Raw genomic sequence first — 204,003 nt, 5'->3', positions numbered from 1 at the left:
CCCACCGGCATCAGCGCCTCGGCGAAACTGAACTGACCCGTCTGCTTCACCGCCATGCCTGGCCTCCCCGTACTAAACCCAGGGAATCACAATCGGCTAATTTCGCAACACTCCCCTTGCGGGAGAGGGTGGCCCGCGTAGCGGGTCGGGTGAGGGGTCTCTCAGACCTAGACGGACCGGGCTTTCGACCCCTCATCCGTCGGCCTTCGGCCGCCACCTTCTCCCGCAAGGGGAGAAGGACCCCCGGACGGGGATAGAGCAGCGTGGATCCTCGGCGTAGACGGAAAAGAATCGGGCGATATCAGTCGCTTGCAACTTTCTCATGGGGCTGGATCAGACGCGCTCGCTGGCGCCGTATGCTTCTGTCATGGCCGAGAAAAGCGAACAGAACGACGCGCTGCTGAACGAGATCCGCGACCTGGTCGTGGAGACCTATCACGGCGCCGCCAAGGAACTGCTGACCCAGGTGAAGGACGAGCCGCCGAAGGCGCGCCTGGACGCCAGCAAGCAGGTCGCCCTGGTCGGGCGGCCGGTGGAGATGCTCCACGCCGCGGCGCTGCGCTCGCGAAAGATCTCGGCCGCCAAGCAAGCGCGGATCGCCAAGGCGGTCGGCGAGGAGATGGCGATGAATGACGACGAACCCTGGACCGCTGAACGGGTGGAGAAACTCCACGCCGATCTCGAGCGCCGCTTGGGACCTGTTGGGCGAACCCTGGAACTTAAGCGTCTGGTTGAGCTGCGTGCCGGACTTGGGTCTGGCGGCGGCGGCGCTGGCGCGGTCGTGGAAGGCGGCGGATCACCAGACACCGCCGAGTGACCCCTGGGCGACCTGGCTGATGCTGGGCGGGCGGGGCGCGGGCAAGACCTTCGCCGGGGCCGGCTGGATCACCGACCAGGCCGCGCGCCCGTGCCGGATGGCGCTGGTGGGACCCACCTTCCACGACGTGCGCGAGGTGATGATCGAGGGGCCGTCGGGCCTGCGGGCCATGGCCCAGGCGGGCAACCGCGTGCGCTGGGAAGGCTCGCGCCGGCGGCTGGTCTGGGAGACGGGCGCGGAGGCCTACGCCTTTTCGGCGGAGGATCCCGACAGCCTGCGCGGGCCGCAGTTCCATGCCGCCTGGGCCGACGAGTTCTGCGCCTGGCCCAAGGCCAGCGAGACCCTGGCCATGCTGCGGTTCGGCTTGAGGCTGGGCGAGGATCCCAGGCTGGTGGTGACCACCACGCCGCGTCCGACCCGGGCGCTGAAGGTCTTGATGGCGCAGCCGGGCGTGGTGACCACGCGGGCGGGGACGGCGGCCAACGCCGGCAACCTGGCGCCCCAGTTCCTGGCCACGCTGGAGGGGCTGTACGGCGGCACCCGGCTGGCGGCCCAGGAGCTTGAGGGCATCGTCGTCGAGACCGACGGCGGGCTGTTCCGGGCCGAGGACCTGGCGCGCTGCCGCGGCGCGCCGCCAGCGAAATTCGACCGGGTGGTGGTGGCGGTCGACCCGCCGGCCACGGCGCGCGGCGACGCCTGCGGGGTGGTGGTGGCCGGCCGCAGGGACGGCCGAGCCTATGTGCTGGCCGACCGCACGGCGCGAGGGCTTTCGCCCAACGGCTGGGCGCGCCTGGCGGTGGCGGCGGCGGTGGATTTCGACGCCGACGCCCTGGTGGCCGAGGCCAACCAGGGCGGCGACATGGTGCGCACCGTGCTGGCCCAGGCCGCGCCGCCGTGCCCGATCAAGCTGGTGCGGGCGTCCGTGGGCAAGCGGGCGCGGGCCGAGCCGGTGGCGGCGCTCTATGAACAGGGGCGCGTGGTGCACTGCGGGGCGTTTCCGGCGCTGGAGGAGGAGTTGATGGGCCTGGGCGACGGGGATCTCGGGCACAGTCCGGACCGGGCCGATGCGCTGGTCTGGGCGCTGAGCGAGCTGATGCTGGGCGGAGGGAGGGAGCCGCGGCTCCGGGTGGTTTAGCGCCCTGCGGGCGGCTTCAAGGATCCTCCCCCTGAAGGGGGAGGTGGCCCGGAGGGCCGGAGGGGGAAGTGTCTTCGATCAAGGCCAGGATCGTGGCCAGAGCATCGTCGACGGACGCGAGCACTTCGAAGGCCGGTATCCGCAAGGTTCGCACGCCTCGCTCGGCAAGACGCAGGTCGCGGATGCGATCCCGCTCAGGCCGGTCCTCGGTTTCGTGGGCATAGCCGTCGATCTCGACGGCCAGCTGAGCCTGGGGGCAGTAGAAATCCAAGACGTAGGGGCCGGCGGGATGTTGTCGGCGGAATTTCCATCCCTCCAGGCGACCGCCCTTGAGGCCCTGCCATAGCAGGACTTCGGGGAGGGACATCTCTCGCCGGAGCTTTCGGGCTCGGGCGATGCGGGGTCTGAGCGACTGCATGGACTTCCCCCTCCGTCGCTTCGCGACACCTCCCCCTTCAGGGGGAGGATCTTGATACATCGTTCTTTATTTGTTCTCAATCATCACGGGAGCGGCCATGGCCCTTTTCGCGCGCCGGCGCGTGCCGGAAATCAAGGAGTCTCGGGCGGCCAGGCTGGTCGCCCTGACCAGCGGCGGGCGGCCGCAGTGGACGCCGAGGGACTATGGGGCGCTGGCCAGCGAGGGGTTTGCGAAGAACCCGGTGGCCTATCGCTGCGTGCGGATGATCGCCGAGGCGGCGGCGGCCGTGCCGCTGGCGGTGTTCCACGAGGGACGGCGCCGCGAGGATCACCCGCTGGCGCGGCTGCTAGCCCGGCCCAATCCCGAGCAGGGCGGACCGGACCTGATGGAGCAGTTCTTCGGGCACCTGCAGGTGGCGGGCAACGGCTACCTGGAAGCGGCCGGCGAGCAGCCGACCGAGCTCTACGCCCTGAGGCCCGACCGGATGGCGGTGGTTCCCGGGCCGCGCGGCTGGCCGGCGGCCTACGACTACCAGGCCGGCGGGCGGACGGCGCGGATCGCGCGGGACGCCGAGGGCTGGCTGCCCGTGCTGCACCTGAAGCTGTTCAACCCCACGAGCGACCACTACGGGGCCTCGCCGCTGGAGGCCGCCGCCTTCGCCATCGACGTGCACAACGCCTCGGGGGCGTGGAACAAGAGCCTGCTCGACAACGCCGCGCGGCCCTCGGGGGCGCTGGTCTACGGCGGGCGCGACGGCGACCGGCTTTCCGAGGAACAGTTCGAGCGGCTGAAGGCCGAGCTGGCCAATGCGCATGGCGGCGCCGACAACGCCGGGCGGCCGCTGCTGCTGGAGGGCGGGCTGGAGTGGAAGCCGATGTCGCTGACGCCGGCGGATCTGGACTTCGTCGAGGGCAAGCACGCGGCGGCGCGCGAGATCGCCCTGGCCTTCGGGGTTCCGCCGCAGCTCCTGGGGATCCCCGGCGACAACACCTACGCCAACTATCGCGAGGCCAACGGGGCGTTCTGGCGGCACACGGTGGTTCCCCTGGCCGAGCGGGCGGCGCGGGCGATCACCGCCTGGCTGGGGGCCAAGTTCCCCGGCGCGCGGGTGGGCTGCGACCTGGACGCCGTGCCGGCGCTGAGCGCCGAGCGCGACGCCCTGTGGGCGCGGCTGGAGGCGGCCAGCTTCCTGACGGACGCCGAGCGGAGAAGGTTGGCGGGGTTGGAAATCTAGAGAACCTCCCCCTGTGGGGGAGGCGATCGCGCAGCGATCGGAGGGGGGAGCCGGCGCCGACGTTCAGGCGCCCCGGAAGCTGAAAACTTCCCCCCACCGGCCTTCGGCCGCCTGCCCCACGGGGGAGGTTCCTGAATTCTGGAGAGGTTGATGACAACACCCAACCGCTGGCGGCTGGACCGCCAGATCTCGGCGGCCGTGCTGGTGGCGGTGACGCTGCAGGCGGCCGCGGCGCTGATGTGGGCTGGGCGGGCCAGCGCGCGGATCGACGACCTGACGCGGCGCCTCGACGCCCAGGCGCCGGTGGCCGAGCGGCTGGCCAGGCTGGAGACCCAGGCCGAGGCCACGCGCGCGGCGCTGGTGCGCATCGAGGCCAAGCTCGATGGAGCCGGGCGATGAGCGACCTGCGCATCGAGGGCTATGCGTCGCTGTTCTGGACCCGCGACCTCAACGACGACGTCACCGCCGCCGGCGCCTTCAAGCAAAGCCTGGAGGCCGGGCCGATCCGCATGCTGCACCAGCATGACGAGGCCGAGCCCGTGGGGGTCTGGGACGAGGCGTTCGAGGACGCGCGCGGCCTGTTCGTCCGTGGGCGGATCATCACCGCGACGCCGCGCGGGCGGCTGGTGGCGGCCCTGGTCAGGGCTGGCGCTCTGGACGGGCTGTCGATCGGGTTTCGGCAGGTCAAGGCGCGGCGCGACGGCGCCCTGCGGGTGCTCTCCCGCGTCGACCTCTGGGAGGTGTCGATCGTGACGTTTCCGATGCTGCCTCAGGCGCGGCTGGCGGTGGTTTGAACACAGAAATCCTCCCCCCAAAGGGGGAGGTGGCCCGGAGGGCCGGAGGGGGAAGCGATCCCCGCGCCGGCCACTTCCCCCTCTGTCGTCCCGGCCTTCGCCGGGCCGACACCTCCCCCTTCTGGGGGAGGATCTTCCCAAAAACGGAGAACTCCATGAAGGAAACCAAACAGGTCCCGGCCTCGCCGGAGGCCCGGGCGGCGCTGGCCGAGATGCTGGCGGCGTTCGAGGGCTTCAAGGCGGCCAACGACCAGCGGCTGGCGGCGATCGAGAGCAAGAGCGCCGACGTGCTGCTGGAGGAGAAGGTGTCGCGCATCGACGCGGCCCTGAACGCGGCCCAGGATCGGCTGGACCGCGTGCTGGCCGACAGCCGCCGTCCGGCCCTGGCGGGCGAGGCCCCGGCCGCGCGGGTCGACGAGCGCAAGGCCGCCTTCGACCGCTATGTGAAGACGGGCGAGACGGGCGGTCTTCTGGAGGCCAAGGGCCTGTCGGAGGGGACGGCCACGGCCGGCGGCTATGTGGCGCCGCCCGAACTGGAGCGGCAGATCCTGCGCCGCCTGGCCGCCACCTCGCCGATGCGCGAGATCTGCCAGGTGCGCACCATCGGCGGCGGGACCTTCCGCAAGCCGGTCAGCCCCACGGGCCTGGCGGCGGCCTGGGTGGCCGAGACGGCCGCCCGTCCGGAGACCACGGCGCCCACGCTGGACGTCATCGACTTCCCGGCCGGCGAGCTCTACGCCAGTCCGGCCGCGACCCAGGCCCTGCTCGACGACGCCTATGTCAGCATCGACGAGTGGCTGGCCGAGGAGGTGCAGGACGCCTTCGCCGCCCAGGAGACGGCGGCCTTCGTGGCCGGCGACGGGGTCAACAAGCCCAAGGGCCTCCTGGCCTACACCGCAGCCCCGGACGCGTCGTACACGTGGGGTCAACTGGGCTATGTGGCCACCGGCGTGGCCGGGAACTGGCCGGCCAGCAACCCGACCGACAAGCTGATCGACCTGATCTATTCGGCCAAGGCCCAGTACCGCCAGAACGGCCGCTTCATGCTGAACCGCCGCACGGTCAGCGCGGTGCGCAAGTTCAAGGACGCGCAGGGCAACTACATCTGGAACGCGGCGCTGCAGCCGGGGCAGTCGGCGTCCCTGCTCGGTTTTCCGGTCACCGAGATCGAGGCCATGCCCGACGTGGCGGCCAACAGCTTCGCCGTGGCGTTCGGGGACTTCGAAAAGGGCTACCTGATCGTCGATCGCGCCGGGGTGCGGGTGCTGCGCGACCCCTATTCGGCCAAGCCGCACGTGCTGTTCTACACGACGAAGCGCGTCGGCGGCGGCGTGCAGAACTTCGACGCGGTGAAGCTGCTGAAGTTCTCGGTGAGCTGATCTGAACGGAACCCCTCCGGCTCTCCGAGAACCTCCCCCGTGGGGGAGGCGGCCCGAAGGGCCGGAGGGGGGCAGCTTTCGGGGCGTTGGCCGTCGTCGCGGTCACCCCCCACCGATCGCTACGCGATCGCCTCCCCCACGGGGGGAGGCTCCTGAAAAATGGACAATCCCCATGCCCAACTCAGTGACCTTGGCGCAGGCCAAGGAATTCCTGCGTGCGAGCGGCGAGGACGAGCTGGTCGGCCTGCTGATCGACGCCGCCGAGGCGCGGGTCGGGCAGGCCGCCGGCGTCGTGCTGAGCGCCGCCAGTCCCGCGCCGCTGCGCCTGGCCGTGCTGATCCTTGCCTGCCACGCCTACGAGCATCGGCACGACGGCAGGCCGCCGCCGCTGTCGCTGGTCGAGCCCTGGATCGCGCCCTATCGGGAGGCCCGGCTGTGAGCGCCGAGGTCGCCCTGGCCAGGGCGCTGGCCCAGCTGCTGGCCGGCGCGCCGGCGGTGTCGGCGATCGCGGGGACGCGGGTGCACGCCGCCCCGCCCAGGATGCTGACCTATCCGTGCGTCAGCGTCGGCCGGATCGAGAGCCGCCCCGTGGGCGAGGCCGACCTGCTCGAGCACGTGGTGACGATCACCTGCGCCTCGCGTTTCGGCGGGCCGGAGGAGGCGCGGGCCATGGTCGCGGCCGCGCGGCTGGCGCTGCACGACGCGCGGCCGGCCGTCGAGGGGCGGGTGCTGGCTTCGCTGAAGGTGCGCTTTTGCGACGTGTTCGCCGCGGCCGACGACGAGCTGACCCTGGGCGTGCTGCGCGTGCGGGCCGTCAGCGAGCCGGCCTGAACTTCCCAACAGAGATCGAGGAGACCGACCATGGCCGCGCAAGCCGGCAAGGACATGCTGCTGAAGATCGGCGACGAGGGCTCGCCGCAGGCGTTCGTGACGGTGGCGGGGCTGCGCGCCCGGACCATCAGCCTGAACGCCAGGACCATCGACGCCACCGACGGCGACAGCGCCGGGCGCTGGCGCGAACTGCTGGCCGGGGCCGGCGTGCGCTCGGCCGCGGTGTCGGGGGCGGGGGTGTTTCGCGACGCGGCCTCGGACGCCCTGGTGCGCGACAGCTTCTTTTCCCAGACCGCCAGGACCTGGCGCCTCGTCATCCCCGACTTCGCCCAGCTGGAGGGGCCGTTCCTGGTCTCGGCGCTGGAATATGCCGGCCAGCACGACGGCGAGGCGGCCTTCGCCCTGACCCTGGCCTCGGCCGGGGCGGTCAGCGTGACGGCGATCTGAAGGGGGCGGCGAGATGACCCTTCCCAACCTGGCCAGGGGCGAGGTCGCCGTGGTGCTGGGCGGCGTGACGCGGCGGCTGTGCCTGACGCTCGGCGCCCTGGCGCGGATCGAGGCGGCGCTGGGGCTGGCCGACTGGAGCCAGCTGCCCCAGCGGCTGGCGCGGCCGTCGGCGAGCGACCTGATGGCGGTGCTGGCGGCGCTGGTCGACGACGAGCTGGGGCCGCTGGACGTGGCGGGGCTGCACCCGCGCGAGGCCGCCGACGCGGTGGCCAAGGCCCTGGCGGCGGCCGCGTGACGCCCTGGGGCGCGATGCTGCGGCGGGCGGCGATCGAGTTCGCCGCGCCGCCGCAGGCCTTCTGGCGGCTGTCGCTGAAGGAGTGGCGGGCGCTGGCAGGGGCGCCGTCCGCGCCTGTGCTGGCGCGGTCGGGCCTGGCGGCGCTGATGGCGCGGTTTCCCGATGAGGAAGGAGCAGACCAATGAGCGGTTTCGACGAGCTTGAGGGCCTGCCGCTGCGCACGGCCGAGGCGGGCGAGGCGCTGGCCTCGCTGGAGGCGCCCGCCCGGGCGGCGGCGCGGTCGATCGAGGAGGTGTTCGCGGTCGCCGGGGCCAGCCTGGCGCGGTCGCTGTCGCGGGCGGCGGCCGACGGCGAGGTGTCGCTGGGCGAGCTGGCGCGGGCGGTGCTGGGGGCGGTCTCCGGCGGCGGACGAAGCGGGGGCGGCGGCCTGGGCGAGGCCCTGGGGGCTGCGCTGTCGGGCGCGTTCTCCGGGGCGCGGGCCGAGGGCGGGCCGGTGACCGGCGGCGGGGCCTATCTGGTCGGCGAGCGCGGGCCCGAAGTGTTCCGTCCGGCCGGGGCCGGGACGATCGAGGCGGCGGGCGGCGGCGGGATCAGCGTGACGGTGCAGGTCAGCGGCGGCGACGCCGGCGGCCTGGCCCGCTCGGACGCCCAGCTGGCCCAGGCGCTGGCGCGGGCGGTGAGCCTGGGCGCGCGACGGCTCTAGCCGAACACCTCGGCGGTTTCGCCCGGCGCGGCCTTGGGCTTGCGCGAGGGCAGGCAGCCGAGAACGACGATCAGGCCGACCATCAGCAGGGCCGCTCCGAGGTTGAACAGGCTGGTGGAGAACTCCGTCGAGGAGCCTTCGATGTTCAACCGTCCGGGATCGACCGCGAAGGCTTTGTTCAGAGCGATGGTCAGCAGGATGATCGGCGCCGGGAACGGCGCCAGCCAGAACGGCAGGCCCGCGTCGCGCAGGCGACGGGCGGCGAAGGCGCTCCAGACGGCCAGGGTCAGCCAGTCCATGGCGTCGGCGAAGAGTTCGTTGCGGATCAGCTCCAGAGCCACGAACGCGGCGACCAGCAGGCCCACGAACGAGAGCCAGTATTCCAGGCGTTCGCCGCGACCGGTCAGATAGGCGACGACGGGGGCGATCATCCGAACACCTCGGCTTGGTCGCGGGGCGTCGGGAGGGTCGAGGGCTTGGATCTCCAGACGCCGATCGTCAGCCAGAAGCCCAGCCACAGGATGATCATGGCGACCGGCAACGTGTTGAGGATCGCGGTCTGGCCGGGGCGATCCAGGTCGACGCCGATCACGAACGCCGCCGCGATCAAGGCCAGAAGGACGGGGATCGGCGCCAGGCAGAACCAGACGGGCCAGCCGATGTCGCGGAACCGCCGCGAGGCCAACAGGAACCAGGCGCCGATCAGCAGCCAGACGAGGACGGCGTTGTCGGTGACGAAGCGCAGGCCCAGGTGGCACCCGATCAGAGCCCCGACGGTGATCCAGTATTCCAGCCGGCGGCAGCGGCCCAGCAGATAGTTCCTGATCGCGTCCACGCCGCCCCCGACACGCAAAACCCCGCCGCGACAGTAGCGGCGGGGTTGCGTCGGTGAAAGGGCTATCGCACGCGTCGATCAGACGGCCAGAGCGTTCAGGGGCGGGTCGCCCCAGCGGTTGTCGCTGGTCTCGCCCTGGCTGCAGCCGACCCAGAGGGTGAAGGCGATGCTGACCAGGAAGCCCAGGACCAGGGCCATGACCACGCCGCCGGCGCCGGCGAGGGCGAAGAGCTCGGGGTCGCCGCCGCTCAGGGCGATGGCCGCCGCGCCGAAGCCCAGCCACAGGGCCGAACCGATCAGCAGCACCGGACCCAGGACGATCGGCATGATCTGCCACCAGCCGCTCTTGCCCATGTCGTGCAGGCGCTTGGCGTAGATGCAGACGAAGCAGTAGAGCGAGGCCAGGGCGGCCAGCTGACCGATCACCGGAACCCAGTGGGCGACCGTGTTGACGCCCAGCAGGACGAGCCAGGCGATCCAGAACGCCTGACGGCCGATGCGGCCGTCGGCGGAGAACATAAGGGTTTTCCAGTCCATGTCTCTTGTCTCCCAACCTTGAGGAGAGACTAGGGCCTGCCCCTGCGCGGCTGAAGTGAAATGGACGTCATGACAAGGGTTTAACCCGCCGGGGCGAAGGTCGGCGCCAGTTCGGGCGCGGGCTTCGCGCGGCGCGGACCGGCCTCGACGCCCAGCCAGCCCAGCAGGGCCAGCCACAGCAGGCCCGAGGCGCCGGCGCCGGTGAAGATCGGCACGATCACGGCCATGCCGTCCAGGCGGCCCATCCAGGCCATCAGCCCGCCGGTGAGGATCAGGTCCAGGCCCCAGACCCCGACCAGCGGCCAGGGGCCGTGGCCCATGTCGCGCAGGCGCTTGAGGCACAGGACGCCGCTGATCCAGCCCTGCAGGGCCAGGATGGCGAGGCCGGGGACCCAGCCGTCGAAGCCCAGCGCCGGACCGCTGACGTCGACCAGCCAGGGCCCGACCAGGGGCACGGCGGCCATGGGGGCCGCGCCATGGCGCCCGAACGCCAGGAAGCCGCCGATCTCGAGCCCGAGCAGCAGGAACAGGCCCAGCCAGAACGGTCCGCGGCCGATGGCGCCGCGCGGCGAGAGGAGCAGGGCGAAGAAGGGCACGGCGGGGTCTCCGGCGGGTCTGGATAGAATGTAAGTAAATAATCACTCACATTGTGCAGCTGTCAAGGAGGACTCGCTGATGAGCCTTGAGACGACCCTGGGGATGAGCGCCTTTCACGAGGTGCGGCTGCCCGTTCGCCTGGCCTTCGGCGGGACGAGCGGGATCGAGCGCCGCACCGAGATCGTCGGCCTGGCCTCGGGCTTCGAGCAGCGGTCCAGCCCCTGGGCTCACGGGCGCCGGCGCTATCTGGTGGGCACGGCCACGCGCAGCCTGGACGAGGCGGCCGAGCTGGTCGCGTTCTTCGAGGCGCGGCGGGGGCGGCTTTGCGGGTTCCGGTTCCGCGATCCGGCCGACTTCAAGTCGTGCGCGCCGTCGCTGACCCCGGCGCCGACCGACCAGGCGCTGGGCGTGGGCGACGGGGCGCGGACGGTGTTCCAGCTGGCCAAGTCCTATGGGGCCGACGTCGAGGCGGCGGTGATCCGGCCGATCGCCAAGCCGCAGGCGGGCGGCGTGCGGGTGGCGGTGGCCGGGGTGGAGCAGGCGGCCGGGGCCTTCGCGGTCGACGCGGCCACGGGCCTGGTGACCCTGGCCAGCGCGCCGGCGGCGGGGGCGAGGGTCACCGCGGGCTTCCTGTTCGATACGCCGGTGCGCTTCGACCTCGACCGGATCGACGTGACCCTGGAGGGGTTCGGCGCGGCCCGGGTGGGGGCGGTGTCGCTGGTCGAGGTGCGGGTCTGATGCGCGCGGTCGACGCGGCGCTGGCGGCGCGCATCGAGAGCGGGGCGGCGGGCCTTTGCCACGCCTGGGTGCTGACCCGCCTGGACGGGACGGTGCTGGGCTTCACCGACCACGACCGCGACCTTGCGGTGGCGGGTGTGGCCTGCCGGGCGGCCAGCGGCTGGACGGCCGGCGCGGCGCAGAGCGAGTCGGGGTCTGGTCCCGGCCTGGCGGCGGCGCTGGGGGCGCTGGACGACGCGGCGATCACCGCGGCCGACATTGAGGCCGGGCTCTATGACGGGGCGAGGGTGGTCTGCCGGCGGGTGGACTGGCGCATGCCGGACCTGTTCGTCGAGCTGTGGCGGGCGAAGGTGGCGCGGCTGGCCTGGACCGGCGCGGCCTTCACCGCCGAGCTGGAGGGGCCGGCGGCCGAGCTGGAGCGCGTGGCCGGCCGGGCCTATGCCCGAAACTGCGACGCGAGCCTGGGCGACGCGCGCTGCGGCGTCGACCTTGCCGCCCATCCCGGCGCCCGCTGCGACCGGCGCTGGGCGACCTGCCGCGAGGTGTTTTCCAACGCCGCCAACTTCCGCGGCTTTCCAAGCCTGCCGGGCGAGGACTTCGTCACCCTCTATCCCTCGCAGGGCGAGGCCAACGACGGGGGCCGGCGATGAGGGCGCGGGTCCTGGCCGAGGCCAGGGCGTGGCTCGGCACGCCCTACCAGCACCAGGCCAGTCTCAAGGGCGTGGGCTGCGACTGCCTGGGGCTGGTGCGCGGGGTGTGGCGGGCGCTGCACGGCGCCGAGCGCGAGGCGCCGCCGCCCTATCGCCCCGACTGGGCCGAGCTGGGGACGGGCGAGCCGCTGCTGGAGGGGCTTTCGCGGACCCTGGTCCCCCTCGCGCCGGCCGAGGCGCGGCCGGGCGACGTGCTGGTGTTCCGCGTGGCCGCCGGGGCGGCGGCCAAGCACTGCGCGATCCTGTCGGAGCAAGGTCCGGCGGGCGCGCGGATGATCCATGCCTACTGGGGGCGGGCCTGCATCGAGAGCTGGCTGGGACCCTGGTGGCGCACGCGGCTGGTCGCCGCCTTCTCGTTTCCGGAGAGCGTGTGATGGCGCAGATGATCCTGAAGGCGGCCGGCTCGGGCCAGGGCGTCGTGGGGGCGATCGGGGCGGGCCTGGCGGCGATGGTCGACGTGGGCCTCGCCTCGGCCCTGGCGCCTGCGCGCGAGGGGCCGCGCATCGCCGAGCTGCGGCTGACCGGAGCGGCCGAGGGCGCGCCGACGCCGTGCGTGTTCGGCCGGGCGCGGGTGAGCGGCCAGGTGATCTGGGCGACGCGCTTCGCCGAGCACCGCCGCGAGACCGGCGGCAAGGGCGGGCGCGTGCGCAGCTACGGCTACAGCCTGTCGCTGGCCCTGGCGGTCGGCGAGGGGCCGATCGACGGCGTCGGCCGGGTGTGGGCCGACGGCAAGGTGATGGACATGGACGGCGTGGTCATGCGCGTCCATCGCGGAACCGAGGACCAGCTTCCCGATCCCCTGATCGCGGCGGTGGAGGGCGAGGCGCCGGCCTATCGCGGCACGGCCTATGTGGTGTTCGAGGACCTGTCGCTGGACGCCTTCGGCGGGCGGCCGCCGCAGCTGTCGTTCGAGGTGTTCCGCCGCGTGGGCGGCGACGGGACAGGGCTGGAGGACCGGCTGCAGAGCGTGTGCCTGATCCCCGGGGCGGGCGAGTTCGTGCTGGCGACCGACGTGGTGCTGCGTCGCGAGGGGCTGACGCGGACGAAGTCCGAGAACCAGAACAACGCCGAGGGGCGGGCCGACCTCCTGCTGTCGCTGGACCAGCTGCAGGCGCAGCTGCCGAACGTGACGCACGTGAACCTGGTGGTCTCGTGGTTCGGGACCGACCTGCGCTGCGGAGCCTGCGAGATCCGGCCGGGCGTCGAGGCGGCCGACAAGCCGACCGAGCCGATGGCCTGGCAGGTGGCGGGGCTGGAGCGGGGGCAGGCGCACCTGATTTCGCACAGCGGCGGCGGGGTCGCCTATGGCGGCACGCCGGCCGATGCGGCGGTGGTGCAGGCGATCGCCGAGCTGAAGCGGCGGGGGCTGGGCGTCACGCTCTATCCGTTCGTGCTGATGGACGTGCCGGCGGGCAGCGGACTTGTCGATCCGCACGGCGGCGCCGAGCAGGCCGCCTATCCCTGGCGGGGGCGGATCACCTGCCATCCCGCGCCGGGACGGGCGGGATCGCCGCACAAGACCCCGGCGGCGGCCGCTCAAGCAGCGGCGTTCTTCGACGGCCAGTGGGGCTTTTCGCGGTTCGTGCGGCACTATGCGGTTCTGGCCGTGCAGGCGGGCGGGGTGGACGGCTTCCTGATCGGCTCGGAGCTGGCGGGGCTGACCCGGGTGCGGGACGCGGCGGGCTTTCCCGCGGTCGGGGCGCTGAAGGCCCTGGCCGGGCAGGTGCGCGCGATCGTCGGACCGGAGACGAAGATCGGCTACGCCGCCGACTGGAGCGAGTATTTCGGCTCCCAGCCGGCCGACGGCTCGGGCGACGTGCATTTCCATCTCGACCCGCTGTGGGCCGATCCGGACATCGACTTCGTGGGGATCGACTACTACCCGCCGATCACCGACTGGCGGGACGGGACGGACCATCTGGACGCCGCCGCCGGCTGGGGCGGGCCGCACGACCTGGCCTATCTGCGCCAGGGGCTGACGGGCGGCGAGGGTTTCGAGTGGTTCTACGCCTCGGCTGCGGACCGGGCGGCGCAGGTCCGCAGCCCGATCACCGACGGGGCGCATGGCGAGCCTTGGGTGTTCCGGCCCAAGGACCTGCTGTCCTGGTGGTCCAATCCGCACCACGACCGGCCCGGCGGGGGGCGGGCGGCGAGCCCGACGGCTTGGGTTCCGAAATCCAAGCCGATCCGGCTGATCGAGTTCGGTTGCGGGGCGGTGGACAAGGGCGCCAATGCGCCCAACCTGTTCGTCGACGAGAAGAGCGGCGAAAGCGCCCTGCCGCCGTTCTCGGACGCGAGCGCCGACGAGCTGGGCCAGCGGCGGGCGCTGGAAGCGGTGCTGGGGTGGGTGGCCGACGCGGAGGCCAATCCGGTGTCGCCGGTCTATGGCGGGCCGATGATCGAGCAGGCCAGCGCCTGGTGCTGGGACGCGCGGCCGTTTCCCGACTTTCCGGCGCGCGCGGGGGTGTGGGCCGACGCTCCGAACTGGCGGCTGGGCCACTGGCTGAACGGCCGGGCCGGCGCCTTTAGCCTGGGCGAGCTGGTCGTGGCGGTGGCGGCGCGAGCCGGGGTGGAGATCGATCCGGGCGAGGCGTCCGGCGTCGTGGCCGGCTATCTGATCGAGCGGCCGATGCGGGTGCGCGACGCCCTGGCGCCGCTGACCGAGGCCTTCGGGCTGGATGCGGTGGAGCGCGGCGGGCGGGTGCGGCTGGTGTCGCGCTCGGGTCCGGCGTCGGGGACGCTGGACGAGGACGACCTGGCCTGGCCGGAGGATCGCGGGGCGCCGGCCAGTGCGGCGCGGCGGCTGGAGGATCCGGCCGCGGCCGTGCGGCTGCGCTTCGTCGACCTGGCGCGCGACTACCAGGCCGGCGGCCTGATCGTGCGCGGCGGGGCCGGGGCCCTGACCCTGGACGTGGAGGCGCCGCTGGTGCTGACGGCGGTCCAGGCGGGCGCGATCGCCCAGCGCCGCCTGGATGCGGAAAGCGCGGCGCGGCGCGAGCGGATCGTCCACCTGTCGCCGCTGGCGGCCCTGGCCTGGGAGGCCGGCGACCGGCTGGCGCTGGACGGCCAGGCCTGGCGGGTGACGCGGGTGGATGTGGACGAGCGGCCGCGGGCGACGCTGCTGCCGGTGTTGCCGGCGGCGGGCGAGGCGGGCGGCGAGATCGACTGGAGCCCGGCGCCGTCGCGTCCGGCGCCGGGGCCGCCGGCGCTGATGGTGCTGGACCTGCCGCCGCTGCCCGGCGCGGAGGAGGACGCCCGGCCGCTGGTGGCGGTGGCGGCCCAGCCGTGGCGGGCCTTCGACGTGCATGCGGGGGCGGACGTGGAGAGCCTGCGGGTGCGGGCCGGGGCGACGACCGGGGCGGTGGTGGGGACGACGCTGTCGGACCTGCCGGCCGGACCGCGCCACCGCATCGACCGGGGAACGCCTCTCGTCGTGCGGCTGGAAGGCGGGGCGCCGCGGAGCCGCAGCCGGGCCGCGGTGCTGGCCGGCGAGAACCTGCTGGCGGTGCGCGGACCAGGCGGCTGGGAGCTGCTGCAGTTCCTGGAGGCGGAGGCCGTGGGGCCGGACGCCTTCGCGCTGAGCGGCCTGCTGCGAGGGCAGGGCGGGTCGGACATGGCCCAGATGGTCGCGGCCGGCGCCGAGGCGGTGCTGGTCGACGAGGCGCTGGCGAGAGCCGAGGCGTCGCTGGCCGAGCGCGGCCTGCCGCTGATCTGGCGCGCCGCTCCGGCCGGCGGTCCGGCGGCCGGGCCCGGGATGCGTCAGGTGGAGGCGACCTGGCGGGGGCAGGCCCTGCGGCCGTGGTCGCCGGCCCACCTGCGGGCGAAGACGGCGGGCGGCGAGACGCGGCTGTCGTGGATCCGCCGGACCCGGATCGGCGGCGACAGCTGGGAGGCGGAGGTCCCGCTCTCGGAGGCGACCGAGGCCTGGCGGGTGGAGATCCTGGACGGGGAGGCGGTGGTGCGGACGGCGCAGGTTTCGACGCCCGCCTTCGCCTGGACGGCGGCCATGCGGGCGACCGACCTGCCGGCGGGACCGTCCGGGGCGCTGCGCGCCAGGGTGGCGCAGGGCTCGGCGATCTGGGGCTGGGGAGCGCCTGCGACGATCGCGCTGTGATATTAATGCAACATTTGGCTTGCGCCCGGCGCGGAACCGCCTAATTGAGGGGCTTCGACATTTCCGTACTTCCTTGAGGGCCTTCCTTGGCGCGCGACCCCTATCTGGAGCTTGGCGTTTCCCGCGGCGCGAGCGCGGACGAGATCCGCAAGGCGTTCCGCAAGCTGGCCAAGCAATATCACCCCGACACCAACCCGGGTGACAAGAAGGCCGAGGACAAGTTCAAGCAGGTCAGCGCCGCCTTCGACATCCTCGGCGACGCCGAGAAGAAGAAGAAGTTCGACGCCGGCGAGATCGACGCCGACGGGCGCGAGACCATGCGCGGCTTCGGCGGCGGCGGCGGCGGCGGTCCGTTCGGCGGCGGCTTTGGCCGGGGCGGCGGCTTCGGGCGCGGCGGCGGCGGGGGCGAGGGCCCCGAGATCGACCTCAACGACCTGTTTGGCGACATACTGGGCCGCAATCGCGGCGCGGGAGCCGGCGGCGGCTTCGGCGGCGGCGGTTTCTCGGCCAAGGGCGCGGACGTGCGCGCGCGGCTCGATATCGACCTGGAAGAGTCGATCAAGGGCGGCAAGAAGCGCGTGGCCTTCTCGGACGGCCGCACCATCGACGTGACGATCCCGGCCGGCGCCCAGGAAGGCCAGACCCTGCGCCTGAAGGGCCAGGGCAGCCCGGGGCGCGGCGGCAACGGCGACGCCCTGATCGAGCTGGCGGTCAAGCCGCACCCGATCTACCGCAAGGAAGGCGAGCACCTGGTCATGGACCTGCCGGTCAGCGTTCCCGACGCGGTGCTGGGCGGCAAGGTCGAGGCCCCGACGCCGGACGGTCCCGTCAACGTCACCGTGCCCAAGGGCGCCAACAGCGGCGCCAAGCTGCGGCTGAAGGGCCGGGGCCTGGCCGACGCCAAGGGCCATCGCGGCGACCTCTACGCCCGCCTGGTCGTCACCCTGCCCGAGACCATCGACGAGGACCTGGAAAAGTTCGCCCAGGCCTGGCGCGAGCAGAAGCCCTATACGCCCAAGCGGCGCTAGGCCCTGGATCCCTACCTTTATCCCAAGGTGCTGCGGGCGAAGATCCTTCGCCTGTGGCGGCCACGCTCGATGCTGTGGCTCTGGCGGCGGTCGCACGGCCTGGACCGGCGCCGGCCGCACACCGTGGAGGTGCGCGTCGACCTGCCGGCGCAGGTGCTTTCGACGCTGACGGCGGTTCGCGGCTGGCGGATCGCCCGCGTCAACATCGAGCGCGAGATGCTGTTCCTGCGGCGCGAGCAGCCCCTGACCAATCGCGCCGTGCGGCTGATGATCCGCGAGGCGGTCGTGCTGGCTCATGCCCACGGCGGCTGGGTGCATTCCTGGATGCACGCGCCGGACCTGGCTGACTGGGACGACGCCTGACGCGAGGCCGGCGCGGCCTTGAGCGCCATCACCAGTTGCCTGTCGCGCCGGCGACATGAAAGCTCGCCAGGTTGATGCCTGGAGGGCGCGCGGCATGGGTTTTCTCGGGATCGTCCTGGCGCTGGCGCTGCTGGTGGGCCTGGCCTTTCGGGGCTGGAGCGTGCTGCTGCTGGCGCCGGCCGCGGCGCTAGTGGCGGCCGCATTCGGGGGCGAGCCGCTGCTGGCCAGCCTGACCCAGAGGTTCATGCCCGGCGCGGCCGGGTTCCTGGCCCAGTTCTTTCCCCTGTTCTTGCTGGGCGCGCTGTTCGGCAAGCTGATGGACGACAGCGGCTCGGTGGCGGCCATCGCCCAGACCCTGACGCAGCGCCTGGGCGCGCGGCGGGCGGCGCCGGCGGTGGTGCTGGCGGGCGCGGTCGTGACCTATGGCGGGGTCAGCCTGTTCGTCGCCTTCTTCGTGCTGGTCCCCATGGCCAAGGCGGTGTTCCGGGCGGCCGACACGCCCCGGCGGCTGATGCCGGCGGCGCTGATCCTGGGGACCTCGACCTTCACCATGACGGCCCTGCCGGGCTCGCCGGCGATCCAGAACGCCATTCCGATGCCGTTCTTCGGCACCACGCCCTATGCGGCGCCGGGGCTGGGGCTGCTGGCGGCGGTGGTGATGCTGGCCGGCGGCCTGGCCTGGCTGACCTATGCCCAAGGGCGCGCCCGCAAGGCCGGCGAGGGATATGGCGGCGTCGAGCGGCAGGCGCCTGCGGCCGGCGATCCGGACGTGCGCGAGCGAGCGGTGACGGCGCGCGACTTCGACACCGCCGAACTGGAGCGCGGGGCGAGCGCGGCCTCGGCGCCGGGCTTCCTGGCGGCGGTCGCGCCGCTGGCCGTGGTGATCGCGGTGAACCTTGCGATGTCGCTCGTGGTGCTGCCGAGGATCGACGCCTCGTTCCTGGCTGAGCCGCGCTGGGGCGGGGCGACCCTGAGCGACGTGGCGGGCGTGTGGTCGGTGGCCGCGGCCCTGGCGGCGGGGACGGCGGCGCTGGTGGCGATCCACTGGACGCGGCTGTCGAACCTGAAACGCAGCATGGACGCGGGGGCCAACGCCTCGGTGCTGCCGGCGCTGTCGGTGTGCAGCCTGGTGGGCTTCGGCGCTGTGATCGCGGGCCTGCCGGCCTTCGGCCTGGTGCGCGACGCGGTGCTGGACCTGCCGGGCGGGCCGCTGGTATCTCTGGCGGCGGCGACCAACGTGCTGGCGGCGCTGACCGGCTCGGCCTCGGGCGGGCTGACCATCGCCCTGGAGGCGCTGGGGCCGACCTATGTGGACCTGGCCGCCCGCCACGCGGTGGACCCGGCGCTGCTGCACCGGGTGGCGGTGATCGGCTCGGGCACGCTCGACATTCTGCCGCACAACGGGGCGGTGGTCAGCCTGCTGGCCCTTTGCGGCTGCGGGCATAAGGAGAGCTACGGCGACATCGTGATGGTGGGAATCGTGCCGTCGGTGGCGGCCCTGGCGGTGGTGATCGCCGTGGGGACGGTGGCCGGGGCGTTCTGAGAGGCAAGGCCCGCGGATCGTCGCCCGCTTTGTCGATCAAGACATAAGAATATCTTTATGTGATCTGAGATTGCGGTGAAGCTGGGCCTTGGACCGTGACAGGACGTCGCACACCGTTCATAAACCCCGCGTTCAGTCTCCATTCAGCCGTGCGCGGCTAAACCGGACGCCATGAAGCCGATCCGAGCCATACTCGCCGCAGCCGCCATCGTCGCCGCCCTTCCGGGCGCGGCTCTGGCCCAGCGCGGCCCTGACTCCCTGGGCGCCGACTGGCGGGCCCGGCAGGACCAGGCGCGTGGCGGCGTTCAGTCGGGCCGGCTGGTGCCGCTGAGCGCGGTGATCGAGAGCATCGCCCGCCGCACGCCCGGCCGCCTGCTGGACGCGGGCCTGGAAGGCCGCAACTATCGCATCCGCTGGGCGACGACCGACGGCCGCCGCATCGACTTTATCGTCGACGCCGAGAGCGGCCGGATCCTCAGCGGGGGCTAAGGAGTCTCTTAGGTAACATGCGCATTCTGCTCGTCGAAGACGAACCCGACCTGTCGCGCCAGCTGAAGCTGGCCCTGGCCGACGCCGGCTACGCCGTCGACCACGCCGCCGACGGCGAGGAGGCCCAGTTCCTGGGCGAGACCGAGCCCTATGACGCGGTCGTTCTCGACCTGGGTTTGCCCAAGGTGGACGGGGTGTCGGTGCTGGAGCGCTGGCGGCGCGGCAATGTCGCAACCCCGGTGCTGATCCTGACCGCCCGCGGCGACTGGAGCGACAAGGTGGCCGGCTTCGACGCGGGCGCCGACGACTATCTGACCAAGCCCTTCCACACCGAGGAACTGCTGGCGCGCCTGCGGGCGCTGCTGCGACGCTCGGCCGGCCACGCCGCGCCGAGCCTGACCTGCGGCGGCCTGCGCCTGGACCCGCGCGCGGCGCGGGCCAGCGTCAACGGCGAGCCGCTGCGGCTGACCTCGCTGGAATACCGCCTGCTGCACTACATGATGATGCACCAGGGCCGGGTGATCGGCCGCACCGAGCTGGTCGAGCACCTGTACGACCAGGACTTCGACCGCGACTCAAACACCATCGAGGTGTTCATCGGCCGGCTTCGCAAGAAGCTGGGCGCCGACCGCATCGAGACGGTGCGCGGCCTGGGCTACCGCCTGATCCCGCTGGAAGGCGAGACGGCCGGGTGATCCCGCGCGGCGGCGCCTGATGCTGCTCGACTTCCGCAAGCGCTCGCTCGTCCGGCGGCTGGTGCTGCTGGCGGCCATCTGGACGCTGATCGTGCTGCTGGCGGCCGGGGCCTTCCTGACCGCCCAGTTCCGCGACGCGGCCATCCGCCGGTTCGACCAGTCGCTGGCGGTGCTGACCGACGACCTCTACGCTGGCTCGGCAGTGGAGGACGGGGTGCTGAAGGCGCCGTTCCTGACCGACATCCGCGCGACCCGCGCCTATTCGGGGCGCTACTGGACGATCTTCGCCCAGAAGAACGGGGCGCTGAAGGCGGTCGAGCGCTCGCGCTCGCTGTTCGACAGCGACCTGATGCTGTCGACCGCCCAGGTGGACCGGCTGACCGCCGACCCGGGCAAGACCCAGTTCTTCGACATGCACGGGCCGCAGGACAAACCGCTGCGGGCGGCGGCGATCCTGGCGCGGCTGCCCAACTATCCCGATCCGGTGGTGTTCATCGCCGCCGAGGACCGCTCGCCGATCGACGCCGACGCCGACCGCTTCGGCCGGATCACCATATTCGCCCTGCTGCTGCTGGGCGCGGGCCTGATCCTGGCGATCGTGGTGCAGGTGCGCTTCGGCCTGCAGCCGATCTTCCGACTGCGCCGCGAGATCGCCGACGTGCGGCGCGGCAAGGCCGAGCGGCTGGCCGGGCCCTATCCGGTGGAACTGGAGCCGCTGGCCGGCGAACTGAACGGCCTCCTGGCCCATAACCAGGAAGTGGTCGAGCGCCAGCGCACCCACGTGGGAAATCTCGCTCACGCCCTGAAGACGCCGCTGTCGGTGATGCTGACCGAGGCCAGCCAGCAGGGCGGGCCGCTGGCCGAGGTGGTCGAGCGCCAGGCCCAGACCATGCGCGAGCAGGTCGACCACCACCTGCGCCGGGCCCGCGCGGCGGCTCGCTCCCAGACCAGCGGCGAGCGCACGCCGGTGGAGCCGATCCTCGACGAACTGGCCGTGACCCTGGAGCGGATCTTCCAGGACAAGTCCGACGGCCGGGGCGTGGAGATCGACTGGCGCTGTCCGGAAGACCTGTGCTTCCAGGGCGAGCGGCAGGACTTCATGGAGCTGGCCGGCAACGTCATGGAAAACGCCGGCAAGTGGTCGAAGGGCAGGATCCGGGCCGAGGCCAGGCCCGACGGCGAGGGCAAGATGCTGCTGATCGTCGACGACGATGGTCCCGGCATTCCGCCCGGGCAGCGGGCCGATGCGCTCAAGCGCGGCCAGCGGATGGACGAGCACACGCCGGGGACGGGTCTTGGCCTGTCGATCGTCGATGAATTGGCCCGGGCCTATGGCGGCTCGGTGCGGCTGGACGATTCGCCGCTCGGCGGCCTGAGGGTGGTTCTGTCGCTGCCTCGCGCCGAAGGTTAAGGCTACCGGGCGCCATTTTGGCGCGAACGGGCTGTCGCGGAAGTGGAGCCAGGGCCTCCGCGACCATTCGCCTTGTCTTCCAGCATTGAAAAAGCAGCGGTTTCGGAAAGTTTTAACCTCGTCCGCAACATGGTTGACGCTGCCAGGACCCCCCAGTTCCCGGCGGAGATCCATGGCCGCACTCGCCGCGCAAAAACTGCAGATCATCCGGACGCTGGTCGAGACCGCGCCCGATGCGGCTCTGCGCAGTCTGGAGCTCGCCCTGGCCAACGCCACGGGCGGGGCGCTGTCGACCGTGCGCGCCCTGGTCGAGGACGAGACGGCCGACCGCTACGTCCGCAACACCATCCTCTCGCCGATCGCGCCGCTGTGCCAGCCGCGCGCGGCCGACCTGCCGCAGTTTCCGCGCCGGGCTCTGGCCCTGCTGTGGATCGCGCTGAAGGCCGAGGCCCCGCGCCAGGTCGCCGAGGGCGCGGCGCGCTGCAATCCCTGGGACCTCGACAACGGCGCGCCCGACGTCTTCAACCAGCTGTGCAAGATCGCCGCGCGCGGCCTGCGCAATCCCACCCGGCCCGAGTTCGAGGCGGTGGGCAGGCTCTGCGACGCCGAAGAACTGGCCGACTATCTCGACCTGTCGGTGATCGTCCGCAACGCCCTGCCGCGGCTGTCGGAATGGGTCAGCCGGATGAACGGCGAGCGGGCGGCCTCGGCGCGCCTCGCCTATCGCGACGCCTGCGCCATCAGCGGCGACGCCGGTCCCCGGATGTTCGAGATGCTGGCCGCGCACCTGCCCGAGCCGTGGCGGATCCTGCGGGTGATCTCGGCCGTGATGGACCGTCCCAATGACCGCTATCTGGCCTCGTCCGAGGTCAAGGCGTTCGGCGAGCGGATGCTGGCCGACATCGAGGCCAGCATCGAGCAGGTGCGCGGCTTCGACCTGTCGGGCGGCGAGGCGGCCGGGCGCCAGGCGGCGGCCAGCGCCCAGCGCATCGCCAACCAGCTGACCGAGTTCGAGCAGGCGGTCGACGTCGCCAAGGACGGTCCGTGGGGCAAGCGGATCTCGAAGTTCAAGCAGGCCGCCGCCCAGGCGGCCGAGACGCGGATGAACGCCGCCGACGAGGAGCTGTCGCTGGCCCTGCCGTCGCGCCCGATCTCGATGATGGGCAAGATGGGCGGCGGCAAGGGCGTGCCTAAGCTGGACATCGCCCCGGACGGGGAGCTGGTGCGGCGGGCGACGGCGGCGCTGGCCTTCATCGAGGACCTGCGTCCCTGCGCGGCCCAGGCCGGCTACGGCGCGACCCGGACCAAGGCGCTGGAGAAGCTGAACCAGCGCCTTGACCAGTATATCGAGGATTGCCTGCACGTGGCCCGCACCGGCGAGGGCGGCGATCCGCAGATCGCCCGGGCCTATCTCGACATCGCGGCCGGCTACATCGTCCATACCCGCGACGAGAAGACCGCCGAGATCGTCCGCCGCCGCGCCGTCGCGGCGATGGCGGCCTAATCCCTCCCTTAAGAGCGTTTTTTCACTGACGGGCGGCTGCTTCTCCGGCTAACAGCGGTCTCATGATCGGTTTCTGGCCATGATAGGCTTCTGGATCGCCGCCGCGGGTCTGTCCGCCGCCGTCGCCGCCCTGGTGCTGCGGGGCGCGGCGCGTGGTCTCGCCCCGGCCGGGGACGATCCGGCCCTGGCCGTGCACCGCCGCCAGCTTTCCGAGATCGACGAACTGGCCGAGCGGGGCCTGCTGGCGGAAGGCGAGCTGAAGGCGGCCCGGGCCGAGGCCGGCCGCCGCCTGCTGGCCGCCGCCGACCAGAGCGCGGCCTGGCCCAGGGAGGGCCTGGGTCCGCGCCGCGTGGTCGTGACGATCGCCGCGCTGGCGCCGCTGCTGGCGCTGGGGCTCTATGTCGTCGTCGGGGCGCCGGGCGCGCCCGACCAGCCGTTCGCCCGCCGCGTGGCCGAGTGGAAGGCCGGCGATCCGGCCATGCTGGATCCGCCGCGCATCGTGGCGATCCTGGAGCAGGCGGCGCGGGGCAAGGACGGCGCCAATCCCGAACTCTATCGCAACCTCGCCATCGCCCGCATGGCCGGCGGCGACGCCGTCGGCGCGGCCGAGGCCCTGCGCAAGGCCGTGCGCCTGGCGCCGCAGCGCGCCGACCTGTGGACCGCCCTGGGCGAGGCCTTCGTGACCAGCGAGGAGGGCCAGGTGGGCGCCGACGCCCGCACGGCCTTCGGCGAGGCGCTGAAGCGCGACCCTGCGAACCTGTCGGCCCGCTATCACCTGGCCAAGGGCGAGATCGCCGACGGCAGGCTCGACGCCGGCCTTTCCAGCTGGCGTGCGGTGCTGGCCGACCTGGCGGCCGACGACCCGCGCCGGCCGGTGCTGGCCGCCGAGATCGACCGCACGGCCCAGGCCGGCCGGCTGGTCGACGCCGCGCCGCAGCAGGCCGCCGCCGCCGGCGAGGTCACGCCCGACATGATCCAGGGCATGGTCGAGGGCCTGGCCCAAAGGCTGGCCGCCGCCCCCGACGACCCGGAAGGCTGGGTGCGGCTGGTGCGGGCCTACGCCGTGCTGGGCGACGCGGCTCGTCGCGACGCGGCCCTGAAGGATGCCTCCGCGCGCTTCAGGGACCAGCCCCGGGTGCTGGCCGCCCTGCGCCAGGCCGCCGCTGCTCCCGCCCAGACCCTGAACGCCCCCAAGTCCGACGCCCGATGAGCCTGCTTCCCAAGTCCCGCAAGGCGCGCCGGCGCCTGACCATCCTGCTGGCGATCGCGCCGGTGGCGGCCCTGGCGGTGGGCCTGGCGCTTTACGGCATGCGAGACTCGATCTCGCTGTTCTACACCCCCGCCCAGGCCCAGGAGGCGAGGGTGCCGGCCGGCCGCAAGGTGCAGCTGGGCGGTCTCGTCCAGGCCGGCAGCGTGGTCAAGCATCCCGACGGCCTGGTGGAGTTCACGGTCGCCGACCAGAAGGCGACCAGCAAGGTGCGCTACCAGGGCGACCTGCCCGACCTGTTCCGCGAGGGGCAGGGAATCGTCGCCACCGGCGCCTTCGACGAGGGCGGCGTGTTCGTCGCCAAGCAGGTGCTGGCCAAGCACGACGAGCGCTACATGCCGCGCGAGGTGGCCAAAGCCATCAAGGAGCAGGGCGAGTGGCGAGGCGAGGGTGCGCCGCCTCCGTCCTATGGTCCGGAGAAGACCGTCAAATGATCGTCGAGTTCGGCGCCTTCGCGCTGGTTCTGGCCCTGGCCCTGTCGGTCGCCCAGACCGGCCTTTCCGCCGCCGGGGCGTGGCGGCGCTCGGGCGTGCTGACCGGGGCGGGACGCGGCGCGGCGCTGGGCGCCTTCGCGGCCCTGGCCTGCGCCTTCGCCGCGCTGATCTACGCCTTCGTGACCTCCGACTTCTCGGTGGCCAATGTCGCGGCCAACTCCCACACCGCCAAGCCGCTGCTCTACAAGGTGGCCGGCGCCTGGGGCAGCCACGAGGGCTCGATGCTGCTGTGGTGCCTCGTCCTGACCGGCTACGGCGGCGCCGTGGCGGTGTTCGGCGAGCGCCTGCCGCCGCGCCTGCGGGCCTGGGCCGTGGCCGTGCAGGGCGCGCTGGGCGTGCTCTTCCTGGCCTATACCGTCTTCGCCTCGAACCCGCTGGGCCGCCTGGCCGATCCGCCGGTGGAGGGCCGCTCGCTCAATCCGCTGCTGCAGGACTGGGCGCTGGCGGTGCACCCGCCGTTCCTCTACGCCGGCTATGTCGGTTTCTCGGTGGTGTTCTCGTTCGCGGTCGCGGCCCTGATCGAGGGCAAGGTCGACGCGGCCTTCGCCCGCTGGGTGCGGCCCTGGACCCTGGCGGCCTGGAGCCTGCTGACCGTCGGCATCACGCTCGGCGCCTTCTGGGCCTATTACGAGCTGGGCTGGGGCGGCTGGTGGTTCTGGGACCCGGTCGAGAACGCCAGCTTCATGCCCTGGCTGATCGGGGCTGCCTTGCTGCACTCGGCCATCGTGATGGAAAAGCGCGGCGCCCTGCCGGGCTGGACGGTGTTCCTGGCGCTGGCCGCCTTCGGCTTCTCGATGCTGGGGGCGTTCCTGGTGCGCTCGGGCGTGCTGACCAGCGTCCACGCCTTCGCCGTCGATCCGACGCGCGGGGTGCTGCTGCTGTCGATCATGGGCGTGGCGGCGGGCTTCGGCTTCCTGATGTTCGCCATCCGCGCGCCGAGCCTGAACGCCGGCGGCCTGTTCGCGCCGGTCAGCCGCGAGAGCGCCATCGTGCTCAACAACATCATCCTGTCGGCGGCGACGGCGACGGTGCTCCTGGGCACGCTCTATCCGCTGATCCGCGAGGCCATGGACGGCGAGGCCGTCTCGGTGGGGCCGCCGTTCTTCAACCTGACCTTCACGCCGCTCTTGGTGCTGGCGCTGGCCATCCTGCCCGCCGGGCCGCTGCTGGCCTGGAAGCGGGGCGACGCGCGCCTCGTCGTGCGCCGCCTGTGGCTGGCCCTGCTGGTTGCCGCGATCCTGGGCCTCGCCGCCTACGCCGTGGTCACGCCGCGCAAGGCGCTGGCGAGCCTGGGCCTGGTGCTCGGCTTCTGGCTGATCGGCGGGGCGCTGGCTGAATTGGCCGAGCGGGTGAAGGCCTTCCGCGCCCCCTGGGCCGAGGTGCGCCGCCGGGCCGGCGGCCTGCCGCGCGGCGCCTGGGGCACGACCATCGCCCACGCCGGCCTTGGCCTGTTCGTTCTGGGCGCCTGTTTCGAGACCGCCTGGAAGGTGGAGACGGCCCAGGCCCTGTCGGTCGGCGGCCGCATCGAGCTGGGCGGCTACGTGCTGACCCTCGCCGACGTCGGCACGCTGGAGGGGCCCAACTACCTGGCCGAGCGCGGCGTCGTGCGGATCGAGAAGCAGGGCGGGGGCCTGGTCTGCACCGCCCAGCCCGAGCGGCGGTTCTTTCCCACCGGCGGCCAGACCACCTCGGAGGTGGCGCTGTGCCCCCGCGGCCTGGACGACCTCTACGTGGTCATCGGCGAGCGCCGGGCGGGCGCGAACGGCCAGCCGGCCTGGCTGGTGCGGGCCTATGTCAATCCGTGGGTGCGGCTGATCTTCCTGGGGCCGCTGGTGATGGCGCTGGGCGGGGCGATCTCGCTGTCGGACCGCCGGCTGCGCATGGGCGTGGCCCGCAAAGCCAAGGGAGCGCAGGCGTGAAGGCTTTCCGCACGCTTGCCGTCGCCCTGGCCGCCATCGCCTGCATGGCCGCCGCGTCCGACCCTTCAGAGCGCCTGCCCGACGCCGCCCAGGAGGCCAGGGCGCGCGATCTGTTCAAGGAAGTGCGCTGCCTTGTCTGCCAGAACGAGTCCATCGACGACTCGGAGGCGGCGCTTGCCCATGACTTGCGTCTTCTTGTGCGCGACCAAGTGAAGCAGGGCCGGAGCGACGCGGAGATCCGTGCGTTCCTGACGGAGCGCTATGGCGAGTTCGTGCTGCTGAAGCCGCCGTTCTCGGCCGGAAACGCGGTGCTTTGGCTGACGCCCCTTGGGGTTCTGCTGATCGGCGGGGGGCTGATGGTCGCGCTGCTGCGCCGCCGGCGAACCGCCCAGGCCGAGCCCGAAGTGTTGTCGGCCGACGAGGAAGCGCGACTGGAAAGGTTGCTCAAGGGCGAATGACACGATTGCGCCGCGATGACGCCGCAAGAAACGCCGTGAGCATGAAGGAAAGATAATCCTGGAACCGTTGCACGAATTGCTGGTGCAACTAGGTTCTGTTCGAGAACCCGGCGCGGAGCGTCGTGGGTGAGGAAAGACGAAAGATGGCTGCTCGGAAGTCAGGATTCATTGTTGGCGCCGTCGCGGGCGCCGGCGTTGCTTGCGCCGCCCTGGCGGGCGTGGGCATGCGCATGGGGCCGGCCGGCGCGGCCGAGCAGGAGCCGTCGCTGGTGCGCGCCTCGGCGACCAGCGCCCCGATGTTCGCCCCGCCGCCCGGCGCGCCGCTGTCCTTCGCCGATATCTTCGAGAAGGTCTCGCCGGCGGTCGTGCAGATCGACGTGACCTCGAAGGCCGACCCGAAGGCCCGCCTGCGCATTCCGGGCCTGGAAGGCCTGCCGTTCGATATCGTGCCGCGCGGCCAGAAGCCGGGCGAAGAGGGCGAGGATGCGCAAGCCGCGCCCAAGCAGCAGTCCTCCGGCTCGGGCTTCTTCATCTCGGCCGACGGCTACATCGTCACCAACAATCACGTGGTGGCCGACGCCGACACCGACGGCATCAACGTCGTCATGAAGGACGGTCGCGAGCTGAAGGCCACCGTGGTCGGCCGCGACGAGAGCACCGACCTGGCGGTGATCAAGGTCACCGACCCCAAGGCCAAGGGTTCGGCGTTCCCGTTCGTGAACTTCGAGAACCAGGCCCGTCCGCGCGTCGGCGACTGGGTGATCACCATCGGCAACCCGTTCGGCCTGGGCGGCACGGCCACGGCCGGCATCATCTCGGCCTATGGCCGCGACCTGGGCGACAACTCCTCGCAGTTCGTCGACTACATCCAGATCGACGCCCCCATCAACCGCGGCAACTCGGGCGGTCCGTCGTTCGACATCTATGGCCGGGTGATCGGCGTGAACACGGCGATCTTCTCGCCGACCGGCGGCTCGGTGGGCATCGGCTTCGCGATTCCGGCCGACGTGGCCGAGGCCACCGCCAAGCAGCTGATCAACGGCGGCAAGGTGGTGCGCGGCTATATCGGCGCCCAGATCCAGCCCTTCACCAGCGAGATGGCCGAGGCGCAAGGCCTGGCCGGCACCAAGGGCGCCATCGTCGCCGACCTGGTGCCGGGCGGTCCGGCCCAGCGAGGCGGCCTGATGCCCGAAGACGTGGTCACCAGCGTCAACGGCGTGGCGATCAAGAGCGGCTCGGAACTGACCCGCGAAGTGGCCAAGGCCCGTCCGGGCGAGGTGATCAAGCTGGCCGTGCTGCGCGGCGGCAAGCCCCGCACGGTCGAGATCCGTTCGGGCGTGCGCCCGACCGAGAAGGAACTGGCCGACAACGACAATGAGGACGGCGGCGACAAGGCCGCTCCGGCCAAGCCGGCGACCCCCAAGGCCGAGGCCCTGGGCATGAGCCTGACGCCCCTCGATGACGCGGCCCGCAAGGCCAACGGCATCGACAGCAGCATCAAGGGCCTGCTGATCGACAGCGTGAAGGCCACGTCCGACGCCGGCGAGAAGGGCCTGCGCAAGGGCGACGTGGTCACCAGCGTCAACGGCGAGCCGGTCACCAGCGTGGCCGAGGTCACCGCCGCGGTCGAGGCGGCCAAGAAGCTGCAGCGCCCGAGCGTCAACCTGCGCATCGTCCGCGCCGGTCGTCCGACCATCGTGCCGCTGAAGATCGCTCCGTAAGCGATCCGTCTCCGACGAGCGATCGATCCCGCCCCCAGCCATGGGGGCGGGATTTTTCGTATGTGACCAAGGTTTAAGGGACGGGCGCCCGCGAAGCCGGTATCCAGTCGCCAACTATCGCGCCGGTCGATAGAATCGGGAGAACGTCGGTAGTTCTCTGTCGGCGCACGAGGGGTTGGCTGATGCGTATTCTGATTATCGAGGACGATCTCGAGGCCGCCGGCGCCATGACCCACGGCCTGACCGAGGCCGGCTACAGTTGTGTTCACGCGCCGGATGGCGAGGCGGGCCTGGCCGAGGCCGGCAAGGGCGGCTTCGACGTGCTGATCGTCGACCGGATGATGCCCAAGAAGAACGGCGTCGAAGTGGTCTCGACCCTGCGCCGCGAGGGCGACCAGACGCCGGTGCTGTTCCTGTCGGCCCTGGGTGAGGTGGGCGATCGCGTCGACGGCCTGAAGGCCGGCGCCGACGACTACCTGGTCAAGCCCTACGCCTTCCCCGAGCTGATCGCCCGCGTCGAGGCCCTGTCGCGCCGCCGGGAGACGGGCGCGGTGGCGACCACCCTCAAGGTGGGCGAGCTCGAGATGAACCTCATCAACCGCACGGTCCATCGCCAGGGCAGGGAGATCGACCTCCAGCCCCGCGAGTTCCAGCTGCTGGAATTCATGATGCGCCACGCCGGGCAGTCGGTGACCCGCACCATGCTGCTGGAGAAGGTGTGGGAATACCACTTCGACCCGCAGACCAACGTCATCGACGTGCACATCTCCCGCCTGCGCTCCAAGATCGACAAGGGATTCGACCGGGCCATGCTGCAGACCGTGCGCGGGGCCGGCTACCGGCTCGATCCGTAGGCGGCCTGGGCGGGGCGTGATAGGCTGGGGGGCATGAACAAGCAGTCCAAGCCCATCGCCGATGACGAGGACGAGTTCGGCCCGGCGCTCTCCGAGGCCGAGCTGGAAGCCTGGTTCGTGCGCAACCGCGACGCCCTCAACGAGTCGATCGTCGAGGCGCGACGGGAGCTGGCCGAGGGGAAGGGCGCGGTCTGGGATTTCGAGGCTTTGCTGGCCGACGCCGAGGCCGAGTTCGAGAAGAGCCAAAAAGACTGAATGTCGGCGCCGATCGTCGTCCATTCGCGAGAAGCGCAGCGAGACTTTCGGCGGCTCTATGCGTGGATCGCGCATGACGGTGGAAAGGCGCGGGCGCGACGAGTTCTTGGTCGCCTGGACCACGCGATCGAGAAATTGGCGAGACGACCGCGTCTAGGACCCGTTCGCTCCGACTTCGACGGCCAGCCGCGATCTTTCTCCGTCCCGCCCTGGCTGATCGTCTATGAACCCTTGTCCGATGGAGCTGGCATTCAGGTGCTCCGCATCCTCGACAGTCGCCAGGACATCGCCGCCCTGATGGGCAAGAAGAGTTAGACCATGCGCCTGCCGCGCCTCGTTCGATCGACGCCCTTCCGGCTGACCCTGCTGTTCCTGGCCCTGTTCGCGGCCGCGGCGACGGCCTTCCTGGGCTATATCTACATCGCCACCGCCGGCGAGGTGGACCGGCGCGCCGACGCCGAGATCACCCGCGAGATGGAAAGCCTGGAGGCGGCCTATCGCCAGGGCGGGGTCAACGCCCTGAACCAGACCCTGGTCGAGCGGGCCATCGGCGAGCGGCCGTTCCTCTATTATTTCGCCGACAAGACCGGCAAGCGCATCACCGGCTCGATCGAGGAGTCGCCGATCGACGGCTTCACCGGCACGGGCCCCACCTGGCGCAGCTTCACCCTGACCGAGACCGATCTCGACGGCGCCACCGTGCGCCGCTCGGCCCGCGGCGTGCAGGAACGCCTGGCGGGCGGCGAGATCCTGTTCGTCGGCGCCGACGTCGCCGAGTCCCAGGGCTATGTGATGAAGATCGTGCGGGCCCTGTGGGGCGCCGGGGCGCTGGTCATCATCCTGGGTCTGGCCGGCGGGGTGCTGATCAGCCGCAACGTCAGCCGCAGCATGCAGGGCCTCGTCGACGTCGTGAACGCGGTGCGGGCCGGCGACCTTCACGCTCGCGCCAAGGTGCGTGGCACCCGCGACGAGTATGACGAACTGGCCGAAGGCCTGAACGACATGCTCGACCGCATCGAGCGGCTGATGGGCGGCCTGCGCCACGCCGGCGACGCCATCGCCCACGACCTGCGCTCGCCCCTGACCCGCCTGCGCGCCCGCATGGAAGTGGCCCTGATCGACGCCGAGAACGGCAAGGGCGACCCGGTGGCGGCGCTGGAGACGGCGCTGTCGGACGCAGACGGCGTGCTCAAGACCTTCAACGCCGTGCTGGCCATCGCCCGCCTGCAGGCGGCCGGCCAGGCCCCCGACCAGAAGCCGTTCGAGGCCAGCGACCTGGCCACCGACATGGCCGAGCTCTACGAGTTCTCCTGCGAGGACAAGGGGCTGGACTTCAAGGCCGAGATCACCCCGGCCCTGTCGCTGCGCGGCAACCGCGAGTTCATCGCCCAGGCCCTGGCCAACCTGCTCGACAACGCCATCAAGTACACGCCCGAGGGCGGGGCGATCATGCTGCGCCTGCGCCGCCGCTCGTCGGGCGAGCTCGAATTCTCGGTCACCGACACCGGTCCCGGCGTGCCCGAAGAGGACCGCGCCCGGGTGGTCCAGCGCTTCGTGCGCCTGGAGAACAGCCGCAGCGAGCCGGGCGCCGGTCTTGGCCTGTCGCTGGTGCAGGCGGTGGCCGCCTCGCACGGCGGACGGCTGGAGCTGGCCGAGGGGCCGGGCGAGTACAACGGCATGGGGCCGGGCCTGCGCGTGGCCCTGGTGCTGCCCCGCGCCGAGTAGGCGCCGCACGCTCCGGCGCGTTCGTCCCAGCGACCGCGCGATACGTTCAAGCCCCATTCGATGCGCTGGGCCACCTTGCACGGGCTCGGGGACGGCATGACGCCGCCTCGATAGTTCGATGCAGAGGGCGAGCGATGACCACCCAACCTTACGACGACGGCGCCTCGCGCAGGGACGTCCTCGCCGCTGGCCTGGGCCTGGCGGCTTTCGCGGTCGCGCCGTCCTTCGCCGCGGCTGCGCCCGCGATTTCTTCCCCAGGAGCCAAGACCATGAGCAGCGGTTTCGTCACGACCAAGGACGGCGTGCAGATCTATTACAAGGACTGGGGTCCCAAGACCGCCCAGCCGGTCGTGTTCCACCACGGCTGGCCGCTGACGGCCGACGACTGGGACAACCAGATGATGTTCTTCTACGCCCAGGGCTTCCGGGTGATCGCCCATGACCGCCGCGGTCACGGCCGTTCGACCCAGACCGACACCGGCAACGAGATGGACACCTACGCCGCCGACGTCGCGGCCCTGACCGACCACCTCGACCTGAAGAACGCCATCCACGTGGGTCACTCGACCGGCGGCGGCGAGGTGATCCACTACGTCGCCCGCGCCAAGCCGGGCCGCGTGGCCAAGGCCGTGCTGATCGGCGCGGTGCCGCCGATCATGGTCAAGAGCGACAAGAACCCGGGCGGCCTGCCGATCGAGGTGTTCGACGGCTTCCGCGCCGCCACCGCCGGCAACCGCGCCCAGTTCTTCTACGACGTGCCGGCCGGCCCGTTCTACGGCTTCAACCGTCCGGGCGCGAAGGTCGACCAGGGCGTGATCTGGAACTGGTGGCGCCAGGGCATGACCGGCAGCGTCAAGGCCCACTACGACTGCATCAAGGCCTTCTCCGAGACCGACTTCACCGACGACCTCAAGAAGGTCGACGTGCCGGTGCTGGTGATGCACGGCGACGACGACCAGATCGTGCCGATCGCCGATTCCGCCCTGCTGTCGGCCAAGCTGGTCAAGAAGGGCGAGCTGAAGGTCTACAAGGGCCTGCCGCACGGCATGTGCACGACCCATCCGGAGATCATCAACCCGGACCTGCTGGCCTTCTTCAAGGCCTGACGAAAAAGGGGCGGCCGCCATGCGCGGCCGCCCTTTCCACTTCAACGGCCACGCTCTAGCGTTGCTCCTGCAACTTGAACGCGGGGCCGACCGGATGCGTGGACTGACGATTTCGACCCTGGCGGTCATGACCCTGGCCGCGACGACCGCTCACGCCGCCGAGACCAAGGTGGTCACCGCCGCCCGGCTGCTCGACGTCGCCACGGGGCGCTATGTCGAAAAGCCGGTGGTGCTGGTCGTGGCCGGCCGCATCACCGCCGTCGGCAAGGCCGGCGACTTTGCGATCCCCGCCGACGCCGAGGCCGTCGACCTGCCGGGCGCGACCCTGCTGCCGGGCCTGATCGACATGCACGTGCATCTCGACGCCTCGCCCGTCTATGGCGGCTACAACGCCCTGCAGTTCAGCGACGCCTTCTGGAGCGTGACCCAGACCGCCAACGCCAGGGCCACCGTCGAGGCCGGCTTCACCACCGTGCGCAACGTCGGGGCCGACCGCTTCAACGACGTGGGCCTGCGCGAGGCGATCGACGAGGGCGTCGTGCCCGGCCCGCGCATCGTCACCGCCACCTACGCCATCGGGGCGACCGGCGGCCATTGCGACTCGACCTTCTTCCCGCCGTCGATGGACCAGAAGGCCCCCTACAACATCGACAGCCCCGACCAGGCCCGCAAGGCGGTGCGCACGCTGAAGAAGTACGGCGCCCAGGTGATCAAGATCTGCGCCACCGGCGGGGTCTTCTCGCGCGGCGACGAGCCGGGCCAGCAGCAGCTGACCTTTGACGAGATGAAGGCCGTGGCCGACGAGGCCCACATGGCCGGCCTCAAGGTCGCCGCCCACGCCCACGGCGGGGCCGGCATCAAGGAGGCCATCCGCGCCGGCATCGACACCATCGAACACGCCAGCCTCGTCGACGACGAGGGCGTCAGGCTGGCCGCCCAGAAGGGGACCTGGTTCTCGATGGACATCTACAACACCGACTACACCCAGTCCGAGGGCCGCAAGAACGGCGTGCTGGAGGACAACCTGCGCAAGGACCGCGATATCGCCGAGATCCAGCGCGAGAACTTCCGCAAGGCCCTGAAGGGCGGGGTGAAGATGATCTACGGCACCGACGCCGGAGTTTACCCCCACGGCGACAACGCCCGCCAGTTCGCCGTCATGGTGCGCTATGGCGCAACACCCCTCCAGGCCATCCAGGCCGCCACGGTCAACGCCGCCCAGGCCCTGGGCCGCGACAAGGACCTGGGCCAGCTGACCGCCGGCCGCTACGCCGACCTGATCGCGGTCTCGGGCGACCCGCTGGCGGACGTCACCGTGCTGGAGAAGCCGGTGTTCGTGATGAAGGGCGGGGCGGTGCTGAGGAGGTAGGGGGCAGACGCTTTTGCGAAGATGCCCGCCTATACAGGCTGAAGATCTAGTCCTTGAGCGGCCGGCTGCTGGGAAAACTTGTCGGCGTCGATCCCTTGGGCCTGAAGGAAAGGCGCGTCTTTCAAACGTGCGTACAGGTTCAACATCCGAGACTCCGCGCGACGGATAAACGTGTCGTAAGCTAGAGGGACGATGCGGGTTGAGCCTTCGTCCCGGATGCGTTCGCGCGGCGCTAGTTTGGACCCCATTACAAAACAGGTCACCTGGGTGGTCTCTTCAATCAGTCCATGCTCGAGCAATTCGGCCACGTACTTCCACGCCTGGTTCTTTTGATCCATGCCGATGGGGATTCCCGGCCGTTTGAGTTCGACGATTACAAGATGCTCGACACCCTCGATTTCGTAACCCTCTCCGTACTTGGGTCGCGAAAAGAGGCCGACGCTCGCATCGTCGAGGATCACGAAATCGGGGCGGTTCAAGCTACCGCGCACCTCGCCGCCGAGGAGCTTGCGGATCACTTGTGACATGCCGCGATTGGACGTGAACTCGATACTTTCGAACTCAGCGCCGAAAGCCCAGAGACTCCGTTCGATGAGTGGTTGCAGCTCACGAACCTCATCGGCGCGTTCGTCACGCAGCTTTTCGTGCAACTCGGCGATCAACTTAAGGCGATTTTGAATTTCATCGAGCGCCACCTTTGCCGCAGCTACGCTCCAGTCGCCGAGAATGGCGTCTAGTTGATCCAATTCGTTAGGTTTCAGGCGATGAAGCTTGTCGATCAGGCCGTATCGTGAGCTGGAAACTTCAAGGTTCGCCAAGATCCCCGCCACCTGCTCGACCTGATCATTGGTAATCCCGGGGCATCTGTCGACGACTGCGTCAACGAAGTCGTTCCAACGTTCGCGGGCGAGCGGCGGCGCGTGCCGGATGGTATCGGAGAGGCTGTCGCGAACAGCTTGCTTGGTATCGCTGCGGCGCTGCGCACCATGGGCGAAGATTTCCTCTCCGATGCGGTCCTGGACCAGAGACTGCGTCACTTTCCAAGTGTCGTTGGTTGGATGGAAGCCTGTCCAGTCAGGCTTGACAGCGTCGGCGCTGGCCAAAAAATCGGCGGTGACAATGAAAGTAAAACGCTTGGCCTCGCTCGTACGGCCATCCAAGATCCTAGTGTAGTCGCTGCCGACCCATCTACACTCGCCCACAAGCCGGTTGTTGACGTGCCAAGCGATGCCGTGCTGGCGGGTGGTGCGGTCGGCTCTCTGCGCATCAATCATCACGATACGCGCTTGACCGTGGCCGGGTACGTCAACGAAGCTTTCCCTGAGGAAGCCATCAGGAATGTCGTCAAAGGTGACGGCAATGCCGTCCACGAACACCGTGAAATCCGGGTCAGTCAAAAATCGGGTTCCGAGAATTTCGCGTACCGCTGCGGCGCTCAAGCGTGTTCGGGTCGCTTGCGTAGCGCGAACCTCTAGCCCATGGCCTTGCGAAGGGCGGCGAGCAATCTCCCGCCAGTCGAACGGCAGCGAACCGCTGCTGCGCTTTACCTGAAAGGTCACTTCCTCGCCGCTGGCCTTGGTGACCACGTTATACGGGTCCGAAAATGCAAAGCCGGCTAGTCTGCCCTGGCCGTTACGACCGTACGGCCGGCGCGGCTTGCTGGCCCCCAGTTCGGGCGGTGGCAACGACAACGCCCCTTCGGCCGCGACGCGGTTGTAGTTGAGGGTGCGCCAACGCTGGGCAAACTGTTCGCCGGTCAAGCCCTTGCCGTTGTCCCGGATCGAAAATGGCTTCTCCCGTGTGCCGTCCGGCCACTGGATGTGGATTTCAGTGGCGTAGGCGTCCCAGGCATTGGCGACCAATTCCACAAGCGCAACGGTCAGATCACTAATGATCGCGCCAGCGTGCTTGTCGAGAAAACGCTCGTCGAAAAGCTCCGGCTCGCTGTTCACCACCATGTGTTTGCTCGTCTCCCAGTCGCGGAGGTTGATTATAGTGTTTAGCTCGCGGTTGTCTCGCTCCAACGTGCTTTGTTCTGGATCTCCCTTCTGGATTTGCAATCCCCCACATTTCCCGTTCACCTGAGCCGTAAGCGCGCCTATTGCTGCCCCTCCTACGCGTTTACCGGGGGCTTCATGTTCAACACCCAATTCCGTCGCCGCGCCGCGGCCCTGGCTTCGACCGCCGTGCTGGCGGTGCTGATCGGCGGTTCGGTCGCCCTGGCCGGCGAGGCCTATCGCATGCCGCCGGCGCCGATCGCCCAGATCCTCGACGCCGCGCCGACGCCGGGCGTCACGCTGAGCCCCGAGCGCAAGACCCTGGCCCTGCTGGGGCGCGAGAACCTGCCGCCGATCCGGGCCGTGGCCGATCCGATCCTGCGGCTGGGCGGCTATCGCATCAATCCGCGCACCAACGGCCCGGTCGAGGCCCGCACGGCCTGGATGAACAGCCTGGCCTTCGAGGACGTAAAGACCGGCGTGGTGCGGCAGGTGGCCCTGCCGCCGGGCGCGCGCTTCATCCAGCCGCGCTGGTCGGGCGACGGCCAGCAGCTGGCCCTGGTGATGGAGGCCCCCACGGGCCTGGAGCTGTGGGTCGCCGACCTGAAGACCGCCAAGGTCCGCAAGCTGACCGGCCCGGTGCTGAACGCCGCCTTCGGCGCGGCCTATGACTGGCTGCCCGACGACAGCGGCCTGCTGGTTCGCCAGATTCCGGCCGGTCGCGGCGCCGCGCCGGCCGAGCCGGCCGCGCCCGAGGGGCCGATCGTCCAGCAGTCGGCCGGCCGCACGGCCGCCATCCGCACCTATCAGGACCTGCTGGGCGACGCCCATGACGAGGCGCTGTTCGACCACTACTTCACCAGCCAGATGACCCGCGTGGCCCTGGCCGACGGCGCGGCCGTTCCGGTCGGCGCGCCCGGCGTGATCAACGGTTTCGGCCTGTCGCCCGACGGCCGCTACCTGCTCGTCACCCGCCTCAAGCGCCCCTACAGCTACCTGGTCCCGGCCGCGCGCTTCCCCACCGAGATCCAGATCCTCGACGCGGCCGACGGCAGGCTGGTCAAGACCCTGGTCGACCGCCCGCTGGCCGACAACCTGTCGTCGGCCTTCGATGCGGTGGTCGCCGGTCCGCGCAATCCGCAATGGCGCGGCGACGCGCCCTCGACCCTCGTGTGGGTCGAGGCCCAGGACGGCGGCGATCCCAAGAAGAAGGTCGAGATCCATGACCGCGTGCTGATGCAGGCAGCGCCCTTCGAGGCCGCGCCGACCACCCTGGTCGACCTCGACTTGCGCTATGCCGGCATCGACTGGGGCCGCGAGGATTTCGCCCTGGTCCACAGCCGCTGGTTCGACAACCGCAAGGAAAAGCAGTTCGTGGTCGATCCGTCCAAGCCCGGCGCTGGCCGTGTGCTGGTCGAGCGCAACTACCAGGACCGCTACAACGATCCGGGCTCGGCCATGAGCCGCCGCAACGCCCAGGGCGAGGAGGTCCTGCACTTCACGCCCGACGGCAAGGGCGTGTTCGTCTCCGGCGAGGGGGCCACCGCCAAGGGCGAGTTCCCGTTCGTGGGCGTGATGAACCTGGCCGACGGCAAGACCACCCGCCTGTGGCAGGCCAAGGCCCCGTACTACGAGGCGCCGGTCACTTTCGCCGACGAGGCCGGCAAGACCCTGATCACCCGCCGCGAGAGCAAGGACGAGGTTCCCAACTACTTCGTCAAGCCGCTGAAGGGTGGAAATGGGAGGGCTCTGACCAGCTTCGTCGACCGCGCCCCGCAGTTCGCCGGCGTCACCAAGCAGACCATCACCTACAGCCGCGCCGACGGTGTGAAGCTGTCGGGCGACCTCTATCTTCCGGCCGGCTACGACAAGGCCAAGGACGGCCCGCTGCCGATGCTGATGTGGGCCTATCCGGAAGAATTCACCGACGCCTCGGTGGCCGGCCAGACGGTCGACGCGGGCAACCGCTTCACCCGTCCGGGCGGCGCCAGCCACCTGTTCCTGCTGACCCAGGGCTATGCGGTGCTGGACGGCCCGGGCATGCCGATCATCGGCAAGGACGGCGCCGAGCCTAACGATAGCTATGTGGAGCAGCTGGTATCCGACGCCAAGGCCGCCGTCGACGCGGTGGTGGCCCTGGGCGTGGCCGATCGCGACCGCATCGCCGTGGGCGGCCACAGCTACGGCGCGTTCATGACCGCCAACCTGCTGGCTCACAGCGATCTCTTCCGGGCCGGCATCGCGCGGTCGGGCGCCTACAACCGCACCCTGACGCCGTTCGGCTTCCAGTCCGAGCAGCGCACCTACTGGCAGGCCACCGACACCTATACGAAGATGAGCCCCTTCACCTATGTGAAGCAGGTCAACGAGCCGATCCTGCTGATCCACGGCGAGGCGGACGACAATTCCGGCACCTTCCCGATCCAGAGCGAGCGCTTCTACGCCGCGCTGAAGGGGGCGGGGGCCACCGTGCGCTATACCGTGCTGCCCTACGAGGCCCACGGCTATCGCGCCCGGGAGTCGGTGATGCACACCCTTTGGGAGATGACCGACTGGATGGACCGCTACGTCAAGAACGCCCCGCCGCGCGCGGCCGCCGCGGCGCCCGTCGCTCCGGCTACGAAGTAAGGACCAGCCGCCGGTGATCCGTTTCGAAGCCGTCTCCAAGACCTATGCCGCCACGCGTGGAGCGACCGGTCACGCGGCCCTGCGCGAAGCCTCGCTCGAGGTCGCGCAAGGGCAGGTGTTCGGGGTCATCGGCGCCTCGGGGGCCGGCAAGTCCACCCTGATCCGCCTGATCAACGGCCTGGAGCTGCCCACCGGCGGCAAGGTGATCGTCGACGGCGACGACGTGGCGGCGCTGGACGTCGCGGGCCTTCGGGCCCTGCGTCGCCGCGTCGGCATGATCTTCCAGCACTTCAACCTGCTGTCGTCAAAGACGGTCGAGCAGAACGTCGCCTTCCCGCTGAAGCTGGCCGGCCGCGGCCCCGCCGAGATCAAGGCGCGGACGGCCGAGCTCCTGGCGCGGGTGGGGCTGTCCGACCACGCCGCCAAGTATCCGGCCCAGCTGTCGGGCGGCCAGAAGCAGCGCGTCGGCATCGCCCGCGCCCTGGCCACGGCGCCGAAGATCCTGCTGTGCGACGAGGCCACCAGCGCGCTGGATCCCGAGACCACCGAACAGATCCTGGCCCTGATCTCCGACCTCAATCGCGAGCTTGGCCTCACCATCGTGCTGATCACCCACGAGATGGACGTGGTGCGCCGCGTCTGCGACCGGGTGGCGGTGCTGGAGGGCGGCCGCGTGGTCGAGCAGGGGCCGGTGGAAGAGGTGTTCCTGCACCCGGCCAGCGACACCGCCCGCCGCTTCGTCGGCGAGGTGGAGGACGCCTCCGAGGCCGCCCTGCCGGCCGGCGTGCTGGTGCGCCTGACCTTCAAGGGCGAGGCGACCTACAAGCCGGTGCTGGGCGCGGTGGCCCGCGAGACCGGCGTCGACTACTCGATCCTGGGCGGCCGCATCCACAAGCTGCGGGATGCGCCCTACGGCCAGCTGACCCTGGCGCTCACCGGCGGCGACGTCGAGGCCGCCATCGCCCGTTTCGAGGCCGCCGACGTGCGGATCGACCGCCTGGAGAAGGCCCGATGAGCCTGTTCGCCAACATTGACTGGGCCGATATCGGCCTGGCCACGCTCGACACCCTGACCATGCTCGGCGGCTCGATGGTCCTGACCGTGATCCTGGGCCTGCCGCTGGGCGTGATCCTGTTCCTGACCGGCAAGGGCCAGATGCTGGAAAGCAAGGCCGCCCATACGGCGCTGGGCCTGCTCGTCAACATCCTGCGCTCGGTGCCGTTCGTCATCCTGCTGATCGTCATGATCCCGCTGACCGTGCTGCTGGTCGGCACCTCGCTGGGTGTCGCCGGCGCCATTCCGCCTCTGGTGGTGGGCGCCGCGCCCTTCTACGCCCGCCTGGTCGAGACCGCCCTGCGCGAGGTCGACAAGGGCGTGGTCGAGGCCAGCTTCGCCCTGGGCGCCACGCGCCGGCAGGTGGTGCTGGGCGCGCTCTTGCCGGAGGCGATGCCAGGGATCATCGCCGGCGCCACCGTGACGGCCATCGCGCTCGTCTCCTACACCGCCATGGCAGGCGTGGTCGGGGCCGGCGGCCTGGGGGACCTGGCCATCCGCTTCGGCTACCAGCGCTTCCAGACCGACGTCATGGTGGTCACCGTGGCGCTGCTGCTGATCCTGGTGCAGGGGCTGCAGATGGTCGGCGACACGGTGGTGAGGAAGGTCTCGCACCGGTGATTGCGGGCGGCGGGGGAGGGGCCTAAGAACCCTCCCATGACCGACGAAATCCTTTCCGCCCCGCCGCCCGAGCACTGGGACCAGGCGCTGGCCGACACCCTGCCGGGCCGCATCATCCTGGTGGGCCTGACCTTCCTCGACGCCGACGGCGAGATCGAGGACGTCGAGCAGTTCCACGGCGTCATCCTGTCGGCCGATCCGGAGGAGGGCATCCTCGTCGACCTGCTGACGGCGGAAGAGGACGGCGACACCTACCTGCTGCCGCCCCAGACCTCGAACATCAAGCCGGCCATGCCGGGCGCCTACACCCTGGCCAATGGCGAGGTGCTGGAGAACCCCGACTTCGTGTCGAACTGGACGATCCAGGGGCCAGAAGATCCGGCGAACGACGACTGAGGCCGGGTCAGGTTCCCAGGCAGCGGCGCACCGCCAGCTCGATCAGGCGGCGCCGTTCCAGCATCGTGCCGACGGCGTCCCTGGCCCCTTCCATGGCGACATCGCCGACCATGGAGTCGTGGCAGACCAGCACGCGCTGCGTCACGCCCTCGGTCGTCAGGGTGCAGGCCCCGCCATAGATCGTGCCGGGGTAGTTGGTGGTGGTGCTGGTCGGCATGGAGAAGCCGGCGTCGCAGTCGGTGACCTTGGTGGTTAGCTTGTTGAACGTAAGGCCGCTCTGCAGCGTCCGGGTCACCTCGTCCAGCGTCTGGCCGTCGGCCCAGTCGAGCGGATAGTCGTATTCGCCGATGCGCACCGACTGCAGGTCTCTGGCGATGCGCATCGGACCGTCCAGGGCCTGGGCGGTGTTGGTCGTCGCCATCGCGAGGAGGCCGGCGAGGGCGCAAAGGAGGGGCGTCTTCATCGGCGGCGCTCATGGCTGCAGGGGTTCTGTGCGCAACCTATAGTCAAGCTGTCGCCGCGCCAACCACGCCGCCCTCTTCCCCGCCTCAGGAAAACTGATTCCGCATCCGGGGCGTTTGCGCGCAATACCCTCCCGGAATTATCGACTTACCGGAGCCGTTCATGGTCGCCCGCCGCGCCGCACTCGTCAGCCTCGCCGCCTTCGCCCTGCTGGCCGCCTGCAATCGCCAGCCCGCGCCGTCGGCGGCCGACACGCTGGTGGTCGGCGCCACCGCCGTGCCGCACGCCGAGGTGCTGGAGTTCATCAAGCCGAAGCTGGCGGCCGAAGGCCTGAAGCTCGACGTCAAGGTGTTCAACGACTACGTCCAGCCCAACGTGCAGCTGGCCGAGCGCCACCTGGACGCCAACTACTTCCAGACCGGCCCCTATCTCGACACCGTCAACGCCGATCGCGGCTGGGGGCTGGTCAAGGCGACGGGCGTGCACATCGAGCCGCTGGGCGCCTATTCGGCGAAGATCAAGGCCATCGCCGACCTGCCGGCCGGCGCCACGGTGGCCATCCCCAACGAGCCCAGCAACGGCGGCCGCGCCCTGCTGCTGCTCAACAAGAACGGCCTGATCACCCTGAAGGACCCGACCAACCCGGTGTCGACCCTGAAGGACATCACCGCCAACCCGAAGAACCTGAAGTTCAAGGAGCTGGAATCGGCGACCCTGCCGCGGGTGCTGAACCAGGTCGACCTGGCGGTGATCAACACCAACTACGCCCTGGACGCCAAGCTCGACCCGGCCAAGGACGCCCTGCTGATCGAGGACAAGACCAGCCCCTACGTGAACTTCCTGGTCACCCGTCCGGACAATGCCTCCGACCCGCGCGTGGCCAAGCTGGCCAAGGCCCTGACCTCGCCCGAGGTGAAGGCGTTCATGGCGCAGAAGTACAAGGGCGCGGTGGTTCCGGCGTTCTGAGGCAGGGCTTTTTCTCGCGCCTTTTTCCTGCCTCCCTGGGCGCAGGGCCCAGGAAGGCGATCTTGGGGAAGCGAAAATCACCGGGTTCGTCCTCGGCGATCGCGCGTCCTCGACAACTCCAGATTGTTAAGCTCTAATCGCGCTCACGCAGAGGGGCGCGATGGTCAGCGGCAAGTCCTTGAAGGTGTCGGAGGCCGCGCCGCGCGCGCTCCAGGCGGCGGAGCCGGCCAAGGCCAAGGCGAGCAAGGCCGCGCTGGTCGCCGCCCACCACAGCGGCCATCGCGAGCGGCTGCGGGAGCGGGCCAGGGCCGGCGGGCTGGCCGCGCTGCCCGACTACGAACTGCTCGAACTCTACCTCTTCCGCAGCCTGCCGCGCGGCGACGTCAAGCCGCTGGCCAAGACGCTGCTGGCCCGCTTCGGCTCGTTCGCGGCCGTGCTGGGCGCGACCGTCGAGGAACTGAAGACCGTGTCCGGCGTGGGTGAGACGGCGGCGGTGGACCTCAAGATCCTGCACGAGGCCACCCTGCGGGCCGGGCGCGAGGGCATCACCAAGCGGCCGGTGATCTCGTCGTGGACGGCGCTTCTGGGCTATGTCCGCGTCGCCCTGGCCAACGAGTCCCGCGAGCAGTTCCGCGTGCTGTTCCTCGACAAGAAGAACCAGCTGATCGCCGACGAGGTGATGAACCACGGCACGGTCGACCATGCGCCGGTCTATCCGCGCGAGGTGATGCGCCGGGCGCTGGAGCTTTCCAGCTCCAACCTGATCCTGCTGCACAATCACCCCAGCGGCGATCCCACGCCCTCGCGGCCCGATATCGAGATGACCAAGCAGATCGTCTCGGCCGGCAAGGCGCTGAGCATCGCCGTGCACGACCACCTGGTGGTGGGCCGCGACGGGGTGGCCAGCTTCAAGGCGCTGGGGCTGATCTGAGCCCATGCGCGTGGTCCTGATCCTCATCGCCTGCACCCTGCTGACGCCGCCGACGGTCTTCTTCGGCGCACTTGTCGCCGGCTCGCTGCATCATGGCTACGGCTGGTCGGAGATGGACTGGAACAGCGACGGCTGGACCAGCCTGGGCGAATTCCTCGACGCGGCCGATATCGGCAAGCGCGAGGCGGTGGTCTGCCAGCGCGTCTGCACCGAATACTTCGCCTACAAGGATGGCATGCCGGTCCGCACCGACTGCCCGACGCCCTAGCAGGGCGCGGCGATCGGCCGAAGAAAATCTAATGTCCTTGACGGAGGGGACGGCATTGCGGAGCTTGGCGCGATCAGCTGTTCCGGAGTGTTCCATGCGTCGCCTGCTGTCAGTCCTCCTCGGCTCGGCCGCCCTGCTGGGCGCGGCCGCCCACGCCGCCGAGGCGCCTGTCTCGAAAGCTGACAGGGCGCTGCACGAGCGCATGCTGACGCTGGACACCCACCTCGACACCCCCGAGCACTTCGCCCGCCCCGGCTGGAGCATGGTCGACCGTCACAGCGTCCCGCAGGACTTCAGCCAGGTTGATCTGCCGCGCATGAACGACGGCGGGCTCGATGGCGGGTTTTTCGTGATCTACACCGGCCAGGGCGACCTGACCGCCGAGGGCTATCGCAAGGCCCGCGACTTCGCCCTGACCCGCGCGACCGAGATCCGCGAGATGGTGGCCGCCCATTCCGACCAGTTCGAGCTGGCCTACACGCCCGAAGACGCCCTGCGCATCAGCAAGGCGGGCAAGAAGTTCGCCTTCCAGAGCATCGAGAACAGCTGGCCGCTGGGCGAGGACCTGACCCTGCTGCAGACCTTCTACGGCGCGGGCGTGCGGATGGCGGGCCCTGTCCACTTCCGCAACAACCAGTTCGCCGACAGCTCCACCGATCCCAAGGGCAAGATCTGGAACGGCTTCTCTCCGCTCGGTCTGCGCTGGCTGGCCGAGGCCAACCGCCTGGGCATACTGATCGACGTCAGCCACGCCTCGGACGATGTCGTGGACCAGGCCGTGGCCCTGTCGAAGGTTCCGGTCATCGCCTCGCACTCGGGCGCTCGGGCCGTCTTCGACCACCCGCGCAATCTCGACGACGCGCGCATCAGGAAGATCGCAGAGAGCGGCGGGGCGATCTGCATCAACTCGGTCTATCTGCGCGCCTCCACGCCCAGCCCCGAGCGCAAGGCCGCGCTGGAGGCCCTCGGCCGCGGACCGGGCGACGAGGCGACCCAGGCCGACTTCGTGGCCTATGCCAGGAAGCGCGCCGAACTGGACAAGAAGTTTCCGCCGGTGCGGGCCAACTTCGACACCTTCATGGACAGCATGAACCACGTGCTGAAGATCGGCGGCGCCAAGGCCGTCTGCATCGGCGCCGACTGGGACGGCGGCGGCGGCGTCGAGGGCCTGGAAGACGTGGCCGACCTGCCCAAGATCACCGCCCGCCTGAAGGCGGCGGGCTATTCCGACGCCGACATCGAGGCGATCTGGAGCGGCAACGTGCTGAGGCTGCTGGGCCAGGCGCAGGCCTACGCGAAGGGCTTGACCAAATAGGATCCTTCCATCCAACCGGATCCTCCCCCTCTGGGGGAGGTGGCCCGGAGGGCCGGAGGGGGGGCGTTTTCAGCTGCCTCTGATCGGGCCGCGACTTCCCCCCACCGATCGCTGCGCGATCGCCTCCCCCACTGGGGGAGGTTCCTATTTGGCCACCTTGCGCCAGACCCGCCATCCCAGCAGCACCGCCAGGATCCCCGCATAGACCAGCGGCGGGCGATGGTCGGCCTTCACAAGCAGGTAGTAGTGGGCCACGCCCAGCGGCACGATGACGTAGATCAGCCAGTGCAGCCGGCTCCAGGCCGCGCGGCCCATGCGGATCACCCAGCCGTTGGTCGAGGTCACCGCCAGCGGGACCAGCAGCACGAACGCGGCCATCCCCAGGGTGATGAACGGCCGCTTGAGGATGTCCTTCCACAGCTGGCCGAAGTCGAAATAGAGGTCGACGCCGATATAGCTGAGGAGATGCAGCGACACATAGGCGAAGGCGAAGAGGCCGATGGTCCGCCGAAAGCGCAAGAGGCGCGGCTTCCTCAGGATCACTGCGGCGGGCGTGATCGCCAGGCCGACCAGCAGCAGCCGCATGCCCCAGACGCCCAGCTGGCGGATCAGGGTCTCGATCGGATTGGCGCCCAGGTCGCCAGTGAAGGCGCGGAAGGCCAGCCAGACCAGCGGCGCGGCGCAGGCCAGCCAGACGGCGGCATAGACGAGGTTGTCGCGGGTCTTGGAGGGGCGTTTCCTTCTTGCTCCTCCCCCGCGTGCGGGGGAGGGGGACCGCGAAGCGGTGGAGGGGGCGGCGGCACGCGCGGCGCTCTGTCCCTCGCCCCCTCCGTCACGCTGCGTGTCCGCAGCGCGCCACCTCCCCCGTTTCACGGGGGAGGAGCGGGGATGCTCGACTTCGTTTGTCATCAGAAGTTCCGCTTCAGATCCATGCCGCGATAGAGATCCGCCACCCACTCGCCGTAGCCGTTGAAGGCCAGGGTGTCGCGCCGCCGGAACTCGCCGATGCGGCGCTCGGTGGCCTGCGACCAGCGGGGGTGGTCCACGGCCGGATTGACGTTGGAATAGAAGCCGTACTCGCGCGGCGCCGACAGGTTCCAGGCCGTCGGCGGCTGGCGCTCGACGAGGCTGATGCGGGTGATCGACTTGATGCTCTTGAAGCCGTACTTCCACGGCACGACGAGGCGCAGGGGCGCGCCGTTCTGGTTGGGCAGGGTCTCGCCATAGAGCCCGACGGCGATCAGGGTCAGCGGATGGACGGCCTCGTCGATGCGCAGGCCCTCGCGGTAGGGCCACTGCAGCACGTCCCAGCGCTGGCCGGTCATCTCCGAGGGGCGCATCAGGGTCTCGAAGGCGACGAACCTGGCCTTGGACGTCGGCTTGACCGCGGCGATCAGGTCCTTCAGCGGAAAGCCCACCCAGGGGATCACCATCGACCAGCCCTCGACGCAGCGCAGGCGATAGATCCGCTCTTCCAGCTTGTTCTTGATCAGCTCGTCGATGTCGAAGGTGCGGGGCGCCTCGCAGGCGCCGTCGACCCGGACGGTCCAGGGACGGGTCTTCAGCTTGCCGGCGTTCTGCGCCGGGTCGCCCTTGTCGACGCCGAATTCGTAGAAGTTGTTGTAGCTGGTGATGTCGTTCTTCGGCGTCGGCTTCTCGGTGGTCGAGAAGCCCTTGGTGAAGGCCAAGGGCGCCGCGCTCGCCACGCCGCCAAGGCCCGCGAGACCCAGGCCCGCCGCCCCGGCGATGAACTCGCGGCGGCGAAGATAGAGCCCCCTGTCGGTGACGTCGTTGTCGGTCAGGTCGGGACGATGGCGGATAAGCACGGGCGTGTCTCCGGTTACAGTGTCGAAGATACGGAGCCGGATGCGGTTGGTTACGGGGTCTGGCGGTTTTTTCTTCGCGGCCGCTCGCCGGCCTGCTCGTCTCGCGGCTTCTGGCGGGGGGCGTAGACCCGCTTCAGGCCCTCGGCCAGCACCTGGCGCTCCTCGGAGGGCAAGCTCTCGGCGAAGGCCGTCAGGCGGCCGTCGACCTTGGCGCGCACTCCGCTTTCCAGCGTGCGGGCGGCCGCCATCCGGCGGTCGGCCTCGGCGCGGTCGAAGCGGCCATCGGCCATGGCCTCGACCACGGCCCGTCGCTCGGCGCGGGCGGCCTGGGCGTCGGCGCGGTTCTCCAGGGCGGCTTCGCGCAGGCTGCGGCGCAGGGCGCGGCGGTGCTCGGGCGTCAGGTCGCGACCGGCGGTCCACAGCGGCGGACGCTGGGCCAGGGCGGCGGCGGCCGGAGCTTCGCGGCGGGCCTCCTGGCGCATCCAGGCCGCGCCGGCGATGCCGCCGATCAGGAACAGGTTCAGCGCGCCGGAAATCACCAGGGCGACGATCAGGGGACGGTTGGCGCTCATAGGTCGGTCGCCTCATCCAGGAGCTCTGCGGCCGCGTCGGGTTCGGGCTGGTCATAGGCGGCGGCCAGTATGGCGTCGGCCCGGCGGTCGAGCCGGTCGCCTTCGCCCGAGGCGACGCCGACGGCGACGCCGGCCACGGTGGCGGCGGCCAGGCCCAGACCGGCGGCCAGGCCGGCCCACCAGGCGCCGCCGGATCGGCGCGGCCTGGGCGCGGCCTCCAGCAGCCGCCCCATCAGGGCCGCGTCGGCGCTCTGGGCCGGCGCCAGGTCGAGCAGGCGGTCGAGGTCGCTCTCGGCGGCCAGCACCGCGCCCAGGCCATGCGGATCGGCGGCCAGGGCCGAGCGGGCGGCCTCGCGCACCGCCTGCGGCCAGCGGCCGATGTCGCCGCCGTGGGCGGCGGCCAGTTGCGCGAAGCGGTCGGGGGTCATGGTCGCGCGCCCTCCTTGAAGCTCATCGAACCGCCTCCATCAGGTCGGCCAGGGCCGCGCGCAGGGCGCGCCGTCCACGGCCCAGCAGGCTTTCCAGCGTCTCGACCGACACCCCCAGCAGGGCGGCGGCCTCCTTGTTGCCCAGGCCCTGGTGGTGGCACAGCACGATCGCCTCGCGCTGGCGCTCGGGCAGGGCGGCCAGGGCCGCCTCGATGCGGCCGCCGATCTGCACGCCCAGCAGCGCGCCTTCGCCGTCGGGCGCCAGGTCGGCCACCTCGGGCGGCTGCGCCATAATCGTCTCCCGTCGGCGCCGCAGCCGGTCGCGGCACAGGTTCAGCGCCACGCGGTGCAGCCAGGTGTCGAAGCGGGCCTGGCCGGGACGCCACGAGGGCGCCTGCTTCCAGGCCCGCAGGAAGGTCTCCTGGGCCACGTCCTGGGCCTCGTACGGATCGGCCAGGAGCCGTCGGGCCAAGGCCAGGATGCGTGGCAGGCGAGCGTCCAGCAGCCGTCGCACGGCGGCCTGTTCGCCCCGTCCCACGCCTTCCAGCAACGCCAGGTCGGGGTCTTCCCCCTCGCTCGCCAAGCCTCACCTCGTCACGCCAAGCCCATGCCGGCCGTCACATCGCAGCCTTGGCCTTGCCGGCCGCGGCCTGCCGTTCGGCCGAGGTGAGCACGCCGTCGCCGTCGGCGTCCATCCGCTTGAAGCGCTTGGCGGCCATGGCCTCCAGTTCGGCACGCGACAGGAAGCCGTCCTTGTCGGCGTCCATCCGGCCCCACAGGCGCTCGCCGCGCCCGGCCTTGGCGCCTTGGGCGCCGTCGGCCTTCTTCTGGCGCATGGCCTCGAACTCGGTCTTCGACAGCTTGCCGTCCTTGTTGGCGTCCAGCTTGGCCAGCATCTGGCCCGCGCGCTCGGCCTGGAAGGCGGCCAGGGTCTGGCCGGCCGGCTTGGTCTGGGCCAGGGCCGGGACGGCGCAGGCGGCGATCGCGGTCGCGGCGACCAGGGTGGTGAACGTCTTCATCGAGTGCTCCAGGAATGGGGATGGCCCGTCCTTCAGGAGCTTCAACGGGGCCGGGCGGGGTTTCCGTCGGAAGATCCTCTCCCTGAAGGGGGAGGTGTCGGCGAAGCCGGCGGAGGGGGAAGTGGGCTGACTGCCAGCGTTTCGAAAGCTGAAAACGGCCCCCCTCCGGCCCTCCGGGCCACCTCCCCCCGAGGGGGAGGATCTTGGGCGGCGGGAGCCCTCGCCCTCCCCCTATTTCACCACGTCCTCGAACGCCTTGCGGGCTTCGGCCTTGGCCTTGACCAGCTTGGCCTTCAGCGAGCGGAACTGGGTCACGTGACCCGCCCGCGCCAGCAGCGCCCGGAAGGCCTTGGGTTCGCTTTCCGGGTCGTCGCCGTTCTCCAGCGCCACCTTGATCAGCTGCGACAGGTCCTGCTCCAGCCGCCAGGCCGACAGGGCCGCGGTCAGGGACGCCTTGTCGGCCAGGCCCGCGGCGATCAGGGCCGAGAGGGCTTCTCCGGTGTTCTGGGCCAGCGGGCCTCCATTGGGGCCATGGGCCAGTTGCAGGAATTGGGCGATGAACTCGATGTCGACAAGGCCGCCGGGCTCCAGCTTCAGGTCCCATGGGCCCTTGCCCGGCCGCTCACGCTCCATCAGGTCGCGCATCTCCAGCACGTCGGCGGCGGTCCTGGCCACGTCGCGGGGGCGGCGCAGGGCGGCCTCGATGGCGCCTTCGGCCCGGGCCTTGAAGGCCGGCGAGCTGGCCCAGATCACCCGGGCGCGGGTCAGGGCCAGCAGCTCCCAGGTCTCGCACTCGCGCTCGTAATAGTCCTCGAAGGCGGTGAAGCTGACGGCCACCGGCCCCTTGCTGCCCGATGGGCGCAGCTTCAGGTCCACCTCGTAGAGCGTGCCCTCGGCCGTCGGCGCCGACAGGGCCGAGGCCAGGCGCTGGGTGAAGCGGGCGTAGAAGACGTCGGCGCTCCAGCCCTTCATCTCCGACATCGCGGCGGGCTCGTCGGCCGCATAGAGCGTCATGAGGTCGAGGTCGGACTTGGCCGTCATCTCCCGCGAGCCGGCCTTGCCCAGGGCGACCACGGCCACCTGGCCAGGGAAGCCCCCGCCCAGCCGCTCGACCTCGGCCAGGGCGGCCGGCGCCAGGCCCCCGACGATCAGGTCGCCGAGGTCGGCGAAGGCGCGGCCCACGTCGCGGGCGTCGGCCGTGCCGCTCATCACCCGCACCCCGATGCGGAAGGTCTGGTCGCGGAACAGCCGCCGGGCCGCGTCCATCGACGGTTCGAACTCGGACGGATCCCAGGGAACCTCCGACGGCATCTCCATCGGACCGAAGAAGGCCGGGTCCAGCAGGGCGTCCAGGGCCGTAGGGCGGCGGGCCAGGGTCGCGGCCAGGCGCGGGGCGAAGGCCATGACCTGCACCACAAGCTCGAACAGGCGCGGCTGGGCCAGGAACAGCGACTGGATCTGCACGCCCGAGCTCAGCGAGGCGAAGAAGTCGGCGAAGCGGTTGAAGGCCGCGTCCGGCGCGCCCGTGGCGTTGGCCGCGTCCAGCAGGCGCGGGGCCAGGCGGGTGAAGAGCTCGCGGCCGCGCTCGGTGCGTGTGGCGGCGATATGGCCATGGTGCCAGCCGCGGATGGTGGCGGCCACGCGCTCGGGCGACGAAAAGCCCATGCGCTTGAGCGTGGCCAGGGTTTCGGGATCGTCCTCGACGCCGGTGAACACCAGGCTGCCGAACCGCGACGACAGCTCCTCCTCGCCCTTGAAGAGGGCGCCGTAGCGCTGGTTGACGCCCTTGAGCATCTTGCCGACGGCGGCGTCGAAGCTGCGCAAGGCGCCCTGGTTCCAGAGGGCGGCGACCTTCTTCCGGTCGGCGTCGGACTCCGGCAGCTTGTGGGTCTGGTCGTCGGCGATCATCTGGGCCCGGTGCTCCAGGGCGCGCAGGTCGTGATAGGCGGCGGTCAGGTACTCGCAGTCCTCCGGCGTCACATGGCCGGCGTCGCGCAGGGCGGCCAGGGCGTCCAGCGTGCGGGGGCTGCGCAGGTCCGGATGGCGGCCGCCGAGGATCAGCTGCTGGGTCTGGACGAAGAACTCGATCTCGCGGATGCCGCCGCGACCCAGCTTCAGGTCCGCGCCCTTGGCCTCCAGCCGCTCGTCCACCTTGTAGGCGTGGATCTGGCGCTTGATCGAGTGGATGTCGGCGATGGCGGCGAAGTCGAGGTTGCGCCGCCAGATGAAGGGCTGCAGCTCGGCCAGGAAGGCCTCGCCGCGAGCGATGTCGCCGGCGGCGATGCGGGCCTTGATGTGGGCCGCCCGCTCCCAGTTCTGGCCGACGCTCTCGTAGTAGTCGAGGGCCGCGTCGATCGGCATGGCCGGCGGGGTCGAGCTGGGATCGGGGCGCAGGCGCAGGTCGATGCGGAAGACGTAGCCGTCGCCGGTGCGCTCGGCCAGCATCCGGCCCAGGTGCTGGGTCAGGCGCACGGCCACGCCCTGCGGCTCGGTCCCCTCGCTGACCGGCAGCGCCTCGGGCGCGTAGAAGATCGAGAAATCGATGTCGCTGGAATAGTTCAGCTCATAGGCGCCGTGCTTGCCCATGGCGATGCAGAACAGGCCTGGGATCGGACCATCGGCGCCGTCTCCGACATGGGTGAGGGCGCCGCGCGCCACCTCGACCCGGGCGGCCTGGGCCAGGGCGGCGTGCAGGCTGGCGTCGGCGAAGCGGGTCAGGGCGCCGGTCACCGCGTCGAGGTCCCAGACCCCGCCCAGGTCGCACAGGGCGGTCAAGAGGTGCAGGTCGGCCTTCAGGTCCCGGAGCGTCTTGCGGGCGGTCTCGAAGTCGGGCTCGGCGGCGACGCCCCGGGCGGCCGTCAGGATCTGGGCCAGGCGCTCCTGCGGATCGCTGTCGAGGATGGTTGGCAGGCGCACGCCGTCGCGGCGCGCCAGGCTGGCCAGATAGGGGCTGGCGGAGAAGACCGGGGCCAGGGCCGGCCAGGCGGCGTCGACGACGCCCATCCGCTCGCCGGCCCGCTTGGCGATCATCTCGTGGGCGCGCTCGGCCGCCTTGGGATCAATGATCGGACCGCAGGGCGCGAGGCGGGGAGCGAGCTGATGAGTCATGCCCCGCACTCTTAACCGACCGATCGCGTCCGCCAAGCATCGCTTGACGGCTTCATTTACGGGCGTAATCATCCAGGTCTGTAGAGCCAGCGGACAGCCATGAGCATCACCCACGCCGAAAGCCACGTCATGGAAGCGCTCTGGAGCCAGAGCCCCCTGACCGTCGAGGAGATCCTGGAGGCCGTCGCCGGCCCGCAGGGCTGGGGCGAGGCCACGGTCAAGACGCTGATCAACCGCCTGCTCAAGCGCAAGGCCATCGAGTCGCGCCGCATCGACGGCCGCGTCCGCTACGTGCCGATCGTCAGCCGCGCCGAGTATCTGCAGACCGAGAGCCAGGGCCTGCTGGACCGCCTGTTCGAAGGCCGCCTGACGCCGCTGGTCGCCCATTTCGCCAAGCACCGCTCGCTGTCGCCCGACGAGGTCAAGCAGCTGAAGCAGTTGATCGCGGAGCTGGACGATGCTGATTGAACTGCTGGCCATAACCCTGCTGCGGGCGCAGCTGGCCGCCGCCGTCGGCGTCCTGGTCGTCCTGGCGCTGCGCGTTCCGGTTCGACGCCTGGTCGGTTCGGAAGCGGCCTACAAGCTGTGGCGCCTGGCGCCGGCCGCAGCTCTGGCCAGCGTCTTCCCCAGCCTGTCGGACGCCCTGGGCGCGGGCGCCGCGCAACAGCCGCCCGAGCGCCTGCTGGCCGTGGCCTTCCTGGTCGTCTGGCTGGCCGGCGTCGTCGGCCTGATCGGCTTCATCGCCCTGGCCGAGCGGGCCTTCCGCAAGCGCGCCCGCCAGGGTCTAGAAGGGCCGGCCGTCATGGGCGTGTTCTGTCCGCGCCTGGTCATCCCGCGCGACTTCGCCCAGCGCTTCACCGCCGCCGAGCGTGAACTCGTCCTGGCCCACGAGCGCGCCCACATGCGGCGCGGCGATCCGCGCGGCAACCTGATCATCACCGCCTGCCAGGCGCTGGGCTGGCTGAACCCGATCGTTCATCTGGGGGCGTTCGTCGCTCGCCTCGACCAGGAGATCGCCTGCGACGGCGACGTCGTGGCGCTGCACCCCAAGGCCCGCAAGCGTTACGCCGAGACCCTGATGAAGGCCCACGCCTTCACTGCCGCCTCGCCGCTGGCCTGCGCCTTCGGCCGCCATCCTCTGGTCTCGCGGGTGCGGGTCATCGCCGGTCCGGCGCCGGTCTCGAGCGAGGGCCTGACCGCCGCCGTCACCCTGGGCGCCCTGACCGTGATGATCGTCATGGGCGTCTGGTCCCTGGCCCCGCGCGGCCCGGCCCCGCCCTCGACCCGCATTCCCGGCGCCAGCGCCCGCCTGTTCGTCGACGGCGTCACCCCGCCGCCGCTGAACCGCAGCGTCGAGGTTCGGTAGGCTCGCGGCGGCCGCCGCGCTGGCAGGGGAGCGGTTGAATTTAAAAACTACACGTGTAATCTATTCTCGCTCATCGAAGGGGAGAGGTCACCGTGTCGTTCGTCCTGCCCGTTCCCGACGCCCATGTCGGCCGCAAGCGCGGAGTCGCCATCGCCTGGCGCATCCTCGGTCTCGTCATGGTCGGCTCGATGCTGGCGGCCCTGGCCTACGGGATCTTCGACTTCATCCGGTTCGAGCAGGCGATGGGCGCGCTGCCGCCGGCCAAGGGCGCGGCGCTGGAGCCGGCGCGGCGCGAGGCGGCCCGGCGCTGGGCCGTGGTGCATCCCGTCCTCGTCGCTCGCCTGAAGCAATCGCGCGAGCTGGAGCTGGGCGGGGTGTGGATGATGCGGACGGGCCGGGTCTGCGGCGTGGTCAACGGCAAGACCAGCTTCGGCGGCTTCACGGGGATGACCCGGTTCTACACCGATGGCGACACGCCGGTGTTTCCTTACGACGACAAGGGCCGCTTCCGCGAGACCTGGCATCAGTGCGATCGCGACCGCTGGGCGGTGATCCGCGAAGGCTCGGACGAGACGGGCTTCTGCGCGACGAAGTTCGGCCAGACCCGCTGCCGGGTGGTGCGCCGCCAGGCGAGGACAATGCCGAGATAGCCTCCAAAAGAAAGCCCGCGCCGCCCTGGAAGGAGAGCGACGCGGGCTGCCTAGGCGCCGGGGGGAGGTAGGATCGCGCCTAGAAGTTGTAGCGCAGGCCGACGATGAACTGGCGGCCGCTGTGGGTGTAGACGTTCAGCCGGTCGCTGTAGCCGACGTACTGGTCGTTGAATTCGTCGGTCAGGTTCACACCCTCGACCGACAGTTTCAGGTTGTCGCGGATGTTCCAGCTGGCCTGCATGTCGATGTTCAGGGTCTCGTTGGTGCCCTGGACGATGTTGGCGTCGCTGGCGGGAACCTGGGCCAGGTACTGGTCGCGGTAGGCCAGCGAGCCGCGCACGCTCCACTTGGGGGTCTCGTAATAGAGCGTCAGGTTGGCGGCGTGCTTGGACAGGCCAAGGAGGGTCTCGTTGATGGGCGGCGTGTCGCCGGTCGGCGAGGTGGGATAGTCGATCTTGGAGTCGACGTAGGTGTAGTTGGCCACCACGCCCATGTTGCTCCAGTGGCCGGGCAGGAAGGTGAAGGGCTGCTGGACGTTGATCTCGAAGCCCTTCAGGTCGCCGCCGTCGCTGTTGAGCGGCTGGCTGACCTGGAAGATCTCGGTAGCCGACGCGCCGGTGCCGTCCAGCACCGATTCCGGCAGGCCCAGGGTGTTGAAGGGGGCCAGGCGGCGCAGGGTGGCCACGAAGGTGTCGATGCGCTTGTAGAACAGGCCCACCGCCACGACCGCGCCCTTCTCGCGATACCATTCCAGCGAGAAGTCGAGGTTGTCGGACTTGGTCGGCTTCAGGAACGGGTTGCCGGAGCTGTAGTTGCGGTTGGCGCCCTGGACCTGAACGTCGCCGCCGGGCGACAGCGAGCCGATGCCCGGGCGCGAGACGGTCTGGGCGGCGCTGACGCGGGCCACGACGGAGTCGGAGAGGTCGGCGGCCAGGTTGAACGATGGGAGGGTGAGATTGTAGTCGCGCTCGACCTCAAGCCGCTGGATCGCGCCGGCGACGGTGGCGTAGCCGGCCGACTCCTGCTCGGTGTGCACTCGGCGCACGCCGGCGTCGCCGCGGAACGGCAGGCCAAAGGCGTCGAACTTGAACTCGGCCTGGATGTAGGCGCCGGTGCTCTGCTCCTCGACCGCGCCGTACTGGCCGCGGGCCGAGGTGTTGTTGGTGTTGGTCATCGCGTAGATGCCCTGGTTGCTGTAGATGTTCAGCAGGGCGGCGTACTTGTCGATGTCGGGCACCAGCCAGGCGGTGAAGTTGCCTTCGGGCAGATCCATGTTGCGGCCAAGGCCGCTGTGCACGCGCGAGACCGAGGCCAGCTGGGCCGGCGTCAGGGTCTGGATCGTGGTCTCGCTGGCGCGATAGGCGCCGTAGCTGTCGTATTCGAACTTGCGCCAGTCGATGCCGGCCTTGAGGCGCAGGTTGTCGTTCAGATCCCACTCGCCGTAGATCTTGGCCGTCGAGAACTGGTTCTCGACGAACTGCGGGCGGATGCGCACCTCGGAGGTGCCGTTGATCGTCGACCAGTTGGCCGGGTCGGTGGCGTCGAAGCCCAGCAGGATCTGCGGCGCGCGGCCCTTGCGGAAGTCGTAGACGAAGTTCTGGCTGTTGGCCCGGTCGAAGGTGACGATGGTGGAGATCGGCTGGGTGAAGGTCGAGTCCGCGTAGCCGGCCAGGGCGCCGATCCGCAGGCTGCCGCTGAAGTCGTGGGTGGCCGACAGGGTGAACTGCTTGAACTCGGTGTTCAGCTCGTCATAGGCCGCCTGGGTCCGCAGGTCGACATTGTCCATCCGCGCATAGACGAGGTTGCCGTTCTCGACGGCGCCGTCGCGGATGATGGTCTGGGGCTTGCCGGCGTTGCCGCGCGACAGGCCAAGAGCCTGCAACTGGGCTTCCTTCCGCGTGCCGGCCAGATAGGCGTAGAGGCCGTCCAGGGTGATCTGGGTGTCGGAGGAGGGCTTGTACTGCAGCGAGCCGGCCACCCCGAGGCGCTTGTTCTCGATGTCGTAGCTGACATAGGCCGGAATGCGCGGCGCGAAGAGGTCGTTGCTGTTGATCCGGCCGATGGTCAGGCCCGGCACGGTCGAGGCGCCGTTGAAGCCGCCGTTGCTGGCGCCGGTGGCCCAGCGGGTGATGTTGGCGCCTTCCTCCTTCAGGCGGCGCTCTTCGTAGGCGACCGACAGCAGGGCGCCCAGCTTGCCGTCGAAGAAGGTGCGGCTGCCCAGCACAGAGACGCGCGGCGTGGCCTTCTGCGCCAGGTCGTTGTAGCTGGCGCCGGCGGACAGCACGAGTTGGGGCTTGCCGCTGTCGAAGGCGCGGGCGGTGGTCAGGTCGACCGTGGCGCCCAGAGAGCCTTCCTCGACGTCGGCCGAGGCGGTCTTGCGCACGACGATGCTGTTGAAGAGATCCGAGGCGAAGACGTTGAAGTCGAAGCCGCGGCCGCGGTTGGTGCCGCCGCTGTTGGCGGTGCCGCCGGTGGTGGAGATCGCCTCCATGCCGTTGATGCGGACGCGGGTGTATTCCGAGCCCAGGCCGCGGACGGTGATCTGGCGGCCCTCGCCGTTGATGCGCGAGATCGACACGCCGGGAATGCGCTGCAGCGACTCCGCCAGGTTCAGGTCGGGGAACTGGGCGATGTCCTCGGCCTTGATGGCGTCGACCACGCCGCTTTCGTTGCGCTTGACGTTGATGGCGCTCTGCAGGCTGGCCCGGAAGCCGGTGACGACGATGGCCTCGACCTCGTCGGACGCTGGTTCGGCCGCGGGCGCCGGGGCCTCCTGGGCCATGGCGGCGCCGGCGGCCAGAAGGGTGAAGGCCGAAGCGCTGGCGCCGAGCACGGCGCGCAGGCGCGGGTTCCTGTTGGACGTCATGTGTCCCTCCCGATGCCCGTCTTCGCGGGCCGCTTTTGGAAGCCGGCTCAGCCTGCTTCTTCGTTGCCTGAACCATAGGAACGGGTTCGATCAGAGGGCCAATCCCAATCGGGTATGGACCTATGCGCGATGCGCACCGATCCACAGGTTTCCGCAGCGGCGCCCGTCGCTCCGCGCGCGCGTGATCCTTTGACAGCCTTGGGTTTCTATGCGCGACCTGGTTCGATCCATGTCTCCCGTGGATCGGTCCATAGGCGATTTGACTTAGACCTCGCGCCCGACGCCCCTTAGCGTCCTCCCAAAGCGCCGACGACAGAGCGGCGACCATGGGAGAGCGTCAATGACCGACACCACCAGGCGTACGCGCGTGCGCTGGCTGATCATCGCGACGCTCTTCATCATCACGACGATCAACTACGCCGACCGCGCCACCTTCTCGATCGCCGGCCAGTCGGCGTCGAAGGAGCTGGGCCTCGATCCGGTGGCCATGGGCTACATCATGTCGGCCTTCGCCTGGGCCTATGTGCTGGGCCAGATCCCCGGCGGGGCGCTGCTCGACCGCTTCGGCTCCAAGAAGATCTACACCGCAGCCCTGGTGCTGTGGTCCAGCTTCACCCTGCTGCAGGGCTTTTCGGGCGTGTTCACGGGCCTGGCCGCCGCCGTGGCCCTGTTCTTCATGCGCTTCCTGGTGGGTCTTGCCGAAGCGCCGTCGTTCCCGGCCAACGCCCGCATCGTGGCCGCGTGGTTCCCGGGTTCGGAACGTGGCACGGCCTCAGCGATCTTCAACTCGGCCCAGTACTTCTCGCTGGTCGCCTTCGCGCCGCTGATGGGCTGGCTGGCCCACGACTTCGGCTGGCGTTCGGTGTTCTTCGTCATGGGCGGGGTGGGCATCGTCGCGGCCTTCTTCTTCGTCAGGCTGATCCACAGCCCGGTCGAGCACCCGAAGATCAACAAGGCCGAGTTCGACTATATCGAGGCCGGCGGCGGCCTGGTGCGGATGGAGGACAAGACCGCCGGCGCGGGCGCGGCCTTCACCTGGGCCAACGTCAAGCAGGTGCTGACCAGCCGCATGCTGCTGGGCGTCTATATCGGCCAGTACTGCATCAACGTGCTGACCTACTTCTTCGTCACCTGGTTCCCGATTTACCTGGTCAAGGCGCGGGGGCTGTCGATCCTGCAGGCCGGCTTCACCGCGGCCCTGCCGGCGCTGTGCGGCTTCGCCGGCGGCCTGCTGGGCGGGATGATCTCCGACCACCTGCTGAAAAAGACCGGCAATCTCGACATCGCCCGCAAGACGCCGCTGCTTCTGGGCATGATCCTGGCCACCTGCATCGTCATCTGCAACTACGTCGAACAGGAGTGGCTGGTCATCGTGATCATGGCCGCGGCCTTCTTCGGCAAGGGCGTGGCGTCGCTGGGCTGGGCGGTGGTGTCGGACACCTCGCCCAAGGAGATGGCCGGCGTCACCGGCGGGGTCTTCAACACCTTCGGCAACACGGCCGGCATCGTGACCCCGATCGTCATCGGCTATATCGTCCAGGCCACCGGCTCGTTCGACGGCGCCTTGATCTTCGTCGGCGCCCACTGCCTGATCGCCGTGCTGGCCTACTTCCTGATCGTCGGGAAGATCCAGCGCCTGCAGCTGAAGGCGGTCTGACGCATGCTGTCGCGACGGAACATCCTCGCCGGCGCCTCGGCCCTGGTTCTGTCCAGCGTCGGCCGTTCGGCCCTGGCCGCGCCTGCCGCCTTCACCATCGCGACCCCGATGGTCGCGCCGGAGTGGGCCCTGCTGCAGCGCGAGTTGCTGAAGGCCAACGAGGCGGCCTGCGAGGCCTTCTTCGCCCGCTATTTCGACGACCGCGGCTACCTCCTGGCCTTCGAGCGCTGGGGCGCCAACGACGGCCCCGACGACGCCATCGAGAACGTCAAAGACTGGCCGACCCTGCACGCCCTGGGCGCCGGCGACCGCGTGCTCGAACTGGCCCAAAAGGCCTTCGAGGGCAATGTCCGCCAGTATACGGCGGCCCGGACAAAGGACGTGCCGTTCGCCCGCGAGGGCATGTACTTCCGCGAGTTCCCGGTGATGAGCGACTGGCAGCACCTGTCCGAAGGGCTGTCGGTGTTCAACCTGCTGGGGCTGTCGGCGCCCAATGATCCGCGCTTCCGCGCGCGGGCGAAAAGGTTTTCGGGCTTCTACACCGGCGAGGACCCGACCACGCCGAACTATGATGGGAAGCTCAACATCATCCGCAGCATGATCACCGGCAGCCGGGGTCCGATGCTGCGCAAGGCCACGCCCCTGGACTGGGCCGGCGATCCCTTCGACGTGACCCACTTCTACATGGAGCACGGCGAGCGCTCGTACGAGGAGACCCTGCGCCACTATGACGAATATGGCGACGTGGTCGGCGACAGCCCGCTGAACCTGCAGGCCACCAGCCTGGTGATGAACGCCTACATGCTGGACCACGAGGCCAGGTACCGCGACTGGATCCTGAAGTACGTGGATGGCTGGATCGAGCGGGCGCGGGCCAATGGCGACGTGATCCCCAGCAAGGTCGGACTCGACGGCAAGGTTCCCAAGGACCGTTGGTGGAGCGGAACCTACGGCTGGGGCTTCTCGCCGGTGGCGCCGCACACCGGCCAGCGCGAGGACCGCAACCGCGTGCCGCGCGCGGTGGTCGGCTTCATGAACGCCTATCTGCTGACCGGCGACGACAAGTATCTCGACGTCTGGCGCCGCCAGAACGACGCCATCAACGCCCAGAAGAAGGTGGTGGACGGCAAGGTCTCGACCCCGCGCATGTACGGCCCCAAGGGCTGGTACGCCTATGCGCCTGGCGAGTACCAGCTGAACGGGCTGGAGATCTGGTACCTGTCGATGAAGGCGTCCGACCGCGCTCGCGCGGCGGCCCACCCCTGGCTCGACTGGCTGGATGGCAAGGATGCCTCCTATCCCGCCAAGGCCCTGCGCGGCGACCTGGAGCGGGTGCGCGCCCGCGCCCAGGCCCAGCGGGACGATGCGTCGACCCCCGACACCCGCCTGGCCGATGCGGCGCTGGACATCAATCCAGCCAGCGTCACCGCCCTGATCCAGCTGATGGAAGGCGGTATCCACATCGCCCGGCCGCCGTGGTCGAAGTCCTCGCCCTCGCAGGGCGGCGCGCTGCATTACGCGCGCCTGCGCTACTTCGATCCCGAGCGCCGCCGGGCCGGCGTTCCGCAGGACGTGGCGGCCCTGGTCGAGCGCCTGACCGACGACGAGACGGGGGTCAGCCTTGTCAATCTAAGCCAGGTCGCGTCCCGCACGGTGACGATCCAGGGCGGCGCCTATGGCGAGCACCGGATCCTCAGCGCCGCGATCGGCGAGGGGGCCGCCCAGGCGGTCGACGCCTCGGCCTTCACCCTGCGCCTGGCGCCGGGCTCGGGCGCGCGGCTGACCCTGAAGATGAAGCGCCACGCCAACCAGCCGACGCTGAGCTTTCCGTGGGACAGGGTGGTCTGAGGTGGTGAAACCTCGCCCTCCGACAAGCTCTGGGTGAGGTTTTTAAATGGGCGGCCGTTGAACTGGTCCTCATCCTGAGTCTGTCGAAGGACGAGGACCCGCACGAGAAGATGGAGAAGCCGATGGTTCGTGTTGCATCCGCCGCGATCGTCGCGGCCCTGCTGGCTTCGCCGGCGTTCGCCCAGGACCCAAAGCCCATCGCGGCGGTGGCTGCTGGCGGTCCCGCCCAGTCCGGGGTCCAGGCCGAGCTTCTGCTGGTCGATCGCGACGCCGACGACGGCGCCAGGGGCTCGCTGCGCTGGGCGATCGAGACCAGCAACGCCAAGCCCGGCCGCTACCGCATCGAGATCGCCGCCCCGGCCATCGTGCTGAAATCGGCCCTGCCGCCGATCAAGGGGCCGGTGGCCATCGAGGGCCAGGCCTTCGCCCGCACCGGCGGCCACAACGTGGTCGACGGCTCGGGCTATCTGCCGCGCGACCTGAAGTCCTGTCCCGGCATGGTCCAGGGCCAGTACGGGACCAATGTGCGCACCGCCAGCAATCCCGGCTTCGCGCTCATCGACACCCGGGGCGTGAGCCTGCGCGGGCTGGAAATCCGGGGCTTCTGCATCGGGGTGCTGGTGTTGCGCACCTCCAACGCCGTGATCGCCGACAACCGCATCGTGCGCAACATCGGCGGGGCGGGGGTCATGCTCAGCGGCGACGACGGCAAGGGCGGCTCGACCTCGCACACCACGCTCGACAACAAGGTGCTGCGCAACGCCTTTATCGAGAACGGGGACGGCCTGGAACTGACGCGCGGCGCGGCCTTCAACCTGATCGCCGACAACAGCTTCGACGGTGGGACCGACAACCTGGAGCCCTCGCAGGGCATCGAGATCCTGTGGGGCAACGACAACACCGTCGTGGGCAATCGGTTTTCCAACTACTCCGACGGGCTGCAGCTGAACTGGGGGGCGCGCAACTACATCGGCGCCAATGTCTTCACCGGCAACGCCTTCGGGATCAGCGTCAGCGGCGCGGACAACATGATCGCCGGCAACCAGATCCGCGGCAACGGGATCGGCATCGCCGTGCGCCCCGAGGCCAAGGTCGCCGCCAACCGCATCAGCCGCAATTCCATCGCCGAGAACGGCAAGCCGATCATGCTGTGCTCGGCCGGCGGCTCCTGCGACGAGAAAATGGTCCGGGGCGGCATCGTGATCGGCCCGCCGGGCCTGGAGCATGCCAGCTTCGTCGGCTCGCGCGGCATGGGCGTGGTGTTCGACAAGGCCGGCGCGGCCCAGGTCTGCGCGGCCCCGAATACGCCGGAGAAGTGCCATGCGACGCCGCAGTTCGGGCTGGCGCCGCCGAAGCTGGCGAGCGCGCATTTGGCCAAAAACGAGCTCGCTGTCGGCGGCGTGCTGGACGGACCGCCCAATGCCGCCGTGGTGGTCGAGGTGTTCGGCAATCGGCCGTTGGGCCAGGAGGGCGAGCGGTATCTGGGGAGCTTGCGGGCGGTGACGGATGCGAGCGGCCGGGCCGAGTTTTCCGGCAAGGTCGCGGCGGCGAAGATCGGCGATGCGATCACCGCGACGGTCACGACGCCTGCCGGGGCGACGTCGGCGTTCTCGGTTGCCGTGGCGGTGGGGCGGTAGGGGAGGCGCTGCCCCCTCAGTCGCTCCGCGACAGCTCCCCCAAAGGGGGAGCATCTTGACGCTTTAGACCCTCCCCCTCTGGGGGAGGTGGCCCGGGAGGGCCGGAGGGGGGACGTTTTCAGCTTTCGAGGTGGTGGAAGGTTTGCATCGACTTCCCCCTCCGTCGGCTTCGCCGACACCTCCCCCTTCAGGGGGAGGATCTTTAAGCGTTCACGTCCCTTCCTTCATGAACGGCGCGACGGCGAAGATCTCACGCTCTTCCTTGCGGGGATCATCCACCATCGCCGAGGTCTCGTTGACCACCAGTGTCGCCCGCTTGGGCAGCGTATAGCGCTCCCAGGCCGGGATCGCCGCGCAGTTGGGGTCACCCGTCCGGGCGAAGTTCGCGAAGGCGGCGCTCATCTGGTCGCGGACCTTGACCGCCGCCGGGCCCGTGCCGGTCATCGAGCCCTTGGCCGCCAGCGTGCCGAACACCAGCGCGATGTCGTAGCTGTGGTAGGCGCCCATCCGGGGATCGGTCTGGGCGCCGAAGTCCAGCTGGTACATCCAGGCCGGGGCGCCGATGCGGGCGCGCTGCTCGGCCTGGATAAGGTGGCCGGGCCACGAGCGCCCGGCCGTGGTGATGGCGAAGAAGAGGTCTGACGGACTGGCCTGCGGATAGAGCGCCCGATAGCGGCCGACCAGGTATTCGGGCGACATGTCGAGCACCAGTTCGTTCTCCAGCCGGCCCGGCAGTTCCTCCCAGGTCAGGGAGAAGTTCCTGGGATCGCCGCCCAGGAAGGCCTTGGTCTCGTCGTGGGTGTTGCCGATGATCATCGGGATGTGGCCGCTTTCGCGCGGGGCGTCGGGATAGAACGGATGGCGTGGCAGGACCCCGTGGTCGACGACGGACCAGAAGACGATGCCGCCCTTGCGCTCCAGCGGGTCGCGCATCTTCAGCGCCTCGACCAGCTGGGCGGCGGGCAGGGTCTTCAGCTTGTCGGTCTCGCCGGGCTTCAGGCCCAGCTTGTCCATGAAGGCGCGGGCGCGGATCGTGGCGTGGATCGGCCCCATGGCGGTGACGTGCTGGCCGCTCATGGTCGCGACCTTGTGGTAGAGGCCCGCCGCGCGCGGCATGGCCATCAGGGTCACGCACTTGGCCCCGCCGCCCGACTGGCCGAAGGCCGTGACGTTGCCGGGGTCTCCGCCGAAGGCGGCGATGTTGTCGCGCACCCATTGCAGGGCCAGGATCAGATCAAGGTTGCCGACATTGCCGCTGTCGGCCAGTTCGGCCCCGCCCAGGCGGGCCAGGTAGCTGTAGCCGAAGGCGTTGAGGCGGTGGTTCACGGTCACCACCACCACGTCGTAGGTCTTCGCCAGCCAGGTTCCGTCATAGAGCGGGCTGGAGCCCGAGCCGTTAGCGTGCGCGCCGCCATGCACGTAGAACATCACCGGCCGCTTCTTTCCGTCGGCCAGGCCCGGCGTCCAGACGTTGAGGAAGAGGCAGTCCTCGGAGGTCGCCTCGTCGGTCTTCAGCTGCGGCGAGGCGGGGCCATAGGCCAGGGCGTCGGCGATACCCCTCCACGGCTGTGCGGCTTCCGCCGGCTGGAAGCGCCGGGCCGAGGTGTCGGCGCCGTAGCGCACGCCCTTGAAGACCTTGATCCCGCCCTCCTCGGCGCCGCGCACCCGGCCTGCCGTGGTGGTCGCCACAGGCGCGGCGCGGCCGGCGGCGTTGACCTTCAGAGGTGCGGCGAGCGCGGCGGCTGCGGCCAGTACGGCGCGGCGATCGAGGGTCATGTCTTCTCCCGTCTTTTATCGTTGGGCCGCGCGCGGCCGACGGGAGAAGCGGCACGTCAGCGCTCGTCCGGATCCGCCGACGAGGCCTCGGCCAGGCAAAGGTCGATGAAGGCCTGCAGGATCGGGCTCTCGTTGTCCTTGCGCCAGGCCATGTAGAGCTCGACCGGCCGGTCGGGCGTAGTCTCGACGGGACGGAACTGCACGTCGTCGAAGTGCAGGCTCATGGCCGATTCCGGCACGATCGCCGCCCCCAGGCCGGCGTGGACCAGGGCCAGCATCGAGTGGATCTGGGTGACGTGCTGCACATAGTTCGGGGCCACGCCGTGGGCGTCGAACAGGGTGGTCAGCATGTTGTAGAAATAGCCCGCGCCCTCGGGCGAATACATGATCAGCGGGCCGGCGTCGAAGTCGGCCAGGGTCAGGCTGGCCTTGACCAGGCGCGGGTCGCCGTTGGGCAGGGCGGCGACCAGGGGCTCGCTCAGCACGCGGGCGGTGGCGAACTCGGCGCGGTCCATAGGCGGGCGGACGAGACCGATGTCGATGCGGCCGGTCAGCAGGGCCTCGACCTGCTCGCGGGTGACCATCTCGCGCAGGGTCAGGTCGGCGTTGGGCAGGCGGGCGTTGGACAGGATCACCAGGCGCGGCAGGAAGCTGTAGCCGGAGACGGCGGTGAAGCCGATGGCGATCTGGCCGGCGTCGCCGCTGGCGATGCGGCGGGTGGCCAGGGCCGCGCTCTCGGCCAGGCGCAGGATGCGGCGGGCTTCCAGCAGGAAAGCGCGGCCGGCGGGGGTGAGGCGCACCGAGCGGCTGGTGCGGTCGAGCAGGGTGACGCCGAGGATGCGCTCCAGAAGCTGCACCTGCCGGCTCAGCGGCGGCTGGGTCATGTTCAGCCGCTGGGCGGCGCGGCCGAAATGCAGCTCCTCGGCGGTGGCGACGAAGCAGCGAAGCTGACTGAGTTCGAACATCGGAAAGCGCCCGTCGACAACACCCTGGAGTCGCGAGGCTAGACGTTCGTTGGGGCCGATCGCCAGCGCCTTCTTCCCGGGAAGAAGGGCCGGCGTCCGGACGGGGGTCAGGGCGTTCAGGGCTCAGCCCTGGACGCGGGCGATCAGGCCCTGCAGTTGCGCGAACTCTTCGGGCGTCAGGTCGGTCAGGGGCTGGCGCACGGGGCCGGCGTCGCGGCCGACGGCCTTCATGCCGGCCTTCACGATCGAGACGGCGTAGCCCTTACCCTTGTTGCGCAGGGCGATGTAGGGCAGCACGAAGTCGCGCAGGCCGGTCATCACCGCCTCGCGGTCGCGGGCCCGCACGGCCTTGTAGAAGCCAAGCGCCCATTCCGGCAGGAAGTTGAAGATCGCCGAAGAATAGGTCGTCACGCCCATTTCCAGATAGGGCAGGGCGAAGGTCTCGGCCGTCGGCAGGCCGCCGACATAGGTCAGGCGGTCGCCCATGCGGGCATAGACCCGCATCATCAGTTCCAGGTCGCCGACCCCGTCCTTGAAGCCGACGAGGTTGGGATTGCGGTCGCACAGCTTCTCGAGGGTGTCCTCATTGATGACGGCGTTGTCGCGGTTGTAGACGATCACGCCCAGGCTGGTGGCCTTGCAGACCGACTCGATGTGGGCGAGCAGGCCTTCCTGGGTGGCGTTGGTCAGGTAGGGCGGCAGCAGCAGCAGGCCGTCGGCGCCGGCGGCCTCGGCGTCGCGCGCCAGGTCGGTGGCGATGGCCGTGCCGTAGCCGCAGCCGGCGATGACCGGGATCTTGCCGGCCGTCTCGGCGACCGCCGCGCGCACCACCTTGCCCACCTCGTCGGGACGCAGCGAGAAGAACTCGCCCGTACCGCCAGCGGCGAACAGGCCGGCCAGCTCGTGGTCCAGCATCCAGGCGCAGTGCTGGCGATAGGGCGCTTCCAGGAACTGGTGCTGGGCGTCGAAATGGGTGACGGGGAACGACAGCAGGCCGCCGCCGAGCTGGCGGGCCACGTCCGTCGGCGACATCTGGCTCATGAAGTCCTCTCCGAGCGACGGCCTGTTCCCGAACGCCGGGAGGCCGTTTCTTGAGGCTGACGGTAGAGAGCCGCCTGGCCGGGGTCTAAGCCAAAGGCGCTATCGACCGATACCGGAATTGGCTCGATGGGCCGACGCTCAAAACCGTCCTTAGAACCTCGCCTGAGCGGTGGTTTCTACCTCTGGGCGCAGTGTGTGATCCGGGCTCGCGGATAGAGTTGCCTGCAAGTATCGCCTGGCGTTCATATTTGTAATCAGGTTGTCGAAACCGCCGTTTTCCCGTGTCGGGAAGTAATGCGGCCTTTGGTCGCGGCGACACGCTCTGGAACTGCTGCTCAATCAGCCATACGGCCTCGCTTGTAGGTCCATACGCGTAACAGATAGCATCGGCCGTCCGCGCTGGTTGGAAAGCTTGACTATAGAGTGGAAGGTTCTTCGGCGATGACAGCAGTGCAGCCATGGCGCTCGATCGAGGGCCAAGACGCGCGAGTGCTGGCATGATGGGCGGGGTTTCGTCGAAGTCGTTCCTGGAACGAGCGATGCTCCGCGCCGGGGTGGGGTTGCTGATCGTCGCCTTCCTGGCCGTGGCGATCGTGGCCATCGTCGTGCCGCTCAGCTTCAAGGATCAGGCCCTGTTCGCCGTTGCGACCATCGCCGGCGTGGTCGTGGCCAACCGCCTGTCGCAATCCAAGCACCTGACCATCGCCCTGTGCATCGTCTCGGTGATCGTCAGCACCCGCTATCTGTGGTGGCGCACGACCGAGACCCTGCATTTCCGCAACGCCGCCGAGGCCTTCTTCGGCACGGGCCTGTACCTGGCCGAGATCTATGCCTGGCTGATTCTGCTCCTGGGCTACCTGCAGACGGCCTGGCCGCTGCAGCGCCCGGTGCGGCCGATGGAGGGCGCGCCGAACACCTGGCCGCGGGTCGACGTCTACATCCCGACCTACAACGAGAGCCTGGAGATCGTTCAGGACACGGTGCTGGCCGCGCTGGGGATGGACTACCCCCGCGACCGCTTCAAGGTCTACGTGCTGGACGACGGCCGCCGCCCCGAGTTCAAGGCCTTCGCCGAGAAGGCCGGCGCGATCTACATGACCCGTCCCGACAACTTCGGGGCGAAGGCCGGCAACCTGAACCACGCGCTGGAGCAGACCGACGCCGAGCTGGTCTGCATCTTCGACTGCGACCACATCCCCACGCGCGCCTTCCTGCAGATGACCGTCGGCTGGTTCCAGGAGGACCAGCGCCTGGCCCTGCTGCAGACGCCCCACCACTTCTACTCGCCCGACCCGGTGCAGCGGAACATCCAGACGGTGAAGGACATCCCCGGGGAGGGCGACCTCTTCTACGGCGTCGTCCAGCCGGGCAACGACCTGTGGAACGCGGCCTTCTTCTGCGGCTCGTGCGCGGTGATCCGCCGCTCGGCCCTGGAGGAGACCCACGGCTTCGCTCACGAGACCGTCACCGAGGACGCCCACACCGCGCTGAAGCTGCAGCGCAAGGGCTGGAACACCGCCTTCTTGGAAATCCGGCTGTCGGCAGGCCTGGCCACCGAGCGCCTGGCCCTGCACATCGGCCAGCGCATCCGCTGGGCGCGCGGCATGACCCAGATCTTCCGCGTCGACAATCCGCTGCTGGGCAAGGGCCTGACCCTGGCCCAGCGGCTTTGTTACCTGAACGCGATGCTGCACTTCCAATTCCCGCTGCCGCGCATCGTGTTCCTGACCTCGCCGCTGGCCTTCCTGCTGCTGGGCTTCAACATCATCAGCGCCTCGGCGCCGGTGATCCTGGTCTACGCCCTGCCGCACCTGGTGCACTCGATCGTCACCAACAACCGGATGCAGGGCGAGGAACGCATGGCGTTCTGGGGCGAGATTTACGAGACCTTGCTGGCCTTCCACCTGGTGGCCCCGACCATCGTCACCCTGTTCGCGCCCAAGCGCGGCAAGTTCAACGTCACCGACAAGGGCGGCCGGCTGGAAAAGGGCTATTTCGACTGGTCGCTGATGTGGCCGCACGTGGTGGTCGCGGGCCTGCTGATCGCCGGCCTGTGCTGGGGCGTGTGGAAGCTGCTGACCGCCGAGCCCGACCTGGTGCTGGTCGGCACCCTGGTGCTCAACACCTTCTGGACGCTGTTCAGCCTGCTGGTGCTGCTGACCGCCATCGCCGTCGGTCGCGAGACCCGCCAGGTGCGCCAGCACGTCCGCATCGAGGCCTTCCTGCCCGCCCGCCTGCGCCTGACCAATGGCGAGGTGCTGGACGTGGAGACCCGCGAGGTCTCGATGGGCGGCCTTTCGGCGGTGGTTCCCGACGGCTTCTGGGGGAACGAGCGCCACATCGACACGGTTGAATTCCTGCAGGACGAGCGCGCCCGCCAGTTCAAGGCCCGCGCCGTCATGTTCGACAAGGGGGTTTTGAGAGTGCAGTTCCTGCCGCTCGGCTTCGCCGAACGCCGCGACCTGGTGCGCAACGTCGTCGGCCGCGCCGACGCCTGGCAGCCCAACGCCCACTGGGCGCCGGTGCGGCCGATGGCGGCCCTGGCCGGCCTGGTGCGGGCCAGCGCCAGCATCCTGTTCTGGTGGCGGGCGGCCAAGCCCGCGGCCCTGACGCCGCGCTCGCGCGCCGGCGGTCCCGACGGCGGCGCGGCGGCTATCCTGGCCGGCGCCCTGCTGGCCGGCGCCGTGGGCTGGAGCGGCCAGGCCAGGGCCCAGGTGGTTCCCCCGACCGAGGTCGCCGCTCCCGCGCCCGCCGGCTCCACCCGCGTGCTGACCCTGAAGGACCTTGGCTTTGGCCAGCCGCTGCGCCTGCGCGGCGTGCAGGGCGAGGCCGGCGTCGATTTCGCCCTGCGCCGCGACGAGGTGGTCACGGCTGCGCGCCTCGTGGTCAACGGCGCCTATTCGCCGTCGCTGCTGGGCGACCTGTCGCAGCTGGCCGTCACCCTCAACGGCGAGCCGGCCGGCACGGTGATGCTGACCCCCGACCGCGCGGCCGGGACCGAGTGGTCGATCCCCATCGACCCGGCCCTGTTCCTGCGCGACAACAACCTCAATCTCCGCTTCATCGGCCACTACACCCGCGCCTGCGAGGACCCGCAGCATTCGTCGCTGTGGATGAACGTGTCCAACCAGCGCTCGCGCCTGGAGCTGACCATTTCGCGCCTGCCGGGCCAGCCGGACCTGTCGCAACTGCCCGGGCCGTTCTTCGACAAGGGCGGCGGCAAGCTCCTCCTGCCGTTCGTGTTCGCCGAGACCCCGTCCGACGCCGTGCTGCGCGGGGCAGGGGCGGCGGCTTCCTATTTCGGCATGCGGGCCAGCTATCGCGGCTTTGCCTTCCCGACCCTGATCGGAACCCTGCCGCAGGGCGAGGGCGTGGTGTTCGGCCAGTCGGGCCAGGCGATCGGCGAGCTCGTGCTGCCGCAGGTCAATGGACCGACCCTGGCCGTGGTCGCCAATCCGCAGGCGCCCGAGCGCCGGCTGCTGCTGGTGCTGGGCCGCGACACCTCCGAGATCCGCCGCGCCGCCCTGGCGCTCAGCATCTCCCAAGGCGGTTTCAGCGGCGCCATGGCCCAGGTCGACACCGCCCTGATCGCCCCGCGCGCGCCGTACGACGCGCCGCGCTGGCTGCGCATGGACCGACCGGTGCGCATGGGCGAGCTGGTCGACGCCCAGCTGCTGCAGGCGCCGGGCCTGTCGCCGGCGCCGGTCAACGTGCCGTTCCGCGTGGCGCCCGACCTCTTCCTGTGGCCTGTGCAGGGCGCGCCGATGCGCGTGCGCTATCGCTATCCCAAGGGGCCGTGGTTCGACCGCGAGCAGTCGCGCCTGGACGTGTCGCTGAACGGCCAGTACCTGCGCTCCTACCGGCTCAGCGCCCAGGACCGCACCGCCGAGGTGCGCGGCCTGTTCAACCGCTTCGCCCGCAACGAGCACAGCCTGGACCTGCCGCCCTACCTGCTGTTCGGCGCCAGCCAGCTGCAGTTCTATTTCGACATCAAGAGCAACAAAACCGGCGCCTGCCAGGGCCAGTTGCCCACCAACGTCCACAGCGGCATCGATCCGGACAGCACCATCGACCTGAGCGGCGGGCGCCACTTCGCGGCCCTGCCGAACCTGGCCTTCTTCGCCAGCGCCGGTTTCCCGTTCACCCGCAACGCCGACCTCGACAAGACCACCGTGGTGCTGGACGCGGCTCCGGCCCCGGCCGACATCGAGGCGTTCCTCAACCTGATGGGGCGCTTTGGCGACGTCACCGGCGCGCCGGTGACCCGGGTGGCCATCTCGCGCTCGGCCGACGCCGACGCGCTGAAGGGCCGCGATGTGCTGCTGATCGGCCGCCCCGAGACGGCCCGCCGCCTTTCGGGGCTATTCGCCGGCGCGCCGGTGACCTTCGAGGCCGACCGCCTGCGCCTGAAGACCGCCGCCCTGGCCGAGCGGGTGTTCCTGATGGCCAACGGCGAGGCCTCGGCCGCGCGCGAGCATGCCGACGACCTGCTGGTGGCCGGCGACGGCTTCGAGGGCCTGGTCAGCTTCCGCTCGCCGTACGACCACGACCGGGCGGTGGTGGCCATCCTGGCCAGCGACCCGGCCCGCCTGCCGGCGGTGCTGGCCCGCCTCGACGATCCGGCCCAGAACGCCCGCGTGCAGGGCGACCTGGCGGTGGTCACCGAGGAAGGCTTTTCCAGCTTCCAGGTCGGCAAGCAGTTCCACACCGGCGACCTGCCGTGGTGGGTCTACATGATGTGGTGGCTGAGCCAGCGTCCGCTGCTGCTGGCCGTCTCGATCTTCGGCGTGGGTCTGGCCCTGTCGTTCCCGCTCATCTTCGCGCTGAAGTCCATCGCGCGCCGTCGCCTCGAAGGGGGCAGCCACAAGTGAAGACCCTGCGTCGCATGTCCATCGAGGCCGCCCTGGCCGCCATCCTGATGGCGGGCGGGACGGCGAGCGTCGCGGAGGCCCAGGCGGGCGGATCGGCGGTGTCCGCCCTGGTGCGCCAGGGCGACTTCTGGAGCCAGAAGGGCCGCAAGGACCTGGCCGCCGACGCCTACAAGCGCGCCCTGGCCGCCGATCCGGGCAACGCCGCGGCCAAGCGCGGCCTGGCGGCGCTGGACGCGCCCCAGCGTCCGGGAGCGAGCGCCCCGGCGGCGGCCGGCGGCGGCGACCTGGCCAAGGCCCGGGCTCTCGCCCAGAAGGGCGACAGCGCTGCGGCCGCGGCGGCCTACCGCCAGGCTTTCGGCGGGGCCAATCCGCCTGACGCCCTGGCGCTGGAATACTACCAGACCCTGGCCGGCGCCCCCGGCGGCGTCGCCCAGGCCCAGACCGGCCTGCGCGCCCTGGCCGCCCGCAAGCCCGGCGATCAGAACGTCCAGCTGGCGCTCGGCCAGGCCCTGACCTATCGCGAGGGCACCCGCCGCGAGGGCGTGGCCGTGCTGGCCCGCCTGGCGGGCGGCGGCGGGGCGGCCTCGGGCAAGGCCGCCAGCGCCTGGCGCCAGGCCCTGACCTGGATGGACGACAGTCCTCGCAACGCCGACCTGTTCGGCGACTATCTGGCCGCCCGTCCCAACGACGCCGAGATCTCGCGCAAGCTGGCCGCCGCCAAGGTCGCGCCCAAGGCCAGCGCGGCAGCCCCCGTCGACCCGTCGGCCGGCGACCGCGCCAAGGGCTTCCAGGCCCTGCAGGCCGGCGACGCGGCTGAGGCCGAACGCCGCTTCCAGGCGGCCCTGGCCCGCCGCGCGGGCGACGCCGACGCGCTGGGCGGCCTGGGCCTTGTGCGCCTGCAGGCCCAGCAGTTCTCCGAGGCCGCCGACCTTCTGGCCCGGGCCGGCCGCGCCAGCCCCGCCAGCGCGGGCCGCTGGAAGGAGGCCCTGACCAGCGCCCGCTTCTATGCCGGCCTGCAAACCGCCCAGGCCGCCCTCGACCAGGGCCAGGCGGCCAAGGCCGAGCAGGCGGTGCGGCCGCTGACGGCCCAGACCTATCCCGATCGCCTGCTGGCCTCGAACCTGCTGGCCGAGTCCCTTCGCCGCCAGGGCAAGGCCGCCGAGGCCGAGAGCGTCTATCGCCAGATCCTGGCCGCCGCCCCGACCCAGGCCGAGGCCCAGCAGGGGCTCGTCCAGGTGCTGCTCGACCAGGGCCGCACGGCCGAGGCCGACCAGGTCGCCGCCGCCTCGCCCGCGCTGCAGCCCAACGCCAGCGGCCAGAACGCCTTGCGCGGCCGCATCGACCACGAGCGCGCCAACCAGCTGTGGGCCAACGGCGACCTGTCGGGCGCCAACGCCGCCTTCGAGAGCGCCCTGGCCTCGGCGCCGAGCGACCCGTGGGTGCGGCTCGACTTCGCCCGCTTCCTGGCGGGGCAGGGCGAGAGCCAGGCCGCCGAAGGGCTGATGTCGCAGGTGGCGACCGGCAGCGATCCCGAACAGATCCACGCCGCCGCGGTCTTCGCCGACCAGCAGGGGCGGCCGACCGAGGCCCTGGCGCTGCTGAACCGCGCCTCGGCTACGCGTATGACGCCGGAGATGACCGCCTTGCGCGGCCGGCTGGAGATCGATGCGGCCATCGACCAGGCCAGGCAGGGCGGCAGCGTCGCCCAGCTGCGCGGCCTGGCTGCCCGTCCCGGCCTGTCGGTCGATGCCGAAGGGCGGCTGGCCTCGGCCCTCTACGACCTGGGCGACCGCCAGACGGCCCTGTCCATCGCCCAGCGCGCCCTGGCCGAGGGCGTCACCGAGGCGCCGGCCGGCTATGACGGCATGGTCGCGGTTCTGGCCAAGGCCGGCCGCGACGCCGAGGCCGCCGCGATCATCCGCCAGGCCGCCGTGCGCGCCGGGAACTCGCCGGAGGGGACGCGCGCCGTCGCCGACCTGACCGCCACCCTCGGCGCCGAGCGGGCCGACCGCCTGCGCCAGAACGGCGATCTGGCCAGCGCTTTCGACGTGCTGTCGGCCGCCTTCGCGGTCGCCCCCAAGAACACCCGCCTGCTGGCCCCGCTGGGCCGGGTCTATCTGGACGGCAAGATGTACGACGAGGCCGCCCAGGCCTATGGCGTGCTGCTGCGGGCCAAGCCTGGCGACAAGGAGGCCCTGATCGGCCTGGCCGACGCCTCGGCGGGCCGGGGCGACCTGGCCGGCGCCCGCCGCACCCTGGCCCAGGCGATCGCCGCCTCGCCGCGCGACGCCGACCTCTATCTGGCTTCGGCCAGGGTCGAGCGCCAGGCCGGCAACGAGCGCGGCGCCCTGGAGGCCCTGCGCACCGCGCGGGCCTTGCGCGAGCGCCGGCCGACCTTCGGCTCGGGGCTCGACGCGGTGCTGGCGCCGGGCGGCTCCAACGCCGCGCCGGGCGGGGGCCTTGGTCCCAACCCGTTCACTTCTGGCGGCGTCCCGGCCCGCAGCTCGCCGGTGCTGCCGGTGGCCGCTGGCCGCTACGACCTGATGAACTCGGCCGCCGCCGCGCCGCTGACCGGCGTCGACGCCTCGTACGGCGGCGGCGACCAGCTGGCCGGCGTGCTGGCTCCGGCCGCGCCGTCCGCGGCGGCGATCCCCGCCGAGCGCAACTTCGCCGGCGTCGCCTTTCCGTTCACCGGTCGCAACGGCCGCGCGGGCGAGGCCGCCTCGCCCCGGCCGACCCCGACCGCAGCGCCCGCCCGGGGCAATCCCTTCGTCGCCCCGGCGGCGCGCGATCCCGTGGTCGGCGACATCGACCGCCAGATCGCCGAGATCACCGCCCGCACGGCGGCCGAGGTTTCCGGCTCGGCCCAGATCCGCGCCCGCTCGGGCGAGGCGGGCCTTGGGCGGCTGCACGAGCTGTCGGCCACGGCTTCGGCTTCGGCCAATCTCGGAGACGTGCGGTTCACCGCCTCGCTGTCGCCGGTCAGCATCGATGGGGGCACGCCCTCGGGCTCGGCCGAGCAGCGCTATGGCGGCAACCAGATCGTCAACGCCCGCGCCATTGTCGGGGAGTTCGCGCCGGTCTATCGCGCGGCCTCGCCCCAGAGCGCCTCGGGCGCGTCGGTGAACCTGGCCATGGAGGCCGGCCCGCTGCGCGCCGACGTCGGCACGACGCCGATCGGCTTTGGCGACATCGACGTGGCCGGCGGGGCGACCTTCTCGCCGCGCCTGGGCGCCAACGGCCAGGGCAAGGCCTGGATCGAGCGGCGCCCGGTCACCGACAGCGTCGTGGCCTATGCCGGCGCCCGCGACCCGGTCACCGGCCAGCGCTGGGGGCGCGTCATGCGCACCGGCGGCGGGGTCAGCCTGTCCTACGACGACGGCTATTCGGGGCTCTACGGCGACGCCAGCTACAGCCGCTACGACGGCGAGCACGTGGCCGACAACGACGGCTACCAGATCAATCTGGGCGGCTACATCCGGCCCTATCGCCGGGGCGAGACCGAGGTCCAGGTCGGCTTCAACCTCAACCAGCAGGGTTTCGACAACAACCAGAACTTCTTCAGCCTGGGCCATGGCGGCTATTTCAGCCCCAAGACCTTCACCAGCCTGACCGCGCCGATCAGCGTCACGGCCAAGCAGGGGGCGTGGAAGTTCAAGGGCGCGATCGCGCCAGGCTATCAGACCTACAACCAGGCCGGCGCGGCCTACTTCCCGATGGACCCGGCCCTGCAGGGCGAGCTAACCACCCTGGCCCAGGCCGATGCGGACGTCTTCCCGCGCTACCTGGCCCAGAGCGCCAGCGGTTTTGGCGTCTCGGGCGGGCTATCGGCCGACTACCGGTTCCGGCCCGGCGCCACGATCGGCGGGGCGGTCAATTTCAACACCTTCGGCGTCTACAACGAGACCGCGGTCAGCGTGGGCGTGAAGCAGATCCTCGGCGGGGAGGGCGGCCGATGAGCGCCAGCGAGTTCGATCCCCGGTCCAGGGACCTGGGCTACCTGCGCCGACGGCGCGTCAGCGGCCAGTGGTCGCCGTTCCTGGCCGCCCTGGCCGACGAGCTGGCGGCCGTCGCCGACAAGGGCGCGGTCAAGCGCTTCCTGTGCGCCACCGGCGAGCGGATGGCCCGTCGCCACGCCCTGCCCAAGCTCGAGACGCTGGACGAGCTGGAGACGCGGCTGAACGAGATCCTCGACGCCATGGACTGGGGCTGGATGCAGCTGGCCGTGGCTGAAGACTGCATCCTCATCACCCATGGGGCCTGTCCGAATGTGCTCGATGACGACGACAAGCGGGCCTGGCCCCCGCTCATGGCCGAGATTCTGGCGGGCGCTTACGGCGCCTGGCTGGCGGCGCAGGGCAGCCCGGGCGGGGTCACCACCTGCCGCGACCCCCTGGCTTCTCCGCTGGTGTTCGAGCACCGCGTCTAGGCTGCTGGCGGTGGCGCTGATCGCCTCGGCCGGGAGCGCCTGCGCGCGGCCGCCGGACGGCTGGGCGCAGTTCAAGTCCACCTATGTGCAGCCCGACGGCCGCACCATCGATCCCGAGAACGGCGGGGTCAGCCACAGCGAAAGCCAGGGCTGGACCATGCTGCTGGCCGAGGGCCATGGCGACCGCGAGGCCTTCGACAAGGCCTGGGGCTGGACCCGCGCCAACCTGGTGCGCAAGAACGCCCCGCTGCTGGCCTGGCGCTATGATCCGAAGTCCAGTCCCGCCGTCGCCGACGAGAACAACGCTTCGGACGGCGACATCCTGGCGGCCTGGGCCCTGCTGCGGGCCGGACGGCGCTGGAAGGACGAGGGCTATCTCGCCGCCTCCAAGGCCATGAGAGACGCCGTCGCCGAGCGGCTGGTGGTCGAGGTCGGCGGCCGCACGGTGCTGCTGCCGGGGCTGGAGGGCTTCCGCACCCCGGCGGGCGTGATCACCAACCCCTCCTATTTCGTGCTGCCGGCGTTCAGGGATTTCGCCGTCGAGGACGGCCCTGCGGCGCCTTGGCGCATCCTGGCCGCCGACGGGGTGAAGCTGGCCCGGGAGGGGCGGTTCGGCGCCCAGAAGTTGCCTCCTGACTGGTTGCTTGTGCGCGACGACGGCGGTCTGGCCTTAGCGCCTGAAAAACCTCCACTATTCGGTTTTGACGCCATTCGCGTGCCCCTCTACCTGGCCTGGGGGGGAGAAGATTCGCTCGCCAGCGAGACCGCCGCGTACTGGCGCGGAAAGATTCAAGCCCAAAAAGCGCCACCGGCATGGGTCAATATGTCCGACGGGCGGGAAGCCGACTTTCCGCTATCTGGGGGCGGTGTCGCCATCGCCGCCCTGGCCTTGAACGACCCGTCGATCCAGGCGCTGCGGGGAGCGTCGCAGGATCGCACGTACTACTCTTGCGCCCTTGGCCTGCTCGCCGAAATGGCGGGGCGGGAGAAGGGACGCAAACGACCTTAACCCCGTACCGCTGGACGCGGTGGAGCCGATGCCATGGCTGGCGATGTCAACCGACTGTTCTCGATGATCAACCAGGCGAACCTGCCCTACCAGGTGTTCGAGCAGGTTTTCGACGACACGGCCCCGGTGGTCGAGGCCCAGGCCGCCCTCAGCGAGGGCGAGGCCATGGCCCTGGCCCTGCGCAACGTCTTCGGCTGCCCCCCGGCCGCCAACGAGGACGCCGTCACCGTCGAGGCCGGCTTCCTGAAGGCCTATTGCGAGCCGGCCCCGGCGCCCGAGCCGCAGGCCGCCCCCGTCGCCGAAAAGCCGGCCGGCGCGCGCCTGGACGACATCTTCCGCCGCATGGTCCGCACCGCCTAGTTCATCACGGCGAACCTGAGCTCCGGCCCCGGACGCGGCGAGCGCGCTGGCGCGGCGACAGCCATGTCGAGGCGCTGGGCGATCGGCCGCACGATCGCCAGGCCAAGTCCCGCGCCGTCGTTCTCGGAAATACGCGTTCAAACGCTTGCCTGAATAACGGCGTTCGTTTTATTGCCCTGACATTTCCAAGACCAGCGCTGATGGGCCGGCGAAGGTTGTCGAAGGTGGGTCGGGGTGACCTTTCGAAAGCGACATCACGGTCTTCTCGAAGGCCTGGCGGCGGTGGTCTGCGCCTGCGCTCTGACGGGGGCGCAGGCGGGAGCCGCCGGCGCGGCCGAACGCATGGCGAGCGTCGCCGTGCCCGCCCAGCCGCTGAACCGCGCCCTGGCCGAGCTTGGCCGGCAGGCGGGGGTCGACATACTGGCCTCGTCGGCGACGGTCGGCGACCGGCGCGCGCCGCCGCTGCGGGGGCGGCTGACGCCCAGCGAGGCGCTGGCCCGGTTGCTGGCCGGCTCGGGCCTGGCGTTCGAGCGCGTCGAGGCCGACGTCTATGTGGTGCGGGCCGGGCCCGCGGCGCCGCTGGAAGACGCCTCCGGCCCGGTCGCCCTGCCCGAACTGCTGGTCGTGGGCGTGCGCACCCAGAACGTCGACCAGCGGCGCGACCCCGACGACATCCAGCCCTATCGGGTGTTCGAGCGCAGTACGCTGCGCGCGGCCCAGGCCCACTCGGCCGACGATTTCCTGCAGACCTGGCTGACCAGCAACGGCGACAGCCGGCAGGCCATACCGCGCACCGCGCGCGGCGTTCCTCCTTCGCGGTCGAACTTCGCCTTTCGCGACCCCAACGCCCAGGCCAAGACCCTGGTGCTGGTGGACGGCCGGCGCATGCCCGCCATTCCGAACTATGAGCGGCTGACCCAGGCGGACGTAGGGGCGATCCCGCTGGCGGCGATCGGCCGTATCGAGACCCTGGCCTCCAGCAGCGGCGCGCTCTACGGCCTGGGCGCCGTCAACGGCGTGGTCAACCTGGTGCTCGACCGCGAGTATCGCGGGGCCGAGATCGCGGCCACGGCCGGCCTGAGCAAGGGTGGCGACGGCGACTACGGGCGCCTCGATGCGCGCCTGGGCCACAGCACGGCCGACGGCGACACCGCGGTCATGATCCATTATGGCCAGAAGCGCTTCAACGGCGTGGCCTACGGCGACCGGGTCGAGATATCGACGCCTCTGGACGGCGCCCAGATGAAGGCCGGCCAATGGTACAGCCGGCCCCCGGGGAACGGAATCACCCTTTTCGGGGTCAACGGCCCCTTCACGGTCGGCGGGGTCTCGATGTCGAAGACCTATATCCCGGCCGACTACGACGGCTCGACCCCGATCGAGGCGGTGCTGATCCAGAACGCCGAAAAGTCGGCGCCGGGGCTGGCGCCGGCCCACCGCGACCGGCTGCTGTCCACCGACAGCCGCACCGACGCCCTGCTGGCCAATGTTCGCCAGCGCCTGTGGCCGGGGGCGGAGGCCTATCTGGACTACATCTACCTTGCCGGCCGCGACACCTATCCCACCGCCATCGGCGCGTTCTCCACCCGGCTGACCCCGGGGCAGGGCGCGGCGTCGATGCTTGCGGGCTCCACGCCGGTTGAGCTGGTCGCGCCGGTCCCGTTCATCATCGGAACCAACGACGTCCGGATCCTCTCGCGGCGGATCACGGCCGGCCTGGTGTTCGACTTGCCCGGGCGCTGGCGCGGGGGCGTCGACTACGCCGTGGGCGACGTGCGCTCCACGCAGGTCCTTTCCGACCGGGGATATGATGGCCTTTCGCGACCGGCTGTCGCCAGCGGCGTCTCGCCCGCCGACGGCCGGCCAGCGCCCAATCCCTTCGGCGACCAGGCCAGGTTCCTGGCCGACCTCGATCGCTACCAGGAAGCCTGGGCGGCGGCGGACCCCTATGCCTCCTCGCGGCTGGAGGACATGTCGCTGCGCGCCTCAGGTCCGGTCGGCCGCATCGGGGGGCGCGACCTGACGCTGTCGTTGACCGCCCAGCAGCTGTGGGAGGGCATGCCCAGCTTCCCCACCGACCCCAGGAACCATCTGTCGATGCGCTCGCGGTCGCTCTTCGCCGAGCTGCGCGCGCCGCTGGAGGGGCTGGTCGGCGTGCCGGGCCTGGAACTGCAAGCCGCCGCGCGGCGCCAGGTCGGGCGGGCGCGGATCTTCAGGGGCTCTCCCTCCGCGCCGGTCGAGAAATCCGCCGACCTCTACCTGCTGGGCCTGAAGGCCGAACCGGTCGCCGGCCTGATCCTGCGCGCCTCCTACGCCTCGGGCGCCCAGCTGCCGCCCGCCGACCAGCTGGCCAGCACCACCAGCATGTCCACCAGCTTCGTCGTCGATCCCAAGCGCAACCCCAACCAGCCGGTCTATGCCGAAGGGTGGTTCCGCTCCGTCTGGGGCGCCCCGGCCGATCTCAGGCCCGACCAGATGCGGACCTTCTCGGCCGGCGCGGTGCTGTCCTCGCCGCTGCTGCCGCGCACGCGGCTGTCGGTCGACTACACCCGCATCGAGGGCCACGGCCTGATGGTCGCGGTGAACCGGGGATACGACGCCTATATCCTGAACGAGGAGCGCTATCCGGGCGCAGTGATCCGCGCGCCGCTCACCGACGCCGACCGCGCCAGGGGCTATACGGGCGGCCGCATTATCGAGGTGCGCGACCTCAGCGAGAACAGCGGCTCCAGCCTGATCGAGTCGGTCGACATGGTCGCCGAGCACGACCTCGACCTGGCCGGCGGGCGCCTGGGCCTCGGCGCCGCGCTGACCTGGCAGCCGACCCTGAGCCAGGACATCCCGCCCGACAGCGGCGCCTACAAGCGCACGCCCGACGGCGGTTCGCCCAAATGGCGCGGCGCGGCCGGCGCACGCTGGTCGACCAGCCGCTTCGCCGCCGCCGCCACCATCCGCTACATCGACGCCAACCTCCCGACAGCGCTGCCCGAACGCACCACGGTTGACCTGTCCCTGGCCTGGGAGTTGCCCCGCGCGCCGGGCGCGGCCGAGACCGAACTACGCCTGGGCGTACGCAACCTCCTCAACCGCTGGTCCGAGGACGACCCGCTGAAGCGCCGCCTGGAAGCGACGGTGACAGCGCGGTTCTAGAGGGGGGATTTCGACATGTCGGCGCAACTTAACGCCGACCGCGTAAGGCGTTGATTTCATCGGAGTGGGTCGTTTGCCCCAGTTCGGCGAAACAGCCTAACGCTGACCCTCTGGGTGGCTCACCAACTTAAGATCGGCCCTGGGTCGCAATGAACAGTACCAATTCGACTTATCGCTACTTTGCCTAGTGGCTATTTGTGGAACACCGGAAGCGGACGGCCCGTCCAGAACACAAGCGCCTGACTTGCGGCAGCCCCGGCAGCAAGGCCGGCGGCGAATTTACCGACTCCCATCATTGAGACGAAAGCTGCAAGATAGATGCCGGTGGGAGAAAAAATCTCGCCAAGTGTCGCAGTGGTGAGCGCTTCTGCATAGGGCGGGAGTACCTTATTGAAGCCGCTTCCGAGCCATGCGCCTAAGATAGCTAAGTACATGGCGAACGCCACGAAGAAAACGGCTCCCCCTGGGCGCTTAGTCACAAGGCGACGCGCGAAGGATTCCCTCCGATAAAGGCGGTGTTTTTGCAAAGAATGATCTCCCCAAGCTATAAGTTTTACCTGGTAAACCTTCTACACTTTCGCAAGGAGCGTTCGGCGAAAAATCATCACTCGTGTCCGCGGCTATCTGCCGGGACAGGTTGCACAGGGTGGTCGACGATGAACCGCGCGCGGTTGAGCAGTTCGTCGAACGTCAGGATTTCCGGGGATCGCATCTCCCGTCGAAACATTTCGAAGGACCGGAATTTAGTCTGGTTGATGCCGTGCTCGGTCTGAAACTCACTGAGCTGGCCAATGATTAAGAACGACTTGGGGTGAACGTTGAACAGCAGTTCCCCGGTAGGGTCGCCGTCTGTGTCGCTGACCGTTATTGCCCGAGAGAGACGATCGAGAGTGTCGGCTACAGTGGTCTGAACTTGCGCGACGCCGCCGCTCAGTTCCCTGGAAACCGCCCAGGCTCCCGAGCGGTATGGCTTTGCCTCATCGAGCAGGTCAGCATCGTGTCGCTTGATCTCGACGAAGCAAAGGGAGCTGATGATGCCGCGTGTTTTCATCAGCGCGTCGATACGTTTTCCTGAACCTGACAAGTCCGCGCCGCGAACGGTCTGCTCTAATCGCCTTTCGTCGAGGCCGGATAGGAACTGGTAGGTTAGCCCGTAGCCGAATATCCACGTGTTCTCTTCGAAGAACGCCTGCCATGTGGCTTCCGGCGTTTTGCCGTATTGGGCTTGTTCGGCCGCGAACGCTTGTGGATCGTTTAGCATCCGCTCGAACCGGTCGAGCTGGCGGCGTCGGTATCCGATGGCCACTAAGTCTCGTTGGAGATCCTCACGTTCGGCTAGCGCGACGAACAGGTCTTGGTTCGTGCTGAAAATTTGATGAGCTTGAGCGGCATCCAGAACGACGGTTCGCACCGCGTCGCGAGATAACTTCCCCTTGCCATCTCCTCCGAAGTCGATCGTTTTCACGCCCGCCATAAACTCCAGAAGCGCATCTATTTCGCGGTTCTGGAAACTGAAGTGGACTTTGTCATGCGGGCCGGAGGCGGGAGTGAACTTCTGAATTGTGAGCGTCTGGACGTTGCGATCATCCTCCAAGATCGTCGCTTTGATCTCGACGCGACCTCCTGGGGTGCTCTAACCGCGTTCGAAGCTTGGCTGAGCTCGCCCGCTGAGAGGCGCTCCGCTAGTGCTTGCGCTTCCGTGGCAATCTCGCAGCCGGGGAAGAAGCGTCGCTTCCGCAAAAGGTCGATCGCCTTGGCCGCTTCTTGGTCGAGTAGGTCTCGCTGCAACGAATTCAGTGGGGCGGCGCTTGCCGCCGACTTCGCAAGATCAGCCAACTGGGCTGAAACCTCGTCGAAACGCTGCTGGGCCAGGCGGTCGCCCGGAGTGAGGATCCGGAATATCGACAGCGCGACGAACGCAACGGCGTATTCGAAGGCCGCGGAAAATGCGGGACGCAGCGCTTCATCTTGCGAAGCGAGGATGGCGAATGCGATCTGATCGGTCGCGTTGCCCAGAACGACCGCCCTGACCGCATTCTTGACCGCGTCCTTGACCTCCGTCTGGGAAACCCACTCGCGAACCGCAGCGTCCGAGAATATTTCGGGGACGCCGGAAGCCGCTGCTTTTAGATGGTTCAAAACGCCACTGAATAGGTTTCCCGAATCTCGAGCAAGGACCGCTAGGGCCTCGCCCATCTCTCGGTCGAGGCTGGAGAAATCGACATCGGCGTCTGTCGCGTTGCGTCTCGCGAGTTCTTGACTGACCGCCTTGATGGTCATCGGTACGGCCGCCGCCACGGCCTTCAATCCGGCACCGATCAAGCCCGGTTCTGGCATCCCCCACTCACTTTCCTCGGTATCCAGTCAAAGCGCGCTCAATCCTGAGCCTCATTAGACTCAGCCGAATCGAGCAGGAACGCCACCAGAACAATCATCGTGGGGCAGCTGATTTGGGCCAGCATCGACGTCGGAGACTACGCCTGCACCGTGCGTGTGGGCATTACCACGACCTGGCACGCGATCGCCCGCGTCGACCAGCTCAAGGACAAGGGCGGCTTCGTCACCGCCGATATCGTCGGAGAGGCTCGATTGCGTCCGTGAGCCGGACCTCTATGTCTGGTCAGGGGCGCGACAGGCGAGGGGGCTTGGACATGCAGGACGGGGCAGGACCGGCGGTCACCGCAAAGGCGGTCGGCGAGGTCTTTTCGTTCGTGATCGAGGAACTGACCCGGCTTCAGCGGCTGGGCGCGGCGGTGACGAAAGAGCTCAAGGGGCTGGAGTTCACCTGCATGCTGCATGATGTCGAAGGGCGGATGCGGCTCATCGGCCGCCCGGCCTATGATCGGCTGCGCGGCCTTGTCGTGGACGCCGTCGGCCAGTCCGAACACCGGGGCTGCCTTGACCTGGATCGCACCTTCCGGGTGGTTCGCGCCGGCTTTGGCCGGGATATCCTGCGCGCGGACTTCAAGGGTACGACCGACGCCGAGGACCTCGCGCTCCTGCAGGGTTGGATCGAAGAGGCCGCCGCCGAATGCCGGCCGCTGACCCACTACATCCCCTGTCACATCCGCTTGCCCCAGGAGCAGACCTTCGTCGTCGGGCCCGTCACCTTCACGCCCAAAGCACTGGCGATCGCCGAGGTCGAGGCGAGCCTGGCCCAATGGGCGGCCGGCGAGGACGATGACGCCGCGTGGCGGGAAAAGGATCGCCGTACGACGCTGGACTATCTGGAGGCGTTCAGCGACGTGGCGCGCGTGACCGTCCAGCGCTGCGACCCGGAAACCTCGCGGCGGGTGGCCCATGAAACCGTCCAGGGCGCGCTGGCCTTCCTGCATGTCATGGGCGGTGCCGATCGCACCAGCAAGGTCCGCTCAGCCGGGCCTGCGGTGCAGAACGCCCAGCGCTCGACCTTGGCCTTCGACGCCGAAGGAAAGCCCTTTCTGACCTGGACGGGGGACTGGGAGGGCGCACGGCTCGACAAGTCGTTCTGGCGCTGGATCCAGGAGGAGGCTCAGCAGGCCATGGCCTTGGCCGTCGGACTGGCGCTTCAGAAGGTGGCCGATCGGGTCGATCCGCCGATGTTGGCCGCGCGCTACCTCGATGCGGCCGCCTGGTACGCCGACGCTGCGACCGAAACCCGGCGTCCCGCAGCGGTGGTCAAATATCTGACCGCCATGGAGCGGTTGCTATGGACGGGTGAGAAGGGAGGGGTGACGCGCCGCCTGTCCGAGCGCGCCGCGGCGCTCTGCTTCACCATCGATCCCTGGAATTTCGAGGTCCTGGGCAAGGAGATCCGACGCGCCTACGATCTCAGGTCCGCCATCGTCCATGGGCGCATCGACAATGACGATCCCAAGATCGTGCGGAACTATCGGCTGTGTGATCGGGTGGCTCGCGACCTGCTGATGACCTGGCTCAGGCGCTATGGCGCTGGCTTTGATCGCGAGGTGACGCTCGAGGGCCTGAGGGACCACTTGGATTGGTTCGTCGCCGAGGCGGTAAAGGAGACTGCCGCGCGCCTGAAAGCGGGGTAGGGCGCGCGGGGGTCTCTTTGCCGAGCGGCCGGCCAGGTTCAGGAGGCCTGCTTGATGCTCGGCGCCCCAGCCGCGATGGCCGACGCGTGTTGGGCGGGGCGGTAGCTGAGAAGGTAGCCACCAACCGGCAGCCGGCCCTAAGCCCATACCAGGATCTAGCTCGCCGATGCGTCTGGCGGGGTTAATGTCTGCCTTCTGGATGGATACCAACTTCCGGTGATGGCGCTGTGCGGCAACTGCTTATTCTTCCCGCGCCGCGCGGCTCATAGCGTCGCTCAGCGGAGCCAGCAGATAGCTCAGGAAGGTTCGTTCGGCGGTCTTGATGTTAACCGTCGCCGGCAGACCGGCCCGAAGCTCCAGGCGATCGCGGCGCAATTCCTCGGGATCGAGCGCGATGCGGGCCAGGTAATAGGCCTGGCCCTGGCTGTCGGTCAGGCGGTCGGCCGACAGGGTGGTGACCACGCCCTTGACGTTTGAGCGGCCGCGCGGATTGACGGTGGTGAAGCGCACATGGGCCTCGCCGCCCAGCTTGACGTCGTCGACGTCCTGCGGCCGCACCTGGGCCTCGACGATGAAGGCGCGGCCGTCGGGCAGGACGTCGGCGACCCGCGTGCCGGCCGAAACCACCGATCCCGGTCCCAGGCGCGCCACCCCGACCGCGCGACCGGCGAAGGGCGCGCGAACGATGTCGCGTTCGGCGCCGTAGCGGGTGATGGCCAGCTGCGGATCGACCTGCGACAGCTGGCCCTGAACCTGCCGCAACTGCTCGATCGTTTCGGCCAGGCGCGCCTCGTCGGCCTGGGCGGCGGTCAGCCTGGCCTGCAGCACCGCGCCGTCCCCCGTGGCGCCTTGGGTCTGCAGTTCGACGGCCGTACGCTCTAGCGACACCAGCCGGCTCTTGGGGGCGTAGCCGCGGCGATACAGCGAGCGGATGCCGGCCAGTTCCTCGTTGATCAGGGCCAGCTGTCGGCGCGAACCGGCCAGCTGCGCCTGGGCCTGGTCGATCTTGGCCTGGTTGATGGCCTGCTCGGCCTCGACCACCCGGCGGCGGCTGTCGAACAGCGCCTGCTGGCTGGCGATGGCCTGGCCGACCACCGGCTCACCCCGCCGCGCCAGCAGCTCGGGTGGAAAGGGGATGGCGCCGAGATTGTCGCGCTGGGCGATCAGCCGGGCTTCCGCGGCCTTGGCCAGGTCTCGCTGGGCCTGGGCCTGGCTGAGCCGCGCCCCACCGCCGATCCCGTTCAACCGCAGCAGAGGTTGGCCGGCGGCGACGCGGTCGCCCTCCTTGATCAGCAGGGCCGCCACAACGCCGCCGTTTAGGCTCTGCACGCCCTGCCGCGCGCCGGCCACCGTCACCACGCCAGAGGCCGTCGCCGCCCCCGAGATCGGGGCCAGGGCCGCCCACAGCAGAAAGCCGCCGAAGAACAGCGCCAGGCCGATCAGGCCTATCCGCACCGGTCCGCGCACGTCGTCCAGCGCCCCGCGCGGCGCGTCCTCGCCCATGTAGCGGCGATAGCGTCGGATCCATTCGGGCGGCAGGCTGCGCCAGATCTTGGCGGGATCGATGTCGGGACGCATGGGCTACTCCGCCGGCTGGGGCGCGAAGCTCCGCACCACCTCGGTGCGCACGCGGCCGAAGACCTCCGACCGGGGGCCGTCCATCTCGATCGTCCCCTGGTTCAGCACGATCACGCGATCGACCTGGCTCAGCGGATTGAGCCGGTGGGCGACGATGACGATGGTGCAGCCGCCGGCCTTCAGCTCGGCCAGCGCCTCGGCGAGGGCCCGCTCGCCCTCGGCGTCGAGGTGAGCGTTGGGTTCATCCAGCACTAGCAGGCGCGGGGCGCCGAACAGGGCGCGGGCCAGGCCGATGCGTTGGCGCTGGCCGCCCGACAGGCCAAGTCCGCCTTCGTGGATCGGCGTCTCGTAGCCCTGCGGCAGCGCCATGATCATCTCGTGGACATTGGCCTTTATGGCGGCGGCCACCACGTGCTCGTCGGTCGCCTCGCGGAAGCGGCCGATGTTGTCGCGCACCGTGCCGGGGAACAGGCCGACGTTCTGGGGCAGGTAGCCCACGTGCATCGACAAAGCCTTCGGCGTCCAGCGAGCGGTGTCGACGCCGCCGATGGTCACCTTGCCGCTGGTGGGGCGGGCGGCGGCGACCAACAGCCGGGCAAGCGAGCTCTTGCCCGCGCCGCTCGGACCGACCACGCCGACGGCTTCGCCGGCGGCGATGTCGAGGCGAATGTTGCGCAGGGCGGGTGTCTTGGCCCCGGGCGGCACGTAGACGGCCTTGGCCGCCCGCACCCTGCCGTCGGCGGGCGGCAGGCGGGTCGGGGCGGCGAGGGCCGGCGGGGCGGCGTTCAACGCCTTCTGCACCCGACGACCCGCGGCGAGGGCCTGGGACAGCTGCCGCCAGCCGGTCACCGCCACCTCCAGCGGCGCCAGGGCCCGGCCCAGCAGCAGGCTGGCGGCGAAGATGCTGGCCGGCAGGATCTTGCCCTCGATCACCAGCAGCGCCCCGACGCCCAGCATGCAGCCCTGCAGGGCCAGGCGCGCGAAGCGGATGGCGGCGGCGAAGTCGGCGTTGCGCTCTCCGCCGCCGGTCTGGCGTTGGATCATCGTTTCGCGATCGACCCGCCAGCGGCCGGCGAGGTCGTCGAGCATGCCCATTGCGTGCACCGGATCGGCGTGCCGCACGACGTTCTCGGTGAAGACGTAGCTGCGGGTGGCCGCTTCGGTCGACGTCGCGGTGCTCTCCCGGGTGACCATGTCGTTCATCGCCGCCAGCCCGAGCAGCAGCAGGGCGCCGAACAGGCCGACCACGCCCAGCAGAGGATGCAGGATGAACAGCACGACCAGGAACAGCGGCGTCCACGGGCCGTCAAAGAACAGTTGGGCGGCCGGCCCGGCCATGGCCGAGCGGAACTGGTCCAGGTCGCGCAGAGGCTGGGCGTTGCGCGCGCCCGCGCCGAACAACATGGAAAGATCGACGATGGTCTGGAACACGCGCTGCGACAGCAGTCGGTCCAACCTGGCCGCCGCCCGGGTCAGCAAACGCGCCCGCACCGCGTCGAGCACCAGCATGGTCGCCAGGGCCAGAAACAGGGCCGCCGACAGGGTGACCAGGGTCGGCGTGCTGCCGCTGGGGATCACCCGGTTATACATCTGCATCAGATAGAGCGGCGAGGCCAGGAATAGCAGGTTCACCCCGCCGCTGAACACCGCCGCCGTCCAGAACAGCGGCAGGCACTGGCGCAGGGCGTCGGCGAATTCGTCCTTCGGTCTCGCGGCGGGCGTCGCGGTGGAAGGCGGTGCGCCGGGCTGGGCCATGGGAAGTCGCCTCTCACACTGGCCGCGCGGCGCGGCGGCTCAACCAACGGCTCAAGGCCCTCGAACGATCCGTCACAGGCGACCCGTCATCCGAGCAGTCCGAGCGCGTCATGCAGGTCTACCGGGTCGAGCACGCTCGACACGTGCGACGCCTCCAGCACGCCCGCCAGGTCCGGCAGGCCGTCGTCGGCGAGGTGCGATACGGGCGACAGGCCGGCGTCGTCGAAGATCGTCACGGCCAGGGATGACAGGGCGCTGGCCGTGTCGGCGGCCAGGACGTCGATCTCTTCGCCCTCGCCGTCGTCATCCATCAGCACGCCCAATGGCAGGGAGAGGAGCGGACTGGACTCGAAGAGATCCTCGGCCAAGGCGGCGGTGGTCGGCGAGAGACCGCCAATCAGGTCGGCGGTCTGGGCCAGCGCGCCGTCTATCGTGTCGAGGGCGCCGTCGATCGCCGTATCGATATCCTGTTGCAGGGCCTGGGGCGCGGCGTCGAGCGTGGTCGTCAAGGTGTGGAAAAGCGCGTCGGCGTTTTCGGTCACGGCGCCGGCCAGCGACGTCATCGTCGCGGTCGAAGGCGCTGGAGCGGCCTGAACATCGGCGTCCACGGAGACGGTGGCCGTCGCCGGTCCGGTCCCAATGGCGGGAAGGGACACGGTCAGGGTCATGGAAAGGCTGGCTGAGGTTTCGGCCGTCGTGGCCGGCGCGGCCCCAGAGGCCGGGCTCGCCGTCGGAGCGGTCGAAGAGCCGGCGGGCCCGGGCGTCATGGCGGGTTGGGCGCTTGCGGGGGCGTCGCCCGCGGAGCTCATCGTGGGCAAGGCGGCGGGTGAACCTGCGGCGGCGTCGTCTAGCGCGGTGGAGCCCGCCGGAACGGCCTCGCTTTCGCGCTCGGTCGAGCCTCCCCCGGCGGGCAGCGCGCCAAGGGGATCCAGCGCCGCTGGTCCGCCTTCATTCGTCCGCGGCGGATCGGAGGCCGGATCCTGCTGCCGATCGAGGTCAGCCAGGGTGGTGCTCTGCCACTGGCTGCGAGTGTCGTAGCGATAGGGGTCGTCGGGGGTCATGGATCACCTCGGCAATCGCCTAGGCGCGATCCCCGGATCGGAGGACGCGGGATCGCCGCGTCCTCCGATCCGGGGTGGAGCGGGCCCGAGGGCCCGCCCCGCTCACGGCTGCGAAGACAGGTTAGAACAACCCGCCGCCGTCGCTGTCGCTGGCGCTGTCGGTCGCCGAACCCAGGACTGAGCCCAGGTCGAAGTCCGTGCCGAAGGAGCCGGAACCCCAGCTCGTTTCGGTCTGGCCGTCGTCATCGGTGCTGCCGGACTCGTACGAATAGTCGACGCCGACATCACCCACGACGTTCAGCACGCCGAGGAGATCCGACGAATTGCTGCTGTCGTCACTGAACAGGTTGCCGAGGATGGACATGGGTCTTCTCCTTCTTCCTTGTTTGAGGGTCTTCAGCGTGATCGACCAGCGTCGGCCTGCCGATCACGCTATGAGAATTCCTCGCTGTTCAGCGTGATCCAACTTAAGCGGAATGTTTTTAACTTAGCTGGAAATAAAATTGCGGCCAAGTCTAATAGTTGCCGGGCTAAGTAGACGAGGAAACTTAAATGGCGGCAATATTGCGTTGAAAGCTGGCCTCAATTGCCTCTGTGTCGACAAGTCGGCTTAAGGGCTGTTGCAGGTAGGCGCGGGTGTGAATTTGTCCCGAAGACTGGAGGCTTTGGCGCGTGCCGCTCTGGCTGAACGGGCGGGACCGGGGTTGGACGTCGTGACCCCGGGGCGAGGCGCGACGCGATAGACGTTGCGTTCACGACGGTCTTCTGAGCCGCTCAATGGGTCGGTCGGCGGATTTATGATGAGGCCGGCGACGACGTCATCAGCTGGGCGCGCGCTGACCGGCGAGGTGGAATTGCAGGGCGCGCGCGGCGTTAAGGTCTGGCAAGCGCGTCTAGCCGTCGAACCCTTCGCCGAGGGCGTCCTGGACCGCCTAGCCGCCGTCGATGAGCTCTTGCCGCCCTTGACGCTCGATGACGCGGCCGGGAACTAGGCGGCCCTTCTCGGCGCGAGGCTCCAATGTCCGGGTTGCTCGTTGTCGGCGGGTGCGATCTGAAGGTCGCGTTCCTAGAACGATGCCAAGGTCCGCATCTGGCGCCAGCCAGCCGAGCCGGCTTGACTTATGCTCAAAGTGAGCCTAAGGGATGCGTTCGCCCTGTGGTGCTGGGCAACCATTCCTTCTGGAAGGACTGATCGCACCAGGTATCTGCTGGATCTTGACGGCCCTCGCGCACGGTCTTCTCCACCTCACCCTCGAGACATTGGTCTCTTACGTGTGGAGAAAGATCATGACCCTGACCGCCCGAGCCCAACCGCTACTCCGACTGTCTGCTGAGTTTCTCAAGAAGCTGATGCTTCACTCTGTGACTGCGGCGATCATCGCCATCTGACGGCCTCAAGCGCTTTGCGTTTGAGGCCGACTTCAGCAGGTGGCTGGGCGGACTATTGGCGGCGCGGTCCTGATCTAAAAGGTCTTGTTCCTGGAACGGTGCCAAGTTCCGCTAGTGGCGCGAGGTGCGCAACAAAGCGCGCGCCGTTGGCAGCGGGGTTAGGTCGCCACGACAGGTTCGAGCAGTGACGCTAGGGCAGACGCGTCCCCCTTATCGGCCTGACTGAGCGCTGCGTAATAGCGAGCACCCTTCTCCATCAAAGACATGTCAGCTCGGCCAAACAGGTCCAGGCATTGCTGCATCAAGATCGCTCGTGCGACCCTTCCGTTACCGTCGAGGAAGGGATGGGTGACGAGGAAAGCGGCGTGGAACTTAGCGATCGCGAGCCGACGGATCTTGGCGCTGGATCCTTCGAGCCGTTTGAAGTTGTCGCGCCAGTTTTCGCAGATTGCTTCTAAGAGGCTTGGAACTTCGCTCGCCGGCGGAGGCTGAGCATGGTCGGCACGAACGCCGTCGGCGTTCCCGAGCCAGACCTCGCTGGATCTCAATCTGCCTACGCCGCGCTCGGGCAGATCGAAGCAGATGAGTCTGTGAAACAAGAGCACCAGTGATGGGGCGAGAGACCGCGTTACGAGATCGAAATTGTCTCGGCGGGTGAACACGCTCGTAGAAACGAGATCGGGCGTCGGCAGTCCTGTCTCGGCGGCCAGGTTGAGGGTTCGTATGACTTCCTTCTGTCCTTCGCCGAGCCTTTGGATCATCGCTTTGAGACCCATGAGTTCGCGGGTGTTCGCAGCCAAGGCGTCGGACAGTTGGTTCCCCGAGTCCGAGAACCAGGCGAGCTGTTCTTCCGCCGACATCGGGATGCCTAGAAATTGCAGGCGTACCCCGTAAGCGGGTGCTGAATCGAGCTGTGCTCTCAGTCGCTCCAGATGGAAGACGTCCACCTCCTTCTTGGCTGCGTTACCAAGATCTACAAGCGATTTCCGCTGCGTGATCGACAAAGTTTGATTGGTGACGAAAACGATGCCGCCGTGACCCGGAGAAACACCGTTCAAGTCGTGTTGGAACTTCTTCTTCACAGCTGCGAAGCGGACGGGCGTGCTCGGGAAGTAGACGGCACCGACCCAAATCAGGCCACCCTTGGTGCAGATGATGTCGCGCGCGCCATCGGGGCCACCCAAAGGGTGTTGGGGGTCGATCTCTTCGAACCCCGACAGCTTCAGCACAGCGGCAGCGAGGCGTTCAGCTTGGGTCGAACCATTGCGCCACGCCGCAAGCCTCAACTCGGTGTCGAGCATTTCGTCTCACCCCTTGCTCTGTAGTTGTCGCCGAATACGGGGCTGAACATCAAGGTCCTGCGAGCCGGCGACGATCGACAGCCGAGCTATCGGTCGTGCGAAATAGGGATGTGCCATTTTTCTGGAATTACTGGCACGCCAGAGCGTTCTGTTCCTTGAACCTGATTTGCCGGATCACTTCTTAGATTCTGGAGATTTCGTCGCCAGAAAGTTCGGCGAGCGACCAGTTCCTGGAGGCGCGCCAACGGCAGCTCATGGCGCTGTCCAGCCGGCGACACAGAACTTCATATCGGCCGGGGAGGGTGGATGGTGGGCCTCCCCCCCTGGTTTCAGCGCTGTCTAGGTGCACGACGCGTCTCCACGAACGTCGTATTCCTGGAGGTGCGCAACGTTAGCAACTGGTGCACTTCAGTCGCCGGCGCGGCCTTCTTAGCCTACTACTTGCGATCACTTCGCATTTTTGCCGGCCTTAAGTCGCAAATGGGTACGCGTTAAGTTGCAACGACTGTCGGGACCACTTAACGCGGTCCACGTAAGGCATTGATTTTTATGAAGAGGCGAGAATCGACAACTTAGGGCCACCAGCTTAACGCTGGCCACCAAAGGGATGTCGACAACTTAAAACGGGCCCAAAGCCGACAACAGCCTTCGGAGCGTCGCTCAGTGGACTCGCAACTCGTCGATGGCGTGGACCAAGGCGTCGAGCTGGTCTCGCAATCCGAGGATCCCAGCGACCGGCAACAGCGCCTGGCGGCCGGATAGTTCGAGCACGGTTCCGAACACAGCGTCCGAGTGGCGCACGAGGGCGACGAGGTTCTCGCCGCTCGGGCCGTTACGCCCCTCGAACCAGTTGCGAACCGTCCGCTCATTCGCCGCGGTGATGCGCCCCACTTCTTTGCGCGCCGAGGGAGACTCGCCCCACTCCGACAGCATGGCCATGGCGATCGACGCGGCGAACGGCCGCTCATCATGCCCGCTCTCGGCGTGAAAAGATTTTCCTTTTTTGGACTGAAAATTTCGGTCCATTTTCTGAAAAGACATTCACTCGCTCCTGCGCCTACGCTGGCTCCAGCAAGACCTTTCGGCTCAAGCCAGGCGTGGTGTGAGTGATGTTGCAGGCAGGTGCGAGCAACGAAGCGGTGATCGAGCGCAAGATCATGCGCGCCGCCCAATATGTGCGCATGAGCACTGAGCATCAGCGCTACAGCACCAGTAATCAGGAAGACGCCATTGCCCAGTACGCTGGCCGGCGCGGCTTCGAGATCGTCCGCACATACGCCGATGAGGGAAAGAGTGGCCTGCGCCTCGATGGCCGCCAAGCGCTCCAGCAGTTGATCGCCGACGTCCGCGCTGGGGCCGCCGACTTTGAGGCAATCCTGGTCTACGACGTCAGCCGCTGGGGCCGTTTTCAGGACGCCGACGAGAGCGGCTTCTATGAGTATGTGTGTCGCGAAGCCGGCATCTCCGTCCACTACTGCGCCGAGCAGTTTGAGAACGACGGCAGCCTCAGCTCCACAATCATAAAGAGCATGAAGCGCGCCATGGCTGGTGAGTATAGCCGCGAGCTCTCGGTCAAGGTCTTCAGCGGCCAATGTCGCCTCATCACCCTAGGCTTTCGGCAAGGCGGCCCCGCAGGCTTCGGCCTGCGCCGCCAGCTGGTCGATGAACACCGCACACCCAAGGCAGAGCTCTCCCGCGGTGAGCACAAGAGTCTGCAGACCGATCGCGTTGTGCTTCGCCCCGGCCCGCCCGAGGAGATCGAGGTCGTGCGGCGTCTGTATCGGATGTTCGTGCTGCAGCGGCGGTCAGAGAGCGAGATCGCCGCGCTGCTGAACGCCGAGGGCCTGGTAACCGATCTCGGCCGGCCGTGGACGCGGGGCGTCGTCCATCAGATCCTGACCAACGAAAAGTACATCGGCAACAACGTCTACAATCGCGTCTCCTTCAAGCTGAAGGCCAAGCGCGTCACTAACGACCCCGACATGTGGGTGCGCGCCGACGGCGCCTTCGAGGGCATCGTCGAGCCCGACTTCTTCGAGGCAGCCCAGCGGATCATTTTTGATCGCAGTCGTCGGTTCACCGATCAACAGCTCCTGGAGCAGCTATCGGCCCTACTCAGCCAGCGTGGCTGGCTCTCGGGCCTGGTGATCGACGAGATCGAGGACATGCCGTCGAGCTCGACGTTCCGGCATCGCTTCGGCAGCCTACTTCGCGCTTATCAGCTGGTCGGGTTCTCGCCAACGCGAGACTATCGATACATCGAGACGAACCGCGCGCTGAGAGCCCTGCATCCGGAAGTCGTGGCCGGCGCGATCAACAACATCCGCGCCGCCGGCGCCAGCGTCGAGCGCGACCAGTACACCGACCTTCTGCACATCAACAGCGAGTTCACCGCCTCGCTGGTCATCGTGCGCTGCCAGCTGACGACGGCCGGAAGCCTGCGCTGGAAGGTGCGCCTCGATCAGGGCCTGCGGCCGGACATCACCATCGCGGCCAGAATGGAAGCCGACAATACTACGGTCCGGGACTACTACCTGCTCCCGTGGATCGATCTGGGCGCAGCGCCGAACCTGAAGCTCGCGCCCTACAATCACGTGGGGCTGGACGCCTATCGCTTCGATGATCTCGACGGGTTCGTCGATCTGACCCGGCGCACGGCGCTGCGTGCAGCATGATCGAGGCCCCGCCCGAAGTTCGCATGGTGCCGATCGACGCGATCACCGTGATCAACCCTCGGGTCCGCAACCGGCGGATCTTCCAGGAATTGGTCACCAGCATCGCCCATCTCGGGCTCAAAAAGCCCATCACCGTCAGCCAGCGGCCAGGCAAGCCGCGCTACGACCTAGTCTGCGGGCAGGGGCGGCTCGAGGCTTTTATGGCGCTGGGTCAGGCGGAGATCCCGGCGATCATTATCGAGGCGAGCGAGGACGACTGCTTCGTCATGAGCCTGGTCGAGAACCTTGCCCGTCGCCAGCACACGCCGCTGGAGCTGGTACGTTCGATCGGCGCCCTGCGCGAGCGCGGTTATAGCTACCAGGAGATCGCCGCGAAGGTCGATTTCAGCACTGAGTACGTCTACGCGATCTGCTACCTGCTCGAGAACGGCGAGGAAAAGCTGATCAACGCAGTCGAGCGCGGCGTCATCCCCCATACTATTGCGATGGAGATCGCCAAGGCCAAGGAGGGCGAGGTGCAGCAGGCCCTCGCTAAGGCCTATGAGGAAAAGGCGATCCCTGGCAACCAGGTGCTGGCGATCCGCCAGATCATCGAGCAACGGAACGCCAGCGGCAAAGGCTTGCATCAGCGAACCAGTCCGCATCGTGGCCGCGGACAGGTAACGTCAGAGGCGCTGATCCGCGCCTATCAGCGAGAGACTGAGCGGCAACGCCAGCTCGTCAAGCGCGCCTCGCTGACCCAGAGCAGGCTTATGTTCGTCACGAATGCCCTTAAGCGACTGCTCGCTGACGACCACTTCGTGACGTTGATGCGGGCCGAGGGCGTCGGCTCGGTTCCGACGGCGTTGGCTGAGCGCATTGGCTACGATAGGGGCTGACGATGCAGGACGAGGTCAAGATCGCCTTCGAAAAGCAGATTGTGATCTTGTCGCTCAACGACATCCTGCCGTCGAAGATGCTGCCCGCCGCGGTCAAGGAGTCGGCGAAATATCGCCGGATCGCTGCATCGGTGGGGCAGTTGGGCTTGGTCGAGCCGCTCGTCGTTTCCCGTGCGAAGGGGAGCGGGCCTTATCTCCTTTTGGACGGTCACGTGCGCTTCAGCGCCCTGCGCGATCAGGGGTCTACGGAAGCTCGCTGCCTGATTGCCTCTGACGACGAGGGCTTCACCTACAACAAGCGCGTCAACCGGCTGGCGACGATCCAAGAGCACTACATGATCGTTCGCGCGCTCAAGCGCGGTGTTTCCGAGGAGAAGTTAGCCAAGGCGCTGAACGTCGACATCGGCGTGATCCGCCAGCGGCGGGACCTGCTGAACGGCATCAGCGCTGACGTCGCCGAGCTGTTGAAGGACAAACCGGTCGGCACCCACACCTTCACCAAGCTGCGCAAGATGAAGCCGATCCGTCAGCTGGAGGTGGCCGAATTGATGGCCTCAGCCAACAACTACAGCATCAACTACGCCAAGGCCTTGCTGGCGACCACCAAGGCAGCAGACCTGCATCGCCCCGATGACCTGAAGAAGGCGACTGGGCTGACGACGGAGCAAATGGCACGGCTTGAGCGGGAGATGGCTTCCGTCACCCACGACTACAAGGAACTCGAAGCCTCCTATGGCGACGACATGCTCCTTTTAGTGATTGCGGCCGGCTTCCTGGAGCGCTTGCTTTCCAAGCGGGAAGTCGAACGGTTCTTGGCCGTTCGGCACGCCGAGATACTCGAAAATTTCAGATCGATCGTCGCTGCAGCATCGCTGGACCAAGTCCAGGCCGCAGCGTGATCCGTAGGGTGGGGACCGGGACCCGAAAGCGCCGGGATCGTCGGAGAAGCCGCCGCAGGGGCGGATCAAGGGCGGTGGCGGGAGAGGCGGCGGTCCCGCTGAAGCCCGCTAGGCCTGCCGTCATATGGCAGGCCGGCCCCAAGCGGCTCAACAAGTAACGGGGCAACGAGCGACGTGTTCAGCAAAATTGAGTTTAGACCCGAAGTGCTCGGTCACGGCACGGCGTGGCCAAAATGGTCCAAGGATACGCTCTATACCGACCTTCGGTAGAGCTTCGCGCATCATCGGTGAGATTCTCCAGCGCCACATTATTTCTCGTGAGCTGATCAGCTTAAGGCCGAGCTCTGCGACTTGTTCTCGCGAGAACCTTGTACGGTTTGGCCCCAGAACTTTCAGGTGCCCATTGAGGATCAGGAGCGATACGTCGCGGGGGAAGCAATTCAAATAGTTCTCCACCTCAGTTCGCCCGAAATCTCGAATTGGCCCTAGCGCAAGCGACCGTTCTGGCAGCGATCGGAACACGCTATAGGCATCTGTGAGCAGCAGGCGCGAGAACTCTGGCGTGACGGTCAGGGCGCTGAACTTTAGAGGGTGGCCAGGCGCGAGCCCCACTCCACCAGGCACTTCATTTGCCAGGATTTTCGCGACCACCGACCCCCACGGTTTCGCGCTACCCCCGATCCCAAAGAAGGCCTCTCTCAGCGTGATGGCGTTGTGGTGCGGAGCAGCGAGCTTTGCTCGGATATGGTCGATGAGAGACAGCGCCTCGCTCCGCTCCAGCTGCAAATCGCTACGCAGAAGCTGGACGTGTGGGGACCTATTCGCGACGAGCAGGCCCATGCTGAAAAGCTGCTCTACGCCGTCCATCGGTAAATGGAAGCGCCGGGAAAACTCCGTAGGTGACAGGCGCGAGGCTAGCGCTTTTGCTACGGGCTCAACGCTGCTGGGTTCAAACCAACTGATCTGGCGACGCGCTCCGCGGGGGCGCCCTGTCTCGAAAGCCCCCGCTTGGTTTAGAAGGCCAACCTCAGTGCTCGAGATGCCGAGCTTGGTCGCGACTTGTTTGGCGGTGATGCGGTTGGAGTTTTCGCGAATTGATTTCAGTCTGCTTGGCCCATGCCGGGTGGGCTCGAACTCCTCAACTAGATCTGAAGCAAAAGCGCTCAGTTCAGGGCAGAAATCGAACCGCTGATTGGCCTTCAGATTCAGGAAGATTGGGGCCTGGGTACTGTTATAGTACCGTTCGCGGGCGCAAGCTTCGAATGTCCCAGGATAGCCCAGCAGGAATTTCGCGCCTCGAAAAAGCGTTGCCGTAGGGAAAAAGTCCTTTGCGCTCCTGGCCGCTGGCGCTGAGGCGCGCCCGAAGCCGAGCGCAAGTTCGAATATCCACGTTGGCTCCAGGTGCTGAAAGCGTGCTGGGACAGCCGCCCGCGCCAGGCTCCTCTTCTCAAGTCGAGGGCTGACAAGGTCCGACAGCACCGTAAGAGCTTCGCGTTGAGGGTCAGGCACAGTCGGAGAGGTAAGGCGGCGTAGGTCGAAGCCGCACCTATCGCAAATGGCGATCTCCCGCGCGTTTCTCCAGCCCAACTCAGCGCCACAGCTACAGCTGTCGATTAGCAGCTCCCAGGATTCCGGGCAGTGGGGCAGCGTCCCGATCAGCCAGTTCCCCCTGTGATGCTCAGATCGAGCCAGGGAAGCCGGCGACACGCGTCGACGTCTGTGGAGGAAATGATGGCGCCGCAGGGGCGCCCCGAAGTAGTCGACCTCAGACGGCCTGTCTTCAATGTCTAGGATCAGCATCCTCTGCAGCTTTGATTGATGGATGCGGAGCGATGCGGCCATCAAATCGGAAACTGGTTCCAGGTTTTGAGATAGGCCCTCGCCGCAGCGGAGACCCAGCGGCGCCAGAAGCGGCGCCACGCTATCCAGGACGTTCCAAGCGGCAACGCGGACGAGGTACCCAATCAAGCTCTCGTCAGCGAACGGGTCGAGCGGAAAAAGAACGCGAGGGATTGGCTTGGCTGGTTCCGGGGCGCGTACGGACGCGCCCCGGGGGTCAGCAGCGAGCGGATCGGCCTTTTGACGATCCATATGGCGTCGATCGGCCATCAGCGATCGGGGCTTGTTGAGCGGAAAGGGTTTCGCGCTGTAAAGCCTTGCTCCAAAGCCCATCGATCAACTGCGAGTGCCAAGTCGAAGACTTCGATGCAGTCGGCGTGTCGCCTGCGCGCGATCTCCAGGGCGACGTACATGATCCGGGAAATGCGGCCGATGACGCCGGCGGAGACCTCGTGGAGGCACCCGCTGATCCAAGGGTGCGACAGGCCTGCTGGACGTCGCATCAACCCCTTGTGGACTATGGCCAGGTCGAGCTCTTCGGCAAACCGACTTAGCAGGCCCCTATCGGTCGCACTTTGACTTGAGAGCTCCCGATAGTCGCAAGGGGAGAGCAGTCGGCCGGAAAGTTGAAGGTTACGAGTAAAGAGGCTTTTGCCTTCGATCGTGCCGAGAAACACGACGGGAACTACTCCGTCGTCCAACAGCCGCTTTAGGCTGTCCGTCACATCGCCGCCGCTGCCGGCGCTAGTCAGGTGCTGCACCTCGTCGATGATGAGCAGTAGCGTTTTGAACCGACGGAGGAACTTGTAGGCCCGTTCCTTAAGTACCGCCTCAGTGGCGGAGATGGTGAACTCGTCGCCGAAGTACTGAAGGATGGACGAAAACAATTTCCTTGAAGTCGTTGCGCGGTCGAGCGGCACCAGCACGACGGGAAACTCCTCGTCCCCGGACTGTCGCCTTTCGGTTACCATTCGGATGAACTCTTCGGCGGCGCGGGTCTTTCCCGAGCCTGTTGGTGCAAGCACGCGCAGGCCCTTCTGCGGCGCTCCCTGCGTGGAGCGTCCAAGTTTCATCAGGAAGTCGCACCGGCTGTGGAATTCCGAGTGCAGGGGGTAGGCGACGAATATCGTATTGAACAGGGCGAGCAGGTCCGCGACAGCTTCATTGGATGCTGCGGACCAGTCTTCCTCCATGATCCCCGAAAGTGGCAGGTCAGGATCGAGTCCAATCGGGGCGCCGCTCATAGCTTGAACCCTTTCCAAGGCTTCTGCGTGAGGGCGTCGGCGGGCGAATGCTTGGGTGTCGGATGCTGCTTGGGCTTTGCTTGCTCGGGGCGCTGGCGGCCCTTCGGTTTTGAGGCTCGGGGCGGGCGGTTAGGCGGTGTGTCGCCATCGATCCGATGTCTTGCCAAGGTGTCGTGCGGGATCACGGGCGCCATGCCGTCCTGGCGTGACGGGGCGTAGGCCAGCGTCGCAGAATTGCCTTTGAGGGCCTTCAGGATCTTGGGTGCTGTCAGCAGCCGTGCTACGGCTCGTCTCTGCCTTAGGCGTAGTTCCGGTGCACTCTGCTGGATCATTTCGACCAGCTTGAGGCGCGCGGCGAGCCGATCCTCCTGAGTGCTGAACTCGAGTCCTTTATGCTTGGCCCAGGCCTTGAGTTGCTGATGATGCCAGAGCGAAATTCCAGCGCTGTATCTTTCGTCGGTGCAGGGCAAGGTCACGTAGCAGTTGCGACGCTGGTTCCAGACATGCACCTCGCCGAGATTCGCTGGATTGTATTTCACCTTCACTTGGGCGGTAGCGGAGCCCTTGCGCTGCCCCTGGATGGGCTGAAGGCTGATCAAGTCTTCTAGAAGCTCGCCGGTCGCGTGTTGATCGTGGAAGGTGAGGCCGAACATTTCCACCCCGGACCGGCTGAGCGTGCATGGAAACTTCATGGCCCCGGCCATGCGATCGAGTTGATGGTCGTCGCCAATGACGTCGATGCCATAGGCTTCCATGTCCTGACGCCAGAGATCCGCAGGCGGCCGTTTGATGCCGCTATGCTCTTCGATGTGATAGTAGGTGATCGCTTCCCAGATCAGGTCTTCGATCTCAGCGATCGTGAGTACCGCATCCTTGGTGGGGTCGTACCCCATCTCGCGTAGAAGCTCCGGTTTGAGCACTCCGCCAGGAGCCTTCTTATTGAGGATCTCGTTCAGGGTGCCAAAGAAGCGCTCGACGATGGCCTTGTAGGTGGGGGAAGCCACCGGCGCCCAGCGAACAGAGGTCCCGACGTCGGCCATGCCGTCTTCGAATGACTTGCCGCTGAACTCCCAACCGTTGTCGACGACTACCTCGTCAAATCGCCCAAAAATGCTTGAGAGTACGGGGAATTTCGGAGCTCTCGAACGCAGATGCAACTTGGGTTGGTTGGCCCTCTTGATGCATTCCAGCGCCTGGAAGAGCGAGGGCGGCTCGTAGCTGAGCACGAAGGCGACAACACACCGTGTCTTTACGTCAATGATGACGGTCAGCCATGGTCTGCCGACGGGGAGCATATATTCACCGTCGATGACGGCAATTTGGTCCAGAAGCGAATGGTCCATGCAGCCGATTTGAAGGAACCTGGCCGCACTCAGGCCCTTGCCGTTGGCCTTAAAGCGCCTCTTAGCTAGCTTCTCTCCGAACTTGGCGGCGTATGTCTCGTAGCACTCCAGTCGCCGGATATCTTGGCGCAGCGTCTCCATGCTCGGTCGCTCGAGGAGGGGCCAAGTGTGAGGGCTCTGTGTTCGCCACCGATTGATGCGCTCGACCCAGCAGGCCAGCCAGGCATAGACGTCCGCGATGCTCAACGGGGTTGACCAGTACTTGAGTACGGCTTTCTGAAGCAGCCAGAGCGTAACGGACGGGAGGCGCCGGCTTCGTGCGACCCGGCCGCTCATCGACAGCATTTGCCTTGACGTGCGCTCGCCAGGTGTTCCTCGCTCTTTGAGCCAGCGGCGAACGGTTCGAGGGTTCGGCTTGCCGAACTGAGCGGCTTTGTCGGGCTCTGCGGCCCAAAGGGCGCAGAGTGCGAGGTGCAGTGCTCGGTCGCCAAGCACATGGACCCCCATGCGATCCAATCCCTCGAGGACGAAGCGCCGCAAAGCGGCCTTTGGATCCAGTTCAGCGACCTGGTCGGGGGCGTACTCACGCTGTTGGGCTTGGCGGCGCGCTGAAGTGAGGTTTTCGAGCGTGGAAACCTGTCTCAGGCGCCCTTCGGCGAAGGCTTCGACAGCCCAGGCGCGATCGGGCATTCGCAGGCAGCCGTCCGCGGCGCGTATCTGCAGCGGTCCGCCGGTGCGCTCAACCAGGAACAAGAGAAGTCCATCGCCCAGGTCGCGCTGGAAGCGGATGTGCTGGTTGTCGACCATCCAGCGTTGCTCGGGCTTGAAGCGGATGGGAGCGATCATTGAGCTGCTCCTTCCCGCATATTCATGCTGTCGACGGCGGCGACGCGGCTATCCGCCGAGATGGGTCTATCCAGTTCGATGTCGAGCACGCGCCCGACCATCATCGCCATGGCGATGGATGTGCCGGCGCGGCTGTCGCCGAGCGCCCGTGCGACCTGAGCGAGAGAGGCTTCTCCATTCTCGCGTTGCAGGAGGTTAAGTGCCAAGTAGCAGTGTGAGGCGGCGTAGCTGACCATGCGCCGGGATTGGATCAGGTGGATGTTCTCGTGTCTTACTCGAGCGGCGACCGTGTTTTCAGGAACAACGATCCTGAATTGCCAGCCCAGTCGATGGCAGAACTCCCCGACAGCTTCAAGTTTGGTTGCGTAGTGTTCATCGGAAGTGTGTCGATAGTCGCCCTTGATTTCGATGACCTCAATGGCTCCATCCGATAGCAGTCTAGCGCAGTCGGCAATGTAGGTCCGAAGCTGGCCGCCAAGGATGAACTCCAGGCGGAACGGCTGGGCGCGGTAGTCCACCACGTAGGTGTCGACTTCGCTTTCATGGAAGAAGGAGAGCTCGTTCATGCTCTCGTGCGGCATGGCGCGTCGGGCCTTTCGGCTCGCATAGCTGCCCGTCACGAGGCGTCGGCGCCCTGTGATGATCGACCGGATGGGGCGGCCATCCGGTGTCATGACGATGCGGCCGAAAGGGCCTCCGCTTACCGAGCCATCAGGCTGCGCTATGCGTTCGATGGCCTCTGAAACCGTAGTTGGTGAATTGCTCAGATAGTTGGGCATCTGCCCCTCCTTGGTTGTGGTGGAAGGGGCGGAAAAAGGCCGCACGTCGCCGTGCAGTCCGGCAGGCGGACTGTTGACTCTGGGACGGTGCGGGGGGAGACTAGATTATCGACAGGTAATCGATATCGGGGTCTCCCCGAACAAGGGCTCCGCTGCCAGGCGGGGCCTTTTGTCGTTTCCGCCATGGAATTTCTGAGTCTCGGCGGCTCCTTTCTTGGCCGGGAGCGATGTCGCGCACTATGCGGACTCGTCGCGGCTCGATCATTCACCGAATTTTTGATTAATCAAGTCGCCCATCATGCTGATTCAGTAGATGTGGGGCACGTGCGTGTTGTTGTGGTGAGTGGCTGGTGGAATTTTTGTAATATGGAACATATTCCATATTTAAATGATTATATTTGTATTTGTGGATAAGGGTTTTGTATTTTGAGTTTTCGCGATTTGGCGACTTGTGTGGCTGCTGTGTTTTGCAAATTTTGTGAATTTTGGGCGCTATAAATTCAGATGTTTTCGCCGAACTCGTGTGTGGGGATCCCTGTTCGGACGTGTTTTGACTCATGTCTGAACTTTAAAGAGTCCGCTTCCTGACTGCCGCAAAGGCAAAAAAGGAAGCGGACTCAAGCTGCGACATCTAGTCTTCGGCTACAGCCCGGGTCGCAGCGCGGAGCGGTTCGACAATGGTCGAGAGCCAGGCTTCGGCGAGGCGCGCCTCGACCGCAGCGCGGGCGTCATCGGGCGCTGCGGTTTGGAAGAAGTCCTGCCAAATGACAGCCAGATCCTTCTTGTACCCGGGCACGCCAGTCCCATACCGCCCGGTGGACTCTGTCCAAAGGCCGGGCTGGTTCTGCAAAGTCAGTTTGAACGCGTCGCTGCCGATCGACAGGGTCTGGGTGAGGAAGTCTTGGCGCCACTTGGCTAGGCGGTCCCTAAGGCTGCTAATCACGGCTCGCACGTCAGGCAGATCGGCATATTCTTGCTCAGCGTCCTCGAGCGCGTGCTCTATGCGGCCGAAATGATCGCTGGAGCGAAGATTGGCGTCTTGGCGCACGCCTACGCCCAAGATGTGCAGCACCGAGAAGTTCTGCCAGTCGCCGCGCCTGGCCATGGAGGCTGCCACCGAGCTTTGGTGGCTAGCGGTCAGTTGATCGATCAGGTTCTGGTGGGCCGGGCGTCGGACGTTGGGCAGGACCTGGACACGCTCGATGAGTCGGTCGAAGGCATTCTCGATGCTCTTGCGCGCGCCGCGGGTTTTCACCAGGTCCACGTTGGCGACCATCTCGTTGACCGCGCGAACGCTTCGGTCCAGGCGGCCAACATAGACGCCGCGCATCAGGGAGATCTGGTCGCGCAGAGAGGCCCAGACGACCTCTGGGCGGTCCAGGTGGGCGTCATAGAAGCTGACGTTGATCTTGGGCAGGCCGGCGCCTGAAAGCGCCTGGCGAATTTCATCGCGACGGACGGCGCAACCGACCGCTCGAGACTCTGCCGGTTCGCCTTCGTTCGAGACCTGTAGCGGCTCGTCGCCGCGCGGTAGCACCAACATGGCGACGCGCTGGCGCTCGGCCGCGTCTGAGCCGGCCTCTTCGTTTTCCCGCAACACGCGCTGGACGGTCGCGTTCGGCGCGTCAGGGAACTTCGTGCACAAGACCACCAGGGTCCGCACGTCGTCGATGTAGCCGCGCAGATCCGGCCGCTGGGTGATCGTTTCCACACCCTTGGTGTCGACGATGCTGAGATCACCGGCTGCTTTGAGGCTGTCGGACGGCACCAGCACCGTTATCCGGCGAGGAACGGAGAACCTTGGGTCCTGGCCGCTATTGATCTTTGCGATCGTGCGCGAGAGCCATTGCAGACCGTCTTCGCTGTCTTCCGAAAGCGCCAGGGACGTCTCCCGCCGCGATGGGAGGTCCATCGCGGCGATGATCTTGTCGGTCAAAGTGGCGGGTTCTTCGCCACCGGCCAGGGCGATGGCGATGGAATCTTGGGTTTCGAAGTCGTCGCCAACCATGACCTTGGGCGCCCGGAAGCCCGAGAGGTTGCGCAGGACCCTGGCGATTTCCGCCGGCACAGCCGACTGGCCGCCCGCGACACCCTGGACCAGATCCTGAACAAGATCCCGGATCGCGTCTTCAGCGAGAGGTTCAACCGCGACGCCAAAGGCTGGAGCGGTCTTGATGACCGTCTCGCAAACGGTGATGCGGCCGGAGCCGACGGGGAACACCGACCTTAGCTGGCCCTTGGCGTCAGGCGAGACCAGGCGGGCGGCGTGAGCCAGCGCGGTGGTTTTACCCACCCCGATATCGCCGACCCAGGCGATGACGTGGTCGAGCCGCTCCAGATAACGCAGCACGAAAGACAGGTCATCGCGCAGGGCGGTGATCGTCGGCGCTAGGATCGGGTGGTTTTGCGGGGATTGCTCGAAGGCCTCCAGCGTCTGCAGCGTCTCCTCGACGCGCCAGAGATGTTCGCGATCGGGATGAAGGAACGACGGAGGGTCAAGCTTGACCCAGCTGCGCCCGTAGAACTCCAACACTTCCTCGGCGACGGGCGAGGCAAGCGCCTGCAGGTAGCGCACGGCGAACGTAGGATCGACCGCGCCGCCCTTCTCCAGGCGGGAGACAAACGTCCCGTTGGTGTCGAGGGTCTTGGCAAGGGCGCTTTGCTTGACGCCGGCCTGCTCGCGCGCGTGTCGGAGAACGTCGCCTGGGATGGAAAATCGCATGATAGGGCACTCCGCCTGCGAAACTTGCAGACATGATGCGACCTGGATTTGAAATCTGCAAGATTGTTCGTGCGTAGCTAGTGAAATTTTCATCGTTTCAGCTTCTGGATGACAAAAATTTCTAAGCGATCTCCCCGTTCTGAAATACCATCCATCGCCACTTCACAACGTCGCGTCCCAGGACGTCGACGCTCTCTCCGTGATCGATCAGCGTCAGGCCGGCGCTAGAAGCGGCGGTTTTGAGAGCCGAGGCGGTGTGAGCGTGAAAGATTTGCTTGGGATCGGTCGGCGTAGGGGCGCGGACGGATATTGCCACTTTGCCGGTGGCTGCGGTGATCGCGCCAAGGGCTGAGAAACAGCCTCCAAGCGCCGAGGCTGGCAGGTGCATGAGCACCGCCGAGCAAAGCACAAAGTCGAAGATCCGCTTCTCGGACCGCAGCAGAGCTAAGGTTGGAAGTGCATCATCGATCCAGCGCACTTCAGCCGGCGCGTGGCTGGACATGGCCCAATCTCGCATGCCGCTCGAAGGTTCGGCTGCCGTGACCTGATAGCCAAGCGCCGCCATTGCATAGGCGTCACGCCCGCTCCCAGCTCCGATATCGGCAATGGCTGCGCCCGTCTGTGGAAGATGGCGCAGTAAGCCGCGATGCACATCTTCGAAGCGTGCGCTGGCGTAGCGTTCGCCAAATTGGTCGGCCCGAGGATCGTAGAAGGCGGCGCTAGCAATCATTTGACCTGGGCCAAACTTGGGTTCGGCGCAGGCGCAGGCACCGGTGCTGAGCCGACGACGCGCGCGGGCGCGGTCGGAGCCGCCTGTGGCGGCTGACTTGCAGTCTTTAGCGCCTTAGCCGCATTAGCGGCCTTCAAGAAGTGTGTGCTCGGCGCGAAGCCGGCGACAAAGGCGCCGGCCCCCGCGACGAAAAACACCCCGCAAAACAGCCATAGAATGATCCGGTCCGCCTGGGGCGCGGGCCGACCTTCGTATTCACGAATGCCGGCGAGCAACTCGCCCATGACATCACGCAGGCGCCAGAGCGCGGCGATCATGACGAAGTTGGCGGCGGCGGCAAACCAGAGCATGCAGCTTTGGACGATCGGATCGACTTCGAGCGTGGCGACCGAAAACCATAGACCCCCATTCAGGGTCATCATGATCAACGGGATCTGCCAGAAGAAGGTGTTGAGCGATCGAAACTCGTTGCTTCGCTGCTCGTAGATAAGGTCCTCTTTGGCGGCCACCTGCGGCTTCCGATCGTTTGAGTCGGTCTGCATGGCCTTGAGTCTCTCCCGGTTAGGAGCAGCGATCAATGGCGGACCTGTCGAGCACGTCGCCGGCGGACCTGGCGCCCTTGCGAAATCCGCCTTGGACGCTCGACGAGATGATCTTGCTGCTGGATCTCTATCGTCGGGCTCCGCAGGCCGACAAGAGCCATGAGGCGGTCGTGATGCTGTCGCGCCAACTGAACGCCATGGCCGAGTTCCGGGGGCTCGCTCGCTCGCCGACCTACCGCAATCCGGTTGGTGTGGCGATGAAGCTGCGAAACCTGGGACAGCAAGATCCTGAATTCCTGAAAAGCGGACGTGCGGGATTACGCAACGCCGGCCAGCTGAATGCTGAGGTGTGGACCCGCTACGCCGATCGCCCTGATGATCTCGCCGGAGAAGTGGCGCGCATCCTGGCCGGGATGCCGATGCCCGGAGTCTTTGCGCCCAATCCTCGCAGCTCTCGGGGACCTGCGCCGTCGTTTGGCGGCTACGCGGCCAACCGGGAGGACGGTGAGACCATCGTCTATCTTCTTGAGTGGAATGCGCCGATCAGCGCGCTCTTCCCCGGCCGGCCGGTGCCCGTCGGCCATGTGGTCGCCAAGATTGGCCGGTCCTCAGATACGCGGCGACGTATCGCCGAGCTGAGCGCGGGGTATCCGCCCACGAGCGCGCTGTCGTGGTCGGTGATCGCCGAGTATCCCCATCCGGGCGCACAGGCGGCTCACGATGCGGAGCGCGCGCTCCTGGACCACGCCGACGCTCAAGGATGGTCGATCGGTGGCGAGTTCGTCATCGCGCCTTTGGCGGCGCTTAAAGAAGCGGCGCGGGCGCTGGCGCGCTAGATCGAGCAGACCAGGCAGCCATCGCGAAGGTGCGGGTCGTCCTCTGGCTCAAGGCCGCCTAGGGTTTCTGCGAGCGAGATGTTCTTGCGCGCTTTGCGGCGGCGGGCCTCAGCCGTTTCCCAGTTGTCCTTGATGGCCTGAACACGTTCGGGCTTGGCCAGTTCGCGGAGGGGCTCGTTCTTGCACCAGTAGAACTGCTCGCCGTGCAGGACGGCCTTTTCCTCGTATTCCATGGCGAGAGCGAAGTACTTCGGGTGCTTTTCCAGCAGCCGAACCCACTCGATTTTCTGCTGGTAGAAACAGAAATAGCAGCCCGAGCGCGAGCGCCCCCAATCCATGTAGGGCGGTAGGCCCAAGCCGGAATCTTCCAGGATCCGGATGATGTCGGCGCGGACCAGGCCGTCGTCTTGGAAGGGGTAGACCGCCAGGATGTTTGGCTTGGTGCTGATGTAGCCAGTGCGGTTCTCATCGGCGCGCAGGCCGACGTAGTTGATCACCGGACCGTCGCCGACATAGGCCTCGAAGGGCTTGAGCTTCAGCATCTTGGTGCACCAGCGGCGGTGGTTCGACGGCAACATGCCGCGATAGACCTTCAGCCAGTGATCAAACGAGTCCTCAGGCGTGGTGCGAACGATCGGCTTGCCCAGAATGGCCTCAAGCCGATGGATGTAGTCGTAGGTCTCTTCCAGCTCCTTATCGGTGTCGTGGAAGATGTATTCGATCTGCGGGATGCGATCGCGCAGATAGATCGCCAAGGCCGCGCTATCCTTGCCGCCCGACAAGCTAAGGATATGACGGGGCTCTTGGCCCATCGCCGACGAGGCGTGGGTGTAGGTCGTTACCGGCTGGCTCATGCGCTCTTAGCTCCCGAACGCAAATCAGTCGGCGTGGTGAGCTGATCGTCCGTACTGGTCACGGACAACTCATCCCACAGCAACTTGGTGAGGAATTGCAGGCGCTCATCCTTGCCGTTGGGCAGGAACTTGCGAACTTCCTCGAACACGGCCTGTTGCTTGGGGTCAAGCTGACTGTCGGTGATCACCTGAACACGGTCGATGCCGTTTGCACGGGTGAGGTTGATGCGCAGAGCGTCCTCGCCGCGTTGATCACCCTTCTTGTCGAAGGCCGTGAATTCTACCCGGTGGAACAGCTCGCCAAGGCTCGCCAGTTCCAGCAGGCAGCGTTCCTCATCGCCGGCGCTCCAGCGCGCGGGCGGCTTGGAGATGATGAAGCTCGCAAGGGCCTCGGCCCAGGACTCATCTGACGTGCCAGGGTCGCGAAGGCGATTGGCGAAGGTTCGGAGGCGCGGCAGCTTGGCGGCCAGGCCCACGCGCGCGGCGCGCGAAGCCAAGGTCCCGCGGTCAAACTGAGGTGCGTCGGGCGACACGACCTCGGCGACGGTGTCGATGAAGCGCTTAAGCAGGCGTGGATAGTCAGCTCGTAGCTCTTCCATCGCCTCTTGGAGGCGTTCCAGGAACTGAGTGACGCGCTCCGGGGAGCTGGTCTGCTCCGTGGTGAACGGCTCTAGGCCGCAGGCCACCGGTAGCGCTTGGAAAAGCATGGTGGAGGGCTCTGTGGCCGTGAGAAGGGTGTCGCGAACCTTGGCGACGAACGGCTGCAGGCTTCCGGCCTTGCGCGTGTATTCGGGGAGCTGAGCGGCGAATTTGCACAGCTCGCGAACCACATCCAGGATCTGGGGCGTCTTGACCTTGTCAGGATGGGTGAAGGCGACAGCCAGCCGGCTAAAGACCTCAGCCCGCACGCCCTCCAGGCGGCAATGCTGCAGGTCGAAGCTGGCCGGCGCCTTGATCAGGCGGACGAAGTCCTGACCGTTGAATGAGGCGCGGAAGGTGCCGTCTTCGTAGATGGCCAGTTCGTGTTGGCGAACCTTCACGACCAGCGCCAACAGGATGGGCGCCAGCCCAGCCCGAACGCCATATCGGCCGCCGGCGATCTTTTCGAAGATCTTGGTGACGGGCACGCGTTCGCCCAGGCTCGTTTCGAGCATGTTGATGATCTCGTTGATCACCGGCGTGAGCCGCAGCTCGTCCTGCGCAGGGTCTGGCAAGGAAAGCACGAAGCGATCGTCACCGCCTTGCTCGTGCAACTTCCCCTTCTTGATCACCGACAGGTACATCGATTTTTCCGGCGGCGCGCGGTCCTGATCGATGCCGAAGAACGGCGCTTCAGGCGTGTTGAACATGCCCTCGATGAGCCGCATCCGAGCGGCCGCGGCAGGGCTGCTCAGGGTGTTGCGGTTAAGCAGTTCATTGGCGACGCGCGGCGCGTCGCGGAAAAGATTATCGCACAGGTTCGAGATGGCGGTGGATAGGCCTTGCGGCGTCGCAAGGGTCTCACCTTGATGGAGCCAGGTAATCGAACTCTGACCGCGCTGGCGCAGAGCCGATCCAACGCCCAGTCGGCGAACTAGGGCTCGGCGCGCGGCGGCCAACTGACGATCGACCTCGGCGCGTGCGTAGGTGTCGTGATTGAGCTCTGGAGTATGATCGGAGACCCATTGCCAGCGCTTGAGGTCATGAAGTTCGCTCGCCAAGCCCAAAAGAGGCTGAGCCACACCGACGACTAGGCTTTCACGACCTGTCAGCGCATCCGATTTGGCCGCGACCAGCGCCTGGGCGCGGTCGGCCTCGGTGTCGGCCAAGGCGATGAGCACCAGGCCATCGGCTTCGGTCGGCTTGGCGGCGACGCGTTCAAGCTGATCAAAGGCGGCGTACCGGACCTCGAAGAACCGCATTGTGCCGCGTTCGACATAGTGCCGGCGGGCGAGAAGCGGTTCGCGTTCCAGGAAGGGCTCAAGATGGGGGGCCACAGTCTCAAGCCGGCCGATCACGCGATCAGCAGTGGAGACCACCTCCAGGAGGTTGAGGCTTGAATTGGGCCATAGACGATAGCCGCCTGCGGCGCCACGCCGGAAGAGCAGGCCGCGATCGATGAGGGTCGTCAAAGCCGCTTCGACGTCGCGTTTCGCGCTTGGCGACAGGCAGGCCAGGATCGCCTGGTCAGTCGCTGTCAGATCTTCGGCGTCGAGAAGATTGAGGATGGAGACGGTCTTTAGAACCCGCAACTCCAAGGAGGAGAGATCTTGTGCGGTGTCGACCGTGGCGGCGATCCGGACCCAGTAGGAGACGAAGCTGCCGCCGCTAAGATGGTGACCAAAGACAGTGCGGACATAGTCGTAGAACTCGGCTAGGCCGTACCAAGTCTTGTCGCTGGCCGGTTGGGCGGCAAAGGCCTGAAGCGCAAACGGTTCGGAGGATAGCAAGAAGCCGAACAGCGAGCGTTCGTGCTGACCGTAGCGCGCAAAAAAGCGAACGAGTGGCGGCAGGAGGGTTGGGTGAATGGGGTAGAGCGCCGCCGTCTGCAAAGAAGTGGCGACCGTCGTTGCTCCACTCAGCCAGCCCATTGTCGCCGTGGCCTTGGCGGTCGTCTGTGCCGCGGCGTTGACTGCAGAGGGCAATTCGCCCGTACGAACACCCAGCGCGCCCGCCACGAGGGCAGCGGTATGCGCCAGAGGCTGATCGAAGACGATCTCCTCGAAGCGACCGGCGACCTTGTCCCATTCCTGGCGAACCATGGTGGGGAGGCGTTCGGTGTAAGCTTGGAAGCCCTGGTGTAGTAGGCCTAGGAAGAGGAACGGCTTGGAGCTGCTACGGGCGGCCATTTCCGCAAGCCGCTGAAGGACAAACACGTCTTCAACGCCGGCGCCTTGCGCAGCGTATTCCAAAAGCTTGCCCATCTCATCGACGATCAAGAGAACGCCGGCCTCTTGGCTGGCGGCCTCGTCGCGGATGTTGTTCAGCAAAGCTTCCAGCGCGATCGGATCGCCTGAGTGCTGTACAGCTTCGGCTTGCTCGATCAGGCGGGTGAGGGCTTGAGGGGCTTTCCCCTTGGCGGGCAGGCGCCGGCGAAGGCACTCGCTCAAGCCCCGGGCAATCGAACCGACGATACCTTCGCGCGCACCGGTGACGAGCACCGGCCAGAACTTGCCTGCCTGATGGTCCAGGGGCCAGTTCATCGCGTCAGCGATTTCGGTGACTTTAGGGTTCTGCGGCGAGGCGAGGAGATTGGCGAGAACGAGGGCGAAGGACGACTTGCCCACGCCGTAGTCGCCGGTCACGCGCCAGGCGCGGCGACCCGAGCCTTCGCCCAGGCCGGCGGCCAGGCGCTTGAAAGCTTCGGTCATCACCGGCGTGACGATGTAGTTGTCCAGCGCCGTCGGATCGAAGAAGTCGCGCTCGAGCTGCACCGACCGCAAGAAGCGGGAGGGAATATGGAAAAGGTTGGCGATCGGTGTCGCCGCCGAGGCCTTAGCCATCGTGATCGTCTCGCTCGTATACCTGCGCCAGAGTCAACTTTGGCGGGCGCTCATTGCGGGTCAACATCCCTTGCACCGCCGACGCTTGGAAACTGTACGGTGCTTCGCGGCCATCGCCGCGTCTTTCTTCCAAACGGGCGCGCACATCGTCCTCGGTAAGTTTGAAGACTTGGCCCGGGCTTGAAGGAGCCGATGCCACCGTGCGGAAGGGCAGGGTACTTTCCTGCGGGCTGAAGCGATCCCAGTAGTCCATGATGCAGTAGTCAAAGAGGGCGTCGGTGATCTCAGGCTTCTCCTCGCGACGGAAGGCGAAGATCGGCTCTTTCGTCCGCTCATCAATCTGACGCATGCCCATGGTCGTCACGAAGTTCAGATCAACCAGAGGACCGTCCAGAGAGTCTTCGATGCCCACGCCCACGCCGCTCCGGGTGGGCAGATAGGTGTGCATGAAGACGTCCAGGTGCTGGCCCAGAGTTACGTCAGAGTGCGAGGCGCCGAGCTTCTCCGACTCCCGCTTGAAGGCCTTCATGGCCTCAGAGCGGGTGAACTCAGGGAATGGCCAGCGCCCAATTAGGAATTCCCAGGCGAACAGCGGCGCCTGGTGGTGCGAGGCCAACTTCCAGTGCAAGAGCCACTGGGTTTTCGGATCCTCGATGAACGGATCAACGCCGTCTTCTGCGAAGAGATCGTCACCGAACTGGGTGATCGCCATGGTCCGGGTGCGACCGACCGGCGTGGCCATTCCCACAGCCTCGACCCAGAACTTCAACGATCGAACCATGTTCTTGCCCAGCCCAAGCTGCAGCATGGCGTTTTCGTCCTCGTGGAAGAGGTCGGGGTCCTCCTTCAGCTTGAGGTACGCCTTGGGCAGCCAAGCGTAGCGACATGCGAAGCTTTCGTGGCCCGAGAAACGCGGCTGTTTGCCGACGGGGGGCTCAACGATCGACTGGTTCATCCAAACGCCTGCATGCTGTGCTTGACCATGCCGACGGCAACTTCCAGCGCCGCGGCCGCACGATCGACTTCATCTTCCGTGGTGAAACGGCCCACGCTCATACGCAGTGCGCCCTGCTGCCGCCAGTCGGCAATGTCCATGGCGCGAAGAACGTGAGACGGGGCGTCAGCACCCGAGGCGCAAGCCGCACCTGTGGATAAGGCGACGGCGTGGCGGACGTTGGCGACGACGGCGTCGTTGGGCACGCCAGGGATCGATACGTGCAAGTTGCCAGCTAAGCGGTTAGCGATATCGCCGTTCACGACCAAGCCTGGGATGGTCGCGAGTAGACGCTCTTGGAGGCGGTCGCGTAGAGCCGCGATACGCACTCCATCGGATGCCATTTCAGCCTTAGCGATCTTGCTGGCCTCACCCATGCCCACGATGCCTGGGACATTGGGCGTCGATTCGTGAACATCGAAGCCAGGGGGTAACGGATCGGTCGATACCGCCGGCGAGACCAGGGCGCCGACGCCCTTGGGGCCGTAGATCTTGTGAGCGCTGAGTACCATGTACTCCACCCCCCAATCGTCGACTTGGAGGGGGATTTTCCCCGCTGCCTGAGTGGCATCGACCAGCAGATCGGTTCCCGCGCCGCGGGCCAGGTCAGCGATCGCCGCTACGGGCTGCAAAGTGCCGACTTCGTTGTTGGCTGCCATGACGCACAGCAAATCAACCTCACGCGCCAACGTGCGTGCCACGATCTCGAGGGAGATGCGCGCGTGTTCATTGACCGGCAGCCAAGTCACCGTCATCGCCCCAGCTCGCTCACCCATTTCCAGCGCCTCGATGAGTGCAGGATGTTCGACCGCGGATGAGGCGACCCGAAGCGGGCGTCCAGGGACGCGTGCAGCCGCGTAAGCTAGCGCGAAGCGCAAAGCCTCTGATGCGCCAGAGGTAAAGCGAACATGGTCACTCTCTCCGCCGACCAGCCGTGAAACGTGCTGAGCAGCGATGTCGATCGCTCGGGCTGCGTCGTGGCCGAAGGAGTGATCGACGGAGTTGGGATTGCCGAAGCCTACCGTCATCGAACCGACAATCGCATTCACGACCCGAGGGTCCACCGGCGTAGTCGCATGATGATCGAGATAGACGGGCAGGTTCATTGTCGTCCAACACCAGCAAACAGTCGCGCCTCAGCGTCACCTTTGACGCTCCGAGCGAGTTGCGATCGGGTGCTCATCCTACCTTCGACATGCTGACACGGACGAGCGGCTTTTTGCGAACACCGCTCGCTGGAGGCTACGTTGCGTCGCTATAGCCGGTGCTCACGGGCGTTCCTTCTTCGCCTTTCCAACTTTCGCCGCAGCCACGCGCTCAACCTTTGCCGGCTTGAGTGGCTCATCTTCGCGGCTCTGGTCTGCGTGACGTTCTGATACTTCGGCTTCAGTAGAGAGGGCGTCTTCGGTGGCGGACGTTTCCGCGGAACCGTCCGCAGTCTCTTCGCCGACCACCAGCATGACTGCCTGCGGGTTCGGGAACGTCCACCCGCCTGCCGTGGCCAGATATATGCTACCGCGTAGGCGAGCGCTTTGGCCTACTGCGGGCAACGGGTGGTCACCAAGCAGGCCCGTCCATACATCAGAACCACGGATCTGATTCTCGAGCGCCTCGACCTTAGAAGCAGAATCACGCTTTGCCTTGCGTTCCTTATCGTCATTAGTAGGCATCGTTTCGAGTTTTACGGCCAGGTCGTCTCTAACTTCGCCGCAGGCATGCTTAAGTTTCGACACAAGAGACGGGGTTAGTCGTACCTTCGACTGCCTCTTAAAATGTGCAATTACGAGATCGTCTGTGTTTAGGTCTTCCGTGACTACTTCGTCGGCGCGCCGATAATGTATTTTGCTCTTTGCGTGCCGTGCGACTGGAGGCATGACCGGGGGGCCCACGCGCATGAGGTGGCTGCCCAATTCATGTTGCAGCTTAAGGGAATAGATCGGCCTCAGTCGGTCGCGCTTCGAAACATCAAAGTTCAGAGAATTCAAGAATTCCTGAAGATCGCCCAAGCGAACTGTTTGAAATGTATTGAAACGCCAATCTATTCTGTAGACTTCAGTGTCGTGCAGCATGCCTTCGGTCGACGAGTTGACTTCGTCCCCAATCTCACTCGTTACGGAGTTCGGGTCACCAAAAACGAGAATGACGCCGAGGTTTAGATCAGGCTGCCTCTTCTCATGAGTAGAAAAGGCTAGGTCGCAATCGGGGCTTAGCACGACGACTGCCCGAGACTTGTCGTCTGTGAGAAATACGTCTCCAAGTTGAACAAATGGCACATTTGCAAGTTCTGAGCCAGGCTCAGCGCGTGGATGACCGCTGAGTGGGCCCAGATTCCTGGCGAAAAGCGCGTCGTGATAGAGGGCGGCAACTGCAGTTGATGGCTCTGACGGACTCAGCGGCCCGTCCTCGAATTCCATTGCATCAACTAGGCGCTGCTTCTCTCTCAACTCGCCTTCAAAGGCGATCGTAGACAAGTGAGATGATAGAAGCCATGACAGGTAGTCCCCAAGCGGGTGTCCATCCGCATGTAGAGCAATCCGTTGTATGTAGGCGAAGTCACCAATATCGAGATCGTCGATCGTGGCGGAAAGTGTCTCAGCAGCATCTCGGGCGCTTTTCTTCACTGCTGAAATGTAGTCGCCGAGGGTGGATGAGTGCTGCATTCCGCGAGCCAGCATCTCAAGGTGGGCTTTGACCTTCCAATCCTCGTCCAGGTCGCGTTTGGCAACGAACGCAAAGGAAGCGGCGTCGATGCTCGCGGTCTTCCGAAACTGTGAGCGCATAGCCCTTACGCCCTCAAATGTGGACATAAGCACGATTTGCTGACGTTGCCCTTCTTTGCGAAGGCCTTGGACGTTCGTCGCGATCTGCTCCGCTCGCGTCCCGTCGGTCTCCATATCGTCTAAATAGTAGTCAATGAAAACGACGTCGAACCTCGCAATGTCGGCAAGATCGTCATCCGGCCCTAACTCCTTAACTTCACAGCCATCGGTGTTTCGTATCGAATCCGCGATCTGGCGCATCATCTGGCGTCGGTCGATCATTCGGACGGTGCTAGCCGACACGTCGCTGATCTTCGCATAGGCTAGGCCGTGGCCAAGGGCGGGATTTGTGAGGGCGTCAATTGCGTCGTCTGGGGCAGCGCCAACCGCGCTGGCGTCCATTCCTCGCATCGCGAGATCCTCGAGCACATCGGCGTCTTTGAGAAGAGCGCGGACGGCTTCCCGTTCAGATTCAGGGATCAGGTCAAAACGCATCGGCTGCAGTCCGTCGTCGATCATTGCGATCGCGCCAAACTTCGGCTTCGGAGCAACGGCGACTTGCTCAGGAGTGCTCATTGGGTCCAAGTTCCAGAATAACTGAGTGAATATAGCCATCTTCGTCAGCATCGCCCAAGGTCAGGCTAGCGCCATGGTAGGCTGCGAGTTCTCTTGATATGTATAGACCTAGGCCGCGGCCCTGCTTTTGCTTCTTAGTTGTGAAAAACGGCTGGAAGACTATTTCTCGCCGATCTTCGGGTATGCCTGGTCCATCATCGATAACCGAGATGCGGCCTTCTGCGGGTTCGACCAGCACGGTTATTGTGCCAATGGGTTCGTCGCCCCCAGGCACAGAACCACCTCGATCGTATTTATTTTGCTGCTTGACCCAATATACCGAGTTTGAGAGCAAGTTCTCGATAATCTGCACAAACATGCCCTTGACGGCTCGAATTTGCCGCCTTGCTCCGTTTGGTCTTGAGATTGTTTCAAACGCAATGTTCGATCGGGAATTTTGAGAGGAGAAGCTCTCAACAATATCCCTGGTCCACTCGACGATTTCAAAATCCTCTTTTGTCTGTCGAGCATTTGTTGAAAGGGGATCGAGAACCTTTAGGCGCTTCTGCAGCGTCCTAAGCTGTGCGTCGAGAACGCGAAGTTGAGTGTTCGTCGATTTGGGGTCTCGGGATGCACGCGCGCTAGCAATCGTCCTCAAGCCGCCGGCCGTTGCTCGATAGAGTTCGTGGGCAAGGATTTCGATCAGTAACCCGACGCTCGCGAGGTGCATTACGCGATTGCGTTCCTGCTCTTGAGCCTTCGCTGCTGCTTCGACTTCAGACGCTGCCTCGCGAAGTGTGCCGATAGCATTGCGTAGGCGGCTGGAAAGCTTCTTGCCCTCAGATGTAGCGCCCAGCAGCGATAGGAGGGCGGGCATGATCTCTTCGAGGCGCGCGTCCTCCTGGCGGAACCGCTCAAGAGTGTCGGCGGCCTCAACCCGATTTGCCCTTGCGAACTCTTCGTCGACCTCAACTACGAAGCCTCGGAAAAATTCCATGATCGCGGAAAGTATCGCAACGAAAGCGTCCTTTTCCGACGTGTCCTTAAGGCCCTCGCGATTTGACTGATCTACGAGGTATTTGTTTTCGCTCTTGGATATAAGGGCGCGGCCTACAATTTGACCACGATTTAACTTAAATCCACTGGTGGAGAAGGCATCTTGATCGAGGCTCAGCCAGTCATCCTTTGGTCCCCCGTATGGATTGACTCGATAGCCATCGCGATAAAGCGCGACGCCGCCCGCCCAGCTGGCGAGGAGTCTGCGAACTGCCGCCAGGTCACCAATGCCGTCGATCTTCTTAAGAACGCGTCGATTGAACCAATAGACTTCCAGAGTGAAGGGGCCCATCCGTCGGAGGGTTTCACCTGAAGCATCCCCGGCGAACGAGGCAATTTCTACGCCTCTGAAGTTAAAAGGCCTGCGGCGGTTTCTTAGTCTATAGTTCATAGACCCGGACAGGGTGGGGTGGCCTTCTTCGTCGAAGGTGAGCTCGGCGTTAAATACGCCGTGAGCATGGTCTAATATAAATGTTGCGAACGGCGGGATTTCCACCGCGATGCCATTAAAGGCCAATTTTAGCGGCAGTGATCGGTGGCTAAATGGGTCAACCAGCTTTGAAAAATGATCGCGTGCAAGGGCCTCTAGTTTATCGTGAGTCCACGCGGAGGTTAGGGAGGCAATCCTAATAAGCGTGCCTTGGCGATCTGACGATTTATCAGCGCCTTCCTCTGGCTCGATATCAATTGAAGAGATATCATTGTCGGCTGCATCTGCGAATTTGTTCCAGTCAATTTCCAGAACATTCCAATGATGGTCATCTGCAGTGGCAGTCACTACTTGGAGGTAGTCGCCGAGACGCATTGCAGAAAGCCTGCCCAGGCCCTTTTCGCCAAGAATTACCCTTTCTTCATCGGCTTGGCCGGCCGCAAGAAGGCGCTCGCGCTCTCGCGCGCGGTTGCCGGTACCGATCGTCAGGTAAACCTCTTCCAGGGTATCGGCGCTCATCCCGTCGCCGTCGTCGTCGATCTCAATTTTGTTTGCTTCGCGGAATGCCGCGACGAAATCTCGTTTTGTGTCTGCACCACGGAGCTGTTCGATCAGTTCGTCGGCTTGAGGTGCCTCTACATCAACGGCGGAGAGAGCTAGGTCTCGCAAATGCCTCCAGGTTCGTGAGCCCGGTGCGCCAGCGATGATTCCGCGCTCGTTCGGTTCACGCCGTTCGCCTAGCTCGCGCAAGATCTCATCATACACCTCGAATGGGAGGCGGCTGATAACGTCAACCCGGACTTCGGGAGACCTAGCGTCGAGTGCGTTCTTGATTAGTTCATAGAAAGCTACGCCGTCAGAACTGATAAGGTCGGACCCGAGGTGGAGGATTGTGCGAGCGGTAACGCGAAACCTCATGCCTGGTCACCCGACGCGAAATAGCTGTCCGCCGACCAGCCAGACTGGCCAGGCGTTGCTACCGTTAAACTGCTGAACGTATCCCCCATCGGAACGCGAGCATGCCTGCGCTGAAGCTCTGGGTCGAGTCTTTGAGAAGGCGAATGCAACCAGAACAACATCATCGCCTCTTTCGGTCTCCTAACTAGCCTCGCCGAGGAACCCTGCGCAATCACCGCATTTGTCACGACAACGCTTAAAGTCGCGGTAGCGCTCGTATGCCACGGTGTCGAGAGGGTTGCCGTAGTCATTCGACTACGACTGCAACTGAGTGTCCGGGAACCGGAGGTGCGCCAACGTCGGCTGTTGGCGCGTAGCGGGCGTCAGGATGGCTGAGCCGGGGCAATACGGCGTCAACAAATGAAAAGCCCGGCGTTGCCGCCGGGCCTTGTCACCCCTTGCGGGGCAAGGACCATGGTCCCGCGGCCAGTGGCCGTAGAAAACGTATGCCTTCAAAATTTGTCAGCTTCAAGCTTTCCGAGTTTCCAGACCTTGTGGGCTCATGGAAGCTCTCAAGGCGGCTACGCCCACCTAAATGCGATTGAGTCGCATTTTTGACAGTCTTAGCTTGGAATCGGGACAGTTCTAACTTGTGCCGACAACGACAAAGCCGCATGGCGGCCCGGGAGGGACTCGAACCCCCGACCTTCGCTTTAGGAAGACGGCGGTCTAGCCCAGCAAAGCCCTTACCCATAAAGGCTTTGCTGGATCGGCGGCTCCGAAGTCCGGGACTATTCCGGGACTGTCGACCATGCGCTAGGATTTCCAAGGCAACGAGCGGATGGAGGGGGCCTTGCTTCTCAGCGAGTTTATTGAGGCGACGGTGTACGAGATCGCCTTGGGTGTGGATCGGGCGCGAGTGAGGGCCAGGAACTACGCTGCGGTCAACCCAAATGACATAGATAAGAAGAACGTCCTGGAGCGGAACGAGATCAACTTCGACGTCTCGATTGTCGTGAGCGAGAATGGCGAGACCCGCAAGCGCGGCGACGCCAAAATCGGCGGGGAGTTGAAAGTCGCTTCTGTCCTGAAGGTGTCGCTCGGCGGGTCCGCAGGGATAGAGGACGTGGCCGCCAGCAAGTCGGAACATACACACCGCGTGTCGTTCAAGGTCCCGATTTATCTCAACGCCAACTACCGGGGCAACGCTACAGTCGAAGCTGAAGCTCGGGCCATGGGCATGTTGGACTGAGCGACGAGCGTCAGCGGGCCTTGCGGCGGGCGTGCGCGCTGCCCGGCGCAGCTTTGGTCAGCCCGTCGTCTTCCAGCGCGGCGCGCAGGTCGCTCTCCAGGGCGTGGGCGTATCGCAGCGTCGACTTGATGTCGGCGTGGCCTAGCAGCTGCTGGGTGAGCTTCAGGTTTCCCGTCTTGCCGAGCATGACGGTGCCGGCGTGGTGGCGGGCGCCGTGGATCAAGCGCGGCATCTTCAGGCCGGCCCGCTTGGCGCCGTTCTTGAGCCGCTGGGCGAGGCCGTAGTACGTGATGGGGTCGCCGGGCTTCTTGGCCTTGTAGCGCCCACGGGCCGGCTGGGCCTCTTCCTCGTACCAGATGCTTTCCAGGCCCAGCGCCTGGGCGCGGCTGACGCGGGCGGCGATCTCGCGGGCGTCGTCCTCACGCAGGGGCAGCAGCATGACGCCGCGCTTGCGCTTGTTGATGGCGAGGCGCGGGCCGAACTCCTCATCGGCGGGCAGGTAGGCCTCGGGCGGGAAGAACAGTTCGTTGAGACGCAGGCCGTAACGGATGAGCATCTTCAACGGGAAGCGGCAGGCGACATCGCAGCCGGCCGACCAGGCCGCGCGCTGCTTGGCCGTGTAGAGCCGGATCTCCGGTTCGGGCTCTTTCAGGGTCAGCACCTTCCAGTCGATCGCGGGCATGGGCTTCACCTCCCACACCACCTCTGCCCGCCGCAGGATCCGGCGCAGGGTGACGATGATGTCGGCGTTCACCGTGGCGTTGGAGATCGGATAGCGCTTGGCCGGGGCGCCGGGGCGGTCCTTGCCCTTGGCGTAGGTCTCGCCACGGCGCTTCTCGATCGCGCGGGCGATTGTGCGCGTGGTGATCTCGACGAGGCGGGTTTCCTTGCCGATGAGCCGTAGCAGGATCTCGATCCGTCGCTCAGCGTCCTCGGCTGTGCCGAGGTGTTGGCCGACTTCGGCCCACCACTGGCCGGCGCCCTGGTCGAGGGTCATGCCGGCCTGGGTGTCGTGCAGGCCCAGGGCTACGTCGTTGCGGATCTTGCGCTCGACTTCCTGGGCTTTGCGCAGGGTCTCGACGCCGGTGGAGCCGGTGTAGCGCTTGCCGCCCTTCACGAAGTCGTAGGCGTAGAAGCGGCTCTTCTTGGGTAGATAAACGCTCATGTACGAGGCCTAGCGGGCCTTGGCTCCCTTGCGGGCCGAGAATGGCACGACCTTTCCCGTTCGGACGGGCGCGGCCTTGGCCCTCGGTTCTCGATCAGACGCCGCGCGCGCATCAGGGCCCTCGATCAGGTAGGTGCGGAGATCCCGCTCGGTATAGGAGCGCACCCGGCCTTTGCGAACAGCCCTGATTACCCCGTCGTCAGTCATCGCGGACAGGGTCTCGACGTCAAGCCCCAGCAGTTCACTGGCGGCTTTGGCGGTGATGACGGCCGCCACGGCAAAGGCCGCGGCGAAGCGGGCCTCCGTCGTTGGGCCTAGATAGGCGAAGTTCTGGGACTGATCGGTGGTCATCGCAGGGCTCGCTGCGGGTTCTGGCTAGTGACACCGGCATTGAGCGACACGCCGTCGCCGGCGAGGCGGCCGTGGCCGTAGGCCGGGTCGTAGTCGCGGCTGGATCTGCGGCGCATGTCCTGCAGCTGGATCCCGGCCTCGGCCAGCGCGGCGTCGACCAGCTGGTTGCGGAGCACGACGAGGCCGGTGCCGGTGGGCGCCGGCGGCTTCATCGCGCGGATGCGTTCGGCCAGGCGGTCGGCCATGCCGTCGAGATAGGCCTGCATCCTCGCGCGGCGGATGATCGGCCGGAGGAGCGCCAGATCGCGGTTCTGCCGCTCGCAGGCGTCGCGGAGAGCGCGGGCGCAGATCTCCAGCAGATAGCGCGCCACCTGGACCTCGTGCTCCAGGCCGAAGAAGTTGATCTGGACCGGGTAGACGCCGGCCAGCGAGCGCCAGCTGGTCGCGCCGGTCAGCTGGCCGATCGCCGTCGCGATGCGAGGCAGGCGCTCGCCGACTTCGCTGCCCACCGAGCCGGTGAAGCGGTCGATCGGCGTCGCGCGCATCTCGGCCTCGTCGAGCTCCATGTTGTGCTCGGCGAGGAGCACGGCCAGTTTCTCGGCGGCCGCCAGGGCCTCGGCCTCGGTGCAGCCGTTGGCCACCGTCTTGGCGGCCAGGGCGCGGCACAGGGCTGCGATGCGATCGCGTTTGCTCATGCCGTGCCCCTTGCCCTCGCGCGGACCTGCTCGCAGCGAACGGCCAGCATCTCGCCGAACTGTTCGGCCAGGAGCCGCCCGGTGGCGATCACGTCGGTGTCGGGAACGATCGGGCCGATCATCTCGGCGGCGGCGATGGCGAGCGCGTCGAGCAAGATAGGGACGCCGGCGACGTGCGTGGGGAAGCCGAGCCCCACGCCTGCGGTCTGCGCCTGGGCGGCGATCTTCTCAGACTCGACCACCGTGGCGTCGACGATGTGGTCCAACTTCATCATGCCGGCACCTGCGCAGCCGTGATGGCGACCAGCACCCCCAGGATCTCGTCGGCCTGCGCGACCGCTTCGTCTCGGGCGATCTGCGAGCGCTCGGGGTGCTCGATGATGCCGAGGGGGCTCCAGGCCCACGGCGCGACGATCTTGCCGATCCGGATGCGGAGCGCGGCGCGGTGCTCGTCCGTCAGCGCCAGGGCGACCGACAGCTGGCGGGCCGCTTCCAGCAGAACGGCGCGGCGGGCGGGGAAGTCGGGACCGCGCTCGATCTCCAGGAGCTGGGCGATGCCGACCAGCTGGTGGGGGATTTCGCCCTTGGTGGGCACGGCCAGTTGGTCTGCGGCGAGGCGCACGACCACCCAGGCCTCGTCCAGGCGGAAGGGCGGCCGGGGAAGATCGCGGTCGGGCTTCAAGCCGAGGAGATCTTCGCAGTCTTCCATCCAGGCCGCGACCTGGCGGACGGCCTCGGCGAGCGGCAGGGTCTTCAGGCTGGCCTTATCGGTCACGGCGGCTCTCCATCAGAATGGTGATGTAGGTGATTGGCCCGAGGGCGATCTGGAGCCAGTCGAAGGCGTCCAGCGGGCGGCATTCCTGGTCGGCGGCCTCGGTGGCGACATCGAGCAGGTAGGCCGAAGCGGCCGCCCAGATGCCGACCACGGCGATGGCGAGGACGGTCAGGAGGGGATCCATGGATCAGGCCTCCTCATCGAAGAGCGCCGGTTCGAAGTGACCGCGCTGGGCAAGCCGATCGTCGACCAGGCTGGCGGCGAGATCCCCGTCCCAGGTGATCGGCTCGGCGCCGTACACAACGCCTCGCCCCTTCAGCATGATCTCCAGCGTTTCGCGGGCGTAGGCGGCGGCCTGGTCTTCCGGCATGAACTCGTCGCCGTCGCCGAGGTGGGCGGCCATGGCCTGCACGAAAGCGCTGCGGGGCCAAATGCGCTCCGTGCTCGCTTCGGGCGGCGTCAGAAGCCCGGCGGCGGCGTTCAGGCCGGCCACCATGGCTCGCAGGCGGGCGTTCGACATCTCCGCGCCCAGCTTCCCGGTGATAACGACGGAGCCGTTGGCCGAGACCACGGCTCCGTCGGCACGCATCCCCCATGGGAGTGGAGCCTCGGCGGTTTCCATGACGAGGGCCAGTCGGCCGTCGACGGCGGCGAACTCGGTTCGCGTCGCCAACGAGGCCTCGACCTCTTCCATAATCGCTTGAGCGGTCGCGCCGGCGGCTAGAAGGCGTTTGCTTTCGCTGGCCCGTTCAGCGGCCTCGGCCTCCTGCTTGGCCTTTCTGGCCTCGCTCTCCGCAAGCCGCAGCTTGCCCTCCTCGGAAAGCTCGAATGGGCCGTTCAACCAGCTAAGCTTATAGGTCCCCGCCGTCGTGACGGCGGCCGCTTCCTCCGGCCCGAAGATCTCTATGAGGATGCTCGTGACGACCGCTGACAGATATTCCACCGATCCGGGCTCACCCTCGATGTCTCGGTAGGCTTCTTTCAGCCAGTTGCGTGCTGCGTAGTAGACCTGCAAGGAGTGCCGGCCGGTCTGGAGGTCGGGGCCGCTGGGATAGACGAGGGATTGAGCCTTGAGCGACGCCAGGGCCTCGCCTTCAACAATGTTGCGGCTGTTGTCGTGCGCGATCTCGGTCTTGTAGTAGCCGTCAGAGTTGCCCTCGCGTGCGCACTTCAAAAGGGTCTCAGCCAGGATCAGGCGCTCGATCGCCGGGCGATCGCTCGGCTTGGCCAGGGTGACCGGCTTTGCGACCTGCAGCTTCTTCTTGGCGTCGCGCACCGATAGGTGATCGGGGTGCTCCTTGGGCAAGCTCATGCGCTGCTGGTCGCGCTCGGAGAGCGACAGCAGCTGGAGGCGCAGCTGCACCTGGCGCTGGCTGACCGTGGCCTGCTCGGCGATCTGCTCGGTCGTCCAGCCGTCGCGGTCCTGGAGCGTCTTGTAGAACAGCGCCTCCTCGACGGGAGAGAGGTCACGCCGTTGTTTGTTCTCGGCGAAAGCGCGGAGGCGATGGCCCAGGTCGTCGGTCTCGATGATCTGCACCGGCACCGGTCGGTCGTCTGGCCAGTCGCCGTCCGCGATCGCCGCGTGCAGGGCGCGCCAGCGGCGCTCGCCTGAGACGAGGCGATAGAGCGGCAGTTCCTTGCCGCTGTCGTCGAGCACTTTCACATAGGCGCAGGGCTCGGCCAGGCGCACGACCAGGTTCTGAAGCAGGCCGTTCTGGAGGATGTCCTGGCGCAGTTCGTCCAGCTGCTCCTTGAACTCCTCGCTGTCCAGATCGCGTCGGGGGTTCAGCGGGTCCGGTGCGATCTGGGCGTGGAACAGCGAGGTGAAGCCAGCGGGCGGCGGCGGAGCCTTGCCCTCGGCGATATCGGCGGCGGCGATGATCGGCAGGGCGGCGTCGGCGACCGTAAGCGAACCCGGTTCGCGGGCGACGATCCCCGCCTTCTCCATCCGCTCGATCGTGCGGCGCAGGTTGGATTGGTCGCGGTCGGTGTCGGCCGCCAGCTGACCCAGCTGGATCCCCGGGCCGGCGGCGATGATGGCGCGGAGAACGTCGGCGTTCTGGAAGGCGAGTTGAATGTCCATGTCAGGCCTGCGTGATGAAGACGATGACCGCGAGGGCGGTAGAGATGGCGCCGAGGCCTAGAAAGGCGACGGCGCGCGGGGTGAAGGTGCGGAAGTGGCGGCGGGGGCGGCGGCGCATACGTCAGGCCTCGCCGATAGCGGACAGGTAGAGGTCGAGGATCGCGTCCTCCTCCTGGCGCTTGGCCTTGTCCGTCTTCCGCAGGCGAACGACCTTCTTCATGACCTTGGCGTCGAAGCCGGCGCTCTGGCCCTCGGCGTAGATCTCCTTGATGTCCTCAAGGATCGCGGCCTTATCGATCTCCAGGCGCTCAACCCGTTCGATCAGGCTCTTGAGGCGGCCCTGGGCCTGGCCGTTCAGCACTTCGGCGTCGTGGCTCTCGTCGTCCATCAGGCGGCCCTCTGCAGCGGCTTGGCGGCCCGCTGGATCGCGGCCTTCAGGGCGTCCAGCTGGCCGTGCGGAACGACGATGGTCGCGGCCCACTCGGGCGAGCCGCCCCGGGGCGTGACCGAGACGTTGAAGCCCTCGAACTCGTCGCCGCCGTCGTAGGCCGCGATGCAGGGCGTGATGGTCAGGCCGCGCTTGGCGCGTATCGCCTGGATCCTCAGCGCCAGGCCGTCGAGGCTCTGGTGCTGCTCCGCGCCGCCGCTCCAGTCGCGGATCAACGTGAACGGGGGCGGGACGTCGCGCTTGATGATCTGGGGCATCAGGCGGCCCGCACGATCAGGCAGGCGGCGGCGGCCTTGGCGCGGAACGCGGCGATGGCCAGCCGGCGGCCGACCTGGGCGACCTCGGGCTGTTCGATGACCGCGCCGGCGATGGAAAGATCCTGGGCGGCGGCGTGGGCGGCGTCGGCCCCCAGCTTCCACTCGATACCGCCGAAGGTGAACTGGACGACGCCCTGCGGGGCGCCGCGGATCTCGCGGGCTTCGGCCTTGATGGCCGCGATCTTAAAGCCCGGAGAGGAAAGGAGGACGCTGTCGACGAGGGTGTCGACGACGTCCTGTGTGGTGCTCGTGACCTGCACTTAAGCGCTCCCCGATTGGTTACGGGCCGCAAAAGAGCATTAATGCTGCAATCTGACAACAGCATTTATGCTGCTTTGGCGCATTGGGTCGGGCGTGCTTGGGTTGGGTGAACCAATTCGGGGGCTGGAATGCTTGGATTTCTAAGGCGCGTGATGGGCGCGGGAGGCGCTTCGCGCCGGGTTGTGCTCGCGCCTGGCAGGTCGCGCGGCGGGGCCTTGGAAGTGGTAGGCGAGAGCTTCTACCAGGATCAGCTGGAGGCCCTGGCGGGCGGCCGAACGCCGTATAGTCAGGCGATCGACTGCACCGCCGTGCTGATCCCCTACTCGACCAACCCTCACGATGCGAACGCGGTTCGCGTGGAGATCCACGGCCTGGTTGTCGGCCACCTCTCGCGCTCAGCGGCCATGGCTTATCGCGATCAGATCGCCGCCCTGGGCCGGCCGCAAGGCGTGGCCGAAGCAGCCGCTCGCATCGTGGGTGGCTGGGACGACGGGGAAGATGAGGGCGACTTCGGCGTTGAGCTGAAGATCCAGGTGCCGCTGGCCCTAGCGGGCTAGGCCTAGCGGCGCGGGCGGTAGCTGCCGAGGACGAGGGCGGCGATCGAGACTTCTTCCGTCTCGTCGTCGCGGTCGCCGTTCATCTGAAGGGCTTGGTTCCACTTCGGATTTCGCGAGCGGCCCCAGAACTGAACGCCGCCCTTGGGGGTGACGACGACCTCCTTGACCGTCCGCTCGACCATCGATCCGCCCATCTGCTTCCGCTCGATGACCACGTGGTCGCCGTGGCGGATCGAGTAGTGAATGGGGATGGCGTCGACCACGTGGAGAAGCGTCCCCACGGGATATTCCAGGTCCATGCTGTCGGAAACGACGCGCTCAAGCCATTGCGGGAACCCGGCAAAGGTCGGGTCGGCCATTACGGGGCCAGACCCGTATGATTCTTGAACGTCATCCACGCGGCGCCACATGCCGGCGCCGACCTCGTATCGGATTTCGAGGAACGTCGCGGGCTTCGTGTTCGGGGCCGGATCGACGAGATCTGGCGGCGATACGCCGGCGGCGGCGGCAAGCTTGGAAAGCGTTCTACTGGACGTAACAAAGGGGTACTCGGGCTTCAGTGCCCGCTGAACCGTAGACGCGGCTACGTCAGCTTCGGACGCCCAATGCGCAGCGGACCATCCTGTCTTGTGGATGATCTCTTCCAGCCATTCCCGGATTTTTTGCGGCGCGTCCATGCGCGGCGGACCATGCAGCGGGAATGCGGTGTGAGGTAGCAGCATGAATGCACTTGCGCGAACAGCATTAATGCAGCATTCAAGCTCACTATGACCGTCACGGAACGCCCGGGCCTCTTGGCCGAGTTCGAAGCTGATTGCGCCCGCGCGGGCGTTGCGCCCACGGCCGTGCTCAAGGGCGCGGGGATCCACCCGACGCTTTGGCGGCGGTGGCAGATTGGGGCCGTGTCCCCCACGCTGCGGAACTTCGAGGCCGCGCGGCATCACCTCGACCAACTGCTGGCCGCCCAAGGTCTCGGTGCCCAAGCTCAACAACTGTCCCCCGCCGGCTTGCCCGTTGCGGCGGACAACCTCGCCGATACCGACCCGAACTCCACCATTGAGAAAAGCGGAGAAGTTCAATGAGCCGGTCGCTCACGCCCGGCGAGTTGAAGGCGCACGTGCGCCAGCTGGTGTCGGCGGTCGGCGGCCTGGAAGCGGCGGCGGTGATCCTGGGCGTTTCCGTCCAGCGGGTCTCGACCCTGCAGAACATCCGGCACGACGACCAGATGACCATGCTCCAGATCTGCGCCCTGGAAGCGGTCGCCGGACGCGACATCGTCACCGGCGCGGCCAGTCGTGCGATCACCGGCGAAGGGCCGGCCTCGATCGTGGCGGCCGCCGTCGGCGCCGTCGCGGCCAGCGCGGCCGCGCTGGAGAGCGTCCATCTGATGGACGCCGACGGCCGCCGTGACCCGGGCGAGATCCGCGATGTTCAGAAGGCCACCCGGTCGCTGGCCGATAGCGCCGCAAAGCTGGCCGACGCCGCCGCTGCTCTGACGCCGGGGGCCGCCGAATGATGCGGCCGGTCTACGATCTTCGGGGGGCGGTGCTGTCCCCAAATGTACGGCGCCTGCTCCTAGACGGCGGCCATGACCGCCTCGCCCAGGTGCTTGGCGGAAACCGCGATCTGGGCGGCGAAGAAGCGGCGGACGTCCTCGATCTCCATCCCGGGCTTCCAGTCGACCTTCATGAAGACAGGGGGCAGGTCCCCCAGCACCGCGTTCTTGAGGCGCAGTTCGACGATAGCGACGCCGGGGTCTCCAGGTTCGACGGTGAACGAGGAAACCCATTGGTCCAGTGGGTTGGGCGAGGTCTGCAACTGCTGGGCTCCTGGCTGACGCGGGCGGGCGGGAAACTAGCAGCGCCGCCGGGCGCGTCTACGAGCGAGTAGGGCCATGGCGGGGGGCACACACAGTTCCGGTTGGACGGTCGCGGCGCTGGATCACCTGCGCCAGCTGAACCGGCTGGGTGGCGATCTCGACCAGTTGGCCGAGATGATGGGCACGACCCGCCGAGACATCGATTGGGCGCTTTGGATGATGCTGGGGCGTACCCCGGCCGAAGCGCTGGAAGCCATGAAGCGGCGGGAGGCCGCATGATTTCGCGTAACCTGCATATCGACGACATCGCCGACCTGGCCGACCGCGCGCGCGGAGTGCTGCGCTGGTCGGGTGTGCGAACCCTCGGCGACGCGGTTGATCGCTGGCTCGATTGGACGGGCCACCCGATGGCTACGCCGGGTGTGGTCGCCAACGTCGAGGACGTGCTTCTCGAGCATGGCTTGCTGTCGTGACGAACGCGGTTCGCCTGATCGACCACGCGCTGGCCTACGGCCGACGTCGTCTCGCTGTGTTTCCGCTGCGGCCTCGGACCAAAGAGCCCTATGCCCGAACGATCGGGTTCAAGGGCGCGTCGTCCTGCGCTTCGGTGATTGGCGACTGGTGGCTGGGGAATTGCGCGCTCGACCTGAAGGACGACGCCAAGATCCGCACGCCGGTTCGCGCGCGGGCTGACAGCAACATCGGGATCGCCACTGGCGCGAAGTCAGGCTTCTGGGTTCTGGATCTGGACGGGCCGGAGGCCGAGGCGGCAATCGCGCGCCTGGAGGCTGAGCACGGCACGCTGCCGGTGACGGTCCAGCAATCGACCGGACGCGGGCGCCACCTGTGCTTTGCCTGGAACCCGGCTTTCCCGGTGCGCAACATGAGCAAGCGCAGCCAGGAGCGGATCGGCGCCAAGATCGACGTGCGTGGCGACGGCGGCTACATCGTCGCGCCGCCTTCGGTTCACCCCGGGAAGCCCGAGGAAGGCATTCCGCCGGGGCGTCTGTACGCCTGGACGCCCGGCCGCTCGCCCCTGGAGATCGACTTCGCGCCCGCGCCGGCTTGGCTGCTGGATCTCGTCAGCCCCGCGCCTGAGCCTGTGGCCCCACGTCAACCGGTGAAACCCCGGGCGCCGGCGGCCGGTCGGGCGAGCCCCTACGGCGAGGCCGCCCTGGACGGCGCGGTCCGCACGATCGTGGGGGCGCACAAGGGCCAGCGGGACACCACGCTCTATCGCAGCGCCTGCTCGGTGGGATGCCTCGTCGCCGGCGGCGAGATCGACCGCGACTACGCCCGGGCGTCGCTGATCGACGCTGGCATGGCGCACGTGCCCGATGCGATGACGGCGGCCCAGCTGGAGCGCCAGGTCGACCGGGCGTTGCTGTGGGGCGAGGGCCAGCCGCGCTCCGCGCCCGACCGCGCGGCCCAGGACCGGGCGCGTCGCCCGTCGCCGCCTCAAGGCAGGGGGGCGCCGGCGGCCGAAGGGGTAGACGAGGGTTTGAGCCAGCGGGAGTACGCTGCGCAACTGTGGGCCTCGGCCGGATCGCCGTGGGTGAAGGCGTCGGCCAAGTGGTTCGAAGGCCGCGGCCTATCGAGCACGCCGGGCGGAAACACCGACCTGTTGACCCGCTTTCGGATGCACCCGGCCGCGCCTTTGGGCGGCGGCCGGTCGGGACCTGCGCTGCTGATCCCGCTGCAGAAGGCAGACGGCGATCCAGTCGAGGCGCTGGCGGTCCTACCGTTTGAGGCTGACCGTTTCACCAACCTGATCGGCGAGACCGACGGCAAGGTGGCGTTCCTGACGCCGATCGCGGCCGATCGGACCCCTGACGTGCTGATCGTCGCGATCGACCTCCAGGACGCCTGGCATCTGCTGAGCAATGCCTGGGCCGAGGAAATGGACGCGGCAGCCGTGGTGGCCCCGCGCCTGTCGACCTTCGCCGGCGTCGCCCTGGGCGACCGTTGGGGGAGGGTCAATCCAGACGCCCCGGCGCTGGATCCGGCGTCGCCGCCCTGGCGCGCGAGCGGACAGGCCCACGTGGTGCTCGCCGTTCGCCGGGATCTCCGAGGCCCGCCGATGCGGGCGCGAGCCTTCGCCGGCGGCACGCGGTCCTTCCAGCTGGAAGGCGACGCGGCCGCTCGCTTCTTCGGTGGTCTGGCTGAACAGGCCTGGTCGACCACTTCAACCGATTTCACGGCGGCGAACCGGGTTCGCCTCGTGGCCCCGGCGAGTAGCGCCGGCTTCAATACAGGAGGGCAATCCTAGTGGCCGATGGTGAGTTTCTGGGCGCGTCGCCGTTGAGCGGCGGCCCGTCGGCAAAAGAGTTGAGCGCGTACCCGCTGAACGACTTCGGCAACGCGCTGCGGTTCATCCGCAACGTCGGCGGTCAGGTCGACCAGGACGGCGAGGTCAGCGACCTCTCGGCCGCGACCGTGCTGTACGTCCGCAACCACGGCTGGGTCGGCTTCAACGGCCAGCATTGGGACCTCAAGGCCGGCGAGGGGCTGGCGCGGAAATGGGCCGCCAAGGTCGCGCGGGGGATGCACGACCAGGCCAAGATCCTGTCGGACGAGGCAATCGAGAAGAAGCTGGCGAAGAAGGAAATCGACGCCCCTTACGACTTCGCCGAAAGCTGCGGAAACAGCGGACGCATGGATGCCATGCTGAAGGTGGCCAAGACGTATCTGGAGGTGGAGCTGGAGAGCTTCGACCTCGATCCCTTCGCGCTGAACGTCAAGAACGGCACGCTGTTCTTCCGTCGCGTGCGAGACGACAAGGGCAAGGTTGTTCGCGCCGAGGTCACGTTCAAGGATCGCCACGACCCGGCCGATCGCCTGACGCGCATGGCCGACGTTTCCTATGACAAGACCGCCCAGGCGCCGACGTTCCACGCCGTGCTGGCCACGTGGCAGCCCCAGGAAGCGCTGCGGCGCTATCTCCAGGTGCTGACCGGCTACGGGGCGACTGGCGACACGACCGAACAAGCCTTCATCATCTTCCAGGGCAAGGGTCGCGACGGCAAATCGACCTTCATGAACATGCTGCGCAAGCTGTTCGGCAGCTACGCGGCCACGGCCGACGTGAAGACCTTCCTGGAGACGGGCATGAAGGGTGGCGGCGACGCCAGCCCCGATCTGGCCCGTCTGGCCGGCGACACGCGCCTGGTCTCAACCGCCGAGCCGCCCAAGAACGCCAAGCTGTCGGACGACCGGATCAAGAGCTTCACCGGGGGCGGCAACATCACGGCGCGGCATCTCCGAGAGGGGATTTTCGAGTTTGAGCCCGTCGGCAAGGTCTTCATGGAATGTAACGCCCGGCCCCAGCCCCAGGGCTCGGACGAAGGGATCTGGCGGCGTCTGAAGCTGCTCCTTTGGGAAAACCAGATCCAGAAGGGGACCGAGGACAAGGAACTGCCGCGAAAGCTGGCCGCCGAGTGGCCCGGGATCCTCAACTGGATCGTGGAGGGCGTGCAGCGATGGATGGTCGAGGGCCTTCAGGATCCGCCCCGGGTGCTTGAGGCGATCGACGAGTATCGCAAGGGGGCCTCGCCGTTCGCCGAGTGGGTCAGTGACTACCTGGTGCTCGACAAGGGGGCCTCGACGCCGGCCTCCGAACTCTACGCCAGCTACAAGACCTTCATCACCGATCGCGACGAGAAGCCCATGTCCCAGACCGCCTTCGGGCGGGCTCTGGCCGACCTTCAGGTGATCCGTGGCGGGCGCGACGGCGTGGGGCGCGTGCTGCGCTCCGGCGGCCGTCTGAAGACCGAGGCTGAGCGCGCCGCCGACGTGGTGGACACTCAGGACGGCGACGCCGGTGGCCAGCAGTACCCGCCGTCAGGCGGGTTCGATTTGCCGCCGGATGACGAGGAGGACTAGCCGTCGCGGGCGGTCTTGCCTCGCCTCGGGCGCTGAACAGTCCTGAACAGTTCGAACAGTCGCGGGGCGCGAACAAGGGCCGCCCGAACAGTCCGAACCCTTCAGACCCTCCAGACTGTTCGGCGCGTAAGTCATTGAAAATGCGTGGGGTCTGAACGGTTCCGAACAGTTGGCCTAGTTTGGCGGGGTTCGGGGTCCATGCGGTGGGTGCGGGCAGGCGTGGCGTTTGTGGGTGCGTAGGCTGCGTATCTGTTCGGGTGTTCGGCGGTGTGTTTGCGCTGCGTTTTTGGGTGTCAGTCGGGAGAATTGAGATGATCAAATCCATCAAGAAAGAAACCAAAGGTAAGCCTGGCCGGAAGGCCAGCGGGCTGCGGGAACTGTCGGCCGCCGAGGCTCGTCTGGCGATCAGCCGGGCCGCTCTCCGCGCGATCGAGGCCCCGCTGCCGGCCGATCTGGACCGGAGCCGCCAAGTCGCCGTTCGCGAGGTCATCGCCCGCGAAGCGACGAAGGAGGAGGCGAATACGGTTCGTCGCGCTGTGGCCCTTCGCCAGACCGGCGCTCGTCTGGGCGGCAAGGACGGCACGGTCCCGACCCTGGAGCGCCTGCTGCGCGAGGACATCGCCGTCGCCTCGGTCCAGGTGGCCGATGCGGGCGAGTTCACGGTGCGGCCGGTGATGCGGGCCAAGACGATGGCCGAGGTGCTGGTGGCCACCGGCGTCGACAAGAAGCTGGCCCGCACGGCCGAGATGTTCGCCATGGACGTCGAGCGGGCCACCATCGGCCGCCTGACCGCCTCCTACGGCGAGGGCGGTGGCGGTGGCAACGCCACGGCCGAACCGCTGCGGATCCTCCAGGCCCTGGACCGCTTGGGACGGGCGCAAGACCGTCTGACCCGCAAGGAGCGGGCGGCGACCTGGGGCTTCCTGGTCCTTGGCATGACCGCCACCGACGTGGGCTGGGCTCTGATCGGCGATAGCCTGCGTGGCCCCGCCAACGGCGAGAAGGACATGCGGACGGCCACCGCCCTGATCGTCGAAGCCGCCCTGGAGCGCATGTCGGTTTTCTACGATGCCCAGGATTGACAATAACGGGCCTTTAATCGTAGCCATTTGCTCACGCACAGAGATGCGCCTTAAGCCCGCCCGGCCCCGCCGTGGCGGGCTTCTTCGTGCGCGCGTCCCTGGCGGTCTCCCCGAGGTCTGTTCGATGCCGTCTCGTCCCCGTGTCCTCCGGCCGGGCGGCGCGAGGTCGCGTGTTGAAGCCCGCCGCGAGTACGACGCTACCCGCCAAGCGCGGCATTCCTGGCGTCGGTTCTACTCGACGGCGCGCTGGCACAAGATCCGCGTGCGCCAGCTGCGCGACTTTCCGCTCTGCGCCTTTTGCGAGCGCGAGGAGCGGGTGACGCCCGCTACGGTCTGCGACCACGTCGAGCGGCACGGGGGCGACGAGGAGCGGTTCTTCGCAGGGCCGTTCCAGTCGCTCTGCAAGCGATGCCATGACAGCACCAAGCAGGCCGAAGAGGCCGCCGAGCGGCGGCGCGGGCCGACCCCCTCCCTGCCCCTGCGGGGGTAGGGGGGGGCGTCAAAGTAGGCCGGTCCAAATGCTGGACTCCGGCACGCTAAGGACGCGCAAAACTCCGCGATATTTTTTTCCAGGAAGTTTTTTTTAGAGGGAGGCGCGCATGGGCAGACGCCCCCAATCCGCGGCCGAGCAACACGCCAAGGGCAACCCCGGCAAGCGCCTGTCGAAGGCCGATCGCCAGCGGCAAGAGAGCGAGCGGATCGCCGGCCTGATGGCCGCCGCGCCCGCGTCGAGCGAGGATCCGCTGGCCCCGCCCGCGTTCCTGGACGAGCGCTTCGCCCCGGCCCTGGTGATCTGGCGCGAGTACGCGCCGAAGCTGGCCGCGACGAACCGCCTGGGCGACATGCACCGGCACACCTTCGCGCTGTTTTGCGTCTACATGGGCGAGTGGGTGACGGCCAACGAGGAGATCATCACCAAGGGGCCGACCCAGGTGATCAGGAACGTCTCGGGCTCCAACCGTGAGGTGGATCGTCCGGCCGTCGCTCGTCGGGCCACCGCCTTCTCGGCGGTGATGGAACTGTCCGAGCACTTCGGCTTCACCCCGCAAGACGAGTACGCCCTGATGAAGACCCAGCAGACGGTCGTCCAGCTGGGCCTGTTCGGTGGCTCGCAACCAGCCGCCGGCGCAACCCCGCACCCCGAACAGCCTGCGGCGGCCACCCCGACGGAAGACCCGATCGGGATCCTGGGCCGCATGGACTCGGCGCCGCCGCTTCCGCATTGACATGAGCGCCGATAGCGCGTCGGCCGACGTCTCGTCGGCGGCGATGCAGACTGGCCACGGCGAGGGCCTGTGGCCGCTGCCCGATTGGCTGAAGGCCGTCGAGGACGACCCGATCTATGCGGGCTTCGTAACTCAGTGGAAGCGAGCCGCCGCCGTGCCCGGCGCGTGGTTCGACTACGCCAAGGCCCAGAGCGCGGTAGACCTCTGGCCGACGATCTTCACCCTCACCGAAGACCGGTTCGCCGGGACCCCGTTCCGCCTGGTGCTCTGGCAGGAACTGATCGTTCGCCTGCTCGTCGGCTGGAAGGTGCCGGCCGAGGTCAAGGACGCGATGACCGGCCTGCCCACGGTCATCCATGTCCGGCTCTACCGCCGGCTCATGCTCTGGGTGCCGCGCAAGAACGGCAAGAGTGAGTTTCTGTCGGCCCTGGCCCTGCTGTTCTTCGTGCTCGACGGCACGATGGCGGGCCAGGGCTTCGCGTTCGCCCGCGACGAGAAGCAGGGGAAAATCGTCTTCGACAAGATGAAGGCGATGATCTTCGGCGAGCGGGCGGACAAGAAAAAGCCGCCGCTGGCCAAGGACGTTCACGGCTTCAAGAAGTCGCTGTTCATCCCGAAACTGCGGGCGGTGTTCGAACTGCTCACCGGCAAGGCCGAGGGCAAGCACGGGCGCTCGCCGACGGTCATCGTCGGCGACGAGATGCACGAATGGGAGAGCCGGGAGCTTGAGACGACGCTTCGTCAGGGCACCGGCGCCCGCCTTCAGCCCATCGAGCTATACGCCTCGACCGCTGGCCTGAAGGACAAGGTCGTCGGCTACAGCCTGTGGGAGGAGAGCCAGGGGATCCTGGACGGCCGCATCGACGATCCGACCACGCTGGTCGTGATCTTCGCGGCCGACCCGGAGGCGGACCCGTTCGACGAAAAGAACTGGCCGGGCGCGAACCCGTCGCTGGGCCTGTCGCCGACGATCGCCTTCCTTCGCCGCGAGGCGGCCCTGGCCAAGGACAACCCCCGGGCCGAGGCGCACTTCCGGCGCTACCACCTTAACCAGTGGGTCGACAGCCTCGTTAGCTGGCTGAACATCAAGCGCTGGGACGCCTGCGCCAAGGACAAGGCCGCCTGGAAGAGGTTCCCCAAGGAACTACGGGGGCGGCGATGCTTCCTCACCATCGACGTGTCGTCGACCCAGGACATCACCGCCCTGGTGCTAACGTTCCCGCCGGAGAAGCCGGGCGAGCGGTGGAAGCTGATCTGTCGCTTCTGGGTCCCGGCCGAGAGCATGGCGAACCGGGTTCGCGACGCCCGCGTCCCGTATGACCGGTTCGTCGCCGCCAAGGCGCTGGAGACCACTGAAGGCGACTACGTCGACCAGAACGTGGTCATGCTGGCGATCCAGGAAGCGCTCGGCGACTACGACGTTGAACTGATCGGCTTCGACCCCTGGAACGCCCGAAAGCTCGTCACCGACCTGCAACGCGACGGCGTGGATCCCGACAAGTTCGTTGAGATCCGCCAGGGCATCCCCTCGCTCGGCGAAGGGACCAAGCACTTCGAGCGCCTGGTCTACGCCGGCGAGATGGACCACGGGGGCAACCCCGTCCTGCGCTGGATGGCGAAGAACACCGTCGTCCGCTTCGACGAGAACATGAACTTCGCTCCGGCGAAAAAGAAGTCGCGCGAGAAGATCGACGGCATCGTGGCTGCGGTCATGGGCTGCGTCCTGGCCTTCCACGAGGAGCCCGAGGACAAGTCGATCACCGGCGGCGTGGTGGATGTCTGATGCGCCTTCGACCCAAGTCCGCCGCCGGCGGCTACACGCCGCTCGTCCTCGGTGATCCCGAGGCTCGGCCCCAGGCCGGAACGACCTTCGTGTCGTCCGACCTGGAGGCCTGGTCGGGCGTCTTGCCGGATCTCGGCTCGGGCGTCAGCCCGGACACGGCGATGCGCCACGGGGCGGTGTACCGCTGCGTCGCGCTGATCGCCGGGGCGACGGCCATGTCCCCGCTGCTGACCTATCAGCGCGGCGCCGACGGCTTCGACCAGGCGATGATGGATCATCCGACGGCCCGTCTGCTGAAGGATCGGCCTAACCCGCGTATGACGCCGACCATCTTCTGGCGGCAGATCGTGGCGAACATGCTGCTGCGCGGGAACGGCATCGCCTGGATCGAGCGCAAGCCGTCGGGCCAGCCGCTCGCGTTGTGGCCGATCCCGTTCGGCCGGGTGGCGATCAGCCTGCGCAACGGGCGTCTGCGCTACCAGATGACGCTCGACGACGGCCAGATCGTGGTCGCCGACCAAGACGACGTGCTGCACTTCCCCGGGTCGGTCGAGTGGGACGGCCTGAAGTGCAAGACCCCGATCCAGGCCATGGCCACGACGGTGAGGATCGGCCTCGAGGCCGACCGCTATGCGAAGGCGTTCTTCGAAAACGACGCCACCCCGCCGGTCTACATCAGCTACCCCGAGAAGTTCACGAACGCCTCGGGCCAGGCCGACGAGATCCGCACCTACTGGAAGAACCGCTTCGGCGGGAAGAACCGGCACTCCGGTCCGGCCGTCCTCGACCAGGGCGGCGAGGTCAAGCAGCTGGAGATCACCGCCGAGGACGCCCAGCTGCTGGAGACGCGGAAGTTCTCGGTCGAGGACATCGGCCGTCTGTTCGGCGTCCCGCGTCCCCACCTGGCCATGGACGGCACGAATTGGGGCACAGGAACGCTGGTGCTGGACGTGTTCTTCCGCACCCACACGCTGGATCCGCACTGGAAGGCGATCGCCGAGGAATGCAGCTGGAAGCTCTACGGGCCGTGGAACATCTACTGCGAGCATGACCCGGCCGCGCTGGACCGCGCCGACACCAAGACCCGGTCGGAGGCCGACCGGATCGCGCTGGGCGGATCGTCCGGCCCTGGCGTCGAGACCCAGAACGAGGTGCGACGCCGGCGCAAGTTGCCGCGCAGCACCGACCCCAACGCGGACAAGCTGACCGCCTGGGCAGGCCCTCAACAGAAGAAGGAAGAAGGTGATGCGAAAGCTGATCCAGATGCTGGCCAGCAATAAGGATCGCGGCTCGCGTCCCAAGGCCGAGACCAATGGCGAGGAGGCCACGGTCTATCTCTACGATGCGATCGGCATGTGGGGGATCGAGGCGGGCGACTTCGTTCGCGACCTGAAGGCGGTCAAGGCCTCGACCATCCACCTGCGGATCAACTCGCCCGGCGGCGACGTCTTCGACGCCCGGGCGATGAAGGTCGCGCTGGAGCAACATCCGGCGAAGGTCATCGCCCACGTCGACGGCCTGTCGGCCTCGGCGGCGTCGTTCCTGATGATGGCGGCCGACGAGGTGCGGATCGCCGACGGTGCGTTCGTCATGATCCACAATGCGTGGGGTCTGGCGATCGGCAACGCCCGGGAGATGCGCGAGACCGCCGATCTGCTCGACAAGGTCGATGGCTCGATCGTCAACGACTACGTGGCCAAGACCGGCAAGGACGCCGAACAGGTCGGCGCGTGGATGGCGGCCGAGACGTGGTTCACCTCGGCCGAGGCGATCGACCACGGCTTCGCCGATGTCCTGGCCGAGAAGCCGAAGGTCGACGCCCGCCTCTCGGCGTTCGACCTCACCGCCTACAGCAATCCCCCTAAGGCTCTGACCGAACCGCCGGAGACGACTTTCGACGCGATGGCCAACGACCGCCAGCGCTACGAAGCCAGGCTCGCCCTCTACGAGCGCGCCGCCTAACCCGCCCCCGCAAGGGCGCCACCCCTCAAGCCGCTGGGATCACCCGGCGGTTTTTTTCATGGAGACTACCCATGGCGAAAGCCATTCAGGCCCTGCGGGAACAGCGCGCGGCCCACGCCAAGGAAGCCCGGAACATCCTGGACACCAAGACCGGCAAGGACTGGACCCCCGAGGCGGCCAAGCAGGTCGACGACCTGTATGCCAAGATCGACGATCTGGACGGCCAGATCGAGCGCTTTGAACGCGCCCTGCAGATCGAAGACAGCCTGGAAGGCCGCGGCGCCGGCCGGTCCGAGCGTTCGGGCCGCTCGGTCGACGAGGAGACCAACAACGTCGCCACCGAAAAGGCGATCTTCGACACCTGGTGCCGGGGCGGCATGGACGGCCTGGACGATGAACAACGCCAGTACGTGGCCAATCGCCGGGAGGAGGGCCGACGCCTCTACGGCGCGCAGTCGGTCGGCACCGGCGCGCAGGGCGGCTTCCTCGTCCCGCGCGACTTCTCGGCCACCCTGCTGGAGAAGATGGCCGCTTACGGCGGAATGCGCTCGGTCGCCGACGTGTTCCAGACCGACGGTGGCAATTCCATCGACTTCCCCACGGTCGACGAGAGCGGCCAGGAGGGCGAGCTGGTCGGCGAAAGCGCTCCGGCGACCGGCGGCGATATCACCTTCGGCACCACGGACATCGGCGCGTTCAAGTACGGCTCCAAGGTCGTCACCGTGCCGATCGAACTGATCCAGGACGCCCGGGTCGATATCGAGGCCTACGTCAACAACGCCCTGGCCGAGCGGATCGCTCGTATCACGAACCGCCACTTCACCGTCGGCGACGGAGCCAACAAGCCCAGGGGCGCGGCGATCGCGGCGGCCCTCGGCAAGACCGGCGCTGTCGGCCAAACGACCAGCATCACCTATGACGACTTCGTCGACATGGAGCACTCGCTGGATCCGGCCTACCGTCGCAACGGCTCGTGGATGTTCCACGACCAGACGCTGAAGGCGATCAAGAAGCTGAAGGACGGCCAGGGCCGCCCGCTGTGGCGCCCCGGCGTCACCGGCGGCGATCCCAACGACATCCTGGGCTACGGCTACACCATCAACCAGCACATGGCCCAGATGGCGGCCGGCGCGACCTCGCTGCTGTTCGGCGACTTCAAGAAGTACAAGATCCGCGACGTGATGGCGGTGACGCTCTTCCGCTTCGCTGACTCCAAGTACCTGGAGAAGGGGCAGATCGGCTTCCTGGCCTGGTCGCGTCACGACGGCGACCTGATCGACGCCTCCAACGAGTCGATCCGCAAGTACATCAACGCCGCCAACTAAGCGCGGCTCGCCGGCCGGGGGCTCGCCCTGGCCGGCCCACTCCCAAGAACAGGAAGACGCCATGTACGTCAAAATGCTCACGGCCATGGCCGGAGCCTCGTTCTCGCATGGCCATGGGGACGTGGTCGAAGTGAAGGCCGATGTCGGGCGGGCCTGGATCAAGGCCGGCCTTGCCGAGGAGACCAAGCCGTCCGACGTGCTGGAGGCCGAGGCCACCAGGCAGGCCGGCGTCGCCAAGGAGGCGGTGAAGAAGCTGAAGGTGGTCGAGGCCGAGCAGATCACGCTGCGGGCCGACTTCTCTGCCGTCTCGGACAGGCTGGAAGCAGCCGCTGCCGAAGTGGCCGAAGCCAAGGCCGAGAACGAAGCCCTGGCGGCCGAGGTCGAGGCGCTGAAGGCTGACCTCGCCATGGCCAAGGAAGACCGCCTGACGGCGCTGGAGGATCTGGAGACCGTCCAGGCCACGGCCGATCGTCTGGCGGCCCAGCTGGCCGCGCTGACGGCCGCCGGCGAAGGGCAAGGCTGATGGCGGACCCGGTCGAACCCTCGGCCGGGCCGTTCGTCTCTCTGGACATCGCCAAGGTTCACTTGGCCGTGTGCAGCGACGATCACGACGCGCTGATCACGCTGTACCTCAACGCCGCCAGCGACGACGTCCGCGCCAGCCACGAAATCCCCAGCCCGCCGCCGTCGGCCGTCCAGGCCGCCGTGCTCCTCAAGGTCGAGGAGCTTTTCGACCCGTCGATGAGCGACGGCGAGAAGCGCGCGGCGACGGTGGCCAACCTGCTGCGCAAGTACGCCCGCCCCAACTTCTGACCGTCAGCCCCAGGAGGCCGTCCCATGCCGTGGGTCGAGTTCACCGCCCGTTTCGACTGGACGCCGCCCAAGGATCGCCGGCGGACGACTGTCTACCGGCCGGGGCACATGCTGCTCGTGACGACGCCCTGCGCGACGGCGGCGATCGCCGCCGGCGCGGCTCATCGGATCGCCACGCCCCGGCGCGGCCAGCAGCCCGTTAGCCTGATCCAGGCGAACCCGGTTCGCGAGGACTGACATGCGCGCCGGACAACTTCCCGAACGGGTCCGCTTCGAACAGCGGGGCCTCGACCGGAACGGCGATCGCCTGGGCGATTGGGTCGCCGACCCGGCCTTTGAGACCGCCGCTGGCTTCACCTGGTTGCGCGGCGGCGAGACCGCGATCAACGCCCGCCTCCAGGGCGTGCAGCCCGTCGTCGTCAGGGTGCGGATCTCGCAGCTGCTGGCCACGGTGACGACCGCTTTTCGCGTCGTCGATCTGGCCACCGGCGACGTATTCGCGATCCGGTCGAGGATCCTCGACCGCCGCGCTCGCGTCCTCGATTTCGCCTGCGACACTGGAGGGACCGATGGCTAGCCCGGCCCTTGCTTTCAAGCGCGCCGAGGAGGCGGCGCTGCGGTCGTCGGCCGCGCTGAGGGCGGCCATGGCCCTCGCCGAGGTGAGGATCTACACCGAGGTGCCGACGAACGCGCCGCTGCCCTACGTCGTCCTCGGCCAGCACGAGATCGACGATCAGTCCGACGGCTGCGGCGAGGCGCATGAGATCGTCTCGACCGTGCAGTGGTGGACCAAGATCGTCGCCGGCGTGCCCGGCTCCGACGTAGCCCGCCTAATGGGCGCGGCGATCGTCGAGGCGCTGGGCGAGGCGCTGGAGATCGAGGGGCACGCGGTCGTGCTGGCCGAGATGGAAACCCCCGAGACCTACGGCACCGACCCCGACCAATCGAGCCGGGGCCGCGTCGCCTATCGCTACGAGACAACCGCCCTGGACTGACCAGGCGCGTGACATCCGGGGCTCGCCCCGATCCTGGCCCGGGAAGGGCGTCCACCAACATTCATAGGAGGCCCCCTCATGGCGGGCGTTAAACATGCGCGGGGCGTGAAGCTCGTGCTGAAGGTCAGCGCGGGCGGAAACCCCGAAACCTTCGAGGCGATCTGCTCGATCAACGCCGAGCGCGAACTGACCTTCGAAGCGGCGACCAACGACTTCAATCTGCCCGACTGCTCAGACACCGACCTGCTGTCCTGGATCGTGCGCGAGAAGGTGTCGCTGTCGAGCGCCTTTACCGGCGCCGGCATTCTCAACCTGCCGGACCTGCCGCGCATGTGGGCCTGGTTGAAGTCGCCTGATCCGGTGAAGTGCCAGATCATCATGGACGTCCCGGCGGCTGACGGCGGCGTGCTGTGGGAAGGGTTCTATCACCTGTCGAACTTTGCCGTGACCGGCAACGTCGGCGAGAAGGCCCAGACCTCCATGACGCTGGGCTCCGACGGCGAGATCACCATGTCCGTGATCCAGGCGGGCGGCTGATGGACGGCTCGGGCCACTGCACCACCGAGTTCGCCGGGGAGGAACGGGATTTCCGTATCCGCCTCGGCGAGATCCGCCGCATCGAGAAGGCCTGTGGAACGGGCATCGGCGAAGTGCTGCGCCGGCTGGCCCGGGCTGTCTTCGCCCTCTCGAAATATTCGGGCATCGAGGCCCTGGCCGCCGGCGTCGAGTTTCACGCCGAGGACGTGCGGGCGCCGATCTACCAGGGGCTCATAGGGGCCGGCATGACCAGCAAGGACGCGACGAACCTGGTTCGCCTCGACATCGACGAGCGCGGGATCCAGGGGCTGCTCGACCACGCGACGACGGCCCTGGAAGTCCTCTGGGCTTCGCGGCAAGCGCCGGAGGACGAAGAGCCGGGGGAGCCGATAGCGGGGGAGAGCCCCGCGAACTGACCGCTCTCACCGACTTCGCCCAGCTGTACGGCCTGGGCGCGGTCATCGGCCTGTCGCCGCGCCAGGTCGACGACCTGACCGAATGGGAGTTGGCCGCCGCCGTCACCGGCTGGAAGGCGGCCAACTGCGCCGAGGAGCCGCCCAAGCCGCCGACGCCGGAGGAGCACGACGCCCTGATGGCCAAATGGGGGTGACGCCATGGCGCGCCGCATGAAGAACATCGAGCGAGCGCTGGCGCGCATGAAGCGCCTGCCCCCGGCGATGAAGGAAGAGGTCGACAGCAGGCTCTACCGCAAGGTCGACCAGCTGGTGGGGCGGCAGAAACGGGCCGCCCCCGTCGACCCGCAGTCGGATGACCCGGGCAAGTTCCGCGACAGCATCCGCGCCTACGAAAATCCCGATCGGCCGCTGAGCTACCGCATCACGGCCGACGCCCGCGACGCCGACGGCAAGTTCATCGGCGGCAACATCGAGCACGGCCACCGCGCTCGCGACGGAACCCACGTCGATGCCAGCCCGAGCTTCTTCCCGACTTACCGGGCCTGGAAGAAGCCGACGAAGCGCGACCTGACGGCCGGCGCCCGCAAGGCCCTCAACAAGATCTATCCCAAGGGGTGACGCATGGCTCGCAAGGACGCCGACGCTCTGCTGCTGCAAGTCTCGGCCGACATTCGCAGCCTGGAGAAACAGTTCACCAAGGCGGTCGGCGTTGTCGACGGCGGGTCCAAGAAGATGGAGGACCGGGCCTGGAGGTTCTCGAAGAACTTCAAGGCGGCCAACGACAACCTCGCCAGCAGCCTCAATCCCGACAAGTTGCGCGCCGGCCTGGCGGGTGTGGCCTCGGCCTTCGGCGCGGCGATGAGCGCCCGCGAGGTCGCCGAGATCGCCGACACCTACACGCGGTTCACCAACTCGCTGAAGGTGGCCGGCGTCGAGGGCGCGGCGCTCGCGCAGGTCCAGGAGGCGCTGTTCGCCTCCGCGCAGAAGAACGGCGTCGAACTTGAGACGCTGGGCACGCTCTATGGCCGGGCCGCCCAGGCGGCCAAGACCCTGGGCGCGAGCCAGTCCGACCTGCTGCGGTTCACCGATGGCGTCACCAACGCCCTGCGGATCCAGGGCGGCGATCCGGCCGCCGCGTCGGGCGCGCTGCTCCAGCTGAGCCAAGCGCTCCAGGCCGGAACGGTGAGGGCCGAAGAGTTCAACAGCATCAACGAGGGCGCTTTCCCGATCCTGCAGGCTGTCGCGGCCGGCGCGGACCGCTTCAGCGGCTCGGTCGCCAAGCTGCGAGCCGAGGTGCTGGCCGGAAAGGTTTCGTCGCAGGAGTTCTTCGCGGCCTTCCTGAAGGGTTCGGCCCAGCTGGAGGAGCGCGCGGCCAAGTCGAGCCTGACCACGGCCCAGGCCCTGACCCAGCTGCGCAACGCCCTGGTCAGGTACGTGGGGGAGGGCGACCAGGCCTCCGGCGCGAGCGCCACGATGGCGGCTGCGATCAAGACGCTGGCCGACAACATCGGCGTGCTGATCCCCGCGATCGCCATCCTCGGGGTCGCCCTGGGCGTCGGCTTCGTCACCAACGCCGGCAAGGCGGCGGTGGCGGCCAGGGGCGCTGGGGGCGCGATCCTGACGGCCTTCGGCGGTCCTGTCGGTCTGGCGATCACCGCCGTAGGCATCGCGATCGCCAGCGTCGCTGGTGAGGCCGCCGTAGCCCAGCGCGACGTGGCTGGGCTACAGGCGACGACGGACGACCTGAAGGGCTCGCTGGCCGACGCCCGGGCGCTCCTCGATCCCACTCCCGGCAAACTGGCCAGCGTGGGCAAGGAGGCCGCCGGGGCGGTGCCGGGCATCACAGCCTTCGCTGGCGAGGTCGGTAAGGCGGCCGCCAAGCTCTGGGAACTGGCCGCTGCGCAGAAGGCCGCGGCTATCAACAAGCTGCTCGGCGAGCGGGCCAACCTTTCGACCCAGATCCAGAACAACGAGCGGCGCTTGCCGCAGCAACGCCGCGAGGCGTTCGGGCAGGATTTCGGCTTCGGCGACCACGGCTCCCTCCAGGAACAGATGGGCCGCGCCAAGCGGTTCTTCGCCGGCGAGATCGCCAACTGGTACACGGGCGGCAAGAGCGACCAGGAACTGGCGGACTCGATCAAGGCCGCCAAGGCCCGGATGGGCGAGCTTGAGAAGGCGATCGTCGATCTCGGCAACGCCGACCTGAAGGAGTTTGTCGACGAGGCCAAGGCGCTTCAGGCGGCCATGGCGCCGCCGGCCGCCAAGCCCAAGGGAAAGGGCAAAGACAAGGGCGGGATAAAGGGCTGGGAGATCGATCCCGCCACGGTCGACCCGAGCACTTTCTTCGACATCAACGCCGACGTCGGCCGCCCGGTCGACGTGACTTCGAACGAGCGCGGTCTGGTCAGCAGCGAAGACCGCGTGGCCGATCTGGCGAAGGCCCTGGAGGCCATGCGCCAGCAGCAGTACGACCGCATTTACGATGCCACCTACGGCGCGCTCGACGCGGCCTTCAGGGGCGGCGCGAAGGGTCTGCTGGCCTACTTCGGCGAGCAGCTGCGGCAGTCGCTTCTCAAGGGGGCCGCCAAGGGCCTCGCTGAGGCCTTTTCCAAGAAGGCGGGCGGCGGGATCGCCAAGGCGGCCATGGCGCTGTTCGGCTTCAAGGACGGCGGCTACCTCGGCGGCTTCGCCGGCGGCGGCCTTCTCCAGGGACCGGGCACCGGAACCTCCGACAGCATTCTAGCCAGCAACGGCAAGGGCAAGTTCGCGCGGTTCAGCGATGGCGAGTTCATCGTCAACGCCGCCGCCACGCGAAAGCACCGCGCGCTGCTGGAAGCGATCAACTCCGGCCGGATCGGCGGCTTCGCCAAGGGCGGGATCCTTGGATCCTCGCCGGCGGCGCTGGCGGCCGGCTCCACCTTCCGAGGCGGCGGCCCGGTGTTCGACCTGCGCGGCGCGGTCATGACCGAGGATCTGCTGATGCAGATCAACGACCAGATCGACGCCAGCGAAACCCGGGCGGCGACCCGTGGCGCGCAAGGCGGGCTGGCGCTCACCCAGGCCCGGCTGGCGCAGCAAGCCAAGGCCCGGTTGGGCTGGAGATAGCAGATGGCTTTCCAGGTTCCTCGCCTGCCCAAGACGGCGCAGGTCGAGCCCTTCTATGTCGACGCCAACGCCGACATGGAACCGGTCGTGGTCGGCAAGGTTCAGACGATCCTCCGGCCCGGCAAGTGGGGCGTGAAGGTTTCGATCCCAGAGCTGAACCCTGTCGACGCCCGCCGGTTCTGCGCCGCCCAAGTCGCGCACAAGACCGAGGGCGGGCCGATCTCGTTGAGTTGGCCGCAGGCCGACCTTGCCGAGATCCCGCCGACGGTGGCCGTCGATGGTGCAGGCCAGACTGGGGCCAGGCTGGCCGTCAAGGGCCTGACGCCGGGCTCGACGGTTCCTGGCTTCGCGTTCTTCAGCTTCACAGTCTCGGGCGAAAGCTTCCTCTACTGCACCAGCGGGGAGGCTTTGGTCGACGCCAACGGCCGGGCGCTTTTGCCGATCAGCCCCATGATCCGCGTGCGGCCAGCCGACGGCGCCGCCCTCAACTTCGCCGACCCCCAGATCCAGGGAAAGCTGGAGACCGGGAACGTCGAATGGTCGCTCGTTCGGCTGAAACACACCGGCGTCAGCTTCATGATCACCGAGATCCAGTAACCGCCATGAGCCTCGCGCCCTCGACGGCCGCCGCACTGAAAAGCTCGGCGGTGATGATGCCCTATTGCCTGGAGTGGGACCTTCCGACGGGACCCCTGCGGCTCAGCGAGCACTCCCCCTTCAGTTTCCCGGTCGACGGTCAGGCCGCCGAGTTCACGCCCTTCGACGGGAACTACGGCGTCCTGGGCGCCGTCGGCCCGATCAGCGACGGCGTGACCGCCGAAGTGCCCACGACGTCGTTCGTGCTCTTTCCCCCGCCGGCGCTGGTGAACACCGTCACCGCCGCGCTGTCGGCCGCCGGCAAGCGGCGAGTGCGGATCTGGGAAGTGGTGCTTGATCCGATCACCGGTCGGCCGATCGGCGACGCGATCCCGCTGATGATCGGCCAGAGCGACGTTCCGACCAACACGGTCGACAAGGGCGTCCGCTCTCTGACCGTCACCGTTCTGAGCCGGTTTGCCCGGTTCCTGCGTCCTCGAGAGGGGGTGCGGCTGAACCACGGTACGCACCAGCGCTGCAAGCCCGGCGAGAAGGGCATGCAGTTCATGCAAAGCGTCAGCCGGACGATCCCCTGGGGCTCATCGACGCCCACAAGTTCGCTAAGCGCCGCCCAGGCCGCCGCCTACGCGCGCCTCTACGGCTCCACCTATTTCGGGGTGACGAAATGATCCATCCGCTAGATCTCCGCGTCCAGGTGGCAGAGGCCACGCGCGCCGCGTTCGAAGGCCACGCCTTCGCATGGGGCCATTACGACTGCGTCCGCCTGGCCGCATTCGCAGCACTCGGCATGGGCTATGCGCCCCGCCTTCTGAGGGGCGGTTTCTACCGCACGGCCCTGGGCGCCCGGCGCGCTATCAGGCGAACCGGGTTCGCGTCTCTGGAAGCGGCTATCGACGATCTGGGCCTTCCACGCCTCGGCTGGGCCTACGCCCTGCCCAGCGACATCGTCGCTTTGCCGAGCGGCGAGGACTGGCCCGCTCTCGGCGTGGTGATGGACCAGAACCACGTCCTGGCCTTCTCGAACGTGGACGGGCTTTGCCGCATCGCCCGCCCCGCCCCCTCCGACATCAAGATCCTGTGGAGCGCACCGCCGTGCCTCAAGCAGCCCTAGCCGTCGCCGCCTGGGTCGGCCAGACGGTCTTCCAGGTCGCTAGCGCGATCGGCATGTCCGTCAGCGCCGCCGCGACCGCCGCCAACGTCGCCGCAGCCGCGACCCTCGCGGTCGAGGCTTATGCGGTCGTCAAGGCCACCGAGGCTATGACGCCGAAAATCCGCGACCAAGGCTCGACCGTTCAGTGGCAGGCCGATCCCCGCGCTGGCGTGCCCTATGGCATGGGCCGCTGCGCGATCGGCGGGAACATCGTGTTCAACCAGTCGTCTGGTTCGGGCAACAAGTACCTGAACTTCGCCACCGTCTATAGCGGCGCCGGGCCGATCCAGGGTTTCGAAGCGTTCCAGTGCAACGGCGTGACCGTGTCGTTCACCGCCGACAGCGGTGAGGGCGCCTCCGGCTACTACCTCAATCGGATGTGGCAGAAGCGCCAGCTGGGGCTCGCCACTGAGGGGTGGATGCGTTGGACGGCGGTCGGCTCCAAGGACACGCCCTCCGATCATGGAGGGATGCCCTCGGAGTGGACGGCGGCGCACAAGCTGTCGGGCTATGCGGCCACTCTGTGGGCGTTGGAATATGACCCCGAGCGCTTTGCCTCGGGCGTGCCCTCGCCGCGCATGGTGGGACGCTGGGTCAAGGTTTATGACCCGCGCAAGGACAGCACTTTTCCGGGCGGCAATGGTCCCCATCGCATAGACGACGAAACCACCTGGGAATGGTCGGCCAACCCCGGCTTGCACGGTCTGACCTGGATCATCGGGCGGCGCTCGGGCGGGATCCTGATCCTGGGCCTCGGCGCCTTCGCCGACGAGATCGACATTCCGGCCTTCGTACATCTTGCCAACGTTTGTGACGCCAACGGCTGGACGATGGGCGGGAGCGTCACCAGCGCCGACAATACGTGGGAGGTTCTGAAGGCGATCCTGCAGTCGGGTGCGGCGACGCCGATCCTGGGCGGATCGCAGATCTCGTGCTTGGTCAATGCGCCCTCGGCGAGCCTCGTCACGGTGACGGATGACGACATCGTCGGGACCGCGACCGTCCCGGCGCAGGTTTCTGCCGACGAGGCGATCAACACGGTCTGGCCGTCCTATACCGAAGAAGCGCTGGATTGGGAGGTTGTCACCCCCGACGCGCCGGTCCAGGTGGCCGCGTACGTCGACGCGGATGGCGAGGAGCGGTCGGTCGAGTTGGGCCTTCCGCTGGTTCAGCAGGCGATCCAGGTCGGGCAGCTGTGCCGCTACGCGATCGAGGACGCCCGTGAACTGAACGGCATCGTGCTCATGCTGAAGCCTTGGCTTCGGTGGGTGCCGCCGGGCTCTTGCGCTCTCATCCAGGCGCCCGAGACCGGTCTGAACGGCCAGAAGATCCGGCTGCTGAAGCGCACCCGGGAGATGTCGACCAAGACCGTCGGCTGGACGATGCGCACCGAGACAGACGCCAAGCACGGCTACGCGCTTGGCCAAGTAAATGATCCGCCATCCTCTCGTCAGCTGACCTCGTATGACCCGGCAATTGTGCCGGTGCCGACGCAGACCGCGTTCGAGTTGATCGCCGGGCAGGTGGCTGGAGCCGGTGGTGCTCTGCCGGCGATCGTGGTCGAGGGCCAGGCCGATCTCTACGAGGCGGTATCGGTAGTGGTCGACTACCGCCAGGTTTTCCCGACCCAGCCGGTGACCTATGGCGTTTGGCAGTCCCAAACCTTCTCGGCGAAAACGACCCGCCTGATTGTCACTGGGGTGGAGGCGGGAGCGAAGTATCAAGTTCGGATCCGTTACATCACGGCCAATGGCGTTGAGAATGCGGGTACGGGCACCGATCTTGGCGAAGTCGCCGTCGGCGGCGTCGACGCCGGCACGGTCCAGGGCCGCGAGGTCGTGCAGGACATTCTCGACCTGATCGAGACCTATGGCGACACCGCCTCGGCTGCGGCCTCGGCGGCCGCGGCGGATGCGGCCCGCGACGCTGCCGAGCTGGCCCGCGAGCAGGCGACCGCGAAGGCTGCCGACGCGTCGGGCTCGTCGCTTGCCGCCGCTGGCGCCGCGTCGACCGCCGTTGCCAAGAGCGCCGAAGCCGCACAGTCGGCGACGGCCTCCTTTAATCAAGCCCAGACGGCGGGCGGGCATGCCCAGACTGCTGTTGGGGCATCGGCGGCGGCGACGGCTGCTGCGGCGGCGGCGCAGCAAAGTTCAACGCTTGCGGCGTCGGTTGGCCCCGGCGTGCTGAACAAGAACCCGGTGTTCTCGGACTATCCGACCACGACCGGTGTTCCTGGCTCGTGGTTCGACTGGACGCGCGGAGATCTTGGTACTCGCCAGGGCGGGGAAGTCGGGCTGTATGCCTACGAAGTCGATGCGCCCACTACTGATGACCACGGCATCCAGCAGTTCGGCATCTACAGCGCTCCCGGCTGGTATGTGATCGAGGCCGACGCCTGGCTGCAAAGCGGCACATGGTCGGGCGCTTGCGTCCTGTTCTGGGGTCCGAGCGAGGCCGGAAAGCAGATCGACTGCGCTACCGATCCGGACATCGGCGATGTCACGGGGGCTTTGGGTCCTGGTGTTCGCCGGTTCCGGAAGATGGTTCAGATCGCGGCTGCGGAGGCGAAAAACCTCTACTGCATGACGAACTTCGCGGCCGTCTCCCCGAAGGTGGCGAAGCGCATCCGCTGGTACAGGGTCGCGGTACGACCGGCCACCGAGGGCGAGATCAAGGGGCGCCGGGCTGACGGCAATGCCGGTTCGGCCTTGGCACAGATTGCGGCCGAGGCGGCTATTCGCGCATCTGAAACAGGTGCGCTCACCTCCTCGGTGAACACCCATACCTCGCAGATCGGCGGGTTGACCTCGACTGTGACGGCGCAAGCCGGAACCCTGGCTGATCACACGGGCAAGCTGGCCGCCTACCTGAAATGGACGGCGGCGGCGGGCTCGGACGAGGCCAAGGTCGAAGTGGCGGCTGGCGGCGGTAATTCCATCGTCCGCCTCGTGGCCAAGACCCTTTCCCTGGCCACGGCGGTTGGTGGCGCAGTGTTCGACGTGCTGACGATCGTCGGCGACGTCGTGCGCTTCGCGCGGCCGATCGAGATCGTGGTCGGCGGCGCTAAGCTCTGTCTCGGCCCCGGCTTTGGGGCCGGCGGCAACTTGGTCATGTGGTTTGGGCCTTCCATCGCCCAGGCGCAGATGACCAAGGGCAACGCCACGTTCTGGCTGGACAACGCTGGCGGGGCCTACTTCGGCGGCTCTATCATGTCGGGCCGTTTCAGCAACAGCGCCACTGGGACGGACTTGAGCGTGCCTGCGAGCCTGACCCTTGGCCCCTTCGGGACCAACGGCCAGCCGATCACGGTGAACTGGTCATACGTCGGCTCGCGCGAGGGCTGGCGAGCAGGCAATCAGTCGGCTTCCGGGACGTACACAGTCGGGCTTGCGCTCTATCGGACTATCGCTGGTCAGGCTGAGACGCTGGTCGACACCAAGGCGATCAGCGGAAACTTCGACTACCTCTACTACGACGGCGAATTTGGCCGGACGATGTTCCGCGAGAGCATCTCAGGCGCCTTCACCTTCACCGATACGGCGGGCGGCGTCGCCAACCGCACCTATCGCGTGGCCGTGACCTCGCGGTCCTTCAGCACCGTCGCGGGCAACTCCAGCCAGCCCGACAGCGTCGTCCAGCGCTACAGCCTGGTGACGTCGGAAAACTGACCTTCAGGCAAACCAAGGAACTGATCATGTCCACTCTCGCCGAGCTGGAAGCCCAGCAGGCTGCCCTCGACCTGGCCAAGGATACCTACAGCCGGCCGTTCATCGACAGCGCCCATGCCGCCCTGTCCAGTGAGGCGGCCCACGGCCTGGTGGTGGATCTACGGGCCGCGTTCGACGGCCTGCCTGGGGGCGAGGTCAAAACGCAGATCGGCAATCTGCTGTCGGTCTTTGCCTACGTGCCGGTTCGCGTTGCGGCCGAGGCCGAGCGCTTGTCGCAAATCCTTGACGCCCCCTCCGAGCCCTAATCCGCCCATCCCAAGCCCAACCAAGGAGCCGACATGGCTACTGTTCATATCGTGCTGGCCAATGTTCAGGCCCGCGCGCGCACCGGCGCGACCATGCCGGTTCCGGACTCCGTGCCATCGGGCGTCGACACCGTCGCCTCGGCGGCCGCGTCAACCCAATCAACGCTGGCTGGCGCCGCCGGGCAGTTCTGGAGCATCGTGTCTACGGGCGCGGTGTGGGTGAACTTCGGGCCTAATCCCGTGGCGGGCTCTGACGCCGGCTGGCTCGTGCCTGCTGGCGTTCCTCGGGACTTCGCCGTCACCGCAGATGGCGAGAAGATCGCGGTAAAGGACGTTTGATGGCCGGTATGTCTCTTGGCCTTTCGCTAGGCCTTAATCTGACCGTCGCGACTTCGGATGCCCCTTCGGGCATGGCGATCACCGCCACCTCGATCGCCGACACGGTCGCCCCTGGTTCGGTGATCGGCGCTGTATCGGCTCCCGCCGGCTACAGCGTTGAGCTGATTTACGACAGCGACGGCCGCTTTGCGCTGTCGGGCCAGGATCTGGTGGTCGGAGCCACGCTTCTGACGCCGGGCACTTTCGGCCCGGGCGGCGCGCACACCTGGCCTGGACCAATCCTGCGCGCGGTGAAGGCTGGCGCGCCCTATTCCGATCTGGTGCTGCGCCCAGTGATCACCGTCCAGGCGGTGCGAAGCCCGGCCGATATCGCCGGCCTGACGGCGGCCTGGCTGTCCGACGTCGGCGTCACCGCCAACGGATCGGGCCAGGTGACGGCCTGGGCCGGAGCGTACGGCACGGCCTACGCCCTGACCCAGGCTACGCTCGCCAACAGTCCGACGATCGCAGCGGGCTATGGCCCGGGCGGCCTGCAAGGCGTTCGGTTCACTAGCGCCAACTCGCAGCACATGAACATCACCCCGGCCCTGCCGATGACCGATGGGACGATCGTTGCGGTCTATCAGCCGCTCGACACCAGCGCCAACAAGGCGATCTTGGGCTCGGGCAGCCGGTTCCTCTGGCAGACGTCGTCGACGTCGGTTTCGCTCAACATGGGCAGCACCGTCGCTGCGACGCCAGTGGCAAACGCCACCCTGACGACAAACCGGATCTCCACGCTGGTGGTGACCCACGACGGAACCACGGGGGCTTACGCCGCCCGCGTCGACGGCGTGGCGGCCAACGGCGGCGGCAACGCTGGCGTCTCGGCCGCCGCCTTCACCTACGTCGGCCGGCAGGCGTCAACCGCCTATGGCAACTACGTCCTGATGGCGTTGCTGGTTTACAACCGCGTGCTGACGGCTGACGAGATAGCCGCCGTCGAAGCGTGGGCGATGGGTCGCCGCACCACGGAATGGTTCTGCGCGGCCGATGGTCAGGCGGGGAATACCGGCTTCAATCCCGCTTCCCCCAAGCCCGCGGCTCAAGCCTTCCTGTCGGGCCAAGCTTTCCGCGCGTGGGACAAGATCCGGTCCAAGGGCGGCGACCTCATGGTTGGGACAATCACGGCACTGACGGGCGGCATGACGGCGGCGAAACCGGTTCGCGCCATGACCTATGGCCTGGGCAAGCCGCGCTGGTGGGGCGCCGCCCCGATGGCGCTGGCCTATACCGGCGCCTATCCGGCGCAGACAGCGGCTCTGGCTCGGGCCAACGCCCTGGGCATGATCTGGTGGTATCGCGATGGCCTCGACGCTGCGCCCGTCCAGGTCTTCTCGCGCGCCCTGACCGAGGACCGTTCGTTCCAGCACGCGGATGGCGCGTTGCAGATCCGCCTCGAGGCCGGCCGCGACGCCAACGCCGAGGTGCTGGTGATCCCCGCCGACCTTAGCGATCAGCAGCTCTACAGCATCGGCACGAGCAACTTCGAACTGCACGGCCACGACGTGCGCCACTTCCTGGGCCAGATGTGGTCGCCCCAGGGCCAGCGGACTGTGCTTCGGGACTGCTACCTGGGCTTCGGCTGCGATGATGGTCACTCGCCCGGCGGCTCGTTGCACGACTGCTCGTTCAACGAGATCACCGCGACGGGCACCAGTCTGTCGATCACGCGCGGCCCGGGTGACGGGATCAGCGTGCACGGCGGATCGGGGCACACCCTGCGCTACAACTGGGTTCACGACTGCCTTGGTCCTGGCATCCGCAACGAGGAAGGCTCGGGCGTGGTGATGGAGGGCAACAACGTCGAGAACTGTTCTGCGCCGCTGCGGATCATCAAGAACGCAAGCTATCCGGGGCCAGCCGCCGCGATCTATCGCGGCAACCGCATCCAGCGCGGCGCAGGCGCCCTTCAGCGCGACGGTCTGCTGCTCGATAGCGGGCTGCCGGCCAATATCGCCGTCACTGTCACCGACAACCTCTTCGTCGGCGAAGGCGTGGCCGATGGCGTGGCCATTCGAAATAGCGGCCTGGGGGCGGTCAACGCATCGGGCAATGTGCAAACCGGCTTTGCCGGCATGGGGGGGTAATGATGCAGCAGCCTCTTCCGATCGGCCCTGGGGTCTATGTCGTCCGCGTCGAGCACGCGGAGGATGGAACAATCACGCAGCGTTTCACCCCGTGTCCGGATGATCCCGCACCGACGTTGCAGGACGAACTGCGGGCGCATCGGCGGGTGGCGACTTTCCGCGCCGTCGCCGACGCCCTTCAGGACGGCCTTAGCCTCACGAGGCGCGAAGCGAGCCTTGCCGCTGTTCTCTATGTGAACGCTCCAGCCGCCACCGACCGCCAGACGATCCGCGCCGCCGTCCATGGCCCCAGGGCTATAGGTTCGCGGGAAGATCCCGACTGCTGGCTGCGTCAGCTGATGAGCCGGCTGCGAACCAAGCTAGGCGCGGGCGCGGTCGCCACCAACTATGCGGAGGGATATCGGCTCACGCCGGAGGGTGTGGAGCTGTGTCGCATGGCTCTGTCGAGGATCGCTGCCTGAGGCATCCGTTCTTCGTCGCGCCTGCGTCCGCGACGAAGAACGGCGGCCGGACCTTTATTGAGGGGGGCTCATCCGGCCCCATCCGAATAAGCGCAAGACTGGTCTATGGGCAATCTCAAATTGCAGCGTTGTGCGGGTGCGCGAATGCTGGTGAGCGCCCCAGGCTGACTTGCTCCAGATCGGCGCCTGGGCACATGCGCGATGCGGCTAGATAGTCGAGCGCCCTGGGTGTCAGGCTATAGAAGGCATCAAGGCCACTACCGGGCGAGATGTAACCCTGCTCGATCGCCTCGCTGATCTCCAGGTCCCATTCTTCAAGGCGCGCATCGCCGTCCGGCAAGGACCCTCCGACGCTTTCGAAGCTGAGGAGAAGGTGTTGAACAACCGCGCTCGGTTCCGCCACGGGCGGCGCAAGCCAGGCGAACAGCCGGCCAACTAGCTTACGTAAGAACTTCACAGACTTCCCCCCAACGCGGCCGCTAAGGCGGCTCGTCAAGCGTGACCATAATGGAAGGGCGCGCTTTGGGGTAGAGCTTGGGGCGAAAACGCCAGGCTCACGGGCTGGCGAAAGAAGGCCCCGGCGCAAGGCCGGGGCCTGAGTAAGGGGTAAGTGTCGCGTCCCTTGCGGCGCCCCGCAGAACGCTGAGCGGCGCAGCGTTTTCCCGCCGCTGATCCAACATCGAAAAGGGGCCGGCGGATGCTGGACAAATCGCGGCTGCACGCGCTCGCGGTAAGCGCGGTCGTGGCCTTCCTCCTATGGGGGCTCGCCCTCGTGCCTATTGTGCTGGGCGACGAGGAGAACTCGCGCCGCGCCATCGCAAGGGCGGTGCTCGAAAAGACCCTCGTGGCCGCGCTGGGCGTCCTGGCCGCGCACCTCGCGCAGCCATGGTCGGCCGACGCCATCAACGCCGTCATCGGCGTCCTGCCGATCAAGCTGGGCGTCAAGATCGACGCGGTTACGTCCTCGGCCCTGGTCGTGGCGCTGACCGTCACCTTCCTAGGCGAGCCGAAGGCCAGGGCGGCGGCCGTGGAATGGGCCAAGCGCTTCGTTCCGGGGTTCGCGAAATGAGCGGCGCGAGCGCCATGGCCGAGGCTCTCGCGGTGACCTTGGCCTGCTGGTCGGCGGGGGCCTGGATCCTCGCCGCCCGGCTCCTCTCAACCGACGGCCGGGGGTGGCGAACCCTCGGCCTTCGGGTCGTCTGGCCTGTCCAGGGTGTGGGGGTGTTCTGGCTGATCGCCGCGCTTGTGGCCCTCGGCCAGCCCCGCGTCGTTGGTCCCTTCACGCTGGCCCTGGCGGCGCTGTTCGCTACCGCCGGCTCGATCCTCTTGGGCTCCGTCGCGCGTAGGCGCGAACCGCCCGCTTCCTGAAATCGGAGATCCACTATGGACGTCCGCGACCTTCAACGTCGCCTGACGGCGCTTGGCCTGTATGCCGGCGCTGTCGATGGCCAGTTTGGCCCCTTGAGCCGAGCCGCATTCTTTGCGGCCCTCTCTTCACCCGCTCGGCGTCTTACCGACGCTGACCTCGACCAGGCCGCCAGCCTGCATGGCCTGACCGCTGCTCACGTCGGCGCGCTCGTCGACGTCGAGGCCAGCGGCCGGGGGCAAGACCCCGCCACCGGCCGGCCGGTCATTCGCTATGAAGGCCACCAGTTCCGTTCGCGCACGGGCAATGACTTCGACGGCCGTTACCCGGCCCTGTCATTCCCCTATGCCGACCGCGCCAAGCGGGTGCAGCCGTCCGCCCAGGTCGGCCGGTGGGAACTGCTCGCCGCCGCCGTAGCCCTCGTGCCTGGCGCCGCGCTGGAAGCGACGTCCTGGGGCCTCGGTCAGATCATGGGGTTCAACTACGCAGCCTGCGGCTTCCCTGACGTCTGGACCTTCGTTCGAGCGATGGCCGCCAGCGAGCGCGACCAGCTCGTCGCCATGCTGTCGTTCCTGCAATCGGAAGGCCTGCTCAAGCACCTGAAGGAAAAGCGGTGGGACCGTCTGGCCGCTGGCTACAACGGGCCGTCGTACCGCGACAACGCCTACGACGAGCGGCTGGCCAAGGCCTATGCGCGGCGAGGCGGCAAATGACCGCCCTCGTCGCGATCCTGAAGGCCTGGGGCGCGGGCCTGCGCCACTTCCTGGCGACGCCGGCCGGCCGGGCGCTCGCCGTCCTGGGCGTCGCCGCGCTCGTCCTGATCTTGACCTATCGCGCCGGGTTCAAGGCCGGCGTCGAGCGCGAAGTCACCGCCCAGGCCCTGCGCGAAGAGGCGGCCCGTAAGACTTCGGCCAAGGTCGAGAAAGTCGGCAAGGCGATCACCGCCGCCGTCGACCAGCAGAGCGCCGCTCGCAAGGTCGAGATCCGCACCATCACGAAAACCCTCATCGAAAAGGTCCCCGTCTATGTCACGGTTGAAGCTGATCGCCGCGTTGACGTCCCTGTCGGCTTTGTGCGCCTGCACGACCAAGCCGCAACTGGTCTGCCCGGCCTTCCCGACGCCCCCGGCCTCATGGTCGACGCCCCTTCCGGCGTTCCGCTCTCTGCCGTCGCCGGAACCGTCGTCGGCAACTACGGCGTCGCCTACGAATGGCGCGAAGAGGCTCTAGGCTGCCGTGCCTGGGTGGCGCAGCAGGAGGCGCTGTGGCGCGCGATGGTCCCAACGCCCTCGCAGTGAGCAGCCTCGCACAGTCGCCGTCGTGATAAGTGGCCGCCCCGCGAGAGGGGGCAGGGCGGCCCGCGTCCGGCGATCTCGGCATCACCCTCTCGTGGTGCGTCGATCCCTACGCTATGCAAACGGTGCGCTCCGGCGGGCCGGGTTACAATCCCCCAGATTTAGGGGGCTTCCGCTTGTGACAAGGGGACAGCCCGCTCGAGCGCGGAGCGGAACAATGGTGTAAAGTACTCAAGGTCCAAGCCTACCTTGCGCCGCCTCCCGTTCATCTCCAAGAACACGCGGCCAGGACCGTCTCCTTTCGCGTACGCAATATCCGCGTTTTTTCCAGTTGCGCGCTCGTGTATTGAGATAATTGCGTACTCTACAATAGTTTCCCCATCTCTAAGGCCTTCGGGCATTTCTCCATCACTAGAAGGCGGATGGATAATCCACTCGCATCGCTCGTTTCCAAGGCTACTTGTTACAAGCGCAACGCCTTCCCGGCTGTGGCTAATGTGATATAGGTTTCCGAGTTCACCAATGCTGATCGCATCGCCGTCGAATAAAATCTCAAGATGCCAAAATAGTACAGGCGATACTCTTGCGAGGGAGCCATCCATGCGCATATGAACAAGATCGAAGTATCCGCCCGCACGTGTTGCTATACTTTTGGCCGCCTCATACTGCTGCTCAACCATGAAACGGTTCGCGTAAGATAGCAATTTGAAGGTGATGTTTCGATCACTGTCTTCTGGATTGCGACTTTCAACCGAGCTGTGGAAAGTGCGAATGAAGTGATCCGCTCCGCTCCCGTCGACTGCGATCGAGCGCGCGGCATTTTGTGTAGTCAGAACGCCATCAGAGCACACGATGAAGGTGTGCGTTTCGTCATCTGATGTGTATGAGCACAGCAATATACAGCTGAAATTATTCGGTGGATTGGCGTTAATATAATTTGAATACTCTTCACCATGCCTTGGGCTTGAAAACTCGTCCCGCAGCCTATCAATCCACAGCATTGCAGCGCTTAGATTTCCACACCAAGCCACTGCAAGGTGCGGCGCAACAATCAACACCTTTGGAAAGAGTCCAACAACGCGAAATGACTTTTCCCAAATAGCTTCGTTGGGCAGGGGGCTCGTCGGGATTGGGCTGTCACCATTGAACGGATAGTCAGTCGTCAGGAGGGCATCGCCGAGAAGCCACATGCCATGCTCGCGGTGCTGGTAGCCAACGATCAGAGTCATGTGTGCCCCCCCCCCCCCCCTTTTTTCGAACAGCGCTCCGCCAGTGTCGCTATTTACTGCGGAGATTGCGCATTGCGCAGGTACGCTTCACCGGCAAGCCATACCGGCCATTACTGATAGACCTAGTCTCCAAAGGATATACGAGCCAAGATCTCGCTTGCGATCAACGACGAAACGCGAACCGCGTTCATCTGAGCACCCGGCAGGCTCTGCTATCCTGCGGCGATAGCTATTCTTCGTGGGGATAGGCCAAGCGCTCCAGACCCTGCGCCGGGTCCACCGCCACTTCCACCCATAGACGCTCGATCAGCAGGCCTTGATACGCGGCGAGCTCAGCAGCTGCCGGGCTAGACGCCAGTGCAGCGGCCAGGCGGCGCTGGGCGACGTGGAGCGCCGTGCCGGTCTCGGCGCTGGCCAGCTTGTGCATCTCGATGGCCGCGTAGGCCGCGCGAAGCTTCAGGCCCTCCTGCGGCTGGGCCAATTCCGCCGCCAGGATCGGTTCGCCGATGGTGCGCTGTAGAGAGTAGCCGACGGCGAGGACGCCGCGGCGGACCACGTCCTTCCAGTAGTCGATGGGATCGCTCATGAGCTGAAGAGGTCCTGGCGCAGGGGCGGAAAGTCCCTCTCGACCGCCAGCTCCCCAGCTGGCAAAGCGCGCAGGATCTCGGCAGCCGGCCGCTCCAGGTCGAGCCAGTCCCGGCCTTGCGCGCCGGCCAGCACCACGACTTGCCGATCGTGGTAAGGCGCGACATCCGGTCCGGGCTCGGTCGTAAGCATCGTCCAGGCGCCGTTCTTTACGATGCCGGCGATCCAGAAGAGCGGGCTGGCCGGCATGGTGAAGCGCCAGCGCGTCTTGCGCTTCTGGCCAGGCTGGGGCGTCGTGAACTCATAGAAGGCGTCGGCAGGGATTAGCACGCGGTCGCTGCCGGAAAAGTCTCGCCCTTCGCTGACGAAGTTGAAAACGGGGCCGCGCGGCCCCGGCCAGCCCCACGGGGTCATCGAACCCACGGCCTGGTCGCCGACATGCCGGACGATCGGCGCGGTCTCGGTCATGCGGATTTCAGGGCGAGGCTGGAAGTTGCTGGCCTGCCCCTCCCACACCACCGGCAGGCGCAGCACCTTGGCCCAGGTCTCGAACAGGTCAGCGGTCTTGAGGCTGTAGAGGTTACACATCGTCGGGCCGCCGATCCCAGCGGCGCAGCGCCCACCATCCGCGCGGGGCGTGCTCTGGATCGCCCATGTCGATAAACAGCTCGTAGTGGCGCCGTTCGTCGCTCTCGAGCTGCTTTACGACGTCGGGTGGTGGGCCTTCCTCGAATTGCTCGTGGTCAGGCGCGCGATTGGGCTTCTTCCACTGGCTCATGTGCGAACGCTACATCTCTGCATCGACATCGACTAGGTGATCGCGGCCCCGCGCGCCGCAGCGGCTGCATCGGAGCTTGCCCCGTATCTCGTGGGGCATGGTGTGTCCGCCCAGGTTCACGATCGCCTTCTCCCGGCTCCAAACGGCTCGGTTGCCGCAACGGATGCACCGGATCGTGAGCGCCGTCTTGATGCGGCGCAGGGTCGGCCAAATCTGGGCCATGCGTTATCGGCCGCCATGGCCATAGCCGTAGTCCGCGGGGATCAGTCCTGCGTCCATCAACGCGTTCATCACCTCCCAGCGCGCCCTGGCCGCATCGGCCGGTTGCAGCACGCCGTTAAAGGTCATGACGGGCATACGACCCGGACAGCGCGGGCAGACGGCCTTGGCCTGAATCTCGGTCATGGTGCAGTTGAGCAGTGGGCGCGCCCGCCCAAGCATCACGTCGCGCCGCCACGTCTTGCCGTGGCCACAAAACTGACAGCGGAAGCCGATCTCCCAGCCCCGCTCCAGCGCCTCGACCAGGCGCACGTGCGCGAAGGTGTCGCTGAGTTGCGCGGCCTTGCGTCGATCGCTGGCCGAGGGCTCAGGCATCCGCGGGCGGCTCCACCTGGCGCACGGCGCGCCACCAGGGCCAACGCCGGCCTTCGCCGCGCTGGACCTTCTCCATCTCGAACCAGGCGCTTTCGCCGTCGAAGGACGGCACGTCCTCAACCTCGACGAATTCGCTCGTCGCACGGCTCGACCTACTGCTCTTCTGCGGAAAAGTGAAATGCAGGGTGCGTGATGTCGGGTCGGCACCGTGCGCCCGCACCCGCGTCAGCTTGACGACGGCGGTCAGGTAAACGCGGGGCTTCGGGACGGCGCGGGCGCGCGTCGTCGCGCGCTCCTTAGCGCGGGGCGGGGGCATTTGTCAGCTCCAGATGTTCCGTAAATGTTCTCATCTGTAAGCGGCAGGAGTCAATTGCTCTCTGGCTGATAAACCTTCGGCGAATCGGGTTCGCCTTCGCTGGGCCGACACTGCGTCTCGCGAAGCGCACCAAAGGAGGCTCGGAAGTGCTCGGCCGCCGTGAACGGATTTAGAACATCGTCCGGGACTATTCCGGGGGATTAGGTCCCGGACCATCGAGATTGACCGGTTTTGTTCCGATTTTGAGGCTGGGTCCCGGACCGGGCCTTAAGCAGCAAACCCCTGCTGCACAAGGCTCCGCGTGGCGGCCCGGGAGGGACTCGAACCCCCGACCTTCGCTTTAGGAAAGCGCTGCTCTATCCTGCTGAGCTACCGGGCCGCGTGTGCGGCGGAGAGGGTGCATAGCGCATGTTGGGCCTGGTGCGAAGCCTGACCGTCGCGGCGGCGCGACGGATTGTCGCGGGGGAGGTGGCGGGAAAGTTCTTACGGCGCCGCTACAAGGCCTTGATCTGGTTCGACTGTGCGTCGCCCGGAAGACTCTGTTAACCTTCCCGGCAACCGTGAGTAGATGCGTGCGTCATCACGCCTCTTGTTGTTGTCTCATCTACGCGTGCTAGGCTCGCGTTCCAGTGGATCCGCGAGCGTCCTTTCGTATGTTGGATATGGCCGAGCACGACCTGTCGGACGGCGAAGACGATTCCGCCCTCCTGACGCTGGTCGAAACGATCGAGGAGCTCTCGGCGACCCGGACCATCGACGAGGTGGCCGCGGTGGTCCGCTCCTCCGCGCGCCGAATCTCGGGCGCCGACGGCGTGGCCTTCGTGCTGCGCGACGACGACTGCTGCTGGTATCTGGACGAGGACGCGATCGGTCCGCTGTGGAAGGGCAAGCGCTTTCCGCTGACCGCCTGCATCTCGGGCTGGGCGATGCTGAACCGCCAGACGGTGGTGATCCCCGACATCTACCAGGACGACCGCATTCCGCACGACGCCTACAGGCCGACCTTCGTCAAAAGCCTGGTGATGACGCCGGTGCGCACCCGCGATCCGATCGCGGCCCTGGGCGCCTACTGGGCCAAGGAGCACACGCCGCCGCCCGAGACGGTGGCCAAGCTGCAGGTCATGGCCCGCGCCACCGCCGCGGCCCTGGAGAGCGGCCGCTTGCAGGCCTCGCTCAACAAGGAGCTGGAGCGCCGCACCTTCCTGATGCGCGAGCTGGACCACCGGGTGAAGAACACCCTGGCCTCGGTGCAGTCGATCGCCAGCCAGACCCTGCGGACGGCGACCTCGCCGGAGGCCTTCAACGAGTCGTTCGAGTCGCGGCTGCTGGCGCTGTCGCAGGCCCACGAACTCTTGACCAAGCAGGCCTGGGGCAAGGCCCAGCTGCGCGAGATCCTGGCCGCGGCCATGCGGCCGTTCGGCGGGCTGGAGGATGGCCGGTTCGTGGTCGAGGGGCCGCCGATCGAGATCACCCCCGAGGCCGCCGTGGCCGTGCACATGACCCTGCATGAACTGATCGTCAACGCCGCCAAGTACGGGGCCCTGTCGGTCGCGACGGGCCAGGTGTTCGTCACCTGGCGCATCGAGGACGCGGCGGGCGGCCATCCCACCTTCGCCCTGGAATGGCGCGAGCGCGGCGGTCCGCCGGTGACGGCGCCCGGGCCAAAGGAAGAGGGCTTCGGCTCGCGGCTGATCCGCCGGGGCCTGTCGCGCGACCTGGGCGGCGCGGCGGTGCTCGACTTCCTGCCCGACGGGCTGGTCTTCACCTTCCGAGCCCCGCTGTCGCAAAGGCTGGCGGCGGCATGAGCGGGCGTCGGATCATGATCGTCGAGGACGAGGCGCTGGTCGCCATGATGGTCGAGGACCTGCTGACCGATCTCGGCTGCGAGGTTTCCGGCTCGTTCGGCGCCGTGGGCGAGGCCCTGGCCTATCTCGACGACGGCAAGCCGTCGCTGGACGGGGCGGTGCTCGACATCAACATCGGCGGCGAGATGGTGTTTCCGGTGGCCGAGGCCCTGCGGGCCAAGGGCGTGCCGTTTGTCTTCGCCACGGGCTACGGGGCCTTGCCGCGCAAGGGTTTCGAGGACGTGACGGTGCTGTCCAAGCCGATCAATTTCGGTCACCTGCGCGACGCCGTGCACGGGTTCGGCCACGCGGCCTGAGGGGCCTCAGCCCGGCTCGCCGTAGACGATGCCGCGTCCGTCCGTGCCCACGTAGACGCGCCCGTACACCCGCATGTCGGCGGCCAGGCATCGGAAGCGGCGGCCGTACTCGTGGCGGGCGTCGTTGACGCGCACCCAGCTCGCGCCCTCGTCGTCCGAGCGCCAGATGGCCTTGACCCCGTCCTTGCGACCGATGGCGAAGAGGGCGGGGTGAGGCTTGCCGGGCGGCTGGGCTCCGAAGTCGAGCTGGTCGACCTGCACGCCGCCGTCGATCCGCGAGAAGCGCGCGCCGCCGTCGGTGGAGCGGTAGAGGCCCTGGGTGGAGACGAACCACAGATGGCCGACCTGGCCCGGCACGGCCTTCAGCGGCCAGGGGATCTCGCGCCAGGTCACCTGGTCGGCCGACAGGTCGGCGGGCAGGCCGCGCGTCGCGGCCTCATTGAAGCTGGCGCCGGCGTCGGTGCTGACGAAGCGCCTGCCGGTCTGGGTGTCGATGGCGGTGAAGCGCCGGGGATCGACGCGGTCGGGCACGGGGCGGACCCAGGCGGGCAGGCCCCGGCAGAGCGTCCAGGTCGCGCCGCGGTCGCGGGTGACCTGGGGCTGGGCGGTCATGACCATGAACACCGCGCCGTCGGCGTTGACGACGATGGCGGCGTCGTCGTGCGGGTCGGGCCCGCGACGGCCCTGGCCGGGCGGGGAAGGAGCGCCCGTGATGCGCGGCGCCGTCAGCGGCGCCCAGGTGCGGCCGTGATCGGCCGACCAGGCCAGGGTTGGTCCGCCGTGGCGCTGGTGCGGCGTGCCGCTGCGGACGACCACCGACGGCTTCCTGCCCGCATAGTCGATGAAGTTGGTGTTGCCGAACACCGGGGTGGTGAACTGGTCGGTGGGCGAGACGGCCAGGTCGTCGTGCACGAAGCCGGAAATGTCGCCAAAGCCGCTAAGCAGTTGCGGGCCCTCGGGCAGGCTGGCCAGGGTGATGATCGCCGTCTGCTCAATGCCCTCCACCCACGGGAACCAGGTGGTTGGGCGCCCCGAGGAGGCCTTGGTGAACTCGCGGGTGGCGTAGATGGTCGCGCCGGTGGTGTAGCAGGCGAAATCCGGGTCGAACGGGTCGATGGCCAGGCCCGCCATCCACCAGCCGAAGTCGGCTTCCGGCTCGCCCCAGTGCAGGAACGGCGTCGTCGTCACGTCGCGGCGGGCGTCGGGATAGAGGTCGGTCCAGGTCGCGCCGTGGTCGGTGGAGCGCCACAGCGTGTCATACGGGTTCCAGCGGTTGAGGCTGGTCACCGCCACCGCGCCGTTTGCGTCGACCGCCACGCCCATGAAGCCGCCGCCGCGCTGGGGCAGGGGCTTGGCCGGCGTGATCTCGGTCCAGGCGTTGGCGGCGGTGTCTAGCCGCCAGACCGCGCCGTCCTCCACGTTCGACGGGCCGATGCCGCTGGAATAGGTGACGTAGAGCCGGCCTTTTCTGTCGAGCGCCGCCTTGCAGGCCAGATAGGCGTGCGGGGCGGGGATCGGCTTCCAGGTCGCGCCGCCGTCGTCGCTGCGCCACAGGTGATGCTCGGACGGGTCGGCGACGCCGACGAAGATGGTCTTCGAGCCCTGGCCGGCCGCGCCGCTGCGCGGATCGAAGATCACGAACGACAGGCCGCCGTGCGTGGGCGCGGGGCGGGCGTTGAGGCCCAGGCCCGGCAGCGGGAAGCTGGCGGACTTGCCCCAGGTCGCGCCGCGGTCGCGGCTGACCTGCAGGCCGTCGTGGCGCGAGGCGAAATAGAGCACGCGGGTGTCGTTGGGATCGATGGCCAGACGCTCGCCCAGGCCCCGGCCATCCTCGTTGCCGCCCATCCGGAAGGGGACCGGGATCACGGTCCAGTCGGTTCCGCGGGTCTCCGAGCGCAGGATGGCGGCCGGGTCGGGCCGGCCCATGCCGCAGGCCAGGTAGACGCGGTTTGGATCGACCGGATCGGGCGCGACGCTTTCGACGCCTTGCCAGCTGCCCTGGGCCTGATCGTCGAGCAGGGGGATCCAGCGGCTCTCCGAGGCTTGCCAGCGATAGGCGCCGCCCATGTCGGAGCGCAGATAGGCCAGGCCCTTTTCGACGGGGCTGAACACCACGTTCGGCACGAAGCCGCCGCCGCCGACCCGGACGTTGCGCCAGCGGTAGGGCAGGGCGCGCGTCGCCGCTCTTGCGTCAAAAGGCAGCGCTGTCATGCTCGCCCCGAGCAGAAGGCCGGTGAGGGTCGCGCGACGGGTCGGGATATTGGGGGACATGTCGAGCCTGAAGCTAAATATACTGTTGCAGCAAGGTTTTGCACGGCCGCGACACGTTTCGCCAGTCCCAATTGGTAGCGCTAACCTGGCGCCACTTTCCCGTGCCGTGGCCGAAAAGTCGCAGCGATAACCCAATTCGATGAATGTTTCCGGCCAAGGTTTGACACGCCGCCATCACGGCGCCTATTCGCTCTTGCGAGTCATTATCGTTTCCGCGAGAGCCCCTTGATGTCCCGATCCCTGCGCGCCCTTCTGCTTGCCGCCGCCATCAGCCCCGCCGTCCTGGCCGGCATGGCCCACGCCGCCGACGCTCCTTCGGCGGACGCGGCCGAGGCTTCGGCGGACAGCAACGTCGACGGCGTGGTGGTGACCGGCGCCCGCGCCCGCTCCACCGGCGCGACGGGCCTGGATCTCAGCCTGCGCGAGACGCCCCAATCGATGACCATCGTCGGCCAGCAGCAGATCCGCGACTTCGGCCTGACCAGCGTCACCGACCTGCTGGACCGCGTGGTGGGGATCAATGTCGAGCGGGTCGAGACCGACCGCACCTACTTCAACGCCCGCGGCTTCGACGTCACCAACTTCCAGGTCGATGGCGTGGGCCTGCCGCTGAACTGGGGCATCCAGTATGGCGAGATCGACACCATCCTGTTCGACCGCGTCGACGTGGTGCGCGGCGTCAACGGCCTGACCACCGGCGTCGGCAATCCCTCGGCGACCGTCAACTACATCCGCAAGCGCCCGATCGCCGGCTTCCAGGCCTCGGCCGCGGCCCAGTACGGCTCGTGGAACGACAAGCGTCTGGAGGCCGACGTCTCCGGCTCGCTGAACGCCTCGGGCACGCTATCGGGCCGCCTGATCTACGCCAACCAGGACCGCGACTCCTATCTCGACCACTACAAGGTCAACCGGAACGTCTATTACGGCGTGCTGTCGTGGGACCTGACGCCGAAGCTGAACGTCACCGGCGGCTATTCGCAGCAGGACAACCTCGCCACCGGGGTGCTGTGGGGCGCGCTGCCGCTGAGCTTCTCGGACGGCTCGCGCATCCCCTGGAAGCGCTCGGCCAGCACTTCGGCCGACTGGTCCTACTGGGACGTCAACGACAAGACCGCCTTCGTCGAGGCGTCGTACGTGTTCGACAACGACTGGGTGGCCAAGGCGACCTACACCCACAAGGACGTCGAGCAGAACGCCAAGCTGCTGTACGCCTCGGGCTATCCGGACAAGACCACGGGCCTAGGCATCGGCGGCTTTGTCGGCCGCTACCCGTCGGAGTCCAAGCAGGACCTGGCCGACCTGAGCTTCAACGGTCCGGTGTCGCTGTTTGGCCGCACCCACCAGCTGGTGTTCGGCGCCAGCTACGCCGAGCAGACCCGCGAGGACTTCGCCTCGTCGGGCGCGACCTATCCGGCCTATCCGTCGGTCTATGAGTGGGGCAGCGTCGCCGAGCCGACCACCTATACCGACCTCAATTCGGCCGCCCAGATCAAGGACCGCCTGACCCGCGTGTTCGGCGCCGCGCACCTGAACTTCACCGACCGCCTGAAGGGCGTGGTGGGCTTCAACGCCGTCGAGCAGAAGACCTCGGGCACGTCCTACGACGTCGACCAGGGCCGCACGGTCTCCAAGACCAGCCCCTATGCCGGCCTCGTCTTCGACGTGACGCCGCACGTGTCGCTGTACGGCAGCTACACCGACATCTTCAATCCGCAGGCCGAGGTGGACGCGAGCAACCGCAAGCTCGACCCGGTCCAGGGCGAAAGCTTCGAGGCGGGCGTCAAGAGCGAGTGGTTCGGCGGCAAGCTCTACGCCAGCGCCGCTGTGTTCAAGGTCGAGCAGCAGAACCTGGCGACGGCCGCCGGCGTCTTCCCGGTCGACAGCACCGTCGGCCAGCCGGGCGCCACCTATTACACCGGCGTCGACACCACCTCGAAGGGCTACGAGCTGGAGGTCAGCGGCCAGGTCACCGACCGCTGGCAGCTCAGCGCCGGCTGGACTCAGCTGTCGCTGGAGGACAAGGACGGCGCGGACGCCCGCACCTTCCTGCCGCGCAAGAGCCTGAAGGTCTCCACCACCTACAGCTTCCCGGAGTGGCGCAACGCCAAGGTCGGCGCCGCGCTGCGCTGGCAGGACGAGATCTCGGGCCTGGACACCTTCGTGGTCACCCAGAAGGCCTATGCCGTGGTCGACCTGATGGGCAGCGCCGACCTGACCGACCAGATCAAGGTCACGCTCAATGTCCGCAACCTGTTCGACGAGTCCTACCTGAACAGCGTCATGTGGGGGCAGGCCTACTATGCCGCGCCGCGTAACGCGTCGGTGCGCCTTGACTATCGCTTCTAAGAATCATTCCTAGAAACACCCTCAAGGAGCCGGTGCGATCGCTCGCACCGGCTCTGCTTGGTTCCGAGCAGCAGGAGGCGGCCGACATGGACGCGCGCAATCTCGATACGCCCTATGCGCCGCCCGTCTCGCCGCCGGTGCGCAGAGCCGCCGGCGCGGCCACGGCCGTCCGCGCGGCGGTGCGGCCTACCCTGACATTCATCCACCGCTGGGTGGGTCTGATCATGGCCGGCTTCCTGTTCATCTCGGGGGTCACCGGCGCAGTGATCTCGTGGGACCACGAGCTGGACGACGTGCTCAACCCGCACCTGATGCACGCCAGGACCGACGGCCCGGCCCTGCCGACGCTGGACATCGTCAAGGCGGTCGAGGCGCGCGACCCCCGGGTGATCGTCTCCTATTTTCCGCTGGTCGCCGAGCCGGGCGAGACCCTGGCCATCGGCGTCGACGCCCGCCAGGACCCCAAGACCGGCAAGCACTACGAACTGGGCTACAACCAGGTGTTCGTCGACCCGGCGACGGGCGTCGAACAGGGCCGGCGCGAGTGGGGCGCGGTGTGGCCGATCAAGACCGAGACCTTCGTCTCGTTTCTCTACGTGCTCCACTACACCCTGCACATTCCCGAGTTCTGGGGCATCGACCGCTGGGGGATCTGGCTGCTGGGCGTGATCGCGGTCCTGTGGACGCTGGACTGCTTCGTCGGCTTCTACCTGACCCTGCCGGCCAGCAGCGCCAATGGCCGCAAGCCGGCCAAGAGCTTCTGGAGCCGCTGGAAGCCGGCCTGGCAGATCAAGACCAAGGCCAGCGCCTACCGCATCAATTTCGACATTCACCGGGCCTTCGGCCTGTGGCTGTGGGGCGTGCTGTTCGTCGTGGCCTTCACGGCCTTCTCGCTGAACCTCTACAGCGAGGTGTTCTATCCGGTGATGTCGAAGATCTCGAAGGTGTCGCCGACGCCGTTCGACACCCGCGTGCCTACCAGCCACGACAACCCGATCCTGCCCAAGCAGACCTACGAGACGATCATCGCCAAGGCCAAGGCGGACGCCCAGGCGCGCGGCTTCACCGCCCCGGTGGGCGGCGCCTTCTACTCGGCCCACTACGGCATCTACGGCGTGGCCTTCCACAAGGTGGGCGACGACCATGGGGCTGGCGGCGTGGGCCCGCCCTACCTCTATTACGACGGCGCCGACGGTCGCTACCTGGGCGAGCGCCTGCCGTGGAAGGGAACGGCGGCCGACATTTTCGTCCAGGCGCAGTTCCCGCTGCACTCGGGCCGGATCCTGGGCGTCCCGGGACGCATCCTGATCTCGCTGACCGGCCTGGTCGTGGCTGCGCTCAGCGTCACCGGCGTGGTCATCTGGCTGAAGAAGCGCCGGGCCCGGGTGCTGCGGAAGAAGCCGGCGTGAGCGCTCAGCAGGCGGTATGACCGCTGCGGGTCCAGGCGGCGGAGGCTTCGGCGAGCTGGCGCAGGACGGTCAGGTCGATGTCGGCCAGGCGCTTGATGTAGACGCAGGAGACGGCCGAGCGGTGCTTGCCGAGCCTGGCCAGCAGGGCCTGGCGTTCGGGGAAGTCGGAGGCGAAGTAGAGCACCAGTTCGGTCTTGCGCGGCGAGAAGCCCAGCAGGGGCCAGTCCATCGGCTTTGGGCCGGAGGTCTGATAGGCGCCGAAGCCGACGATCGAGGGACCCCACATCACTGCTGGCGCGCCCGCGACCTTGGCCAGCAGGTCGCGGACGATCGCCGCGTCGGCCTGGCGCACCTGCGGCGAGGCGGCCAGGAAGTCGTCCACGCTGGCGTCGGTGGGGCGGGTCTTGGGCTCGGCGGCCATGGCGGGCTCCGGATGATAGGGCCAGAGTGGGTGGGATCGCGTCTCGTGCCAAGGTCGCCGGCGCCGCAATTTGAGACGCCTGGTCGAATGGGCGGTGCGCAGTCGCGCTACAAGGACGATTGGTCCGCCTGGCGATCGGGGGAAGTCCAGCATGACCGTCTGCCCGTCTGCCCGTCTGCCCGCCTGTATCGGCGCCGACTACGGTCGAAATCCGCTGTCTGGAAGGGGGCGCGGCGCGAGATCGCAGGCCTCAAGCGCCGTTCCCAAACGAAAAACGCCCCCGGCGGAACCGGGGGCGTCTTCGAAACATCGTAGGCTTGGAAGGCCTCAGGCGGCCGTCTTGACCAGCGACTTGGTCAGGATGCCGATGGCGGCTTCGCGGTCGATGCGCTCGATGGCGGCGACTTCGCGGGCCATGCGGTCCAGGGCCGATTCATAGAGCTGGCGCTCCGAATAGGACTGTTCCGGCTGGTTCTCGGCGCGGTGCAGGTCGCGGACCACTTCGGCGATCGACACGAGGTCGCCCGAGTTGATCTTGGCTTCGTACTCCTGGGCGCGACGCGACCACATGGTGCGCTTCACGCGGGCGCGGCCCTTCAGGGTGGTGAGCGCCTGGCTGACGACGTCGCCTTCGGCCAGCGGACGCAGGCCGGCGACCTTGGCCTTCTTGGTCGGAACGCGAAGGGTCATCTTCTCGTGGTCGAAGGTGATGACGTAAACCTCGAGCGACATCCCGGCCACTTCCTGGGTCTCGATGCCCTGGATGCTCCCCACGCCGTGGGCGGGGTAGACGACGTGATCGCCGACCGAGAATTCCAGACCGCTCTTGCTCATTCGTTCGTCCTCATAAAATTGGGCTTGCGCCCAAAACGCCGTTTCCAAACATTCCAAAAAGCGATAGCAACCCGTCCGTCGGAGAGGCGGGGCCAAGTCGGATCAGGATTTGGAGTGTCTCTTAAGTCACCCTTCGCCTTCGATCGGGCGAGCCGTTGGAACGGCTGTCGTCTTCCACGAGACATGCAGGTGCGAGGCCGCACCCGTCACGTCGAGGGCGACAATAGCATAAAAATCAGCCTCATGAAAGGCTTGCGACCCCAGCCTGGGGTATGAGGGCCTGAATCTCGCCGCCCAAGCCCGCCATTTTTGGATGGAACGTCCAAAAATGGTCGGCGGGCTTTAGATTCAAACATCTCGGGCGCGCCCGAGCGGGTTAGCTGCGCACACCTAACCCTGGCGCGCTCGCACGCCGGATTTTGCGTGGATCAGGAGCCCTTGCCGGGCTTTTCGCTGAAGTACTTCTCGAACTTGCCGGTTTCGCGCTCGAAGTCGGCGCGGTCGGCCGGCGGCTCGCCCTTCACGGTGATGTTAGGCCAGACCTTGGCGTATTCGGAGTTGATCCGCAGCCACTTGCCGTCGGCGTCGTCCTCGGTGTCCGGCTTGATGGCGTCGACCGGGCATTCCGGCTCGCAGACGCCGCAGTCGATGCATTCGTCCGGATTGATCACGAGGGTGTTCTCGCCCTCGTAGAAGCAATCCACCGGGCACACCTCGACGCAGTCCATGAACTTGCAGCGGATGCAGGCGTCGGTGACGATGTAGGTCATCGGAACTTGGCGGCTTTCTGGGACGGACGTAACGCGGCCGCGTTTTCGGAGCGACGGCGCCGAATGTCAATGCGGCGCCGTGCGCGAGGCCCGCAGGATTTCTCATGGCGCCCGCAGGACGACAGGCAAAATCGTCGTCGATCAGGCCCAGCGTCGGCTCTCCGACGATGCACAACGATGTTCGTCGAAAGATACCTTTTCTTATGGAAGAGCGTTTCACTGTTCGGTTGAGGACACGTCCAAGAACAACGTCGGGAAGCCGACAGCAGAATGCTCTCCATGGCCCTGAAGCCCGCGCCGTCCATGGCGGCCGATGACATCCACGCGCAATTGCGGCTTCGAATGGCCTCGTTCGAGGCCTTCGTCGCGCATGCGCCGTTCGCCGCGGCCCTGATCGACCGCAGCGGCCGGCTGGTCGCGCTGAGCGCCGAGTGGCGCGACGAGAACCTGACCCCGAACCTGCATCCGGGCGAGCCCTTCTCCCGCTGCCTGATGAACCGCGAGGACGTCGAGAGCCTGGAGCGCTGCCTGGCGACCGGCGAGCCGTTTTCGCGCTATCGCGCCCAGGCCGGGCATGACGGACAGCGCATCTGGCGCAGCGAGTTCGCCGCCTGCCGCAGCGACGAGGGCGTGATCTTCGCCGTCATCGTCACGGCCCGCGACGTCACCGGCTACGCCCAGACCGCCCTGCGGGCCGAGCGCAACGAGCAGCGCCTGAAGCTGGCGCTGGAGCTCGACGACCTGATGGTGCGCGAGATCGATCTGAAGACCGGCGAGGTCTACGTCTCGGGCACCTGCCTGGAGCTGGAGAAGTGGTGCCTGTTCGACCGCGATCCGCTGGAGATCGTGCACGAGGACGACCGCGAGCGGATGGCCCAGATCATGCGCGCCCGACGCGACGGCGAGGCCGCCGTGTTCGAGTTCCGCCTCAACCGCGACGACGGGGTCGAGACCTGGGTGCGCTCGGTCGGCAAGCGCTTCCTGGGCGCCGACGGCAAGCCCGAGCGGCTGGTCAACCTGTTCAAGGACATAACCGACCGGCGCCGTCAGACCGAGGCCGTGGAGAACCTGGCCTTCCGCGATCCGCTCACGGGGCTGCCCAACCGCGCCTATTTCCAGCGCAAGTTCCAGGAGGCGGTCGACGCCTCGGAGATGGTCGGCGAGATCTTCGGCCTGATCATGATCGACGTCGATCACTTCAAGGACATCAACGACACCCTGGGCCACGACGCCGGCGACGCCCTGCTGCGGCGGCTGGCCGACGTCCTGCGCCACGCCTTCCGCTCGGGCGACACCGTGGCGCGGCTGGGCGGCGACGAGTTCGCGGTGATCCTGCGCGGCCTGCACGGCGAGGGCGACATGCTGCGGCCGATCAAGTCGCTGCAGGACCTGCTGCGCCAGCCGATCCAGCACGGGGGCCGCAGCTTCTCGGTCAGCGCCAGCATCGGGGCGGCCCTGCACGGCGATCCCGACGCCGACCCGCATCACATCTTCAAGAACGCCGATATCGCGCTCTATCGGGCCAAGGACGAAGGGCGCAACCGCTCGATCCTGTTCGACCCGTCGATGCGCTCGGCCCTTGAGCAGCGTCTGGAGCTGCTGCGCGACGTGCGCGCGGCGATCGAGGCCGACGAGTTCATCCTCTACTACCAGCCGGTGATCGACCTGGAGAGCGGCTCGGTGGCCGGCTTCGAGGCGCTGATGCGCTGGGCCCATCCCGAGCAGGGGGTGCTGACGCCCGACCGCTTCATGGCCGCCTTCGAGGACCAGGACCTGTCGCTGAAGCTGGGCGAGGTGGCCTTCGAGACGGCGCTGAAGCAGATGCGCGCCTGGCTGGACGCCGGCATCGAATTCGGCCGGGTGGCGGTCAACATCTCGGCCGCCCAGTTCCGCTCGGGTCGCCTGGCCGAGGAGGTGCAGGAGCGCCTGGCCCGCTGGAACGTGCCGTGCGATCGCCTGACCATCGAGGTCACCGAGACGGTCTACATGGGCTGGGCCTCGGATGTGGTCAGCGACACGGTGCGCAAGCTGCACGCGGCCGGGGTGATGATCGCCCTGGACGACTTCGGCACCGGCTATGCGAGCCTCGCCAACCTGCGCCAGTTCCCGATCGACCGACTGAAGATCGACAAGGGCTTCGTCCAGAACGCCGAGGACGCCGCCATCGTCAAGGCGGTGATCACCCTGGGCAGTTCGATGGGCATGAAGGTGGTCGCCGAGGGCGTCGAGGACCGCGAGCAGCTGGAAGCCCTTGCCGCCTATGGCTGCGACCAGGTGCAGGGCTACCACTTCAGCCGCCCCATGCCGCCGGAGAAGGTGCCGGGGTTCGTCGGCGGCTTCGCCGGATAGGCCGCGGTCAGGCCGCCGTCGGCGTTTCCAGCGGCGGTTCAAGCGGCGGCTCGTCGGGCGCGTCGTGCTGCGGCGCGGTCTCGTCGGCGGGCGGCGTCTCGGGCAGCAGCGCCCAGTGCAGGCGAAGAAAGACCATCCTCAGGTCTCGCGGGTCAGGGCGATCAACCGCGCCTGCAGCGCCTCGGGTGGCTCGCCGCCAGGGTCTCCGTCGTGCAGCACGCGGGCGAACCAGTAGCCGTCGGCGGCCAGGCGCACGACGTGCAGGCTTGGGGCGGAGTCTGTGTCGGCGTGACGGGCCAGGCGCGCGTCGATCCAGCCGCGCCACCGGCGGCGCAGGGCCGGGTCGGTGACCATCGAAATGGTCAAGGCCTGGCCGCTGAGCGCCATGTCGCAGCACTCGAAGGTCGAGATCACATAGGCGCGGGTGAAGGCGCCGTGGCCGCCCTCGTCCTGCGCCATCAGGCGGTCGAGCGACTCTTCCATCTGCTCGAGCATGAAATCGAAGACGGCGTCTATCAGCGCCTGTTTGTTGGCGAAATGGTGGAACAGGCCGCCCTTGGTGACGCCGGCGCGGTCGGCCACGGCCTGGACCGTGATGCCGCCCAGGCCCTGCTCTTCTGCCAGGGCGACGGCGGCCTCCAGCAGGGCGCGGCGCACCTGCTCGGGCTGCTTGGGGCGGTTGTAGGCGGTGGTGCTCATCAATGCCCCAGGGTGCGCGAGAAGAGCTGGGCGACGACCACGCCGCTGACGATCAGGCCGATGCCGATCATCGCCGGCAGGTCGAGCATTTGGCGGAAGAGGACGGCGCCGATCACCGCGGTCAGCACGATCCCGACCCCGCTCCAGATGGCGTAGGCGACGGCCAGCGGCATGTGCTTGAGTGCGATCGACAGCAGGAAGAACGCCAGGGCGTAGAGGCCGGCGGTGGCCAGGCTGGGCGCCAGCCGGGTGAACTGCTCGGACTTCTGCAGGAAGGTGGTGCCGGCGACTTCGGCGACAATGGCGCCGGCGAGAAAGGCGTAGGCGGAGGCGGGGACGGACAAGCGGGACCTCGGGTAGGGAGGTCTGTAAGATACCGCTTGGTCGGTTTGTTTACAAGGTGGGTGCGAGTGATCCTTTAGCGGTGGAAGTCGCCCGCTAGAAACCTCCCCCTGTGGGGGAGGCGATCGCGTAGCGATCGGAGGGGGGGAGTAAACAGGTGGCTAGCCGACTCAGCGGAGGTTGAAAACGGCCCCCCACCGGCCTTCGGCCGCCTCCCCCAGAGGGGGAGGTCCCTAGAGCCCCAGCAGCCGCCGGACCACGAACTCCAGCATCTCGCGGGTCAGCGGTCTCCGGGTGGCCTGGTTGTTCATGGCCAGGCCGCTGATGACGTCGATCACCAGATCTGCGTCGGTGTCGGAGGCGATGTCGCCGCGGGCGATGGCGCGCTCGACGACCTGGCGGTTGTAGGCGCGGCGGCGCTGGAAATCCTCCTGGCCGTTCTGGAACAGCTCGGGCCGCACGCGGCTCTCGGCGATCAGGAAGCTCATGCAGGGGCCGACGACCGGGTCGTTGTAAAGGTTGATCATCGCCTGGCCGAGGGCCACCAGGTCGCCGACAACGTCGCCGGTGTCGGGCAGGGTCTCGAACAGGAAGGCCTCGTTGAAGGCCTCGCCCACGGCCTGCATCGGCGTGGCCCAGCGGCGATAGAAGGTGGCGCGCGGGGCGCCGGCCTTGTCGCAGATCTTCTCCAGGGTCAGGCCCGACATGCCGTGCTGGGCCAGCACCTCCAGCGCCGCGCGCTTGAGGCGGCGTTCCACCTCGGGGTCGCGCGGGCGGCCGGGGCCACGGCGCTTGGCGGGCGGTTCGGAAAGCGTTTCTGGGGGCGGGCCGGGCTCGAAGTCCATGGCCGCAACCTAGAGCGCTTTTGCGAACGATGGTCAAAAAAAGCGGCGCATCCGGGGAGGATGCGCCGCCAAAACCGCATGGCGCTGGGAAGGTCGGCCACGCGAAGCTTGTGAAGAGGTTTTCGTTGTCGCGTGGCAGGCGCCGAAACCGCCCACGCGTTCGGCTGCCACGCTCCGGATCAGAACTTGCCGCGGATCCCGAGCATGATCTGGCGGCCGGGCTGGTAGTAGGTGTAGGCGGCGCTGTCCCACTGGAACGGGCTGCGCTGGGCTTCCTCGGTGATGTTGATGACGTCCAGGCTGACGCGCGGCTGGGTCGGCAGCTTGTCGAACTGGTAGCTGGCCGACAGGTCCCATTGCCCGCGGGCGTCGGTGTTGATGGTGGCCACCGGAATGCCGTTCTGGCCCGGACCCGACGAGATCTGGGCGTCGTTCCAGACATAGGACAGCCGCACCGTGGCCCCATGCTTCTCGTAGTAGCCGGTGACGTTGTAGGTCCACGGCGAGATGCCGACGGCCTGGGCCGGGGCGCCGTTGCCGCGCGCGTTCTGCTCGACGTGAGTGGCGTTGGCGGTGAAGCCCGCGCCGTCCAGCAGGAAGTCCAGCGGCTGCACCCAGGTGACTTCCTGGCCCAGGATGGTCAGCACGCCGTCGGCGTTGACCTGCTGCTGGACGGTGACGGTGGCCGCGTCGGGGCCGCCGCGGTTGTTGATCGCCTGCTGCTGCAGGTTGGTCAGCTGGTCGAAGGGCACGCCCAGCTGGCTGAACGGGATGGTGTTGGTCCCGTTGACCGTGAAGCCGGTCAGCTCCTTGCGGAACAAGGCCACGCCGATGTAGCCCGCGCCGCCCGTGTACCACTCCCCGCCGATGTCGAAGTTGTTGGAGGTGTAGGGCTGCAGGTTCGGATTGCCCTGGTTGGCCTGCTGGGCCGACGGGTCGGCGAAGGTGGTGCCCGGCAGCATGGCGCTGGGGTTGGGGCGGGTGACGGTGCGCGAGGCCGAGGCGCGGACGATCAGGTCCTCGCGCAGGTTCCAGGCCAGGTTGAACGAGGGCAGCAGGCCGTCATAGTTGGTGGTGCGCGACAGGAACGACAGCACGCCGTTGACCGTCTGCGGACCCTCGATGGTCTGGTCGGTCGAATAGTAGCGGGCGCCGAGGTTGAAGCGCAGGTCGCGGTCCAGGAGCTGGGTGGCGCCATTGACCTCGACATAGGCGCCGGTCGTCTTCTCGCGGATCAGGCCCGAGGCCGCGCCGGTGGCGGCGGCGGCCGAGAACGGGGCGCTGTCGAGGAAGGCCTGGTAGTTGCTGTCGGTGAAGAAGCGGTCCTTGTCGAGGGTGATGAAGCCCAGCGGACCGGGCTTGATGTAGCTGGCCAGATTGGCCTGGGCGATGGCCGAGCCGGCGCGGCCGTCGCAGGCGGGAACCGGGGCGGGAACCGGGCTCTGCGGCGTCACCCCGCCGCCGCCGCAGGTGAAGGCCTGCCAGCGGGCGGAGTTGTCGAGCGCGGTGATCGTGCGGCCGACGTCGTCATAGGCGACGCCGAACTTGAAGTTGGTCCCCTTGTCGTCGCCCAGGGTCAGGTCGAAATGGGCGCCCTTGGTCTGGGTGACGCGCTTTTCGGCCTGCACGTTGACGCGGCCGCCGGCCCACACCCAGCCCAGGGCCGGATCGTTGAGGTCCTTGTTGGCCTTGATCGACGGATAGTCGCCGCCGCCGTTGGCGTAGGTGACGTTCAGGCCCGAGTTCAGCGGGGTATTGAACAGCACCGTCGGCGCCTCGCGGAAGAAGACGCTGCGGCTCCAGTTCACCTGGCCGTCCAGCTTGATCCAGTCGTTGGGGCGCCAGGTGAAGCCGGGGTTGAGGTTCAGCACCTCGACGTCTTCCTCGTAGGGCCGGTACTCGAGGAAGAACTGCGAATTGAGGAACGTGCCTTCGGTGACCACGCCCTCGCCGTTCACCTTCACGCCCACCGGGACCATGAAGTTGGAGTTGCGCACGACCCAGTTCATGTCGATGCGCTCGAACGAGCGGCTGCCCTTGGAATAGAGGGTGTCGAAATAGACGTTCAGCTGGTCATTGGGGCGCCATTCGGCCGACAGCACGTAGGAGTCGCGGTCGCGCTCGCCCGAGCTCCAGCTGTCCCGGCCAAGGCGCGGCAGCTGGGCGTCCGACAGCTGCTGCAGCGTCGTGCCCGGATTCAGCGCGGCCAGCAGGGCGTTGTCGACGGCCTGGCCGGGCGTCAGGCCGTTGGAGGTGATGCCGGCCGGCACGGTCGAGGCCCAGTTGAAGTTGTTGCCGCCGGTGGCGTTGCAGCCGGTGCAGGTCATGTTGGCGTTCGACCAGCCGACGCTTTCGAAGCCGGTGGTGGTGCTCTTGACCCGGGCGATGGCGACGCCGCCCAGCAGGCCGAAGTCGCCGATCGGGGTCTCCCAGGTCTTGGAGGCGATCAGCGAGCCGCGCGGGCTGATGTCGTCGGCCTGGTTGTTCTTGCCGGCCTGCAGCGAATAGATCAGCTGGCCGTCACCCTTGTAGTCGAAGGGGCGGGCGCTGCGCATGTTGACCACGCCGGCGACGCCGCCCTCGACCATGCCGGCCGTCGGGGTCTTGTGCACGTCTAGCCGGGTGAAGAGCTCGGTGGGGAACAGGTCGAGGTCGACCTCGCGGTTCTGGTTCTGGCTGTCGGTGCGGCCCGACGAGGCCACCGCGATCTGCGAGCCGTTCAGCAGGATCTTGGTGAAGTTGGTGCCAAGGCCCCGGATGGTGACGTTCAGGCCCTCGCCGTTGATCTCGCGGGTCAGCTGGACGCCGGGGATGCGGTTGAGGGACTCGGCGATGTTGAGGTCGGGAAACTTGCCGATGTCCTCGGCGAAGACGGAGTCGGTGAAGGCGACGCTTTCGCGTTTCGCATTGGTCGCGTCGGCCAGGCTCTTGCGATAGCCGGTGACGACGATCTCCTCGACCGAGTCGGCCTCGCTTCCCTGCGGCGCGGGCGCCGTCTGGGCCAGGGCTGGCAGGGCGACCAGGGCAGTGGTCAGGCAAGTGGCCCCGATCAGGGCCTGGCGGATTCCGCGCGTGCGGTGGCTGGACGACATCTCTCACTCCCCTGGCGCTTGTGGCTTTTCGCGCTTTTCGTCTCGACCGCCGCCGTCCGCCGTTACCCGGCGATACGGTTGGTAGCGGTCACAGGAGTGAACGGCTACGAGGTAAGGCCTATCGTGTCAAGGTGGTCATACCTTTGCGATCCTGTAGGTCGGACAAGGTCAAGCTTGTCTCCACCGGCCTGGCCATGACCACGTAGCGCAGCGGTCCATGGGCCTTGGCGTCGAGCGGCCAGCAGGTGGCCAGGGCAAGGCCCTGTCCGGGCGCGCGGGGGTCCAGGCCCGAGGCGTCCCAGCGCACGACCCTGGCGCCGGTCACCTCGAAGCGGACGATCTTGCCGTCGGCGCGCTCGACCAGGATCGGATCGCCGGGTTTGACCCTGCCCAGCACCGCGAAGTGGGTGTCGCGGTGGGCGGCATAGACGGCTGTGCCCCGCTCGCCGGCCTGGGGCGTGCCGGCCACATGGCCGGGACCGAAGGCCAGGGCCTGGCCGCTGGCGCCGTCCAGGGCGATCACCCGTTCGCTTTGGTTGGGGAAGGCGATGCGGGCCGTGGGCCAGGTGTCGGCCCAGCTCCAGGGGCGGACCGGCGCGCCGCCTTGGCGCTGGCTTTGCTCGAAGGCCCGCTCCAGCAGCACCTGGGCCAGGGCCGCCTTGGCGTGGATCCACAGGCCCTGGCCGCAGAGCGCCAGGCCCAGCCCTCCGGCCGCCAGGGCCGGAAGCAGAAAGGGGAGCCGCCGGCGGGCGGCTCCCAGGAGGCTGTTGGCCCGGCTCAAGCCACGCTCCTCCGCCGGCCCAGCGCCCAGCCGCCGCCGCCGAGCGCCAGGGCGAGCGCCATCAGGCCCAGGCCCGTAAGGATCAGCATCGGCGCGTCGGTCGCCGTCTGCGGCAGGTCCAGCTGCGCGATCTGCTGCTCGGGATCGGCCGGGGCGTCGGCGGCGCCCGTCTCGGCCTTGCGGTTGAACAGGGCGTCGAAGTCCCAGCCGGCCGGCAGGTTCAGCGGCAGGTCGCTGCGCAGCAGCGGGGCGTCGGCGGGGCGGGCAGGGGATTTGTCCACCGCCACCAGGCTGGTCTGGCTGGTCACCAGGCCATGGTCGAGGCCCAGCTTCAGCACCCGGGCGTCGGCCTCGTCCTCGGTGATCTGGGCCAGGGTGCGGGCGACCTCGGCGTCGGTGATCTTGCGACGCGCCCACAGCTTGGAGATCCCCTTGCCGGCTTCGGCGTCGCGAAGGCGGATCCTGGTCTGCCAGGGACGGCCGTCGATGACGCCGCTGACCGTCAGCACGCCGTCGAGGTCGTCCACCCGGGCGGCCAAGGTGACCGGCTCGCCGCGATAGAGGTCGGGCAGGACGGCGGGCGCTGCGTCGGAAGCCGTGCCCTCGAAGCGGGCGACGAGGTTGGTGGCGACAGGGCTCTCCAGCTTGTCGAACAGGGCGCGCATGGCTTCCTCTACCCCGTCGGTCGAGCCGATGTGGGTGAAGGTCCCGCGGCCCAGCTCGGCGGCGCGGCTCATCAGGTAGCTGTTGGGGGCCGAGCCGATGCCGACCATGAACACCTTCGAGCGGCCGCGGCCGGCGGTGATGGCGTCGAACAGGCCCTGCTCGTTGCTGATCGCGCCGTCGGTCATGAACACCACCTGACGCACGCGGCCCTGGTCGCCGCCTTCGTCACGCAGCGCGGCGGCCATGGCCGGAACCATCTCGGTGCCGCCGGTGGCCTCCAGGCCCGAGACGAACCTGCGGGCGCGGGCCAGGTTGGCGGCGTCGGCGGCGACCGCGCCCTCGAACAGCACGGTCAGGGTGTCGTCGAAGCGCACGACGTTGAAGCGGTCGCCGCTCTTGAGGTTGGAAAGGCCGTACAGCAGGCCGGCCTTGGCCTGGCGCATCGACTCCCCGCCCATCGAGCCGGAATTGTCGATGACGAAGACGATGTCGCGGGCCGGCGGCGGGCCGCCGCGGGCGGCGATCGGCGGGGTGACCTGGGCCAGCACGTAGTGGGCGCCGGCCACCTTCTCGCGGAACAGGGCGACGCTGGGGGCGGCCAGCGGAACCGGTTTCCAGGTCAGCACGAAGTCGCGGTCGGCCGGGGCCTGGCCCTTGGCCAGGGTGACGACCTTGCCGCCCTTGTCGTCGCGGACATCGACGGCGTGGCTGGCGCTGGCCACCGCGCCCAGCGGGAAGCCGGCGCGCAGGCGGACGGTCACGGTGACCGGGTTGATCGCGCCGGCGGCCTTGGGATCGATGATCGCCGCGCGGCTTTCGGGCGTCGGGGCCGCGCCCGGCGAGGCGTAGCGCGGGGCCACGACCAGCGGCATGCGCAGCGAATATTCGCCGGCCGAGACGGCGATCGGAGCCTGGTATTCGATCTGCACCAGCACCGTCTCGCCGGGGGCGAGGTTGGCGACGGCGTTGGTGAACATGTTGGGGCGGTTCTGCTCGACCAGGGCGGCCTTCCTGCCCTGGGCCTTGGCCGCCTCGTAGATTTCCTGGGCCTCGGCGCGCTTCTTGATCTCGCCGACGATCACCTTCTTGCCGACCACCATCTTCAGGGTGTCGACCGCACCGTCCTGGGGCAGGGGATAGACGTAGACCGCCTCGACCCAGTGGCCGGTGTCGTTGCGGAAGGCCTGCGTGACGCGGCCGCGCACGGTCAGGCCGCTGACGGTCATGTCGATATCGGTCCCCAGGCGCACGGCCTCGACCACCTGGTCGCCGCCCTTGGCGCGCATGATCAGGCCGCCAGCGGCCGTCTCCTCCGCCTCAGCGGCGTGGCCGGTCCCGGCCAGGGCGACCAGGAGCAGCAGCCCCAGGGCGAAGGCTTCGCAGAGGATGGCGAACCACCGGCCGGGGCGGGCGCGGGCGGCGACGCGGGGCTTGGATGCGCCGACGTCTTGAGCGGACATGGGAGGATCTCCTTGGGGCTCGAAAGCAGGTGATCTCTCTTGTCGTCACATCGGGGTGCAGCCGCGACCGGCGGGATTTGCAATCTTCGTGAGGGATCCGTGCAGCTTGTCCGGAGGCGGGCTTGTCGCGCCGGGTCCGGCGCCGCAGTGTGCGGAAATGTGCGGATTCGTGAGGCCTAGCCGATGACCCTGGCGCCGGAAGCCGAGCTGCCCGACGAGCAGAGTCTGGCCATCGCCGCCGGCGTGCGCGAGGCTCTGGCCCGTCGCCGCATGTCGCGCCAGCAGCTGGCCGACAAGGCGCGCATCAGCATCTCGACCCTGGAGAAGGCGCTGAGCGGCCGCCGCCCCTTCACCCTGGCCACCACCATCCGGCTGGAAGAGGCGCTGGAACAGCCGCTGCGCGCGCCTGTCCGGCCGGCGCCCGCCGCCGTCGCCGGCCTGGCGCCCGAGGCCCTGGGCGCCTATTCGCGACCGGCCGTCACCTGGCTGGAGGGCGAGTACCTGACCCTGCGTCCCTCGTTCGAGGACCCGGCCGCCGTCTATGCCTATCGCACCGAGATCGTCTGGGACGAGGCGGCCTCCAGCCTCGTGTTCCGCGAGGCCGCGCGCCAGGACGCCGAATTCACCCAGCGCGGGGCGGTGTCGCTGTCCAATCAGTCGGGCCACACCTATTTGGTCACCAACGAGTTGGGGCAGTTCCGGCTGATCATCCTGGGCCGGCCGGCGATCGGCGGCGAGATGTACGGCATGCTCACCACCCTGCAGGTCGGCCAGGGCAGTCACCTGACGCCGGCCGCCGCCCCGATCGCCTTCGTGCCGCTGCGCCGGGTGGCCGAGCCGGCCTTCGGCCGCGTCGGCCCGGACGCAGCCGCCTATGACGAGTACCGCGCCGCCCTGGCGAGGGTCACCGACAAGGGCTTCGCGCGGTTCTTCGCGGGCTGAGGCGACGCGAAAACCACGCCCTTCGACAAGCTCAGGGTGAGGTTTCCGATTGAGCCGCCGAGCCTGAAATGGTCCTCATCCTGAGCGTGTCGAAGGACGGAAGCCACGCTGCGAACTAAGCCGCCCGCGCACCCGCCACGCGCTCGGCCACGAACGTCATATGATCCGGCATGGCTTCGGCCGAGCGGGCGATCACCGCGCGGATCTCGTTCATGCGGGCGCGCAGCAGGTCCTCGCTCATGACGTCGGCCATCGGGTCCCAGCCCCTGGGCCTGAGGCCCTGGCCGACCATGACGGCGAACCACGAGGTGTCGTTGAACAGCTCCTCGTTCTCGCGGAACACTCGGCCGTGGCTCTCGAAGACGGCGATCTTGTCGGCCAGGTAGTCGGGGATCTGCATCTCCCGCAGATAGTCCCAGTACGGCGTGTCCGCGCGCTCGGTGGCCTTGTAGTGCAGGATCAGGAAGTCGCGGATCTTCTCGTACTCGAAGGCCATCACCCGGTTGTAGCGGTCGATATCAGGCTGCTGGAAACGGCGGTCGGGGAACATGGCCAGGAGGCGTGAGATGCCCACCTGGATCAGGTGGATGCTCTGGCTTTCCAGCGGCTCCATGAAGCCGGCCGACAGGCCGATGGCCACGACGTTCCTGCTCCAGCTCTTCTTGCGGCGGCCGGCCTTGAAGCGCAGCAGGTTGGGATCGGCCAGGGCTTCGCCGTCGAGATTGGCCAGCAGGTAGGCCGTGGCCTCGTCCTCGCTGATGTGCTGGCTGGAGAAGGCGTAGCCGTTGCCTATCCGGTGCTGCAGCGGGATGCGCCATTGCCAGCCGGCGGGGCGGGCGGTGGCGCGGGTCACCGGATCGGTCGAGCCGCCCGAGGCGCAAGGGACCGCCACCGCGCGGTCGTTGAGCAGCCAGTGCGACCAGTCCTCGAAGCCGCTCTTCATCGCGCCCTCGATCAGGAGGCCCCGGAAACCCGAGCAGTCGATGAAGAGGTCGCCCTCGACGACCGCGCCGTTCTCCAGCGTCACCGACTCCACGAAGCCGTCGACGCCGCGCAGGGCCACGTCGACGATCCTGCCCTCGATGCGGCGCACGCTGCGGGCCTCGGCATAGTCGCGCAGGAAGCGGGCGTAGAGGCCCGCGTCGAAGTGGAAGGCGTAGGCGATGTCGCCCAGCGGCGAGTTCTTCTGGCCGGTGGGCCGCTGGAACTTCGCATGCGCGGCCGCCAGCGACTGCAGGGAGTATTCGGAAAGGTCGGCGGCTTCGCCCATGGCCTGGTAGCGCAGCCAGTAGGCATGGAACGACACCCCCTCCATGTCGACGCCGTAGGGACCGAAGGGGTGGTGGTAGGTGTGGCCGATCTCCTTCCAGTCGCGGAACTCGATGGCCAGCTTGTAGGTGGCCTTGGTCTTGCGCAGGAAGTCGTCCTCATCCAGGCCCAGCATGCGGTTGAACATGTTGATCTGGGGGATGGTCGACTCACCGACCCCGACCGTGCCGATGGCCTCGCTCTCGATGACCGTCACCTTGGTGACGCCATCCTTGAGGAAGCGGCCCAGGGCGGCGGCGGTCATCCAGCCGGCTGTGCCGCCGCCGACGATGACGACATGGCGGATGCGATCGTTGGTCACGCGGCGACTCCCTGGACCGCGCCGCAGTAGCGGGCGACGAATTCGGCGTGGCTGGGCATGGCCTCGGCGGTGCGGGCGATCAGGGCCGACAGTTGGAAAAGGCGCTGGCGCGCCTCGCCTTCGGGCAGGCTGTCGACCAGCGGGTCCCATTCCTCCGGCACGATCCCCTGGCCCAGCAGCACGGCCAGCCAGTTGCTCTCGTGGAAGAGGTCGTATTCCGATGGGAACCAGCGGCCGCGACGGGCGAACAGCTCCATGCGGCGGGCCAGGCTGTCGGGCACGGTCATCGACGACAGGTAGCGCCAGTAGTCGGTGTCGTCGCGGCGCGTGGCGTGGAAGTGCAGTATGACGAAGTCGCGGATGCGGTCGACCTGCTCGGCGGTCAGGCGGTTGTATTCGTCGATCTCCAGCGGGTCGACGCCGCCGCCGGGGAACAGGGCCAGGAGCTTGGTGATCCCGGCCTGGATCATGTGGATGCTGGTGCTTTCCAGCGGCTCGATGAAGCCGGCCGAAAGGCCGATCGAGCAGACGTTCTTCTCCCAGGCGCGCTCGCGGCGGCCCGGCGTGAAGCGCAGGAGGTTGGGCTCGTCGGTCGGCGCGCCGTCCAGGTTGGCCAGCAGGGTGTCGAGCGCCCGCTGGTCGTCGACGTGATGACTGGAATAGACGTAGCCGTTGCCGATCCGGTGCTGCAGCGGGATGCGCCACTGCCAGCCGCCCTCGCGGGCGGTGGCGCGGGTGAAGGGCGTCAGGCCGTCCCCGCCCAGTTCGCACGGGATCGCCACGGCGCGGTTGTTGGGCAGCCAGCGGCTCCAGTCCTGATAGGGAACCTTCAGCGCCTGGCCGATGACGAGGCCGCGGAAGCCCGAACAGTCGACGAAGAAATCGCCCTCCACGCGGCGGCCGTCCTCCAGCACCACGGCCTCGACGAAACCGGTCTCGCCGTTCTGGGCGACCTGGCCGATGCGGCCCTCGATGCGGACGACGCCGCGCTGCTCGGAGAAGCCGCGCAGGAAGCGGGCGTAGAGGCCGGCGTCGAAGTGATAGGCGTACTTCAGGCTCGACATGACCTTGGCCGGGTCGGGATCGGGCAGGGCGAAGCGCCAGCGGCGGGCGGCGGCCTCGGTGAGGTTGTAGTCGCCGATTGGTCCGGCGGCCTGTTTGAACTTGCGCCAGACCTGGTGGAACCTGATCCCCTCAATGTCGAGGCCGAAGGTCCCGAACGGGTGGTGATAGGTCTCGCCGAGCGCGCCCCAGTCGACGAACTCGATGCCCAGCTTGAAGCTGGCCTTGGTGGCGCGCATGAACGCCCGCTCGTCTATGCCCAGCATGGCGTTGAAGGTCAGGATCGGCGGGATGGTGGCTTCGCCGACGCCGACCGTGCCGATGGCCTCGGACTCGACGAGGGCGATCTTCAGGTCCTGGCCGCTGAGCGTCCTGGCGAGCGCCGCCGCCGTCATCCATCCGGCCGTTCCGCCGCCAACGATGACGACGGACCTCACGCGTTGGTCTGACATGACACGCTTTCCCGCCCCAGAAGATCTTATGTCCGCACGGCTTGAGCACCGTTTCAAGCGGGACGTAAATTGACTGCGCTGTCCGCCTTTGTCACGTTTCTCGCTGACGAAAAATCGTCGAGACGACTTTTCCACGTAAAAATCTTTTTAAAAACAGAATGATGGGTGGCGCTTTGGGTGGCGTTACAGGGTTATTTCAACGCTCTTGACGTGGTCGACCTTTGCCATATCATCAGACCAATAATGGTCTCGACATATGACCAATGGTAGCGCTACCGAGCTACCGGGACTGGGGAGGAATAGAAGAATGAGCTCCGTAAACGGAGCGTCCGCGACGCGTGGGCGCGAGACTCTCGGCGACAATCTGAAATTCGGCCTGAAGTGCGGGGTGTCGGCCCTGGCGCTGAGCCTGGTGTTCGGGGCCTCGGCGCTGGCCCAGACCGCCGCGGCCGGCGGCAAGACCACCGAGGACACGGTCGACGAGGTGGTCGTCACCAGCATCCGCCAGAGCCTGAAGAGCAGCCAGCAGCTGAAGCAGTCGTCCGACATCATCGGCGACTCGATCACCGCCGAGGACATCGGGGCCCTGCCGGACCGCTCGGTGACCGAAGCCCTGCAGCGCGTGCCCGGCGTATCGATCAACCGCTTCGCCGCCGGCGTCGACCCCGACCACTTCTCGACCGAAGGCTCGGGCGTCGTGGTCCGCGGCCTGAACTTCGTGCGCTCGGAACTGAACGGCCGCGACACCTTCACCGCCAACAACGGCCGCATCCTCAGCTTCGCCGATGTGCCATCCGAGCTGATGGGCGGCGTCGACGTGTTCAAGAGCCCGTCCGCCGACATGATCGAGGGCGGCATCTCGGGTACGGTGAACCTGCGCACGCGCCTGCCGTTCGACACCAATAAGCGCCTGCTGTCGATGTCGGCCGAGGCCAGCTACGGCGATATGGTCAAGAAGTGGAAGCCGACCTACTCGTTCCTCTACAGCGACCGCTTCGACACCAGCATCGGCGAGGTTGGGATCCTGGCCAGCTTCGTCAATTCCGAACTGGCCAGCCGCAGCGACGCCGTCCAGGTGTCGAACTTCGGCTGCCGCACCAACCTGGGCTCCACCGCCGGCGACTGCGGCAATGGCACGAAGGGCGTGTGGTTCCCGCGCGGCGCGGCCTTCCGCTCGACGACCAACGAGCGTGAACGCCAGGGCCAGGCCGGCGCCATCCAGTGGCGCAGCAACGACGGCACGATGCAGGCCGCGTTCCAGTACCTGCGCTCGAAGTCGACGGTGAACTGGACCGAGCACGCGGTCGAGATCGCCACCGACAACGTCACCAGCAACGGCGACTCCCGCCCGGCCGACGGCACCACCTTCTCGTTCGACGAGGACGGCGTCTTCACCAACGGCGTCATCACCGGTTCGACCGGCTGGCGCGCCGACCAGAACGGTTCGGATCCGCGCACGCCGATCAACGGCTTGCAGTCCAACAACGTCCGCCGCGACGAGCGCACGACCAACACCACCACCGACTACGGCTTCAATTTCAAGTGGACGCCGAACGACCACTGGGGCGTGCTGTTCGACGCCCAGCACGTGGACTCCAAGGTCGACGCCATCAGCATGGGCCTGTGGGGGTCGACGTTCCAGAACGCCGCGATCACCCTCCACGGCAACGACCTGCCGGACGTGCTTTTCAGCGCTCCGTCCAGCGGCACGACGGTGTCGAACTGCACGCCGTTCAACAACAACTGCCCGTCCTACGCCCGCGGGACCCACGCCAGCCTCAGCGACCCGTACAACAACTTCTGGCGCTCGGCGATGGACCACATCGAGCAGTCGGAAGGCACCGAGGACGCGATCAAGATCGACGTCGAATACAAGTTCAACAACGATACCTGGCTGGACTCGATCAAGGGCGGCGCCCGCTGGTCGGAGCGCGACCAGACCACCCGCTTCTCGGCCTACAGCTGGGGCGTGCTCAGCGAGATCTGGGGCAGCGGCGGTCCGGTGTGGATGGACGACCCGATCAACGGCAGCCCGACGACGGCCGGCGGCGCGAACAGCACCCGCTTCGTCGAGGCCTACGCCTTCGACAACTTCATGCGCGGCAAGACCGGCGTGCCGACGGGCGCGGACCCGCGCCTGTTCTTCTCGCAGAACCTGATCGACAACTACGGCTCGGTCTCGCAGTTCGCCCTGTCGGTCGGCGACGAGTGGCGTGATCGCCTGGCCGGGGGCTGCCCGCAGAACTGGGTGCCGCTGGCGATGCGCTGCAATGTCATCGCCGGCACGCCGTTCCGCCCGCAGGAGATCAACCCGGTCAACGAAGAGACCAAGTCGGCCTATCTGATGGCCCGCTTCAAGGGCGAGACCGGCGACTACAAGGTCAGCGGCAATCTCGGCCTGCGCTACACCAAGACAGACCGGGTCGCCGAGGGCTACCTGGCCTACCCGCTGGCCGCCAGCCTGCCGACGGAGGCCGACTGCGCCAACGTTCCCGCCGGCCAGACGCCTTCGCCGTTCTGCCAGTTGGCGCCGAACGTGCGCGCCGCCTCGCGTCTGTGGGCCAACGGCGCCCTGGTGCCGAACACGGCCAAGTCGTCGTTCGAATACTGGCTGCCCAGCTTCAACGTGAAGGTCATGGCTCCGCACGGCCTGCAGTATCGCCTGGGCGTGTCCAAGACGGTCACGCCGCCCGACATCGGCCTGACCCGCAACTTCTACAACCTGACCCTCAACACCAACGCCGACGGCATCACCAACGGCGTGCCCAGCGGCAACGTCCCGGTCGGCAATCCGTACCTGAAGCCCACCCAGGCCACGAACATCGACGCCTCGGTGGAGTGGTACTTCGCGCCGGTCGGCTCGCTGACCTTCGCGGCCTTCTGGAAGGAACTGACCGACGTCGCCTACAACCGCACGAGCCGCCTGCCGTTCACCAACAACGGCGTGACGTTCGACGTGGTGATCACCCAGCCCGGCAATTCGGACGTCAAGGCGACGGTCAAGGGCTTCGAGGTCGGCTACCAGCAGTTCTACGACTTCCTGCCCAAGCCGCTGGACGGCTTCGGCATCAACGCCAACTACAGCTACATCGAAAGCAGCGGGGTGCCGCAGAGCACGCTGTCGGCAACCGACCCCGACGTGGCCGCCGGCCGCATCACCACGGTCGACACCAGCAAGCTGCCGTTGCAGGGCCTGTCCAAGCACAACGTCAACTTCGCGGCGATCTACGAGAAGGGCCCGATCTCGGCGCGCCTGGCCTACAACTGGCGCTCGGACTTCCTGCTCACCGTCCGCGACGTGATCGTGCCCTACGCCCCGATCATGAACGAGGCCACGGGCCAGCTCGACGGCTCGTTCTTCTACACCGTGAACCCGAAGACCAAGATCGGCGTGCAGGCCGTGAACCTGCTGAACGAGACCACCCGGACGACCCAGGTGCTCAACAGCAACCTGCTGAAGACAGGGCGCTCCTGGTTCATGAACGATCGGCGCTACACCTTCGTGCTCCGCGCCAGCTTCTAGTGACGCGTACCCGGGCGCGCGGCTTCGCTCTTCGTCGCGCGCCTGTTTCTCCTGCCGACTTCATCCGCGCATCGTTGCTTCAGCGGTGCGCGGTTTCTTTGAGTGGGGTTTTGCATGATTACCCGCCGCGACGCCTTGATGGGCGCGGTCGCCGCCGCTGCGGCTTCGCCCGCCCTGGCCGAAAGCAAGATCCAGCCGCTCAAGTCCCTGGCCGCCCAGAAGGGCCTGGTGTTCGGCAGCGCGGTAGGCGCGGGGCCGAAAGGATCGCTGACCGGCTCGTTCGAGGACGTCCGCTATCGCCAGGTGCTGGCCGACGAGTGCGGCGTGCTCGTCCCTGAAAACGAACTGAAGTGGTACGTGCTGCGGCCCGCCGAGAAGACCTTCGCCTTCGAGCGCGCCGACCGCATCGCCGCCTTCGCCGCCGAGCATGGCGCGGGCCTGCGTGGCCACACCCTGCTGTGGCACCATCCGCAGTGGTTTCCCGCCTGGCTGAAGAACTACGACTTCGGTCCCAAGCCCGCCGCGCGGGTGGAGGCCATGCTGGCCGAGCACATCGACAAGGTGTGCGGCCACTATCCGCAGATCTATTCGTGGGACGTGGTCAACGAGACCGTCGATCCCGCAGACGGAGCCTTGCGCCGCACGGTCTTCTCCGACGCCATGGGCGGGGTCGAGCCGGTGCTGGACCTGTCGTTCCACCTGGCCCGCAAGGCCGCGCCCAAGGCCCGCCTCGTCTATAACGACTACATGAGCTGGGAGGCCGGCAACGAGAAGCACCGCCATGGCGTGCTCAAGCTGCTGGAGGGCTTCAGGAAGCGCAACGTCCCCGTCGACGCCCTGGGCGTCCAGAGCCACATCGGGGCCGAGAACGCCGACAGCTTCACCGGCTTTGGCCGGCCGCAGGAGAAGGAATGGCGAGCCTTCGTCGATGAGGCGGTCGGCATGGGCTTTGAGCTGGCGCTTACCGAGTTCGATGTCCACGACAAAGGCCTGCCGGTCGACTTCGCGGCTCGCGACGCGGCGGTGGCGGCGTACGGCAAGGCCTATCTCGACCTGATGCTGAGCTATCGCCAGACCCGGGAACTGCTGGCCTGGGGGATGGTCGACAAGTATTCCTGGCTGCAGAACCAGTGGCTGCGCCAGGACAAGGCGCCCAAGCGGCCGACCCTCTATGACGACGCCTGCAGGCCCAAGCCCCTGCGCGAGGCGGTGGCCCAGGCCCTGCGCGGCGCGCCGGCGCGCTGAGGGGGAGGGCCATGCCGATGCTGCGTCTCGCCCTGGCCCTGTCGCTGCTGGCCGGCGCCGCCATGGCCGCGCCCCTGGCGCCCGGAACCGCCGCCTTCGATGAGTTCGTCTACAGCGGCCAGGATCCGACCGACGCGCCGCTGGCGCCTGGCCGGTACGCCAATCCGATCCTCAAGGGCTTCTATCCCGATCCCAGCGTCACGCGCGTGGGCGAGGACTACTACCTGGTCAACTCGACCTTCGCCTGGTTTCCCGGCATTCCGGTGTTCCACAGCAAGGACCTGGTGAACTGGACCCAGATCGGCGCCGCCATCGATCGGCCGGGCCAGCTGGACTTCAAGCGCTTGGCGATGTCGCGGGCGGTGTTCGCCCCGGCCATCACCGAGCATGCCGGCGTGTTCTACATCCTCAACACCTGCGTCGACTGCGGCGGCAATTTCCTGGTCACGGCCAGGGATCCGAAGGGGCCCTGGTCGGACCCGGTGTGGCTGCCGGAAATCGACGGCATCGACACCTCGCTGTTCTTCGACGACGACGGCCGCGGCTGGATCGTCAACAACGGCCCGCCGGCTGGCCCCTCGCGCTACGACGGCCACCGGGCGATCTGGATCCAGGAGTACGATCCCAAGGCCGGCAAGATGATCGGCCCGCGCGCGGTGCTGGTCGACGGGGGCGTGGATCCCTCCACCAGGCCGATCTGGATCGAGGGGCCGCATATCCAGAAGGTCGGCGGCCGCTACTACCTGACCGCCGCGGAGGGCGGCACGGCCGAGGGCCATTCCCAGGTGGTGTTGCGGGCCGACACGGTGACCGGGCCCTATACGCCCTATGCCGGCAATCCGATCCTGACCCAGCGCGACCTGCCGCGCGATCGCGCCCACCCGATCACCTCGGCGGGCCATGCCGACCTCGTTCAGACCCAGGACGGCGAATGGTGGGCGACCTTCCTGGCGGTGCGGCCCTATGGCGACGATGCGTACAACACCGGCCGCGAGACCTTCCTGCTGCCGGTGGAGTGGAAGGACGGCTGGCCGGTGATCCTGCCGGCTGCGACGCCGATCCCCTACGAGTCAAGGCGACCGAACCTGCCGGCGGGGCCTGCGCCGAAGATCCCGACGACCGGCGCCTTCACGGTGCGCGAGACCTTCGATGGCAAGGCTCTGGGCCTCGAGTGGATGACCATGCGCATCCCGGCCGGGCGGTGGTGGGACCTGAAGGACGGCGCGCTGGTGCTCGCCGCACGGCCCGACCGTATCGGCGGGCTGGAGCAGCCTTCGATCTGGGCGCGACGCCAGCAGCATATCAACGCCAGCGCCGAGACGACGGTGCGGTTCGAGCCCAAGGGGGCGGGCGATCGGGCCGGGATCGTGGCCCTGCAGAACGACGCCTTCTTCTACGCCCTGACCGTGGCCGGCGGCGAAGGCGGACGGTCCGAGGTGCGGCTGGAGAGACGGGCGGGTGAGAAGGACCCGGTCGACGGCGCCGTCGTGGCCCGCGCGCCCCTGGACGGCGCGGCGGGGGCGCCGGTGCGGCTGAAGATCACCGCGCGCGGCGGCCTCTATGACTTTGCCTATGCGACGGCCGACGGCGCCTGGAAGAGCCTGGCCCGGGACCAGGACGGGACGATCCTGTCCACCAAGGTCGCCGGCGGCTTCGTCGGGACGATGCTGGGCCTCTACGCCCGGGCCGACGGCAAGTGAGACGCCGCGACTTGCTGGCGCGCTCGCCCGGTTTGCAGCCTGCCGGGCGGGCAGGGGACTGACCGGCCGTATTTCCAGGAGTTCGCCGTGCGCGCCTTCAGAGGGGCGACGACGTGAAGCGCGCTAGCATCGGCCATAGTTGCACGAAGGCGGCGAGGCCCAGCGAGCCGATCACCACCCAGCCGACGAAGAGGGCGAACATCGGGTGGCGCTGCCACCAGTGAGCGCCGCTCAATGAGCCGCCAGTAGCCCTGGCCATGACGTTTCCTTCCCGACGAGCGAAGAACGTTCCAAGTAGAAAATGGCCGTTCTTCTTCTCTGACCAAAACGAGCCCTCTGTTTTTTAGTGTGCTCTCGTTCGGTCGAATGTCTATTCTGACATTTCGTCGCATAGATAACATGAGTCGCCCAAGCATGCGCACCGCTCTCATCGTCCTGGGGTTGTCAGCCGCCCTGGCTGGTCCGGCATTGGCCCAGACCCCGCCGGCCCCGACCCCGGCGCCCGCTCCGAACGTCACGGCCGATCCGGCCGCCGACAACCTGGCCAAGTCGACCGCCTGGCTGGCCGCCAACGCCAAGCAGCCGGGCGTCGTCACCCTGCCGTCGGGCCTGCAGTACAAGGTCACGACAGCGGGCGCGAAGACCGCGCCCTCGCCCAAGGAAGGCGAGATCATCAAGGTCCACTACGAGGGCAAGCTGGTCGACGGCACGGTGTTCGACAGCTCGTTCGCGCGCGGCCAGCCGATGATCGCGCCGCTGGGCGGCCTGGTGCCGGCCTGGATGGAGGCCCTGCCGAAGATGAAGGTGGGCGACGAATGGACGCTGTTCGTGCCGCCGTCGCTGGGCTACGGCGAGCGCGCTTCGGGACCGATCCCGCCCAACAGCGTGATGATCTTCCGCGTCAAGCTGCTGGACATGATGACGCTGGACTGATCACGAACCTCCCCCTGTGGGGGGAGGTTCCTTCGCTCAATTACTTCCGCGACTTCATCAGCGGCTGGATCTTCGTGCCGAAGTCGTCGATGCCCTGGACGAAGTCGTCGAAGGTCAGCAGCACGCCGCCGGTGCCGGGCACCTCGGCGATCTCGTCGAGCATGCGGGCGATGCTTTCGTAAGATCCCACCAGTGTGCCCATGTTGAGGTTCACAGCCGATTCCGGCGCGGCCAGCTGGGCGGTGTTGGTGGTGGCGCCCGCCGCGGCGTTGGGGGCGGCCTGGTTGGTCAGCCAGGCCAGGGCCTGCTGGTCGGCCCCGTCACGATACTTTTGCCACTTGGCCAAGGCCTTCTCGTCGGTCTCGTCGGCGATGACCATGAACAGGATGAACGACGCGACGTCGCGGCCGGTCTTGGCGGCGGCCGCTTCCAGCCGCTTGTTGACCGAGGCGAAGGCGGTGGGGGTGTTGGTCCCCTTGCCCAGGGCGAAGCTGTAGTCGGCATATTGCGCCGTGAAGGCCAGGCCCTCGTCGGACGAGCCGGCGCAGATCAGCTTGGTCTCCTTCGGATGGGGGCTGACCCGGCAGTCGTCCATCGAGAAGTACTTGCCCTTGAAGTCGCTGACGCCGGTCTCCAGCAGGCCCTTCAGCACGGTGGCGTATTCGGCCAGGTAGTTGTAGCGGTCGGTATAGTGCTGCTCGCCCGGCCACAGGCCCATCTGGCTGTACTCGGCCTTCTGCCAGCCGGTGACCAGGTTGATGCCGAAGCGGCCGGGTGCGATCGAGTCGATGGTCGAGGCCATGCGCGCGACGATCGCCGGCGGGATGGTCAGGGTGGCGACGGTGGCGAAGACCTTGATCTTCTCCGTCACTGCCGCCAGGCCCGCCATCAGGGTGAAGCTCTCGAGATTGTGTTCCCAGAACTCGGTCTTGCCGCCGAACCCGCGCAGCTTGATCATCGAGAGCGCGAAGTCGAGGCCGTAGCGCTCGGCCTTCTGGACGATGGTCTTGTTGAGCTCGAAGCTCGGCATGTATTGCGGCGCGGTCTCGGAGATGAGCCAGCCGTTGTTGCCGATGGGGATGAAGACGCCGACCTGCATGGTGTTAGTGCCCCTTTGAATGCGCGCGCCCGGCGGGAAGGAAGAGCCCCTCCGTCGAGCCGATAAGGATCTGGTTTGCGAGGTTCATGTCGCCCCCTCCAGGAACCTGACCAGCGACGCGTTGAACCCTTCCGGATCGGTGACGCTAGAGGCGTGGCCGCCCCAGGGCAGCACGTCGAGCTTGGCGTTCGGCAGGCGCTGGGCCAGGCGGTGTGCGCAGGTGACGGGCGCCAGCATGTCGTCGGCCGTGGCGCTGACCAGGACGGGGTGGGTGATCCGCGGCAACTGCTCGTCGATGTCGAAGGCCAGCAGGGCGCCGATGCGGGCCAGCATCACGGCCTTGGGCGGGAACCCCGCCACATGGTGCGGCTCCTCGGCGGCCAGGCGCTCGCTATGCTCGGAAATCCAGGTCGCCGGATAGAGGAACAGCGCCTGGGCGTGGACGTAGGCGGCCGGCCCCGTGTCGTTCAGCAGGTGAAGGCGCGTGTCGAAGCAGCGCTTGATGTGCGGATCGGGCCGCGACCAGCCGTTGGCGACGACCAGCTTGCCTAGCCGGTCGGGATGGGCAAGCGCCAGGGCCAGGCCGGCATTGCCGCCGGCCGCGTGGCCGACCACGTGGGCCTTGGCGATCCCCAGGGCGTCCATGACCCTGACCATGTCCTCGGCCATGTCCGCTACGGCGTAGGGCCTGCCGGAGGGCAGGTCGCGCACGCTGCGGCCCGTACCGCGGTGGTCGTAAAGCACCACCGGCCAGCGCGCGGTGAGGGCCGCCATCTGCGGTCCCCAGAACGATCCGGAACCGCCCAGGCCGGACGACATCAGCACGACCTCGCGGCCCGCCACGGGGCCGCCGTGCAGTTCGTAGTGCAGGCCGTCGACTGTTCCTGTGACGACCATCGTCACTTCTTGCCGATGTGCGCGACGCTGGCGATCTCGACCAGGAAGTCAGGCTTCACCAGGCCGCACTGGATGCAATAGCGGGCCGGCTTGTCGCCCGGGAAATACTCGGCATAGACCTTGTTGATGGTCTGGTAGTTGGCCCAGTCGGTCAGGAAGATGTGGTTCATGGTCACGTCGTCCATCACACCCCCGGCCGCCTCAATGACTGACTTGATGGTCTCCAGCACCTGGCGCGTCTGGCCCTCGGCGTCGCCGACGTGGGCGACGTTGTTGTCCTTGTCGAAGGCCAGGGTGCCCGAGACATAGACCACGCCGTCGGCCAGCGTGCCCGGCGAGAACGGCGCGATCGGCGTGCCCGTGCCGGGCGGGGTGATGACGGTCTTGGGCATCTGGTTCTCCTGTTCCGGAAAGGCGGTGCGTCCTTCGAGGCCTGCTGCGCAGGCGCCTCAGGATGAGGATTTCAGTGCAGCGACGTCCTCATCCCGAGGTGCGCGCCCGGCGCGCCTCGAAGGACGCGCGACGGTTCATTTCGGCGCCAGCTGTCCGAATGCCCCCTTGAAGTCGGCCACGGTCGAGACCCAGCCGAAGAAGGTCTCGATATTGTAGAGGGCGGCCTTCTGGACGAAGTCGGGCCCGGCCTGGTGGGTGGCGTCCTCCAGCACCGTGCCGAAATATTCGAGGAAGAAGCCGTCGCGCAGGGTCGATTCCACGCAGACATTGGTGGCGATACCGACGAAGACCAGGTTCCTGATGTTCCGCGACCGCAGCACGCTGTCGAGCTGGCTGTTGAAGAAGCCGGAATAGCGGGTCTTGTGCAGCTGGATGTCGCCGGCCTTGGGCTTGAGAGCATCGACCAGCTCGTAGTCCCACTGGCCGCGCGCCAGGAGCTTGCCCTGCAGTTCGGGCCGGGCGCGCATGGTCTTCAGGGCGTTGGACTTCCACCAGTTGGGCGAGCCCTCGCCGCCGGCCTCGACGTACTGGTCGTCCCAGCCGTTCTGGAAATAGATCACGGTCATGCCGGCGTCGCGGGCGACGTCCAGAACGTCGCTGATCTTGTCGATCACGCCCGCCGCGCCGGCGATGTCGAAGCCGGCCAGATCCAGATAGCCGCCCTTGGAGGCGTAGGCGTTCTGCATGTCGATGACGATCACCGCCGTGCGGGCCGGATCCAGCGGGATCGGCTCGGGCCGGGCCGGCAGCATGACGGACTCGTCTGTGGCGATCATCGAGACGCTCTTCCCAAGATGGTGCGGCTCTGGCGGCCGCATCCTGAGCGTCATGGAAGACCAATCTACGCGGTGAAGCAACGAGATCGATCCGACGGCGCCCCAGGATGGGTGCTGAGCGGATCGACCATCACGAGGAGCCGGAGAACATCGGTCAAGCGCCGGGCAGGCCCCAGGCGCGGGCGCGCGCGGCTGCCCGTTCAGGTGTCGGCGGCGGGGGTGTCTTCGCCCAAAGCTTGGGCGCCGACGGTGCGAACCGTCAGTGTGCAGACAAGGCCGGTGGGCAGGTAGTCGAACTGCGCTTCGCCCTTCAGTTCGTTGCGCAGGCTGGCGGCGATCAGGCGCGAGCCGAAGCCCTTGCGGCTGGGCGCGCCCGTCAGCGCGGGGCCGCCGCTCTCGACCCAGCGCAGGGCCAGGCGGTGCGGATCCAGGGGATCGCGCCGCCAGGTGACCTCGACCCGGCCGGCCGGGGTGGAGAGGCCGCCGTACTTGGAGGCGTTGGTGGCCAGTTCGTGGAACACCATCGACAGGGCCAGGGCCGCGCTGGGCGGCAGGGCGGCCGTCGGGCCTTCGATGCGGGCGCGGTCGCCGTAGGGCTCAAGGGTCTGGCGCAGCAGGTCGGCGAGGTCGGCGCTTTCCCAGACCGTGCGGGTCAAGAGGTCGTGGGCGCGCGCCAGGGCGTAGAGGCGCTCGTTGAAGGCGTCGAAGCCTGGCGCGGGCTCGCCCTTGCCCAGGCTCTGCAGCGCCAGGGACTGGACCGTGGCCAGGGTGTTCTTCACCCTGTGGTTCAGCTCGTTGATCATCAGCTGCTGGCGGGCGTGGGCGCGCTTTTCCTCGGCCTCGCGAGCGCGCAGCTGGCGGGAGGCTGCGTGCAGGGCCTCGCGCACCTCGCCGATCTCGCGCAGGCCGCCGGTGGACTGGGCGGGCATCTCGCCGCCGGCCGCCATCAGCCGCGCGTCGGCGACCAGGGCGCGGACCTCGCCGGAGATGCCGCGCGAGAATACGAGGGCGGCGCTGGCGCCGATCGCCAGCAGGGTCAGGCCCGCCAGCACCAGCAGGGCCAGCGACGACAGGTTGGCGCGCTCCAGCTCGGTGCGGGGCACGCCGACGATAAAGCTCCAGCCGTAGGTCGGCGAGCGGCTGAAGGCCGACAGGGTCGGGGTGCCGTCGAGGGTGTAGGTTTCGAGCACGCCGTCGTTGTCCCTGGACATGGCCTCGAGCATCGGCTTGCTGGCCGAGCGGCCCAGCATCTTCTCCTGGTCGCGCGAGCGGGCCACCAGTCGCGCGTTGCGGTCGACGATGCTGGCCGTCCAGCTTTCCGGCACGCCCTGGGCGGCGAACAGCGGGGCGAAGGCGGCGGGGGTCTGGATGTAGGCCAGGTCATAGAGCTCGCCGTCGACGATCACCGGCATGTCGATGGCGACGATCGGCTGGCCTGCGACCTTGCCCTGGGTGAGATTCGACACCGTCGTGCGGCCCGAGCGGACGGCGGCCCAGCGTTCGGGCGGCAGGCCGGCCGTGCGCGGCGGGGCCCGTCCGGGCGGCAGGCGGGTGTTGATCACCTGGCCGCGGGGCGAGATCAGCACGATCCAGGCGTCCTTGCTGCGCACGGCCGCGCGGGCCTGGCGCTCGAAGCTTTCCAGGTCGCCGACCGCCAGGGCGGGAGAGACGGCCAGGGCCTGCAGGGTGCTCTGGCCCAGGGCCAGCTGCCGATCGACCGCCAGGCCCAGGGCTCGGGTGGTGGCGATCAGCTGCTGTTCGTAGCGGCCCTGGCTCTGGCTGTATTCGGCGCGGGCCAGCAGGGCCATGAACACGATCGCCGGCGCCACCAGGCACAGGGCCATGATCAGCAGCCGCCTTCGCACGGTGGGCGGCCCGGCGGCGGCTGAGGCGGCGTCGACCTGGGTCATGTCTCTGGCCAAACGCTGCCGGCTCCAAATTCGAAGTCGCAAGAGGAAAGGGCGCGCCGGCTGGCTGGTCAAGCTCCCCGCGACATCCCGTCGCGGAAGATATGGGGGCTTCAGCGCGGCGGCGCCGTGGAGTCGCGCAGGGCCAGTTCGAACGGCAGCAGGTGATCGGCGCGCGACAGCTTGCCGTCCTTGGCGGCCGCGGCGACCAGCAGGTCGACCGCCTGGGCGGCCATTTCCGCCACCGGCTGGCGCACGGTGGTCAGCGGCGGCAGCGACAGGCGCACGCTCGGCGTGTCGTCGAAGGTGGCCAGCGACAGGTCGCCCGGAATGGCGATCTCCAGCCGCCGGGCCACGTGCATCACCGCCAGGGCCGTCTCGTCATTGCCGGCCAGGATGGCGGTGGGGCGATCGGGGCGCGACAGCAGGGTCCCGGCCGCCGCGATTCCGCCCTCGAAAGTGAAATCGCCGGGAACCAGCAGGGTCTCGTCGACGGGCAGACCGACGGCGCAGAGCGCAGCGCGATAGCCGTCCTCGCGGGCGCGGCTGGCCAGGAAGCGGGCGCTGCCGGTGACGAAGCCGATGCGCCGATGGCCCTGGCCGGCCAGGTGCTCGGTCAGCTGGCGGGCGGCGGCCTGGTCGTCCATCCGCACCCGGGCGCCGGGGCCGGCGGCGGCCGAGCCCATGCGCACGAACGGGATCTGGGCCCGCTTCAGCGCCTCCAGCACCGTAGGGTCCTCGCAGTTGGGCGGCGTCAGGATCACCCCGTCGGGCCGCAGGGACGACAGCACGTGCTGCACCCGCCGGGCCAACTGCTCGCTCTCCAGGTCGATCAGCTCGCACAGCAGGTGATAGCCATGGACGTCGCAGCGGAGCATGGCCCCGTACTGCATGCGGTCGATCCAGTTATTGCCCCGGTCGCTGGCCCAGTTCTCCAGGGTCAGCTTGCGGTCGTTGAAGGCGACGATCAGGAACGAGCGCGAGCCGCCCAGGCGGCGGGCGGCGATGTTGGGGGCATAGCCCAGCTGGTCGATGGCCGCCTGCACCCGCTCCCGCAACGCCGGCGTGACCGTCGGCTCGTTGTTGACCACGCGCGAGACGGTCTTGACCGACACCCGGGCCTTCTCGGCCACATGGACTATGGTGACGTTGCGCATCGGGTTCCCGCCGCCGGCGTTCGGCGCGGTGTTAGCGATAGCGCGGCCATGGCGGCCGAGTCGAGCCGGTTCCTGAGGTTCGAGGTCAGTAAACGCCGTCTAGGCATCAAGTAAGACATCGTTGTCAAAAATTCCTGGTGCTCTGAATCCGATGGAAATGGCTTTCCATGGAATGGCTTGCGGCGAATTTGTCCTCAAGTGGACAAATATTAGCGTGTTGACACCAAGTAAGACAACGTTGTCTCGTCATCTAGTGAGGCGGTCGCAAGCAGACGACCCCGCGAACGGGAGGCCCGATCCGTGCGGCGATGCATGGCGCAGGAGCCGCCGCGCGCCCGTCGGCCAGCCGCCGCCTCGAAGCCCTACGCTGCTCCCGTGGCGTGTTCGGGCGCGGCGGCCGTCTTCCCCTTGGCCGCCGCGCTCCTTTTTCGATCGAGGTCGCCCGTGACGCCGTTCCGTCTTTCCGCCCTGGCCCTGCTGGCCGCCACCAGCCTGACGAGCGTCGCGAGCGCCGAGGTTCTGACCCCGGCGGGTAAGGCGACCGCCAGCGTGGCCGCCTGGCCGGTGGTGAAAAGCCCGGCCGCCCTGACCGATGCGGCGACCGAGGCCAGGATCTCCGCGCTGATGGCGAGGATGTCGGTGCGCGAGAAGGTCGGCCAGACGATCCAGGCCGATATCGGTTCGATCCGTCCCGAGCAGCTGCGTGAGTACCCCCTGGGCTCGATCCTGGCCGGCGGCAGCTCGGGTCCGAACGGCAATGACAAGGCCGGTCCAAGAGAGTGGGCCGAGTTCGTCGACCTGTTCCGCGCGGTTTCGCTGGAGACGCGCGAGGGCCACGTGCCGATCCCGCTGATGTTCGGCATCGACGCCGTGCACGGCCACAACAACGTCGTCGGCGCCACGCTCTTTCCGCACAACATCGGCCTGGGCGCGACCCGCGATCCCGAGCTGATCGAGCGTATCGGCAAGGCGACCGCCGAAGAGGTCGCCGTGGCCGGCGGGGACTGGACCTTCGGCCCGACGGTGGCCGTGCCGCGCGACGACCGCTGGGGCCGCGCCTACGAGGGCTATGGCGAGGACCCGGAGATCGTCAAAAGCTACGCCGGCCGCATGACCCTGGGCCTGCAGGGCAGGCTCACGGCCGGAAAGGCGCTGGAGGCCGGCCGCATCGCCGGCAGCGCCAAGCACTTCCTCGCGGACGGCGGCACGCTGAACGGCAAGGACCAGGGCGACGCCCCGGTGTCCGAGGCCGAGCTCGTCCGCCTGCACGCCCAGGGCTATCCGCCCAGCATCGAGGCCGGCATCCTGACGGTGATGGCCTCGTTCTCCAGCTGGAACGGCGTCAAGCACACCGGCAACAAGACCCTGCTGACCGACGTGCTGAAGGACCGCATGGGCTTTTCCGGCTTCGTGGTCGGCGACTGGAACGCCCACGGCCAGGTCGACGGCTGCTCGAACGTTTCCTGTCCGCAGGCCCTGAACGCGGGCCTCGACATGTACATGGCCCCCGACAGCTGGCAGGGCCTGTTCGACAATACGCTGAAGCAGGTCGAGAGCGGCGAGATCGGCATGGCGCGCCTGGACGACGCCGTGCGCCGCATCCTGCGGGTGAAGATCAAGTCGGGCCTGTTCGACCGGGTCGCCCCGCCGGTGCAGGGCCGCTACGAGCGGGTCGGCGCTCCCGACCATCGCGCCCTGGCCCGCGAGGCGGTGGCCAAGTCGCTGGTGCTGCTGAAGAACGACGGCGTGCTGCCGATCAAGGCGGGCGCGAAGGTGCTGGTGGCCGGCGACGCCGACGACATCGGCAAGGCGGCCGGCGGCTGGACCCTGTCGTGGCAGGGCACGGGCAACACCAACGCCGACTTCCCCGGCGCCCAGTCGATCTGGAGCGGTCTGAAGGAGGCCGTCGAGGCCTCGGGCGGCAAGGCGACGCTGTCCAAGGACGGCGCCTTCACCGACAAGCCCGACGTGGCCGTGGTGGTGTTCGGCGAGACGCCCTATGCCGAGTTCCAGGGCGATTTGCAGCACCTGGAATACCAGCCGGGCGACAAGACCGATCTGGCCCTGCTCAAGAAGCTCAAGGCCCAAGGCGTGCCGGCGGTGGCGGTGTTCCTCAGCGGGCGTCCGCTGTGGGTGAACCCCGAGATCAACGCCTCGGACGCCTTCGTCGCCGCCTGGCTGCCGGGCTCGGAGGGCGCGGGCGTGGCCGACGTGCTGGTGGCCGGCAAGGATGGCAAGTCCAGGCGCGACTTCACCGGCAAGCTGTCGTTCAGCTGGCCCAAGACCGCAGACCAGGGGCCGCTGAACAAAGGGGATGCGGGCTACGATCCGCAGTTCGCCTATGGCTATGGCCTGTCCTACGCCAAGCCGGGGAAGGTGGGGCCCCTGGGCGAGGTGTCGGGCGTCTCCGGCGCCAGCGTCAATGTCGACAAGTACTTCGTCTCAGGCCGCACGCCCGCGCCTTGGCTGCTGTCGACCGCCGGCGGCGTCAAGCTGACCGCCATCGACGCGGCCGCCCAGGAGGATGCGCGCCTGGCGACCTGGACCGGTCCCGGCGCCTTGCTGGTCAACGGTCCCCCGGCCGATCTCACCCGCCAGACCACCGGCGACCTGTCGATCGCCTTCACCTACCGCGTGGACGCGCCCGCGCCCGGCCCCGTGGGCTTCTCGGTCTCTTGCGGCGAGGGCTGCGCCGGCGGCTTGGACGTGACGAAGATCTTCGCCGAGGCCCCGGTGGGCGAGTGGCGCAAGACCCAGATCAAGCTGTCGTGCCTGAAGGCGGCCGGCGCCGACATGAGCCGCATCTCCTCGCCGGTGGTGCTGTCGGCGCAGGCCGGCTTCAAGCTGGCCTTCCGCGAGATTCGCCTGGAGCCGACGGAGGCGCATGCGAGCTGCCCGGGGCAGTAGTCCCCAGCCGCTGCAGCAGCGCGTCGCGGTAGGTTCGGCTGGTGACCACCTCGTCGCCGCCGGCCATGGTCAGCCGCCAGGAGCCGTCCGACAGCGGGCGGGCCTCGCGCACGTGGGCGAGGTTGACGAGGGACGAGCGGTGGGCGCGGGCGAAGAGGCGGGGGTCCAGCTTCGCCTCCAGGCTCTGCAGCGTGGCGCGCAGCAGGCCTTCGCCGCCGGCCCAGTGGACGACGGCATAGTTGTCGGCCGCGCCGAACCACTCGACCGCTGAAAGCTCCACCGGGATGCGGCGCGCGCCCGACATCACCATCAGCCGTTCGGCCTGGGGCGTGGGCGCGACCGCGCGGGCCTGCGCCAGGGCGCTTTCCAGCAGGGCGTTGCGGTCGCTGGCCTCGCGGGCGCGGCGGTGGTGGGCGGCCGCCAGGCCCACCGCGACGATGGCCGAATAGAGCAGCAGGCAGACTGGCGTGCGCCCCAGCGTACGCGCGCCGAGATCGCCATCGCCCAGGAAGAGGGCGTCGATCAGGCTGGCGATCACCGCCTCGGCCGGCACGACGGCGATGCCCGCGACGAAGCTGGCCGCCAGTCCGCGCGCTCCGGCGCCGAACCGTCGCAGGGTCAGCCAGACGACGCCCGCCGCCGGCAGCCAGGCGGCATAGATCGCGCCTTGCCAGGCCAGCGAGGCGACGAGGCCGAGCACCTCGCCGCGATCGGCCGCGAACCGCCGGGCGAACCAGGCGGCGCTGACCGTGGTCACCGCCAGGCTGTAGGCCGTGAACACCCAGACCCAGGCGGCGGTGGGCGCGGCCCTCAGGCGGGCGACCATGCGCGCCGCCGGCGGACGACCAGCACCGCGATCCAGATCATGGCCATCGGCTGAAACAAGAGGATCGGCCAGAGCTGGCTCCATGGCGGCGGCAGGAAGGTCAGGAAGTTGCCCGAGAACGCGCTGACGCTCGCCCCGTAGGCGCTCAGCATCTTCGCCAGGTGCTCGTAGGTCCAGAGGTCGGGCGAAAATGGCGGGGCGGTCGGCCGCGCGAACCGCCAGAGGTCCCAACCGCCGTAGAGGAACGCGGCATAGACCAGGGCGATGGTCGGCCCCGCCGGACCCCTGGCGACGCCGGCCAGCAGCGAGGCCAGCACGCTGACGCCGATGGCGACCACGGCCAGGGCGGCGGCCCAGTCGAGGGGGCGGGCGCGCTGGGCGGGATCAAGGTCGGGCCGCTTGCGCGCCAGCACCCTAAAGCCCGAGAACAGAGTGATGCTGGCAGTCGCCGACAGGGCGGCGAAATAGCTGTTGAGCCGGATGGCCGTCATCAGCCAGGCGGCCGCCAGCATCACGCCCATCAGGACGACGAACGCTCGTCCCGACAGCCGGTGCAGGCGCGAGCCCTTGCGGGTCAGGATCGGCGCGATCCCGACGACGGCGGCGGCCAGGCCGCAGGCGATGTGCAGGGCGAGGGTGGGGGCGAAGAGCTTGTCCATGACCGCCGTGATGGGCGGCGTGTCGCGGGCATGAAAGCGGACTGGGGCCAATCGCGGCGGCGAGGGGCGTGTACCCCGTCGCTAGCCTAGCCCCTCCAGCGCCGCGATCAGCTCGGCGAAGGCTTCGGGCGGGGCGTCGCCCTGGTCGATCAGCAGATCGTCGAGGTCGCGGGCCAGGTCGGTGACGGCCGCGTAGCCGAACACCCCCGCCGCGCCGGCCAGGCGGTGGACGATGTAGTGCTTGTCTTTCGCCGAGGTCTGGGGCGCGCGCAGCTTCGAAAGGTCGTCGGCGACGCGGACCAGGAACTTGGCGCGCAGCGGTGCGAGGGGATCGGCGGTGGTCATCGGGCGAGGATTGCGCGAACGTCCTGGGCCAGGGTCATCGGGTCGAACGGCTTGGTGATGACGTCGGCCGCGCCGAAGCCCAGCAGGCGAGCCTTCTCCTCGGCCTGGGCGCGGGCGGTGATGAAGATCACCGGGGCGCCGTCGACGTCGCCCCGCTCGCGCAGCCTGGCCAGCACGGCCGGGCCGTCCATGTCGGGCATCATCACGTCGAGCAGCACCACGTCGGGGCGCCAGGCGTCGCCGTCCAGCATGGCGAAGGCTTCGGCCCCGCCGCCGGCCGAGCGCACTTCGATGCCGGGGTCGAGCTCCAGCGAAAAGGTCGCCACCTCGCGGATGTCGGCCTCGTCGTCGACATAGAGGAGCTTGAGGTCGGTCATCGGCGTCTCTTGGAATCGGCGTCCGAGGCGAGCTTGCGCACAGTTCGGGCCAGCTGGTCCAGAGTGGTCTTGGACTTGGTCAGGACGGCGTCGACCGAGGCCGCCAGCGCCTTGTCCTCCAGCGGCTGGGCCGAGAAGACGATCACCGGCACGGGCTCATCGCCGCCGTTATGCAGGTCGCCCAGCAGCTCCACGCCGTTGCCGTCGCCAAGGCCCAGGTCGAGGATCACCACGTCGGGCCGCGCCTCGGCCAGGGCCGCGCGGCCGGCGCGAACGCTGTCGGCATGGCGGATGGCGCAGCGCTCCTGCAGGGCGTCGCGGACCACGGCGTGGACGTCGGCGTCGTCCTCGACGTGCAGCACCTCGATGCGGCGGCTATCGGCGTGGCCGTTGACGGCGCGATGCACGGCGGTGCGCAGGCGGTCCAGGTCGATCGGCTTCTGCAGCCAGTCGACGACGTCCAGCGCCTCGCCCCGGCCTTCGGCCGCCTCGGCCGAGATCACCAGGGCCGGGATGTCGCGGGTGGAGGCGTCGGCCCGCAGGCGGCGCAGCAGGTCGAGGCCGCTGCCGTCGGGCAGGCGCACGTCGGTGACGAAGGCGTCGAAGCCGCCGATCTCCAGCACGGCGCTGGCCGAAGCCACGTCGCCGACGGTGTGGACCCGCACGCCGGCCTCGCGCAGGGCCTGGGACAGGATCTCGGCGATGTCCGGATCGTCCTCGCACAGCAGCACGCGCGCCGCGCCCTCGCTGGAGTCGATCACGCGGGGACGGGTCTCGATGGTCGCCAGTTCGAACTGGAAGGTCGCGCCCTTGCCGGGCTCGGAGTCGAACCACAGCCGGCCGCCGTGGCGCTGGACGATCTCGCGCGAGATGGCCAGGCCAAGGCCCGTGCCGCCCTTGGCGCGGGTGTCCGAGGCGTCGGCCTGGGCGAACTTGGAGAAGATGCGGTCGCGGAACGCCTCGGGCACGCCGGGACCGTGGTCTCGCACGCAGAAGCGCAGCATATCCGGACGCGGCGCGTAGACTGTGACCTCGACCGTGCCGCCGACCGGCGAGAACTTGGCGGCGTTGGACAGCAGGTTGGCGGCGACCTGGCTCAGGCGGTCGGCGTCGCCGCGCACCAGCGGCAGGCCGGGCGCGACGTCCAGGGCGAAGTCGACGTTCATCTGGCCGCCGAGGCCGCCCATGCCGTCGACCGCGCGGCGGGCCAGTTCGCCCAGGTCCAGCGGCTGGAGATCGAACTCCATCTGGCCGGACTCGATCTTCTCGATGTCGAGGATGTCGTTGATCAGCCGCACCAGCCGCTGGCAGTTGGAGTGGGCGATGCCCAGCAGGCGCGCGGCGCGCTCGGGCAGGCTGCCCGCCGCCCCGCCGACCAGCAGACCCAGCGATCCGGCGATCGAGGTCAGCGGCGTGCGCAGTTCGTGGCTGACGGTGGAGACGAACTCGGCCTTCAGCTTCTCGACGCGGCGGCGTTCGGAGATGTCGCGGATCGAGGCGGCGATGCGCTCGCCTTCGGGCAGGCGAACCAGGCCGATCGAGGCCTCGATCGGGAAGGTCGAGCCGTCGGCGCGATGGCCGGTCAGCTCGCGCAGCACGCCCTTGGAGAGGTCGTCGGCGCCCGACAGCTGCCGGATGAACAGCTCGCCCCGGTCGGGCAGTTCGATGAACTGGGCCAGGGCCTTGCGCACCAGGCTCTCGCGCGGCTGGCCGAACATCTCTTCGGCCGCCTTGTTGACCGTCTCGATCGTGCCGCTGGGATTGAGGGTGATGATGGCGTCCTGGGCGTTGTCGAGGATGGCGTCCAGGCGCCCGGCCGTGGCCTGGGCGACGGTGAACAGCTGCTGGCGGGCGCGGATCTGGCGCGACAGCAGCAGGAAGGCGGCCAGCAGGAACACAACCAGCACCACGAACAGCGTCTGGGTCAGGCGCTCGGTGCGTTTGGTCAGGGAGTCGTTCGCTGCGATGCGCCGCTCGAGGGCGGCCCTGTCGGCGGCCTGCAGTTCGCCGGTGACGACACGGATCTCGTCCATGATCACCTTGCCCTGGCCGCTGGAGACCAGGGTGCGGGCGGCGTCGGCGCCTTCCTCCCGGCGCAGGCGGATGCCTTCGGCCATGGCGCCCTGCTTGCGCTCGATCAGCGCCACAAGACGGTCGAACACGGGATCGTCGCCGGCGATCAGGTCGCCAGCGTCGCGCTGGCGCAGGGCGCGCAGCGACGCCAGGTGGCTGGGCAGTCGTCGCAGGGCGGCGTCATAGGGCTCCAGAAAGCGCTGCTGGCCGGTGATCACGAAGCCGCGCTGGCCGGTCTCGGCGTCCTGCAGCAGGGAAAACAGCGTCTGCAGCTGCATGCGCTGCTCATACGAGTGGTCGACGGCCTCGCGCAGAACGCGGCCGCGGGTGAACTCGCGCTGGATCTCCCAGGTGGTCAGCAGCAGCAGCAGAGGGGCGATCACCAGGCCCAGGATCACCGAGATCAGCAGGCCGCGCTGCTCGCGGCGCAGGAGGAAGCTGGTCATGGACGAAGGA

The 204,003-nt window shown here is 67.9% G+C and carries 189 protein-coding genes, 1 tRNA gene and 1 pseudogene; 106 read left to right on the top strand and 85 right to left on the bottom strand.

The window, feature by feature from the left end:
- Positions 1–322: 322 nt before the first annotated feature.
- Positions 323–817, top strand: a complete 495-nt coding sequence (locus DDF67_RS26020; RefSeq protein WP_233247603.1) for a hypothetical protein — start codon at positions 323–325, stop codon at positions 815–817.
- Positions 741–1,952 carry a DNA-packaging protein gene (locus DDF67_RS10175; protein WP_233247602.1) on the top strand — a complete coding sequence of 404 codons (1,212 nt, stop codon included), beginning with the start codon at positions 741–743 and terminating at the stop codon, positions 1,950–1,952. Before DDF67_RS26020 ends, DDF67_RS10175 begins: the two co-directional genes overlap by 77 nt.
- 16 nt (positions 1,953–1,968) lie before the next feature.
- Here the strand turns inward: DDF67_RS10175 and DDF67_RS10170 are convergent, their stop codons facing one another.
- The gene (locus tag DDF67_RS10170) at positions 1,969–2,319 is read right to left on the bottom strand and encodes an endonuclease domain-containing protein (protein ID WP_233247601.1); all 351 of its coding nucleotides are present in this window, start codon (positions 2,317–2,319) and stop codon (positions 1,969–1,971) included.
- Positions 2,320–2,418: 99 nt separating this feature from the next.
- Here DDF67_RS10170 and DDF67_RS10165 point away from each other — a divergent pair.
- The 10 genes and pseudogenes from DDF67_RS10165 to DDF67_RS10115 all read left to right on the top strand — a co-directional run bounded on the left by DDF67_RS10165 (position 2,419) and on the right by DDF67_RS10115 (position 8,053).
- A pseudogene (locus tag DDF67_RS10165) lies at positions 2,419–3,604 on the top strand (phage portal protein).
- A gap of 150 nt (positions 3,605–3,754) precedes the next feature.
- Entirely contained in the window at positions 3,755–4,003 is a 249-nt protein-coding gene (locus DDF67_RS10160) for a hypothetical protein (RefSeq protein ID WP_109100758.1), read from the top strand.
- The gene (locus tag DDF67_RS10155; RefSeq protein ID WP_109100757.1) at positions 4,000–4,398 is read left to right on the top strand and encodes an HK97 family phage prohead protease; all 399 of its coding nucleotides are present in this window, start codon (positions 4,000–4,002) and stop codon (positions 4,396–4,398) included. Before DDF67_RS10160 ends, DDF67_RS10155 begins: the two co-directional genes overlap by 4 nt.
- A gap of 155 nt (positions 4,399–4,553) precedes the next feature.
- Positions 4,554–5,777, top strand: a complete 1,224-nt coding sequence (locus DDF67_RS10145; RefSeq protein ID WP_109100756.1) for a phage major capsid protein — start codon at positions 4,554–4,556, stop codon at positions 5,775–5,777.
- A 172-nt stretch (positions 5,778–5,949) separates the two neighbouring features.
- A complete protein-coding gene (locus DDF67_RS26015) occupies positions 5,950–6,216 on the top strand; it encodes a head-tail connector protein (protein ID WP_109100755.1) in 267 nt (88 codons plus the stop codon).
- Positions 6,213–6,608 carry a DUF3168 domain-containing protein gene (locus DDF67_RS26010; RefSeq protein ID WP_109100754.1) on the top strand — a complete coding sequence of 132 codons (396 nt, stop codon included), beginning with the start codon at positions 6,213–6,215 and terminating at the stop codon, positions 6,606–6,608. Before DDF67_RS26015 ends, DDF67_RS26010 begins: the two co-directional genes overlap by 4 nt.
- A gap of 30 nt (positions 6,609–6,638) precedes the next feature.
- Positions 6,639–7,055, top strand: coding sequence for a phage major tail protein, TP901-1 family (locus tag DDF67_RS10130; protein WP_109100753.1), 417 nt, complete (start codon positions 6,639–6,641; stop codon positions 7,053–7,055).
- Positions 7,056–7,068: 13 nt separating this feature from the next.
- Entirely contained in the window at positions 7,069–7,350 is a 282-nt protein-coding gene (locus DDF67_RS10125; protein ID WP_109100752.1) for a GTA-gp10 family protein, read from the top strand.
- Positions 7,347–7,535, top strand: a complete 189-nt coding sequence (locus tag DDF67_RS10120) for a phage tail assembly chaperone (protein ID WP_408608601.1) — start codon at positions 7,347–7,349, stop codon at positions 7,533–7,535. The genes DDF67_RS10125 and DDF67_RS10120 overlap by 4 nt, the downstream gene beginning before the upstream one ends.
- The gene (locus DDF67_RS10115) at positions 7,532–8,053 is read left to right on the top strand and encodes a phage tail tape measure protein (protein ID WP_109100750.1); all 522 of its coding nucleotides are present in this window, start codon (positions 7,532–7,534) and stop codon (positions 8,051–8,053) included. Before DDF67_RS10120 ends, DDF67_RS10115 begins: the two co-directional genes overlap by 4 nt.
- On the opposite strand, the gene DDF67_RS10110 is transcribed toward DDF67_RS10115, so the two are convergent.
- From DDF67_RS10110 to DDF67_RS10095, 4 genes are all read right to left on the bottom strand, one after another.
- Entirely contained in the window at positions 8,050–8,484 is a 435-nt protein-coding gene (locus DDF67_RS10110) for a DUF805 domain-containing protein (RefSeq protein WP_109100749.1), read from the bottom strand. The genes DDF67_RS10115 and DDF67_RS10110 overlap by 4 nt on opposite strands.
- The gene (locus tag DDF67_RS10105) at positions 8,481–8,888 is read right to left on the bottom strand and encodes a hypothetical protein (protein WP_109100748.1); all 408 of its coding nucleotides are present in this window, start codon (positions 8,886–8,888) and stop codon (positions 8,481–8,483) included. The genes DDF67_RS10110 and DDF67_RS10105 overlap by 4 nt, the downstream gene beginning before the upstream one ends.
- A 78-nt stretch (positions 8,889–8,966) precedes the next feature.
- Positions 8,967–9,425 carry a DUF805 domain-containing protein gene (locus DDF67_RS10100; RefSeq protein ID WP_109100747.1) on the bottom strand — a complete coding sequence of 153 codons (459 nt, stop codon included), beginning with the start codon at positions 9,423–9,425 and terminating at the stop codon, positions 8,967–8,969.
- An 80-nt stretch (positions 9,426–9,505) separates the two neighbouring features.
- Entirely contained in the window at positions 9,506–10,021 is a 516-nt protein-coding gene (locus DDF67_RS10095; RefSeq protein WP_109100746.1) for a hypothetical protein, read from the bottom strand.
- A 103-nt stretch (positions 10,022–10,124) separates the two neighbouring features.
- Between DDF67_RS10095 and DDF67_RS10090 the strand changes: the two genes are divergently transcribed.
- The 22 genes from DDF67_RS10090 to DDF67_RS09985 all read left to right on the top strand — a co-directional run bounded on the left by DDF67_RS10090 (position 10,125) and on the right by DDF67_RS09985 (position 33,785).
- Positions 10,125–10,760: a DUF2460 domain-containing protein gene (locus DDF67_RS10090; protein ID WP_109100789.1), complete on the top strand. Its 636-nt coding sequence runs from the start codon at positions 10,125–10,127 to the stop codon at positions 10,758–10,760.
- Entirely contained in the window at positions 10,760–11,410 is a 651-nt protein-coding gene (locus tag DDF67_RS10085; protein WP_109100745.1) for a baseplate hub domain-containing protein, read from the top strand. Before DDF67_RS10090 ends, DDF67_RS10085 begins: the two co-directional genes overlap by 1 nt.
- Entirely contained in the window at positions 11,407–11,844 is a 438-nt protein-coding gene (locus DDF67_RS10080) for an NlpC/P60 family protein (RefSeq protein ID WP_109100744.1), read from the top strand. Before DDF67_RS10085 ends, DDF67_RS10080 begins: the two co-directional genes overlap by 4 nt.
- Positions 11,844–15,584 (top strand): baseplate multidomain protein megatron, encoded by a 3,741-nt coding sequence (locus tag DDF67_RS10075; RefSeq protein WP_109100743.1) that lies wholly within the window; start codon positions 11,844–11,846, stop codon positions 15,582–15,584. The genes DDF67_RS10080 and DDF67_RS10075 overlap by 1 nt, the downstream gene beginning before the upstream one ends.
- 86 nt (positions 15,585–15,670) lie before the next feature.
- Positions 15,671–16,612: a DnaJ C-terminal domain-containing protein gene (locus DDF67_RS10070; protein WP_109100742.1), complete on the top strand. Its 942-nt coding sequence runs from the start codon at positions 15,671–15,673 to the stop codon at positions 16,610–16,612.
- 69 nt (positions 16,613–16,681) lie between these two features.
- The gene (locus DDF67_RS10065; RefSeq protein ID WP_109100741.1) at positions 16,682–16,975 is read left to right on the top strand and encodes a hypothetical protein; all 294 of its coding nucleotides are present in this window, start codon (positions 16,682–16,684) and stop codon (positions 16,973–16,975) included.
- 94 nt (positions 16,976–17,069) lie between these two features.
- A complete protein-coding gene (locus DDF67_RS10060; protein ID WP_109100740.1) occupies positions 17,070–18,518 on the top strand; it encodes a GntP family permease in 1,449 nt (482 codons plus the stop codon).
- A gap of 171 nt (positions 18,519–18,689) precedes the next feature.
- Positions 18,690–19,007, top strand: coding sequence for a PepSY domain-containing protein (locus DDF67_RS10055; RefSeq protein WP_109100739.1), 318 nt, complete (start codon positions 18,690–18,692; stop codon positions 19,005–19,007).
- A 17-nt stretch (positions 19,008–19,024) separates the two neighbouring features.
- A complete protein-coding gene (locus DDF67_RS10050; RefSeq protein ID WP_109100738.1) occupies positions 19,025–19,702 on the top strand; it encodes a response regulator transcription factor in 678 nt (225 codons plus the stop codon).
- Between the two features lie 16 nt (positions 19,703–19,718).
- A complete protein-coding gene (locus DDF67_RS10045) occupies positions 19,719–21,113 on the top strand; it encodes a sensor histidine kinase (protein ID WP_109100737.1) in 1,395 nt (464 codons plus the stop codon).
- A 172-nt stretch (positions 21,114–21,285) separates the two neighbouring features.
- Entirely contained in the window at positions 21,286–22,617 is a 1,332-nt protein-coding gene (locus DDF67_RS10040) for a hypothetical protein (protein ID WP_109100736.1), read from the top strand.
- A gap of 79 nt (positions 22,618–22,696) precedes the next feature.
- Positions 22,697–23,827, top strand: coding sequence for a c-type cytochrome biogenesis protein CcmI (ccmI, locus tag DDF67_RS10035; protein ID WP_109100735.1), 1,131 nt, complete (start codon positions 22,697–22,699; stop codon positions 23,825–23,827).
- The gene (gene ccmE, locus DDF67_RS10030; protein WP_109100734.1) at positions 23,824–24,318 is read left to right on the top strand and encodes a cytochrome c maturation protein CcmE; all 495 of its coding nucleotides are present in this window, start codon (positions 23,824–23,826) and stop codon (positions 24,316–24,318) included. Before ccmI ends, ccmE begins: the two co-directional genes overlap by 4 nt.
- On the top strand, positions 24,315–26,297 hold the full coding sequence (locus DDF67_RS10025) for a heme lyase CcmF/NrfE family subunit (RefSeq protein WP_109100733.1): 1,983 nt from the start codon (positions 24,315–24,317) through the stop codon (positions 26,295–26,297). Before ccmE ends, DDF67_RS10025 begins: the two co-directional genes overlap by 4 nt.
- On the top strand, positions 26,294–26,755 hold the full coding sequence (locus DDF67_RS10020) for a cytochrome c-type biogenesis protein (protein ID WP_109100732.1): 462 nt from the start codon (positions 26,294–26,296) through the stop codon (positions 26,753–26,755). Before DDF67_RS10025 ends, DDF67_RS10020 begins: the two co-directional genes overlap by 4 nt.
- Positions 26,756–26,898: 143 nt before the next feature.
- Entirely contained in the window at positions 26,899–28,476 is a 1,578-nt protein-coding gene (locus tag DDF67_RS10015) for a Do family serine endopeptidase (RefSeq protein ID WP_109100731.1), read from the top strand.
- A gap of 182 nt (positions 28,477–28,658) precedes the next feature.
- Positions 28,659–29,330 carry a response regulator transcription factor gene (locus DDF67_RS10010; RefSeq protein WP_109100730.1) on the top strand — a complete coding sequence of 224 codons (672 nt, stop codon included), beginning with the start codon at positions 28,659–28,661 and terminating at the stop codon, positions 29,328–29,330.
- A gap of 33 nt (positions 29,331–29,363) precedes the next feature.
- Positions 29,364–29,585, top strand: coding sequence for a hypothetical protein (locus DDF67_RS10005; RefSeq protein WP_109100729.1), 222 nt, complete (start codon positions 29,364–29,366; stop codon positions 29,583–29,585).
- Positions 29,586–29,900 (top strand): type II toxin-antitoxin system RelE/ParE family toxin, encoded by a 315-nt coding sequence (locus DDF67_RS10000; RefSeq protein ID WP_109100728.1) that lies wholly within the window; start codon positions 29,586–29,588, stop codon positions 29,898–29,900.
- 3 nt (positions 29,901–29,903) lie between these two features.
- A complete protein-coding gene (locus DDF67_RS09995) occupies positions 29,904–31,310 on the top strand; it encodes a sensor histidine kinase (RefSeq protein ID WP_109100727.1) in 1,407 nt (468 codons plus the stop codon).
- Between the two features lie 269 nt (positions 31,311–31,579).
- Positions 31,580–32,416: an alpha/beta fold hydrolase gene (locus tag DDF67_RS09990; RefSeq protein ID WP_233247608.1), complete on the top strand. Its 837-nt coding sequence runs from the start codon at positions 31,580–31,582 to the stop codon at positions 32,414–32,416.
- A gap of 94 nt (positions 32,417–32,510) precedes the next feature.
- Positions 32,511–33,785, top strand: a complete 1,275-nt coding sequence (locus tag DDF67_RS09985; protein WP_109100788.1) for a Xaa-Pro dipeptidase — start codon at positions 32,511–32,513, stop codon at positions 33,783–33,785.
- 29 nt (positions 33,786–33,814) lie between these two features.
- Here DDF67_RS09985 and DDF67_RS09980 read toward each other — a convergent pair whose 3' ends face one another.
- Positions 33,815–35,743, bottom strand: a complete 1,929-nt coding sequence (locus DDF67_RS09980) for an ATP-binding protein (protein ID WP_109100725.1) — start codon at positions 35,741–35,743, stop codon at positions 33,815–33,817.
- Positions 35,744–35,920: 177 nt separating this feature from the next.
- Here DDF67_RS09980 and DDF67_RS09975 point away from each other — a divergent pair, with 177 nt between their 5' ends.
- From DDF67_RS09975 to DDF67_RS09960, 4 genes are read left to right on the top strand one after another with little or no spacing between them, the layout of a single operon-like run.
- A complete protein-coding gene (locus DDF67_RS09975; RefSeq protein ID WP_109100724.1) occupies positions 35,921–38,410 on the top strand; it encodes a S9 family peptidase in 2,490 nt (829 codons plus the stop codon).
- A 13-nt stretch (positions 38,411–38,423) separates the two neighbouring features.
- Entirely contained in the window at positions 38,424–39,425 is a 1,002-nt protein-coding gene (locus tag DDF67_RS09970) for a methionine ABC transporter ATP-binding protein (protein ID WP_109100723.1), read from the top strand.
- Positions 39,422–40,084: a methionine ABC transporter permease gene (locus DDF67_RS09965; protein WP_109100722.1), complete on the top strand. Its 663-nt coding sequence runs from the start codon at positions 39,422–39,424 to the stop codon at positions 40,082–40,084. Before DDF67_RS09970 ends, DDF67_RS09965 begins: the two co-directional genes overlap by 4 nt.
- 36 nt (positions 40,085–40,120) lie before the next feature.
- Positions 40,121–40,480: a hypothetical protein gene (locus tag DDF67_RS09960; RefSeq protein WP_109100721.1), complete on the top strand. Its 360-nt coding sequence runs from the start codon at positions 40,121–40,123 to the stop codon at positions 40,478–40,480.
- A 7-nt stretch (positions 40,481–40,487) separates the two neighbouring features.
- On the opposite strand, the gene DDF67_RS09955 is transcribed toward DDF67_RS09960, so the two are convergent.
- The gene (locus tag DDF67_RS09955) at positions 40,488–40,943 is read right to left on the bottom strand and encodes a hypothetical protein (RefSeq protein ID WP_146198003.1); all 456 of its coding nucleotides are present in this window, start codon (positions 40,941–40,943) and stop codon (positions 40,488–40,490) included.
- 161 nt (positions 40,944–41,104) lie between these two features.
- Here DDF67_RS09955 and DDF67_RS09950 point away from each other — a divergent pair, with 161 nt between their 5' ends.
- The 4 genes from DDF67_RS09950 to DDF67_RS09935 all read left to right on the top strand — a co-directional run bounded on the left by DDF67_RS09950 (position 41,105) and on the right by DDF67_RS09935 (position 44,422).
- Entirely contained in the window at positions 41,105–41,908 is an 804-nt protein-coding gene (locus tag DDF67_RS09950; protein ID WP_109100719.1) for a MetQ/NlpA family ABC transporter substrate-binding protein, read from the top strand.
- Between the two features lie 160 nt (positions 41,909–42,068).
- Positions 42,069–42,839, top strand: coding sequence for a RadC family protein (radC, locus tag DDF67_RS09945; RefSeq protein ID WP_109100718.1), 771 nt, complete (start codon positions 42,069–42,071; stop codon positions 42,837–42,839).
- A 10-nt stretch (positions 42,840–42,849) separates the two neighbouring features.
- Positions 42,850–43,107 (top strand): hypothetical protein, encoded by a 258-nt coding sequence (locus DDF67_RS09940; RefSeq protein ID WP_146198002.1) that lies wholly within the window; start codon positions 42,850–42,852, stop codon positions 43,105–43,107.
- Positions 43,108–43,201: 94 nt separating this feature from the next.
- Positions 43,202–44,422 (top strand): dipeptidase, encoded by a 1,221-nt coding sequence (locus DDF67_RS09935; RefSeq protein ID WP_109100716.1) that lies wholly within the window; start codon positions 43,202–43,204, stop codon positions 44,420–44,422.
- 144 nt (positions 44,423–44,566) lie between these two features.
- Here the strand turns inward: DDF67_RS09935 and msrQ are convergent, their stop codons facing one another.
- From msrQ to DDF67_RS09900, 7 genes are all read right to left on the bottom strand, one after another.
- Positions 44,567–45,331 carry a protein-methionine-sulfoxide reductase heme-binding subunit MsrQ gene (gene msrQ, locus DDF67_RS09930; protein WP_109100715.1) on the bottom strand — a complete coding sequence of 255 codons (765 nt, stop codon included), beginning with the start codon at positions 45,329–45,331 and terminating at the stop codon, positions 44,567–44,569.
- Positions 45,331–46,278, bottom strand: coding sequence for a protein-methionine-sulfoxide reductase catalytic subunit MsrP (gene msrP / locus DDF67_RS09925; RefSeq protein WP_109100787.1), 948 nt, complete (start codon positions 46,276–46,278; stop codon positions 45,331–45,333). The genes msrQ and msrP overlap by 1 nt, the downstream gene beginning before the upstream one ends.
- Positions 46,279–46,298: 20 nt before the next feature.
- Positions 46,299–46,820, bottom strand: coding sequence for a periplasmic heavy metal sensor (locus DDF67_RS09920; RefSeq protein ID WP_109100714.1), 522 nt, complete (start codon positions 46,818–46,820; stop codon positions 46,299–46,301).
- Positions 46,817–47,248, bottom strand: coding sequence for a hypothetical protein (locus DDF67_RS09915; protein WP_109100713.1), 432 nt, complete (start codon positions 47,246–47,248; stop codon positions 46,817–46,819). The genes DDF67_RS09920 and DDF67_RS09915 overlap by 4 nt, the downstream gene beginning before the upstream one ends.
- 22 nt (positions 47,249–47,270) lie before the next feature.
- Positions 47,271–47,831, bottom strand: a complete 561-nt coding sequence (locus DDF67_RS09910) for an RNA polymerase sigma factor (protein WP_109100712.1) — start codon at positions 47,829–47,831, stop codon at positions 47,271–47,273.
- 34 nt (positions 47,832–47,865) lie between these two features.
- The gene (locus DDF67_RS09905) at positions 47,866–48,267 is read right to left on the bottom strand and encodes an EF-hand domain-containing protein (RefSeq protein WP_109100711.1); all 402 of its coding nucleotides are present in this window, start codon (positions 48,265–48,267) and stop codon (positions 47,866–47,868) included.
- A gap of 231 nt (positions 48,268–48,498) precedes the next feature.
- Entirely contained in the window at positions 48,499–51,375 is a 2,877-nt protein-coding gene (locus tag DDF67_RS09900) for a bifunctional [glutamine synthetase] adenylyltransferase/[glutamine synthetase]-adenylyl-L-tyrosine phosphorylase (protein ID WP_233247600.1), read from the bottom strand.
- 99 nt (positions 51,376–51,474) lie between these two features.
- Here DDF67_RS09900 and DDF67_RS09895 point away from each other — a divergent pair, with 99 nt between their 5' ends.
- From DDF67_RS09895 to DDF67_RS09885, 3 genes are all read left to right on the top strand, one after another.
- Entirely contained in the window at positions 51,475–51,843 is a 369-nt protein-coding gene (locus DDF67_RS09895) for a BlaI/MecI/CopY family transcriptional regulator (protein WP_058349304.1), read from the top strand.
- Positions 51,833–52,741, top strand: a complete 909-nt coding sequence (locus DDF67_RS09890; RefSeq protein ID WP_109100709.1) for a M56 family metallopeptidase — start codon at positions 51,833–51,835, stop codon at positions 52,739–52,741. The genes DDF67_RS09895 and DDF67_RS09890 overlap by 11 nt, the downstream gene beginning before the upstream one ends.
- A 92-nt stretch (positions 52,742–52,833) precedes the next feature.
- Positions 52,834–53,391: a hypothetical protein gene (locus tag DDF67_RS09885; RefSeq protein WP_109100708.1), complete on the top strand. Its 558-nt coding sequence runs from the start codon at positions 52,834–52,836 to the stop codon at positions 53,389–53,391.
- A gap of 79 nt (positions 53,392–53,470) precedes the next feature.
- Here DDF67_RS09885 and DDF67_RS09880 read toward each other — a convergent pair whose 3' ends face one another.
- Entirely contained in the window at positions 53,471–56,257 is a 2,787-nt protein-coding gene (locus DDF67_RS09880; RefSeq protein ID WP_109100707.1) for a TonB-dependent receptor, read from the bottom strand.
- Positions 56,258–56,597: 340 nt separating this feature from the next.
- Between DDF67_RS09880 and DDF67_RS09875 the strand changes: the two genes are divergently transcribed.
- The 3 genes from DDF67_RS09875 to DDF67_RS09865 all read left to right on the top strand — a co-directional run bounded on the left by DDF67_RS09875 (position 56,598) and on the right by DDF67_RS09865 (position 61,399).
- Positions 56,598–57,914: an MFS transporter gene (locus tag DDF67_RS09875; protein ID WP_109100706.1), complete on the top strand. Its 1,317-nt coding sequence runs from the start codon at positions 56,598–56,600 to the stop codon at positions 57,912–57,914.
- A 3-nt stretch (positions 57,915–57,917) separates the two neighbouring features.
- A complete protein-coding gene (locus tag DDF67_RS09870; RefSeq protein ID WP_109100705.1) occupies positions 57,918–59,762 on the top strand; it encodes an AGE family epimerase/isomerase in 1,845 nt (614 codons plus the stop codon).
- 122 nt (positions 59,763–59,884) lie between these two features.
- Complete coding sequence (locus DDF67_RS09865) at positions 59,885–61,399, top strand: right-handed parallel beta-helix repeat-containing protein (protein WP_109100786.1); 1,515 nt, start codon at positions 59,885–59,887, stop codon at positions 61,397–61,399.
- 210 nt (positions 61,400–61,609) lie between these two features.
- Here the strand turns inward: DDF67_RS09865 and DDF67_RS09855 are convergent, their stop codons facing one another.
- From DDF67_RS09855 to kdgD, 3 genes are all read right to left on the bottom strand, one after another.
- Positions 61,610–63,175 (bottom strand): carboxylesterase/lipase family protein, encoded by a 1,566-nt coding sequence (locus DDF67_RS09855; RefSeq protein WP_109100704.1) that lies wholly within the window; start codon positions 63,173–63,175, stop codon positions 61,610–61,612.
- 56 nt (positions 63,176–63,231) lie between these two features.
- The gene (locus DDF67_RS09850) at positions 63,232–64,140 is read right to left on the bottom strand and encodes a LysR substrate-binding domain-containing protein (protein WP_109100703.1); all 909 of its coding nucleotides are present in this window, start codon (positions 64,138–64,140) and stop codon (positions 63,232–63,234) included.
- 123 nt (positions 64,141–64,263) lie between these two features.
- Positions 64,264–65,181 carry a 5-dehydro-4-deoxyglucarate dehydratase gene (kdgD, locus tag DDF67_RS09845; protein WP_199229201.1) on the bottom strand — a complete coding sequence of 306 codons (918 nt, stop codon included), beginning with the start codon at positions 65,179–65,181 and terminating at the stop codon, positions 64,264–64,266.
- 539 nt (positions 65,182–65,720) lie between these two features.
- Here kdgD and bcsA point away from each other — a divergent pair.
- From bcsA to DDF67_RS09815, 6 genes are all read left to right on the top strand, one after another.
- On the top strand, positions 65,721–70,052 hold the full coding sequence (gene bcsA / locus DDF67_RS09840) for a UDP-forming cellulose synthase catalytic subunit (RefSeq protein WP_158278026.1): 4,332 nt from the start codon (positions 65,721–65,723) through the stop codon (positions 70,050–70,052).
- Positions 70,049–74,011, top strand: a complete 3,963-nt coding sequence (locus DDF67_RS09835) for a cellulose biosynthesis protein BcsC (protein ID WP_109100701.1) — start codon at positions 70,049–70,051, stop codon at positions 74,009–74,011. Before bcsA ends, DDF67_RS09835 begins: the two co-directional genes overlap by 4 nt.
- The gene (gene bcsD, locus DDF67_RS09830) at positions 74,008–74,481 is read left to right on the top strand and encodes a cellulose biosynthesis protein BcsD (protein WP_109100700.1); all 474 of its coding nucleotides are present in this window, start codon (positions 74,008–74,010) and stop codon (positions 74,479–74,481) included. Before DDF67_RS09835 ends, bcsD begins: the two co-directional genes overlap by 4 nt.
- A gap of 10 nt (positions 74,482–74,491) precedes the next feature.
- The gene (locus DDF67_RS09825; RefSeq protein ID WP_158278025.1) at positions 74,492–75,490 is read left to right on the top strand and encodes a glycosyl hydrolase family 8; all 999 of its coding nucleotides are present in this window, start codon (positions 74,492–74,494) and stop codon (positions 75,488–75,490) included.
- A gap of 33 nt (positions 75,491–75,523) precedes the next feature.
- Entirely contained in the window at positions 75,524–75,850 is a 327-nt protein-coding gene (locus tag DDF67_RS09820) for a hypothetical protein (protein WP_109100698.1), read from the top strand.
- Positions 75,851–76,084: 234 nt separating this feature from the next.
- A complete protein-coding gene (locus tag DDF67_RS09815) occupies positions 76,085–79,000 on the top strand; it encodes a TonB-dependent receptor (protein WP_146198000.1) in 2,916 nt (971 codons plus the stop codon).
- Positions 79,001–79,191: 191 nt separating this feature from the next.
- Here DDF67_RS09815 and DDF67_RS25320 read toward each other — a convergent pair whose 3' ends face one another.
- The 3 genes from DDF67_RS25320 to DDF67_RS25315 form a co-directional block, all read right to left on the bottom strand.
- On the bottom strand, positions 79,192–79,446 hold the full coding sequence (locus tag DDF67_RS25320; RefSeq protein ID WP_146197999.1) for a hypothetical protein: 255 nt from the start codon (positions 79,444–79,446) through the stop codon (positions 79,192–79,194).
- A gap of 158 nt (positions 79,447–79,604) precedes the next feature.
- A complete protein-coding gene (locus DDF67_RS09810) occupies positions 79,605–80,465 on the bottom strand; it encodes a Shedu immune nuclease family protein (protein ID WP_158278024.1) in 861 nt (286 codons plus the stop codon).
- 26 nt (positions 80,466–80,491) lie between these two features.
- Complete coding sequence (locus tag DDF67_RS25315; protein WP_146197998.1) at positions 80,492–81,280, bottom strand: hypothetical protein; 789 nt, start codon at positions 81,278–81,280, stop codon at positions 80,492–80,494.
- 156 nt (positions 81,281–81,436) lie between these two features.
- On the opposite strand from DDF67_RS25315, the gene DDF67_RS25510 reads away from it, so the two are divergent.
- On the top strand, positions 81,437–81,601 hold the full coding sequence (locus DDF67_RS25510) for a hypothetical protein (protein ID WP_158278023.1): 165 nt from the start codon (positions 81,437–81,439) through the stop codon (positions 81,599–81,601).
- Between the two features lie 44 nt (positions 81,602–81,645).
- Positions 81,646–83,034 (top strand): HEPN domain-containing protein, encoded by a 1,389-nt coding sequence (locus DDF67_RS09805; RefSeq protein WP_146197997.1) that lies wholly within the window; start codon positions 81,646–81,648, stop codon positions 83,032–83,034.
- A 240-nt stretch (positions 83,035–83,274) separates the two neighbouring features.
- On the opposite strand, the gene DDF67_RS09800 is transcribed toward DDF67_RS09805, so the two are convergent.
- From DDF67_RS09800 to DDF67_RS09770, 6 genes are all read right to left on the bottom strand, one after another.
- Positions 83,275–84,612 carry an HlyD family type I secretion periplasmic adaptor subunit gene (locus DDF67_RS09800; RefSeq protein ID WP_109100694.1) on the bottom strand — a complete coding sequence of 446 codons (1,338 nt, stop codon included), beginning with the start codon at positions 84,610–84,612 and terminating at the stop codon, positions 83,275–83,277.
- Positions 84,613–84,615: 3 nt separating this feature from the next.
- On the bottom strand, positions 84,616–86,367 hold the full coding sequence (locus tag DDF67_RS09795; RefSeq protein WP_109100693.1) for a type I secretion system permease/ATPase: 1,752 nt from the start codon (positions 86,365–86,367) through the stop codon (positions 84,616–84,618).
- An 86-nt stretch (positions 86,368–86,453) separates the two neighbouring features.
- Complete coding sequence (locus tag DDF67_RS09790; protein WP_109100692.1) at positions 86,454–87,428, bottom strand: ribosomal eL19 family protein; 975 nt, start codon at positions 87,426–87,428, stop codon at positions 86,454–86,456.
- Positions 87,429–87,549: 121 nt separating this feature from the next.
- Complete coding sequence (locus tag DDF67_RS09785) at positions 87,550–87,792, bottom strand: hypothetical protein (protein WP_109100691.1); 243 nt, start codon at positions 87,790–87,792, stop codon at positions 87,550–87,552.
- A gap of 1,183 nt (positions 87,793–88,975) precedes the next feature.
- Positions 88,976–90,118, bottom strand: a complete 1,143-nt coding sequence (locus DDF67_RS25310; RefSeq protein ID WP_146197996.1) for a Fic family protein — start codon at positions 90,116–90,118, stop codon at positions 88,976–88,978.
- 660 nt (positions 90,119–90,778) lie between these two features.
- Positions 90,779–91,159 carry a hypothetical protein gene (locus DDF67_RS09770; RefSeq protein WP_109100689.1) on the bottom strand — a complete coding sequence of 127 codons (381 nt, stop codon included), beginning with the start codon at positions 91,157–91,159 and terminating at the stop codon, positions 90,779–90,781.
- 68 nt (positions 91,160–91,227) lie between these two features.
- On the opposite strand from DDF67_RS09770, the gene DDF67_RS09765 reads away from it, so the two are divergent.
- From DDF67_RS09765 to DDF67_RS09755, 3 genes are read left to right on the top strand one after another with little or no spacing between them, the layout of a single operon-like run.
- Complete coding sequence (locus DDF67_RS09765; protein WP_199229200.1) at positions 91,228–92,793, top strand: recombinase family protein; 1,566 nt, start codon at positions 91,228–91,230, stop codon at positions 92,791–92,793.
- 23 nt (positions 92,794–92,816) lie between these two features.
- The gene (locus DDF67_RS09760; RefSeq protein WP_233247599.1) at positions 92,817–93,671 is read left to right on the top strand and encodes a plasmid partitioning protein RepB C-terminal domain-containing protein; all 855 of its coding nucleotides are present in this window, start codon (positions 92,817–92,819) and stop codon (positions 93,669–93,671) included.
- A gap of 2 nt (positions 93,672–93,673) precedes the next feature.
- Positions 93,674–94,570 carry a plasmid partitioning protein RepB C-terminal domain-containing protein gene (locus tag DDF67_RS09755; RefSeq protein ID WP_109100687.1) on the top strand — a complete coding sequence of 299 codons (897 nt, stop codon included), beginning with the start codon at positions 93,674–93,676 and terminating at the stop codon, positions 94,568–94,570.
- Between the two features lie 147 nt (positions 94,571–94,717).
- Here the strand turns inward: DDF67_RS09755 and DDF67_RS25305 are convergent, their stop codons facing one another.
- The 7 genes from DDF67_RS25305 to DDF67_RS09725 all read right to left on the bottom strand — a co-directional run bounded on the left by DDF67_RS25305 (position 94,718) and on the right by DDF67_RS09725 (position 104,615).
- Positions 94,718–96,049 carry a hypothetical protein gene (locus DDF67_RS25305; protein ID WP_146197995.1) on the bottom strand — a complete coding sequence of 444 codons (1,332 nt, stop codon included), beginning with the start codon at positions 96,047–96,049 and terminating at the stop codon, positions 94,718–94,720.
- Positions 96,050–96,678: 629 nt separating this feature from the next.
- Positions 96,679–97,653, bottom strand: a complete 975-nt coding sequence (locus tag DDF67_RS09750; protein WP_233247598.1) for a TniB family NTP-binding protein — start codon at positions 97,651–97,653, stop codon at positions 96,679–96,681.
- Positions 97,650–99,842 (bottom strand): integrase catalytic domain-containing protein, encoded by a 2,193-nt coding sequence (locus DDF67_RS09745; protein ID WP_233247597.1) that lies wholly within the window; start codon positions 99,840–99,842, stop codon positions 97,650–97,652. The genes DDF67_RS09750 and DDF67_RS09745 overlap by 4 nt, the downstream gene beginning before the upstream one ends.
- Positions 99,839–100,621: a TnsA endonuclease N-terminal domain-containing protein gene (locus DDF67_RS09740; protein ID WP_146197994.1), complete on the bottom strand. Its 783-nt coding sequence runs from the start codon at positions 100,619–100,621 to the stop codon at positions 99,839–99,841. The genes DDF67_RS09745 and DDF67_RS09740 overlap by 4 nt, the downstream gene beginning before the upstream one ends.
- A gap of 631 nt (positions 100,622–101,252) precedes the next feature.
- Complete coding sequence (locus DDF67_RS09735) at positions 101,253–103,343, bottom strand: helix-turn-helix domain-containing protein (protein WP_158278022.1); 2,091 nt, start codon at positions 103,341–103,343, stop codon at positions 101,253–101,255.
- Positions 103,344–103,464: 121 nt separating this feature from the next.
- Positions 103,465–104,073 carry a class I SAM-dependent methyltransferase gene (locus DDF67_RS09730; RefSeq protein WP_109100684.1) on the bottom strand — a complete coding sequence of 203 codons (609 nt, stop codon included), beginning with the start codon at positions 104,071–104,073 and terminating at the stop codon, positions 103,465–103,467.
- Positions 104,070–104,615 (bottom strand): hypothetical protein, encoded by a 546-nt coding sequence (locus DDF67_RS09725; protein WP_109100683.1) that lies wholly within the window; start codon positions 104,613–104,615, stop codon positions 104,070–104,072. The genes DDF67_RS09730 and DDF67_RS09725 overlap by 4 nt, the downstream gene beginning before the upstream one ends.
- A gap of 35 nt (positions 104,616–104,650) precedes the next feature.
- Between DDF67_RS09725 and DDF67_RS09720 the strand changes: the two genes are divergently transcribed.
- Positions 104,651–105,451, top strand: a complete 801-nt coding sequence (locus DDF67_RS09720; RefSeq protein WP_109100682.1) for a GIY-YIG nuclease family protein — start codon at positions 104,651–104,653, stop codon at positions 105,449–105,451.
- Here the strand turns inward: DDF67_RS09720 and DDF67_RS09715 are convergent.
- The 6 genes from DDF67_RS09715 to DDF67_RS09695 all read right to left on the bottom strand — a co-directional run bounded on the left by DDF67_RS09715 (position 105,448) and on the right by DDF67_RS09695 (position 116,331).
- Positions 105,448–106,305 (bottom strand): phosphoadenosine phosphosulfate reductase family protein, encoded by an 858-nt coding sequence (locus DDF67_RS09715; RefSeq protein WP_199229199.1) that lies wholly within the window; start codon positions 106,303–106,305, stop codon positions 105,448–105,450. The two genes, DDF67_RS09720 and DDF67_RS09715, sit on opposite strands and share 4 nt — an antisense overlap.
- Positions 106,302–109,787 (bottom strand): hypothetical protein, encoded by a 3,486-nt coding sequence (locus DDF67_RS09710; RefSeq protein ID WP_109100681.1) that lies wholly within the window; start codon positions 109,785–109,787, stop codon positions 106,302–106,304. Before DDF67_RS09710 ends, DDF67_RS09715 begins: the two co-directional genes overlap by 4 nt.
- Positions 109,780–110,742 carry a DUF4007 family protein gene (locus tag DDF67_RS09705; protein ID WP_109100680.1) on the bottom strand — a complete coding sequence of 321 codons (963 nt, stop codon included), beginning with the start codon at positions 110,740–110,742 and terminating at the stop codon, positions 109,780–109,782. The genes DDF67_RS09710 and DDF67_RS09705 overlap by 8 nt, the downstream gene beginning before the upstream one ends.
- On the bottom strand, positions 110,739–111,887 hold the full coding sequence (locus DDF67_RS09700) for a cysteine desulfurase family protein (protein ID WP_109100679.1): 1,149 nt from the start codon (positions 111,885–111,887) through the stop codon (positions 110,739–110,741). Before DDF67_RS09700 ends, DDF67_RS09705 begins: the two co-directional genes overlap by 4 nt.
- Positions 111,888–112,049: 162 nt before the next feature.
- Positions 112,050–114,167 carry a hypothetical protein gene (locus DDF67_RS25300; RefSeq protein WP_146197993.1) on the bottom strand — a complete coding sequence of 706 codons (2,118 nt, stop codon included), beginning with the start codon at positions 114,165–114,167 and terminating at the stop codon, positions 112,050–112,052.
- On the bottom strand, positions 114,103–116,331 hold the full coding sequence (locus DDF67_RS09695; protein WP_158278021.1) for a sensor histidine kinase: 2,229 nt from the start codon (positions 116,329–116,331) through the stop codon (positions 114,103–114,105). Before DDF67_RS09695 ends, DDF67_RS25300 begins: the two co-directional genes overlap by 65 nt.
- A gap of 1,000 nt (positions 116,332–117,331) precedes the next feature.
- Here DDF67_RS09695 and DDF67_RS09690 point away from each other — a divergent pair.
- Positions 117,332–117,730, top strand: coding sequence for a hypothetical protein (locus DDF67_RS09690; protein WP_146197992.1), 399 nt, complete (start codon positions 117,332–117,334; stop codon positions 117,728–117,730).
- A gap of 10 nt (positions 117,731–117,740) precedes the next feature.
- Here DDF67_RS09690 and DDF67_RS09685 read toward each other — a convergent pair whose 3' ends face one another.
- From DDF67_RS09685 to DDF67_RS09640, 10 genes are all read right to left on the bottom strand, one after another.
- Positions 117,741–118,895 carry a tyrosine-type recombinase/integrase gene (locus DDF67_RS09685; protein WP_109100676.1) on the bottom strand — a complete coding sequence of 385 codons (1,155 nt, stop codon included), beginning with the start codon at positions 118,893–118,895 and terminating at the stop codon, positions 117,741–117,743.
- Between the two features lie 9 nt (positions 118,896–118,904).
- Positions 118,905–119,246 carry a helix-turn-helix domain-containing protein gene (locus tag DDF67_RS09680; RefSeq protein ID WP_109100675.1) on the bottom strand — a complete coding sequence of 114 codons (342 nt, stop codon included), beginning with the start codon at positions 119,244–119,246 and terminating at the stop codon, positions 118,905–118,907.
- The gene (locus DDF67_RS09675; RefSeq protein WP_109100674.1) at positions 119,243–119,941 is read right to left on the bottom strand and encodes a DUF7168 domain-containing protein; all 699 of its coding nucleotides are present in this window, start codon (positions 119,939–119,941) and stop codon (positions 119,243–119,245) included. Before DDF67_RS09675 ends, DDF67_RS09680 begins: the two co-directional genes overlap by 4 nt.
- The gene (locus tag DDF67_RS09670; protein WP_109100673.1) at positions 119,938–120,216 is read right to left on the bottom strand and encodes a hypothetical protein; all 279 of its coding nucleotides are present in this window, start codon (positions 120,214–120,216) and stop codon (positions 119,938–119,940) included. The genes DDF67_RS09675 and DDF67_RS09670 overlap by 4 nt, the downstream gene beginning before the upstream one ends.
- Positions 120,213–120,716 carry a hypothetical protein gene (locus tag DDF67_RS09665; RefSeq protein ID WP_109100672.1) on the bottom strand — a complete coding sequence of 168 codons (504 nt, stop codon included), beginning with the start codon at positions 120,714–120,716 and terminating at the stop codon, positions 120,213–120,215. Before DDF67_RS09665 ends, DDF67_RS09670 begins: the two co-directional genes overlap by 4 nt.
- The gene (locus DDF67_RS09660; RefSeq protein WP_109100671.1) at positions 120,706–120,900 is read right to left on the bottom strand and encodes a hypothetical protein; all 195 of its coding nucleotides are present in this window, start codon (positions 120,898–120,900) and stop codon (positions 120,706–120,708) included. Before DDF67_RS09660 ends, DDF67_RS09665 begins: the two co-directional genes overlap by 11 nt.
- Before the next feature lie 3 nt (positions 120,901–120,903).
- Positions 120,904–122,799: a ParB/RepB/Spo0J family partition protein gene (locus DDF67_RS09655; RefSeq protein WP_109100670.1), complete on the bottom strand. Its 1,896-nt coding sequence runs from the start codon at positions 122,797–122,799 to the stop codon at positions 120,904–120,906.
- A gap of 121 nt (positions 122,800–122,920) precedes the next feature.
- Positions 122,921–123,187 (bottom strand): DUF2312 domain-containing protein, encoded by a 267-nt coding sequence (locus tag DDF67_RS09650; protein WP_109100669.1) that lies wholly within the window; start codon positions 123,185–123,187, stop codon positions 122,921–122,923.
- A complete protein-coding gene (locus DDF67_RS09645; protein ID WP_109100668.1) occupies positions 123,187–123,504 on the bottom strand; it encodes a hypothetical protein in 318 nt (105 codons plus the stop codon). Before DDF67_RS09645 ends, DDF67_RS09650 begins: the two co-directional genes overlap by 1 nt.
- Positions 123,504–123,824: a hypothetical protein gene (locus tag DDF67_RS09640; RefSeq protein ID WP_109100667.1), complete on the bottom strand. Its 321-nt coding sequence runs from the start codon at positions 123,822–123,824 to the stop codon at positions 123,504–123,506. The genes DDF67_RS09645 and DDF67_RS09640 overlap by 1 nt, the downstream gene beginning before the upstream one ends.
- A 216-nt stretch (positions 123,825–124,040) precedes the next feature.
- On the opposite strand from DDF67_RS09640, the gene DDF67_RS09635 reads away from it, so the two are divergent.
- Positions 124,041–124,382, top strand: coding sequence for a hypothetical protein (locus tag DDF67_RS09635; RefSeq protein WP_109100666.1), 342 nt, complete (start codon positions 124,041–124,043; stop codon positions 124,380–124,382).
- Positions 124,383–124,384: 2 nt separating this feature from the next.
- On the opposite strand, the gene DDF67_RS09630 is transcribed toward DDF67_RS09635, so the two are convergent.
- Positions 124,385–125,461 carry a S24/S26 family peptidase gene (locus DDF67_RS09630; protein WP_146197991.1) on the bottom strand — a complete coding sequence of 359 codons (1,077 nt, stop codon included), beginning with the start codon at positions 125,459–125,461 and terminating at the stop codon, positions 124,385–124,387.
- On the opposite strand from DDF67_RS09630, the gene DDF67_RS09625 reads away from it, so the two are divergent.
- Positions 125,461–125,898 carry a hypothetical protein gene (locus DDF67_RS09625; protein WP_109100664.1) on the top strand — a complete coding sequence of 146 codons (438 nt, stop codon included), beginning with the start codon at positions 125,461–125,463 and terminating at the stop codon, positions 125,896–125,898. The genes DDF67_RS09630 and DDF67_RS09625 overlap by 1 nt on opposite strands.
- A gap of 59 nt (positions 125,899–125,957) precedes the next feature.
- Here DDF67_RS09625 and DDF67_RS09620 read toward each other — a convergent pair whose 3' ends face one another.
- Positions 125,958–126,200, bottom strand: a complete 243-nt coding sequence (locus tag DDF67_RS09620; protein WP_109100663.1) for a hypothetical protein — start codon at positions 126,198–126,200, stop codon at positions 125,958–125,960.
- Between the two features lie 76 nt (positions 126,201–126,276).
- On the opposite strand from DDF67_RS09620, the gene DDF67_RS09615 reads away from it, so the two are divergent.
- The 28 genes from DDF67_RS09615 to DDF67_RS09485 all read left to right on the top strand — a co-directional run bounded on the left by DDF67_RS09615 (position 126,277) and on the right by DDF67_RS09485 (position 151,976).
- A complete protein-coding gene (locus tag DDF67_RS09615) occupies positions 126,277–126,480 on the top strand; it encodes a hypothetical protein (RefSeq protein ID WP_109100662.1) in 204 nt (67 codons plus the stop codon).
- The gene (locus DDF67_RS25295; RefSeq protein WP_146197990.1) at positions 126,477–126,674 is read left to right on the top strand and encodes a hypothetical protein; all 198 of its coding nucleotides are present in this window, start codon (positions 126,477–126,479) and stop codon (positions 126,672–126,674) included. The genes DDF67_RS09615 and DDF67_RS25295 overlap by 4 nt, the downstream gene beginning before the upstream one ends.
- Complete coding sequence (locus tag DDF67_RS09610) at positions 126,671–128,470, top strand: bifunctional DNA primase/polymerase (protein ID WP_158278020.1); 1,800 nt, start codon at positions 126,671–126,673, stop codon at positions 128,468–128,470. The genes DDF67_RS25295 and DDF67_RS09610 overlap by 4 nt, the downstream gene beginning before the upstream one ends.
- A gap of 59 nt (positions 128,471–128,529) precedes the next feature.
- Positions 128,530–130,083 carry a DNA primase family protein gene (locus DDF67_RS09605; RefSeq protein WP_158278019.1) on the top strand — a complete coding sequence of 518 codons (1,554 nt, stop codon included), beginning with the start codon at positions 128,530–128,532 and terminating at the stop codon, positions 130,081–130,083.
- A gap of 311 nt (positions 130,084–130,394) precedes the next feature.
- The gene (locus DDF67_RS09600) at positions 130,395–131,165 is read left to right on the top strand and encodes a hypothetical protein (RefSeq protein WP_109100659.1); all 771 of its coding nucleotides are present in this window, start codon (positions 130,395–130,397) and stop codon (positions 131,163–131,165) included.
- Positions 131,166–131,427: 262 nt separating this feature from the next.
- Positions 131,428–131,655, top strand: coding sequence for a hypothetical protein (locus tag DDF67_RS09595; RefSeq protein WP_199229198.1), 228 nt, complete (start codon positions 131,428–131,430; stop codon positions 131,653–131,655).
- A gap of 109 nt (positions 131,656–131,764) precedes the next feature.
- Positions 131,765–132,391, top strand: a complete 627-nt coding sequence (locus DDF67_RS09590) for a P27 family phage terminase small subunit (protein WP_109100658.1) — start codon at positions 131,765–131,767, stop codon at positions 132,389–132,391.
- A gap of 1 nt (position 132,392) precedes the next feature.
- The gene (locus DDF67_RS09585; RefSeq protein ID WP_199229197.1) at positions 132,393–134,174 is read left to right on the top strand and encodes a terminase large subunit; all 1,782 of its coding nucleotides are present in this window, start codon (positions 132,393–132,395) and stop codon (positions 134,172–134,174) included.
- Positions 134,174–135,454, top strand: a complete 1,281-nt coding sequence (locus DDF67_RS09580; protein ID WP_109100657.1) for a phage portal protein — start codon at positions 134,174–134,176, stop codon at positions 135,452–135,454. Before DDF67_RS09585 ends, DDF67_RS09580 begins: the two co-directional genes overlap by 1 nt.
- A complete protein-coding gene (locus tag DDF67_RS09575) occupies positions 135,420–136,136 on the top strand; it encodes a head maturation protease, ClpP-related (protein WP_109100656.1) in 717 nt (238 codons plus the stop codon). Before DDF67_RS09580 ends, DDF67_RS09575 begins: the two co-directional genes overlap by 35 nt.
- 71 nt (positions 136,137–136,207) lie before the next feature.
- Positions 136,208–137,461 carry a phage major capsid protein gene (locus tag DDF67_RS09570; RefSeq protein ID WP_109100655.1) on the top strand — a complete coding sequence of 418 codons (1,254 nt, stop codon included), beginning with the start codon at positions 136,208–136,210 and terminating at the stop codon, positions 137,459–137,461.
- Positions 137,462–137,522: 61 nt separating this feature from the next.
- Positions 137,523–137,984 (top strand): hypothetical protein, encoded by a 462-nt coding sequence (locus DDF67_RS09565; RefSeq protein ID WP_109100654.1) that lies wholly within the window; start codon positions 137,523–137,525, stop codon positions 137,982–137,984.
- Complete coding sequence (locus tag DDF67_RS09560) at positions 137,984–138,274, top strand: head-tail connector protein (RefSeq protein WP_109100653.1); 291 nt, start codon at positions 137,984–137,986, stop codon at positions 138,272–138,274. The genes DDF67_RS09565 and DDF67_RS09560 overlap by 1 nt, the downstream gene beginning before the upstream one ends.
- A 24-nt stretch (positions 138,275–138,298) precedes the next feature.
- Positions 138,299–138,511, top strand: coding sequence for a hypothetical protein (locus DDF67_RS09555; protein WP_109100652.1), 213 nt, complete (start codon positions 138,299–138,301; stop codon positions 138,509–138,511).
- A 1-nt stretch (position 138,512) separates the two neighbouring features.
- Positions 138,513–138,851, top strand: coding sequence for a phage head completion protein (locus DDF67_RS09550; protein WP_109100651.1), 339 nt, complete (start codon positions 138,513–138,515; stop codon positions 138,849–138,851).
- Positions 138,844–139,269 (top strand): DUF3168 domain-containing protein, encoded by a 426-nt coding sequence (locus DDF67_RS09545; RefSeq protein WP_109100650.1) that lies wholly within the window; start codon positions 138,844–138,846, stop codon positions 139,267–139,269. The genes DDF67_RS09550 and DDF67_RS09545 overlap by 8 nt, the downstream gene beginning before the upstream one ends.
- A 78-nt stretch (positions 139,270–139,347) precedes the next feature.
- Positions 139,348–139,806: a phage tail tube protein gene (locus DDF67_RS09540; RefSeq protein ID WP_109100649.1), complete on the top strand. Its 459-nt coding sequence runs from the start codon at positions 139,348–139,350 to the stop codon at positions 139,804–139,806.
- A complete protein-coding gene (locus DDF67_RS09535) occupies positions 139,806–140,222 on the top strand; it encodes a gene transfer agent family protein (RefSeq protein WP_109100648.1) in 417 nt (138 codons plus the stop codon). Before DDF67_RS09540 ends, DDF67_RS09535 begins: the two co-directional genes overlap by 1 nt.
- 198 nt (positions 140,223–140,420) lie before the next feature.
- Positions 140,421–140,840, top strand: a complete 420-nt coding sequence (locus tag DDF67_RS09530; protein ID WP_109100647.1) for a hypothetical protein — start codon at positions 140,421–140,423, stop codon at positions 140,838–140,840.
- A gap of 3 nt (positions 140,841–140,843) precedes the next feature.
- Positions 140,844–143,327 (top strand): tape measure protein, encoded by a 2,484-nt coding sequence (locus DDF67_RS09525; protein ID WP_109100646.1) that lies wholly within the window; start codon positions 140,844–140,846, stop codon positions 143,325–143,327.
- 3 nt (positions 143,328–143,330) lie between these two features.
- Positions 143,331–143,924: a hypothetical protein gene (locus tag DDF67_RS09520; protein WP_109100645.1), complete on the top strand. Its 594-nt coding sequence runs from the start codon at positions 143,331–143,333 to the stop codon at positions 143,922–143,924.
- 5 nt (positions 143,925–143,929) lie between these two features.
- Positions 143,930–144,592 (top strand): hypothetical protein, encoded by a 663-nt coding sequence (locus tag DDF67_RS09515; protein ID WP_109100644.1) that lies wholly within the window; start codon positions 143,930–143,932, stop codon positions 144,590–144,592.
- The gene (locus tag DDF67_RS09510) at positions 144,589–145,035 is read left to right on the top strand and encodes a DUF6950 family protein (protein WP_109100643.1); all 447 of its coding nucleotides are present in this window, start codon (positions 144,589–144,591) and stop codon (positions 145,033–145,035) included. The genes DDF67_RS09515 and DDF67_RS09510 overlap by 4 nt, the downstream gene beginning before the upstream one ends.
- On the top strand, positions 145,017–148,742 hold the full coding sequence (locus DDF67_RS09505) for a phage tail protein (protein WP_146197989.1): 3,726 nt from the start codon (positions 145,017–145,019) through the stop codon (positions 148,740–148,742). Before DDF67_RS09510 ends, DDF67_RS09505 begins: the two co-directional genes overlap by 19 nt.
- A gap of 26 nt (positions 148,743–148,768) precedes the next feature.
- Positions 148,769–149,047 (top strand): hypothetical protein, encoded by a 279-nt coding sequence (locus DDF67_RS09500; protein ID WP_109100641.1) that lies wholly within the window; start codon positions 148,769–148,771, stop codon positions 149,045–149,047.
- A 33-nt stretch (positions 149,048–149,080) separates the two neighbouring features.
- On the top strand, positions 149,081–149,386 hold the full coding sequence (locus DDF67_RS09495; RefSeq protein ID WP_109100640.1) for a hypothetical protein: 306 nt from the start codon (positions 149,081–149,083) through the stop codon (positions 149,384–149,386).
- Positions 149,387–149,457: 71 nt separating this feature from the next.
- On the top strand, positions 149,458–151,515 hold the full coding sequence (locus DDF67_RS09490; protein WP_158278018.1) for a right-handed parallel beta-helix repeat-containing protein: 2,058 nt from the start codon (positions 149,458–149,460) through the stop codon (positions 151,513–151,515).
- Positions 151,515–151,976 carry a helix-turn-helix domain-containing protein gene (locus tag DDF67_RS09485; protein WP_109100638.1) on the top strand — a complete coding sequence of 154 codons (462 nt, stop codon included), beginning with the start codon at positions 151,515–151,517 and terminating at the stop codon, positions 151,974–151,976. The genes DDF67_RS09490 and DDF67_RS09485 overlap by 1 nt, the downstream gene beginning before the upstream one ends.
- A 115-nt stretch (positions 151,977–152,091) precedes the next feature.
- Here the strand turns inward: DDF67_RS09485 and DDF67_RS25290 are convergent, their stop codons facing one another.
- Entirely contained in the window at positions 152,092–152,316 is a 225-nt protein-coding gene (locus DDF67_RS25290) for a hypothetical protein (protein ID WP_146197988.1), read from the bottom strand.
- A 357-nt stretch (positions 152,317–152,673) separates the two neighbouring features.
- On the opposite strand from DDF67_RS25290, the gene DDF67_RS09480 reads away from it, so the two are divergent.
- The 4 genes from DDF67_RS09480 to DDF67_RS09465 are packed head-to-tail and all read left to right on the top strand — an operon-like array spanning position 152,674 to position 154,639.
- Positions 152,674–153,045: a hypothetical protein gene (locus tag DDF67_RS09480; RefSeq protein WP_109100637.1), complete on the top strand. Its 372-nt coding sequence runs from the start codon at positions 152,674–152,676 to the stop codon at positions 153,043–153,045.
- Entirely contained in the window at positions 153,042–153,344 is a 303-nt protein-coding gene (locus tag DDF67_RS09475; protein ID WP_109100636.1) for a hypothetical protein, read from the top strand. Before DDF67_RS09480 ends, DDF67_RS09475 begins: the two co-directional genes overlap by 4 nt.
- Positions 153,345–153,359: 15 nt before the next feature.
- Positions 153,360–154,055, top strand: coding sequence for an N-acetylmuramidase domain-containing protein (locus DDF67_RS09470; protein ID WP_109100635.1), 696 nt, complete (start codon positions 153,360–153,362; stop codon positions 154,053–154,055).
- Positions 154,052–154,639 carry a hypothetical protein gene (locus DDF67_RS09465; RefSeq protein WP_109100634.1) on the top strand — a complete coding sequence of 196 codons (588 nt, stop codon included), beginning with the start codon at positions 154,052–154,054 and terminating at the stop codon, positions 154,637–154,639. The genes DDF67_RS09470 and DDF67_RS09465 overlap by 4 nt, the downstream gene beginning before the upstream one ends.
- A gap of 158 nt (positions 154,640–154,797) precedes the next feature.
- Here DDF67_RS09465 and DDF67_RS25285 read toward each other — a convergent pair whose 3' ends face one another.
- From DDF67_RS25285 to DDF67_RS09440, 7 genes are all read right to left on the bottom strand, one after another.
- Positions 154,798–155,865, bottom strand: coding sequence for a hypothetical protein (locus DDF67_RS25285; RefSeq protein ID WP_146197987.1), 1,068 nt, complete (start codon positions 155,863–155,865; stop codon positions 154,798–154,800).
- Between the two features lie 229 nt (positions 155,866–156,094).
- Positions 156,095–156,451 (bottom strand): hypothetical protein, encoded by a 357-nt coding sequence (locus DDF67_RS09460; protein ID WP_109100633.1) that lies wholly within the window; start codon positions 156,449–156,451, stop codon positions 156,095–156,097.
- The gene (locus DDF67_RS09455) at positions 156,448–157,038 is read right to left on the bottom strand and encodes an SOS response-associated peptidase family protein (RefSeq protein WP_109100632.1); all 591 of its coding nucleotides are present in this window, start codon (positions 157,036–157,038) and stop codon (positions 156,448–156,450) included. Before DDF67_RS09455 ends, DDF67_RS09460 begins: the two co-directional genes overlap by 4 nt.
- Positions 157,031–157,228 (bottom strand): hypothetical protein, encoded by a 198-nt coding sequence (locus DDF67_RS25280; protein WP_146197986.1) that lies wholly within the window; start codon positions 157,226–157,228, stop codon positions 157,031–157,033. The genes DDF67_RS09455 and DDF67_RS25280 overlap by 8 nt, the downstream gene beginning before the upstream one ends.
- Positions 157,229–157,453: 225 nt before the next feature.
- Positions 157,454–157,822 (bottom strand): hypothetical protein, encoded by a 369-nt coding sequence (locus DDF67_RS09450; protein ID WP_109100631.1) that lies wholly within the window; start codon positions 157,820–157,822, stop codon positions 157,454–157,456.
- The gene (locus tag DDF67_RS09445) at positions 157,815–158,138 is read right to left on the bottom strand and encodes a hypothetical protein (protein WP_109100630.1); all 324 of its coding nucleotides are present in this window, start codon (positions 158,136–158,138) and stop codon (positions 157,815–157,817) included. The genes DDF67_RS09450 and DDF67_RS09445 overlap by 8 nt, the downstream gene beginning before the upstream one ends.
- 302 nt (positions 158,139–158,440) lie before the next feature.
- Positions 158,441–158,517 (bottom strand) — tRNA-Arg (locus DDF67_RS09440).
- Positions 158,518–158,800: 283 nt separating this feature from the next.
- On the opposite strand from DDF67_RS09440, the gene DDF67_RS09435 reads away from it, so the two are divergent.
- Both DDF67_RS09435 and DDF67_RS09430 read left to right on the top strand, forming a co-directional pair.
- Complete coding sequence (locus DDF67_RS09435) at positions 158,801–159,943, top strand: sensor histidine kinase (RefSeq protein ID WP_332888321.1); 1,143 nt, start codon at positions 158,801–158,803, stop codon at positions 159,941–159,943.
- The gene (locus DDF67_RS09430; protein ID WP_109100628.1) at positions 159,940–160,299 is read left to right on the top strand and encodes a response regulator; all 360 of its coding nucleotides are present in this window, start codon (positions 159,940–159,942) and stop codon (positions 160,297–160,299) included. The genes DDF67_RS09435 and DDF67_RS09430 overlap by 4 nt, the downstream gene beginning before the upstream one ends.
- A gap of 6 nt (positions 160,300–160,305) precedes the next feature.
- Here the strand turns inward: DDF67_RS09430 and DDF67_RS09425 are convergent, their stop codons facing one another.
- Positions 160,306–162,510 carry a WD40/YVTN/BNR-like repeat-containing protein gene (locus tag DDF67_RS09425; RefSeq protein WP_199229196.1) on the bottom strand — a complete coding sequence of 735 codons (2,205 nt, stop codon included), beginning with the start codon at positions 162,508–162,510 and terminating at the stop codon, positions 160,306–160,308.
- Between the two features lie 288 nt (positions 162,511–162,798).
- Between DDF67_RS09425 and DDF67_RS09420 the strand changes: the two genes are divergently transcribed.
- On the top strand, positions 162,799–164,916 hold the full coding sequence (locus tag DDF67_RS09420; RefSeq protein WP_109100626.1) for a TonB-dependent siderophore receptor: 2,118 nt from the start codon (positions 162,799–162,801) through the stop codon (positions 164,914–164,916).
- 32 nt (positions 164,917–164,948) lie between these two features.
- Complete coding sequence (locus DDF67_RS09415; protein WP_233247596.1) at positions 164,949–166,325, top strand: PepSY-associated TM helix domain-containing protein; 1,377 nt, start codon at positions 164,949–164,951, stop codon at positions 166,323–166,325.
- Positions 166,326–166,329: 4 nt separating this feature from the next.
- Here the strand turns inward: DDF67_RS09415 and DDF67_RS09410 are convergent, their stop codons facing one another.
- From DDF67_RS09410 to fdxA, 3 genes are all read right to left on the bottom strand, one after another.
- Positions 166,330–166,746 (bottom strand): DUF1801 domain-containing protein, encoded by a 417-nt coding sequence (locus DDF67_RS09410; protein ID WP_109100624.1) that lies wholly within the window; start codon positions 166,744–166,746, stop codon positions 166,330–166,332.
- A 327-nt stretch (positions 166,747–167,073) separates the two neighbouring features.
- A complete protein-coding gene (locus DDF67_RS09405) occupies positions 167,074–167,580 on the bottom strand; it encodes a CarD family transcriptional regulator (protein ID WP_109100623.1) in 507 nt (168 codons plus the stop codon).
- Between the two features lie 428 nt (positions 167,581–168,008).
- Positions 168,009–168,350, bottom strand: a complete 342-nt coding sequence (fdxA, locus tag DDF67_RS09400; RefSeq protein ID WP_058349269.1) for a ferredoxin FdxA — start codon at positions 168,348–168,350, stop codon at positions 168,009–168,011.
- Positions 168,351–168,620: 270 nt separating this feature from the next.
- On the opposite strand from fdxA, the gene DDF67_RS09395 reads away from it, so the two are divergent.
- Positions 168,621–170,699, top strand: a complete 2,079-nt coding sequence (locus tag DDF67_RS09395) for a putative bifunctional diguanylate cyclase/phosphodiesterase (RefSeq protein WP_109100622.1) — start codon at positions 168,621–168,623, stop codon at positions 170,697–170,699.
- 7 nt (positions 170,700–170,706) lie between these two features.
- Here DDF67_RS09395 and DDF67_RS26245 read toward each other — a convergent pair whose 3' ends face one another.
- The 7 genes from DDF67_RS26245 to DDF67_RS09365 all read right to left on the bottom strand — a co-directional run bounded on the left by DDF67_RS26245 (position 170,707) and on the right by DDF67_RS09365 (position 178,584).
- Entirely contained in the window at positions 170,707–170,835 is a 129-nt protein-coding gene (locus tag DDF67_RS26245; protein WP_269845443.1) for a hypothetical protein, read from the bottom strand.
- 2 nt (positions 170,836–170,837) lie between these two features.
- Positions 170,838–171,398, bottom strand: coding sequence for a TetR/AcrR family transcriptional regulator (locus tag DDF67_RS09390; protein WP_109100621.1), 561 nt, complete (start codon positions 171,396–171,398; stop codon positions 170,838–170,840).
- Entirely contained in the window at positions 171,398–171,742 is a 345-nt protein-coding gene (locus DDF67_RS09385; protein ID WP_109100620.1) for a DMT family transporter, read from the bottom strand. The genes DDF67_RS09390 and DDF67_RS09385 overlap by 1 nt, the downstream gene beginning before the upstream one ends.
- 231 nt (positions 171,743–171,973) lie before the next feature.
- Positions 171,974–172,585 carry a TetR/AcrR family transcriptional regulator gene (locus DDF67_RS09380; protein ID WP_109100619.1) on the bottom strand — a complete coding sequence of 204 codons (612 nt, stop codon included), beginning with the start codon at positions 172,583–172,585 and terminating at the stop codon, positions 171,974–171,976.
- A gap of 179 nt (positions 172,586–172,764) precedes the next feature.
- Positions 172,765–175,677: a TonB-dependent receptor gene (locus tag DDF67_RS09375; protein ID WP_109100618.1), complete on the bottom strand. Its 2,913-nt coding sequence runs from the start codon at positions 175,675–175,677 to the stop codon at positions 172,765–172,767.
- Positions 175,678–175,795: 118 nt separating this feature from the next.
- Entirely contained in the window at positions 175,796–176,458 is a 663-nt protein-coding gene (locus tag DDF67_RS09370; RefSeq protein WP_109100617.1) for a class GN sortase, read from the bottom strand.
- Positions 176,455–178,584 carry a marine proteobacterial sortase target protein gene (locus DDF67_RS09365; RefSeq protein ID WP_109100616.1) on the bottom strand — a complete coding sequence of 710 codons (2,130 nt, stop codon included), beginning with the start codon at positions 178,582–178,584 and terminating at the stop codon, positions 176,455–176,457. The genes DDF67_RS09370 and DDF67_RS09365 overlap by 4 nt, the downstream gene beginning before the upstream one ends.
- Before the next feature lie 183 nt (positions 178,585–178,767).
- Here DDF67_RS09365 and DDF67_RS09360 point away from each other — a divergent pair, with 183 nt between their 5' ends.
- Positions 178,768–179,526, top strand: a complete 759-nt coding sequence (locus DDF67_RS09360; RefSeq protein WP_109100615.1) for a transcriptional regulator — start codon at positions 178,768–178,770, stop codon at positions 179,524–179,526.
- A gap of 115 nt (positions 179,527–179,641) precedes the next feature.
- Here the strand turns inward: DDF67_RS09360 and DDF67_RS09355 are convergent, their stop codons facing one another.
- Entirely contained in the window at positions 179,642–181,099 is a 1,458-nt protein-coding gene (locus DDF67_RS09355) for a tryptophan halogenase family protein (RefSeq protein ID WP_233247605.1), read from the bottom strand.
- A gap of 53 nt (positions 181,100–181,152) precedes the next feature.
- On the bottom strand, positions 181,153–182,670 hold the full coding sequence (locus DDF67_RS09350) for a tryptophan halogenase family protein (protein ID WP_109100613.1): 1,518 nt from the start codon (positions 182,668–182,670) through the stop codon (positions 181,153–181,155).
- Positions 182,671–182,977: 307 nt separating this feature from the next.
- On the opposite strand from DDF67_RS09350, the gene DDF67_RS09345 reads away from it, so the two are divergent.
- From DDF67_RS09345 to DDF67_RS09335, 3 genes are all read left to right on the top strand, one after another.
- Positions 182,978–186,193, top strand: coding sequence for a TonB-dependent receptor (locus DDF67_RS09345; protein ID WP_109100612.1), 3,216 nt, complete (start codon positions 182,978–182,980; stop codon positions 186,191–186,193).
- 114 nt (positions 186,194–186,307) lie between these two features.
- The gene (locus DDF67_RS09340) at positions 186,308–187,438 is read left to right on the top strand and encodes an endo-1,4-beta-xylanase (protein ID WP_109100611.1); all 1,131 of its coding nucleotides are present in this window, start codon (positions 186,308–186,310) and stop codon (positions 187,436–187,438) included.
- A 17-nt stretch (positions 187,439–187,455) separates the two neighbouring features.
- Positions 187,456–189,138, top strand: a complete 1,683-nt coding sequence (locus DDF67_RS09335; RefSeq protein WP_109100777.1) for a glycoside hydrolase family 43 protein — start codon at positions 187,456–187,458, stop codon at positions 189,136–189,138.
- Between the two features lie 97 nt (positions 189,139–189,235).
- Here DDF67_RS09335 and DDF67_RS25505 read toward each other — a convergent pair whose 3' ends face one another.
- Positions 189,236–189,397, bottom strand: a complete 162-nt coding sequence (locus DDF67_RS25505) for a hypothetical protein (RefSeq protein ID WP_158278017.1) — start codon at positions 189,395–189,397, stop codon at positions 189,236–189,238.
- A 155-nt stretch (positions 189,398–189,552) separates the two neighbouring features.
- On the opposite strand from DDF67_RS25505, the gene DDF67_RS09330 reads away from it, so the two are divergent.
- Entirely contained in the window at positions 189,553–190,071 is a 519-nt protein-coding gene (locus DDF67_RS09330; protein WP_109100610.1) for an FKBP-type peptidyl-prolyl cis-trans isomerase, read from the top strand.
- A gap of 40 nt (positions 190,072–190,111) precedes the next feature.
- Here DDF67_RS09330 and rutA read toward each other — a convergent pair whose 3' ends face one another.
- The 6 genes from rutA to DDF67_RS09300 form a co-directional block, all read right to left on the bottom strand.
- Positions 190,112–191,170, bottom strand: coding sequence for a pyrimidine utilization protein A (gene rutA, locus DDF67_RS09325; RefSeq protein ID WP_109100609.1), 1,059 nt, complete (start codon positions 191,168–191,170; stop codon positions 190,112–190,114).
- An 84-nt stretch (positions 191,171–191,254) separates the two neighbouring features.
- The gene (gene rutD / locus DDF67_RS09320; protein ID WP_109100608.1) at positions 191,255–192,067 is read right to left on the bottom strand and encodes a pyrimidine utilization protein D; all 813 of its coding nucleotides are present in this window, start codon (positions 192,065–192,067) and stop codon (positions 191,255–191,257) included.
- Positions 192,068–192,069: 2 nt separating this feature from the next.
- On the bottom strand, positions 192,070–192,459 hold the full coding sequence (gene rutC, locus DDF67_RS09315; RefSeq protein WP_109100607.1) for a pyrimidine utilization protein C: 390 nt from the start codon (positions 192,457–192,459) through the stop codon (positions 192,070–192,072).
- 135 nt (positions 192,460–192,594) lie between these two features.
- Positions 192,595–193,296: a pyrimidine utilization protein B gene (gene rutB, locus DDF67_RS09310; RefSeq protein WP_199229195.1), complete on the bottom strand. Its 702-nt coding sequence runs from the start codon at positions 193,294–193,296 to the stop codon at positions 192,595–192,597.
- A gap of 200 nt (positions 193,297–193,496) precedes the next feature.
- Entirely contained in the window at positions 193,497–195,206 is a 1,710-nt protein-coding gene (locus DDF67_RS09305) for a sensor histidine kinase (protein WP_233247595.1), read from the bottom strand.
- A gap of 110 nt (positions 195,207–195,316) precedes the next feature.
- Positions 195,317–196,360, bottom strand: a complete 1,044-nt coding sequence (locus DDF67_RS09300) for a LacI family DNA-binding transcriptional regulator (RefSeq protein WP_109100606.1) — start codon at positions 196,358–196,360, stop codon at positions 195,317–195,319.
- A 444-nt stretch (positions 196,361–196,804) separates the two neighbouring features.
- Between DDF67_RS09300 and DDF67_RS09295 the strand changes: the two genes are divergently transcribed.
- Positions 196,805–199,267, top strand: a complete 2,463-nt coding sequence (locus tag DDF67_RS09295) for a glycoside hydrolase family 3 protein (protein WP_233247594.1) — start codon at positions 196,805–196,807, stop codon at positions 199,265–199,267.
- On the opposite strand, the gene DDF67_RS09290 is transcribed toward DDF67_RS09295, so the two are convergent.
- From DDF67_RS09290 to DDF67_RS09270, 5 genes are all read right to left on the bottom strand, one after another.
- The gene (locus DDF67_RS09290; protein WP_233247593.1) at positions 199,200–200,093 is read right to left on the bottom strand and encodes a LytTR family DNA-binding domain-containing protein; all 894 of its coding nucleotides are present in this window, start codon (positions 200,091–200,093) and stop codon (positions 199,200–199,202) included. The genes DDF67_RS09295 and DDF67_RS09290 overlap by 68 nt on opposite strands.
- Complete coding sequence (locus tag DDF67_RS09285) at positions 200,078–200,752, bottom strand: DUF2306 domain-containing protein (RefSeq protein WP_109100604.1); 675 nt, start codon at positions 200,750–200,752, stop codon at positions 200,078–200,080. Before DDF67_RS09285 ends, DDF67_RS09290 begins: the two co-directional genes overlap by 16 nt.
- Before the next feature lie 81 nt (positions 200,753–200,833).
- Positions 200,834–201,097 carry an Hpt domain-containing protein gene (locus DDF67_RS09280; protein ID WP_109100603.1) on the bottom strand — a complete coding sequence of 88 codons (264 nt, stop codon included), beginning with the start codon at positions 201,095–201,097 and terminating at the stop codon, positions 200,834–200,836.
- Positions 201,094–201,474, bottom strand: coding sequence for a response regulator (locus DDF67_RS09275; protein ID WP_109100602.1), 381 nt, complete (start codon positions 201,472–201,474; stop codon positions 201,094–201,096). The genes DDF67_RS09280 and DDF67_RS09275 overlap by 4 nt, the downstream gene beginning before the upstream one ends.
- Complete coding sequence (locus tag DDF67_RS09270; protein ID WP_158278016.1) at positions 201,471–203,993, bottom strand: CHASE3 domain-containing protein; 2,523 nt, start codon at positions 203,991–203,993, stop codon at positions 201,471–201,473. Before DDF67_RS09270 ends, DDF67_RS09275 begins: the two co-directional genes overlap by 4 nt.
- Positions 203,994–204,003 lie beyond the last annotated feature (10 nt).

Origin of the sequence: Caulobacter endophyticus, assembly GCF_003116815.1 — a bacterium.
In the GTDB taxonomy this organism is placed as follows: Bacteria; Pseudomonadota; Alphaproteobacteria; order Caulobacterales; family Caulobacteraceae; genus Caulobacter; species Caulobacter endophyticus.
Note: the sequence above shows the minus strand (reverse complement) of the source record. Positions and strands in the feature narration are given on the sequence as shown.

What these genes read in the sequence shown, in the direction of transcription:
- DDF67_RS26020 (WP_233247603.1), top strand. Translation starts at nt 323, where the DNA reads ATGGGGCTGGATCAGACGCGCTCGCTGGCGCCGTATGCTTCTGTCATG.
- DDF67_RS10170 (WP_233247601.1), bottom strand. Translation starts at nt 2,319, where the DNA reads ATGTCCCTCCCCGAAGTCCTGCTATGGCAGGGCCTCAAGGGCGGTCGC.
- DDF67_RS10160 (WP_109100758.1), top strand. Translation starts at nt 3,755, where the DNA reads ATGACAACACCCAACCGCTGGCGGCTGGACCGCCAGATCTCGGCGGCC.
- DDF67_RS10155 (WP_109100757.1), top strand. Translation starts at nt 4,000, where the DNA reads ATGAGCGACCTGCGCATCGAGGGCTATGCGTCGCTGTTCTGGACCCGC.
- DDF67_RS10145 (WP_109100756.1), top strand. Translation starts at nt 4,554, where the DNA reads ATGAAGGAAACCAAACAGGTCCCGGCCTCGCCGGAGGCCCGGGCGGCG.
- DDF67_RS26015 (WP_109100755.1), top strand. Translation starts at nt 5,950, where the DNA reads ATGCCCAACTCAGTGACCTTGGCGCAGGCCAAGGAATTCCTGCGTGCG.
- DDF67_RS10130 (WP_109100753.1), top strand. Translation starts at nt 6,639, where the DNA reads ATGGCCGCGCAAGCCGGCAAGGACATGCTGCTGAAGATCGGCGACGAG.
- DDF67_RS10125 (WP_109100752.1), top strand. Translation starts at nt 7,069, where the DNA reads ATGACCCTTCCCAACCTGGCCAGGGGCGAGGTCGCCGTGGTGCTGGGC.
- DDF67_RS10115 (WP_109100750.1), top strand. Translation starts at nt 7,532, where the DNA reads ATGAGCGGTTTCGACGAGCTTGAGGGCCTGCCGCTGCGCACGGCCGAG.
- DDF67_RS10110 (WP_109100749.1), bottom strand. Translation starts at nt 8,484, where the DNA reads ATGATCGCCCCCGTCGTCGCCTATCTGACCGGTCGCGGCGAACGCCTG.
- DDF67_RS10100 (WP_109100747.1), bottom strand. Translation starts at nt 9,425, where the DNA reads ATGGACTGGAAAACCCTTATGTTCTCCGCCGACGGCCGCATCGGCCGT.
- DDF67_RS10090 (WP_109100789.1), top strand. Translation starts at nt 10,125, where the DNA reads ATGAGCGCCTTTCACGAGGTGCGGCTGCCCGTTCGCCTGGCCTTCGGC.
- DDF67_RS10085 (WP_109100745.1), top strand. Translation starts at nt 10,760, where the DNA reads ATGCGCGCGGTCGACGCGGCGCTGGCGGCGCGCATCGAGAGCGGGGCG.
- DDF67_RS10080 (WP_109100744.1), top strand. Translation starts at nt 11,407, where the DNA reads ATGAGGGCGCGGGTCCTGGCCGAGGCCAGGGCGTGGCTCGGCACGCCC.
- DDF67_RS10075 (WP_109100743.1), top strand. Translation starts at nt 11,844, where the DNA reads ATGGCGCAGATGATCCTGAAGGCGGCCGGCTCGGGCCAGGGCGTCGTG.
- DDF67_RS10065 (WP_109100741.1), top strand. Translation starts at nt 16,682, where the DNA reads ATGCTGTGGCTCTGGCGGCGGTCGCACGGCCTGGACCGGCGCCGGCCG.
- DDF67_RS10060 (WP_109100740.1), top strand. Translation starts at nt 17,070, where the DNA reads ATGGGTTTTCTCGGGATCGTCCTGGCGCTGGCGCTGCTGGTGGGCCTG.
- DDF67_RS10055 (WP_109100739.1), top strand. Translation starts at nt 18,690, where the DNA reads ATGAAGCCGATCCGAGCCATACTCGCCGCAGCCGCCATCGTCGCCGCC.
- DDF67_RS10050 (WP_109100738.1), top strand. Translation starts at nt 19,025, where the DNA reads ATGCGCATTCTGCTCGTCGAAGACGAACCCGACCTGTCGCGCCAGCTG.
- DDF67_RS10040 (WP_109100736.1), top strand. Translation starts at nt 21,286, where the DNA reads ATGGCCGCACTCGCCGCGCAAAAACTGCAGATCATCCGGACGCTGGTC.
- ccmI (WP_109100735.1), top strand. Translation starts at nt 22,697, where the DNA reads ATGATAGGCTTCTGGATCGCCGCCGCGGGTCTGTCCGCCGCCGTCGCC.
- ccmE (WP_109100734.1), top strand. Translation starts at nt 23,824, where the DNA reads ATGAGCCTGCTTCCCAAGTCCCGCAAGGCGCGCCGGCGCCTGACCATC.
- DDF67_RS10025 (WP_109100733.1), top strand. Translation starts at nt 24,315, where the DNA reads ATGATCGTCGAGTTCGGCGCCTTCGCGCTGGTTCTGGCCCTGGCCCTG.
- DDF67_RS10015 (WP_109100731.1), top strand. Translation starts at nt 26,899, where the DNA reads ATGGCTGCTCGGAAGTCAGGATTCATTGTTGGCGCCGTCGCGGGCGCC.
- DDF67_RS10010 (WP_109100730.1), top strand. Translation starts at nt 28,659, where the DNA reads ATGCGTATTCTGATTATCGAGGACGATCTCGAGGCCGCCGGCGCCATG.
- DDF67_RS10005 (WP_109100729.1), top strand. Translation starts at nt 29,364, where the DNA reads ATGAACAAGCAGTCCAAGCCCATCGCCGATGACGAGGACGAGTTCGGC.
- DDF67_RS10000 (WP_109100728.1), top strand. Translation starts at nt 29,586, where the DNA reads ATGTCGGCGCCGATCGTCGTCCATTCGCGAGAAGCGCAGCGAGACTTT.
- DDF67_RS09995 (WP_109100727.1), top strand. Translation starts at nt 29,904, where the DNA reads ATGCGCCTGCCGCGCCTCGTTCGATCGACGCCCTTCCGGCTGACCCTG.
- DDF67_RS09990 (WP_233247608.1), top strand. Translation starts at nt 31,580, where the DNA reads ATGAGCAGCGGTTTCGTCACGACCAAGGACGGCGTGCAGATCTATTAC.
- DDF67_RS09985 (WP_109100788.1), top strand. Translation starts at nt 32,511, where the DNA reads ATGCGTGGACTGACGATTTCGACCCTGGCGGTCATGACCCTGGCCGCG.
- DDF67_RS09980 (WP_109100725.1), bottom strand. Translation starts at nt 35,743, where the DNA reads ATGGTGGTGAACAGCGAGCCGGAGCTTTTCGACGAGCGTTTTCTCGAC.
- DDF67_RS09975 (WP_109100724.1), top strand. Translation starts at nt 35,921, where the DNA reads ATGTTCAACACCCAATTCCGTCGCCGCGCCGCGGCCCTGGCTTCGACC.
- DDF67_RS09965 (WP_109100722.1), top strand. Translation starts at nt 39,422, where the DNA reads ATGAGCCTGTTCGCCAACATTGACTGGGCCGATATCGGCCTGGCCACG.
- DDF67_RS09960 (WP_109100721.1), top strand. Translation starts at nt 40,121, where the DNA reads ATGACCGACGAAATCCTTTCCGCCCCGCCGCCCGAGCACTGGGACCAG.
- DDF67_RS09955 (WP_146198003.1), bottom strand. Translation starts at nt 40,943, where the DNA reads ATGAAGACGCCCCTCCTTTGCGCCCTCGCCGGCCTCCTCGCGATGGCG.
- DDF67_RS09950 (WP_109100719.1), top strand. Translation starts at nt 41,105, where the DNA reads ATGGTCGCCCGCCGCGCCGCACTCGTCAGCCTCGCCGCCTTCGCCCTG.
- radC (WP_109100718.1), top strand. Translation starts at nt 42,069, where the DNA reads ATGGTCAGCGGCAAGTCCTTGAAGGTGTCGGAGGCCGCGCCGCGCGCG.
- DDF67_RS09935 (WP_109100716.1), top strand. Translation starts at nt 43,202, where the DNA reads ATGCGTCGCCTGCTGTCAGTCCTCCTCGGCTCGGCCGCCCTGCTGGGC.
- msrQ (WP_109100715.1), bottom strand. Translation starts at nt 45,331, where the DNA reads ATGACAAACGAAGTCGAGCATCCCCGCTCCTCCCCCGTGAAACGGGGG.
- DDF67_RS09920 (WP_109100714.1), bottom strand. Translation starts at nt 46,820, where the DNA reads ATGAGCGCCAACCGTCCCCTGATCGTCGCCCTGGTGATTTCCGGCGCG.
- DDF67_RS09915 (WP_109100713.1), bottom strand. Translation starts at nt 47,248, where the DNA reads ATGACCCCCGACCGCTTCGCGCAACTGGCCGCCGCCCACGGCGGCGAC.
- DDF67_RS09905 (WP_109100711.1), bottom strand. Translation starts at nt 48,267, where the DNA reads ATGAAGACGTTCACCACCCTGGTCGCCGCGACCGCGATCGCCGCCTGC.
- DDF67_RS09900 (WP_233247600.1), bottom strand. Translation starts at nt 51,375, where the DNA reads ATGACTCATCAGCTCGCTCCCCGCCTCGCGCCCTGCGGTCCGATCATT.
- DDF67_RS09895 (WP_058349304.1), top strand. Translation starts at nt 51,475, where the DNA reads ATGAGCATCACCCACGCCGAAAGCCACGTCATGGAAGCGCTCTGGAGC.
- DDF67_RS09890 (WP_109100709.1), top strand. Translation starts at nt 51,833, where the DNA reads ATGCTGATTGAACTGCTGGCCATAACCCTGCTGCGGGCGCAGCTGGCC.
- DDF67_RS09880 (WP_109100707.1), bottom strand. Translation starts at nt 56,257, where the DNA reads ATGACGTCCAACAGGAACCCGCGCCTGCGCGCCGTGCTCGGCGCCAGC.
- DDF67_RS09875 (WP_109100706.1), top strand. Translation starts at nt 56,598, where the DNA reads ATGACCGACACCACCAGGCGTACGCGCGTGCGCTGGCTGATCATCGCG.
- DDF67_RS09870 (WP_109100705.1), top strand. Translation starts at nt 57,918, where the DNA reads ATGCTGTCGCGACGGAACATCCTCGCCGGCGCCTCGGCCCTGGTTCTG.
- DDF67_RS09865 (WP_109100786.1), top strand. Translation starts at nt 59,885, where the DNA reads ATGGTTCGTGTTGCATCCGCCGCGATCGTCGCGGCCCTGCTGGCTTCG.
- DDF67_RS09855 (WP_109100704.1), bottom strand. Translation starts at nt 63,175, where the DNA reads ATGACCCTCGATCGCCGCGCCGTACTGGCCGCAGCCGCCGCGCTCGCC.
- DDF67_RS09850 (WP_109100703.1), bottom strand. Translation starts at nt 64,140, where the DNA reads ATGTTCGAACTCAGTCAGCTTCGCTGCTTCGTCGCCACCGCCGAGGAG.
- kdgD (WP_199229201.1), bottom strand. Translation starts at nt 65,181, where the DNA reads ATGAGCCAGATGTCGCCGACGGACGTGGCCCGCCAGCTCGGCGGCGGC.
- bcsA (WP_158278026.1), top strand. Translation starts at nt 65,721, where the DNA reads ATGCTCCGCGCCGGGGTGGGGTTGCTGATCGTCGCCTTCCTGGCCGTG.
- bcsD (WP_109100700.1), top strand. Translation starts at nt 74,008, where the DNA reads ATGAGCGCCAGCGAGTTCGATCCCCGGTCCAGGGACCTGGGCTACCTG.
- DDF67_RS09820 (WP_109100698.1), top strand. Translation starts at nt 75,524, where the DNA reads ATGGCTGGCGATGTCAACCGACTGTTCTCGATGATCAACCAGGCGAAC.
- DDF67_RS25315 (WP_146197998.1), bottom strand. Translation starts at nt 81,280, where the DNA reads ATGACCATCAAGGCGGTCAGTCAAGAACTCGCGAGACGCAACGCGACA.
- DDF67_RS09800 (WP_109100694.1), bottom strand. Translation starts at nt 84,612, where the DNA reads ATGCGTCCCGACATCGATCCCGCCAAGATCTGGCGCAGCCTGCCGCCC.
- DDF67_RS09795 (WP_109100693.1), bottom strand. Translation starts at nt 86,367, where the DNA reads ATGGCCCAGCCCGGCGCACCGCCTTCCACCGCGACGCCCGCCGCGAGA.
- DDF67_RS09790 (WP_109100692.1), bottom strand. Translation starts at nt 87,428, where the DNA reads ATGACCCCCGACGACCCCTATCGCTACGACACTCGCAGCCAGTGGCAG.
- DDF67_RS09785 (WP_109100691.1), bottom strand. Translation starts at nt 87,792, where the DNA reads ATGTCCATCCTCGGCAACCTGTTCAGTGACGACAGCAGCAATTCGTCG.
- DDF67_RS25310 (WP_146197996.1), bottom strand. Translation starts at nt 90,118, where the DNA reads ATGCTCGACACCGAGTTGAGGCTTGCGGCGTGGCGCAATGGTTCGACC.
- DDF67_RS09770 (WP_109100689.1), bottom strand. Translation starts at nt 91,159, where the DNA reads ATGTCTTTTCAGAAAATGGACCGAAATTTTCAGTCCAAAAAAGGAAAA.
- DDF67_RS09765 (WP_199229200.1), top strand. Translation starts at nt 91,228, where the DNA reads ATGTTGCAGGCAGGTGCGAGCAACGAAGCGGTGATCGAGCGCAAGATC.
- DDF67_RS09760 (WP_233247599.1), top strand. Translation starts at nt 92,817, where the DNA reads ATGGTGCCGATCGACGCGATCACCGTGATCAACCCTCGGGTCCGCAAC.
- DDF67_RS09755 (WP_109100687.1), top strand. Translation starts at nt 93,674, where the DNA reads ATGCAGGACGAGGTCAAGATCGCCTTCGAAAAGCAGATTGTGATCTTG.
- DDF67_RS09750 (WP_233247598.1), bottom strand. Translation starts at nt 97,653, where the DNA reads ATGAGCGGCGCCCCGATTGGACTCGATCCTGACCTGCCACTTTCGGGG.
- DDF67_RS09745 (WP_233247597.1), bottom strand. Translation starts at nt 99,842, where the DNA reads ATGATCGCTCCCATCCGCTTCAAGCCCGAGCAACGCTGGATGGTCGAC.
- DDF67_RS09740 (WP_146197994.1), bottom strand. Translation starts at nt 100,621, where the DNA reads ATGCCCAACTATCTGAGCAATTCACCAACTACGGTTTCAGAGGCCATC.
- DDF67_RS09735 (WP_158278022.1), bottom strand. Translation starts at nt 103,343, where the DNA reads ATGCGATTTTCCATCCCAGGCGACGTTCTCCGACACGCGCGCGAGCAG.
- DDF67_RS09730 (WP_109100684.1), bottom strand. Translation starts at nt 104,073, where the DNA reads ATGATTGCTAGCGCCGCCTTCTACGATCCTCGGGCCGACCAATTTGGC.
- DDF67_RS09725 (WP_109100683.1), bottom strand. Translation starts at nt 104,615, where the DNA reads ATGCAGACCGACTCAAACGATCGGAAGCCGCAGGTGGCCGCCAAAGAG.
- DDF67_RS09720 (WP_109100682.1), top strand. Translation starts at nt 104,651, where the DNA reads ATGGCGGACCTGTCGAGCACGTCGCCGGCGGACCTGGCGCCCTTGCGA.
- DDF67_RS09715 (WP_199229199.1), bottom strand. Translation starts at nt 106,305, where the DNA reads ATGAGCCAGCCGGTAACGACCTACACCCACGCCTCGTCGGCGATGGGC.
- DDF67_RS09710 (WP_109100681.1), bottom strand. Translation starts at nt 109,787, where the DNA reads ATGGCTAAGGCCTCGGCGGCGACACCGATCGCCAACCTTTTCCATATT.
- DDF67_RS09705 (WP_109100680.1), bottom strand. Translation starts at nt 110,742, where the DNA reads ATGAACCAGTCGATCGTTGAGCCCCCCGTCGGCAAACAGCCGCGTTTC.
- DDF67_RS09700 (WP_109100679.1), bottom strand. Translation starts at nt 111,887, where the DNA reads ATGAACCTGCCCGTCTATCTCGATCATCATGCGACTACGCCGGTGGAC.
- DDF67_RS25300 (WP_146197993.1), bottom strand. Translation starts at nt 114,167, where the DNA reads ATGCTGACGAAGATGGCTATATTCACTCAGTTATTCTGGAACTTGGAC.
- DDF67_RS09685 (WP_109100676.1), bottom strand. Translation starts at nt 118,895, where the DNA reads ATGAGCGTTTATCTACCCAAGAAGAGCCGCTTCTACGCCTACGACTTC.
- DDF67_RS09680 (WP_109100675.1), bottom strand. Translation starts at nt 119,246, where the DNA reads ATGACCACCGATCAGTCCCAGAACTTCGCCTATCTAGGCCCAACGACG.
- DDF67_RS09675 (WP_109100674.1), bottom strand. Translation starts at nt 119,941, where the DNA reads ATGAGCAAACGCGATCGCATCGCAGCCCTGTGCCGCGCCCTGGCCGCC.
- DDF67_RS09670 (WP_109100673.1), bottom strand. Translation starts at nt 120,216, where the DNA reads ATGATGAAGTTGGACCACATCGTCGACGCCACGGTGGTCGAGTCTGAG.
- DDF67_RS09660 (WP_109100671.1), bottom strand. Translation starts at nt 120,900, where the DNA reads ATGGATCCCCTCCTGACCGTCCTCGCCATCGCCGTGGTCGGCATCTGG.
- DDF67_RS09655 (WP_109100670.1), bottom strand. Translation starts at nt 122,799, where the DNA reads ATGGACATTCAACTCGCCTTCCAGAACGCCGACGTTCTCCGCGCCATC.
- DDF67_RS09650 (WP_109100669.1), bottom strand. Translation starts at nt 123,187, where the DNA reads ATGGACGACGAGAGCCACGACGCCGAAGTGCTGAACGGCCAGGCCCAG.
- DDF67_RS09645 (WP_109100668.1), bottom strand. Translation starts at nt 123,504, where the DNA reads ATGCCCCAGATCATCAAGCGCGACGTCCCGCCCCCGTTCACGTTGATC.
- DDF67_RS09625 (WP_109100664.1), top strand. Translation starts at nt 125,461, where the DNA reads ATGAGCCGGTCGCTCACGCCCGGCGAGTTGAAGGCGCACGTGCGCCAG.
- DDF67_RS09615 (WP_109100662.1), top strand. Translation starts at nt 126,277, where the DNA reads ATGGCGGGGGGCACACACAGTTCCGGTTGGACGGTCGCGGCGCTGGAT.
- DDF67_RS25295 (WP_146197990.1), top strand. Translation starts at nt 126,477, where the DNA reads ATGATTTCGCGTAACCTGCATATCGACGACATCGCCGACCTGGCCGAC.
- DDF67_RS09600 (WP_109100659.1), top strand. Translation starts at nt 130,395, where the DNA reads ATGATCAAATCCATCAAGAAAGAAACCAAAGGTAAGCCTGGCCGGAAG.
- DDF67_RS09590 (WP_109100658.1), top strand. Translation starts at nt 131,765, where the DNA reads ATGGGCAGACGCCCCCAATCCGCGGCCGAGCAACACGCCAAGGGCAAC.
- DDF67_RS09585 (WP_199229197.1), top strand. Translation starts at nt 132,393, where the DNA reads ATGAGCGCCGATAGCGCGTCGGCCGACGTCTCGTCGGCGGCGATGCAG.
- DDF67_RS09580 (WP_109100657.1), top strand. Translation starts at nt 134,174, where the DNA reads ATGCGCCTTCGACCCAAGTCCGCCGCCGGCGGCTACACGCCGCTCGTC.
- DDF67_RS09575 (WP_109100656.1), top strand. Translation starts at nt 135,420, where the DNA reads ATGCGAAAGCTGATCCAGATGCTGGCCAGCAATAAGGATCGCGGCTCG.
- DDF67_RS09570 (WP_109100655.1), top strand. Translation starts at nt 136,208, where the DNA reads ATGGCGAAAGCCATTCAGGCCCTGCGGGAACAGCGCGCGGCCCACGCC.
- DDF67_RS09565 (WP_109100654.1), top strand. Translation starts at nt 137,523, where the DNA reads ATGTACGTCAAAATGCTCACGGCCATGGCCGGAGCCTCGTTCTCGCAT.
- DDF67_RS09560 (WP_109100653.1), top strand. Translation starts at nt 137,984, where the DNA reads ATGGCGGACCCGGTCGAACCCTCGGCCGGGCCGTTCGTCTCTCTGGAC.
- DDF67_RS09555 (WP_109100652.1), top strand. Translation starts at nt 138,299, where the DNA reads ATGCCGTGGGTCGAGTTCACCGCCCGTTTCGACTGGACGCCGCCCAAG.
- DDF67_RS09550 (WP_109100651.1), top strand. Translation starts at nt 138,513, where the DNA reads ATGCGCGCCGGACAACTTCCCGAACGGGTCCGCTTCGAACAGCGGGGC.
- DDF67_RS09545 (WP_109100650.1), top strand. Translation starts at nt 138,844, where the DNA reads ATGGCTAGCCCGGCCCTTGCTTTCAAGCGCGCCGAGGAGGCGGCGCTG.
- DDF67_RS09540 (WP_109100649.1), top strand. Translation starts at nt 139,348, where the DNA reads ATGGCGGGCGTTAAACATGCGCGGGGCGTGAAGCTCGTGCTGAAGGTC.
- DDF67_RS09535 (WP_109100648.1), top strand. Translation starts at nt 139,806, where the DNA reads ATGGACGGCTCGGGCCACTGCACCACCGAGTTCGCCGGGGAGGAACGG.
- DDF67_RS09530 (WP_109100647.1), top strand. Translation starts at nt 140,421, where the DNA reads ATGGCGCGCCGCATGAAGAACATCGAGCGAGCGCTGGCGCGCATGAAG.
- DDF67_RS09525 (WP_109100646.1), top strand. Translation starts at nt 140,844, where the DNA reads ATGGCTCGCAAGGACGCCGACGCTCTGCTGCTGCAAGTCTCGGCCGAC.
- DDF67_RS09520 (WP_109100645.1), top strand. Translation starts at nt 143,331, where the DNA reads ATGGCTTTCCAGGTTCCTCGCCTGCCCAAGACGGCGCAGGTCGAGCCC.
- DDF67_RS09515 (WP_109100644.1), top strand. Translation starts at nt 143,930, where the DNA reads ATGAGCCTCGCGCCCTCGACGGCCGCCGCACTGAAAAGCTCGGCGGTG.
- DDF67_RS09510 (WP_109100643.1), top strand. Translation starts at nt 144,589, where the DNA reads ATGATCCATCCGCTAGATCTCCGCGTCCAGGTGGCAGAGGCCACGCGC.
- DDF67_RS09500 (WP_109100641.1), top strand. Translation starts at nt 148,769, where the DNA reads ATGTCCACTCTCGCCGAGCTGGAAGCCCAGCAGGCTGCCCTCGACCTG.
- DDF67_RS09495 (WP_109100640.1), top strand. Translation starts at nt 149,081, where the DNA reads ATGGCTACTGTTCATATCGTGCTGGCCAATGTTCAGGCCCGCGCGCGC.
- DDF67_RS09490 (WP_158278018.1), top strand. Translation starts at nt 149,458, where the DNA reads ATGGCGATCACCGCCACCTCGATCGCCGACACGGTCGCCCCTGGTTCG.
- DDF67_RS09485 (WP_109100638.1), top strand. Translation starts at nt 151,515, where the DNA reads ATGATGCAGCAGCCTCTTCCGATCGGCCCTGGGGTCTATGTCGTCCGC.
- DDF67_RS09480 (WP_109100637.1), top strand. Translation starts at nt 152,674, where the DNA reads ATGCTGGACAAATCGCGGCTGCACGCGCTCGCGGTAAGCGCGGTCGTG.
- DDF67_RS09475 (WP_109100636.1), top strand. Translation starts at nt 153,042, where the DNA reads ATGAGCGGCGCGAGCGCCATGGCCGAGGCTCTCGCGGTGACCTTGGCC.
- DDF67_RS09470 (WP_109100635.1), top strand. Translation starts at nt 153,360, where the DNA reads ATGGACGTCCGCGACCTTCAACGTCGCCTGACGGCGCTTGGCCTGTAT.
- DDF67_RS09465 (WP_109100634.1), top strand. Translation starts at nt 154,052, where the DNA reads ATGACCGCCCTCGTCGCGATCCTGAAGGCCTGGGGCGCGGGCCTGCGC.
- DDF67_RS25285 (WP_146197987.1), bottom strand. Translation starts at nt 155,865, where the DNA reads ATGACTCTGATCGTTGGCTACCAGCACCGCGAGCATGGCATGTGGCTT.
- DDF67_RS09460 (WP_109100633.1), bottom strand. Translation starts at nt 156,451, where the DNA reads ATGAGCGATCCCATCGACTACTGGAAGGACGTGGTCCGCCGCGGCGTC.
- DDF67_RS09455 (WP_109100632.1), bottom strand. Translation starts at nt 157,038, where the DNA reads ATGTGTAACCTCTACAGCCTCAAGACCGCTGACCTGTTCGAGACCTGG.
- DDF67_RS25280 (WP_146197986.1), bottom strand. Translation starts at nt 157,228, where the DNA reads ATGAGCCAGTGGAAGAAGCCCAATCGCGCGCCTGACCACGAGCAATTC.
- DDF67_RS09450 (WP_109100631.1), bottom strand. Translation starts at nt 157,822, where the DNA reads ATGCCTGAGCCCTCGGCCAGCGATCGACGCAAGGCCGCGCAACTCAGC.
- DDF67_RS09445 (WP_109100630.1), bottom strand. Translation starts at nt 158,138, where the DNA reads ATGCCCCCGCCCCGCGCTAAGGAGCGCGCGACGACGCGCGCCCGCGCC.
- DDF67_RS09435 (WP_332888321.1), top strand. Translation starts at nt 158,801, where the DNA reads ATGGCCGAGCACGACCTGTCGGACGGCGAAGACGATTCCGCCCTCCTG.
- DDF67_RS09430 (WP_109100628.1), top strand. Translation starts at nt 159,940, where the DNA reads ATGAGCGGGCGTCGGATCATGATCGTCGAGGACGAGGCGCTGGTCGCC.
- DDF67_RS09425 (WP_199229196.1), bottom strand. Translation starts at nt 162,510, where the DNA reads ATGACAGCGCTGCCTTTTGACGCAAGAGCGGCGACGCGCGCCCTGCCC.
- DDF67_RS09420 (WP_109100626.1), top strand. Translation starts at nt 162,799, where the DNA reads ATGTCCCGATCCCTGCGCGCCCTTCTGCTTGCCGCCGCCATCAGCCCC.
- DDF67_RS09410 (WP_109100624.1), bottom strand. Translation starts at nt 166,746, where the DNA reads ATGGCCGCCGAGCCCAAGACCCGCCCCACCGACGCCAGCGTGGACGAC.
- DDF67_RS09405 (WP_109100623.1), bottom strand. Translation starts at nt 167,580, where the DNA reads ATGAGCAAGAGCGGTCTGGAATTCTCGGTCGGCGATCACGTCGTCTAC.
- fdxA (WP_058349269.1), bottom strand. Translation starts at nt 168,350, where the DNA reads ATGACCTACATCGTCACCGACGCCTGCATCCGCTGCAAGTTCATGGAC.
- DDF67_RS09395 (WP_109100622.1), top strand. Translation starts at nt 168,621, where the DNA reads ATGCTCTCCATGGCCCTGAAGCCCGCGCCGTCCATGGCGGCCGATGAC.
- DDF67_RS26245 (WP_269845443.1), bottom strand. Translation starts at nt 170,835, where the DNA reads ATGGTCTTTCTTCGCCTGCACTGGGCGCTGCTGCCCGAGACGCCGCCC.
- DDF67_RS09390 (WP_109100621.1), bottom strand. Translation starts at nt 171,398, where the DNA reads ATGAGCACCACCGCCTACAACCGCCCCAAGCAGCCCGAGCAGGTGCGC.
- DDF67_RS09380 (WP_109100619.1), bottom strand. Translation starts at nt 172,585, where the DNA reads ATGGACTTCGAGCCCGGCCCGCCCCCAGAAACGCTTTCCGAACCGCCC.
- DDF67_RS09375 (WP_109100618.1), bottom strand. Translation starts at nt 175,677, where the DNA reads ATGTCGTCCAGCCACCGCACGCGCGGAATCCGCCAGGCCCTGATCGGG.
- DDF67_RS09365 (WP_109100616.1), bottom strand. Translation starts at nt 178,584, where the DNA reads ATGTCCGCTCAAGACGTCGGCGCATCCAAGCCCCGCGTCGCCGCCCGC.
- DDF67_RS09360 (WP_109100615.1), top strand. Translation starts at nt 178,768, where the DNA reads ATGACCCTGGCGCCGGAAGCCGAGCTGCCCGACGAGCAGAGTCTGGCC.
- DDF67_RS09355 (WP_233247605.1), bottom strand. Translation starts at nt 181,099, where the DNA reads ATGACCGCCGCCGCCCTGGGCCGCTTCCTCAAGGATGGCGTCACCAAG.
- DDF67_RS09350 (WP_109100613.1), bottom strand. Translation starts at nt 182,670, where the DNA reads ATGTCAGACCAACGCGTGAGGTCCGTCGTCATCGTTGGCGGCGGAACG.
- DDF67_RS09345 (WP_109100612.1), top strand. Translation starts at nt 182,978, where the DNA reads ATGAGCTCCGTAAACGGAGCGTCCGCGACGCGTGGGCGCGAGACTCTC.
- DDF67_RS09340 (WP_109100611.1), top strand. Translation starts at nt 186,308, where the DNA reads ATGATTACCCGCCGCGACGCCTTGATGGGCGCGGTCGCCGCCGCTGCG.
- DDF67_RS09335 (WP_109100777.1), top strand. Translation starts at nt 187,456, where the DNA reads ATGCTGCGTCTCGCCCTGGCCCTGTCGCTGCTGGCCGGCGCCGCCATG.
- DDF67_RS25505 (WP_158278017.1), bottom strand. Translation starts at nt 189,397, where the DNA reads ATGGCCAGGGCTACTGGCGGCTCATTGAGCGGCGCTCACTGGTGGCAG.
- DDF67_RS09330 (WP_109100610.1), top strand. Translation starts at nt 189,553, where the DNA reads ATGCGCACCGCTCTCATCGTCCTGGGGTTGTCAGCCGCCCTGGCTGGT.
- rutA (WP_109100609.1), bottom strand. Translation starts at nt 191,170, where the DNA reads ATGCAGGTCGGCGTCTTCATCCCCATCGGCAACAACGGCTGGCTCATC.
- rutD (WP_109100608.1), bottom strand. Translation starts at nt 192,067, where the DNA reads ATGGTCGTCACAGGAACAGTCGACGGCCTGCACTACGAACTGCACGGC.
- rutC (WP_109100607.1), bottom strand. Translation starts at nt 192,459, where the DNA reads ATGCCCAAGACCGTCATCACCCCGCCCGGCACGGGCACGCCGATCGCG.
- rutB (WP_199229195.1), bottom strand. Translation starts at nt 193,296, where the DNA reads ATGATCGCCACAGACGAGTCCGTCATGCTGCCGGCCCGGCCCGAGCCG.
- DDF67_RS09305 (WP_233247595.1), bottom strand. Translation starts at nt 195,206, where the DNA reads ATGACCCAGGTCGACGCCGCCTCAGCCGCCGCCGGGCCGCCCACCGTG.
- DDF67_RS09300 (WP_109100606.1), bottom strand. Translation starts at nt 196,360, where the DNA reads ATGCGCAACGTCACCATAGTCCATGTGGCCGAGAAGGCCCGGGTGTCG.
- DDF67_RS09290 (WP_233247593.1), bottom strand. Translation starts at nt 200,093, where the DNA reads ATGGTCGCCCGCCTGAGGGCCGCGCCCACCGCCGCCTGGGTCTGGGTG.
- DDF67_RS09285 (WP_109100604.1), bottom strand. Translation starts at nt 200,752, where the DNA reads ATGGACAAGCTCTTCGCCCCCACCCTCGCCCTGCACATCGCCTGCGGC.
- DDF67_RS09280 (WP_109100603.1), bottom strand. Translation starts at nt 201,097, where the DNA reads ATGACCACCGCCGATCCCCTCGCACCGCTGCGCGCCAAGTTCCTGGTC.
- DDF67_RS09275 (WP_109100602.1), bottom strand. Translation starts at nt 201,474, where the DNA reads ATGACCGACCTCAAGCTCCTCTATGTCGACGACGAGGCCGACATCCGC.
- DDF67_RS09270 (WP_158278016.1), bottom strand. Translation starts at nt 203,993, where the DNA reads ATGACCAGCTTCCTCCTGCGCCGCGAGCAGCGCGGCCTGCTGATCTCG.